This window comes from Streptomyces sp. NPDC028314 (assembly GCF_055565795.1).
Window position 1 is genome coordinate 1 of sequence record NZ_JBVHTP010000009.1, and the last position, 175,371, is coordinate 175,371.

At 72.9% G+C, this 175,371-nt stretch carries 154 protein-coding genes, 1 tRNA gene and 1 pseudogene; 77 read left to right on the top strand and 79 right to left on the bottom strand.

The genetic code is table 11. The features are described 5' to 3' along the window. Together ACZ4TG_RS20920 and ACZ4TG_RS20925 are read left to right on the top strand one after the other, a co-directional pair. A partial coding sequence (locus tag ACZ4TG_RS20920; protein WP_158721408.1) for an integrase core domain-containing protein occupies positions 1 to 100 on the top strand: 100 nt, incomplete at its 5' end. A gap of 61 nt (positions 101 to 161) precedes the next feature. Beyond that, complete coding sequence (locus ACZ4TG_RS20925; RefSeq protein ID WP_468164886.1) at positions 162 to 542, top strand: PPOX class F420-dependent oxidoreductase; 381 nt, start codon at positions 162 to 164, stop codon at positions 540 to 542. Between the two features lie 114 nt (positions 543 to 656). Here the strand turns inward: ACZ4TG_RS20925 and rsgA are convergent, their stop codons facing one another. Further along, positions 657 to 1,763, bottom strand: coding sequence for a ribosome small subunit-dependent GTPase A (gene rsgA, locus ACZ4TG_RS20930; protein ID WP_468164888.1), 1,107 nt, complete (start codon positions 1,761 to 1,763; stop codon positions 657 to 659). A gap of 332 nt (positions 1,764 to 2,095) precedes the next feature. On the opposite strand from rsgA, the gene ACZ4TG_RS20935 reads away from it, so the two are divergent. After that, a complete protein-coding gene (locus tag ACZ4TG_RS20935) occupies positions 2,096 to 3,046 on the top strand; it encodes an ADP-ribosylglycohydrolase family protein (RefSeq protein WP_468164890.1) in 951 nt (316 codons plus the stop codon). 196 nt (positions 3,047 to 3,242) lie between these two features. Next, positions 3,243 to 3,638 (top strand): VOC family protein, encoded by a 396-nt coding sequence (locus ACZ4TG_RS20940; RefSeq protein ID WP_468164892.1) that lies wholly within the window; start codon positions 3,243 to 3,245, stop codon positions 3,636 to 3,638. On the opposite strand, the gene ACZ4TG_RS20945 is transcribed toward ACZ4TG_RS20940, so the two are convergent. Beyond that, on the bottom strand, positions 3,575 to 4,303 hold the full coding sequence (locus ACZ4TG_RS20945) for a helix-turn-helix domain-containing protein (protein ID WP_468164894.1): 729 nt from the start codon (positions 4,301 to 4,303) through the stop codon (positions 3,575 to 3,577). The two genes, ACZ4TG_RS20940 and ACZ4TG_RS20945, sit on opposite strands and share 64 nt — an antisense overlap. A 53-nt stretch (positions 4,304 to 4,356) precedes the next feature. After that, the gene (locus ACZ4TG_RS20950) at positions 4,357 to 5,472 is read right to left on the bottom strand and encodes a YihY/virulence factor BrkB family protein (protein WP_468164896.1); all 1,116 of its coding nucleotides are present in this window, start codon (positions 5,470 to 5,472) and stop codon (positions 4,357 to 4,359) included. A gap of 17 nt (positions 5,473 to 5,489) precedes the next feature. On the opposite strand from ACZ4TG_RS20950, the gene ACZ4TG_RS20955 reads away from it, so the two are divergent. The 14 genes from ACZ4TG_RS20955 (at position 5,490) to ACZ4TG_RS21020 (ending at position 19,119) form a co-directional block, all read left to right on the top strand. Then, the gene (locus ACZ4TG_RS20955; protein ID WP_468164898.1) at positions 5,490 to 7,163 is read left to right on the top strand and encodes an acyl-CoA dehydrogenase family protein; all 1,674 of its coding nucleotides are present in this window, start codon (positions 5,490 to 5,492) and stop codon (positions 7,161 to 7,163) included. A 333-nt stretch (positions 7,164 to 7,496) separates the two neighbouring features. Beyond that, complete coding sequence (locus ACZ4TG_RS20960; RefSeq protein WP_468165470.1) at positions 7,497 to 8,780, top strand: GAF domain-containing protein; 1,284 nt, start codon at positions 7,497 to 7,499, stop codon at positions 8,778 to 8,780. Positions 8,781 to 8,793: 13 nt separating this feature from the next. After that, positions 8,794 to 9,357, top strand: a complete 564-nt coding sequence (locus tag ACZ4TG_RS20965; protein WP_468164900.1) for a GNAT family N-acetyltransferase — start codon at positions 8,794 to 8,796, stop codon at positions 9,355 to 9,357. Between the two features lie 154 nt (positions 9,358 to 9,511). Next, the gene (locus ACZ4TG_RS20970) at positions 9,512 to 9,595 is read left to right on the top strand and encodes a putative leader peptide (RefSeq protein ID WP_312847410.1); all 84 of its coding nucleotides are present in this window, start codon (positions 9,512 to 9,514) and stop codon (positions 9,593 to 9,595) included. Between the two features lie 226 nt (positions 9,596 to 9,821). Beyond that, positions 9,822 to 11,534: a nitrite/sulfite reductase gene (locus tag ACZ4TG_RS20975; protein WP_468164902.1), complete on the top strand. Its 1,713-nt coding sequence runs from the start codon at positions 9,822 to 9,824 to the stop codon at positions 11,532 to 11,534. Next, positions 11,531 to 11,710 carry a hypothetical protein gene (locus ACZ4TG_RS20980; RefSeq protein WP_468164904.1) on the top strand — a complete coding sequence of 60 codons (180 nt, stop codon included), beginning with the start codon at positions 11,531 to 11,533 and terminating at the stop codon, positions 11,708 to 11,710. The genes ACZ4TG_RS20975 and ACZ4TG_RS20980 overlap by 4 nt, the downstream gene beginning before the upstream one ends. Beyond that, the gene (locus tag ACZ4TG_RS20985; RefSeq protein WP_468164907.1) at positions 11,707 to 12,414 is read left to right on the top strand and encodes a phosphoadenylyl-sulfate reductase; all 708 of its coding nucleotides are present in this window, start codon (positions 11,707 to 11,709) and stop codon (positions 12,412 to 12,414) included. The genes ACZ4TG_RS20980 and ACZ4TG_RS20985 overlap by 4 nt, the downstream gene beginning before the upstream one ends. A 47-nt stretch (positions 12,415 to 12,461) precedes the next feature. Continuing rightward, positions 12,462 to 13,007, top strand: coding sequence for an adenylyl-sulfate kinase (cysC, locus tag ACZ4TG_RS20990; RefSeq protein ID WP_468164909.1), 546 nt, complete (start codon positions 12,462 to 12,464; stop codon positions 13,005 to 13,007). Further along, positions 13,004 to 13,942, top strand: a complete 939-nt coding sequence (gene cysD / locus ACZ4TG_RS20995; protein ID WP_468164911.1) for a sulfate adenylyltransferase subunit CysD — start codon at positions 13,004 to 13,006, stop codon at positions 13,940 to 13,942. The genes cysC and cysD overlap by 4 nt, the downstream gene beginning before the upstream one ends. Positions 13,943 to 13,944: 2 nt before the next feature. Beyond that, a complete protein-coding gene (locus ACZ4TG_RS21000) occupies positions 13,945 to 15,294 on the top strand; it encodes a sulfate adenylyltransferase subunit 1 (protein WP_468164913.1) in 1,350 nt (449 codons plus the stop codon). A 223-nt stretch (positions 15,295 to 15,517) separates the two neighbouring features. Then, positions 15,518 to 16,639, top strand: coding sequence for an aliphatic sulfonate ABC transporter substrate-binding protein (locus ACZ4TG_RS21005; RefSeq protein WP_468165472.1), 1,122 nt, complete (start codon positions 15,518 to 15,520; stop codon positions 16,637 to 16,639). Positions 16,640 to 16,680: 41 nt separating this feature from the next. Beyond that, the gene (locus tag ACZ4TG_RS21010) at positions 16,681 to 17,475 is read left to right on the top strand and encodes an ABC transporter ATP-binding protein (protein WP_468164915.1); all 795 of its coding nucleotides are present in this window, start codon (positions 16,681 to 16,683) and stop codon (positions 17,473 to 17,475) included. Beyond that, positions 17,462 to 18,352: an ABC transporter permease gene (locus tag ACZ4TG_RS21015; protein ID WP_468164917.1), complete on the top strand. Its 891-nt coding sequence runs from the start codon at positions 17,462 to 17,464 to the stop codon at positions 18,350 to 18,352. The genes ACZ4TG_RS21010 and ACZ4TG_RS21015 overlap by 14 nt, the downstream gene beginning before the upstream one ends. Positions 18,353 to 18,357: 5 nt before the next feature. Beyond that, entirely contained in the window at positions 18,358 to 19,119 is a 762-nt protein-coding gene (locus tag ACZ4TG_RS21020; protein WP_468164919.1) for a sirohydrochlorin chelatase, read from the top strand. A 99-nt stretch (positions 19,120 to 19,218) separates the two neighbouring features. On the opposite strand, the gene ACZ4TG_RS21025 is transcribed toward ACZ4TG_RS21020, so the two are convergent. Continuing rightward, positions 19,219 to 20,220 (bottom strand): ketopantoate reductase family protein, encoded by a 1,002-nt coding sequence (locus ACZ4TG_RS21025; protein ID WP_468164921.1) that lies wholly within the window; start codon positions 20,218 to 20,220, stop codon positions 19,219 to 19,221. A gap of 44 nt (positions 20,221 to 20,264) precedes the next feature. On the opposite strand from ACZ4TG_RS21025, the gene ACZ4TG_RS21030 reads away from it, so the two are divergent. Beyond that, positions 20,265 to 21,113, top strand: a complete 849-nt coding sequence (locus ACZ4TG_RS21030; RefSeq protein ID WP_468164923.1) for an aldo/keto reductase — start codon at positions 20,265 to 20,267, stop codon at positions 21,111 to 21,113. 16 nt (positions 21,114 to 21,129) lie between these two features. On the opposite strand, the gene ACZ4TG_RS21035 is transcribed toward ACZ4TG_RS21030, so the two are convergent. Further along, positions 21,130 to 21,696 carry a DUF1697 domain-containing protein gene (locus tag ACZ4TG_RS21035; RefSeq protein ID WP_468164925.1) on the bottom strand — a complete coding sequence of 189 codons (567 nt, stop codon included), beginning with the start codon at positions 21,694 to 21,696 and terminating at the stop codon, positions 21,130 to 21,132. Next, positions 21,693 to 22,996, bottom strand: a pseudogene (gene mgt / locus ACZ4TG_RS21040) (macrolide-inactivating glycosyltransferase). Before mgt ends, ACZ4TG_RS21035 begins: the two are co-directional and overlap by 4 nt. Before the next feature lie 50 nt (positions 22,997 to 23,046). On the opposite strand from mgt, the gene ACZ4TG_RS21045 reads away from it, so the two are divergent. Together ACZ4TG_RS21045 and ACZ4TG_RS21050 are read left to right on the top strand one after the other, a co-directional pair. Next, a complete protein-coding gene (locus ACZ4TG_RS21045; protein WP_468164927.1) occupies positions 23,047 to 23,535 on the top strand; it encodes a helix-turn-helix domain-containing protein in 489 nt (162 codons plus the stop codon). Continuing rightward, a complete protein-coding gene (locus ACZ4TG_RS21050; protein ID WP_468164929.1) occupies positions 23,528 to 23,914 on the top strand; it encodes a DUF4180 domain-containing protein in 387 nt (128 codons plus the stop codon). The genes ACZ4TG_RS21045 and ACZ4TG_RS21050 overlap by 8 nt, the downstream gene beginning before the upstream one ends. A 16-nt stretch (positions 23,915 to 23,930) precedes the next feature. Here ACZ4TG_RS21050 and ACZ4TG_RS21055 read toward each other — a convergent pair whose 3' ends face one another. From ACZ4TG_RS21055 to ACZ4TG_RS21065, 3 genes are all read right to left on the bottom strand, one after another. Beyond that, complete coding sequence (locus ACZ4TG_RS21055) at positions 23,931 to 25,256, bottom strand: ABC transporter substrate-binding protein (RefSeq protein ID WP_468164931.1); 1,326 nt, start codon at positions 25,254 to 25,256, stop codon at positions 23,931 to 23,933. Beyond that, entirely contained in the window at positions 25,256 to 26,092 is an 837-nt protein-coding gene (locus tag ACZ4TG_RS21060) for a carbohydrate ABC transporter permease (RefSeq protein WP_468165474.1), read from the bottom strand. The genes ACZ4TG_RS21055 and ACZ4TG_RS21060 overlap by 1 nt, the downstream gene beginning before the upstream one ends. 80 nt (positions 26,093 to 26,172) lie before the next feature. Beyond that, on the bottom strand, positions 26,173 to 27,117 hold the full coding sequence (locus ACZ4TG_RS21065; protein WP_468164933.1) for a carbohydrate ABC transporter permease: 945 nt from the start codon (positions 27,115 to 27,117) through the stop codon (positions 26,173 to 26,175). A gap of 127 nt (positions 27,118 to 27,244) precedes the next feature. Between ACZ4TG_RS21065 and ACZ4TG_RS21070 the strand changes: the two genes are divergently transcribed. Together ACZ4TG_RS21070 and ACZ4TG_RS21075 are read left to right on the top strand one after the other, a co-directional pair. Beyond that, positions 27,245 to 28,096, top strand: a complete 852-nt coding sequence (locus ACZ4TG_RS21070; RefSeq protein ID WP_468164935.1) for a phosphotransferase enzyme family protein — start codon at positions 27,245 to 27,247, stop codon at positions 28,094 to 28,096. A gap of 22 nt (positions 28,097 to 28,118) precedes the next feature. Beyond that, positions 28,119 to 28,829 (top strand): hypothetical protein, encoded by a 711-nt coding sequence (locus ACZ4TG_RS21075; protein WP_468164937.1) that lies wholly within the window; start codon positions 28,119 to 28,121, stop codon positions 28,827 to 28,829. Between the two features lie 103 nt (positions 28,830 to 28,932). On the opposite strand, the gene ACZ4TG_RS21080 is transcribed toward ACZ4TG_RS21075, so the two are convergent. After that, the gene (locus ACZ4TG_RS21080) at positions 28,933 to 29,649 is read right to left on the bottom strand and encodes an exonuclease domain-containing protein (protein ID WP_468165476.1); all 717 of its coding nucleotides are present in this window, start codon (positions 29,647 to 29,649) and stop codon (positions 28,933 to 28,935) included. 124 nt (positions 29,650 to 29,773) lie between these two features. Next, complete coding sequence (locus ACZ4TG_RS21085; protein WP_468164939.1) at positions 29,774 to 31,033, bottom strand: SAV2148 family HEPN domain-containing protein; 1,260 nt, start codon at positions 31,031 to 31,033, stop codon at positions 29,774 to 29,776. A 303-nt stretch (positions 31,034 to 31,336) separates the two neighbouring features. Here ACZ4TG_RS21085 and glgX point away from each other — a divergent pair, with 303 nt between their 5' ends. Beyond that, positions 31,337 to 33,451 carry a glycogen debranching protein GlgX gene (gene glgX / locus ACZ4TG_RS21090; RefSeq protein ID WP_468164941.1) on the top strand — a complete coding sequence of 705 codons (2,115 nt, stop codon included), beginning with the start codon at positions 31,337 to 31,339 and terminating at the stop codon, positions 33,449 to 33,451. Here glgX and ACZ4TG_RS21095 read toward each other — a convergent pair. Beyond that, complete coding sequence (locus ACZ4TG_RS21095) at positions 33,436 to 34,692, bottom strand: MFS transporter (RefSeq protein ID WP_468164943.1); 1,257 nt, start codon at positions 34,690 to 34,692, stop codon at positions 33,436 to 33,438. The genes glgX and ACZ4TG_RS21095 overlap by 16 nt on opposite strands. An 82-nt stretch (positions 34,693 to 34,774) precedes the next feature. On the opposite strand from ACZ4TG_RS21095, the gene treY reads away from it, so the two are divergent. Further along, positions 34,775 to 37,084: a malto-oligosyltrehalose synthase gene (gene treY, locus ACZ4TG_RS21100; RefSeq protein WP_468164945.1), complete on the top strand. Its 2,310-nt coding sequence runs from the start codon at positions 34,775 to 34,777 to the stop codon at positions 37,082 to 37,084. Between the two features lie 16 nt (positions 37,085 to 37,100). Here the strand turns inward: treY and ACZ4TG_RS21105 are convergent, their stop codons facing one another. Beyond that, positions 37,101 to 37,982: a LysR family transcriptional regulator gene (locus ACZ4TG_RS21105; RefSeq protein ID WP_468164947.1), complete on the bottom strand. Its 882-nt coding sequence runs from the start codon at positions 37,980 to 37,982 to the stop codon at positions 37,101 to 37,103. Positions 37,983 to 38,066: 84 nt separating this feature from the next. Here ACZ4TG_RS21105 and lpdA point away from each other — a divergent pair, with 84 nt between their 5' ends. After that, complete coding sequence (gene lpdA, locus ACZ4TG_RS21110) at positions 38,067 to 39,470, top strand: dihydrolipoyl dehydrogenase (protein ID WP_468164949.1); 1,404 nt, start codon at positions 38,067 to 38,069, stop codon at positions 39,468 to 39,470. A gap of 42 nt (positions 39,471 to 39,512) precedes the next feature. Here lpdA and ACZ4TG_RS21115 read toward each other — a convergent pair whose 3' ends face one another. Continuing rightward, a complete protein-coding gene (locus tag ACZ4TG_RS21115; protein ID WP_468164951.1) occupies positions 39,513 to 39,869 on the bottom strand; it encodes a hypothetical protein in 357 nt (118 codons plus the stop codon). Between the two features lie 263 nt (positions 39,870 to 40,132). Here ACZ4TG_RS21115 and ACZ4TG_RS21120 point away from each other — a divergent pair, with 263 nt between their 5' ends. Continuing rightward, positions 40,133 to 41,428: a M14 family zinc carboxypeptidase gene (locus ACZ4TG_RS21120; protein ID WP_468165478.1), complete on the top strand. Its 1,296-nt coding sequence runs from the start codon at positions 40,133 to 40,135 to the stop codon at positions 41,426 to 41,428. On the opposite strand, the gene ACZ4TG_RS21125 is transcribed toward ACZ4TG_RS21120, so the two are convergent. Then, the gene (locus ACZ4TG_RS21125) at positions 41,418 to 41,891 is read right to left on the bottom strand and encodes a GNAT family N-acetyltransferase (protein WP_468164953.1); all 474 of its coding nucleotides are present in this window, start codon (positions 41,889 to 41,891) and stop codon (positions 41,418 to 41,420) included. The genes ACZ4TG_RS21120 and ACZ4TG_RS21125 overlap by 11 nt on opposite strands. A gap of 127 nt (positions 41,892 to 42,018) precedes the next feature. Then, complete coding sequence (locus ACZ4TG_RS21130) at positions 42,019 to 42,582, bottom strand: FHA domain-containing protein (RefSeq protein ID WP_468164955.1); 564 nt, start codon at positions 42,580 to 42,582, stop codon at positions 42,019 to 42,021. Between the two features lie 108 nt (positions 42,583 to 42,690). Between ACZ4TG_RS21130 and treZ the strand changes: the two genes are divergently transcribed. Further along, positions 42,691 to 44,448 (top strand): malto-oligosyltrehalose trehalohydrolase, encoded by a 1,758-nt coding sequence (gene treZ / locus ACZ4TG_RS21135; RefSeq protein ID WP_468165480.1) that lies wholly within the window; start codon positions 42,691 to 42,693, stop codon positions 44,446 to 44,448. 43 nt (positions 44,449 to 44,491) lie between these two features. Here the strand turns inward: treZ and ACZ4TG_RS21140 are convergent, their stop codons facing one another. After that, complete coding sequence (locus ACZ4TG_RS21140; RefSeq protein ID WP_468164957.1) at positions 44,492 to 45,628, bottom strand: aminopeptidase P family protein; 1,137 nt, start codon at positions 45,626 to 45,628, stop codon at positions 44,492 to 44,494. Positions 45,629 to 45,887: 259 nt separating this feature from the next. On the opposite strand from ACZ4TG_RS21140, the gene ACZ4TG_RS21145 reads away from it, so the two are divergent. After that, positions 45,888 to 45,960 (top strand) — tRNA-His (locus ACZ4TG_RS21145). A gap of 72 nt (positions 45,961 to 46,032) precedes the next feature. Here ACZ4TG_RS21145 and ACZ4TG_RS21150 read toward each other — a convergent pair. Beyond that, a complete protein-coding gene (locus tag ACZ4TG_RS21150) occupies positions 46,033 to 46,788 on the bottom strand; it encodes an alpha/beta fold hydrolase (RefSeq protein WP_468164959.1) in 756 nt (251 codons plus the stop codon). A gap of 72 nt (positions 46,789 to 46,860) precedes the next feature. On the opposite strand from ACZ4TG_RS21150, the gene ACZ4TG_RS21155 reads away from it, so the two are divergent. Next, positions 46,861 to 47,589, top strand: coding sequence for a hypothetical protein (locus tag ACZ4TG_RS21155; RefSeq protein ID WP_468164961.1), 729 nt, complete (start codon positions 46,861 to 46,863; stop codon positions 47,587 to 47,589). Between the two features lie 37 nt (positions 47,590 to 47,626). On the opposite strand, the gene ACZ4TG_RS21160 is transcribed toward ACZ4TG_RS21155, so the two are convergent. Next, positions 47,627 to 49,687, bottom strand: coding sequence for a phosphocholine-specific phospholipase C (locus tag ACZ4TG_RS21160; RefSeq protein WP_468164963.1), 2,061 nt, complete (start codon positions 49,685 to 49,687; stop codon positions 47,627 to 47,629). 273 nt (positions 49,688 to 49,960) lie between these two features. On the opposite strand from ACZ4TG_RS21160, the gene ACZ4TG_RS21165 reads away from it, so the two are divergent. Genes ACZ4TG_RS21165 through ACZ4TG_RS21185 form a run of 5 tightly spaced genes read left to right on the top strand, consistent with a single transcriptional unit; the run spans position 49,961 to position 55,287 of the window. Beyond that, on the top strand, positions 49,961 to 50,983 hold the full coding sequence (locus tag ACZ4TG_RS21165; protein ID WP_468164965.1) for a 3-oxoacyl-ACP synthase III family protein: 1,023 nt from the start codon (positions 49,961 to 49,963) through the stop codon (positions 50,981 to 50,983). Further along, positions 50,980 to 51,723: a glycosyltransferase gene (locus ACZ4TG_RS21170; protein WP_468164967.1), complete on the top strand. Its 744-nt coding sequence runs from the start codon at positions 50,980 to 50,982 to the stop codon at positions 51,721 to 51,723. Before ACZ4TG_RS21165 ends, ACZ4TG_RS21170 begins: the two co-directional genes overlap by 4 nt. Next, on the top strand, positions 51,723 to 53,225 hold the full coding sequence (locus ACZ4TG_RS21175; protein WP_468164969.1) for an AMP-binding protein: 1,503 nt from the start codon (positions 51,723 to 51,725) through the stop codon (positions 53,223 to 53,225). Before ACZ4TG_RS21170 ends, ACZ4TG_RS21175 begins: the two co-directional genes overlap by 1 nt. A gap of 56 nt (positions 53,226 to 53,281) precedes the next feature. Then, positions 53,282 to 54,373, top strand: a complete 1,092-nt coding sequence (locus ACZ4TG_RS21180; RefSeq protein WP_468164971.1) for a cytochrome P450 family protein — start codon at positions 53,282 to 53,284, stop codon at positions 54,371 to 54,373. Beyond that, positions 54,370 to 55,287, top strand: coding sequence for an NAD-dependent epimerase/dehydratase family protein (locus ACZ4TG_RS21185; RefSeq protein WP_468164973.1), 918 nt, complete (start codon positions 54,370 to 54,372; stop codon positions 55,285 to 55,287). Before ACZ4TG_RS21180 ends, ACZ4TG_RS21185 begins: the two co-directional genes overlap by 4 nt. Positions 55,288 to 55,312: 25 nt before the next feature. Here ACZ4TG_RS21185 and ACZ4TG_RS21190 read toward each other — a convergent pair whose 3' ends face one another. From ACZ4TG_RS21190 to ACZ4TG_RS21210, 5 genes are all read right to left on the bottom strand, one after another. Further along, positions 55,313 to 55,990 (bottom strand): hypothetical protein, encoded by a 678-nt coding sequence (locus ACZ4TG_RS21190; RefSeq protein WP_468164975.1) that lies wholly within the window; start codon positions 55,988 to 55,990, stop codon positions 55,313 to 55,315. 152 nt (positions 55,991 to 56,142) lie between these two features. Then, positions 56,143 to 56,550: a peptide-methionine (R)-S-oxide reductase MsrB gene (msrB, locus tag ACZ4TG_RS21195; protein ID WP_468164977.1), complete on the bottom strand. Its 408-nt coding sequence runs from the start codon at positions 56,548 to 56,550 to the stop codon at positions 56,143 to 56,145. A 29-nt stretch (positions 56,551 to 56,579) separates the two neighbouring features. Then, positions 56,580 to 57,974 (bottom strand): UDP-N-acetylmuramate--L-alanine ligase, encoded by a 1,395-nt coding sequence (gene murC / locus ACZ4TG_RS21200; RefSeq protein ID WP_468164979.1) that lies wholly within the window; start codon positions 57,972 to 57,974, stop codon positions 56,580 to 56,582. Between the two features lie 46 nt (positions 57,975 to 58,020). Then, the gene (locus ACZ4TG_RS21205; protein WP_468164981.1) at positions 58,021 to 58,488 is read right to left on the bottom strand and encodes an indole-3-glycerol phosphate synthase; all 468 of its coding nucleotides are present in this window, start codon (positions 58,486 to 58,488) and stop codon (positions 58,021 to 58,023) included. A 148-nt stretch (positions 58,489 to 58,636) separates the two neighbouring features. Next, positions 58,637 to 59,410 carry a pyrimidine reductase family protein gene (locus ACZ4TG_RS21210; RefSeq protein ID WP_468164983.1) on the bottom strand — a complete coding sequence of 258 codons (774 nt, stop codon included), beginning with the start codon at positions 59,408 to 59,410 and terminating at the stop codon, positions 58,637 to 58,639. A gap of 36 nt (positions 59,411 to 59,446) precedes the next feature. On the opposite strand from ACZ4TG_RS21210, the gene zapE reads away from it, so the two are divergent. From zapE to ACZ4TG_RS21235, 5 genes are all read left to right on the top strand, one after another. Then, positions 59,447 to 60,553 carry a cell division protein ZapE gene (zapE, locus tag ACZ4TG_RS21215; RefSeq protein WP_468164985.1) on the top strand — a complete coding sequence of 369 codons (1,107 nt, stop codon included), beginning with the start codon at positions 59,447 to 59,449 and terminating at the stop codon, positions 60,551 to 60,553. 90 nt (positions 60,554 to 60,643) lie between these two features. Then, on the top strand, positions 60,644 to 61,069 hold the full coding sequence (locus ACZ4TG_RS21220) for an OsmC family protein (RefSeq protein WP_390351083.1): 426 nt from the start codon (positions 60,644 to 60,646) through the stop codon (positions 61,067 to 61,069). 162 nt (positions 61,070 to 61,231) lie between these two features. Continuing rightward, entirely contained in the window at positions 61,232 to 62,584 is a 1,353-nt protein-coding gene (locus tag ACZ4TG_RS21225) for an alkaline phosphatase PhoX (protein ID WP_468164987.1), read from the top strand. A 67-nt stretch (positions 62,585 to 62,651) separates the two neighbouring features. After that, entirely contained in the window at positions 62,652 to 63,527 is an 876-nt protein-coding gene (locus ACZ4TG_RS21230; RefSeq protein WP_468164989.1) for a PPK2 family polyphosphate kinase, read from the top strand. 23 nt (positions 63,528 to 63,550) lie between these two features. After that, positions 63,551 to 64,435 carry a polysaccharide deacetylase family protein gene (locus ACZ4TG_RS21235; RefSeq protein ID WP_468165482.1) on the top strand — a complete coding sequence of 295 codons (885 nt, stop codon included), beginning with the start codon at positions 63,551 to 63,553 and terminating at the stop codon, positions 64,433 to 64,435. 20 nt (positions 64,436 to 64,455) lie between these two features. Here the strand turns inward: ACZ4TG_RS21235 and ACZ4TG_RS21240 are convergent, their stop codons facing one another. The 4 genes from ACZ4TG_RS21240 to ACZ4TG_RS21255 are packed head-to-tail and all read right to left on the bottom strand — an operon-like array spanning position 64,456 to position 66,792. Then, the gene (locus tag ACZ4TG_RS21240; RefSeq protein WP_468164991.1) at positions 64,456 to 64,653 is read right to left on the bottom strand and encodes a hypothetical protein; all 198 of its coding nucleotides are present in this window, start codon (positions 64,651 to 64,653) and stop codon (positions 64,456 to 64,458) included. A gap of 14 nt (positions 64,654 to 64,667) precedes the next feature. Then, entirely contained in the window at positions 64,668 to 65,306 is a 639-nt protein-coding gene (locus ACZ4TG_RS21245; RefSeq protein WP_468164993.1) for an ABC transporter, read from the bottom strand. Beyond that, on the bottom strand, positions 65,303 to 66,121 hold the full coding sequence (locus tag ACZ4TG_RS21250; RefSeq protein ID WP_468164995.1) for an ABC transporter ATP-binding protein: 819 nt from the start codon (positions 66,119 to 66,121) through the stop codon (positions 65,303 to 65,305). Before ACZ4TG_RS21250 ends, ACZ4TG_RS21245 begins: the two co-directional genes overlap by 4 nt. After that, positions 66,118 to 66,792, bottom strand: a complete 675-nt coding sequence (locus tag ACZ4TG_RS21255; protein ID WP_468164997.1) for an AIM24 family protein — start codon at positions 66,790 to 66,792, stop codon at positions 66,118 to 66,120. The genes ACZ4TG_RS21250 and ACZ4TG_RS21255 overlap by 4 nt, the downstream gene beginning before the upstream one ends. Positions 66,793 to 66,862: 70 nt before the next feature. Here ACZ4TG_RS21255 and ACZ4TG_RS21260 point away from each other — a divergent pair, with 70 nt between their 5' ends. From ACZ4TG_RS21260 to ACZ4TG_RS21275, 4 genes are all read left to right on the top strand, one after another. Further along, on the top strand, positions 66,863 to 67,774 hold the full coding sequence (locus ACZ4TG_RS21260) for an aminoacyl-tRNA hydrolase (protein WP_468165000.1): 912 nt from the start codon (positions 66,863 to 66,865) through the stop codon (positions 67,772 to 67,774). 152 nt (positions 67,775 to 67,926) lie between these two features. After that, complete coding sequence (locus ACZ4TG_RS21265; protein ID WP_468165484.1) at positions 67,927 to 69,228, top strand: MbnB/TglH/ChrH family RiPP precursor modification enzyme; 1,302 nt, start codon at positions 67,927 to 67,929, stop codon at positions 69,226 to 69,228. Beyond that, the gene (locus tag ACZ4TG_RS21270; RefSeq protein ID WP_468165002.1) at positions 69,225 to 70,271 is read left to right on the top strand and encodes a TIGR04222 domain-containing membrane protein; all 1,047 of its coding nucleotides are present in this window, start codon (positions 69,225 to 69,227) and stop codon (positions 70,269 to 70,271) included. The genes ACZ4TG_RS21265 and ACZ4TG_RS21270 overlap by 4 nt, the downstream gene beginning before the upstream one ends. A 158-nt stretch (positions 70,272 to 70,429) precedes the next feature. Beyond that, positions 70,430 to 72,085 (top strand): alpha/beta hydrolase, encoded by a 1,656-nt coding sequence (locus ACZ4TG_RS21275; RefSeq protein WP_468165004.1) that lies wholly within the window; start codon positions 70,430 to 70,432, stop codon positions 72,083 to 72,085. A gap of 116 nt (positions 72,086 to 72,201) precedes the next feature. Here the strand turns inward: ACZ4TG_RS21275 and hemQ are convergent, their stop codons facing one another. Together hemQ and hemG are read right to left on the bottom strand one after the other, a co-directional pair. Continuing rightward, complete coding sequence (hemQ, locus tag ACZ4TG_RS21280) at positions 72,202 to 72,924, bottom strand: hydrogen peroxide-dependent heme synthase (protein ID WP_468165006.1); 723 nt, start codon at positions 72,922 to 72,924, stop codon at positions 72,202 to 72,204. Positions 72,925 to 72,947: 23 nt separating this feature from the next. Next, positions 72,948 to 74,408 carry a protoporphyrinogen oxidase gene (hemG, locus tag ACZ4TG_RS21285; protein ID WP_468165008.1) on the bottom strand — a complete coding sequence of 487 codons (1,461 nt, stop codon included), beginning with the start codon at positions 74,406 to 74,408 and terminating at the stop codon, positions 72,948 to 72,950. Positions 74,409 to 74,545: 137 nt separating this feature from the next. Here hemG and ACZ4TG_RS21290 point away from each other — a divergent pair, with 137 nt between their 5' ends. Beyond that, complete coding sequence (locus tag ACZ4TG_RS21290) at positions 74,546 to 75,697, top strand: DUF4349 domain-containing protein (protein WP_468165010.1); 1,152 nt, start codon at positions 74,546 to 74,548, stop codon at positions 75,695 to 75,697. A gap of 72 nt (positions 75,698 to 75,769) precedes the next feature. Further along, a complete protein-coding gene (locus ACZ4TG_RS21295; protein WP_468165012.1) occupies positions 75,770 to 77,152 on the top strand; it encodes an FAD-dependent oxidoreductase in 1,383 nt (460 codons plus the stop codon). 70 nt (positions 77,153 to 77,222) lie between these two features. Here ACZ4TG_RS21295 and hemE read toward each other — a convergent pair whose 3' ends face one another. Beyond that, complete coding sequence (gene hemE / locus ACZ4TG_RS21300) at positions 77,223 to 78,326, bottom strand: uroporphyrinogen decarboxylase (RefSeq protein WP_468165014.1); 1,104 nt, start codon at positions 78,324 to 78,326, stop codon at positions 77,223 to 77,225. A 91-nt stretch (positions 78,327 to 78,417) separates the two neighbouring features. Between hemE and ACZ4TG_RS21305 the strand changes: the two genes are divergently transcribed. From ACZ4TG_RS21305 to ACZ4TG_RS21355, 11 genes are all read left to right on the top strand, one after another. After that, the gene (locus ACZ4TG_RS21305) at positions 78,418 to 79,074 is read left to right on the top strand and encodes a DUF3000 domain-containing protein (RefSeq protein ID WP_468165016.1); all 657 of its coding nucleotides are present in this window, start codon (positions 78,418 to 78,420) and stop codon (positions 79,072 to 79,074) included. Between the two features lie 320 nt (positions 79,075 to 79,394). Next, a complete protein-coding gene (locus ACZ4TG_RS21310) occupies positions 79,395 to 80,057 on the top strand; it encodes a helix-turn-helix transcriptional regulator (RefSeq protein ID WP_007267191.1) in 663 nt (220 codons plus the stop codon). A gap of 136 nt (positions 80,058 to 80,193) precedes the next feature. Further along, positions 80,194 to 81,474 carry an HRDC domain-containing protein gene (locus ACZ4TG_RS21315; protein ID WP_468165018.1) on the top strand — a complete coding sequence of 427 codons (1,281 nt, stop codon included), beginning with the start codon at positions 80,194 to 80,196 and terminating at the stop codon, positions 81,472 to 81,474. A gap of 271 nt (positions 81,475 to 81,745) precedes the next feature. Next, a complete protein-coding gene (locus ACZ4TG_RS21320; protein ID WP_468165020.1) occupies positions 81,746 to 82,972 on the top strand; it encodes a thiolase family protein in 1,227 nt (408 codons plus the stop codon). Beyond that, a complete protein-coding gene (locus ACZ4TG_RS21325) occupies positions 82,969 to 85,098 on the top strand; it encodes a 3-hydroxyacyl-CoA dehydrogenase NAD-binding domain-containing protein (protein WP_468165022.1) in 2,130 nt (709 codons plus the stop codon). Before ACZ4TG_RS21320 ends, ACZ4TG_RS21325 begins: the two co-directional genes overlap by 4 nt. A 157-nt stretch (positions 85,099 to 85,255) precedes the next feature. Next, positions 85,256 to 86,311, top strand: coding sequence for a phage baseplate protein (locus ACZ4TG_RS21330; RefSeq protein ID WP_468165024.1), 1,056 nt, complete (start codon positions 85,256 to 85,258; stop codon positions 86,309 to 86,311). Between the two features lie 159 nt (positions 86,312 to 86,470). Then, on the top strand, positions 86,471 to 88,465 hold the full coding sequence (locus tag ACZ4TG_RS21335; RefSeq protein ID WP_468165026.1) for a hypothetical protein: 1,995 nt from the start codon (positions 86,471 to 86,473) through the stop codon (positions 88,463 to 88,465). Between the two features lie 77 nt (positions 88,466 to 88,542). After that, entirely contained in the window at positions 88,543 to 90,045 is a 1,503-nt protein-coding gene (locus ACZ4TG_RS21340) for an SDR family NAD(P)-dependent oxidoreductase (protein WP_468165028.1), read from the top strand. A 2-nt stretch (positions 90,046 to 90,047) separates the two neighbouring features. Then, on the top strand, positions 90,048 to 90,899 hold the full coding sequence (locus ACZ4TG_RS21345) for a rhamnogalacturonan acetylesterase (RefSeq protein WP_468165030.1): 852 nt from the start codon (positions 90,048 to 90,050) through the stop codon (positions 90,897 to 90,899). Next, the gene (locus tag ACZ4TG_RS21350; protein ID WP_468165032.1) at positions 90,896 to 91,708 is read left to right on the top strand and encodes an Ig-like domain-containing protein; all 813 of its coding nucleotides are present in this window, start codon (positions 90,896 to 90,898) and stop codon (positions 91,706 to 91,708) included. The genes ACZ4TG_RS21345 and ACZ4TG_RS21350 overlap by 4 nt, the downstream gene beginning before the upstream one ends. A gap of 16 nt (positions 91,709 to 91,724) precedes the next feature. Continuing rightward, positions 91,725 to 93,326 carry a glycosyltransferase family 2 protein gene (locus ACZ4TG_RS21355; RefSeq protein WP_468165034.1) on the top strand — a complete coding sequence of 534 codons (1,602 nt, stop codon included), beginning with the start codon at positions 91,725 to 91,727 and terminating at the stop codon, positions 93,324 to 93,326. 22 nt (positions 93,327 to 93,348) lie between these two features. Here the strand turns inward: ACZ4TG_RS21355 and ACZ4TG_RS21360 are convergent, their stop codons facing one another. Then, positions 93,349 to 94,383, bottom strand: coding sequence for a PLL family lectin (locus ACZ4TG_RS21360; RefSeq protein WP_468165036.1), 1,035 nt, complete (start codon positions 94,381 to 94,383; stop codon positions 93,349 to 93,351). 239 nt (positions 94,384 to 94,622) lie between these two features. Here ACZ4TG_RS21360 and ACZ4TG_RS21365 point away from each other — a divergent pair, with 239 nt between their 5' ends. Beyond that, positions 94,623 to 95,693: an LCP family protein gene (locus ACZ4TG_RS21365; protein WP_468165038.1), complete on the top strand. Its 1,071-nt coding sequence runs from the start codon at positions 94,623 to 94,625 to the stop codon at positions 95,691 to 95,693. Between the two features lie 27 nt (positions 95,694 to 95,720). On the opposite strand, the gene ACZ4TG_RS21370 is transcribed toward ACZ4TG_RS21365, so the two are convergent. From ACZ4TG_RS21370 to ACZ4TG_RS21395, 6 genes are all read right to left on the bottom strand, one after another. Continuing rightward, positions 95,721 to 97,262, bottom strand: a complete 1,542-nt coding sequence (locus ACZ4TG_RS21370; protein ID WP_468165040.1) for an amino acid permease — start codon at positions 97,260 to 97,262, stop codon at positions 95,721 to 95,723. A 124-nt stretch (positions 97,263 to 97,386) separates the two neighbouring features. Further along, the gene (dxs, locus tag ACZ4TG_RS21375; protein WP_468165042.1) at positions 97,387 to 99,303 is read right to left on the bottom strand and encodes a 1-deoxy-D-xylulose-5-phosphate synthase; all 1,917 of its coding nucleotides are present in this window, start codon (positions 99,301 to 99,303) and stop codon (positions 97,387 to 97,389) included. Positions 99,304 to 99,556: 253 nt separating this feature from the next. After that, on the bottom strand, positions 99,557 to 100,846 hold the full coding sequence (locus ACZ4TG_RS21380) for a sugar ABC transporter permease (RefSeq protein ID WP_468165486.1): 1,290 nt from the start codon (positions 100,844 to 100,846) through the stop codon (positions 99,557 to 99,559). A gap of 26 nt (positions 100,847 to 100,872) precedes the next feature. Further along, positions 100,873 to 101,661 carry an ATP-binding cassette domain-containing protein gene (locus ACZ4TG_RS21385; RefSeq protein WP_468165044.1) on the bottom strand — a complete coding sequence of 263 codons (789 nt, stop codon included), beginning with the start codon at positions 101,659 to 101,661 and terminating at the stop codon, positions 100,873 to 100,875. A gap of 198 nt (positions 101,662 to 101,859) precedes the next feature. Beyond that, positions 101,860 to 102,972 carry a sugar ABC transporter substrate-binding protein gene (locus ACZ4TG_RS21390; protein WP_468165046.1) on the bottom strand — a complete coding sequence of 371 codons (1,113 nt, stop codon included), beginning with the start codon at positions 102,970 to 102,972 and terminating at the stop codon, positions 101,860 to 101,862. Positions 102,973 to 103,089: 117 nt separating this feature from the next. Then, the gene (locus tag ACZ4TG_RS21395) at positions 103,090 to 104,304 is read right to left on the bottom strand and encodes an ROK family transcriptional regulator (protein ID WP_468165048.1); all 1,215 of its coding nucleotides are present in this window, start codon (positions 104,302 to 104,304) and stop codon (positions 103,090 to 103,092) included. Between the two features lie 602 nt (positions 104,305 to 104,906). Here ACZ4TG_RS21395 and mgtA point away from each other — a divergent pair. Further along, positions 104,907 to 107,627 (top strand): magnesium-translocating P-type ATPase, encoded by a 2,721-nt coding sequence (gene mgtA / locus ACZ4TG_RS21400; protein WP_468165050.1) that lies wholly within the window; start codon positions 104,907 to 104,909, stop codon positions 107,625 to 107,627. 42 nt (positions 107,628 to 107,669) lie between these two features. Then, positions 107,670 to 107,813 carry a hypothetical protein gene (locus ACZ4TG_RS21405; RefSeq protein ID WP_468165052.1) on the top strand — a complete coding sequence of 48 codons (144 nt, stop codon included), beginning with the start codon at positions 107,670 to 107,672 and terminating at the stop codon, positions 107,811 to 107,813. Between the two features lie 7 nt (positions 107,814 to 107,820). Here the strand turns inward: ACZ4TG_RS21405 and ACZ4TG_RS21410 are convergent, their stop codons facing one another. From ACZ4TG_RS21410 to ACZ4TG_RS21430, 5 genes are all read right to left on the bottom strand, one after another. Beyond that, positions 107,821 to 108,747 (bottom strand): carbohydrate ABC transporter permease, encoded by a 927-nt coding sequence (locus ACZ4TG_RS21410; protein ID WP_468165054.1) that lies wholly within the window; start codon positions 108,745 to 108,747, stop codon positions 107,821 to 107,823. Positions 108,748 to 108,760: 13 nt separating this feature from the next. Beyond that, a complete protein-coding gene (locus ACZ4TG_RS21415; RefSeq protein WP_468165056.1) occupies positions 108,761 to 109,705 on the bottom strand; it encodes a carbohydrate ABC transporter permease in 945 nt (314 codons plus the stop codon). Positions 109,706 to 109,748: 43 nt separating this feature from the next. Next, the gene (gene ngcE / locus ACZ4TG_RS21420) at positions 109,749 to 111,176 is read right to left on the bottom strand and encodes an N-acetylglucosamine/diacetylchitobiose ABC transporter substrate-binding protein (protein WP_468165058.1); all 1,428 of its coding nucleotides are present in this window, start codon (positions 111,174 to 111,176) and stop codon (positions 109,749 to 109,751) included. Positions 111,177 to 111,471: 295 nt separating this feature from the next. Further along, entirely contained in the window at positions 111,472 to 114,201 is a 2,730-nt protein-coding gene (gene acnA / locus ACZ4TG_RS21425; RefSeq protein ID WP_468165060.1) for an aconitate hydratase AcnA, read from the bottom strand. 140 nt (positions 114,202 to 114,341) lie between these two features. Beyond that, a complete protein-coding gene (locus ACZ4TG_RS21430) occupies positions 114,342 to 115,343 on the bottom strand; it encodes a LacI family DNA-binding transcriptional regulator (RefSeq protein WP_468165062.1) in 1,002 nt (333 codons plus the stop codon). Between the two features lie 143 nt (positions 115,344 to 115,486). On the opposite strand from ACZ4TG_RS21430, the gene ACZ4TG_RS21435 reads away from it, so the two are divergent. From ACZ4TG_RS21435 to ACZ4TG_RS21445, 3 genes are all read left to right on the top strand, one after another. Next, positions 115,487 to 117,376: an amidohydrolase gene (locus tag ACZ4TG_RS21435; protein ID WP_468165064.1), complete on the top strand. Its 1,890-nt coding sequence runs from the start codon at positions 115,487 to 115,489 to the stop codon at positions 117,374 to 117,376. A gap of 118 nt (positions 117,377 to 117,494) precedes the next feature. Then, complete coding sequence (locus ACZ4TG_RS21440; RefSeq protein WP_468165066.1) at positions 117,495 to 117,989, top strand: MarR family winged helix-turn-helix transcriptional regulator; 495 nt, start codon at positions 117,495 to 117,497, stop codon at positions 117,987 to 117,989. A gap of 67 nt (positions 117,990 to 118,056) precedes the next feature. Then, positions 118,057 to 119,586 (top strand): helix-turn-helix domain-containing protein, encoded by a 1,530-nt coding sequence (locus ACZ4TG_RS21445; protein WP_468165068.1) that lies wholly within the window; start codon positions 118,057 to 118,059, stop codon positions 119,584 to 119,586. A gap of 141 nt (positions 119,587 to 119,727) precedes the next feature. Here ACZ4TG_RS21445 and ACZ4TG_RS21450 read toward each other — a convergent pair whose 3' ends face one another. Continuing rightward, positions 119,728 to 120,216, bottom strand: a complete 489-nt coding sequence (locus ACZ4TG_RS21450; RefSeq protein WP_468165070.1) for a hypothetical protein — start codon at positions 120,214 to 120,216, stop codon at positions 119,728 to 119,730. Positions 120,217 to 120,236: 20 nt separating this feature from the next. Further along, positions 120,237 to 120,740 (bottom strand): hypothetical protein, encoded by a 504-nt coding sequence (locus tag ACZ4TG_RS21455; protein WP_468165072.1) that lies wholly within the window; start codon positions 120,738 to 120,740, stop codon positions 120,237 to 120,239. Between the two features lie 242 nt (positions 120,741 to 120,982). On the opposite strand from ACZ4TG_RS21455, the gene ACZ4TG_RS21460 reads away from it, so the two are divergent. Next, positions 120,983 to 121,345: a hypothetical protein gene (locus ACZ4TG_RS21460; RefSeq protein WP_468165074.1), complete on the top strand. Its 363-nt coding sequence runs from the start codon at positions 120,983 to 120,985 to the stop codon at positions 121,343 to 121,345. Between the two features lie 147 nt (positions 121,346 to 121,492). Continuing rightward, positions 121,493 to 122,899 carry a cytochrome P450 gene (locus ACZ4TG_RS21465; RefSeq protein ID WP_468165488.1) on the top strand — a complete coding sequence of 469 codons (1,407 nt, stop codon included), beginning with the start codon at positions 121,493 to 121,495 and terminating at the stop codon, positions 122,897 to 122,899. Between the two features lie 9 nt (positions 122,900 to 122,908). On the opposite strand, the gene ACZ4TG_RS21470 is transcribed toward ACZ4TG_RS21465, so the two are convergent. Further along, positions 122,909 to 124,456, bottom strand: a complete 1,548-nt coding sequence (locus ACZ4TG_RS21470; protein ID WP_468165076.1) for an MFS transporter — start codon at positions 124,454 to 124,456, stop codon at positions 122,909 to 122,911. An 83-nt stretch (positions 124,457 to 124,539) separates the two neighbouring features. Here ACZ4TG_RS21470 and ACZ4TG_RS21475 point away from each other — a divergent pair, with 83 nt between their 5' ends. Next, on the top strand, positions 124,540 to 126,612 hold the full coding sequence (locus ACZ4TG_RS21475) for a S9 family peptidase (protein WP_468165078.1): 2,073 nt from the start codon (positions 124,540 to 124,542) through the stop codon (positions 126,610 to 126,612). A 101-nt stretch (positions 126,613 to 126,713) separates the two neighbouring features. Here ACZ4TG_RS21475 and ACZ4TG_RS21480 read toward each other — a convergent pair whose 3' ends face one another. Genes ACZ4TG_RS21480 through ACZ4TG_RS21500 form a run of 5 tightly spaced genes read right to left on the bottom strand, consistent with a single transcriptional unit; the run spans position 126,714 to position 132,499 of the window. Beyond that, positions 126,714 to 127,700 carry an ABC transporter ATP-binding protein gene (locus ACZ4TG_RS21480; protein ID WP_468165080.1) on the bottom strand — a complete coding sequence of 329 codons (987 nt, stop codon included), beginning with the start codon at positions 127,698 to 127,700 and terminating at the stop codon, positions 126,714 to 126,716. Continuing rightward, positions 127,700 to 128,794 carry an ABC transporter ATP-binding protein gene (locus ACZ4TG_RS21485; protein WP_468165082.1) on the bottom strand — a complete coding sequence of 365 codons (1,095 nt, stop codon included), beginning with the start codon at positions 128,792 to 128,794 and terminating at the stop codon, positions 127,700 to 127,702. Before ACZ4TG_RS21485 ends, ACZ4TG_RS21480 begins: the two co-directional genes overlap by 1 nt. Beyond that, positions 128,794 to 129,780 (bottom strand): ABC transporter permease, encoded by a 987-nt coding sequence (locus ACZ4TG_RS21490; protein ID WP_468165084.1) that lies wholly within the window; start codon positions 129,778 to 129,780, stop codon positions 128,794 to 128,796. Before ACZ4TG_RS21490 ends, ACZ4TG_RS21485 begins: the two co-directional genes overlap by 1 nt. Continuing rightward, complete coding sequence (locus tag ACZ4TG_RS21495) at positions 129,777 to 130,715, bottom strand: ABC transporter permease (protein WP_468165086.1); 939 nt, start codon at positions 130,713 to 130,715, stop codon at positions 129,777 to 129,779. Before ACZ4TG_RS21495 ends, ACZ4TG_RS21490 begins: the two co-directional genes overlap by 4 nt. A gap of 38 nt (positions 130,716 to 130,753) precedes the next feature. After that, complete coding sequence (locus tag ACZ4TG_RS21500) at positions 130,754 to 132,499, bottom strand: ABC transporter substrate-binding protein (RefSeq protein ID WP_468165088.1); 1,746 nt, start codon at positions 132,497 to 132,499, stop codon at positions 130,754 to 130,756. 198 nt (positions 132,500 to 132,697) lie between these two features. On the opposite strand from ACZ4TG_RS21500, the gene ACZ4TG_RS21505 reads away from it, so the two are divergent. After that, positions 132,698 to 133,573 carry a hypothetical protein gene (locus ACZ4TG_RS21505; RefSeq protein ID WP_468165090.1) on the top strand — a complete coding sequence of 292 codons (876 nt, stop codon included), beginning with the start codon at positions 132,698 to 132,700 and terminating at the stop codon, positions 133,571 to 133,573. A gap of 128 nt (positions 133,574 to 133,701) precedes the next feature. Here the strand turns inward: ACZ4TG_RS21505 and ACZ4TG_RS21510 are convergent, their stop codons facing one another. The 9 genes from ACZ4TG_RS21510 to ACZ4TG_RS21550 form a co-directional block, all read right to left on the bottom strand. Continuing rightward, entirely contained in the window at positions 133,702 to 134,412 is a 711-nt protein-coding gene (locus ACZ4TG_RS21510; RefSeq protein ID WP_468165092.1) for a GntR family transcriptional regulator, read from the bottom strand. A 56-nt stretch (positions 134,413 to 134,468) separates the two neighbouring features. Next, entirely contained in the window at positions 134,469 to 135,413 is a 945-nt protein-coding gene (locus tag ACZ4TG_RS21515; RefSeq protein ID WP_468165094.1) for an ornithine cyclodeaminase family protein, read from the bottom strand. Then, positions 135,410 to 136,456 carry a proline racemase family protein gene (locus ACZ4TG_RS21520; RefSeq protein WP_468165096.1) on the bottom strand — a complete coding sequence of 349 codons (1,047 nt, stop codon included), beginning with the start codon at positions 136,454 to 136,456 and terminating at the stop codon, positions 135,410 to 135,412. Before ACZ4TG_RS21520 ends, ACZ4TG_RS21515 begins: the two co-directional genes overlap by 4 nt. Next, a complete protein-coding gene (locus tag ACZ4TG_RS21525) occupies positions 136,453 to 137,457 on the bottom strand; it encodes a proline racemase family protein (protein WP_468165098.1) in 1,005 nt (334 codons plus the stop codon). Before ACZ4TG_RS21525 ends, ACZ4TG_RS21520 begins: the two co-directional genes overlap by 4 nt. Before the next feature lie 27 nt (positions 137,458 to 137,484). Then, on the bottom strand, positions 137,485 to 138,402 hold the full coding sequence (locus ACZ4TG_RS21530) for a dihydrodipicolinate synthase family protein (protein ID WP_468165100.1): 918 nt from the start codon (positions 138,400 to 138,402) through the stop codon (positions 137,485 to 137,487). An 86-nt stretch (positions 138,403 to 138,488) separates the two neighbouring features. Beyond that, positions 138,489 to 139,889 (bottom strand): FAD/NAD(P)-dependent oxidoreductase, encoded by a 1,401-nt coding sequence (locus ACZ4TG_RS21535; protein WP_468165102.1) that lies wholly within the window; start codon positions 139,887 to 139,889, stop codon positions 138,489 to 138,491. Beyond that, positions 139,870 to 140,256, bottom strand: coding sequence for a (2Fe-2S)-binding protein (locus tag ACZ4TG_RS21540; RefSeq protein WP_468165104.1), 387 nt, complete (start codon positions 140,254 to 140,256; stop codon positions 139,870 to 139,872). The genes ACZ4TG_RS21535 and ACZ4TG_RS21540 overlap by 20 nt, the downstream gene beginning before the upstream one ends. After that, a complete protein-coding gene (locus tag ACZ4TG_RS21545; protein ID WP_468165106.1) occupies positions 140,253 to 141,467 on the bottom strand; it encodes an NAD(P)/FAD-dependent oxidoreductase in 1,215 nt (404 codons plus the stop codon). Before ACZ4TG_RS21545 ends, ACZ4TG_RS21540 begins: the two co-directional genes overlap by 4 nt. Before the next feature lie 117 nt (positions 141,468 to 141,584). Continuing rightward, complete coding sequence (locus ACZ4TG_RS21550; RefSeq protein ID WP_468165109.1) at positions 141,585 to 144,011, bottom strand: collagenase; 2,427 nt, start codon at positions 144,009 to 144,011, stop codon at positions 141,585 to 141,587. A gap of 186 nt (positions 144,012 to 144,197) precedes the next feature. Between ACZ4TG_RS21550 and ACZ4TG_RS21555 the strand changes: the two genes are divergently transcribed. Further along, a complete protein-coding gene (locus tag ACZ4TG_RS21555; RefSeq protein WP_468165111.1) occupies positions 144,198 to 145,568 on the top strand; it encodes an aminopeptidase P family protein in 1,371 nt (456 codons plus the stop codon). A gap of 39 nt (positions 145,569 to 145,607) precedes the next feature. On the opposite strand, the gene ACZ4TG_RS21560 is transcribed toward ACZ4TG_RS21555, so the two are convergent. From ACZ4TG_RS21560 to ACZ4TG_RS21570, 3 genes are all read right to left on the bottom strand, one after another. Beyond that, on the bottom strand, positions 145,608 to 145,928 hold the full coding sequence (locus ACZ4TG_RS21560; protein WP_468165113.1) for a hypothetical protein: 321 nt from the start codon (positions 145,926 to 145,928) through the stop codon (positions 145,608 to 145,610). Positions 145,929 to 146,069: 141 nt separating this feature from the next. Beyond that, positions 146,070 to 146,468, bottom strand: a complete 399-nt coding sequence (locus ACZ4TG_RS21565) for a RidA family protein (protein WP_468165116.1) — start codon at positions 146,466 to 146,468, stop codon at positions 146,070 to 146,072. Beyond that, positions 146,465 to 147,586 (bottom strand): acyl-CoA dehydrogenase family protein, encoded by a 1,122-nt coding sequence (locus tag ACZ4TG_RS21570; protein ID WP_468165119.1) that lies wholly within the window; start codon positions 147,584 to 147,586, stop codon positions 146,465 to 146,467. The genes ACZ4TG_RS21565 and ACZ4TG_RS21570 overlap by 4 nt, the downstream gene beginning before the upstream one ends. A gap of 159 nt (positions 147,587 to 147,745) precedes the next feature. Between ACZ4TG_RS21570 and ACZ4TG_RS21575 the strand changes: the two genes are divergently transcribed. From ACZ4TG_RS21575 to ACZ4TG_RS21590, 4 genes are all read left to right on the top strand, one after another. Beyond that, positions 147,746 to 149,431: an AMP-binding protein gene (locus ACZ4TG_RS21575; protein ID WP_468165121.1), complete on the top strand. Its 1,686-nt coding sequence runs from the start codon at positions 147,746 to 147,748 to the stop codon at positions 149,429 to 149,431. Further along, entirely contained in the window at positions 149,401 to 150,201 is an 801-nt protein-coding gene (locus ACZ4TG_RS21580; protein WP_468165123.1) for a PaaX family transcriptional regulator, read from the top strand. The genes ACZ4TG_RS21575 and ACZ4TG_RS21580 overlap by 31 nt, the downstream gene beginning before the upstream one ends. 189 nt (positions 150,202 to 150,390) lie before the next feature. Next, positions 150,391 to 150,807 (top strand): hypothetical protein, encoded by a 417-nt coding sequence (locus ACZ4TG_RS21585; RefSeq protein ID WP_468165125.1) that lies wholly within the window; start codon positions 150,391 to 150,393, stop codon positions 150,805 to 150,807. A gap of 87 nt (positions 150,808 to 150,894) precedes the next feature. Then, positions 150,895 to 151,734 (top strand): GNAT family N-acetyltransferase, encoded by an 840-nt coding sequence (locus ACZ4TG_RS21590; protein WP_468165127.1) that lies wholly within the window; start codon positions 150,895 to 150,897, stop codon positions 151,732 to 151,734. 8 nt (positions 151,735 to 151,742) lie between these two features. On the opposite strand, the gene ACZ4TG_RS21595 is transcribed toward ACZ4TG_RS21590, so the two are convergent. Together ACZ4TG_RS21595 and ACZ4TG_RS21600 are read right to left on the bottom strand one after the other, a co-directional pair. Next, positions 151,743 to 154,001 (bottom strand): bifunctional salicylyl-CoA 5-hydroxylase/oxidoreductase, encoded by a 2,259-nt coding sequence (locus ACZ4TG_RS21595; protein ID WP_468165129.1) that lies wholly within the window; start codon positions 153,999 to 154,001, stop codon positions 151,743 to 151,745. A gap of 4 nt (positions 154,002 to 154,005) precedes the next feature. Continuing rightward, the gene (locus ACZ4TG_RS21600) at positions 154,006 to 154,833 is read right to left on the bottom strand and encodes an enoyl-CoA hydratase family protein (protein ID WP_468165131.1); all 828 of its coding nucleotides are present in this window, start codon (positions 154,831 to 154,833) and stop codon (positions 154,006 to 154,008) included. A 178-nt stretch (positions 154,834 to 155,011) separates the two neighbouring features. Here ACZ4TG_RS21600 and ACZ4TG_RS21605 point away from each other — a divergent pair, with 178 nt between their 5' ends. Further along, positions 155,012 to 155,539: an ATP-binding protein gene (locus tag ACZ4TG_RS21605; RefSeq protein WP_468165133.1), complete on the top strand. Its 528-nt coding sequence runs from the start codon at positions 155,012 to 155,014 to the stop codon at positions 155,537 to 155,539. A gap of 39 nt (positions 155,540 to 155,578) precedes the next feature. Here the strand turns inward: ACZ4TG_RS21605 and argF are convergent, their stop codons facing one another. From argF to ACZ4TG_RS21630, 5 genes are all read right to left on the bottom strand, one after another. Then, positions 155,579 to 156,601, bottom strand: coding sequence for an ornithine carbamoyltransferase (gene argF / locus ACZ4TG_RS21610; RefSeq protein ID WP_468165135.1), 1,023 nt, complete (start codon positions 156,599 to 156,601; stop codon positions 155,579 to 155,581). Between the two features lie 87 nt (positions 156,602 to 156,688). Next, a complete protein-coding gene (locus tag ACZ4TG_RS21615) occupies positions 156,689 to 157,915 on the bottom strand; it encodes an arginine deiminase (protein WP_468165137.1) in 1,227 nt (408 codons plus the stop codon). A 55-nt stretch (positions 157,916 to 157,970) separates the two neighbouring features. Next, positions 157,971 to 158,438 carry a hypothetical protein gene (locus tag ACZ4TG_RS21620; protein ID WP_468165139.1) on the bottom strand — a complete coding sequence of 156 codons (468 nt, stop codon included), beginning with the start codon at positions 158,436 to 158,438 and terminating at the stop codon, positions 157,971 to 157,973. 221 nt (positions 158,439 to 158,659) lie between these two features. Further along, complete coding sequence (locus ACZ4TG_RS21625; protein WP_468165141.1) at positions 158,660 to 161,251, bottom strand: polynucleotide kinase-phosphatase; 2,592 nt, start codon at positions 161,249 to 161,251, stop codon at positions 158,660 to 158,662. Next, positions 161,248 to 162,759, bottom strand: coding sequence for a 3' terminal RNA ribose 2'-O-methyltransferase Hen1 (locus ACZ4TG_RS21630; RefSeq protein ID WP_468165143.1), 1,512 nt, complete (start codon positions 162,757 to 162,759; stop codon positions 161,248 to 161,250). Before ACZ4TG_RS21630 ends, ACZ4TG_RS21625 begins: the two co-directional genes overlap by 4 nt. A 213-nt stretch (positions 162,760 to 162,972) precedes the next feature. Between ACZ4TG_RS21630 and ACZ4TG_RS21635 the strand changes: the two genes are divergently transcribed. Next, entirely contained in the window at positions 162,973 to 163,395 is a 423-nt protein-coding gene (locus ACZ4TG_RS21635; protein WP_468165145.1) for a hypothetical protein, read from the top strand. 212 nt (positions 163,396 to 163,607) lie between these two features. Here the strand turns inward: ACZ4TG_RS21635 and mmuM are convergent, their stop codons facing one another. Then, positions 163,608 to 164,516: a homocysteine S-methyltransferase gene (gene mmuM, locus ACZ4TG_RS21640; RefSeq protein WP_468165147.1), complete on the bottom strand. Its 909-nt coding sequence runs from the start codon at positions 164,514 to 164,516 to the stop codon at positions 163,608 to 163,610. A 16-nt stretch (positions 164,517 to 164,532) separates the two neighbouring features. Next, positions 164,533 to 165,456: an LLM class F420-dependent oxidoreductase gene (locus tag ACZ4TG_RS21645; protein ID WP_468165150.1), complete on the bottom strand. Its 924-nt coding sequence runs from the start codon at positions 165,454 to 165,456 to the stop codon at positions 164,533 to 164,535. Between the two features lie 204 nt (positions 165,457 to 165,660). Here ACZ4TG_RS21645 and ACZ4TG_RS21650 point away from each other — a divergent pair, with 204 nt between their 5' ends. Beyond that, entirely contained in the window at positions 165,661 to 165,963 is a 303-nt protein-coding gene (locus ACZ4TG_RS21650) for a hypothetical protein (protein WP_468165152.1), read from the top strand. 105 nt (positions 165,964 to 166,068) lie between these two features. On the opposite strand, the gene ACZ4TG_RS21655 is transcribed toward ACZ4TG_RS21650, so the two are convergent. The 4 genes from ACZ4TG_RS21655 to ACZ4TG_RS21670 all read right to left on the bottom strand — a co-directional run bounded on the left by ACZ4TG_RS21655 (position 166,069) and on the right by ACZ4TG_RS21670 (position 168,903). Next, positions 166,069 to 166,554 carry a DUF6099 family protein gene (locus ACZ4TG_RS21655; RefSeq protein WP_468165154.1) on the bottom strand — a complete coding sequence of 162 codons (486 nt, stop codon included), beginning with the start codon at positions 166,552 to 166,554 and terminating at the stop codon, positions 166,069 to 166,071. A gap of 123 nt (positions 166,555 to 166,677) precedes the next feature. Further along, the gene (locus ACZ4TG_RS21660) at positions 166,678 to 167,049 is read right to left on the bottom strand and encodes a nucleotide pyrophosphohydrolase (protein ID WP_468165156.1); all 372 of its coding nucleotides are present in this window, start codon (positions 167,047 to 167,049) and stop codon (positions 166,678 to 166,680) included. Next, on the bottom strand, positions 167,046 to 168,440 hold the full coding sequence (locus ACZ4TG_RS21665) for an AAA family ATPase (protein ID WP_468165158.1): 1,395 nt from the start codon (positions 168,438 to 168,440) through the stop codon (positions 167,046 to 167,048). Before ACZ4TG_RS21665 ends, ACZ4TG_RS21660 begins: the two co-directional genes overlap by 4 nt. A 67-nt stretch (positions 168,441 to 168,507) precedes the next feature. After that, positions 168,508 to 168,903, bottom strand: coding sequence for a cell division protein SepF (locus tag ACZ4TG_RS21670; RefSeq protein WP_468165160.1), 396 nt, complete (start codon positions 168,901 to 168,903; stop codon positions 168,508 to 168,510). Between the two features lie 206 nt (positions 168,904 to 169,109). Here ACZ4TG_RS21670 and ACZ4TG_RS21675 point away from each other — a divergent pair, with 206 nt between their 5' ends. Both ACZ4TG_RS21675 and ACZ4TG_RS21680 read left to right on the top strand, forming a co-directional pair. Further along, positions 169,110 to 169,850 carry a DUF2470 domain-containing protein gene (locus tag ACZ4TG_RS21675; RefSeq protein WP_468165163.1) on the top strand — a complete coding sequence of 247 codons (741 nt, stop codon included), beginning with the start codon at positions 169,110 to 169,112 and terminating at the stop codon, positions 169,848 to 169,850. A gap of 126 nt (positions 169,851 to 169,976) precedes the next feature. Then, positions 169,977 to 170,894, top strand: a complete 918-nt coding sequence (locus ACZ4TG_RS21680; protein WP_468165165.1) for an NADP-dependent oxidoreductase — start codon at positions 169,977 to 169,979, stop codon at positions 170,892 to 170,894. Between the two features lie 69 nt (positions 170,895 to 170,963). Here ACZ4TG_RS21680 and ACZ4TG_RS21685 read toward each other — a convergent pair whose 3' ends face one another. The 3 genes from ACZ4TG_RS21685 to ACZ4TG_RS21695 are packed head-to-tail and all read right to left on the bottom strand — an operon-like array spanning position 170,964 to position 174,228. Beyond that, on the bottom strand, positions 170,964 to 171,329 hold the full coding sequence (locus ACZ4TG_RS21685) for a 4Fe-4S dicluster domain-containing protein (protein ID WP_468165167.1): 366 nt from the start codon (positions 171,327 to 171,329) through the stop codon (positions 170,964 to 170,966). Then, the gene (locus ACZ4TG_RS21690) at positions 171,326 to 172,900 is read right to left on the bottom strand and encodes an FAD-dependent oxidoreductase (RefSeq protein ID WP_468165169.1); all 1,575 of its coding nucleotides are present in this window, start codon (positions 172,898 to 172,900) and stop codon (positions 171,326 to 171,328) included. Before ACZ4TG_RS21690 ends, ACZ4TG_RS21685 begins: the two co-directional genes overlap by 4 nt. Next, entirely contained in the window at positions 172,897 to 174,228 is a 1,332-nt protein-coding gene (locus ACZ4TG_RS21695; protein ID WP_468165171.1) for an LLM class flavin-dependent oxidoreductase, read from the bottom strand. Before ACZ4TG_RS21695 ends, ACZ4TG_RS21690 begins: the two co-directional genes overlap by 4 nt. Between the last annotated feature and the right edge of the window lie 1,143 nt (positions 174,229 to 175,371).

The following is a 175,371-nucleotide window of genomic DNA, read 5'->3' on the forward strand; positions in this document are numbered from 1 at the left end:
CGACTGGATCGACTGGTACAACTACCACCGACCCCACACCGGCATCCAAGGCCAAACACCCGCCAGCCGCGTCACCAACCTCCCCGGACAACACACCTAGGCCGACGACCTAGGACCCGTGGCCGATGCGCGGGTGCGGCGGGGCTGCGAGGCTGGGCGGCATGACGAGGAAGTTCGAGGGATTCAGCGCCGCGGAACTCTCCTACCTGCGGTCCCAGCACCTGGGGCGGCTGGCGACGGTGGATCCGGCCGGGCAGCCGCAGGCGAACCCGGTGGGGTTCTTCCCGCAGGACGACGGGACGATCCTGGTGGGCGGCATGGCGATGGGCGAGAGCAAGAAGTGGCGCAACCTCGCCGCCGATCCGCGGCTTTCGCTGGTGGTGGACGATCTGGTGAGCACCCGGCCGTGGCGCGTCCGCGGGATCGAGATCCGCGGCCGCGCCACGCTGGAGGTCGGCCCCCACTCCCTGGGCCCGCACTTCAGCCCCGAGGTCATCCGCATCCACCCGGAGCGCGTGCACGCGTGGGGTGTGGACGCCTGACGCGGACGGCCGGCGGCCCCGCCGGGCGACGAGGCGCGGCGGGGCTCCGGTGCTGCGGGCGGGTCGGGCGCGGCGGGGCTGCGGGCGGGTCGGGGCTCCGGTACTGCCCGCGGGTCAGGCGCGTCCGCCGCGCTTCGCGGCGTAGTTGGTGCGGCCCTCCGCCGACTTCATGCGCCAGTCCCGGCGGATCTCCGCGCGGAGCCTGGCGTCCGTCTTGGCGACGATCCGCTGGTTCTCCCGCAGCAGCTTGCGGTAGCTCTCCAGCCGCCGCTCGGGCAGCGCACCCGACTCCACGGCGTCCAGCACCGCGCACCCCGGCTCCGCCTCGTGGGCGCAGTCGTGGAAGCGGCACTGCCCGGCGTACTCCTCGATCTCCGAGAAGACCTGCCCGACGCCCGTCTGCGCGTCCCACAGTCCGACGCCCCTCAGCCCGGGGGTGTCGATCAGGACGCCGCCGCCCGGGAGGGCGAGGAGGTTGCGGGTCGTCGTCGTGTGACGGCCCTTGCCGTCGACCTCGCGGGCCTCCTGCACCTCCATCACCTCCGCGCCCAGCAGGGCGTTGGCCAGCGTGGACTTGCCCGCGCCGGAGATCCCGAGGAGCACGCTCGTACCGTCCCCGACGACCGCGGCCAGTACGTCCGTGCCCTCGCCGGTCAGGGAGGAGACGGTGAGCACCTGTACGCCCGGGGCCGCGGTCACCACGTCCTCGACGAGATAGGACAGCGCGGTCGGGTCCGGGACGAGGTCCGCCTTGGTCAGGACGACCAGCGGCTGGGCTCCCGATTCCCAGGCCAGGGCCAGGAAGCGTTCGATGCGCCCCAGGTCCAGCTCGACGGCGAGCGAGACCGCGATGACGGCGTGGTCGACGTTGGCGGCGAGGATCTGCCCCTCGGAACGCTGCGAGGAGGTGGACCGTACGAAGGCGGTCCGGCGCGGCAGGTACGCCTTCACGTAGCGCGGGTTTCCGGCCGCCTCCACGGCGGCCCAGTCGCCGGTGCAGATGACCCGGAGCGGGTCGTGCGGGGTGACGAAGGCGGTGTCGGCGCGGACGATCCCGTCCGCGGTCATGACATCGCACTGGCCGCGGTCGACCCGTACGACCCGGCCGGGCACCAGGCCCTGCTCGGCGTACGGAGCGAACTCGGCAGCCCACGCTTCGTCCCAGCCGTAGGGGGTGAGGGCGTGCGCGAGCGGAGCCTGCGAGAAAGAAGAGAGAGTCAAGGGGAACCCTTCACAGGGTGGCCCCGGCAGCGCGCGCTCGGCGGCGCGCGGAGAGGTGTGAGGTCAGCCGGAGACCACGGGGGTGAGATTGATGGTCTTCTGAGTGCGGGCAGCGCCCTGCGCGATGACAGTCATCAACGAACTCACCTCCGGGTCCTGTACAAGCTGACGGTTCCGCGCCGATCGGCGGGAACGGATCCACCGTAACAAGCCGCCCCGGACGCACGCCAATTCTTTTCCGGGCCGCTTCCAGCGCCCCCGGCAACCCGGTCGCGGACAAGATCGACGGGCGGCAGGATGGTCCGACCGTCCGCCCTTCGAAGGAGTTCCCGATGACCAGCCCGCAGCCCGCCCGCACCGCCCGCACCGTCCGTGCGGCCCAAGCGGCCCTGGACGGCCTGGTGATGGGCGACGCGTTCGGCGACAGCTGGTTCACGCTCAGCGGTGAGGACGTCGAAGCGCAGTGGGCGGCCCGGCGGTTGCGCCCCGTGCCGTGGCTGTGGACGGACGACTCCGCCATGGCCTTCGTCCTCTTCGCCCACCTGTCGGCCCACGGCGAGGTCCGGCCGGGCGAGCTGGCACGGGAGTTCGCCGCCGAGTACGCGCGGGACGACGGGCGCAAGTACGGCCCCTCCATGCACGGCGTGCTGCGGCGCATCGGCGAGGGCGAGGACTGGCGCACCGTCACCACCGGGCAGTTCGGCGGGCAGGGCTCCTACGGCAACGGCGCCGCGATGCGGGTCGCTCCGCTCGGCGCCTGGTTCCACGACGACCTCAAGGCGGTCGTGGAGCAGGCCCGGCTCTCCGCGCTGGCCACGCACGCCCACCCGGAGGCGGTCGCGGGCGCCGTGGCGGTGGCGGTCGCGGCCGCGCTGGCGGCGGCGGGCGAGGGCCGGGCCGCCCCGTCGCGCGCCGAGTTCCTGCGGGAGGTCGCCGCGCACGTGCCGGAGAGCGACGTCCGCTCCGGGCTGCGGGTGGCGGCGGGTTTCTCCGCGCGTACGTCGGTGCGGCACGCCGCGTCCGTACTGGGCTCGGGGTCGCTGATCTCGGCGCCGGACACGGTGCCGTTCGCGCTGTGGTCCGCCGCGGGCCTGCCGGACGACCTGACCGGGGCGCTGTGGCAGACCGTCGCCGGGTGGGGCGACCGGGACACCACCTGCGCGATCGCGGGCGGCGTCGTCGCGGCCCGCACCGGCACCGGCGGCGTCCCGGCCGCCTGGCGGGCGGCCCGCGAGCCCATCCCCGCGTGGAGCCGCTGGGTCCCCGCGCGGTCGGCCGGCTGACGGGGGCACGGGCACGGGCGCGGGCGGGAGCACGGGCGGGGGCGGGAGCGGGGCGCGGGCGCGGGCGCGGGCGCGGGCGGGGATCGGTACGGCGCCGCCGGCGCGCGAGGCCGCAGGCGCCGCGCGGGCGGCCGGGGCACGGCCGATGTCCGTTTCGTTCAAGACCTCCGGCCGGTGCGGCTCCTAGCCTGACCGCATGACTCCCCGACTCGACATGATCGGCCTCGTCGTCTCCGACATGGCCGCCTCGCTCGCCTTCTACCGCCGCCTGGGCCTGGACGTCCCGGCCGAGGCGGACTCCCAGCCGCACGTGGAGGCCGTCCTGCCGGGCGGCATGCGGATCGGCTGGGACACGGAGGAGGTCATCCGGTCCTTCGACCCGTCCTGGACCCGGCCCGAGGGCGGCGGCCGGGCGGGGCTGGCGTTCCTGTGCGACTCCCCCGCCGAGGTGGACGCCGCGTACGCCGAGCTGACCGCCGCCGGGCACCGCGGGCACCTGAAGCCCTGGGACGCCGTCTGGGGGCAGCGCTACGCCGTGGTGCTGGACCCGGACGGCAGCGAGGTCTCGCTGTTCGCCGCAGCCGGCGCGTAGGCCCCGGGGGTGCTCCCGGTCAGGGCCCGGACCTCGCGGGCGAGGTGGGCCTGGTCGGCGTAGCCGGCCGCGTACGCCACCTCCGCCTGCGGCATCCCGCGCCGGAGCAGGGCCAGCGCCCGCTGGAGCCGCAGCACCCGGCCCAGGGTCCGGGGGCCGTACCCGAACGCGTCGAGGGAGCGCCGGCGCAGCTGCCGTTCCCCGAGCCCGGCCGCCCGGGCGATCGACGCCACCGGCCGCCCTGTGCGCAGCCCGGCCAGTACCTCGGCGGCCACCGGGTCGGGCGGCCCGCTCCCGGCCGCGCGGGCCCGGGCCAGGTCCTCGAGCCCCGCGCACGGGTCCTCGTAGGAGCCCATCCGCCCGGTGAGGCGGCGCACCCGCGCCCCCGGCCACAGGTCGGCCAGCTCCACCCGCCGGTCGCGCAGCTCGTGCGCCGGTACGCCGAGCAGCGCGGGCGCGGTTCCCGGGGCGAGCCGCAGCCCGGCGAAGGCGCAGCCGGGGACCTCTCCGGCGGGGTGCGGGCCGGTGTCGGGCCCGGCGACCAGCAGCCGGCCGCCGACCCACAACAAATCCATGCACCCGTCGGGCAGCACCAGCTCGCCCGCCCCTGCGGCCCGCCACACGACGGCGCCGGGGACCAGCCGGGACGGCCGTTCCTCGTACACACCGCCAGGCTACGGGCTGTCCGGGGTTTCGCCCGGGCGGACCCGGGCGGTGCTCAGTGCTTGCGCAGGCGGGAGTGGTAGTCGTCGGGCGGCAGGAAGTTCGACCAGCGCTCCGGGAACTCGGAGGGCATCCCGGCGTCCTCGTCGTCCTCGGACTCCCCCTCGGCCAGCGCCCGCCAGGCGGCGGCCCGGGCGATCAGCTGGGCGGCCTCGGCCTCGCGCACCCGCTCGTTCGCCTCGCGGGCGGCGGCGGTGGCCACGGAGGGCCAGACCCGGTCGATCGCGGCGTTGACGGCGGCGCCGACGAGGACGGCGAAGGCCGAGACGCCGATCCACAGCAGCACGGCCACCGGCGCGGCCAGGGAGCCGTAGATCGTCGGCCCTTCCACGGTGTTGGTCAGGTAGATCCGCAGCAGGAACGAGCCGAGCACCCACATCGCCAGGGCCACCAGCGCGCCCGGCACGTCCTCGATCCAGGGCGAGCGCGCGGGCACGGAGACGTGGTAGAGCGTGGTCAGGAAGGCGATGGAGAGCAGGGTGACCACCGGCCAGTAGAGCACCGCGATCACCTCCGTGCTCCAGGGCACCAGCTGTACCACCGCGTCGGGGCCGGCCACCATCAGAGGCAGCACGATCGCGCCGATGACGAGCGCGACCACGTACAGCAGGAAGGCCAGCAGCCGGGTCTTGACGATGCCGCGCCGGCCGTCGAGGCCGTACATCACGGTGATGGTGTCGATGAAGACGTTCACCGCACGCGAGCCCGACCACAGGGCGAAGGCGAAACCGAGCGAGATCAGGTCGGGCCGGCCCCGGCTGGTCACGTCGTCGAGCATGGGCTTGGCGATCTCGTTGACGCCGCGGTCGGAGAGGACCGTGCCGACCGCCCGCAGGATGTTCTCCTCGATGCTGGCGACGAAGGTGCCGCCGGTCCAGCCGTCCACGTACCCGAGCAGGCCCAGCAGGCCCAGGAAGAGCGGCGGGAGGGAGAGCAGGGTGAAGAACGCCGCCTCTGCCGCGAGGCCCAGGATCCGGTACTCGATGCACGAGTTGACGGTGTCTTTGAGCAGCAGCCAGGCCATTTTGCGCTTGGAGACGTTGCGGTAGAGGGCGCGGGCCCGATGGAGCCGCCCTGGGATCCGCTCGGGTGTTTCTTTTGCTGGCTGCACGTCCTTACGGTATCCGCATGGCAGCCACCACCCACACAGTCAGCAACCAGGCCCCACCCCTTGTGGGCTACGACGTCTTCGCCGGTGACCGGGCCCTCACCGAGGGCGTGGAGCGACACCTGGCCGATGCCGCCCCCGAACTGCGCGACGAGGTACGGGAGGAGCTCACCGTGCTCGGCCGCGCGGCGGGCTCCGCGCAGGCCCAGGAATGGGGTACTCAGGCGAACGAGAATCCGCCGAAGCTACGGACGCACGACCGTTACGGGAACCGGATCGACGAGGTGGAGTTCCACCCGGCCTGGCACCGGCTGCTGGGGCACGCGGTGACCTCGGGGCTCACCGACGCCTGGGGGCGCCCTGCCGGGCACCTGCGCCGGGCGGCGGGGTTCTTCCTGTGGTCACAGGCCGAGGCGGGGCACGGCTGCCCGGTGTCGATGACGCACGCGGCGGTGCCGGCGCTGCGCACGGATCCGGAGCTGGCCGCGCAGTGGGAGCCGCTGCTGACCTCGCACGTGTACGAGCAGGGCCTGCGGCCGGCGGCGCAGAAGGCCGGTGTGCTGTTCGGGATGGGGATGACGGAGAAGCAGGGGGGCAGCGACGTACGGGTGAACACGACGGCGGCGGTGCCGCTGGACGCCTCCGGGGAGTACCTGCTGACCGGGCACAAGTGGTTCTGCTCGGCGCCGATGTGCGACGGGTTCCTGGTGCTGGCGCAGGCGCCGGGAGGGCTCACCTGCTTCCTGGTGCCGCGGGTGCTGCCGGACGGGACGCGCAACGTGTTCGCGATCCAGCGGCTGAAGGACAAGCTGGGCAACAAGTCGAACGCTTCGAGCGAGGTGGAGTTCGACGGGACCTGGGCGCGCCGGGTGGGTGAGGAGGGCCGGGGGGTGCGGACCATCATCGAGATGGTCGCGGCGACCCGGCTGGACTGTGTGATCGGCTCGGCCTCGCTGATGCGGCAGGCGCTCACGCAGGCCGTGCACCACACGGAGCACCGCTCCGCTTTCGGAGCACGGCTCATCGAGCAGCCGCTGATGCGCAACGTCCTGGCCGACCTGGCCCTGGAGTCGGAGGCGGCGACCGTACTGACCCTGCGCCTCGCGGCCGCGTACGACGCCGGCACCGATCAGGAGCGGGCGTTCCTGCGCCTCGCGGTGCCCGCGGCGAAGTACTGGGTGACCAAGCGGTGCACGCCGATGGTGGCCGAGGCGCTGGAGTGCCTCGGCGGCAACGGGTACGTCGAGGAGTCGGGGCTGCCGCGGCTGCTGCGCGAGTCCCCGCTGAACTCGATCTGGGAGGGCTCGGGCAATGTCCAGGCCCTGGACGTGCTGCGGGCGCTCCAGCGGGAGCCGCAGGCGCTGAACGCGTTCCTCCAGGAGGTCGGGCTGGCCCGGGGCGCCGACCACCGGCTGGATTCGGCCATCAAGGACCTGCTGACCGACCTCGCGGACCTGGAGGGGATCGAGGCCCGGGCCCGCCGGGTGGTGGAGCGCATGGCCCTGGTGCTGCAGGGCTCGCTGCTGGTGCGGTGGGCGCCGCCGGAGGTGGCGGACGCGTTCTGCGCCTCGCGGCTGGGCGGGGACTGGGGCGCGGCCTTCGGCACGCTGCCGCACAGCCTGGACCTGGGTGCGGTCGTGGCACGGGCGCGGATCGCCGGCCAGGAGTGGTCCCCAAACCGCTCCGCGCCGTGATCCGGGCCCGTTGACCGGCAGACCGGGGGTGGCGCCGCGCCGACTCGGCACCACCCCAGATCCGCGAAGCCCCGAGGAAGGAGCTGTCACGCCGCTCGGCGGCGTGCCGATAGTTTCGGTCGGGTGACAGGGGCTTGGCGAGAGTTGCATACCGTTGCAACCCTGCAACCCCAGTCAACTCATGAAGTCGGGGATCGTCCGCCGCGGGTGCCACGGGGAAGTCGGCACTCTCGGACCGCGCGGGCGGCTTCCCTCGCAGGTCCTGTTCCGCACGGGGAGGTTCCGGTGGCCAACACCGCAGGCAGCACGGTCGATGTAGCGCGCCTTTCGGCCATGGACGCGCGGGAGGCCACGCGTCTGCTCAAGGGCGTACGGGCGGCCGCGCTGGCCGGTGACCGGCCCCCGGCCGCGCCGCGCCCGGAGATCGCCGAGTCCTGGCGGCGGATGCTGGCCGGCGGGGTGCACCCGGACCGGGACGCGCGCTCGCGGCTGCTGTCGGCCGCCGAGACGGAGGAGCGCCGGCAGGTCTCGCCGCTGCGGGAGGTCCTGCCGGTGCTGCGGGAGGGGCTGCTGCCCGCGCTGGACGAAGCCCTGCACATCATGGTCGTGGCCGACGCGGACGGGCGGCTGCTGTGGCGGGAGGGGCATTCCTCGATCCTGCGCAAGGCGGACCGGCTGGGTTTCGCGGTGGGCGCCGACTGGGCCGAGGCGGTGGTCGGCACGAACGGGGTCGGCACCGCGCTGGTGGCCCGTCGGCCGGTCCAGGTGTTCTCGGCGGAGCACTTCGTCTCCAGCCACCACGAGTGGACCTGTGCGGGGGCGCCCGTGCGCGACCCCCGGGACGGGCAGCTGCTGGGGGTGGTCGACGTGAGCGGGCCGCTGGCCACCATGCACCCGGCCACGCTGGCCTGGGTCACCTCGGTGGCCCGGCTCGCCGAGCGGGAGCTGCGGATCCGCCACCTGGAGTCCCTGGAGCGGCTGCGGGCGGTCGCGGCCCCGCTGCTGGCCCGGCTGCCCGGGCGGGCCGTCGCCGTGGACCCGCACGGCTGGACCGCCGCGGTGACGGGGCTGGCCCCGGCGGACCGGATCCCGCTGCCGAAGGCGTTCGGTCCCGGGCACGTGTGGGTGCCGCAGCTGGGCGACTGCGTGGCGGAACCGCTGCCCGGCGGCTGGCTGCTGCGGATCACCGAGTCCCGCCCGACCGCGGCGGCGGCGAGCAGGGTGGTCCTGGACCTGAGCCGGGCCGGGTCCTGGTCGGCGACGGTGTACGGGGCCGCGGGCAGCTGGTCGCAGGAGCTGAGCCCGCGCCATGCGGAGCTGCTGTTCCTGCTGGCGGAGACCCCGCGGGGGCGGTCCGCGGCGGAACTGTCCGCCGAGGTGTTCGGGGACCCGACGCGTACGGTGACCGTCCGGGCGGAGATGTCCCGGGTGCGGCGCCACCTCGCGGGGGTCCTGGCGCACCGCCCGTACCGCTTCGCGGAGGACGTGGAGGTGGAGCTGATCCGCCCGGGGAACCCGGCCGAGCTGCTCCCGCACTCCACCGCCCCCGCGGTGGTCAGGGCCCGCGCGGGCCGGCCGGGCTCCTGGGGGACCTCGGAGCCGCGGCCGGGGGTGTGATTCCCTGGCGTGCATGAGCACCATCACCCTCACCACCTGGTCCCTGGAAATGACCTCGCCGCAGGACCTGGTCCCGGCGGCCGTCCCCGGCCCGGAGATCACCGTCTCCCGGGCGGAGGTCCCCTCCCCCGAGTTCAGCCGCTTCCTGTACGCCTCGGTGGGCGGGGACATCCACTGGACGGACCGGCTGTCGCTGACCCGGGCGCAGTGGCTGGAGCAGCTGGACCGGCCGGGGGTGGAGACGTGGGTCGCGTACGACCGCGGCACCCCGGCGGGGTACGTCGAGCTCGACCCGCAGCCGGACGGCGTGGTGGAGATCATGTACTTCGGGCTGCTCCCCGACTTCCGCGGCCGCCGCATCGGCGGGCACCTGCTGACGGAGGGCGTGGCCCGGGCCTGGTCCCTGGCGGACCGCTGGCCGGACCGGGAGCCCACCCGGCGGGTGTGGGTCCACACGTGCAGCCTGGACGGCCCGACCGCGATGGACAACTACCTCCGGCGCGGCTTCAAGGTCTTCAGGACGGAGACGGAGCCCAAGGAGGAGGCCCCCACCCCCGGCCCCTGGCCCGGCGCCTGAAACTCCGCGCCGCGGGCGGGGGGGCCGGCCCGGGAGCACGCACAGGCGGCCGAAACAGGTGACCCGGATCACGCCATCCCACGATCCGAGACGAGTTCGTCCGCATGATGGACAGTAGTGGACTCCTCCAATCGGCACATGACACGCTTCCGCCATGAATGGAGCTGGAATTGCCTTGGTGAGTCGGCGGCACGTCGACCTCGGCCGCATGTCCAGCGCCATCTGTCCGGCGCGCTGACGGAACCAGCCACCGCCGCACATCGCCGTCGTCCCCGCTGGCGCGGACGCGTCGATCACCCGGAGTACCCGCAAGCTCCCGACGCCCGAAGACCGCCCTGACCACCGGCAACCCCGGAAATCGGGTGGCGATCAGCCGCACCTGTTCAGCGGCGGGCGCACCGTCGGGGTGCCCGCCGCCGCTCCCCCGCCCCCCGCATCGAGCCGCCGAAGAAGGACGTACCGCCATGGCCGCCACCCCCGAAACGACCGCAGCAGCCGCGCCTGCAGCCGCTGCCGCGCGCCGCAAGCCCGGCCGTCACCGCGGTGAGGGTCAGTGGGCCGTCGGACACCACACCCCCCTCAACGGCAACGAGCAGTTCAAGAAGGACGACGACGGTCTCAACGTGCGGACACGCATTGAGACGATCTACTCCAAGACGGGCTTCGACTCGATCGACCCCAACGACCTGCGCGGCCGCATGCGCTGGTGGGGCCTCTACACCCAGCGCAAGCCCGGGATCGACGGCGGCAAGACCGCGATCCTGGAGCCGGAGGAGCTGGACGACAAGTACTTCATGCTGCGCGTGCGCATCGACGGCGGCCGGCTGACCACCGAGCAGCTGCGCGTCATAGGCGAGATCTCCGAGGAGTTCGCCCGCGGCACCGCCGACCTCACGGACCGGCAGAACGTGCAGTACCACTGGATCCGGATCGAGGACGTCCCGGAGATCTGGCGCCGGCTGGAGGCCGTCGGCCTCTCCACCACCGAGGCCTGCGGCGACACGCCCCGCGTCATCCTCGGCTCGCCCGTCGCCGGCATCGCCCTGGACGAGATCATCGACGGCACCCCCGCCATCGAGGAGATCTACCGCCGGATCGTGGGCAACCCGGACTTCTCCAACCTGCCCCGCAAGTTCAAGTCCGCGGTCTCCGGCTCGCCGCTGCTCGACGTGGCGCACGAGATCAACGACATCGCCTTCGTCGGCGTGAACCACCCCGAGCACGGCCCCGGCTTCGACGTCTGGGTCGGCGGCGGTCTCTCGACCAACCCCAAGCTGGGCGTGCGCCTGGGCACCTGGGTCTCGCTCGACGAGGTCCCGAACGTCTACGAGGGCGTCATCTCGATCTTCCGCGACTACGGCTACCGCCGGCTGCGCACCCGCGCACGCCTGAAGTTCCTCGTCGCCGACTGGGGCCCGGCCAAGTTCCGCCAGGTCCTGGAGGACGAGTACCTGAAGCGGAAGCTCACCGACGGCCCCGCGCCCGAGCAGCCCAGCGGCCAGTGGCGCGACCACGTCGGCGTCCACCGGCAGCAGGACGGCAAGTTCTACGTCGGCTTCGCGCCCCGCGTCGGCCGCGTGGACGGCGCCACCCTGACCAAGATCGCGGACGTGGCCGAGCAGCACGGCTCCGGCCGGCTGCGCACCACCGCCGAGCAGAAGATGATCGTCCTCGACGTCGAGGCCGACCAGGTCGACTCGGTCGTGGCCGCACTGGAGGCGCTGGACCTGCGGGTCAAGCCGTCCCCGTTCCGGCGCGGCACGATGGCCTGCACCGGCATCGAGTTCTGCAAGCTCGCCATCGTCGAGACGAAGGCGCGCGGCGCCTCGCTGATCGACGAGCTGGAGCGCCGCCTGCCGGACTTCGCGGAGCCCCTCACCATCAACATCAACGGCTGCCCGAACGCCTGCGCCCGTATCCAGGTGGCGGACATCGGTCTCAAGGGCCAGCTGGTCCTGGACGAGGACGGCAACCAGGTGGAGGGCTACCAGGTCCACCTGGGCGGCGCCCTCGGCCTGGAGGCCGGCTTCGGCCGCAAGGTCCGCGGCCTCAAGGTCACCTCGGCCGGTCTGCCCGACTACGTCGAGCGGGTCGTCACGCGCTTCCAGGACCAGCGCGAGGACGGCGAGCGCTTCGCCGCGTGGGTGACCCGCGCCAAGGACGAGGACCTGTCGTGAGCGAGCGCGCCGCACCGTTCTACTGCCCTTACTGCGGCGACGAGGACCTGTTTCCCAACGAGACGGGCCACGGCGCTTGGGAATGCAGGGCCTGCAACCGAGCCTTCCAGCTGAAGTACCTCGGGCTGCTGTCCCGGGGCGTTCAGTCCGACACCGCTGGAGGGGAAGAGATATGACGACGAGTCATGCAGTGCGGACGGGTGATCTCAAGACACTGGCCGAGCAGGCGGGCCGGGATCTCGAGGACGCGTCCCCGCTGGACATCCTGCGCTGGGCGGCCGACACCTTCGGCCGGAAGTTCTGCGTCACCTCCTCCATGGAGGACGCGGTCGTCGCCCACCTGGCGTCGCGCGCCTTCCCGGGCGTGGACGTGGTCTTCCTCGACACGGGCTACCACTTCGAGGAGACCATCGGCACCCGTGACGCGGTCGAGGCCGTGATGGACGTCAACGTCATCACCCTCACCCCGCGCCAGACGGTCGCCGAGCAGGACGCGGAGTACGGCCCGAAGCTGCACGACCGCGACCCCGACCTGTGCTGCGCCCTGCGCAAGGTCAAGCCGCTGGAAGAGGGCCTGACCGCGTACGACGCCTGGGCGACCGGCCTGCGCCGCGACGAGTCCCCGACCCGGGCGAACACCCCGGTCGTCGGCTGGGACGAGAAGCGGCAGAAGGTCAAGGTCTCGCCGATCGCCCGCTGGACCCAGGACGACGTGGACGCCTACGTCGCCGAGCACGGGGTGCTCACCAACCCGCTGCTGATGGACGGTTACGCCTCCGTCGGCTGCGCCCCCTGCACCCGCCGCGTGGCGGAGGGCGAGGACGCGCGGGCCGGCCGCTGGGCCGGACGCGGCAAGACCGAGTGCGGACTGCACGGCTGATGACGACCGAACGCACCGAACGTACGGAACTTACGGAGACAGAGCAGATGAGCGTGAGCGACCAGGGCGCCACCGTGTGGCTGACCGGGCTGCCGAGCGCGGGCAAGACCACCATCGCCTACGCGCTGGCCGAGCGGCTGCGCAGCGAGGGCCACCGCGTGGAGGTCCTCGACGGCGACGAGATCCGCGAGTTCCTCTCCGCCGGCCTCGGCTTCAGCCGCGAGGACCGTCACACCAACGTCCAGCGCATCGGGTTCGTCGCCGAACTCCTCGCGAGCAACGGCGTCAAGGCGCTCGTGCCGGTGATCGCGCCGTTCGCGGACAGCCGGGAGGCCGTCCGCAAGCGGCACGCCGCCGAGGGCACCGCGTACCTGGAGGTCCACGTGGCCACCCCGGTCGAGGTCTGCTCCGAGCGTGATGTGAAGGGCCTGTACGCCAAGCAGGCGGCGGGCGAGATCTCCGGTCTGACCGGGGTCGACGACCCGTACGAGGCACCGGAGTCCCCGGACCTCCGTATCGAGTCGCACACGCAGTCCGTGCAGGAGTCGGCCTCGGCCCTGCACACGCTGCTCACCGAGAGGGGTCTGGCATGACGGCCACCGTCACCCACCTGCACGAAGAGACCGACGCCCCCTACGCGCTGTCGCACCTCGACGCCCTGGAGTCCGAGGCGGTGCACATCTTCCGCGAGGTGGCGGGCGAGTTCGAGAAGCCGGTGGTCCTCTTCTCCGGCGGCAAGGACTCCATCGTCATGCTGCACCTGGCGCTGAAGGCGTTCGCGCCGGCGCCGGTCCCCTTCACGCTGCTGCACGTCGACACGGGCCACAACTTCCCCGAGGTCCTCGCCTACCGCGACCGGGCCGTCGAGAAGCACAACCTGCGCCTGCACGTGGCCTCCGTCCAGGAGTACATCGACGCCGGCAAGCTGCGCGAGCGCCCCGACGGCGTCCGCAACCCGCTGCAGACCGTCCCCCTGACGGAGGCGATCCAGAGCCGCAAGTTCGACGCCGTCTTCGGCGGCGGCCGCCGCGACGAGGAGAAGGCCCGCGCCAAGGAGCGCGTGTTCTCCCTGCGCGACGAGTTCTCCCAGTGGGACCCGCGCCGCCAGCGCCCCGAGCTGTGGCAGCTCTACAACGGCCGCCACGCCCCCGGCGAGCACGTGCGGGTCTTCCCGCTCTCCAACTGGACCGAGCTGGACGTGTGGCAGTACATCGCACGCGAGGGCATCGAGCTCCCGGAGATCTACTTCGCGCACGAGCGCGAGGTGTTCCGGCGCAACGGCATGTGGCTGACGGCCGGCGAGTGGGGCGGTCCCAAGCAGGACGAGACCACCGAGACGCGTCTCATCCGCTACCGCACCGTCGGCGACATGTCCTGCACCGGTGCCGTCGACTCCGACGCCACCACGCTGGACGCCGTGATCGCCGAGATCGCCGCCTCCCGCCTCACCGAGCGGGGCGCGACCCGCGCCGACGACAAGATGTCCGAGGCCGCGATGGAAGACCGCAAGCGCGAAGGGTACTTCTAGACATGAGCTCCACCACCGATCAGGTCGCCAACCTGGCCGACCTCGCAGCGACCACACTGCTGCGCTTCGCGACCGCCGGTTCCGTCGACGACGGCAAGTCCACCCTGGTCGGGCGGCTGCTGCACGACTCCAAGTCGATCCTCAGCGACCAGCTGGAGGCCGTCGAGGCCGTCTCCGCGCAGCGCGGCCAGGACACCCCGGACCTCGCGCTGCTGACCGACGGCCTGCGGGCCGAGCGGGAGCAGGGCATCACCATCGACGTGGCCTACCGCTACTTCGCCACGACCCGGCGCCGGTTCATCCTCGCGGACACCCCCGGGCACGTGCAGTACACCCGGAACATGGTCACCGGCGCCTCCACGGCCGACCTCGCGGTCGTCCTGGTCGACGCCCGCAACGGCGTGATCGAGCAGACCCGGCGGCACGCGGCCGTCGCGGCGCTGCTGCGGGTCCCGCACGTGGTCCTGGCCGTCAACAAGATGGACCTGGTGAACTACGAGGAGGCGGTCTTCGCCTCGATCGCCGAGGAGTTCACCGCGTACGCCTCCGACCTGGGCGTCCCGGAGATCACCGCGATCCCGATCTCGGCCCTGGCCGGCGACAACGTGGTCGAGCCCTCCGCGAACATGGACTGGTACGGCGGCCCGACCGTCCTGGAGCACCTGGAGACGGTCCCGGTCAGCCACGACCTGACCGCCTGCCCGGCCCGCTTCCCCGTCCAGTACGTGATCCGCCCCCAGTCGGCGGAGCACCCCGACTACCGCGGCTACGCGGGCCAGATCGCCTCCGGCGTCCTGCGCGTCGGCGAGGCCGTCACCGTCCTGCCGTCGGGCCGTACCTCGGTGATCGAGGGGATCGACGCGCTCGGCGCGAGCGTGGACATCGCCTGGGCACCGCAGTCGGTGACCCTGCGCCTCAAGGACGACATCGACATCTCGCGCGGCGACCTGATCGCACCGTCCGCCAGTGCCCCGGCGACCACGCAGGACGTCGAGGCGACGGTCTGCCACGTGGCCGACCAGCCGCTGGCCGTCGGCGCCCGGGTGCTGCTCAAGCACACGACGCGCACCGTGAAGGCGATCGTCAAGGAGATCCCCTCGCGGCTGACCCTGGACGACCTGTCCCAGCACCCGGACCCCGGGCAGCTCGTGGCCAACGACATCGGCCGCGTGGTCGTCCGTACCGCCGAGCCGCTGGCGCTCGACGCGTACGCGGCCTCGCGCCGCACCGGGTCCTTCCTGCTCATCGACCCGGCCGACGGAACCACCCTGGCGGCGGGCATGGCGGGCGAGTCCTTCGCCTCCCAGGCCACCACGACCGTCCAGGCAGATGAAGAAGGGTGGGACTTCTGACCATGCTGTCCGACATCTACTCCACCTTCGCCAAGGAGGGCGGCCGCGTGGGCAGCGGCTCCCTCGGCAGCGGCCAGGGAGGGGTGGCGCGATGTGCGCGATGACGTACGCGCACCGCATGCGCGCCCACACCCCCCATGAGCTGTACCCGCCCCTGCTCCACAGACGAAGACCTGCGTCGTGATCCCACGGCGCTTCGAGAGGAAGTCCTCCCGTGCCTGCCATCGGTACCACCCGTAACACCCTGCGCCGCAGCATCGTCGCCGCTGCCGCCCTGCCCCTCCTGATCGGCGCCCTCGCCTCCTGCGGCTACGGCTCCGAGGCCAAGAAGGACGAGCCGAAGGACAAGGCCGCCAACGTGGCCGACGCCGGTGCCAAGCTCTCCGCCTCCGAGGTCCGCATCGGGTACTTCCCGAACCTGACGCACGCCACCGCTCTGGTCGGCCTCCAGGAAGGCCTGATCGAGAAGGAGCTGAACGGCACCAAGATCAAGCCGCAGTCCTTCAACGCCGGCCCGTCCGAGATCGAAGCCCTCAACGGCGGCTCTCTCGACATCGGTTTCATCGGCCCCTCGCCCTCGATCAACGGCTACGTGAAGTCCAAGGGCTCCAACCTGCGGATCATCTCCGGTTCCGCCTCCGGCGGCGTCAAGCTCGTCGTGAACCCGGACAAGATCAAGACCCTGGACGACCTCAAGGGCAAGAAGATCGCCACCCCGCAGAAGGGGAACACGCAGGACGTCGCGTTCCTCAACTGGATCTCCGAGAAGGGCTGGACGGTCGACCCGGAGTCCGGCAAGGGTGACGTCTCCGTCGTCCGTACGGACAACAAGGTCACCCCGGACGCCTTCAAGCAGGGCTCGATCGACGGCGCCTGGGTGCCGGAGCCCACGGCCTCCAAGCTCGTCTCCGACGGCGGCTCCGTCCTCCTCGACGAGACCGCGCTGTGGCCCGACAAGAAGTTCGTGATCACGAACATCATCGTGTCGCAGAAGTTCCTCAAGGAGCACCCGGACGTCGTCGAGGCCGTGCTCAAGGGCACCGTGAAGACCAACGAGTGGATCAACGCCAACCCGGACAAGGCGAAGGCCTCCGCGAACGCGAAGCTCGAGGCGGACGGCGGCAAGGCGCTCGAAGCCAAGGTCATCGACCCGGCGTGGCAGAGCATCCTCGTCACCGACGACCCGCTGGCGGGCACGCTGAAGACCGAGTCCGACTGGGCGGTCAAGGCCAAGCTCATCGAGCAGCCCGACCTGGCGGGGATCTACGACCTGAAGCTCCTGAACAAGGTGCTCAAGGCCGCCGGCAAGCCCGTGGTCTCCGACGCCGGCCTCGGCGCCAAGTAATCCCGCTCAGTCAGTTCAGAAACCCCCAGGAGGTGACGACCATGGCCACCACGCTTGCCAAGGCTGCCGAGGGCACCGAAGCGGAGCAGACGCACGCCGCCCGCATCGAGCACGTCTCGAAGTCCTTCCCCGGCCCGGCCGGATCGCAGCTCGTCCTGGACGACATCAGCCTCGATGTCGCTCCCGGAGAGTTCGTCACCATCCTGGGGGCCTCGGGGTGTGGGAAGTCCACCCTGCTCAACCTGGTCGCGGGCCTCGACAAGCCCACCGCCGGCGCCATCGAGACCCCGGGCGGCCGGCCGGCCCTGATGTTCCAGGAGCACGCCCTCTTCCCGTGGCTGACCGCGGGCAAGAACATCGAACTCGCCCTGCGTCTGCGCGGGGTGGCCAAGGCGGACCGCAAGCCCGAGGCCGAACGGCTGCTGGAGCTGGTCCGGCTCTCGGGCTCGTACGGCAAGCGCGTGCACGAGCTGTCGGGCGGCATGCGCCAGCGCGTCGCCCTGGCCCGGGCGCTCGCCCAGGACAGCCAGCTGCTGCTGATGGACGAGCCGTTCGCGGCGCTGGACGCCATCACCCGTGACGTCCTGCACGGCGAGCTGACCCGGATCTGGTCCGAGACGAACCTGTCGGTCCTCTTCGTCACGCACAACGTGCGCGAGGCCGTGCGCCTCGCCCAGCGCGTGGTCCTGCTCTCTTCGCGGCCCGGGCGGGTCGCGAAGGAATGGACCGTGGGCATCCCGCAGCCGCGCCGCATCGAGGACGCGGACGTCGCGGAGCTGTCCGTCGAGATCACTGAACACCTGCGTGGGGAGATCCGCCGCCATGGCCAGCACTGACACCACCCCGAAGGCCAAGAGCGACGATCTGGCCGGCCTGGAGGCGGGCCTGGACGCGCTCGACGCCGTCCAGACCCACCGCACCCCGGTCCGCGAGGTCCTCGTCAAGAAGGTCCTGCCGCCGTTCCTCGCCGTCGGCCTGGTGCTGGTGGTGTGGCAGGTCCTCGTCTCGGCGAAGGTCACCGACGAGACCAAGCTCCCCGCCCTGTCCGCCGTGTGGGACAGCCTGTCCGACATGTGGGTGAAGGGCACCCTGCTGGAGGTCGTCTGGGTCAGCGTGTCGCGCGGCCTGCTCGGCTTCCTGCTGGCCCTGGCCATCGGTACGCCGCTCGGCCTGCTCGTCGCCCGGGTGAAGTTCGTCCGCGCCGCGATCGGCCCGATCCTGCAGGGTCTGCAGTCCCTGCCCTCGGTGGCCTGGGTGCCCCCGGCCGTGCTCTGGTTCGGCCTCAACGACGCCATGATGTACACGGTGATCCTGCTGGGCGCGGTCCCGTCCATCGCCAACGGCCTCGTCTCCGGCATCGACCAGGTCCCGCCGCTGTTCCTGCGGGCCGGCCGCACCATGGGCGCCACGGGCCTGCGCGGCGCCTGGCACATCGTCATGCCGGCCGCTCTGCCGGGCTACCTGGCCGGTCTGAAGCAGGGCTGGGCCTTCTCCTGGCGCTCGCTGATGGCCGCCGAGATCATCGCCAGCTCGCCCGACCTGGGCCTGGGCCTGGGCCAGCTGCTGGAGAACGGCCGCAACAACATCGACCTGCCGGGCGTGTTCCTCGCGATCATCCTGATCCTGGTCGTCGGTATCGCCATCGACCTGCTGATCTTCAGCCCGGTCGAGCGGTGGGTGCTGCGCAGCCGCGGCCTGCTGGCCAAGAGCTGAGTCCCGTGTCCCCCGCCCCCGCCCTCCTCGTCATCGCCCACGGCAGCCGCGACCCTCGGCACGCCGCGACCGTGCACGCCCTCACCCGGCGTGCGCGGGCGCTGCGGCCCGGGCTGCGGGTGGAGACGGCCTACCTGGACTTCAACGCGCCGCGCGTGGAGCAGGTGCTGTCCTCGCTGTACGCGTCCGGTGTCCGCGACGTGGTGGCCCTCCCGCTCCTGCTGACCCGGGCCTTCCACGCCAAGGCCGACGTCCCGGCCGTGCTGTCGGAGGCCACCACCCGCCTCCCGGGCCTGTCGGTCCGGGTCGCGGACGTCCTCGGGCCGTCGCCGCTGCTGACGGCGGCCCTGGAGCGCCGGCTCTTCGAGGCCGGCCTCACCCCGGCGGACCGCGCCACCACCGGTGTGGTGCTCGCGTCCGCCGGTTCCTCGGACCCGGAGGCGATCGCAGTGATCGCTGAAATCGCGCGGGAGTGGCGGCACACCGGTTGGTGCGCCGTGCGGCCTGCGTTCGCCTCCGCTGCCCTTCCCCGTACGGAGGACGCCGTACGGGCGCTGCGCGCCGAGGGCGTCCGGCGGGTGGCCGTCGCGCCGTACGTCATCGCCCCCGGCCGGCTCCCGGACCGTATCGCGGCGGGCGCCGCCGAGTCCGGGGCGGACGTCCTGGCCGAGGTCCTGGGCGCCGCCCCGGAACTCGCCCGCCTCCTGCTGCGCCGCTACGACGCGGTCGCCTGGGCCCCGGCCCTGCGCACCGCCCTTTCGGCCTGACGGACCGTCGCGGGCGCCGTCCCGACCACGGCGTCGGCTTTCCAAGGGCTCCCGCCGGGGTCCGTCACCCACCGGCCCCGGCCTCACCTACACCGCCGGTCAGGCGCGGGCCGCCGCCTCGTCGGCCAGGGCCGTCAGGTCCTCGACGGACATCGCGCCCGGCGGCAGGCCCTCGCGGGCGAAGATGTTCGCCGCGTGGCGCAGCGTGTCGTTGACCGGGGTCGGGACGCCGTGCAGGCGGCCCAGCAGGGAGATCTCACCGTTGAGGTAATCCGCCTCGATGGAGCCCGTGCCCCGGTGCAGTGACTGCCACGACGATCCGCCGCGCACGCCCGGCGGCTGGTCGACCTTCCCGTCGCGGGCCGCCGACTGCTCGGCCTCGGACGCGTACGCGATCCCGGCGGCTTCGAACGCGGCCTTCCCCTCGCGGATCGCCCGCAGCAGCAGCGCGGCCTTCGCGGGATCCGGCGCGGGACCCGTCGTCGCCTGGACGGCGTTGCCCAGGTTGCCCAGCAGCTTCGCGTGCTTCCACCGCATCACGTCCTCGACGACCGGCGCCTCGAAGCCCGACTTTTCCAGGTCCGCCGCGATCCCCCGGATCCGGGCGTCCGCTCCCCCGGCCGCCCGGCCCACGTGCAGGATCCCGGTCAGCGGGGCGCACAGCGCCGAGACCACGCCCGGCTCCAGGAAGGTCGCGGGCAGCCAGACGCACACCCCGTACACCCGCGCGAAGCGCCGTAGGGCCAGCCGCTCGCTCTCCACGCCGTTCTGCAGGCACAGCACCGGCAGCCGCTGCGCCGCCGTACCGCCGCCGGCGACCTCCGCGTCGCTCCAGGCGTCCAGCGCTGCGATCGCGTCCTGGGTCTTCACCGCCAGCAGCAGCACGTCGTCCGGGCGCAGTTCACCGAGTTCGGCCGGGGCGGTGACGACCGGCAGCCGGTGCACCCGCTCCCCGGTGGCCGTCGTGAGCCGCAGCCCGTCCGCGCGCAGCGCCTCCGCGTGCGCGCCGCGCGCGCACAGGACGACGTCGAGGCCCGCTTCCGCGAGCCGTCCGCCGATGGTCGCGCCGACCGCTCCGGCGCCGATGATGATGTAACGCATGCGAAGAGCCTGGCACATCCCGCCTGCCGGGTTACGGTCGGGCCATGACGGACACGGTGTTCAGACTTGGTGGGGACCTGCCGGTGCACCGCCTCGGCCTCGGTACGGGTGGTCTGGTCGGCCCGGGCTACTGGGGTCCGCGCGGGGGCCGGCCCGAGGCCCGGGCGCTGCTGCACGCGGCGGTGGAACGCGGGGTGACCCTGATCGACACGGCCGACAACTACGGGCCGAACCTGGCGGAGGAGCTGATCGCGGAAGCCCTGTACCCGTACGGGGAGCGGCTCGTGATCGCCACGAAGGGCGGGGTGGTGCGCACCGGCCCGGACCGGTGGCACGTGGCGGGCCGGCCGGAGCAGTTGCGGGAGCAGTGCGAGGCGAGCCTGCGGCGGCTGCGGGTGGACCGGATCGGCCTGTACCAGCTGCACCGCTTCGACCCGGCGCTGCCGATGGTGGAACAGCTGGGCGCGCTGGCCCAGTTGCAGGCCGAGGGCAAGATCCGGCACGTCGGGCTGGACACGGTGAGCGCGGGACAGCTGGCCCTCGCGCTGGAGCTGATGCCGATCGCCTCGGTGCAGAACCCGTACAACCTGCTGGACCGGTCCTCGGCCGAGGTGCTGGCGCTGTGCGAGGCGCACGGGATCGCCTTCCTGCCGTACTACCCGCTGGGCAGCGGCGCCCTGACGCGCGAGAGCGCGGCGGCGGTCACGGCGGTGGCCACCGAGCACGGGGCGGGTCCGGGCCAGGTCGCCCTGGCCTGGCTGCTGCACCACTCCCCGGTGCTGTGTCCGACGCCGGGCACCGGCTCCCCCGTACACCTGGCGGAGAACCTGGACGCGGCGACGATCCGCCTCACCGCGCAGGAGCTGGCCCTGCTGGACGCGCTGGCGGTTTAGGCCGGCCGGGGCCAGGTCAGTCCTGCGTGAGTTCGACGAGCTTGACGACGGTGTTCCAGTTGCGGGTCGTCACGTCGAGCCCCTTCACGACGGCGGGCCTGGCCAGGGCCTCGGCCAGCTTGGAGCGGCCGAGGCCGTCCGGGGCGTAGAGGTAGATGACGCGGTCGCCGATACGGAACTCCTCCGGGAGGTACGAGGGCCCGTCGAGGGCGGCGAACCGCTCCTCGGCGGGCTGCTCGGAGCAGAAAGTGGCGTGCAGCTGCTTGCCCTCCAGCTCGGCGGCCGGGAAGGGGCAGGCTTCGGCGACGGCCCGCAGGTGGTCGCCGTCGACGACGAGGCAGGGCACCTTGAAGCCGAAGTGGGCCTCGATGGCCGCCTCCAGTTCGCGGGCGAGCTCCAGGGGGTCCTGCCGCGCACTGCTGAAGACGGCGTTCCCGCTCTGCAGGTACGTCCGCACGTCGCCGTGGCCCAGGTCTTCGAGGAGCCGGCGCAGCTCCGCCATCGGGACCTTCTTGCTGCCGCCGACATTGATGCCGCGCAGCAGCGCCGCGTACTTCTTTCCGGTGTCCGGCCGAGTCGTCATGGCCGAACAATAGGGCGGGCCACTGACAGTTCGGCCTCGATGAGGTCGGCGGCCTGCCGTGTACCGCCCTCGGCGGCCGCCATGGCGCGGACCTCCTCGACCCGGGCGGCGACCTCGGGGTCCGCGACCAGTGCGAGGACGGCCTCGCGCAGGGTCGTGGCGTCGGCCTCTTCCATCGGGAGGTGCCGGGCGATGCCCAGGGCCTGGAGCATGTCGGCGTTCCCGAACTGGTCGACGGCCTGGGGAACGGCGACCATCGGGGTGCCGGTGGCCATGCCTTCCTGGCTGCCGCCGGCGCCCGCGTGGGTGATGAAGGCGTCGGCCTGACGCAGGATGTCCAGCTGGGGGACCCAGCGGTGCACCTCCACGTTGGCGGGGACCGGGCCCAGCTCGGCCTCGTCGGTGAACTTGCCGATCTGGAGCACCACGTGCCAGTCGGGCAGGTCCCCGAAGGCCTCGACGCAGGCTCGGTAGAAAGCCGGCCGGCGGGTGAAGGCCGAGCCGAGGGAGACCAGCAGCACCTTCTTGCCCTCGGCCCCGGCCGGGCGCTGCCAGCTGCCCTGGACGGTGTCGCGGTCGCCCCGGCAGCCGCCGACGAAGGTGTAGACGGACTCGTCGACGCGGTCGGCGTGGGGCTGCAGGGCCTTGGGGATCAGCACGATGCTGCGGCGGGGACGGCCGACCAGGCGGTCGGAGTCCTCGGCGATGCCGTTCGCGTCGAGCCAGGCGCGGAAGCGGGCGTAGTACGCCTTGCCCCGCTCGGAGGCGCGCAGTCCGGCCGTCATCGGGGCGGCGACCTCCTCCTCGTATCCGGTCCAGGCGACCAGGTTGGGCGAGAGGGAGACATCGGGTACGCCCCAGCGGCGGGCGAGGACGATGGCGGGGTAGGAGGTGATGTCGTGGATGACCAGGTCGGGCTCGTCCCCCTCGAAGGCGGCGGCGAGCTGGGGCAGTGCCTGGACGGCGTCGTTCAGGAAGAGCTCCAGGTGGTCGACGAGTTCGGTGCCCCATGCCTCGGGGGCTTCATCGGTCGGGAGGGTCGAATTCCAGATCACCGGGGTCGCGCCGGTCTCCGCGACCTTCGCGGCGAAGGAGGCGGGGATGGCGTAGCTGACGCGGTGGCCGCGGGCGACGAGCTCCCGGATCACCTCGATGCTCGGGTTCACGTGACCGTGGGCGGCGATGGAGAACATGGCGATGTGGGCGGGCTTGACTGAGCTCATGACCCGACCATAACGAGACGATACGTCTCGTGCAATGTGATTTCCGGCCCCTTGAGTCCTTCCGCATCACTCCGCATACTTCCCTATCCGTCCCCACAGGCAGTCGTTTAGAGTACGATCCATCCCTATGGAGAGTGCCGAGAACGAGCTCTATTCGGTCGGTGAGGTCGCCGAGCGCCTGGGTCTGCATGTGCGGACCGTGCGGAACTACGTCCGCGACGGCCGCCTCAAAGCCGTCCGGATCGGCAAGCAGTACCGGATCAGCCGGGCCGACTTCGAGGCCCTGACCGGCCGCCCTGCCGAAGGGGCGGCCCCGGCGGCGGCCGCCCCGCGCGGGCACGTGGAGGTGTCGAGCATCGTGCAGATCGACCCGCTCGGCCCGGACGCCGCGAGCCGGCTCGGCACCTTCCTCACGGCCAGCGCGCAGTCCGCGCGGGACACGCCGCAACCCCTGCGCATCCAGACGGTGTACGACAAGGAGCGGGCCCGTATGAAGATCGTGATCCTGGGCGACGCCGCGGCGACGGCGGACCTGTTGCAGCTGCTCGACGGGGCACTCGGACCGGAGAACGGCATGTTCCCGGCCGACGCCGGGGAGGCGGGGCACCGTGCCTGACCTCATCGAGGAGCACCACGGCGTCCCGGTGCTCGTCTGCGACCCCCAGGGCCCGCCGGTCGCCTCCGAGCAGGACGCCCTCGACCACCTGATCGGCGGGGCCTTCTCCCGGGAGGCGGCCGTCGTCGCGGTCCCCGCGGAGCGGCTCGACGACCGCTTCTTCGACCTCAGCACCGGACTGGCCGGGGCGATCATGCAGAAGTTCGTGAACTACCGGCTCCGGCTGGTGGTCGTCGGCGACATCTCGCGCCATCTGCGGGCCAGTTCGGCCCTGCCCGACCTCGTCCGCGAGTCCAACCGCGGCCCGCACATCTGGTTCGTGACCGGCCTCGACGAGCTCGGAGCGCGGCTGGGCGGCCAGGGCGGGCCCGCCCGGTAGCCGCGCGTCCGCCCCCTCATCGGCGCTGGTACCGGGCCAGCACCCGGCTCCCGTCCCCGACCAGCCGTTTCTCCAGTTCGGGGAGACCGATCGCGCCGCTGTAGTACTCCTGCAGCGCCGGGGTGGCCACCTTGTCCTTCCACTCCGGGTAGCCGCGCACCGACTGGGCCGGGGCCGGGCGCAGGTGTGCGGCCAGCTCCGCACCCGTGGCCCAGCCGAGCTCCGGGGTGCGCAGGGCCGGGTCCGCGAGGGCCTGCGTACCGGTCGGCAGCATCCAGTCGCCGCGTGCGAGCCGGACCATGTTGGCCGGGCGCAGCAGGAAGTCGACGAAGGCGGCGGCCTCCTTCTTGTGCGGGCTGTCCTGCGCGATGGACAGGGTCTGCGGGCTGACTCCCTGGGCCAGGCCGTCCGCCCCCGCCGGGGGCGGCAGCACCTGCCACTCGAAGCCGGCCGGGGCCTGCCGGACGATCTGCTGGCGGTAGGAGAACCCGAGCGGCACCATCGCGTACCTGCCGCCGAAGAACCCGGGCAGCGTGTCGGAGCCGCCCATCCCCAGAGTGGCCCGGGAGGCGCTGTGGTCGGTGCCGACCTGGGCCCGTACGGTCGCGGGGACGACGGCGTCCCCCGCCGCCCAGCGGAGGCTGACCTTCCCATCAGCCTCGCGGTGGAAGAGCCGGCCGCCCTCGGACAGGCCGAGGTTGAGCGTGGCGGACACGGGGTCCTTGAGGGGCCACGCCACCCCGTACCGGCCCTCGGCCGTGAGCCGCTCGGCCGCCGCGCGGAACTCCGCCCAGCTCCAGGGGGCTTCGACGGTGGGAATGCGGACCCCGGAGGCGCGCAGCAGCGCGGTGTTGGCCATCAGCACCCGGGGTTCCTGGAGGAACGGCACCCCGTACACCCCGCCGCCCCCCTCGCCCCGGCCGTCGCCGCCGAGGGTGGTGGTCTGCCAGCTGTCGGCCGGGATGTCGGCCCGCAGCCGGTCGGAGAGCAGCGGCCGCAGGTCCGCGAGGTGGCCCCCGTACGCGAAGTCCGCGAGGTCGTCGGAGGCGTCGTGGATGACGTCGGGGGCCTCGCCGCCCTCGAAGGAGGTGAGCAGCTGGTCGTGGACGCTGCTCCAGCTGCCCTGGACGTACTCGACCTGGATGCCGGGGTGTTCGGCGTTCCATTCGGCGACCAGGGCCTTGTTCGCGTCGACGGACTCCTTCTGCCAGGCGAGCGACTGGAACCGGATCCTGATCTTCCCATCAGCCGCGGTCCGGTCGTCCGGGCCGCCGGAGCACCCGGCGAGCAGCAGGGCGGCGCAGGTGAGGGCGGCCGTGAGGGACTTGCGGAGCGCGGCCATCAGCTCTTCACCGCCCCCGCCAGCATGCCGCCCGTGATGCGCTTCTGGATGACGGAGAAGACGATCAGGGAGGGCAGGGTCGCCAGGAACGCGGCGGCGGCGAGCGGGCCGAGGTCCGCGGCCCCCTCGGCGCCCAGGAAGTGGGTCAGGACCACCGGCAGGGTCTGCTTCTGCGGGGACTTGAGGAGGACGAGCGCGAAGAAGAACTCGTTCCACGCGGTGACGAAGGCGAACAGCGCGGTGGCGACGAGCCCGGGGGCCAGCAGCGGCGCGACCACCGAGACGAGGGTGCGCAGCCGCCCGGCGCCGTCCATCGCCGCCGCCTCCTCCAGTTCCGGCGGCACGGCGCGCACGTACCCGACGAGCATCCACAGGGCGAACGGCAGCGACCAGACGACGTAGACCAGGATCAGACCCGGCACGGAATTGACCAGGCGCAGGTTCTTGAGCACCAGGAACAGCGGGATGATCACGAGCACGAAGGGGAAGGCCTGGCTGACCACGACCCACCCGGTGGCGACGGTGGAGAGCCTCCCGCGGCGCCGGGCGAGGACGAAGGCCGCCGGCGTGGCGAGCACCACGGCGATCACGGCGGCGCAGAGTGCGGCGACCAGGCTGTTGAGGGCCGCGTGCAACAGCGGCTGCTCGTCGAAGGCCTGGCGGAAGTTGCCGAGGGTCGGGTCCCTCGGGATCCAGGTGGGGTGCAGGCTGCCGAGCTCGCGCGCGGGCTTGAAGGCCATCGACACCAGCCACAGGAACGGGAAGCCGAGGAAGACGAGATAGCCGGCGAGGGCGGCGTACCGGGCGGCCAGGCCCGCCCGGCCGGCCCTGCGCAGTCGGCCGGCCCTGCCCCGCGGGCCGGTCCTGCCCGGCCGGGCGGCCAGGCCCGCTCGGGCGGCTTCGCGCGTACCGGCGCTCACCGCTCCTCCCCTGCCCTCAGCCGCCCGGCGAGGTACCCGGCGAGCAGTACGGAGATCACCGCGACGAGCACGCAGCCCATGGCGGCGGCATACCCGAACTGCCCGTAGCGGAAGGCCTCTTCATACGCGAACAGCATGGGCAGCCGGGTCCGGCCGCCGGGGCCGCCGTTGGTCAGGACGTAGACCAGCGCGAAGGAGTTGACGTTCCAGATGAAGTTGAGCGCGGAGATCGACAGCGCCACGGGCCTCAGCGCGGGCCAGGTCACGGCCCTGAAGCGGCGCCAGGCCCCGGCGCCGTCGAGGGCGGCGGCCTCGTGCAGTTCGTGCGGGGTGTTCTGCAGGCCGGCGAGCAGGGCCACGGTGGTCTGCGGCATGCCCGCCCAGACGCCGACGACGATCACGGCGGGCAGAGCGGTGGCGAGGCCGCTGAGCCAGTCGGTCTCCCCGCCGAGGCCGAGGGTGGACAGGGTTTCGTTGAGCACGCCCGCGTCGGGGTGGTAGACGAGCCGCCACATGATGCCCACGACCACCTCGGGCATGGCCCAGGGGATGATCGCCAGCGACCGTGCCAGCCAGCGCAGGCGCAGGTTCTGGTTGAGGAGCAGGGCGAGGCCGAGGGCCAGCAGGAACTGCGGCACGGTCACCCCGGCCGCCCACACCAGGCCGATCCGGAAGGACTCCCAGAACAGCCGGTCGTGCAGCAGGTCCTGGAAGTTGAGCGCGCCCACCCACCGGGTCGGGGCGGTCCGCCCGGACTGGGAGTCGGTGAAGGCGAGGCCGATGCCGTAGAGCAGCGGGCCGACGCTGAGGAAGAGGATCGGGATCAGGGCGGGGAGGACCAGGAACCAGGCCCCGTGGTCGGGCGGCCGGCGCAGCGTACGGCCGGGCCCGGGGCCGGTGCGGCGGCGCGCCGGGGCGGCCGTGACGGCTGGGGTCACCATTGCCCGCCTTCCGGGTGGATCATCAGGATCCCGCCTCGGCCATCGTGCGCAGGCCACGATGGCGCGTCAAGACGGTGTGCACCGGGATGGCAGACTTGGCGGATTCACGACGATCCGGAGAGACGGCATGGACGAGGCGCAGGCCAGGGACGTACTGACGGCGGCGGGCCTCACCGGGGACGCCGAGCTGCTCACCTTCGGCGAGAACGCCGTCTTCGCGGTCGGCTCCCTGGTGGCCAAGGTGGGCCGGGAGGCCGCGCTGCTGGAGCGGGCCGAGCGGGAACTGGCCGTGGCGGACTGGCTCGCGCAGGCCGGGGTTCCCGCGGTCCGCGCGGCCGAGCCGGAGCCGCGGCTGGTGGCCGGGCACCCGGTGACGCTCTGGCACCGGCTCCCGGGCGCGGTCCGGCCGGCGCGCCCCGAGGACCTCGCCCTGCTGCTGCGCCGGATCCACGCGCTGCCCGACCCGCCCTTCGCCCTGCCCGCGCGCGACCTGCTGGGCGGGGTGGAACGCTGGCTGCGGCTGGCCGGAGAGGCCGTCGATCCGGCCGACGCCGCGTACCTGCGGGCCCGCCGCGACGCCTACGCCGGCGAGGTGGCCGCGCTGACCCCCCGCCTTCCGCTGGGGCCGATCCACGGGGACGCGCTGCCCCGCAACGTCCATGTGGGCCCGGCCGGGCCGGTCCTGGTGGACCTGGAGACCGTATCGGCCGACCTGAGGGAACACGACCTGGTGGTGATGGCGCTGTCCCTCGACCGGTACGGGCTGCCCGCCGAGTCGTACGAGGCCTTCGTGGACGCGTACGGGTGGGACGTGCGCGACTGGGAGGGCTGCGCGGTCCTGCGCGGCGCCCGGGAGACGGCGAGCTGCGCCTGGGTCTCCCAGCACGCGCCGACGAACCCGAAGGCACTGGCCGAATTCCGCCGCCGGGTCGCGTCGTTGCGCGACGGGGACACGGAAATGCGCTGGCACCCGTTCTAGCCGTGCAGTACCAAGGCCCTCAATGAAACCTCTGGAACTGCACCTCACCGTCCACCGGGCCCGGCTCGGCCCGTCGGAGTTCAAGGTCATCCGCCCGGCCCGGCCCCCGGTCCGTGCCGTGCTCACCGACCGCGACCGGTACCTGAACGTCTCCCTCGACCTGGAGGCGGCCCGGCTCACCGCCGGACTGTGGACGCTGGCCGCCTCTTCGCCGCGTTCGCTGATCCACCTGCCGATCCGGGCCAACCGCCCTCCCGCAGCGCCCGATCCGCTGCACCCCGATCCCCTGCGCCCCGATCCCCTGCGCCCTGATCCCCTGCACCCCGGGGCCCACCGGCTCGACCTGGTGCTGCTGCACCACTCGCTCCAGTTCGCGCCCGCCCGCTGGAAGGAACTGCGCGCACGGCTGGGCGCGGGCCGCCCCCGGACCGTGACCCTGCCGGTCGAGGCCCCGCGGCCGGAGGCCGTCGAGGCCGCGTACGTACGGCACTACGCGGAGAACCGGGACCTGTTCCACCAGCACGTCCACGCCGACACGCTCTTCATGACCGGCAGCGCGAAGGTGTTCCGGCAGACCGCCCGGCACTTCCTCGACGTCGCCCTGCACGGCCCCGGCTACGTCCCGGTGCACCAGGGCTACCCGCACTACTGCACCGAGCTCCACTCCAACGACGGCATCCTCGGCGACGCCCGCGAGTTCCACATCGAGTACTGCGACAGCTGGCGCCCCTGAGGCCCGGGCCGGCCCCGGCCCCCGCAGCGGCCCCGCCCGAGGCTCGGGCAGTGGCCGGGGCCACGCGCCGGCCCGTGGCCGCTCGGGCACCCGGCCCCGACGCTCAGGCCGGCACCAGCCCCCGCAGCGGCCAGGCCGTGTCTATCACCGCGTCCGGCGTGCCCTGGCGCCGCAGGTACGACTGGAAGTCCCGGGCCCAGCGGGCGTGCCAGGTGCCCTGCTTGTCATGCAGGACGGCCGGGGTGAGCCCGGCCACCTCCGGGTGGCGTTCGGCTATCGCCCGGGCCACCTGCACCGCCGCCAGCGCGTCGGCGCCCGCGTCGTGCGCGTCCTCCAGGGTGACCCCGTACACCCCGCACACCGCCTCCAGCGTGCGCTTGCCGCGCCGGTAGCGGTCCACCGCCCGGTCGATGGTCAGCGGGTCCACCACCGGCCCCGTCTCCACCCCGCCCAGCCGGTCCGCCAGCGAGGGCAGCCCGTGCCGGGCCAGCTCCGCCGAGAGCAGCGTCAGGTCGAAGGCCGCGTTGTACGCGACCACCACCGCGCCCCGGCGCCAGTGCTCCGCCAGTACGGCAGCCACCTCGTCCGCGACCTCCCGCACCGGGCGGCCCTCCGCGACGGCCCGCTCGGTGCTGATCCCGTGGATCGCCGAGGCCCCCTCCGGGATCGGTATCCCCGGGTCCGCCAGCCAGCCGCGCCGCTCGCGCACCTCACCGCCGTACACCTCGACCACCGCGGCCGTCACGATCCTGGACTCCCCCGGCTCCGTGCCGGTCGTCTCCAGGTCGAACCCGACCAGCGCTCCCCCGTGCCACGCCATCGTGCCGTGCCAGTCCTCCACCCCGTGCCCCTCCCCCGTACATCCATCCGGTCAACGACTTTCAGCCTGCCACGGGGCACTGACACCCGGGCCGCCGGGTCGGTCCGGGGAGGGACCGGCCGCCTCAGGAGACCGGCCGGGAGTCCTCCCACACCGACTCGAATTCCTCCCGGTAGGTGGTGAACAGCCCGTGGTCGGCGTCCTTGGGCACACCCCGCCCGCCGCCCCGCAGCACCAGCACCGGGGCCTCCATGCCCCGGGCCCGCCGCAGGTAGGACTGGACCACGGCGATCCCCGAGGACTCCCCCTCGACCAGGTAGGCGGTGAAGCGGGGGGTCTCGTCGAAGACGTGGATCTCGAAGCGCGACGCGTCCCGCAGCCCGGCCCGCACCCGCCGCACGTGCAGGATGTTCATCTCCACCGACCGGCTCAGCTCGCCCTTGCGCAGGCCCAGCTCCCGCTCGCGCCGCTTGACCGCGCTGCTCGCCGGGTTCAGGAACAGCAGCCGCACGCGGCAGCCCGCCTCGGTGAGCCGGACGAGTCTTCGGCCCGAGAAGTTCTGCACCAGCAGGTTGAGGCCTATGCCGATGGCGTCGAGCCGCCGGGCCCCGCCGAACAGGTCCTCCGCCGGGAGCTGCCGCTGGAGCCGCACCCGGTCCGGGTGGACGGAGATGACGTCGGCGTACCGGTCCCCGACCAGGTCCTCGACCGCGTCGATCGGCAGCCGGTCCGCCGAGGGCGAGCCCGAGCCGCCGCCGAGCACCTCCAGCAGCCGCGCCGAGGCCCGCTCGGCCTGTTCCAGCACCGCCCTCGACAGGGCCCGGTTGCGGGAGACCACGTTCCGGGTGACCTCCAGCTCGTCCAGGGCCAGCTCGATCTCCCGGCGGTCGTCGAAGTACGGCTCGAAGCACGGCCAGTGCTGGACCATCAGCTCCCGCAGCTGGGGCAGCGTCAGGAAGCTCAGGACGTTGTCGTCGGCCGGGTCCAGCAGATAGCCCTTGCGCCGGCTGACCTCGCGCACGGCCACCGCCCGCTGCACCCACTCCTGCCCGGCGGGCCCGGCGGCGGCGACCACCCAGTCGTCCCCGCCGTGCACCGGCTCGTAGATCGGCCGCAGCACCGCACCGACCACCGACCGCAGCCGCTGTTCGATGAGATTCAGCCAGATGTACGCACGTCCTGCCCGCTGGGCGCGGGTCCGGACCTCGCTCCAGGCCTCCGCGCTCCAGTCCAGCTCGGCCCCGGCCCGTACGCTCCCGGCCGTCGGCGGGGCCAGCGACACCGCCCCGGCCGGCACGCCACCGGGCGCACCCCCCGCGGCGTCCGCCGGGCCGCCCTCGTGACCGCTGTCACCAGGGGGCAGCTCCAGACCTCCCGAGCTCACCCGTGCACCGCCTTCTGCGTCTGGACGCCCGTCTCCAGTGATCACGGAAGGGTACTCCGCGCGCGCGGCCCGATGCAGCCCGATGGCCCGTACACCGGCTGTCCGTTGACCCATTATGTGATGCCCACACAGTCCACTGACCCGCATATCAGCTCTCCGGGTCACCCGGTAGGACCATCGCAAGTCCCCGCTTGGGGACCCTCTTTCGGGGAAGATCTGGCAGTGACGTGGTCCACGCCGGATCAGCCGGATCAGCCGGATCAGCCGGATCGTCCTCCGACACCGAGGGAAGAGTCGTTATCTATGCAGGTCTGGCCGGGACAGGCGTATCCGCTGGGCGCGACGTACGACGGCGCCGGCACCAATTTCGCGGTCTACTCCGAGGCCGCCCGAAGGATCGAGCTGTGTCTGCTGCACGACGACGGCTCGGAGACGGCCGTCGAGCTGCGTGAGACGGACGCCTTCGTCCGGCACGCCTATCTGCCCGGCGTGATGCCGGGCCAGCGCTACGGGTTCCGGGTCCACGGACCGTACGAGCCCGAGCGCGGGCTGCGCTGCAACGCGGCGAAGCTGCTCCTGGACCCGTACGCGCGGGCCATCAGCGGGAGCGTCGACTGGGGCGAGCAGGTCTACGGCTACCACTTCGGCCGGCCCGACTCGCGCAACGACCTGGACTCGGCCCCGCACACGATGAGTTCGGTGGTGGTGAACCCGTACTTCGACTGGGCCAACGACCGGCCGCCGCGCCACGAGTACCACCACACGGTCCTGTACGAGGCGCACGTCAAGGGCCTCACCATGCACCACCCCGAGCTCCCCGAGGAGCTGCGCGGCACCTACGGGGCCCTCGCGCACCCGGCGGTCATCGGGCACCTGACCAAGCTCGGGGTGACGGCGCTGGAGCTGATGCCGGTGCACCAGTACGTCAACGACCACCGGCTGGTCGACGACGGGCTCAGCAACTACTGGGGCTACAACACCATCGGCTTCTTCGCCCCGCACAACGGCTACGCCTCCGGTGACCGCGGCCAGCAGGTGCTGGAGTTCAAGTCGGCGGTCCGGGCCCTGCACGAGGCCGGGATCGAGGTGATCCTGGACGTGGTCTACAACCACACCGCCGAGGGCAACCACCTGGGGCCGACGCTGTCCTTCCGGGGGCTGGACAACTCCTCGTACTACCGGCTGGCGGAAGACCCGCGCCACTACATGGACACGACCGGCACGGGCAACTCGCTGCTGATGCGGTCCCCGCACGTGCTCCAACTGATCATGGACTCGCTGCGCTACTGGGTCACCGAGATGCACGTGGACGGCTTCCGCTTCGACCTCGCGGCCACCCTGGCCCGCCAGTTCCACGAGGTGGACCGGCTGTCCTCGTTCTTCGACCTGGTGCAGCAGGACCCGGTGGTGAGCCAGGTGAAGCTGATCGCCGAGCCCTGGGACCTGGGCGAGGGCGGCTACCAGGTGGGCAACTTCCCGCCGCTGTGGACGGAGTGGAACGGCAAGTACCGCGACACCGTACGGGACCTGTGGCGCGGGCAGCCGCGTACGCTCGCGGAGTTCGCCGGACGGCTGACCGGCTCCTCGGACCTCTACCAGGACGACGGCCGCCGCCCGCTGGCCTCCATCAACTTCACCACCTGCCACGACGGTTTCACCCTGCACGACCTGGTCTCGTACAACGAGAAGCACAACGAGGCCAACCGCGAGGGCAACCGGGACGGCGAGACGCACAACCGGTCCTGGAACTGCGGGGTGGAGGGCCCGACGGAGGACCCGGAGATCCTGGAGCTGCGCGAGCGCCAGATGCGCAACTTCATCGCCACGCTGATGCTTTCGCAGGGCGTTCCGATGCTCAGCCACGGGGACGAGTTCGCCCGCACGCAGGGCGGCAACAACAACGCCTACTGCCAGGACAACGAGCTGTCCTGGGTGACCTGGCCCGAGCCGGGCAAACCGGCCCCGTCGCTGCTGGAGTTCACCCGGCAGATGGTGTGGCTGCGGCGCGACCACCCGGTGTTCCGGCGGCGCCGGTTCTTCCACGGCCGCCCGGTGGAGGGCACGCACGACGAGCTCTCGGACATCGCCTGGTTCACCCCGCACGGCGAGGAGATGCGGGCCCGGGACTGGCAGGCACAGCACGCGCGTTCGCTGGCGGTGTTCCTCAACGGCGAGGCCATCTCCGAACCGGGCTCGCGCGGGGAGCGGATCACCGACGACTCGTTCCTGCTGATGTTCAACGCGGGTGCCGATCCGCAGGACTTCACCGTTCCGGCCGGGCACGGGGCCCAGTGGCGCCTGGTCGTGGACACGTCGCGGTCGCAGACGCTGCCACCCGGCACCGGGCCGCAGTACGCGGCCGGGGACCGGGTGGCGCTGACAGGACGGTGTCTGGTCGTGCTTCAGCGGCCGGCGTAGGCGGCCGGGACAGCGGCCGGAGCGTGGGCGGAGGTGTGCGTTCGGGCGGCGGGCACCCGGGTGAACAGCGCCAGCCCCAGGCACAGCGCGGCGGCCCCCACGGCGACCGCGAAGGCCCCGGCGGGTCCGTACCACTCGGCGAACTGCCCGCTGAGCCCGAGCGCGAGGGACTGCCCGGCGACGAGCGAACTCGCGGCGAAGGCCATCGACTCGGCGAGCCGGGCGGGTTCCACGTGCCGCTCGGTGAGCGCGAAGGCGGTGATCAGGTGCGGGGCGCAGGCGGCGCCGAGCACGGTGACGACCGCGTACAGCGGCAGCAGGCTGTCGGTGAACAGCAGCGGCACCGACAGGGCCAGCCCGGCCGCGGTGGCCACCCGCCAGCGCAGCCGCAGCCCGATGCGGGCGGGCAGCGCGCCCATGGCGAGGCCCACGACGGCGCTGACCACGCCCAGCGAGGCGTAGACGAGGCCCGCCTGCCCGGGGACGCCCAACCGGAGGGTGAGCGCGGCGATCCCGGCCTGGCAGGCGCCGAACATGGCGCCCTGGAGGGCGAGCGAACCCCGTACGGAGTACACGACGCCCGGCGGCCGCACCCGGCCGCCCTGGGGCCGCGCCGGGGCGGGCGAGCCGGCGGTGGCGGAGGCCGTCGGGTGGAGCGCGAAGACGCCGCCGAAGACGGCGACGAGGGCGGCGGCGCCGAGGAGGGCCACGGCCGGGTGCGCGAGGAGCGCGGCGCTCCCCACGAGGGCCGGTCCGATGACGAACGAGACCTCGTCCAGGGTGCCTTCGAGCGAGTGGACGGCGCCCACCACGCCGTCGTCGGACCCGGCCCGGTGCGCCAGGGCCACGGAACGGCTGCGGGACAGGGGGCCGATCAGCGGGATGGAGGCGCCGGCGCCGGCCGCGATCGCGGCGAGCGGGGCCGTGTCGAGGTGTCCGAGGGCTCCGGCGACCAGCGCCGTGGTGGCCACCGCGTTGACCGCGGCGGCGCCCAGCACGACGGGGCGCTGTCCGTGGCGGTCGGCGAGCCGGCCCAGGAGGGGCCCGAAGAGCACCTGTCCGGCGGAGAGGGTGAGACCGATGACTCCGGCGGTGGCCAGGGACCCGGTGGTCTCGGCGATCAGCAGGACGCTTCCGAACTGGCACATCGCGACGGGCAGTCGGGCGAGGAAGGAGACGAGCGGAAGAAGGGGCCCGGTCAGGGCGATGACTTTTCGGTAGGTGCCGACGGTTCCAAACACCCGACGGACGTTAACCCGGTGCGGTCACCCGGATGCATGGGGTAATGGCACGGAATCCCGGAGTCTGGGTACGTACGTTCTCATGACCCAGGAGTACTCGAGCAGCCCATCCGGATCGGATGTTCCGGCATCCGTCACCCCGGCGTCCACCTACCGCCTCCAGCTGCGCCCCGAGTTCCCGTTCGCGGCGGCCGGGGCAGCGGTACCGTACCTCGCCGCGCTCGGCGTGTCACACCTGCACCTGTCCCCGGTGCTGGAGGCGGTTCCCGGCTCCGCGCACGGCTACGACGTCACCGACCACTCCCGGGTGCGGGCCGAGCTCGGCGGGGAGGCGGGCCTGCGGGAGCTCGCCGCGACCGCGCGGGCGCACGGGCTCGGCCTGGTGCTCGACATCGTGCCGAACCACATGGCGGTGCCGACTCCGCTGCGGCTCAACCTGCCGCTGTGGGAGGTGCTGCGGGAGGGTCCGCGCTCGCCCTACGCGTCGTGGTTCGACATCGACTGGGAGGCGGGCGGGGGGCAGGTGCTGCTGCCCGTGCTCGCCGGGCCGCTGGACCCGGGCGAGGTGAGGGCCGAGGGGGAGCTGCTCCGCTACGGCGACCGGGAGTTCCCGTTGCGGGAGGGGACGGCCGGGCTGCCGGTGCCGGAGCTGCTGGCCGCGCAGTGGTACCGGCCCGCCTGGTGGCGGGAGGCCCGGACCGGGCTGAACTACCGCCGCTTCTTCACCATTTCGGATCTGATCGGGGTCCGGGTGGAGGACCCGGCCGTCTTCGCGGCCACCCATGCGAAGGTGCTGGAGCTGGTGCGGGACGGGGTGGTGCAGGGGCTGCGGATCGACCACGTGGACGGGCTGGCGGATCCGGAGGGCTACCTGCGGCGGCTGCGGGAGGCGGTGGGCGGGCGCTGCTGGGTGGTGGTGGAGAAGATCCTGGCCCGGCGCGAGCGGCTGCCGGCCGGGTGGCCGGTGGCGGGCACCACCGGCTACGACGCGCTGCACCGGGTGGACGGGCTGTTCGCGGATCCCGCCGGGGTGGCCGAACTGGCCCGCCGGTACCGGGAGTCCACCGGGATGCCCTCCTGGGCGGAGACCGCCGGGGCGGCGGCCCGGGAGGTGCTGACCGGCGATCTGGCCGCCGAGCTGGCGGCGCTGGAGCGGCAGGCCGGTCCGGAGCTGGCCGCGGCGGTACGGGAGCTGCTGATCGCCTACCCGGTCTACCGGCCGTATCCCGGCGGGCCGGGGCTGGCGGCCGAGGCCCTGGAGCCCGCGGCCGGACGGGCCGGCGCCGGTGCGGTGGCCGGCGTACGGGACCTGGTGCTGCGGGATCCGGCCTTCGCGGCGCGCTTCGCCCAGACCTCGGCGGCCCTGCGCGCCAAGTCCCTGGAGGACCGGGCCTTCTACCGCTGGGCACCGCTGCTGTCGGCCACCGAGGTCGGCGGGGAGCCCGGGGAACCGGCGGTCGCGGCCGCGGAGTTCCACGCGTACTGCGCGGAACTGGAGCGGGACTGGCCCGCCTCGGGGACGGTGCTGTCCACCCACGACACGAAGCGGAGCGCGGACGTCCGGGCGCGGATCTCGGTGCTCTCGCAGGCCCCGGAGCGGATGGCGGGGCCGGACGGGCAGCCCGGCGGGCAGCCGGACGGGCAGCCGGACGACCTGCCGGGCGGCCCCGATCCGCAGGCGGCATGGGTGGCCCGGCAGACCGCGCTGGGCCTCGGGGCGGTGCCCGAGCGCGGGCCGCGGCTGGCGGCGGCCCTGCTGAAGGGGGCCAGGGAGGCCGGGCTGCACACCAGCTGGACCGACCCCGACGAGGCGTACGAAGCCGGGATCACGCGGGCCGCGGACCGCCCCGGGGAGCTCCCCGCGGACCTCCCGCCGGACCTGGCGGAGGCCGCCCGGTCCAACCTCCTCGGCATGACCCTGCTGCACCTGGCCATGCCCGGGGTCCCGGAGGTGTACCAGGGCGCGGAGACCGAGTACCGGGCGCTGGTGGACCCGGACAACCGCCGCCCGGCCGTCTTCCCCGCCGAGGCGCTGGCCCGGCTCGACGCGGGCGGGATCCCGCGGGGCGTCGCGCAGGAGAAGCTCGCCCTGACCGCCGCCCTGCTGCGGCTGCGCCGGTCCCGGCCCGCACTGTTCACCGGCTACGCCCCGCTCCGGGCCCGGGGGGCGGCGGCCGACCACTGCGTGGCCTTCACGCGCTCGGCGGACCTGATCGCGGTGGCCACCCGGCTCTCGCACCGGCTCGCCGGCTCGGGCGGCTGGCGGGACACGGCCCTGCCGCTGCCACCGGGACGCTGGATTCCCCTGGCGCACGACACCGCGTACGAGGGCGAGGCCGCGCTGTCGGAGCTCCTCGCCACCTGGCCGGCGGTGGTCCTGCTCCGGGCGTAGGGCTCCTCGCCGCCGATCAGGCCAGGTCCGTCTGCCGTACCAGGTCGGCGAAGGCCGCGGCGGCTCCGGTCAGCGCGACGCGGGAGAAGACCGCGAGGGGGCGGTGCCACGGCGGGTCGAGGGAGAGCAGGACGCAGTCCTCGCCGACGGCGCCGCGGACCATGTGGGCCGGGGCCACCACGACGCCGACGCCGGCCGCGGCCATCCGCACCGCCGTCGAGGTGTGTTCCGTACGCAGGACCGTGCGCGGGGTGAAACCCGCCGTGCCGCACGCCCAGTCGAGGAACGGCTGCCCCTCGATCACCGGTTCCATGGCGCAGCGGATCCAGTCGCGGTCCGCGAGCTCGGCGAGCCGGACGGCGCCCCGTGCGGCGAGCGGGTCGTCGAAGGGGACGACCAGGACCAGTTCCTCCCGCCCGAGGGGGACGACCGGCCCGGTCCACTCCGTGGGCTCGGGGCCGACGGCGACGTCGGCGACGCCCCGTTCCAGCTGTTCCTCCAGGGCGTCGGTGGAGCCGTACTCGCGGAGCACCAGTGCCACGCCCGGGTGCAGGGCCCGCCAGCGGGCGGCGATGCCCGGGAGCACGCCCACGGCCACGGCGTGCACGGTCGCGATGTGCAGCTCGCCCCCGGCGGCGCCGGCGGCGGCGCGGGCGGCGCGCTCGGCCTGGCGGGCGCTGCGGACGGCGAGCTGGGCGTGCGGGAGGAAGGCACGGCCCATGGGGGTGAGCCGGACCCCGCGCGGCAGCCGCTCCAGCAACTCCCCGCCCACGGACCGCTCCAGGGCCTTGACCTGGTGGGAGAGGGCGGGCTGGGTGACGTGCAGGGCGTCGGCGGCGCGGGTGAAGGAGGATTCCTCCACGACGGTGAGGAAGTACTCCATCTGGCGCAGGCTCATGACCTGCGAGCATAAAGAACCTGCATGGGGGCCAGAAGATCATTGCCTTGGATTTCTCCCGGCGGCCCCGCACATCCTTGATCCATGAGCACCGTAGATGTGATCGTGATCGGTGGCGGCACCGGCGGGTACAGCACCGCCCTGCGCGCCGCGGCCCTGGGGCTGACCGTCGTACTCGCGGAACGCGACAAGGTCGGCGGGACCTGCCTGCACCGCGGATGCATCCCCAGCAAGGCCATGCTGCACGCGGCCGAACTCGTCGACGGCATAGCCGAGGCCCGCGAGCGCTGGGGGGTCAGGGCGAGCGTGGACTCGGTGGACTGGTCGGCGCTGACCGCGACCCGGGACGACATCGTCTCCCGCAACCACAAGGGCGTGGAGGGCCACCTGGAGCACGCCGGTGTGCGGGTGGTGCGCGCCGGCGCCCGGCTGACCGGCCCGCGTTCCGTACGGACCGACGACGGGCAGGAGTTCACGGCCGCCCGCGGGATCGTGCTGGCCACCGGGTCCCGGCCGCGCACCCTGCCCGGCCTGGAGCCCGACGGGCACACCGTGGTCACCAGCGACGACGCCCTCTTCGCGCCGGGGCTGCCGGATTCGGTGCTCGTGCTGGGCGGCGGGGCCATCGGAGTGGAGTACGCCTCCTTCCACCGCTCGATGGGCGCCGAGGTGACCCTGGTCGAGGCCGCGGACCGGCTGGTGCCGCTGGAGGACGCGGACGTGTCCCGGCACCTGGCGCGCGGCCTGAAGAAGCGCGGGATCGCCGTCCGGACCGGTTCCCGGCTGGAAGGGGTCGAGCGGCTCGCGGAGGGGGGCGTACGGGCGACCGTGCGGACGGCGCGCGGGGAGGTGCGGGAGCTCACGGCGCAGCGGCTGCTCGTCGCGGTCGGGCGGGTGCCGGTGACCGACGGGCTGGACCTCGCGGCGGCCGGACTGGCCACCGACGAGCGGGGGTTCGTGGCGCCGGCCGACTGGTCCCGGCTGGAGACCGCCGTCCCGGGCATCCACGTGGTCGGCGACCTGCTGCCGCCGCCCTCCCTGGGGCTCGCGCACGCCTCCTTCGCGGAGGGGCTGCTGGTGGCGGAGACCCTGGCCGGGGTGCCGAGCGCCCCGGTGGACTACGCGGCGGTGCCGCGCGTGACGTACTCGGCGCCGCAGACGGCCGCGGTCGGGCTGACGGAGGCGCAGGCCCGCGAGGCCTCGTACGACGTGGTGGTGAACACGATGCCGCTGACGGCCGTGGCCAAGGGGATGGTGCACGGGCAGGGCGGCACGGTGAAGGTGGTCGCGGAGCGGGACGGGCGGGTGCTGGGCGTGCACCTGGTGGGCCCGCACGTGTCGGAGATGATCGCGGAGAGCCAGCTGATCGTGGGCTGGGACGCCGAGCCCTCCGACGTGGCCCGCCACGTCCACGCGCACCCGACCCTGTCGGAGGCGGTGGGCGAGGCCTTCCTCAGCCTGGCGGGCCGGGGTCTGCACCAGCAGTAGCGGCCCGGGGGCGGGTACCGCGGCGCCCGCCCCCGGTGCGGTTCAGGGGAGGGTGCAGACGACGGCGGGGGTGAGGGTCGCGTTCCGCGTGGGGTGGGTGTTCTTCGCGGAGACCGACCAGTACTCCCCGGCGGGGAAGGTGCTCGTGATGACGGTGTCCGGCCCGGCCGGTCCGCCGGTGAAACCACCGCCGCCCGTGGGGATCCAGCCCTCCGGACACCGGACGGTGGTGGTCAAGGTCCGTCCCGGGAGGATGGTCTCCTCCGGCCCGAAGATCTGCGGGTGGCCGGCCCGCGCCGCCCGGTCCTCGTCGCCGTCCCGGGTGGCGGCGGTGGCCGTTCCGGCCGCGGCGAGGACCAGGAGGACGGCCAGGGCGGGGATGGTGATGCGTCTTCTCATCTCGGACTCCCTCGGGTGCTGTGGCAGGGGATGCACCCCCGGTATAGGGCGGGCGCGGGGGCGGGTCCGCGGTGCCACTCGTGGCAGCGCGGGCAGAATCGATCTTCCGACACCCGGAAGGGGGAGCCCCGACGGGGGACCCCGGCACCGGCCCCGGAGGGCGGCCTGCGCAAGGCGTTGGCCAGGGGTTATCGGCGGGATTCGGTGAAGTACGGGGGCGCGCGCAGCAGTAGGGGAGGCGCGCGGCGGGCATGGCATCACATGTGACCCTCCTACGAGACATGTGCTACCCCACCCCGCACGAACTCGCCCTGGCCGCCCGCGCCCTCGCGGACGAGCACCCCGCGCTGGTGCGACTACGCCGGGCCGGCTCCTCCCGGGCCGGCCAGCCGCTCTGGCTGCTCTCCGTCGGCGGGCAGGATCACGCGCCCGGTGCGCCGGGCCGCAACGTACTCGTCGTCGCCGGGGCGCACGCCAACGAGCCCGTCGGCGGCCCCACCGCCCTCTCCCTCGCCCGCCGCGTCATCGGCGACCCGGCACCCCGGGCCGGCTGCGGCTGGCACTTCCTGCTCTGCGCCGACCCCGACGGGGCGGCCCTGCACCGCACGCCCCGCCCGTACTCCCTCCTCGACTACCACCGCAACTTCTTCCGGCCCCCGGGACCCGAACAGCCCGAGTGGGCCCCGTCCTTACTGCCTCCGGACCTGCTGCCGCCCGAGACCCGGGCCCTGACCGCACTCATCGACGAGCTCCGGCCCGTGCTCCAGATCTCCCTGCACGGCACCGATCTCGGTGGCTCCTGGGTCCAGCTCACCCAGGACATACCCGGGCTCGCCGAGCCCTTCGCCAAATCGGCGGCCGAGCTGCGGATCCCGGTGGAGACGGGGGCCTCCGACGCCACCGGGTGGCCCTCCCCCGGCCCCGGGATCTTCGTGATGCCGGAGCCGGGCACCGAGGCGGCCGGGGCCTTCCACCCGGAGGACACCCGGCTGAGCACCTGGTACCACGCCCACCGGTACGCGGGCACCACCGCGATCGTCGAAGTGCCCATGTGGGCCTCCGACCTGGTGGACGACCCGGCCCCGCACCCGGACCCGCGGCGCGCCCTGCTGATGCTGGCCGGGCGGCTCACCCGGGACGCCGCCCGGGTGGCCGCGGTACGCGGGGGCGCCGAGGGCGCCGTACGGGACGCGGGGAACGGCGCCGATCCCGTCACCGCGGCCCTGCTGCGCGCCGTGGACTGGACGCTCGCCCTGATCCCCCGGATCACCGCCGAGTGGTCCGGCCCCGGGGTCCCCGCCGAGGCCACGACGGCCCACATCGGCAGCATCGACGCCTTCGGGCGGCGGCTGTCGCTGCGCGCCGCCGCGATGCTGCTGCGCGTCCTGCGGGAGCAGGGGCATCCGGCGGCGCCCGGGCTGGACCGGCTCGTGACGGGGTGGTGCGAGGAGTTCGCGGCCCGCTTCCAGGCGCGCTGGGTACCGGTGGCCACGCAGGTGGAGCACCAGTCCCGGACGGTACTGGCGGCCTACGAGCGGCTCACGGCGGTCAGCCGGTAGCGGGCCGCACCGGCAGGGCGTACCGGCGCTTGGGCCCGCCGGTCGCGCCGAGGCGGTCGTAGAAGCGGATCGCGCCCTCGTTCCACGCCGGGGTCTGCCACTCCACGTGCTCCAGGCCCAGGTCCCGGGCGAGCGCGGCCACGCCCTCCATCAGCGCGGCGCCGAGGCCGTGCCCGCGCGCGTCCTCGGCCAGGTAGAGGCAGTCCATGTGGAGGTAGTGGCGTGCGTCCCAGAACGCGAACTCCGCCGAGCAGGCGGCGTATCCGGCGATCTCGCCCCCCGGGGCCTCGGCCACCAGCACCCACAGCCGGGAGTCCTCGGCGAACAGCTGCGGGCCGAGCCGGCCGGCCAGCCCCGGCGGGCGGGGCGCGGACCTCTCGTACGCGATGTGCTCGTGGATCAGTTCGACGAGCCGCGGCAGATCCTCGGGGCGCGCGGGGCGCACCACAGACGTGTGTTCCATGGCCTCATCCTGCGCTCCGTCCCGGGCGGGGCGCAGGGCCGGGGGCCGGGCGGCGGCGGGCGGCAGGCGGCAGGCGGCAGGCGGCAGGCGGCAGGCGGCAGGCGGCAGGCGGCAGGCGGCAGGCGGTTCAGTCGACGGAGAGCCGGAACGTCATCCGCCCGAAGCCGATCTCGTCCCCGTCCCGCACCACGGCCGAGCCCGTCACCCGGCGCCCGTTGACGGTGGTGCCGTTGGTGGAGCCGAGGTCCTTGACCACCCACATCCCGTCGCGCAGGCCGAGCTCGGCGTGCGCCCGCGAGACGGTCTCGTGGTTGAGCCGCAGCCCGTTGCCCGGGTCGCGCCCGATCCGCAGCGGAACCGCGCTCGGGTGCGGCAGCAGCAGCTTCGGCAGCCGCTCGGCGTGCCAGGCGCGCCGGATCCCCACGCTCACCGCCGATGCCCGGCCCACCCAGCCGAACAGCCGACGGGTCCACGGGCTTTCGGCGCCCTGCCGGCTCTGGAGGTCGGCCGTCAGGACGGCCAGGTCCTCGGAACGCCGGGCCACCAGCGCGAGTTCCATGCGCCGCAGGAAGGTGTCGTGCGACAGCTTCCCGAGGGCCGCACCCTCCCTGAGCTGGCCCAGCGCCCGGTCGCGCTCGGCGTCGGACAGCCGCGGCGCGGGATAGGCGGAGAACTCGAAACTCGACGTCACAGGGTGATTGTCGGCCCGTCGGGGACGAAGTGTCCAGAACTCCCCCGCCGGGCCCGGAATGATGGGCACGATGCAGGCATGGCAGCGCCGGAGACGAGGGGACCGTCCGTGCAGTTCGAGGTGTGGGCACCGCTGACAGGTCGGGTCGCCATGCGACTGAACGACACCGCCTACGAGATGACGCCCGATCCGGGTCCGGGCCGGGACGGCTGGTGGGTGGTGGACGCCCCGGCCGCCGACGGCGACCGGTACGGGTTCCTGCTCGGCGACGATCCGCTGGTCCGCCCGGACCCTCGCGGGCGCCGGCTCCCGGACGGGCCCGACGGCCTCTCCGCCGTGGTCGACCTCACCGCACTGCACCCGGCGGCGCCGCCGCCCCGCACCCCGCTCCAGGACGCCGTCCTGTACGAGCTGCACATCGGGACGTTCACCCCCGAGGGCACCTTCGACGCCGCCGCCGCCCGCCTCCCGCACCTCACCGCGCTCGGGATCACGCACGTCGAGCTGATGCCGGTCTGCCCCTTCCCGGGCCGGCACGGCTGGGGTTACGACGGGGTGGCGCCGTGGGCGGTGCACGAGCCGTACGGAGGCCCCGCGGGCCTGGCCCGGTTCGTGGACGCGGCGCACACGGCCGGGCTGGGCGTGGTCCTGGACGTGGTCCACAACCACCTCGGGCCCTCCGGCAACCATCTCCCCGCCTTCGGCCCGTACTTCACCGACACCCACCACACCCCCTGGGGGGCGGCGGTGAACCTGGACGCGGCCGGCTCCGACGAGGTCCGCGCGTACTTCGCCGGCAGCGCCCTGGCGTGGCTGCGGGACTACCGGATCGACGGGCTGCGCCTGGACGCGGTGCACGCCCTGGCCGACGGGCGGGCGCTGACCTTCCTGGAGGAGCTGGCGGCGGCCGTGGACGAGCTGGCGGCGGAGACCTCCCGGCCGCTGTTCCTGATCGCCGAGTCCGACCGGTGCGACCCGCACACCACGGCCGCCCGGTCCGCCGCCGGCGGCGGGCTGGGGCTGCACGCCCAGTGGAACGACGACTTCCACCACGCCCTGCACTGCGCGCTGACCGGCGAGTCCCAGGGGTACTACGCCGATTTCGCCGAGGCCCCCCTCGGCGCCCTCGCCAAGACCCTGACCCGGGCCTTCTTCCACGACGGCACCTGGTCCTCCTTCCGGGGCCGCACCCACGGGCGCCCGGTGGACCGGCGCCGCACCCCCGCGCACCGCTTCCTCGGCTACACCCAGACCCACGACCAGGTCGGCAACCGGGCGCTGGGCGACCGGCTGTCGGCCTCCCTCTCCCCCGGGCTGCTGGCCTGCGCCGCGACGGTGGCGCTGACCGGGCCCTTCGTACCGATGCTGTTCATGGGCGAGGAGTGGGGCGCGGGCACCCCCTGGCAGTACTTCACCGACCACCCCGATCCGGAGCTCGCGGAGGCCGTACGGACGGGCCGGCGAAGGGAGTTCGCGGCGCACGGCTGGAAGGCCGAGGAGATCCCGGACCCCCAGGACCCGGCCACCCGGGAGCGCTCCTGCCTGGACTGGGACGAGCCCGAACAGGCCCCGCACGCCCGGCTGCTGGACTGGTACCGCACCCTGGTCGCCCTGCGCCGCGACCACCCGGACCTGCGCGACCCGGACCTGGCGGCGGTCCGGGTCGCCTACGACGAGGAGCGCCGCTGGGTCACCTTCCGGCGCGGCGAGGTGCGGGTGGCGGTGAACCTCTCCCCGGAGCCGGTGACGATCGCGCTGGGCCGCAACGGCGTGCGGGTGCTGGCCGCCTGGGAACCGGTCGAACACCCGGGTCCGGACGGGCGGATCCACGTACCGGGCGAATCGGCGGTGGTCCTCGGGCCGTAGCGCCAGGAGGGCGGCGGGAGCGTGGAGGCCCTGATGGAGGCCCCTATTCGACGATCGCCATCTCGCGCGGGGCGTTGTTGAGGCGGCGGACGCCGTCCTCGGTCACCGTCACGATGTCCTCGATGCGGACGCCGAAGCGGCCGGGCAGGTAGATGCCCGGCTCCACGGAGAAGCACATCCCGGGCACCAGGGGCTGCTCCTCGCCCTCGACCATGTAGGGCGGCTCGTGGGTGGTGACGCCGATGCCGTGGCCGGTGCGGTGGATGAAGCGCTCCCCGTAGCCGAACTCGGTGATCACCGCGCGGGCCGCCCGGTCCACCTCCTGGCAGCCGACGCCGGGCCGGACCGCCGCCACTCCGGCCTGCTGGGCCTCCCGGACGATGTCGTGGACGCGCTGCTCCTCGGGGGTGGGCTCGCCCACGTGGACGGTGCGGGAGATGTCGGAGCCGTAGCCGTGCTTGAGGCCGCCGAAGTCGAGGACCACCATGTCGCCGTGCCGGATGACCCGCTCGGCCGCCTCGTGGTGCGGGTCGGCGCCGTTGGGGCCGGAGCCGACGACGGTGAAGTCCACCTGGGAGTGGCCGTGGACGCGCAGCAGCGCGGCCAGGTCGGCGGCGACCTCGCTCTCCTGGCGGCCCGCGAACGGGACGTGCAGGATCTGGGCGTACGCGGCGTCGGCGGCGGCTCCGGCGGCCGCGAGCCGGGCCAGCTCCCGCTCGTCCTTCACGGCGCGGAGCATGGGCAGGACGTCGGTCAGCGCGGCGTACGCGGTCCCGGGCAACTCCCGCTGGAGGCCGAGCAGGTGGAGCGCCCAGGTGTTGTCGCTCACCCCGAAGCGGCCGCCGGCGTCGAGCAGGGGCGCGGTGACCGCGTACGGATCCTTCCCGTCGGTCCAGTCGCGCAGGGTCAGGGCGGCCCCGCCGGGGGCCTTGGCGGCGTCGGGGGCCTCCAGGGCGGGCACCACCAGCACCGGGTCCTGCCCGGCGGCGAGCACGAGCAGGGTCAGCCGCTCGGTGTCGGCGGGCCGGTAGCCGGTCAGGTGGGTGAGGTCGGGCCCGGGGGCGATCAGCAGGCCCGCCAGCCCCGCGTCGGCGGCGGTCTGCGCGGCGGCGGCCATCCGGGCGGCGTAGTCGGCGGAGGTGAAGGGCTCGGTGTCGGCGTACTGCGGGTCGTGGTCCATACGGGGATCCTGCCGTGCGGCGCGCGGCAGGGGCAGGGGCCGCGCCGGTCCGGTCGTGCGCCCCGGGCGGTCCGGGCGGCGGGGGCGGGGCCCCGGTCCGGGGCCCTCACCAGGCAGGACCCGGTGGTGCGGAGCCGCCCCCCGGTACGGGACGCGCCGGGCCGGGGAGCGCGTCCGCGCAATAACGCGTCGCGGGAGCACCCCGCCGATCGGCTATGCTGTGCTTGCACATCGAACGGGCGGTCTGCCGCCCGTCGTGGTGGGTGTAGCTCAGTTGGTAGAGCACCTGGTTGTGGTCCAGGTGGCCGCGGGTTCAAGTCCCGTCACTCACCCTGTTCGTCCCGTGAGGGGTACGAGGTTTCCTCGTACCCCTCACGGGCGTTTCCCCGCGCGCCGGCGCCGGGCTACCCCCGGAGGAAGGCCTCCACGGCGGTGGCGAAGGCGACCGGGGTCTCGTGCGGCGGGTAGTGGCCCGCGCCGGGGAGGGGGTGGACGCGGCAGTCGGGGTACCAGGCCTGCCAGGTGGCCCGCATCACCTCGGGGGTGAGCGCCAGGTCGTACTCCCCGACGAGGACCAGCACCGGGACGGTGTTCCCCTTGACGGCGGAGGACAGGTCGAGGGGCTGCCAGCTCTCGAGGTACGCGGCGAAGGCCTCGGGCCGGCTGACGGCCAGGGAGTGGGAGACCATCCGGTTCACCCAGTGGCGGCTCGCGCGGTTGCCCGTGACGAGGTCGAGGATGATCCGCCGGCTCTCGGCGTTCTCGGCGGCGCCGTGGAACAGCTCGTGGGTGACGTCGTCCATCTCGTACGGGGCGGCCGGGACCGGGTTGACTCCGATCAGCTTCTCGATCCGCTCGGGGGCGCGGACCAGGACCTGCTGCATGGCCTTGCCGCCCATGGAGTGGCCGAGCAGGGAGAAGGTGTCCCACCCGAGCTGGTCGGCCAGTTCGAGGACGTCGTCGGCGATCTCGGGGAGGCTGTACCGGCCGGGGACGTCCCGGCGGTCGCCGTAGCCCCGGTAGTCGAGGAAGACGTACGAGAACTCCCCCGGATCCAGGTACTCCAGCACGGAGCCCCAGTTCGCGGACGTGCCGAACCAGTCGTGCAGCACGATGACGCGTACGGGTCCGGTGCCGATCCTGCGGTGGGCGATGGCCATGCGTTCTCCCTCGGTGACGGGGCCGGAAGATCTGCCGCCGTACGTTCTGCCCACCGGGCCTACCATCACACCGTGAAGCCGATATCCCGCGCGGTGCGCGTCAGCGTCACGGATTCCCGGCGCCCCGAGGAGTGGCCGTACCATCCCACCGGCTACGAGATCCTCGACCCGGCCGAGATCGCGGAGGTGCTGGCCCGCTGGCCGGAGCTGGACCGCGACCCCCACTTCTCCTGCGCGTGCGCCGACCACGAGGGTGGGCTCAGGCTCTACGAGGCGAGCGGACAGTTCGTCCGGGCCCTGGCGGTCTCCCGCCCCGGGCCGCTGGCCCGGCTGCTCGACCCGGCGGACCCGGCCGGCATCCCGGCCCGCCACCGGGCCCGCTGGGCGGCGGCCGCGCCGGAGCCGCTGCGCGAGCACGCCGGGGCGCTGGCCAGGGGCGAGGCCCCGGCTCCGCCCGCGGCGCCGCTGCACCTGTTCTTCACCTGGCTGGGAACCGCACGGGAGCGGCCCTCGGACGCGGCTTCGCTCCTCGCCGCCGAGGCCCCGCTGCCCGCTCTGTCGGGCGCGCCCACGGAGGAACTGGCCTGGGCGGTCCGGGAGACGGACCGCGCGGGGCTGGAGGGCGCCGTGCGGTTCTTCGCGAGCGAGGCGTTCACCACCCGCCACCCCAAGCGGCGCCGGGTTCCGGACACCGCCCGTGACCTGCTGCTGCGGTACGCCCGCAGCCACCGCCCCGGCGACCTCGCGGTGCTGGAGCGGCGGCTGCTGCGTACGCCGGACGACCGCGTGAGGCGGTCGTGACCGTCGGACGGTCGTGACCATCGGGCGGTCCGGATCGTCAGACGGTCTGGATCGCCGGGTCGGAGACGCCCGGGGCGCCCGTTTCCACGTGGCCCGCGAAGCGGCGCAGGAACGTGGCGTCGGCGTCCGAGACGACCTTGACGTCGTACCAGCGGCCCGTGGTGCGGAGGTCGGCCGTGTGGGTCACCGTGGCGCCGGGGTTGACCTTGAAGGTCTGGGCCGCGCCGCCGTAGGCGTTGGTCACCGTGAGGTTGACCGCGGCCGCGGCGGCGTTGGTCAGCGTCAGGGTCAGGTTGCCGGTGGCCGCGTCATGGCGGGCCGTGACCTCGGGGCCGGCCTTCTTCGCCGGGCCCTTCCAGGTGCGCCGGAAGCCGTTCGGACCCCAGACCGTGAGGTTGATCTGGTTGCCGGTGGAGCTGCTGGTGCTCCAGGTGTCCGAGAGGGTCTTGCCCGCCTCGACCGTGTAGGGCCACGGGCCGTCCGTGCGGTTGCCGGAGGTGCTGTGGAAGTGGGCGCCCAGGGACTGGCCCGAGGCGAAGGTCAGGGTGAACTTGCCGGTGGAGACGGTCGCCTTGCCGTCCACGTACGGCTGGTAGCCCAGCGCGCGCGTCGGCTTGGAACCGGCTTCCTGCTTCGGCAGGGTGCCCGTGGCCGGCGGGACCGGGTGGTAGGACGGGTGCGCGTTGTGGTCCGGCGGGACGTAGCCCGCCGTGGAGGGCAGGGCGGCCGGGGACGCGTCCGCCCGGCTGAAGTCGAAGGCCGAGGTCAGGTCGCCGCAGACCGCTCGGCGCCACGGCGAGATGTTGGGCTCCTGCACCCCGAAGCGCTTCTCCATGAAGCGGATCACCGAGGTGTGGTCGAAGGTCTCGGAGCAGACGTAGCCGCCCTTGCTCCACGGGGACACGACGATCATCGGGACGCGCGGGCCGAGCCCGTAGGGACCGGCCGCGTAGCCGCCGCCACCGGCGTAGAGGTCCTTGGTGACGTCGGCCGTGGACAGGCCCCAGGAGGCGGAGGCGGGCGGGTACGGCGGCACGACGTGGTCGAAGAAGCCGTCGTTCTCGTCGTACGTGATGAAGAAGGCCGTCTTCGCCCACACCGCCGGGTTCGCGGTCAGCGCGTCCAGGACCTGCGAGATGTACCAGGCACCGAAGTTGACCGGCCAGTTCGGGTGCTCGCTGAAGGCCTCGGGCGCGGCGATCCAGGAGACCTGGGGCAGCGTGCCGCTGACCACGTCCGCGCGCAGCTTGTCGAAGTAGCCCTCGCCCGCCTTGGCGTTGGTCCCCGTACGCGCCTTCTCGTAGAGGGCGCTGCCGGGCTGGGCGTTGCGGTAGCTGTTGAAGTACAGCAGCGAGTTGTCGCCGTAGTTGCCGCGGAAGGCGTCGCTGATCCAGCCCCAGGATCCGGCGGCGTTCAGGCCGTCGCCGATGTCCTGGTAGATCTTCCAGGAGACCCCGGCCTCCTCCAGGCGCTCGGGGTAGGTCTTCCAGCCGTAGCCGGCTTCCTGGTTGCCGAGGACGGGGCCGCCGCCGGTGCCGTCGTTGCCGGTGTGGCCCGTCCACATGTAGTAGCGGTTGGGGTCGGTGGCTCCGATGAAGGAGCAGTGGTAGGCGTCGCAGACGGTGAAGGCGTCCGCGAGGGCGTAGTGGAACGGGATGTCGTTCCGGGTCATGTACGACATGGTGGTGGCGGTCTTGGCCGGGACCCACTTGTCGTACTTGCCGTTGTTGTACGCCTGGTGTCCGCCGGCCCAGTCGTGGTTGAGGCCCTCGACGAACTGCATGCCCAGGTCGTTGACCTGAGGGTTGAAGGGCAGTATGTCCTTCGTACCGTTGGACTGGTAGAAGACCGACTTGCCGTTGTCCTGGAGCACGGGACGCGGGTCGCCGAAGCCGCGGACGCCCTTCATCGAGCCGAAGTACTGGTCGAAGGACCGGTTCTCCTGCATGAGGACGACGATGTGCTCGATGTCCTGGATGGTTCCGGTGCTGCCCTGGGCGGGGATCGACGCGGCCCGGGCGATGCTCTCGTTCAGCATCGCGGCGGCGGCCGTACCGCCCGCGATCTGCAGGAACCTGCGACGGTTGAGTTCAGCCATGGGGTGAAGACCTCTGGGGGGGGAGGGGGAGTCGAGGGGCGCCCCAAGAACAGCGGTCCCGGGGGACCGGACGGGGATCCCTGTCTGACCTCGCGCGGTACAGCGAGCGAACGGAAACGGTACGGGGAACCGGGCGCGGTGCGACAGAGCGCGTACCGGATCACTTCGCCGGGCCCGGCCCGCGGAGGCCGGACCTCCTACTCAACACACCGGACGGCCGATCTGAGCATCCGTACTCAGGACCGGCGGATCGCCGCTTGCCATCGTGTGGGCATGCCCATTGAGCCATGTGAACCGGGGCCGCGCGCCGGGATAACCGCCGTCGGCAGCCTGCTGCCCGAGGAAGCCCTGTCCTCCGACGGCCTCCAGCGGGAGGTGGCCCTGCGCAGCGGTCTCGCGCTGCCGCCGAGGATGCTGGCGCAGGCCACCGGCATCGTGTCCCGCCGCGTCGCCGCCGAGGGGGTGTACGCCTCCACGCTCGCCGTGGGCGCGGCGCGCCGGGCCCTGGACTCCGCGGGGCTGACACCCCTCGACATCGACCTGCTGCTCTTCGCCTCCGCCTCGCGGGACGTGGTCGAGCCCGCCACCGCGCACATCGTGCAGGCCGAACTCGGTTCGAGGGCCCACGCCCTGGACGTCACCAACGCCTGCAACAGCTTCGTCAACGGGATCGACCTGGCCCGCTCGATGATCCTCGCCGGGCGGGCGCGCCGGGCCCTGGTGGTCACCGGGGAGACTCCGAGCCGGGCGGTACGGACCGCGCCGTCCGACTTCGCGGAGTTCCGCGCCGGTTTCGCCGGCTACACCTTCGGCGACGCGGGCGCGGCCGTGGTCGTGGAGGCGGTGGAGCGCGGCGGGATCCTGGACGTGGACACGGAGACCCACTCCGAGCACTGGGAGGTCGGGGGCATTCCGGGCGGCGGGTCGCGGCACCCCCGCGGGGACGCGTACACCTACTTCCGGGGCGACGGACACGCGCTGCGCGGGGTCTTCGAGAAGGTGGGCACGGCGGTCATCGACCGGACCCTGCACCGGACCGGCATGGACTGGGACGGCTTCGCGAAGGTGCTGGTGCACCAGGTGACCGTGCCGTACCTGGAACGGTTCGCGGAGCTGACCGGGGTTCCGGCGGGGAAGCTGGTGGTGACCGTACCGGAGCTCGGGAACATGGCGAGCGCGACCATCGGGGTGCAACTCGACCGGGTCTACGCTGAACTGGAGCCGGGGGAAAGGGTGTTGTTCGTCGGGCTGGGCGGCGGCATCAGCATCATGACGATGGTCTGGGAGAAGTCATGAGCCAGGCGCTGTGGGTGGTGGTGCCCGCGCACGAGGAGGAGGCGCGGATCGCGGACACCCTGCGGGCCCTCGCGGCCCAGCGGGACCGCGACTTCACCCTGCTGGTGGTCGACAACGCCTCCCGCGACGGCACGGCCCGCATCGCACGGGAGTTCGCGGCGCGGGCGCCCTTCGCGGTGGAGGTGATCGAGGAGCCGGAGAAGGGGGTCGGCTCCGCCGTGGACACCGGCTTCCGGTACGCGATCGGCCGCGGCGCGACCCTGCTGGCCCGGACGGACGCCGACTGCCTGCCGGGGCCGGGGTGGACGGGAGCGGCGCGGGGGGCGCTGGCCGGCGGCGGGCTGGTGTGCGGGCGGATCACCGCCCGGCGCGATGAGCACGGGCCGCTCGGGCGGGCCTCCTTCGCGGCGCTGGTGGCGCTGGCGGCGCTCTTCGGCCGGCTGCGGCCCGAGCACGCCCGCCGCAACGGCTTCCGGGCCCCGTACCGGATGCACGCCGGCAACAACATGGCCATCACCGCCGAGCTGTACCTGGCCGTGGGCGGGATGCCCCGGCGCCCCTCGCCCACGGACCGCCTCTTCCTCAACGCCGTACGCCGGCACACCGACCGCATCACGCGCTGCCGGGCGATGGTCGTGGAGAACTCGACGCGGCGGCTGCGGGCCTACGGGCTCCGCGGCACCGCCCGCTGGTACCTCGACCAGGGCAGCGGTACGCACGGAACGGACGACCCCCGCTGATGCTGGACCGACTCGACCACGCCCTGCGCGAGCGCCCCGGGCAGCCCGCCGTACTGACCACCACCCGGACCGGCGCGACCAGGGTCCGCGCGACCCGGGGTGAACTCGTGGAACTGGCCGACGCGTTGGCCGCCGCGCTGCACGCGCGCGGGCTGCGGGCCGGGGACACCGTCGGCGTGGCCGTACGGCCGGGGCCGCGGGCGCTGGCCGTGCTGCTCGCACTGTGGCGGCTCGGGCTGCGCGGGGCCGTGCTCGATCCCGGCGCGGGGCCGGAGGTGCTGCGGGCCCGCCTCGCGCTGGCCCGGCCCTCGCTGGTGCTCGCGGACGCGGCGGCGCAGGCGGTGGCGGGGTGGGCCCGGCCGCTCGCGAAGCGGGCCCGCCTCGCGCTGCCGGACCTGGCGGAGCTGGGCGGGCCGGTGGCCACCGTCGGGCCGCGGCTGCCGGGCTGCGCGCCCGCGCTGGACCTGCGGGCGCCGCGGACCGGGGTCCCGGTGCACGGGGACACCGATGGCGACGCGGTGATCGTGTTCACCTCCGGGACCACCTCGAAGCCCCGGGCGGTGGTGCACACCCGGGCCGGCCTGGCCGCCGGGATGGGCGTCGTCTCCTCCCTCTTCGACGCCCGGCCGGACGAACCGGTGCTCGGGGGGACCTTCTTCGTCCTGGTGCCCTCGCTCACGCGCGGCGCGCCCGTGGCCCTGCCGGCCCGCTCCCCCAAGGTGCTGGCCCGGCAGCTGCACCGGCTCCGCCCGCAGGACACCTACCTGACCCCGCCGCAGCTGCGGGACGCGCTGGGGGCCGGGGCCCGGTTCCACGGCCGGGTGTGGACGGGCTCGGCCCCGGCGAGCGCCGGGCTGCTCTCCCGGGTCCGGGACGCGGGCGCCGACCAGGCCTGGGGGGTGTACGCGCTGACCGAGCTGTTCCCCGCCGCGGCGGTGGAGTCCCGGGAGAAGGCCGCCTTCACCGGTCCCGGTGACCTGGTGGGAGCCCCCCTGCCCGGGGTGCGCGCCGAGCCGGACGCCGAGGGGCAGCTGCTGCTTTCGGGCCCGGCGGCCCGGGACCGCTACCTGGGGGAGGAACCCGACGCGTGGGTGCGTACGGGCGACCGGGCACGGCTGGACGGGGCGGGGCGGATCGTCCTGGAGGGGCGCTGCAAGGAGATGGTGCTGCGGCGGGCGGAGAACATCTACCCGGGCCTGTACGAGCCCGCGCTGCACGTGCCGGGGGTGGAGCTGGGCGTGCTCGTCGGGGTTCCGGCGGGCGACGGGGACGAGCGGCTCGTGGCGGTGGTCCAGCCGCAGCGCGGGGCGGCCGAACCCGCCCTGCGCGCCGCGCTGTCGGGACCGCTGCGGCGGATGGGCACGGCCCGGCCGGACGCGCTGCTGTTCGCGGACATCCCGCTGTCGGGGCGCTCGCGCAAACCGGACCGGGCGGCGACCTCGGCGCTGGCGGCGGCCCGGCTGGGGCCGGGCACCGGAGCCGGCGGGTCGCTCCCGCTGTGAGGTTCGCACCGGGACCGGCGCTGCCGGCCCGCCGACACGAAGGAAGCACTCCTGCGATGAACTCCCACGCACGGGCCCGGCGGCGCGACCGCCGGGTCTACCTCCGCAGCCACCCGCTGCTGTTCGGGCTGCTCGCCGCCACCCGGGGGCGTCCCGTACGACGGCTGGGCAGCGCCGTCCTGGTCCACGACGCGGACGCCTACCGCGAGGCGCTGACCCGCCTGCCGCTGGACCGGACCGCGGCGGGCACCACGGGCGGGGCGGCGCGGGCGGCGCTGCCGGAGGGCGGGGGCGTGCTGTTCGACCAGGAGGGGGGCGGCCACCGCGCGGACCGGCGCGGCCTCGCGGGCCGGCTCGGCGCGGACGGGGTGGCCCGGCTGCGCCCGGTGTGGCAGGCCTCGCTCGTACGGGGCCTGGCGCCCCTGTCGCGGGGCGGCGGGGTCGAGGTGGTGGACCTCGCGCGGGAACTGGCCGGGTCGGTGGTGTGCGCGCTGCTGGACTGCGAGGCCGATCCGCGGGTCCTCGCACGGGCGGCCGCCGATGCCGCCGCGGCTTCCGTGCGCAGTCATCTGCCCGGGCCGCCCCGGCCGGGCGCGGCAGCCGCGGCGGCCCGTACCGCCGGGCGGCTCCAGCGGCTGCTCGGCGGCTCCCCGGACGACGCCCTGGCGGCGATGGTGGCGGTGGCCGCGGTCAACACCACCGTGGCCGCGCTGCCCCGGGCGGTGGCCTGGTGTGCGGACGCCGGGCTGTGGGACCAGGCGGCGGACCCGGAGCTGCGGCCCCGGCTGGCCGACGAGCTGCTGCGGGTCACGGCCGCCTCGCCGCTGCTGCCCCGGGTGGCCGCCGCGGCCGGTTCGGTCGGGGGCTGCCCGGTGCGCGGCGGCGACCGGCTGCTGCTGGTCGCCCGGCACGCGGCGCAAGCGCACCGGCGGGATCCCGACGCCCGGTGTCCGGCCGGTCCGGGCACCGCCCGCCTCGTCTTCGGCGCGGGCCCGCACGTGTGCCCGGGGGCCCGGCTGGCCCGCGCCCAGCTGGCCGACGTACTCGCGGCGCTGGCTCCGCACCGGCCGGTGGTGACCCGGTCGCGGGTGGACCGGCGGGCCGCCCTGCCCGGCTGGCGTTCGCTGACCGTCCGGGCCGGCGCGTGAAGGCCCGTACGCGCATCGCGGTCACCGGTGCGAGCGGGTTCTGCGGCGGGCACGTGGCCCGGGAGGCCGCGGCCCGCGGGGCCGAGGTGGTGTCCCTGGGCCGCCGGCCGGGTCCGGCGCACGCGCACCGCTTCTGGGACGCGGGCCGCGACGAGCCGGACCTGTCGGGGGTGGACCTGGTCGTGCACTGTGCGGCCGCGGTCGGCGACCCGGCGCCCGGCTCCGCCGAGGAGGACCGGATGTGGGCGGTCAACGTCGACGGCACGGCCCGGCTGCTGCGGGCCGCGGCCGGGCGGCCCGTGGTCTGGGTCAGCAGCGCCAGCGTGTACGACCCGGGCCTGCCCCGGGACCCGGTCCGGGAGGACCATCCGCGCGCGGGCCACCTGAACGCCTACGGCCGGACCAAGGCGGCGGGCGAGGCCCTGGCCCTGGCGGCGGGCGCGGTGGTGCTGCGCCCGCGGGCCGTCTACGGGCCGGGCGACACCCAGCTGCTGCCCCGGCTGCTCTCCCGGGTCCGGGCCGGGACCCTGTTCCTGCCGGGGCCGGACGTGCGGCTGAGCCTGACGGCGGTGGAGAACCTGGCCGACGCCTGCCTGGCGGCGCCCGGCTGGGTCCCGGGCGCGTACAACGTGGCGGACGCGGAGCCGTACGGCCGCGACGCCGCCGTACGGGCCGTGCTGCGTGCCCACGGCGTCCGGGCCCGCATCCGCCGTCTCCCGCTGGGGGTGGCCCGTACGGCGGCGCGGCTCGCGGAGGCCGTGGCGAGGGGTGAACCGGCCCTGAGCCGCTACGCGGTGGACCAGCTGGCGCACCCGGTGGTGCTGGACCTGGGCCGGGCCAGGGCTCAGGGCTGGACCCCGGGCCGGACCCTGGCGGACCACCTGGGCTCGCTGACCGCGGTGCGCGGGGCGTGAGGCTCCGGCCCGGGTGGGGAGACGCTCAGCGCACGGGGGGACAGGGTGCCCCCACGGCCGCGCAGCGGTCCTCGAAGCCCGGCGGCAGCCAGCCTCCGGAGAGCAGCCTGGGGTGGGCCGGGAACGAGTGGTGCGCGGCGAAGGCGAAGATCAGCGATGCCCACAGGGAGTGGACCTGCACGGTGAGGTGGCCGCCGGTGTTGATGTTGCGGAACGAGCACTGGAAGACCTCGGGGCCGACCAGGTCGATCGTGTCCAGGCCCGTCCAGTTCAGGTCCAGGTAGCTCACCGGGTGGGCGAAGTAGGCCCGCCGGTCGGTGACCGTGAGCTCGCCCTGGCCTTCCAGCACCCAGCGGGGCTGCGCGTCCATGGCGGCCCTGTTCCTGCGGGCGGAGTTGCCGAGGGCTGAGCCGGCCATGGTGCCGATGACGAACGCCGGGCCGCCGAACGCGACCGTGCTGGTGTGCTGGTACGAGCCGTCGCCGAGCGCCCGCCAGGTCCAGCGGGCGGCCGGCCCGACGCCGACGGAGAGTTCGCCGGCCGCGAGCCGCACCGAGGTGGGAACGGGGGGACGTTCGAAGAGGCGTCCTTGCCGCAGGTCGTGCACCGCCCGGGCGGTGTACAGCAGGTGGTCGTCGAACACGCCCCAGGCGGCGGGTCCTTGCCCGGGCACCTGCCCTGCCGGATACGGGTTGTGTTCCACGCTTCACCGCTCCACATCAGCCGGGACACCAGTGGTCGCCATCTTACGGACCGTCCGGCGGTGCCACCGAGGGACGGCCGAACCCCGCCCGGGAAACGGCGGACCCCGCCGAGGACAGGCCTCGACGGGGTCCGGGCGTGCGGCCGGCGGCCTCAGCCCTCGGCGGGGGTGAGCCGCAGGGAGATGCTGTTGATGCAGTACCGCTGGTCGGTCGGGGTGGGGTAGCCCTCGCCCTCGAAGACGTGGCCGAGGTGCGAGCCGCACTTCGCGCAGCGGACCTCGGTACGGACCATGCCGTGCGAGACGTCCGCGATCAGCTCGACCGCGTCGGTGTCCTTCGGGTCGTAGAACGACGGCCATCCGCAGTGCGACTCGAACTTCGTGTCGGAGCGGAACAGCTCGGCGCCGCAGCCGCGGCAGGAGTAGACGCCCTCCACCTTGGTGTCGGTGTACTCACCCCGGAAGGCCGGCTCCGTGCCCGCGAGGCGGAGCACCTGGTACTCGGACGGCGTCAGCTCCGCCTGCCACTGCTCGTCCGTCTTCTCGACCTCGTACGACATGGTTCTCCCGCTCCTGGGTCCCTGGTCCGTCAGCTCGACAGGCGGGCGAGGATGGCCGGACCGAGGTCCGTGACATCGCCCGCCCCCATGGTGAGAACGAGATCGCCGGGCTTGGCCATTCCCGCGATGACGTCGGCCACGGCGGACTTGTCGTGCTCGGCGCCGACGTCGGCGCCCGCGTTGCGGGCGGCGGCGATGATCAGTTCGCTGGTGACCCCCGGGATCGGGTCCTCGCGGGCCGGGTAGATGTCCAGGACCACGGAGGAGTCGGCGAGGGCGAGGGCCTGGCCCATCTCCTTGCCGAGCTCCTGGGTGCGCGAGAAGAGGTGGGGCTGGAAGACGACCAGGATGCGGGCGTCCCCGGCGGCGCCGCGGATGGCCTCCAGGTCCGCGGTCATCTCCGTGGGGTGGTGCGCGTAGGAGTCGATGACCTGGACGCCGGACGCCTCGCCCTTGAGCTGGAGGCGGCGCTTGACGCCGGTGTACTTGCCGAGGGCGGAGGCGAGGTTGTGCGCCGGGATGCCGAGCGCGACACCGGCGGCGAGGGCCGCGACGGCGTTGTGCGCGTAGTGGCGGCCGGGCACGGAGACGGTGAAGGTGAGCATCCGGCCGTCGATGACGACGGTGACCTCGCTGGTCAGGCCGCGCGGGGTGATCTTCACGATCCGGACGTCGGCGGTGTCCTCCTCGCCGTACGTGACGACGTTCAGGCCCTCGTTGCCGCCGACGCGGGCGGCGATCTCGGCGGCGCCGGCCTGCCCGTGGGCGACGACGAGGGTGCCGCCGGGGACGACCTTGCCGACGAAGGTCTCGAAGGACTCGTAGATCTCGTCCATCGACGCGTAGTTCGCGTGGTGGTCGAGCTCGGCGTTGAGGATGATCGCGACCTGCGGGGTGTACTTGTGGAAGCTGCGGTCGCTCTCGTCCGCCTCGGCCACGAAGATGTCGCCCTCGCCGTGGTGGGCGTTGGAGCCGGGGGCGTCGAGGTCGCCGCCGATGGCGTACGAGGGGTCGAGGCCCAGCGCCGAGAGGGAGACCGCCAGCATCGAGGTGGTGGTGGTCTTGCCGTGCGTACCGGCGACGGCGATCGGGCGCAGCCCGTCCATCAGGCCGGCGAGGGCGTCGGAGCGGTGCACGACGGGGATGCCGAGTTCGGCGGCGCGGGCCAGCTCCGGGTTGTCGGCGCGGATGGCGCTGGAGACGACCACGCAGGTGGAGTCGTCGGCGAGGTGGCCGGCGGCGTGCCCGATGTGGACCGTGGCGCCGTGGGCGCGCAGCGCCTGGGCGGTCTCGGAGTCACGGGCGTCGCTGCCGGCCACCTTCGCGCCGCGCTGGGCGAGGATCTTCGCGATGCCGGACATGCCGGCGCCGCCGATGCCGATGAAGTGGGGCCGTTCCATGGCGGTCGGCAGGCCGGGCTTCATTCAGGTCGCTCCAGGAATCGAGTACGAGAGGTGAACCGGACCCAGCCTATTCGTTGTGGGCGAAGAGCTTGAGCACCGGAACGCCGACCTTGTGCCGGGCGCGGGAGGCCCAGTCCCGGTGGAAGAACTCCTCGACGAAGTGCGGCGCGGTCAAAACGATCACCTCGTCGGCGTCGTTCTCCTCCACCACGGCTTTGAGCTTGTCGAGCGGATGGTCCCCGATGATCTGCCCGGTGGCGTTGGCGCCCTTCTGGCGCAAGGCGTTCAGGGAGTGGGCCAGGGCGTGCGCGGCGGGGCCCCGGGCGGCTTCCCCCTCGGGTTCGTCGCCCTCGCGGATGGCCTCGGGAAGCTCGCCGAGGGCCACGTCGTCGATGGCGCGGAGCAGCCGGTCCTGGTCGCCCCGCGGTTGCATCAGGACGACGAAGGAAACCTGGTCGTCTCCGTGCAGGGTGGTGACGAAGTCCACGTCCACCGTGGTCAGCGGCTGCTCGATCATCAATACGCTCGTGAACACGGACGCCCTCTCCTTCATGGGCCGGGGCCGGTCGGCCGGCCCCTGCGGAAACCATCCTGCCCCGCTGTCGCGCGGGGCCTTGCGCGGATATGTCTGCCCAGGTATGTGCCCTGCGGAAGCTAAGCGGAACGACAAATTCCGCCCCTTGTCAGATCCGACGGTAGCTCGTGAAGAGGAACCCGGCCTCTTCCAGTACGGAGGCGGGTGCGAGCCGGTGCGGAACCGTGACGGAGGGACCGCCGGCGATCCGCTGGGCGGCTCCGGCCGTGAGCATCGGGGAGATCGTCAGGCACAGCTCGTCCAGCGCGTCGGCGGCCACGAACTGCCCCAGCAGCCTCGGCCCGCCCTCGGTGAGCTGGCGCCGCAGCCCCCGGTCCGCGAGCTCGCGGACCGCCCGGGCGGGGTCCACGGCGGCCCCGTCGCCCGCCACCACGACCTCGGCCCCGGCCCCGGCGGCCTCAGCCATCCGGTCGGAGGACGCGGTGGCGCCGGTGAGCACCAGGGTGGGCACCAGCGGGGAGGTGAACAGGGGCAGCGAGAAGTCCAGGTCCAGGCTGGCGGTGATCACGGCGATGGCGGCGGCCGGTCCCTGTCCGGCGGCGGTGCGGCGGGCCGCGAAGGCCTCCCGGGCGCGGGCGGGGCGGTAGCCCTCCTGGCGAACCGTTTCCGCGCCCACGACCACCACATCGGCCAGCGCCCGCAGGGTGCCGAAGATCCGCATGTCGGTCTCGCCGGAGATGGGCTGCGAGCGCCCGTCGTGCTGGGCGGCCCCGTCCAGGGTGGAGACCATGTTGGCCCGCAGCCAGTGGGCGCCGTCGTCGAGAGCGGGGTACGCGTACGCCTCCGCGAGCTCGTCCAGCGACCACTCCCGGTCGTCCTGGGCTGCTGGTGTCTGATCGGTCACAGGGAACAGGCGTCGCATCGGTGCAGTGTGACACGCCCCGTAGAGTTAAGGGCTGTGTCAACCTCTCTCCCGACCTCTGGTCCTGCCTCCGGGCGGCCGCCGATAGCCGAAGCCGGCCCGCAGGCCCTGTGCGCCCGCGCTCCGCACGTGCCCGCCGAGCGGCTGGTCGCCGAGATGGTGCCGCCGCCGCGCTTCGACTCGGTGCGCTTCGACACGTACGACCCGGACCCGGCCCAGCCGAGCCAGGCCGAGGCCGTCACCGTCCTCAGCGGCTTCGCCGCCGGTCTGGGCGGGGCCCACGCCAGCGGCGGCGGCAAGCGGCGCTGGTTCTCGAAGAAGCCCGCCGCGCCCGCCACCGCTGCGCGCGGGGTGTACCTCGACGGCGGCTACGGCGTCGGCAAGACCCACCTGCTGGCCTCCGTCTGGCACGCGACCCCGGCCGAGCCCGCGCTGAAGGCCTTCGGCACGTTCGTGGAGCTGACCAACCTGGTCGGCGCCCTCGGCTTCCAGCAGACCGTGCAGACGCTGGGCGGACACCGGCTGCTGTGCATCGACGAGTTCGAACTGGACGACCCGGGCGACACCGTGCTCGTGTCCTCGCTGCTCAGCCGCCTGGTGGAGCAGGGCGTGGCGCTGGCCGCCACCTCCAACACGCTGCCCGGCAAGCTCGGCGAGGGCCGCTTCGCCGCGGCCGACTTCCTGCGCGAGATCCAGGGGCTGTCGGCGCACTTCCGGCCGCTGCGGATCGACGGCCAGGACTACCGGCACCGGGGCCTGCCGGAGGCGCCCGCGCCGTTCTCGGACGAGCAGGTGGCCAAGGCCGCGTACGCGACCCCCGGCGCGAGCCTCGACGACTTCCCGGGCCTGCTGGAGCACCTGGCGAAGGTGCACCCGAGCCGCTACGGGGCACTGACGGACGGGATATCGGCCGTCTGCCTGACCGACGTGGGCCCGGTGCCGGACCAGTCGACGGCGCTGCGGCTGGTGGTCCTGGCCGACCGGCTGTACGACCGCGAGATACCGGTACTCGCCTCGGGCGTGCCCTTCGACCGCCTGTTCAGTGAAGAAATGCTCAACGGCGGCTATCGGAAGAAGTACTTCCGCGCCATATCCAGGCTCACCGCCCTGGCACGCGACGCGAAGGGGCTGGTGGCCCAGTAGGTTTGGCAACGCTGGGCCGTCCGCCCGTACGGATCCTGCGATCCGTGTACGCGCGGCCCGGTCGTTGCCACTTCTGCGAAGGGATCCACCATGGCCACCACGCGTACCGCCCACACCGACTGGGAAGGCAACCTGCTCAAGGGCTCCGGAGTCGTCACCCTCGACTCCTCGGGGCAGGGCTCCTTCGACGTCTCCTGGCCCTCGCGCGCCGAGGCCGCGAACGGCAAGACCAGCCCGGAAGAGCTGATCGCCGCCGCGCACTCCAGCTGCTACTCGATGGCCCTCTCGCACGGCCTCGACGGTGCGGGCACCCCGCCCACCCGGGTGGAGACCAAGGCCGACGTCACCTTCCAGCCGGGCGAGGGCATCACCGGGATCCACCTGACCGTGCGGGCCGAGGTTCCGGGTCTGGACGCGGAGGGCTTCGCCGCCGCCGCCGAGGACGCCAAGAAGAACTGCCCGGTCAGCCAGGCCCTGACGGGCACGACGATCACCCTGAGCGCCGAACTCATCTGATCCGGCCTCCCCTGCGGTGCCACCCGGCGCACGGGCCCGTGGGCCCGGTGGCACCCGGCGGGGTGACGGTACGGCGGGCGGGGCCGCGTCGGGCCCGGGCGGAGCCGGGTGCGTGGTAACACGGCCCGGTCACCTGCCGCCCGCCACCGCCCGGAGTCGCCGATGTCCGTCACCCGCCGCAGCCTGCTCACCGCCGGCGGCCTCGGCATCGCCTTCAGCGGGGCCCTCGGCGCCCTCTTCACCGCGAGCCCGGGCGCAGCCCCGGCCACCCGCGGCTACGGCCCGCTCGTGCCCGATCCGGACCGGCTGCTCGACCTGCCCTCCGGGTTCTCCTACCGGGTCCTCTCGCGCGCCGGAACCCCGCTGCGCTCCGGCGAGGGCACCGTCCCCGCCAACTGCGACGGCATGGCCGCCTTCGCCGCGGGCCGCGGCGGGGCCGTCCGGCTGGTGCGCAACCACGAGAACCGGACCACGGCCACGCTGCGCGTCCCCGCCGTCGGGGGACTGACGTACGACCCCCGGGCGCTGGGCGGCTGCACCGTCCTGGAGCTCGGCCCCGACGGCCGGGTCACCGCCGAGCGCGTCGCCCTCGCCGGCACCGCCGTCAACTGCGCGGGCGGCCGCACGCCCTGGAACACCTGGCTCAGCTGCGAGGAGACCGAGGACCGGGCCGGTACCGCCGGGTACACCGAGGACCACGGCTTCGTCTTCGAGGTCGACCCCGCCGACCCCCGCCGCTCGGGCGCGGTCCCGCTGAGGGCGATGGGCCGCTTCGCCCACGAGGCCGTGGCCGTGGACCCGTACCGCGGGGTCGTCTACGAGACCGAGGACGCCTTCGTCGAGCCCTTCGGCCTGTTCTACCGGTTCCTGCCCGCCAGGCCCCTCGGCGGCCCCGGCTCGCTGCGGGCCGGCGGGGCGCTGGAGGCCCTGCGCGTGCCCGGGATCCCGGACCTGGCCGTGGTGGACGAGCCGGGGGCCGAGTTCCCGGTGGAGTGGGTCCCCGTACCGGACCCCTCGGCGGCCGGCACCCCGATCCGCCTCCAGGACTTCGGCCGGGGCGGGATCACCCACGCCCAGAAGCTGGAGGGCTGCTACTGGGGCGACGGCGGCGTCCACTTCGTCTCCAGCTACGCCCGCAGCGGCGAGGGCGCCGGCGCCGACCACCACGGGCAGGTCTGGTTCTACGACCCCCGGCGCGCCCGGCTCCGGCTCGACGTGGTCTTCGGCCCGGCCGCCGACGTCCAGCTGCCCGGGGACTCCCCCGACAACATCTGCCTGGCGCCGGACGGCGGCCTGATGGTGTGCGAGGACGGCGGCGGGGCCCAGTACGTCTTCGGGGTGACCGCGGGCGGGGAGGTCTACCCGATGGCCCGCAACGCCGATGACATCGGGCGGCCCGGGGCCCCCGAATGGGGGGAGTTCGCCGGGGTCACCTTCTCGCCCGACCGGCGGACGATGTACGTCAACGCCTACGCGCCCGGCACCACCTTCGCCGTGACCGGCCCCTGGCACTGACCTCGCGTCGCGGGTCCGTCCGATGTGCTGCACCATCGGACGGACCGGCGGCGATGCGGAGGCAGCGGTGGCCAAGAAGAACAGCAAGCCCGGCAAGCGCGCCCCCGTCCCGCTGCGCGAGCGGTTCCGCGTCCCCGCGGGCGAGCGCCTCGACCTGCGCCGCTTCGACCCGTCGGGCACCCCGGTCGGGCCCGGCGACAAGGCGGCCGGGGCGGCGGCCATGGCCCGGATGGCCGAGCCGCTCGCCTCCCTCCAGGAACGGCTGTTCGCGGCGAGCACCGCCGGGGACCGCCGCCGGGTGCTGCTCGTGCTCCAGGGCATGGACACCAGCGGCAAGGGGGGCACGGTCAAGTACGTGAGCCGCATGTTCAATCCGGCCGGCTGCCGTATCCGGGCCTTCAAGGCGCCGACCGAGGAGGAGCGCGGCCATCCCTTCCTGTGGCGCGTCACGAAGGCCCTCCCGCAGCCGGGCGAGATCGGGATCTTCGACCGTTCGCACTACGAGGACGTGCTGATCGCCCGGGTCCGCGAGCTGGTGCCGCGCAGTCAGCTGGGGCGTCGCTACGAGCAGATCAACCGGTTCGAGCAGGCCCTGGCCGAGGACGGCGTCACCCTGGTGAAGGTCTTCCTCCACATCAGCTACGAGGAGCAGCGCAAGCGGCTCCTCGCGCGGCTCGACAACCCCTCCAAGCGCTGGAAGTTCAACGCGGGTGACATCGAGGAGCGCCTTCTGTGGCGCGAGTACCGCCATGCGTACGAACTGGCGCTGGAGCGCTGCTCCAGTGACGCCGCGCCCTGGTTCATCGTCCCGGCGGACCGCAAGTGGTACCGCAACTGGGCCGTCGGCACACTGCTGCTGGAGCATCTGGAGGCCATCGGGCCCCAGTACCCGGATGCCGATTTCGATGTGGAGGAGTGCCGCGCACGACTACTTGCCACATAGTCATATAAGTTGCTTAAGTGACCATTTCAGCCTCAGTGCGCAACGTCGCGGCCGCAGCCGCCCTCGGTGCCGCCCTCGCCGGATGCGCGGGCGGCGCCAGCACGCCGAAGGCCGGCGAGGCCCGTATGGGCACCCCCGGCGCCTCCGCCCCGGCTCCCTCCGCCCCGTCCCCCGGCGCCGCCTCCCCGCAGGCCGGCGCGCCCGGCAAGGCCCCGACCATGGCCCCCGGTCCGGCGGGCCTGACCCCCGTCTTCGAGCGGGCGCGGCAGAAGACCGACAAGACGGTGGCGCTCACCTTCGACGCCGACATGACCGCCGACCAGGGGCCCCGGGCCGCGTCGGGGGAACGGTTCGACAACCCCCAGCTGATCTCGACCCTGCGCACGCTCAAGGTGCCGTCGACGGTCTTCATGACGGGCCGCTGGGCCGAGGAGTACCCGGACCAGGCGAAGGCCATCGGCACCGACCCGAACTTCGAGATCGCGAACCACTCGTACAGCCACTACGCCTTCAAGTCCCCCTGCTACGGGCTGCCCGCGCTCGACGCCGACGCCGCCCGGGCCGATGTGGACCGGGCCTTCGCCGCGTTCCGCACGGCGGGCGCGGTCAACACCGTCCCGTACTTCCGCTTCCCCGGCGGCTGCTACGACGACCAGGCGCTGCGGACCCTGTCCGCGGCGAAGGTCACCGCCGTCCAGTGGGACGTGGTCAGCGGGGACGCCTTCGCCAAGGACCCCGACGCCGTGGCCCAGGACGTCCTCGCCGGGGTGAAGCCCGGCTCGGTGGTGGTCATGCACTGCACGCGCAGCGCCGCGCCCGTCACCGAGCAGGCCATCCAGAAGATCGTCCCGGAGCTGCGCAAGCGCGGCTACCGCTTCGTGAAGGTGTCGGAGCTCATCGGGAAGTGAGCCGGGGCCCGGGCCGCCGGTCAGCCGGAGCAGGCGGTGCGCTGCGCGTCCTGCCACTCGCAGACCGGGCACAGCACCACGCCCGGGGTGGCGGCCCCGTACTCGGTGGGCCTGCCGCACTCCAGGCAGTCCGCGAAGGGCGGCCCCGCCACGGCGACGGACGGGGCGGGCGCGGCCGGTGCGGGGCAGTACGAGGTGTCCTGCTGGGGCTGGTCCATACGTACGAGCGTACTCAGCCCCGCCGGGCGGCGACGAGGCACGCCACCGCGGCCGCCGCCCCGGCCAGCGCCGCCGCGCCCGCGAGGGCGCCCGCCGGGACCGCCACCGAGCCGGTGACCAGCCCGGTCACCGCGGCGCGCACCGGGGAGCCCGCCGTGACCAGGGCGAGCAGGCTGCCCAGCCCGGCTGCCGGGACGCCGTAGCCCGGTCCCCGCAGCAGCGGCCGGCTGGACAGCGCCCCCACGGCCGTGCCGGTCAGGGCGCACACCAAGGCGGCGGCGGCTCCGGCCGCCGCGGCCGCCGCCCGCGCCGCCCCGGACGGGTCGCACAGCAGCAGGACCGCCCCCGCGCCGGCGCACCCGACGGCGAGGGCGCCGCCCAGCGCGGTGAGCAGGGCGGCCGCGTGGACCCGTACGGGACCGGCCGCGGCGGCGGCGCAGTCACGGGCCGCGCCGGGCTCGTTCGTCACGCAGACCCTGACCAGCCAGGCCGCGACCGGGACCAGCGCGGCCGAGGTCCAGCCCAGCGAATCGAGCACCGGGTCCCCGGGCCGGACCCCGATCGCCAGTACGGCCGCGTAGAGCAGCACCGGGGCGAGCCAGCGCTGGGAGCGCAGCAGCAGGGCGCCCTGGTAGCGGAGCAGTCCGGTCACGGCAGCTCCCGCAGGCCGCGGACGTGCCAGGGCGGGTGCTCCGCGAGCAGGGCGCGCAGCACGGCGTCGGAGCGGGCGGCGGGCACGGTCAGCAACAGGCCTCCGTCGGGCGCGGGTTCGGCCACGAGCTCCGGGGGCGGTGCGGCGCCCGGCGGGCCGGCCACGTGGATCCGCACGTACGGCCCCTCGTCCGCGGCGGCCGGCGCTGCGGGCACCAGGGCGGTCCCCTCGACCCGGAAGTGCGCGTCGGCCGCCCCCGCCAGCCGGCGGGGGTCGTGGTCGACGAAGACCACGGTGCCACCGGCTGCGGTGCGCTCGGCCACCGCCCGGTCGAGCTCCGTCCGGGCGGCCGCGTCGAGCCCGGTCCAGGCCTCGTCGAGGACCAGCAGACCGGGGCCGGCGAGCAGCGCCTGGGCGACGGCCACCTTCTGGCTGGACCCCTTGGAGAGTTCGGCCATCGGGGTGCGGGCGTGCCCGGCGGCGCCGAAGCGCTCCAGCCAGGCGGCGGCCCGGTCCGCCGCTTCGGCGCGCGGCAGGCCGTGCACCCGGCCCATGTGGGTCAGGTAGGCCGCGGCGGTGAGCGGCAGAGCGGCCGGGAAGCGTTCGGGGACGTAGGCGGTGCGGCGCGGGCGGCCGCTGATCCGCCCCTCGGTCGGGGTGTCGATGCCGGCGAGGAGCCGCAGCAGGGTGGACTTGCCGCCGCCGTTGCGTCCCTCCACGCGCACCAGGGCCCCGGCCGGCAGCTCCAGGCAGACCCCGCGCAGCACCCAGGGCCGCCGCATTCCGTAGCGGCGGCCCACGTCCGTCAGCCTCAATGCGCCGCGGCCGCCTCGGTGACCTCGCTCGGGCGGACGATGACGAAGCCCTCCCCGCTGAGCTTCAGCTGGACGGCTTCGCCGGAGCCGCCGCGGATCATCGAGCCGACCGACTGGGAGCGGTGCAGCCCGGTCTCCAGGGAGGCGCTCCAGCCGACGACGGCGTCCGTGTCGACGAACACCGGGGCCTGGGCGGTGACCGGGATGATGATCGGGTTGCCGTCGCAGATCACGGCGAGCTTGCCGGTGCCGGTGAAGAGGCTGTTGAAGAGCCCGCCGCCGGTCATGCCGGCGCCCTTCACCATCTTGATCTCGTAGGACAGGGTCGGGTCGAAGCACAGGACGTTGCGGCCGTTGATGGTGAGCGCGTCGCCGGGCTCGAAGTCGATGATGAAGCAGTTGCCCGCCTGGTGGGCGAACCAGGCCTCGCCCTGCCCGCGTACGGACATCAGCGCGAGGCCCTCGCCGGTGACGGCGCGCTTGAGCATCCCGCCTATGCCCTGGCCCTTGCGCTCGAACTGGAGGTTGCCCCGGAAGGCGATCATCGAGCCCTGGCGGGCGAGCATCTCGCCGTTGACGGCGTACTTCACGGATTTGGCGTTCTGCAAGGTCATGCCGGGGGCGGTGGCGGACTGGGCCAGGTTCTCGGACGCAAAAAGATCACTCTTCATGCGCCGATCCTCGCCCGCCGGGGGCCCCTGCGGCATCCTCCTCAAGTCGGAGGCTGGCAGACTTGACCGGATGAGCACCGAGGACGACCGGGCCGCGCAGGGCCCCGCGCAGAACACCCTCCAGGACCCCGCCGCCGTACCCGTGGTCGGGGCCGACAGCCCCTTCCGGCAGGAGCACCCCGTCCGCGACGAGGCCCCGCAGTTCGTGCTGCCGCTGGTCGTACGGATCGAGAAGACCGCCCCGCCGGCCCGGACCGCCGCGCTGGAGGCGGCGGCCCGCGCGGTGCTGGTCCTGCTGACGGACGAGCGGGCGCACGGCGAGGGCGAGTGGGCCGAGGCGGTACGGGACTGGCAGGACGCCCGGATCCGGAAGGTGGTCCGGCGGGCGCGGGGGGCGGAGTGGCGCAAGGCGCAGACCCTGCCGGGCGTCACGGTACGGGGTGACGGGCCGTCGGACGGCCCCTCGGACGGGCCGGCTGACGATGCGCCGGGCGAGGCATCGGGTCAGGCGTCGGGCGAGGTGCCGGGCGAGGCATCGGGTCAGGCGCCGGGCGAGGCGCCGGGTACCTCGCCCGAGGTCGAGGTACGGGTCTTCCCGCCGGTCCCGCTCGACGGCTGGCCCAAGGAGCTGGCCAAGCTCCAGGTGTCGGGCACCGACCTCGACGACCCGCGGCCGCCCGCCCCGCCCGCGCCCGGGATCCCGGTGCTGTGGCTCAATCCGGACCTCGGCATGTCCGCCGGCAAGGCGATGGCCCAGGCCGGGCACGCGGCGCAGCTGGCGTGGTGGGAGCTGACCGCCGCCGAGCGGGCCGCGTGGCGCGACTCCGGCTTCCGGCTGGCCGTACGGACGGCCCCGCGCGAGCGCTGGGCGGAGCTGAGCGCGAGCGGGCTTCCGGTGGTCCGGGACGCGGGCTTCACCGAGATCGCCCCGGGCTCCTGCACGGTGGTCTCCGACCATCCGGCCCTGCGCGCCCGGCTGTAGCGGGTGCCTCGCCGGTCGGGGCGGGCCCGCGCCCCGGTCGCGGAACCTCAAATGTTGCTCTGAACGTCCCCTCCTGCGGGTTGGCGCGACCCTGCCGGGGTCATCACACCGGCAGACGCACGACGAGAGGGGGCGAGGGGGACATGAAGCCCATGGCACGCCTGGGGGTGGGCATCGGCTGGCGGCCGGAGATCGCGGACGCGGTGGAACGGCTGCCCGGCCTGGACTGGGTGGAGGTGGTGGCCGAGAACATCTGCCCGGGCCACCTGCCCACGTCGCTTCGGCGACTGCTCGACCGAGGGGTCCGCGTGGTCCCGCACGGTGTCTCGCTGGGCCTCGGCGGGGCCGACCGCCCCGACGCCGGGAAGCTGGCCGCGCTCGGGGAGCGCGCGGTGGCGCTGGGGGCGCCGCTGGTCACCGAGCACATCGCCTTCGTACGGAGCTCCTGGCCGGCGCTGGAGGCCGGGCACCTGCTGCCGGTGCCGCGCACCCGGGACGCGCTGGACGTGCTGTGCGAGAACGTCCGGATCGCCCAGGACGCCCTGCCGGTGCCGCTGGCGCTGGAGAACATCGCCGCGCTCCTCTCCTGGCCCGGGGAGGAGCTGACGGAGGCGCAGTTCCTGACGGAGCTCGTGGAGCGGACCGGGGTGCGGCTGCTCATCGACGTGGCGAACCTGCACACGAACCGGGTGAACCGGGGCGAGGACCCGGCGGCGGTGCTGGACGCGATCCCCCTGGAGGCCCTGGCGTACGTGCACGTCGCCGGCGGCGTGGAACGGGGTGGGGTGTGGCACGACACGCACGCGCACCCCGTGCCGCCCGTGGTGCTGGACGTCCTGGCGGAGCTGCGCTCGCGGGTGGAGCCGGCCGGGGTGCTGCTGGAGAGGGACGACGACTTCCCGCCGGAGGGTGAGCTGGCGGGCGAGCTGACCGCGATCCGGGCCGTGCTGGACGGCGGCCCCGCGGATCCCGCCCCCCGCCGCGCGGCGCCGCGCGCCCCGGGCGCCGCCCCGGACCCGGCCCCGCGCACGCCGTCCGAGCGGGAGCGGGCGCGCACCCGGGTCGGTCTTCAGCAGGCGGCGCTGCTGTCCGCGCTGGTCGCCGGGACCCCGGTGCCCGAGGGGTTCGACCGTCAGCGGGTCCGGGTGCAGGCGCGGGCGCTCGCCGCCAAGCGGGCCTCGGTCGTGGCGAAGCTGGCGCCCGAGCTGCCCGGGATCCTGGGCGGCGAGGACGCGTACCGGACCGCCTTCCTCGGGTACGCCCGCAACCGGCCCATGACGGCCGGGTACCGCCGGGACGCGCTGGACTTCGCCGAACACCTGCTGATCCAGGACCTGCCGGCCGACCCGGGCGCCCGCCGCCGGCTGACCGCCTGGTGGCAGGACCGGGCCGGGGCGCGGCCGCCGCACCGGATCGTGCGCTGGGCGCGAGCCCTCGTGGGGAGAGCCGCATGAACTACCTCGCCGTCGCCGTGTGGATCGGCGTCATCGTCTCGACCGTCCAGCTGTTCCGGGGGCTGCGCCGCTCGCGGCCCCCGGCGGCCGGGCCGGGCGAGCGGCTCCACGACCTGTCCGAGGCCGCGTTCATGGCCGGCGGCCCCGGCGCCGTCGTGGACAGCGCGCTCGTCTCGCTGCTCGGCGACGGCCGCCTGGTCGTCGGCGGTCCCGGCATCGTGCACGCCCGGCCGGGGGCACGGGCCAACGACCCCGCCGAGCGCGCCGTCCTGCTGGCGCTGCGCCAGGCGCCGTCCGGGTGGCTGTACCAGGTGCGGTACGCGGCCATGCTGGACCCGTCCGTACAAGAGACCGGGGACGCGCTGGCCGACCGCGGGCTGCTCAGCCGGCCCGGGGCCGGGCGCACCTGGCAGCGCTGGGGGGTGGTCCAGTCCGCGGTGTGCGGGGCGCTGGTGCTGCTGTCGCTGCCGCTCACCATCGTGGCGTGGTCCCTGGAGCCCGGCCCCCAGGTGCCGTTCATCGTGAAGGTGTTCCCCGCCCTGCTGGCCGGGATCGTGCTGGGGGGCGTCCTCGCCAAGCGGGCGAAGCAGCGGATCACCCCGTCGGGGCAGGCCGCGCTGGGCGAGATCCGGGCGCACTACCTGAACGACCACACCCCGCACGTGCAGACCGCGCTGTTCGGGCTGCGGGGTCTGCGGGACCCGTACCTGCGCGAGCAGCTGGTTCCGGCGGCCCGGAGCACCCGGCTGGCGGCGGCCCAGTCCCGGACCCGGCCGCACCCCATCCACTCCTCGTCCGGCTCGGGGGCGGAGGTGCTGCCCGTCCTCGTCTGGTGCGCGGGCAGCGACAGCGGAGGCTCGGGCTCGGGATCCGGCTGCGGTTCCTCGGGATCCAGCTGCGGCTCCTCCGGGTCCAGCTGCGGGGGCGGGGGTTCGGGCTGCGGGTCCTCCGGTTCGAGCTGCGGCGGGAGCAGTTCGAGCTGCTCGTCGTCCAGCTCCAGTTGCAGCAGTTCGTCCGGTTCGAGCTGCTCCAGCAGTTCCTGACCGCTCCCCACGACCGCACCGCACGGCGGCCCGCCGGGGCGGGGGTGCTGCCGGAGTGCGCGGAACGGGGGTATCGGGCCCGACACCGGGCGGTGATCCTTTACACGGGCTCCGCCACGGCATCTGATCGGATCAGCCGATGAGACGAAGGGGCCGCCATGCGGACGACGCTCGCTCGCCGCGGGGCCGCCGCGGCGGCGCTCTCCCTCGCCCTGTGCGCCCCGGTGCCGGCCCGCGCGGCCGGGACGCCCCCTTCCGCCGCCGCGGGCAAGGCCGCACGGGCCGCGGCCGACGGCGCCGAGCTCGTCGCCCGCCGTGCCGCGCGGGACCCGCTCCGCTTCCACGCCTGCCCCGCCGCCGAGAACCTGCCCGATCCCGTCCGCTGCGCCACCCTCCGCGTCCCGCTGGACTACGCCCGCCCGGACGGCGCGCGGATCTCCCTCACCGTCAGCCGCGTCGCCACCGGCGGCCGCGCCGGGACGGCCCGCCAGGGCTCCCTGGTCTTCAACCCCGGCGGCCCGGGCGCCTCCGGGATGTTCTTCCCGCTCGTCGCCGATCTGCCCGCCTGGAAGCGCATCGCCGCGGCGTACGACCTCGTCGGCTACGCCCCGCGCGGGGTCGGCCGCTCGGCCCCGCTGTCCTGCCGGGACCCCGCCGCGGGGGCGAAGGCCCCCACCCAGGTCCCGGCCGTCCCCTCCCCCGCGTACAAGAGGGACCGGGTCTCCGCCGCCCGGGCCTACGCCCGGGGCTGCGCGGAGCGGGCCGGCGCGGCCCTGCCGTACTACACGACCCTCGACAACGCCCGGGACCTGTACGTGCTCCGCGCCGCGCTCGGCGAGCGGAAGCTGACCTTCATGGGCGCCTCGTACGGCACCTACCTGGGGGCGGTCTACGCCACCTTGTACCCGGGCCACGTGCGCCGGATGGTCTTCGACTCGGCGGTCGACCCGGACCCGCGCCGCGTCTGGTACCTGAACAACCTCGCCCAGGCCCCCGGCTTCGAGCGCCGCTGGTACGACTTCCGCGCCTGGGCGGCCCGCCACCACGACACGTACCGGCTGGGCGCCACCCCGGCGGCCGTGCAGGCGAGTTACGAACGGGTGCGCAGCGCGGTGGCCCGTACGCCCGCGGGCGGGCTGGTCGGCACCGGCGAGCTCCACTCCGCCTACCTCCAGGCCGCGTACTACGACGAGGTCTGGCCGGAGCGGGCGGCAGCCCTCGCCGCCTTCCTGCGCGGCGATCCCGGTCCGCTGACCCGGCAGGCCGGGCCGGACCCGCGGGCCGCGGCGGAGGCCGAGAACGCGACGGCGGTCTACACGGCGGTGCTGTGCAACGACGCCTCCTGGCCGGCCGACTGGGCGACCTGGGACCGCGACAACACCGAGCTGGCCCGCCGGGCGCCCTTCGAGACCTGGGCGAACGCCTTCCTGAACCTGCCGTGCGCGTACTGGCCGGTCCACGAGCGGCAGCAGCCGGTGGCGGTCGGCGAGGGACCCGCCCGGCTCCCGCGGACCCTGATCGTCGCGGCGGAGCGGGACGGGGCGACCCCGTACACCGGGGCGCTGGAGCTCCAGCGGCGGCTCGGCACGGAGTCGGCGCTGGTCACGGAGCGGAAGGCGGGTGCCCACGGGGTGGTGGGCGGTCACAACGCCTGCGTCGACACCCACGTGGAGCGGTACTTGTTGACGGGTGACACCTCAGGGTGGCGTGTCACGTGTGCGCCGCATCCGGAGCCCGCACCGGTGTCGCTGGACGACCGGGCAGCAGGAACCCCGGGGAATGCTCCCAGGGCCGTGCTGCCGCCTGTCGTCTGAACTTCCGGGCGGGGTCTCCGGCTGCGTCGATTCGGGGGCAGGGCCTCCCGATCCACCGGAAGGCGCTCCTCTACCAGGAGAGAGCGCTGCTCCGGTCCTTCCCCCCAGGGGAGGTATCAGGCGAGCCCGGCCACCAGATCGGCGACGGACTTGCGGCGTCCGGTGTAGAAGGGGACTTCTTCACGGACGTGCATACGGGCCTCGGAGGCACGCAGGTGACGCATGAGGTCGACGATGCGGTAGAGCTCGTCGGCCTCGAAGGCCAGCATCCACTCGTAGTCGCCCAGCGAGAAGGACGCGACGGTGTTGGCACGCACGTCCGGGTAGCCGCGGGCCATCTTGCCGTGGTCGGCGAGCATGCGGCGGCGGTCCTCGTCGGGCAGCAGGTACCAGTCGTACGAGCGCACGAAGGGGTACACGCTGACGTAGTCGCGGGCGACCTCGTCGGCCAGGAAGGCCGGGATGTGCGACTTGTTGAACTCGGCCGGGCGGTGCAGGGCCATGTTCGACCAGACCGGCTCCAGGGCGCGGCCCAGCTTGGTGCGGCGGAACAGGTTGTACGCGGTCTGCAGCTCGTCCGCCGTCTCCGCGTGCCACCAGATCATGATGTCCGCGTCGGCGCGCAGGCCGGAGACGTCATAGGTGCCGCGGACCGTGATGTCCTTGGCGGCCAGCTGGTCGAACAGCTCCTGGACCTCGTCGGCGTAGCCGGCGCGGTCAGCCTCGGGACTGGGGAGAACGTCCTTCAGCTTGAAGACGGACCACAGGGTGTAGCGAATGACCTCGTTCAGGTCCTTCGCCTTCTTCCCCGCGTTGGGAATCTTCTCTGGTGCAGTCATGTGCCTATTGTCCCGTGTGCTGATCAGTGGTCTGTGCCAGGGGTCCCGAACGCGCCCCCGAGCCCCGCGAGCATCGCGTCCGCGGCCCGGCCGGCGCTCGCGATGCACGCCGGGATCCCGACCCCGTCGTACAGCGCGCCGCACACCGCGAGCCCGGGCAGGGCCCCGACGGCGGCCCGGATCCGGGCGACGCGGCCGAGGTGGCCGACCGGGTACTGGGGCAGTCCGCCGTCCCAGCGGGTGACGGTGGAGGCCACCGGCCGGGCCGCGAGGCCCACGGCCTCGCCGAGGTCGCCGAGGGAGACCTCGACCAGTTCGGCGTCCTCGCGCGTCAGGTGGCCCTCGTCGCCGTACCGGCCGACCGAGGTGCGCAGCAGGAACAGCTCCGGGTCGGCGCCGGACCAGGCCCACTTGTTGCTGGAGAAGGTGGAGGCCTTGATCGTCCGGCCGTCGACGGGCGGTACGAGGAAGCCGCTGGCGCCGCCGTCGCTGATCGCGGACGGCAGGTCGGCGCGCCGGAAGGCCATCGTGACCAGGGCCATGGAGGCGTACTCGACCTCCCGCAGCTCGGCCGCGGCCGTGGGCGCGAGCGTGTCGAGCAGCTCGGCGGCGGGCCCGGCCGGGGTGGCCAGGACCACGCCGTCGGCCTCGACGGCCTCGGACCCGGTGATCACCTGCCAGCCGCCGGTCGTACGGATCACCTCGCGCACGGGGGTGTCGAGGCGGATCCGCACCCCGGCCGCCCGGCACGCGTCGGCCACGGCGATCGGGAGCCGGCCGATGCCGCCGTCGATGCCGGCGAAGACTGGACCGGCCTGCCGGGGCTCTGCCTCCGCCCTGCGCTGGATGTCCCGTACCCCGTCGCCCAGCAGTGCGTGGGTGCGGGCGGCCTCGAAGAGCTGCGGGACGGCGGCCCGCATCGAGATGCGGTAGGCGTCGCCCGCGTAGACCCCGCCGAGCAGCGGTTCCACCAGCCGGTCGACCACCTCGCGGCCCAGCCGGGCGGCGACGTACTCGCCGACGGCGATGTCCTCGCCGATCTCGGCGGGCGGCAGCGTGTGCTCGGCCCCGATCCGGGCCAGGCCCTCGGCGGAGAGCACCCCGGAGGCCGCCAGCGGGCCCAAGTCCCCCGGGACTCCCATGACATGGCCGCGGGGCATCGGCCGCAGCGCACCCCGGGTCCACAGGTGTGCGGTGGCGGTGGCGGGCGGCTGGAGGGCGTCCGCGAGTCCGACGGCCTTGGCCAGGGCCACGGCTTCGGGGCGGCGGGCGAGCACGGATTCGGCGCCGAGGTCCACGGGGGCGCCGGCGAGTTCGCCGGCGAGCAGCTTCCCGCCGAGGCGCGGGCCGGCCTCGAGGAGGGTGACGCGCAGGCCGTCGGAGATGAGCCGGTGCGCCGCCGCGAGACCCGCGATACCGCCGCCGATGACGACGACGTGACCGGTGGAGCCCCGCCGGTCCGTACTCATGTCCGCTTCGTGCATGGACACATCGTCTCAGACCGATCGCCGAGGCCCGACCGTGACCTCATCGGGATCACCCCGGAACCGAGGAAGCGAAACCCGCGGCCGGACCCCGGACGTCGAACCGGCAACGACAGCCGATCTGGGGGGCACCAGCGATGCACACCACGCGCAGGACCACGTTCGAAAACGGCGCGGCCGAAGGTGGCGCGGCCGAAAACCGAACGGGCAGAAATCGTGCGGCCGGCCATCGCGCGGGCGGACACCGCCCGGCCGCGGCTCTGGCCGCGCTCTCCCTGGCCGGGGCGCTCGTGCTCACCGGCTGCGGGAGCTCCCCCGACAGCGGCGGCCGCACGGCCGCGGCCGACAAGGCCGCCGCCGGGCCCCGGGGGGAGGCCGCCGCGGGCAAGCCGGGCGCGGCCGCCGCCCCCACCGCGGCCCCCAAGGACGCGGGGCAGCCGGTGACGGTCCGCCCGCACGTCATCCGTACGGCGACCCTGGCGGTCGAGACGGCGGACGCCCAGAAGGCGCTCGCCGGCGCGCGGACGGCGGCCGAGAACGCGGGCGGGTACGTCGGCAACGAGTCGACGAAGCGCGGCGCGGACGGCCGTATGACGTCGACGGTGACCCTGCGGGTGCCGGCCGAGCGCTTCGACTCGGTGCTCGGCGCGATGGAGGGCAGCGGGAAGCTGCTGAACCGGAAGGTCGACGCTCAGGACGTGACCGAGAAGGTCGCGGACGTGGACAGCCGGGTCCGCTCGCAGCAGGCCAGCGTGGCCCGCGTGCGGGACATGATGGACAAGGCCTCGGCGCTCGGTGACGTGGTCATGCTGGAGAACGAGCTGAGCAAGCGTCAGTCCGACCTGGAGTCGCTGCTGGCCCAGCAGAACGCGCTGAAGGACCAGACCGCGCTCGGCACGATCACGCTGGAGGTCTCGGAACCCGCTCCGAAGCCGGTGGAGAAGAAGGAGGAGGGGACCTCCTTCATGGACGCCCTGCGAGGCGGCTGGGAGGCCTTCGCGGCGATCCTGTGGTTCCTGACGCTCGCACTGGGCGCGGTACTGCCGTTCGCCCTGGCGGCCGGGCTGCTGTTCGCGGGCTTCCGGGTGTACCGGAGGTTCCGTCCGGCGAAGCCGAGGACGGGCCTGACCCCGAAGCGGGCACCGGCGCAGGCCGGGCACCCGTGGCCGGCGCCCGCGCCCGCCTCCGTCCCCGCGCAGGGCTCCGCCCCCGCCCCCGCCCCCGCACCGGCGCCCGCACCCGCACCCGCACCCGCCTCCACCGAAGCGCGAGCGGACGGAGAGGGCTGACGGCACCTGCTCCGGGCGGACGCCCGTAGCGTGTCCCCCACGTGACGGCGGCGGCGGAGGACGGTGCGGACGATGGCAGCGGAACGACTGGTGGTGATCGGCGGTGACGCGGCGGGGATGTCCGCCGCGTCACAGGCCCGGCGGCTGAAGGGCCCGGCGGAGCTGGAGATCACCGCGTTCGAGCGGGGGCACTTCACCTCGTACTCCGCGTGCGGGATCCCGTACTGGATCGGCGGCCGGGTCGCCGGCCGGGACGAGCTGATCGCCCGCACCCCGCAGGAGCACCGCGCCCGGGGCATCGACCTGCGCACCCGTACGGAGGCGGTGGAACTGGACGTCGCGGGGCAGCGGGTGCGCACCCGGGACCTCGAATCCGGCTCCGAGTCCTGGACGGAGTACGACAAGCTCGTCCTCGCGACGGGCGCCCGCCCGGTCCGCCCCCGGCTGCCGGGCATCGGCGCGCACGGGGTGCACGGCGTCCAGTCGCTGGACGACGGCCAGCGCCTGATGGACTCCCTGGAGCGGGCGCGGGGCCGCCGGGCGGTGGTGGTCGGCGCCGGCTACATCGGCGTGGAGATGGCGGAGGCCCTGGTCGAGCGGGGCTTCGAGGTCACCGTCCTGCACCGCGGCGAGCAGCCGATGGCCACCCTGGACCCGGACATGGGCGGCCTGGTGCACAGCGCGATGAACGGCATGGGGATCCGGACGGTGGCCGGCGCCGAGGTGACGAAGATCCTCACGGACGAGGAGGGCCGCGCCCGCGCGGTGGCGACCGCGGCGGGGGACGAGTACCCGGCGGACGTGGTGGTCCTGGGCATCGGCGTGGAGCCCCGCACGGCCCTGGCACGGGCGGCGGGACTGCCGCTGGGCGATTCGGGCGGGCTGCTGACGGACCTGTCGATGCGGGTCCGCGGCCACGAGAACATCTGGTCGGGCGGCGACTGCGTGGAGGTCCTGGACCTGGTGGCGGGCCGACTGCGGCACATCCCCCTGGGCACGCACGCCAACAAGCACGGCCAGGTGATCGGCTCGGGCGTGGGCGGCGGCTACGCCACGTTCCCGGGGGTGGTGGGCACGGCGGTGAGCAAGGTCTGCGACCTGGAGATCGCCCGTACGGGGCTGCGCGAGCGGGACGCGCGGGAGGCGGGCCTGCGGTTCGTGACGGCCACGATCACCTCCACCAACACCGCGGGCTACTACCCCGGCGCGGTGGAGATGACGGTGAAGATGCTGGCGGAACGCCGCACGGGCCGTCTCCTCGGGGTCCAGATCGTCGGCGGCGCGGGCTCCGCGAAGCGGGTGGACGTCGCGGCGGTCGCCCTCACGGCGGGCATGACGGTGGAGCAGGTCGTCTCCCTGGACCTGGGCTACGCCCCGCCGTTCTCCCCGGTCTGGGACCCGGTCCTGGTGGCGGCCCGCAAGGCCGTCTCGGCGGTCCGCTCGGCCGGGGTCTGACCCGGGGCCGCCGCTGCGCGGGGCTTCCCCCCTTGCGGGAGGGAAGCCCCGCGTAGCGGCGCCGCAGGAGTCAGCGGGCCGTCTGGGTGTGGACGTAGTCCACGAGACGGGTCAGGGCGTCGGGGTCCGTCGTCGGGAGGACGCCGTGGCCCAGGTTGAAGACGTGGCCCTCCAGGCCGGCGGCCGCGTCCAGGACTTCGCGGGTCTTGGCCTCGACGGCCTGCGGGGTGGAGAAGAGCACGGCGGGGTCCAGGTTGCCCTGGAGCGCCTTGCCCGGTCCGACCCGGCGCACGGCCTCGTCCAGCGGGACCCGGTAGTCGACGCCCATGACGTCCGCGCCGGCCTCGCCCATGAGGCCGAGGAGCTCGCCGGTGCCCACGCCGAAGTGGATGCGCGGGACCCCGTACGAGGCGACGGACTCCAGGACCTTCGCCGACGCGGGCATCACCGAGCGGCGGTAGTCCGCCGGGGCGAGCGCGCCGACCCAGGAGTCGAAGAGCTGGACGGCGGAGGCGCCGGCCTCGATCTGGACCTTCAGGAAGGCCGAGGTGATCTCGGCGAGGCGGTCCAGGAGGTCGGCCCAGAGCTCCGGGTCGCCGTACATCAGGGCCTTGGTGTGCTCGTGGTTCTTCGAGGGGCCGCCCTCGACGAGGTAGCTCGCGAGGGTGAAAGGCGCACCCGCGAAGCCGATCAACGGCGTGGAGCCCAGTTCACCCGTGAGCATGCCGATCGCCTCGGTGACGTACGAGACGTCCTCAGGGGTGAGGTCGCGCAGCTGTGCGAGGTCCTCGCGGCGGCGGATCGGCTGGGCGACGACGGGGCCGATGCCCGGCTTGATGTCCAGGTCGACGCCGATGGCCTTCAGCGGGACGACGATGTCGGAGAAGAAGATCGCCGCGTCGACCTTGTGGCGCCGCACCGGCTGGAGCGTGATCTCCGTGACCAGGTCGGGCCGCATGCACGACTCCAGCATCTGCGTGCCCTCGCGCAGCTTGCGGTACTCGGGGAGCGAGCGCCCGGCCTGCCGCATGAACCACACCGGGGTGTGCGGCACCGGCTCGCGCCGGCACGCCTTCAGGAAGGCGGAATCGTACGTCTGACTCGGCTGGCCCTGGAATGGGGTCTCCCCGGCGCCGACGGAGCCGTGCGCGGGGGGAAGGTCGTTGGCACTCACGACCCAAATCTTCGCACGTATGAAGAAGTGCCCGACCCGGCGCGGGTGTCCCTGCGCCGTACGGCCGCTCGTTCCGCCTAGTCTTCCCCGCATGGCTGCGGCTCAGGGACGATTTTCAGATGGCGCTGACGGTATGGACAGCGCGAAGGAGAGCTCGGTCCCGCTCCCGTTCCGGCGGGCGGTCGACGGCTTGAAGAAGGCCCGGCTGCGGCAGGGGATCGAGATCGACCCCACCAAGCCGCCGCAGAGACTGGCCCCGTACGCGTACGCGCTGGAGGCGGCGGTCGTCGAGGGCGAGGACGATCTGGCCGACGGCCGGCTCATCCTGCTCCACGATCCGTCCGGGCACGACGCCTGGCAGGGCACCTTCCGGCTGGTGACGCTCGTACGGGCGGAGCTGGAGCCGGAAATGGCCGCCGACCCGCTCCTGCCGGAGGTGTGCTGGTCCTGGCTGACGGGGGCGCTGGACGCGCGCGGGCTGACGTACGGGGAGGCGAGCGGGACCGTGACCATGGCCGGCTCGCACTACTTCGGCGGTCTCGCGGAGCGGCATCCGGCCACGCAGATCGAGATCAGAGCCTCGTGGACGCCGCGCGAGGGGGTGGGCGGGGTGCCGGACACCTCGGCCCACCTGTCGGCCTGGTGCGAGCTGCTGTGCCAGATCGCGGGGCTGCCGCCGGTGGGGCCGACGGACACGGTCACCGGGGTGGTCTCCCTGCCACAGCGGCGCGGTCCGCACCACCCGTAGCCGCAGGGCCGCACGGACGCAGCCACAGGGCCGCACGGACGTACCGCGGGCCGCCGCCAGGGTGTCGCCGCGGCGGCCGGAGCGGCCCGGCCGGGCGATCGGACCCGTACCGGATGGCCAGAAGCGGGCGGCCCTTGCGGGCTTCTGATCATCCCTTGATCGATCGTGCGTCCGAATTGCCCGAATTGTTACTCACCAAATCGTGATCATCCCCTAAAGCCGGGCGGGTGACGTGCCGAAGGAGTCAGTGACCATCAGCACGGTGCGCACCGGCTTCCTTCCCCGAGCCGGACGTCCCGCCACTCCCCCAGGAGGCCTAGGTGTCCGTTCTTCTCGAGCAGCCCGCAAGCCTGGTCGCCTACCGCCCGAACAAGCCGACGGCCATGGTCGTCGTGGCCGACCCGCGCGTCCGTTCCACCGTGACCCGCCATCTGTGGGCCCTCGGAGTACGTGATGTGATCGAGGCGTCGTCCATCGCGGAGGCCCGCCCCCGCGTCGGCAGCCCGCGCGACATCTGCGTGGCCGACGTACACCTGCCCGACGGTTCCGGTCTCACCCTGCTCTCCGAGACCCGCGCCGCAGGCTGGCCGAACGGCCTGGCCCTGTCCGCCGCCGATGACATCGGTGCCGTGCGCAACGCCCTCGCGGGCGGAGTGAAGGGCTACGTCGTCACCGGCACCCGGACCAACATCGGGCTCCCCACCCGGCCCGGCGCCGCCCCCATCGGCGCCGCCGCCGCCCGTATGCACCGCCGCCCCCCGGGTGCCCCGAGCCACCCGGGCGGCTACCGAGAGCTCTCCGGCCGCGAGGTCGAGGTCCTGCGCCTCGTCGCGGAGGGCCAGTCCAACAAGGCCATCGGCGTCTCGATGGGCCTGTCCGCCCTGACCGTCAAGTCCCACCTCGCCCGGATCGCCCGCAAGCTGGGCACCGGCGACCGGGCCGGGATGGTCGCCGTCGCACTGCGGACCGGGATCATCCACTGATTCCGCCCGGAGGCTCCTGGGTGAACTCCCGGGGAACCCCCGGGACACGTCCGAACTCCGCTCTCCCCTCCCTCTCGCGCCCGTCGACGGAACGTTCCGGCGACGGGCGCGTCACATCCACGGATACCCTTGACCGGTGACCGACGCCCAAGAGACCGCAGCACACCTGCGCACCACCACCGGGGGCGGCCCCCCGGACGACGAGGTTTCGTCCGATGGGCTGCCTGTTCCCTTGCTGGAGCCCCGTGAGGGCATCCCCCCGGTGGTCGCCGACGCGGAGGCCCTCGCCGAGGTGGTCGCGGCCTTCGCCGCGGGTACCGGGCCGGTGGCCGTCGACGCCGAGCGCGCTTCCGGATACCGCTACGGCCAGCGCGCCTATCTGGTGCAGCTGCGCCGCGAAGGCGCGGGATCCGCGCTGATCGACCCGGTCGGCTGTCCCGACCTCTCCACGCTGGGCGACGCGCTCTCCGGCACCGAGTGGATCCTGCACGCCGCCACCCAGGACCTGCCGTGCCTGCGCGAAATAGGCATGGCCCCCACCTCCCTGTTCGACACCGAGCTGGCGGGCCGCCTGGCCGGCTTCCCCCGGGTCGGGCTCGGCGCGATGGTCGAGAGCGTGCTCGGCTACACGCTGGAGAAGGGTCACTCCGCCGTCGACTGGTCGACCCGCCCGCTCCCCGAGCCCTGGCTGCGGTACGCCGCGCTGGACGTGGAGCTGCTGGTGGACCTGCGGGACGCGCTGGAGAAGGAGCTGGACCGGCAGGGCAAGCTGGAATGGGCCCATCAGGAGTTCGACGCCATCGCCTCCGCCCCGCCCGCCCCGCCGCGCAAGGACCCCTGGCGCCGGACGTCCGGCATGCACAAGGTGCGCCGGCGCCGGCAGATGGCCGTCGTACGGGAGCTGTGGGAGTCCCGCGACCGGATCGCGCAGCGCCGTGACGTGTCGCCCGGCAAGGTGCTGGGGGACGCGGCGATCGTCGAGGCCGCGCTGGCGATGCCGCTGAACGCGAACGCCCTGTCCACGCTCCCCGGGTACGGGCAGCGGATGGGACGGCGCCAGCTGGAGCAGTGGATGGCCGCCGTGGACCGGGCCAAGGCCCTGCCCGAGAACGAGCTGCCGCAGCCCGGGGCGACCCCGGCCGGTCCGCCGCCGCCGCGCTCCTGGGCGGACAAGGACCCGGCCGCCGCGGCCCGGCTGTCGGCGGCCCGCGCCGCCGTCACCGCGCTGGCGGAGGGGCTGAACCTGCCGCAGGAGAACCTGATCACCCCGGACACGGTCCGCCGGCTCTGCTGGGAGCCCCCGCAGCGGCTGGAGGCCGACGCGGTGTCCGAGGCGCTGGCCGGCTACGGGGCCCGCCCCTGGCAGATCGAGCAGGTCACCCCGGCCCTGGTCGAGGCGCTCGCCGCCACCGCCTGACCGCGCCACGACAGCGGAGGAAAGCCCCCGGCCCGCGGCCGGGGGCTTTCTGTTGCGCGCCCATGACGCTCCGGGCCTCGGCGATGGCCGACGGGCCGGTCCGGGAGGCGCCGCGGACCGGGTCCGGAGTGTGACCTTCACCGCTCCTCGGGGAGGGGGTGTGCACATTGGTTACCCGCAAGTAGCATGGGCCGGGTGAGCGGGCGCTCAGCCACACCGGCCGACGCGCCCCCGCGCAGCAGTGCACACCCGCACCTGGAGGAGAGCCAACGTGCCTCGTACCGTCAGGGACGTCGTCTTCGTCGACGGCGTCCGCACCCCGTTCGGCAAGGCGGGCCCGAAGGGCATCTACCACGAGACCCGCGCCGACGACCTCGTCGTGAAGGCGATCCGGGAGCTGCTGCGCCGCAACCCGGACCTGGACCCCAAGAAGATCGACGAGGTCGCCATCGCCGCGACCACGCAGATCGGCGACCAGGGCCTCACGCTGGGCCGCACGGCCGGCATCCTCGCGGGCCTCCCGCAGTCCGTACCGGGCTACTCCATCGACCGCATGTGCGCCGGCGCGCTGACCGCCGTGACCGCCGTCGCGGGCGGCGTGGCCTTCGGTGCGTACGACGTCGCCCTCGCCGGCGGTGTCGAGCACATGGGCCGCCACCCCATGGGTGAGGGCGTCGACCCGAACCCGCGCTTCGTCTCCGAGAAGCTGGTCGACGAGTCCGCCCTGTTCATGGGCATGACCGCCGAGAACCTGCACGACCGGTACCCGACGATCACCAAGCTCCGCGCCGACGAGTACGCCGTGCGCTCGCAGGAGAAGGCCGCCAAGGCGTACGCCGACGGCAAGATCCAGCAGGACCTGGTGCCGATCTCGGTCCGCAACACCAACGCGGAGGTCGGTGAGACGGGCTGGGGCCTGGTCACCACCGACGAGCCGATGCGCCCGGGCACCACGCTGGAGAACCTGGCCGGCCTGAAGACCCCGTTCCGTACGCACGGCCGGGTCACCGCGGGCAACGCCGCCGGTCTCAACGACGGTGCCACCGCCGCGATCATCGCGTCCGAGGACTTCGCCCGGGAGAACAACCTCCCGGTCAAGATGCGCCTGGTCTCGTACTCCTTCGCGGGTGTCGAGCCGGAGGTCATGGGCTACGGCCCGATCCCGGCCACCGAGAAGGCCCTGGCCCAGGCCGGCCTGTCCATCGAGGACATCGGCCTGTTCGAGGTCAACGAGGCCTTCGCCGTACAGGTGCTGGCCTTCCTGGAGCACTACGGCATCGCCGACGACGACGCCCGCGTGAACCAGTACGGCGGCGCCATCGCCTTCGGCCACCCCCTCGCCTCCTCGGGCGTGCGCCTGATGACGCAGCTGGCCCGCCAGTTCGAGGAGCAGCCGCACGTCCGCTACGGCCTGACCACCATGTGCGTCGGCTTCGGCATGGGCGCCACGGTCATCTGGGAGAACCCGAACTTCAACGCCGAGGGAGACTCCAAGTGAGCACCACCGCTGAGCTCCTGAAGGGCGCGGCCGAGCTGTTCCCGGACGAGGTCGTCACGTCCGCGCACGTCCGCCACCTGGACCTGCCGTTCGGCGCCGGGCGCTTCGCGCTCATCACGCTGGACAACGGCTTCGACCACACCAAGCCGACCACCTTCGGCCCCCAGTCGCTGGCCAACCTGAACGCGGCGATCGACCAGGTCGAGCAGGAGGCCCTCGCGGGCTCCATCGTCGGCGCGGGCATCACCGGCAAGCCGTTCATCTTCGCGGTCGGCGCCGACCTCAAGGGTGTCGAGCTGCTGAAGAAGCACGACGAGGCGCTCGCCATCGGCAAGGGCGGCCACGACGTCTTCAAGCGCCTGTCGGCCCTGGCCGTCCCGTCGTTCGCGTACTACAACGGCGCGGCGATGGGCGGCGGTGTCGAGGTCGGTCTGCACTGCACCTACCGCACCGTCTCGAAGGCCATCCCGGCCTTCTCGCTGCCCGAGGTCTTCCTCGGCCTGGTTCCCGGCTGGGGCGGCTGCGCCCTGCTGCCGAACCTGATCGGCGCGGACCGCGCGGTCTCGGTCATCATCGAGAACTCGCTCAACCAGAACAAGCAGCTGCGCGGCAAGCAGGTCTTCGAGCTCGGCATCGCGGACGCGCTGTTCGAGGGCGCGGACTTCCTGGAGCAGTCGCTGATCTGGACGGCGAACGTCCTGAACGGCACCACCGAGGTCGTACGGGCCGACGTGGACCGCGGCGAGGCATGGGACGCGGCGGTCGCCCGCGGCCGCTTCATCGCCGACTCCAAGGTGCACGGTGCGGCCCCGGCCGCCTACCGCGCGCTGGAGATCATCGAGGCGGCCAAGGACGGCGACCTCCAGAAGGGCTTCGACGCCGAGGACACCGCGCTCGCGGACCTCATCATGGGCGGCGAGCTGCGCTCTGGCATCTACGCCTTCAACCTGGTCCAGAAGCGCGGCAAGCGCCCGGCCGGTGCCCCGGACAAGTCCCTGGCCCGTCCGGTCTCCAAGGTCGGCGTCGTCGGCGCGGGCCTGATGGCCTCGCAGCTGGCGCTGCTCTTCCTGCGCCGCCTGGAGGTGCCGGTGGTCCTCACCGACATCGACCAGGAGCGCGTGGACAAGGGTGTGGGCTATGTCCACGCCGAGATCCAGAAGCTGCTCGGCAAGGGCCGCATCAACCAGGACAAGGCCAACCGCCTGACCGCCCTGGTGAGCGGTGTCCTGGACAAGGCCGAGGGCTTCGCGGACGCGGACTTCATCATCGAGGCCGTGTTCGAGGAGATGTCCGTCAAGCAGAAGGTGTTCGCGGAGGTCGAGGCGGTCGCCCCGGCGCACGCGATCCTCGCCACCAACACCTCCTCGCTGTCGGTGTCGGAGATGGCCTCGAAGCTCCAGCACCCGGAGCGCGTGGTCGGCTTCCACTTCTTCAACCCGGTCGCGATCCTCCCGCTGCTGGAGATCGTCCGCGGTGAGCAGACCGACGACGCCTCGCTGGCCACGGCCTTCGGTGTCGCCAAGAAGCTGAAAAAGACCGCGGTCCTCACCAAGGACGCCCCGGCGTTCGTCGTGAACCGCATCCTGACCCGCTTCATGGGCGAGATCCAGAACGTCATCGACGAGGGCACCCCGGTGGTCACCGCCGAGAAGGCCATCGAGCCGCTCGGTCTGCCGATGTCCCCGCTGGTCCTCCTGGAGCTCGTCGGCCCGGCCATCGGCCTGCACGTCTCCGAGACCCTGAACCGCGCCTTCCCGGAGCGCTTCACCGTCTCGCCGAACCTGGCGGCCGTGGTCAAGGCCGGCAAGCGCGGCTTCTACGTCTACGACTCCGGCAAGCCGGAGCTGGACCCCGAGGTCGCCGCCCTCCTGGTGCAGGGCGACTCCGTCCTGACCGAGGAGCAGGTCCGCGACCGCGTCCTGGACGCGGTGGCGCAGGAGATCGGCCTGATGCTGGAGGAGGGTGTCGTGGCCGAGGCCCAGGACATCGACCTCTGCCTCATCACCGGTGCCGGCTGGCCCTTCCACCTGGGCGGCATCACGCCGTACCTGGACCGCGAGGGTGTCTCGGAGCGCGTGAACGGCAAGAAGTTCCTCGCCCCGGGCCTGGCCAGCATCCCGGTCTGAGGTCCGCACGCACAACGATGCGGCTGCACTTGTGGCGCCCGTCCCCCTCACCGGGGGCGGGCGTCCGCCGTTTGCGGGGGCGGGCGTCCGGGGGCCGGGGCGGCGGCCCCCCGGGGGTGGCGGCGGGACCGCTCGTACGGGCTGGCACAATACCGGCATGGCGCACGACAAGACTGTTTTCAGCCGTCGGACGCTGATGTTCGGCGGTGGCGCGGCCGCCGCCGCGGTCACCGCGGGCGGGCTCGCGTGGGCGCTCGCGCCCGAGGGCGAAGAGCCGGACGGCGCACAGGGAGAGAGTCCCCAGCCGACGGCCGGGGACTTCGATATGCGTACCGGCGCCGAACTGCTGGCGCCGACGCCGCTATTCAACACGAGCGGCCCCCAGTCCTTCGCGTTCGACGATGCCAACGGGCTGGTCTATACCCTTCAGACGATTCAGGCGGGCATACGGCTCGACGACGAGCCGGATACGGTGAGTTCCGCCGACCGCAAGTCCGCCGGCGATATGTGCCTGACCAGGATGAGCAGTTCCGGGATACCTCTCGGTCATATGTATCTGCGCGGTTTCGGGCACGGTATTTCCTTCGGTGTCGAGCCCGTGGGGAAGTACACGTACATATGGGTGGAGAGCAGGCCCGACACCGAGAGCGGCTACGGCCGCGCCGTGGCCCGCGTGCAGTTCAAGGACGGGGCCCTCGTCGACGGCTCCGACCACGAGGTGGTGCACTACGACCCGGTCCCGGGTTCCTCCGACGTCTCCCCCGCCCTCGACCTGGCCGGCGGCCGGGTCCTGGTGAGCCACGAGCGGGACGGCGAGCAGCGGTTCTCCGTGTTCGGGACGGCGGACTTCCTGGCCGGCCGCTTCGACCCCCTGCACGTCGTCAGGGCGGGCGTGCAGGTCCGGGAGGAGGAGTGGTTCCAGGGCTGCGCGCTGCACGGGAACTTCGCGTACGTGCTGACCGGCCGGCCGTATACGGCCAAGGACGGGAACAATCCTCGGAAATCCGGCGGAAACACCTATGTCTCCGCAATCGACATCCGCACGGGCGAGGCGCAGGGGCGCCACCGGGTGACCGTGGCGCCGGACCTCCCCTACCGGGAACCCGAGGGAATGGCGATCAGTACGGCCGGATCGCGTGCGGCATTGTGCGTCGGCTTTTCCATTAAGGCCGAGGAGCGCCGCGAGTTGACGGTGTATCGCTACGTGGCGTGAAGATCGCGACTACCCGCGACAAGGTCACGATTTCGACGACGAATGCCCGCAATCGTTGGCCTGGACGTCACCGGGCGTTCTTAAGTCGTCCATACGGCTGCTTATACTACTGCGACACTTCAGCCGAATCCCTACACCTCCACGGGGAGGCCTCTCACGATGGGCCCCAAACGTCTGCACGCCGTCATGGGCGTTCTGATCACCACCGGGCTCATCCTCAGCTTCCTCGGCATGATGGTGGCCGTCGCGCTCGTCTCGCTCCCGATGTTCACGTACTGCGCGGCCCTCAGCTACGTGGCCGACCTGATGCTCCACACCACCGAGTCGGTGACGCTGGAGCGGCTGCGCGACTCGCGCTTCGGCCTGACCATGCGCTTCCTGATCCGGCAGTTCCTGCTGCTGGGCCTGTGCGGGGCCATCGCCGACATCGAGTCGTTCGTGGCGCAGATGACCACCATCGGACTGCTCCTGCTGTTCATCCTGCAACTCGCTTACGGCGCGCTGCTCAAGCACGTCCGCAAGCAGCGCAACGAGCTGCCGTTCACCACCCGCGGGCTGGACCTGGAAGCGCTCGGCATCCGCCGCATGCCGCATCCGTTCCTGGTGGACAAACACGTCCGAAAGACACTGCACCTGGACATCCCGCTCGTGGCCGGCGCCCTCGCCACCATCGCGACGGACAACTGGCGCTACGTCACGTACGGCATGATCACCACGGTCTTCCTCGCCTACCTCTCCCTGCTGGTGCTGCTGCCCGACGCGCGCAACGCGCTCAAGCTGCCCACCAACGACGAGGCCATCGACGAGCTCAATCACCAACTGGCTCAATATCGACCCCAGGTCGCGCTCTACTTCACCTTCGCCGCGATCTCCAAAGACTTCATGTACCAGGTGAACATGTGGCTGGAGTCGCTGGAGTCACTGGAGCTCAGGCCCATCATCGTGCTGCGCGAGCGGGCCACCCTGCGCTACCTGGACGCGACCTCGGTTCCGGTCATCTGCGTTCCCAAAGCAGACAATCTCGCACGTATCGAGATGAACGAGCTGCGAGTCTCCCTTTATCCCGGCAATGCGGGCAAGAACGTGCACATGCTCCAGCGCGCCGAGGTCAAGCACGTCTTCATCGGCCACGGCGACAGCGACAAGCTCGCCAGCAGCAACCGCGTCAGCAAGGTCTTCGACGAGATCTGGGTGGCCGGCCGGGCCGGCCGCGACCGCTACGAACGCATCAAGCACGCCGTGACGCACAACCAGATCGTCGAGGTCGGCCGCCCCCAGCTGATGCCCCTGCACAGCTGGACCGGCAAGGTCGCCAATCCCGTGCCCACCGTCATCTACGCCCCCACCTGGGAGGGCTGGACCGACGACGCCTGCTACACCTCGGTCATCCCGGCCGGCGAGAAGCTGATCCGCGCCCTGCTCGACCACGAGCTGGACATCCGGATCATCTACAAGCCGCACCCCCTCACCGGTTCCCGCTCCTCCGAGGCCGCCGCCGCGCACCGCCGCGTCATCGCCCTCCTGGAGGAGGACAACGCCCGGCGCTTCGGCCGCAACGTGACCGACTCCAAGGCCGCGGCCAAGAAGCTGGCCCGGATCGACCAGCGCATCGCGGACCTCTCCGAACGCGGTGTCCGCTCGAAGTACCCCGACCTCACCGAGGAGGAGCGGACCGCCCGCATCAGGCGCAGCCGCAACCAGGCGGGGACCCTGTACTGGAACGCGATGCCCGACGCCGCGCACCACGTGGTGACCGCCCGCATCCCCGCCCTGTACGACTGCTTCAACCAGTCCGACCTGCTCATCGGCGACATGTCGAGCGTGGTGTCCGACTTCGTCGCGACCCTCAAGCCGTACGCGATCTTCAACCTGGACGGCCTGCCCGACCAGGAGTTCCGCAACGAGCAGCGCACCGCGTACGCCTCCTACCTCCTGGACGCCGACTGCAACGGCCTGTCCGAGGCCATCGACGCGATGCTCAGGCCCCGCGAGGACTTCATGGCCCCCTACCGGGAACAGCTCAAGGAGTACCTGCTGGGCGCGGAGTACCCGCCGTCGATCGTCCGCTTCAACGCGGCGGCGAACAACCTCTACCGGCGCGGGATCCTCGACTTCCCCATCGAGTACCCCGAGCAGGCGCACTTCCCCGCATGACAGCGCACCGCTCCCCCACGCGGCGCGCGCTCCCGGTTCAGCCGGGGCCCCGCCCTCAGCTCAGGAAGAAGCAGACCTTGTCGTCCAGCCCCAGCCGCCGCACCATCGCCGTCGTACTCGCCGGGGGCACCGGCCAGCGCATCGGCCTCGAGATACCGAAGCAGCTGCTCAAGATCGCCGGGAAGCCGATCCTCGAACACACGCTGCACATCTTCGAGAACGCGGCCGACGTGGACGACGTCATCCTCCTCATGACGCCCGACTACGTCGACGAGGCCCGGCGCATCGTCGAGCGCGCCGGACTGGGCAAGGTCTCGCGCGTGCTGGCCGGCGGTTCGACGCGCAGCGAGACCACCCGTATCGCCATCGCCGCGGCGGCCGAGGGACTGGGCGCCGGAGAGGACTGCAACCTGCTCTTCCACGACGCCGTGCGCCCGCTGCTCTCGCAGCGCGTGGTCAAGGAGTGCGTCGAGTCCCTGGAGCGCTACCACGCCGTCGACGTGGCCATCCCCTCGTCCGACACCGTGATCGTGACCCGGACCCACGGCGACGACGGCGAGTTCATCACCGAGGTCCCCGACCGCTCCCGGCTGCGCCGCGGCCAGACCCCGCAGGGGTTCCGGCTCTCCACGATCCGCGCCGCCTACGAGCGGGCTGCCTCGGACCCGTTCTTCCAGGCCACCGACGACTGCTCCGTGGTCGTGAAGTACCTGCCCGACGTACCGGTCCACGTGGTCACGGGCGACGAGTACAACATGAAGGTCACACAGCCCGTCGACGTGTTCATCGCGGACAAGCTGTTCCAGCTCGCCTCCCACACCGCGCCCGCGCAGGCCGGCGAGACCGCCTACCGCGAGCAGCTCTCCGGCAAGACGATGGTGGTGTTCGGCGGCTCGTACGGCATCGGCGCCGACATCGCCCGGATCGCCGAGGGCTTCGGGGCGCGCGTCTTCGCCCTGGGCCGCTCCACCACCGGTACGCACGTGGAGAACCCCGACCACGTCGAGGAGGCGCTGGCCGCGGCCTACGCCGAGACCGGCCGGATCGACTACGTGGTGAACACCGCGGGCGTGCTGCGGGTCGGCCGCCTCGACGAGACGGACAACGACACGATCCGGGAGGCGCTGGAGGTCAACTACCTCGCCCCCGTGCACATCGCCCGGACCTCGTACAAGTACCTCAGCGAGACCGAGGGCCAGCTGCTGCTCTTCACCTCCAGCAGCTACACCCGGGGCCGTGCCAAGTACAGCCTCTACTCGTCGACCAAGGCCGCCATGGTCAACCTGACGCAGGCGCTCGCCGACGAGTGGGCCGAGGACCGCATCCGCGTGAACTGCGTGAACCCGGAGCGGACCGCCACCCCGATGCGGACCAAGGCCTTCGGCCAGGAGCCGACGGAGTCCCTGCTGTCCTCCGAGGCCGTGGCGCTGACCTCCCTGGACGTCCTGCTGTCGGCGATGACCGGGCACGTCATCGACGTCCGCAAGCAGGACCCGACCACGAACGCGGCGCAGCGCTCCGCCTTCGAGGCCGCGCTGGCCTCCGTATTGATCCAGACCGCGGGGGACGAGGAGGTCTAGGCGTGTCGTACGCACCCGGACAACAGCAGGACCGGCGCCCCAGGATCTTCGTGGCGGGCGGTTCCAACGCGGTCAGCCGGCCGTACAGCTTCCTGCCGATGGCGGGCTGGACGCAGGCGCTGCCGCTCTTCCTCACCGAGGCGGTGGAGGTGGTCAACTGCTCGCGGGCGCGGGCCAGCTCCAAGAGCTTCCGCGAGCGCGGCCGGCTCCAGTGGATCCTGGACAACATGCAGGCGGGTGACTACCTGCTGTTCGGCTTCGGCCAGACGGACTGGAAGCCGGACCCGGGTCTGCACACCGAGCCCTTCACCACCTTCCTCGAACACATGGCGGCGTACGTGCACGGCGCCCGGGAGCGGCAGGCGCACCCGGTGATCCTGCTGCCGTACGAGCGGCGGCGGATCGACCGGCACGGCAACGTCGCCCGTTTCCTCGGCGACTACCCGGTCGCCGCGCGGCAGCTGGCCGAGGACGAGCACGTACCGGTCGTGGACCTGTACGGGCAGAGCCTGCAGTGGTGGGAGGAGCTCGGGCCGGAGGCCACCAAGGCCGTCTTCACCTACCTGCGGCCCGGCGAACCCCTCCAGGAGCACGTCCTGGACGCGGACAACGTCCACCTGCGGGCCGAAGGGGCGATCGAGTGCGCCCGGTTCATCGCCCGCAGCATGCTGGAGCAGGGCATCGTCCCCGCGCACTGGGGCCGGGACCTGGAGCGCACCCGTTTCTCGTACGAGGAGCTGGGCTGGCTGGACGAGGAAACCTTCCGGCACCGCACCAAGAGCCGCGTGTCCACGGTCCCGGCCGCCGCGGCGGCGGCCGACGCGGCCCAGGCGAACAAGGAGTCCGGCGCGTGAACCACCTCCTCGGCCGGGGCCGGGCCCTCGGCGCCGACCCCTCCCAGGGCGCCGTCTACGCGGGCCTGTACTCCTCGGCGGACCCGCGCCGCGGCGTCGCCCCCGGCGAGACCGTCCAGTTCGGCCTCTCGGTGGCCGTCGACCCGGCCGCCGCGCGCGGCTGCGCGTACCTGCTGGCCGAACCCCTGACCCGGACCGGCGAGATCGTCGGCGTCCAGGGGCTGGAGTACTTCCCCCGGCAGCGCTGGTTCCGGATCCGCGCCGAGGCCGGCGAGACGGGTACCGGGATCCTGCACCTGCGGGCCGGCGACAAGGCCGCCACGCGCCGGATCCGCCCCCAGATCATGGTGGGCATCCCGGACGCGTCCGGCCGCAAGATGGTGCGTACGGGCAGACTCGACGCGCAGGCGCTGCCCTTGCGGCCGCCCGCCGCGCGGGGGCTGCGGATCGCGGCCGAACCGGGCACGCCGGCCTCGGTGAACGTGCTGTCCGGTTCCCCCGCCGGTTCCACGGCCATCTCGGTGACGCAGCCGCTGGGCGGCGACGCGCAGCTGTCGTACGACGGCTGGGTGACCTACACCCCCTCACCCGGTTTCACCGGATACGACCGGTTCGAGTACGTGGTGGGTACTCCCGAGGCGGCGAAGCTGACCTCGCACGTGAACGTGTTCGTCGGATCGCTGGCGGCCACGCCCGGCGCCTTCCCGGAGCACACGACGGACGTCGGCTTCCGCCCGTGGCAGTGGCCCGAGCTCAGTGGCGAGATGCCCTGGCCCGTGCCCGCGCCCCACCGGTCCCCGCAGAACTGAACAGGATCACACGACCATGAACACAGCCGTCCCGAGCGTCACCGACATCAAGGACGTGACGGTCGCGCTCCGGGTCTGCGACCAGGCCGCCGCCCTCGACGCCTGTCTGGCCTCCCTCGTCGGTCAGACGATCGGCACGGACCGGCTGGAGATCATCGCCGTCGACGACGGGTCCACGGACGAGAGCGGGTCCGTCCTGGCCCGCGCGGCCCACCAGTACCCGTCGTTCCTGCGCATGGGGCAGGTGACCCACGGACTGAGCCCGGCGGCGGCCCGCAACTGGGCGCTGAGCCAGGTCCGCGGACGGTACGTGATCTTCCTGGAGGCCGCGGACCGGCTGGCGCCCGACGCCCTGGAGCGGATGGTCACCGCGGCCGACGCGAACGAGGCCGACATCGTGCTCGGCAAGCTGGAGAGCTCCGGCCGGCACACCGTCGCGACCTCGATGTTCCGCAAGAACCAGGCCTACACGGACGTGGACTCCTCGCGCGTCTACTGGTCGCTGACCCCGGACAAGCTGTTCCGCACCAGCCTCATCCAGCGGCGGGCGCTGGCCTTCCCCACCGACATGCTGATCGGTGACGACCAGGCCTTCACCGCCGCCGCGTTCATCGGGGCGGACAACGTCTCGGTCGTCGCCGACGCGCCCTGCGTGATCAAGGGCCCCGCGCCCGCGTCCGCGGCGGGCCCGACGGACCGGGTCGCCCTGGTCGCGCGGATGCTGGCGCTGGTCAGCTCGCAGGTGCCGGAGGGGCCGCGCCGGGACCGGCTGCACTCGCGCCACCTGGAGGTGGAGCTCGGCAAGGCGACCGCGGCCGCGCTGCTGTCCTCCACCGATCCGGCGGAGCGGGAGCAGACCCTGTGGGCGGCGGCCGAGGTGCTGCGGACCCAGGTCTCGGCGGGGGCGCTCGCGCTGCTGCCGCGGATGGTGGCCGTACGTTTCGTCCTGCTGGCGCAGGGCCGGTTCGCCGAGGCGCAGACCATGGCCGCGTTCGAGGCGGACAAGAAGCGGCCCGGCGTCCGCAAGACCGTGGAGAACGGCCGGGTGTACACGACGCTGCCGTTCTTCCGGGACCCGCAGACCGGCCTGCCGGACGAACTGTTCGACATCACCGACGACATGACGGTCACCCACCAGCTGCAACGGCTCCGCTGGGACGGGGCGATGCTGCTGCTGGACGGCTACGGGTTCTTCGAACAGCTGTCGACGAAGGAGCGGGCCACCCGGGTGGTGCTGCGGGAGCGGACCAGCGGTGCGCAGGAGACGTACGCCGTGACCGCCCGGCGGGACGACACCCTGACCAACACCAAGGGCAACCCGCGGGCGATGGGCCGCTTCTCGGCCCGGCTCAACCTGGCGCAGACCGCCGTGGGCTGGCCGCTCCCGCCGGGCATCTGGGACCTGCACCTCGCCGTCAGCTTCGAGGGCGTGAGCCGCGAGGTGCGGCTCGGCCCGCGGCGGGCCCCCGAGGTGGACACGACGGCCCGGATGCCGGTGCGGATCGCCCCGGCGCCGGATGTCCAGGGGATGGAGCTGGTCGCCACGCCCTTCTACACGGAGTCCGGCGGCCTGAGCATCGAGGTCGCCCGGCGCACCCCGCTGCCGAGCGGCGGCTGAGCGGGGTCGGCGGGCCCGTGGCTCAGAGGGTTTCCCAGGGGCCGAAGGCCAGCCCCTGGGCGCCGCTGTCCTGGCGGGCGCAGATCGGCGCGCCGTCCCGGTCGAAGGCGGCCACCACGATCCGGCCGGCCGCGTCCACGGCCACCTGGGGGGCCCGCGCGCCGTGGCCGCCCAGGGAGACCCACCAGGTGCCGTAGCCCTCATTCTCGGTGACGTAGGCGGTGACTTCGATGTCGCCCTCCGCCCCGGTCTGCGCGAGCACCGTGCAGTCGTAGCCGCCGACGAAGGCCCGGGCCACGCCCGGGGCGCCCCGGCCGCCCGCGCCGCCGAGGCCCATCAGGCCGCCCTGGACGCCCTGCTGTACGGGCCGCCAGGCGACGAGCGAGCCGTCGCCCGGGTAGCGCCAGAAGTACGTGGCCCTGCGCGGCCCCGTCTCGCACACCGCCGGGGTCCCGGGGACGACCGGGGTGGGTATGCGGTCGGCGTGCCGGAACTGGCCCGCTCCCGCGCCCGTCCAGCGGTCGGCGCCGGCCCGGCCGAGGGCGAGCAGTTCCAGCCGTCCCCCTTCGGGCATGAGGGGGGTCACGCCGCCCTCGTAGCACTCCGGGGCCAGTTGCTTCCAGCCGCCCCACGCGCCCTCGGCGTTGCGGCTGCGCCGCAGGACGCCGCCGTGCCGCAGGGACGCGAGGATGTGCACGGAGCCGGAACGCTGGTTGACGGCGATGCGGGGCGGGCCGACGAGTGCGTCGTCGGTGGGGCCGCCGCGCAGCGCCGGGACGCCGAGGCTGTACCAGTCGATCATGCCCCGGCCGGGCTGGAACTGGGTGGAAACAGCGATTTCCGGCCTGCCCGAACCATCCTGAGCGGTCGTCCGGGCGACGAAGTGCACGTACCCCTCGCGGCTCTGCGCCATGGCCACGGGGCCGGTCCAGCCGGGCACCTCGAAGGGCTCCGGACCGGTCCAGCCGGAGCGGGGGGCGGCGGCTTCGGTCCAGCGCAGCAGACCGTGCGGTCCGGACGCGTAGGCCGTCAGACGGCCGTCACAGCCCCTGAACAACCAGTTCCCGACCGGGGGCGAGGAGGGGAGGGGGGCTGGCCGGCCGGGGGCGGGGGGAGTCGCCCCGCGGGTGGAAGGAGCCGTCCGGCCACCGCCGTTGCCTCGCGTCACGCTGCCGTTCCGCCCTTCCGCCGAGTGCTGTCCGCCGGTCGTCCGACGGGGGTTTCACCGAAAAGGACCAGCCACTCGAAAGCGTGTCCTATGATTCACCCCATCTATAATAGAAGGGCTCTGCCTCCATGACCGACCGGCCCTCGGCCCCGGCCCCCTCCCCTGCGTCCCGGCGCAAGCCCCGACGCGGCAGGCGCGTCCTGTGGATCGTACTGTCGGCGCTGGCCGTGCTCATCCTCGCGGCCGGCGGAACCGGCTGGTGGGTCTACAGCCACCTGAACGGGAACATCGCCAGCGTCGACCTGAACCAGGCGATCGGCGACAACCGCCCGCAGAAGGTCGTGGAGAACGCCCAGAACGTCCTGGTCCTCGGCTCCGATTCACGGGCCGGAGCCAACGGGGACCTCGACCACGGCGATGTCAGCGGAGCCCGCTCCGACACCGCCATGCTGGTCCACATACCCGAGGGCCGCGCCAGGGCGACCGCGGTGAGCATCCCCCGCGACACCCTGATCAGCCGGCCCGAGTGCAAGAAGAACGACGGCGCCACCGTGCCGCCCGCGAACCGGGTCATGTTCAACTCCGTCTACTCCCTCGCCGGTCCGGCCTGTGTGGTCAAGACCGTGGAGCAGATGTCCGGAATCCGCGTGGACCACTTCGTCGAGGTGGACTTCGCCGGCTTCAAGGGCCTGGTGGACGCGCTCGGCGGGGTCACCGTCACCCTCGACAAGCCGATGAGCGGCGCGAAGGGCGGCCTCAAGCTGGACGCGGGCACGCACCGGCTGAACGGCACCGACTCGCTGAAGTTCGTACGGACCCGCTACGGCTACGGCGACGGCAGCGACCTCGGGCGCATCGGCCTCCAGCAGCAGTTCATGCTCGCCATGCTGTCCGAGATCAAGAAGCAGGACGCCCTCGGCAACCCGGCCCGGCTGTACAAGCTCGCCGACGCCGGGACGAAGTCGCTGACCACCGACTCCGATCTGGCCTCGCTCACCGCGCTGTCCGACTTCGCGCAGAGCATGAAGGGCGTGGACCCGGCGACGATGGAGACCATCATGCTGCCGGTGGCCTACGACAAGGTCGACCCGAACCGCGTGGTCGTCGCCCAGCCGCAGGCCACCCAGCTGTGGGAGGCCCTGCGCGCCGACCAGAAGATCCCGGCCTCCGCGAAGACCTCCCCGGCCAAGGGCGGCTGAAGCCGCCCCGGGTCCCGGCGCCGGGTGTCACTCCCCCGGAGCCGGAGGCTTCGTCAGCGGGTCCGGGGCGACGAAGCCGGGGGTGCCCTCGGGGTCCCGGCTCAGCCGGCTGTGCCAGACGCCGTAGAAGGAGTAGACGACGAAGCCGACGGCCATCCAGATGGCGAACCGGGCCCAGGTCTCGGTCGGCAGGTTCAGCATCAGCCAGAGCGAGGCCGCGATCGACAGGATCGGGATCACCGGCACCCACGGGGTGCGGAACGACCGGTGCAGGTCGGGGCGGGTCCGGCGCAGGATGATCACGCCGAGCGCGACGATCACGAAGGCGAAGAGCGTACCGATGTTCACCAGTTCCGCGAGCTTCTCCAGGCTGGTGAAGCCCGCGAGGACCGCGATCAGGACACCCAGCAGGATGGTCGCCCGGTAGGGGGTGCGGTACTTGGGGTGGGTGACGGAGAAGACGCGCGGCAGGAGCCCGTCACGGCTCATCGCGAAGAACACCCGGGTCTGGCCGAGCAACAGGATCATGCACACGGTGATCAGACCCACGGCTGCCCCGAGGCTGATGGCACCGGAGAAGAACGGCTGGTTCACGGATTTGAAGGCTTCGGCGAGCGGCGCGGTCGGCGACATCTCCGTGTACTTCTGCATGCCGGTGACCACCAGGGTCACAGCGACGTAGAGCACCGTGCAGATCAGCAGCGAGCCGAGAATGCCGCGCGGCATGTCCCGCTGGGGGTTCTTGGTCTCCTCGGCCGCGGTGGCCACGACGTCGAAGCCGATGAAGGCGAAGAACACCAGGGAGGCCGCGGTGAAGATGCCCATGACGCCGAAGTTCGTCGGCTCGTAGCCGAACAGCACCTGGACCAGCGGCGCCTTCCAGCCGCTGCCCGTGGTCTGCGGCACGGCCGGCGGGACGAACGGCTTGTAGTTGTCCGCCTTGACGAAGAACAGGCCCGCGACGATGACCAGCAGCACCACGGTGACCTTGATGGCGACCACGATCGCGGTGATCCGGGCCGAGAGCTTCGTCCCGACGACCAGCACCGCGGTCAGCACCAGGATCAGCACGAACGCCAGCAGGTCGAAGGTTCCGCCCGCATCGGGGCCCGAGAGCCCGACGGGCAGGTCCCAGCCGAGGTTGGTGTGCATGAGGTGGCGCACGTACCCGGACCACCCCACCGCCACGACGGCGGTGCCGAGCGCGAATTCCAGCACCAGGTCCCAGCCGATGATCCAGGCGGGCACCTCGCCGATCGAGGCGAACGCGAACGTGTACGCCGATCCGGCCACCGGCACGGTGGACGCGAACTCGGCGTAGCAGAGCGCCGCGAGGGCGCAGACGACGCCCGCTGCCACGAAGGAGAGGGCGGTGGCAGGACCGGCGTTGTTCCGGGCCGCGATGCCCGTCAGGACGAAGATGCCGGTGCCGATGATGACACCCACACCGAACACCGTCAGGTCCCAGGCGGAGAGCGACTTGCGGAGCGCGTGTTCCGGCTCCTCCGTGTCGCGGATGGACTGCTCCACCGTCTTCGTACGGAATGGGCTGTTCAGATCTCTGCTCACCGACGCCTCCGGCAGGTGACGACGCACGAACGGGCCGGGAGGCCCACCCTTCAAGAGTGATCTCCCGGCCCGTGACGTGCAACCGCGCGTCGATCTACGAACGGCTCGTGCGGCGAGTTCCGGACTAGTCGACGGTGGCGGCCGGCTCGCTGTCGTAGCGCCCGTCCAGCTTGGCGACCAGGCCGGTCACCTGCCGGGCGATGTCCGGAGCCGTCAGACCGATCTCGGCCATGATCTCCTTGCGCAGCGCGTGGTCCAGGAAGCGCTGCGGGATGCCGAAGTCGCGCAGCGGTACGTCCACCCCCGCGTCCCGCAGGGCCTGCGAGACGGCGGCGCCCACACCGCCGGTGCGGCCGTTGTCCTCGACGGTGACGACGACCCGGTGCTGGTCCGCGAGCGGGGCGAGGGCCTCGTCCACGGGCTTGACCCAGCGGGGGTCGACCACGGTCGTGGAGATGCCCTGCTTGTCGAGCAGGTCCGCGATCTCCAGGCACATCGGGGCGAGCGCGCCGACCGAGACGAGCAGTACGTCCGGTCGGGTGACCTCGGGGGCCGGACTGCGCAGCACGTCCATGCCGCCGATCCGGCCGACGGCCGGGACGGCCGGGCCGACGACGCCCTTGGAGTAGCGCACGACGGTCGGGGCGTCCTTGACCTCGACGGCCTCGCGCAGCTGGGCGCGCAGCTGCTCGGCGTCGCGCGGGGCGGCGAGCCGCAGGCCGGGGACGACCTGGAGGATCGACATGTCCCACATGCCGTTGTGGGAGGCGCCGTCGTCACCCGTGACACCGGCCCGGTCCAGGACGAAGGTGACCCCGCACTTGTGCAGGGCGACGTCCATCAGGACCTGGTCGAAGGCGCGGTTGAGGAAGGTCGCGTACACCGCGAAGACCGGGTGGACCCCGCCGGTGGCCAGGCCGGCCGCGGAGGTCGCGCCGTGCTGCTCGGCGATGCCGACGTCGTAGATCCGGTCCGGGAAGGCCTCGGCGAACTTGTTGAGGCCGACCGGGTGGAGCATCGCCGCGGTGATGCCGACGATGTCCTCGCGCTCGTGGCCGAGCTTGACCATCTCGTCGGCGAAGACGGAGGTCCAGCTGGCGGCGGCGGTCTTCACCGGCAGGCCGGTGTCCGGGTGGATGACGCCGACCGCGTGGAAGCGGTCCGCCTCGTGCTCCAGGGCCGGGGTGTAGCCGCGGCCCTTCTGGGTGAGGCAGTGCACGATGACCGGGCCGCTGAAGCGCTTGGCGCGCTGCAGGGCCGATTCCAGGGCCTCGATGTCGTGGCCGTCGATGGGCCCGATGTACTTCAGGCCGAGGTCCTCGAACATGCCCTGCGGGGCGATGAAGTCCTTGAGGCCCTTCTTGGCGCCGTGCAGGGTCTCGAAGAGCGGCTTCCCGACGACCGGGGTGCGCTCCAGGATCTCCTTGCCGCGGGCCAGGAAGCGCTCGTAGCCGTCCGTGGTGCGCAGGGTGGCCAGGTGGTTCGCGAGGCCGCCGATGGTGGGGCCGTACGAGCGCTCGTTGTCGTTGACGACGATGACCAGCGGGCGGTCCTTGGCGGCGGCGATGTTGTTCAGCGCCTCCCAGGCCATGCCGCCGGTCAGGGCGCCGTCGCCGATGACGGCGGCGACGTGGTGGTCCTCGCGGCGGAGCACCTCGTTGGCCTTGGCCAGGCCGTCGGCCCAGCCCAGCACCGTGGAGGCGTGGGAGTTCTCGATCACGTCGTGGTCGGACTCGGCGCGCGAGGGGTATCCGGACAGGCCGCCCTTGGTGCGCAGGCCGGCGAAGTCCTGGCGGCCGGTGAGCAGCTTGTGGACGTAGGCCTGGTGGCCGGTGTCGAAGAGGACCTTGTCCTTGGGCGAGTCGAAGACCCGGTGAAGGGCGATCGTCAGTTCGACCACACCGAGGTTGGGGCCGAGGTGCCCGCCGGTCTTGGAGACGGCGTCGACGAGGAAGGACCTGATCTCGGCGGCGAGCTGGTTGAGCTCCTCCTGGCTGAGCCGGTCCAGATCGCGCGGTCCCTTGATGCGGGTCAGCAGCACCCGTGCCTCCTTGCAGTTGCTTGCTGGTCTGTCGAGTCTAATGTTCCGCTCGCGACGAGCATCATCGGGCGGTACCGGGTGGGTCACGCCTTTGTCATACCTGTACGCGTCATCGCTAAATCACACATCCCAAACGGGCGTATACCCGCACAGTTGTACGTTCATATCTACGCACAAGCGCCCGGCGCCACGTGGAGTGGCACCGGGCACTGTGACGGGTCTTACCGCCGGGGTACTGCCTCCGGGCGCGCGGTCAGGCGCGTCCGGCCGTCTTCTGGGTCTTGCGGGTGACCGAGTCGATCACGACCGTGGCCAGCAGGACCGCGCCGGTGATCATGTACTGGATCGGGGTCGCGATTCCCTCCAGGGCCAGACCGTACTGGATGGAGGTGATGACCATGACGCCCAGGAGGGCGTTCCAGGTCCGGCCCCGGCCGCCGAAGAGGCTGGTGCCGCCGATGACGGCCGCCGCGATCACGTTCATCAGCAGGTCGCCGGCGCCGGCGCTCTGGTTGGCCGCCGCGATCTTGGAGGCCCAGAAGAGCCCGCCGACGGCGGCGAAGGTGCCGGCGATGGCGAAGACCGAGATGCGCACCCGGTTGACGTTGATGCCGGCCCGGCGGGAGGCCTCGACGCTGCCGCCGAGTGCGAACACCTGGCGGCCGAAGGAGGTGCGGCGCAGCACGAAGTCCGTGCCGACCAGCGCCAGCAGGAAGAGCACCACCGCGAGCGGGAGGCCCTTGTACTGGTTGAACACCACGGCGGGACCGAAGGTGAACACCGCGAGGACGCCGGTGCGCAGCACGATCTCGGTGAGCGGCCGCGAGGGGACGCCCGCGGCCTGCCGGCGCTTGTTGTCGAAGAAGGTGGCCAGGAAGTACCCCGCCACGGCGACGGCCGCGAGGCCGTAGCCGACGGCCACGTCCGAGAAGAAGTACGTGGTCAGCTGGCCGACCACGCCCTCGGAGTCGAGGTTGATGGTGCCGTTGCTGCCGAGGATCTGCAGCATGGCGCCGGACCAGAACAGCAGGCCCGACAGGGTGACGGCGAAGGCCGGGGCACCGATCCGGGCGAAGAAGAAGCCGTGGATGGACCCGATCAGGGCGCCGCCCGCGACGGCGGCGAGGATCGCGAGCCATTCGTTCACGCCGTGGGTGACGGCGAGGACGGCGACGATCGCGCCCGAGACACCGCTGACCGAGCCGACCGAGAGGTCGATCTCGCCGAGCAGCAGCACGAAGATGATGCCGACGGCCATCATGCCGGTGGCGACCATCGTGATCGCGATGTTGGTCAGGTTCTCCGGGGAGAGGAAGTTCGAGTTCAGGCTCTGGAAGATGCTCCAGATGATGATCAGGCCGACGACGACCGGGATGGAGCCCAGGTCACCCGCCTTCATCTTGCGGGTGAACTCGCGCAGGTACCCGTACAGGCCCTGCTCGCGCACGAGCAGACGGGGGTCGACGGCCGGGATGGCGTCATGGGCGGCCGCCGGGTTGACCGGGTCGATGTGCTCGGCCTGGCCGGCCGGACCCTTGTCCAGCGGTCCGGCGGCAGGGTTGTGGGTGCTCACTTGCGGGCCTCCCCGGTGCGGGCCGCCCGGCGGGTCACGGCGTTGTCCGTGGCACCGGTGATGGCGGAGATGATCTCTTCCTGCGAGGTGTCGGCGACGCTGAAGACGCCGTTGTTGCGGCCCAGCCGCAGGACCGCCACCTTGTCGGCGACGGCCTTCACATCGGCCATGTTGTGGCTGATGAGGATGACGGCGTGGCCGCGCTCGCGCAGCCGCTCCACCAGGTCGAGGACCTGTGCGGTCTGCTCGACGCCGAGTGCGGCGGTGGGCTCGTCGAGGATGACCAGCTGGGGCTCCCCGAGCATCGAGCGGGCGATCGCCACGGTCTGGCGCTGACCGCCGGAGAGCGAGGCGATCGGGATCCGGACGCTGGGGATCCGGATGGACAGGGTGGTCAGGAGCTCGCGGGCGCGGCGCTCCATCTCCACCTCGTCGAGGATCCCGCGGCGCTTGAGCTCGCGGCCCAGGAAGAGGTTGCCGACGACGTCGATGTTGTCGCACAGCGCGAGGTCCTGGTAGACCGTCGCGATGCCCAGGTTCTGGGCGTCGTGGGGCTTGGTGATCGAGACCGGGCGGCCCTGCCACTCGATGACTCCGTCATCGATGGGGTGCACGCCGGCGATGGTCTTGACCAGCGTGGACTTGCCGGCGCCGTTGTCGCCCACGAGGGCGACCACCTCACCGGAGTGGATCTCGAGTTCTACGTCGGTCAGGGCCTGAACGGCACCGAACCGCTTCGAGACCCCTCGCAACGCCAGCACGGGCGCAGCGGACACATGAACCATCTCCTTCGCCGCCTGACCGGCGGGGATGTCGTGCAAAAGAGCAGGAGCGTGAATGGGGGGTTGAGCATGGGGGTGATACGTGCGGTACAGCATGGGGGAAACGTTTCTGCCCGGCGCCCCGCGGTGGCGGGATAAGGGGTGCGGGGCGCCGGGCAGGCGCGGGGGTCGGCCACCTCGGGGAGAGGGGCGACGGGGGCCTTACTTCAGGCCGAGGGTGGCGCAGTTGGCCGCGTACTTGTCGGTGCAGATCTCGTCGGCCGTGTAGACGCCGTCCTTGATGACGGTGTCCTTGATGTTGGCCTTGGTGAGCGAGGTGACCGGAACCAGCACGGACGGGACGCCCTTGGTGGTCGGGCTGTCGACCTTCTGGTTGATGATTCCGTCGATCTTCTCGCCCTTGGCGAGGGCGACGGCCATCTCGGCGGCGGCGGTGGCCTCGGGAGCGTACGGCTTGTAGACGCTCATGAACTGCTCGCCCGCCACGATGCGCTGCACGCCGGCGAGTTCGGCGTCCTGGCCGGTGACCGGGGGCAGCGGGGACAGGTTGGCGGCCTTGAGGGCGGTGATGATGCCGCCGGCCATGCCGTCATTGGCGGAGTAGACGCCGATGACCTTGTCCTTGCCGATCGCGGAGAGCGCGCCCGCCATGTTGGTGTTGGCGTTCTCCGGCTTCCACTCCTTGGTGTCGTACTCCTTGCCGATGTTCACCTTGCCGTCGAGGACGGAGTGCGCGCCCTTCTTGAACAGGGCGGCGTTCGGGTCGGTGACGGAGCCGTTCATCATGACGATCTGGCCGTCCTTGGCCTTGTCGCCCAGCGCCTCCAGCAGCGCCTTGCCCTGGACCTTGCCGACCTCTTCGTTGTCGAAGGAGGTGTAGGCGTCGATCGGGCCCTCGGCCAGGCGGTCGTAGGCGACGACGGGAATGCCGGCTTCCTTGGCCTTCTTGACCGAGCCCGCGATGGCCTTGGCGTCCACCGCGTCGATGATCAGGACGTCCACCTTGTTGGTGATCATCGTGTCGACCTGGGAGTTCTGCGTGGTCGCGTCCTGCTTGGCGTTGGCGTAGACGACCTCGGCCTTGCCGCCGGTGAGGTCGGCAACCTTCTTCTCGATCAGCGGCTTGTCGAACTTCTCGTAGCGCGCGGTCTGGTTCTCCGGCAGGAGCAGACCGATCTTGATCGCATCACCCTTGGCGGCGCCCGAGTCGTTCGCCTTGTCGCCGGCCTCCTTCGCACTGCCGCAAGCGGCAAGCGATACGGCCATGGCACCGGCGGCGACGGCTACGGCGGCTCTACGCATACGCGTGTTCATTACTTGAACCTCCCTGACGAGGCCGCAACGCTGCGGCCGAGGTGGATGTGAGTCAACCCCGGCCGCAATTTGGCGTCAAGGAGTGAATCCTTAACGAGATGACAACGGTGCCATCCGTTATCTAACTGAAGACATGACGGCGGGAGCTCGCACCCCAACCCCATTTTCCGCCAAAAGCGTCGAATCGCCCATCTCGCTGAGTACGAGGGCGAGTGCGCCGAGCACTTCGGCCCGGCCGCCCAGCGATCCGGTCAGGACGGACAGCTGGCGGGCCGCGCTGGGGATCGCGTACCTCCCCACTGATTCACGGATGGGGGCCAGCACCAGTTCACCGGCCTCCGCCAGCGAGCCGCCCAGGACCACCCGGCTCGGGTTCAAGACGTTGCAGAGGCTGGCCACACCGCTGCCGATGTGGCGGCCCACGTCCGTGATGACCCGACGGCAGCCGGGGTCCCCCTCGCGGGCCAGCTCGACCACCCGCTCCATCGTCAGCTCCGGTCCGTGGGTGCCCTGGAGCAGCGGCAGGACGTACCGGGCGGCGGCGAAGGTCTCCAGGCAGCCGCGGTTGCCGCAGCGGCAGACGGGACCCGATTCGTCGAGGGTGATGTGCCCGATCTCGCCGGCGGTGCCGCCGGGCCCGCGGTAGATCTGCCCGTTGATCACCAGGCCGGCGCCGACACCGCTCGCGACCTTGATGTACGCGAGGTCCTTGACCCCCCTGCCGCTCCCCCAGACCAGCTCGCCGAGGGCTCCGAGGTTGGCGTCGTTGTCCACGTACACGGGCACGCCCAGGCGCTGCGACAGCTCCTGGCGGGGGTTGATCCCGGCCCAGCCCGGCAGGATCGCGGTGGAGCCGAGGGTGCCGGACTCCACGTCGATCGGTCCGGGGACGCCGAGCCCGACGCCGATGACCTTGTCGCGGCCGACCCCCACGCCCTCGATCAGCCGGCCGACCAGCGCCTCCGCCCGGTCGAAGCCCTCCACCCAGGACGCGTCCACGTCCAGCGGCTCCGATTCCTCGGCCAGCACCTGGTGGGCGAGGTTCCCTACGGCCACCCGCAGGTGGGTGTGGCCGAAGTCCACGCCGATGACGATGCCCGCGTCCCCGCTGAGCGAGACGCTGCGCGCCCGCCGGCCTCCCGCCGAGGTGTCCGTGACCTCGACGGTCCCGCCTTCCTTGAGCTCGCGGACGATGTTGGAGACCGTGGCCGCCGACAGTCCGGTGGTACGGGCGATCTCCGCCTGGGTCAGCGAACCCGCGAGGCGCACGGCCCGCACGACCCGTTCAAGATTCGCGCGATGCAGCGAGGACTGCGATCCGGGAGTCTGCACGACTCATCCACTCCTGCCCATAAGCGACGGCCAGCCGTCGCCCCCCGGCCGGCAGTCGCGGCTGTGTGCTCCGAGACACCGGCGTCTCTCCAACTTGTGAACCTTAAGTCGAGCCTTTGGCCCTCCACACGTCAAGAGGCTGACGCAGCACGAATCGGCCACTACCGGTCATAAGTATGAGAGAAACCACCGTTCTCCTCGTGCTACGGTCGCTGAGGCGCCGATCCTCTGCGGCCTTTCCGGCCGGACCGGGCGCCCTGTCGTGACAGCGCTACGCAAGGAGGTGTTCGGGATGAGTCCCGATCGAAGTCCTTGCCGCGCTCTCGCCGGCTGACCAGCCCGGCGACCGACCCGCTTCCCCGAGTACGCACGACCGCGGCCCCGCCGCGTCCCGTGCGATGCACGGGCCCGCTTCGCTCCGGGCCCGCAACCCTTTCCTCCGCACGCCCCGGTTCCGGTCCCCGGACGCCCGACGGCTGTGCGTCATCCATGCCCACCGGCGTACCCGTGGTCATTGTGTGCCATTTTACGCCGACCCATGATCACTCCACGTGACCGTACGGCTTCGCGCTGCCCGGACACCGTGGAGGGAGGTATTCGTCATGACCATGCTCACCCCTCGTACCCCGACGAAGCTCGCACCGCCGGGCAGGGCCCGCCGCGAGCGCAAGGCCGCCGAGCTGGAGGCACGTACCCGGCTCGTCGGCGAACGGCTCGCCGCGCTCAGCGCCCGCCCCGCCGTCCGGGTCCTGCAGGACGTGGACACCTCGCGCAACGGCCTCACCCACGCCGAGGCGGCCCTGCGCCTGGAGCGGCACGGCCGCAACGCCGTCGCCCGGGAGCGCGCCCCGCGCTGGCACCTCCAGCTGGCGAAGGCGTACTGGAACCCCTTCATCCTGGTCCTGGTCCTCCTGGCCGGCGTCATGTACTGGCAGGACCCGGCCGACCCCGGCGTCGTCATCCTCTCCGTGATGGTGGGGATCAGCGGACTGCTCCGGTTCTGGCAGGAGTTCCGCTCGGGCCGCGCCGCCGACGCCCTCAAGGAGCTGGTCACCACCACCTGCGCGGTGCAGCGGCGGGCCGGCAGCGGTTCGGCTCCGACCGCCTTCGAGGTGCCCATGGACCAGGTGGTCCCGGGCGACCTGGTCAAGCTGGCCGCCGGCGACCTCATCCCGGCCGACCTGCGACTGATCAGCTCCAAGGACCTGATGGTGGGACAGGCCGCCCTGTCCGGCGAGTCGTTGCCGGTCGCCAAGGCCGACACCCGGACCGAGGACCTCGGCCAGGCCGACACCACCGACCCCGTCGAGGCCGACAACCTCGTCCTGATGGGCACCTCGGTCACCTCCGGCACCGCCACCGGCGTCGTGGTCGCCACCGGCGCCGACAGCTACTTCGGCTCGATGGCCGGCTCCCTGGTCGGGGAGCGCCCGCAGACCAACTTCGACACCGGTGTGCGCAAGGTCAGCTTCCTGCTGATCCGCTTCATGCTGGTCATGGTCCCCGTGGTCTTCATGATCAACGGCTTCACCAAGGGCGACTGGAACGAAGCCTTCCTCTTCGGCATCGCCGTCGCGGTGGGCCTCACCCCCGAGATGCTGCCGATGGTCGTCTCCGCCAACCTGGCGCGCGGCGCGGTCGCCATGGCCCAGCGCAAGGTGGTCGTCAAGCGGCTCAACGCGATCCAGAACCTGGGCGCGATGGACGTGCTCTGCACGGACAAGACCGGCACCCTCACCGAGGACCGGATCGTCCTCGACCGCTACCTCGACGTGCACGGCGACGAGGACGACGAGGTGCTGGAGTACGGCTACCTCAACTCGCACTTCCAGACCGGCCTGAAGAACCTGATGGACCAGGCGGTCATCGACCGCGTGGGCGAGGCCGAGGAGGTTGTCGTCGACGCACGGTTCTCGATGGTCGACGAGATCCCCTTCGACTTCGCCCGGCGCCGGATGTCCGTGGTCCTGGGCCGCAACAGCCTCGTCGGCGCTCCTGCCCGCGCCGAGCACGTCATGATCACCAAGGGCGCCGTCGAGGAGGTCCTGGACCTCTGCACCCACATGCGGGACCGCGGCGAGAAGGCCGAGCTGACCGACCGGCTGCGCCGGCGCGTCACCCGGACCGCCGAGGAGCACAACCGTCAGGGCCTGCGTGTCCTCGCCGTCGCCACCCGTACGGTCTCCGCCCCGCGCGACACCTACACGGTCGCGGACGAGGACGGTCTGACCCTGGTCGGCTTCCTCGCCTTCCTCGACCCGCCGAAGGCCGACGCCGCCCGGGCCCTCCAGGCCCTCGCCGACAAGGGCATCGAGGTCAAGGTCGTCACCGGCGACAACGAGCTCGTGGCCGCCCGGGTCTGCGCGGACGTGGGCCTCGACGTCGGGCAGGTGGTGCTCGGCTGCGAGACCGACCCGCTCGACGAGCGCGCGCTGCGCGAGCTGGCCGCCCGTACGAAGGTCTTCGCCAAGGTCAACCCGGTCCAGAAGGCCCGGATCGTACGGTCCCTCCAGGCGGACGGCCACACCGTCGGCTTCCTCGGCGACGGCATCAACGACGCCGCCGCACTGCGCGACGCCGACGTAGGCATCTCCGTGGACACGGCCGTCGACATCGCGAAGGAGTCGGCGGACATCATCCTGCTGGAGAAGGACCTGACCGTCCTGGAGCAGGGCGTGGTCCAGGGCCGGACCACCTTCGGCAACACCATCAAGTACATCAAGATGACGGCCTCGTCGAACTTCGGCAACGTCTTCTCGGTCCTGGTGGCCAGCGCCTTCATCCCCTTCCAGCCGATGCTCGCGATCATGCTGCTGGTGCAGAACCTGGTCTACGACATCGCGCAGCTGGCGACCCCGTGGGACCGGATGGACGAGGAGTACCTGCGCGGGCCCCGCAACTGGGACGCCAAGGGCATCGGCCGGTTCATGGTGACCATCGGCCCCGTCAGCTCCGTCTTCGACATCTCGATGTTCCTGATCATGTGGAACGTGTTCGGGGCGAACAGCGAGGCGCACCAGGCGCTCTTCCAGTCCGGCTGGTTCATCGAGGGCCTGCTCTCGCAGACGCTGGTCGTCCACATGATCCGTACCCGGAAGATCCCCTTCGTCCAGTCCCGCGCCTCCTGGCCGGTGATGGTGATGACCGTCCTCGCGGTGCTGACCGGGCTCTACCTGCCCTTCTCGCCGCTGGCCGGATCGCTGGGCTTCGTGGCCCTGCCGGCGAGCTACTTCCCGTGGCTGATCGGCGTCCTGCTCGCGTACTGCACGCTGACGCAGCTCGTGAAGACCTGGTACATCCGCAGGTTCAACACCTGGCTCTGAGAGCCTCGGCAGGAAGGGAGAGAGGCCGATGCTGCTCACCGAATGTCGGGCCGGGTGACCGTGTCCGCGGTGCTGACCGCCGAGGGCGAGGGGGGCCGGGCGCTGGAGGAGGCGGTCAGCAACCTCTCGCTCGACCCCTCGGTCTCGGCGGTCAGCTGGTCGGTCGTGCCGGACCCGGCCGGCTGACCCGGGGCTACTTGAGGGTGGCTGAGGTCAGGCCGGCCTGGATCTGGCGCTGGAAGGAGAGGTAGACCGCGAGCATCGGGATGACCGCGATGGTGGCCCCGGCGAACAGCACGGGCAGGTCCGTCTCGTAGCCCATCTGGTACTGGAGCTGGATCAGCCCCTGGGTCAGCATGTAGCGCTCGGGCTCGCCGCTGGTCTGCGGCTGCATGAGTACGGCGGGCAGGATGTACTGGTTCCACTGGCCCAGCACGTTGAAGATGCCGACGCTGATCAGGCCGGGCTTGGCCATGGGCAGCATCACCTGGAAGAAGATCCGGGTGTCGGAGGCCCCGTCGATCACCGCCGCCTCGTGGATCGCCGTCGGCAGCGTCCGGAAGAAGGAGTGCATGAAGAAGACGGTGAACGGCATCGAGTAGGCGACGTACACCAGGATCAGGCCCTGGTAGCTGTTCAGCATGTCGAAGCGCTTGACCATGAAGAACAGCGGTACGAGCGCCAGGAACACCGGGAACATCGCCCCGCTGACGAAGAAGTAGTAGATGAGCCGGTTGCCGGTGAAGGGGTAGCGGGCCAGCACGTAGGCGGCCATCGAGCCGAACAGCATGGTCAGCGGGACCGAGAAGACCAGCACGATCAGCGTGTTGGCGAAGTAGCCGCCGATGCCCTTGTCCCAGGCCCGCCCGAAGGCGTCGAAGTGCCAGTTCGAGGGCCAGCTCAGGGCCGAGCCGCCGATCTGCGCGTCGGTCTTGAAGGAGCCGAGCGCGAGCCAGAGGAGCGGCAGCACGATCATTATCGCCCACAGGACGAGGAAGCCGTGCGAGAAGACGTTGAGGACCATGCCCTCGGAGCGGCGCTTGTCACGCTCCCCCGTCCGGCCGGATCCGCCGGACCGCTCCGCGGACGCTTCGCCCGGAGCCTTGATCACTGTGGTCATGACGGTCTCCCGCTCAGAACTCGATGCGCTCGCGGCGGGTGGCACGCAGCGTGATGACGGAGAGGATCATGGTCAGGACGAGCATGACCACGCCCATGGCGCAGGCGTAGCCGCTCTTGCCGAAGTACAGGAAGTTGCGCATCAGCACGGTGGCCATGACCTCACTGTGGTGGTCGGGTCCGCCGCCGAACTGGCCCGAGGTCGAGGTCGACACCAGCACGAACATGTCCATCGCGGCGATGCCCAGATAGACCGCGGCGGTCTGCACAGAATCCCACAGCAGGGGCAGCGTGACCTTGAAGAAGGTCTGGGCGCGCCCGGCGCCGTCGAGCAGCGCGGCCTCGTAGATGTCCTTGGGTACGGACTGCATGGCCGCAGAGAAGAGGACGAGGTAGAAGCCGACGCCGGACCAGACGACCACGAACAGCAGGCACCAGAGAACGAGATCGGGCTCGTTGAGCCATTCGACGGGGTGCTGCGCGTCGATCAGGCCCAGCTTGATGAGGAAGCCGTTGAGCAGGCCGCCCTGGTCACTGCGGTAGACCGCGCCGAAGAGGACGGCGAGGATGGCGAGGGAGAGGACCTGCGGGAAGAAGTAGACGACCTTGTAGAAGCGCGATCCGCTGACGCCCTGGACCCCGCCGGCCCCGCTGCGCCCTCCCGCGTTCACCATGAAGGCGAAGAAGAGGGCGAGCAGGATGGTGATCACCGGGACGAACACCAGGAGCAGCAGGTTGTGCCAGAGAGCGCCGCGGAAGACCTCGTCCTTCAGCAACGTCGAGTAATTGTCCAGGCCGACGAAGTCGAAGGTCGGCGACTGGCCCGTCCAGTTGGTGAAGGAATAGCCGAATGTCTGAACATACGGCCAGATGACGAAGGTCAAATACAGCGCGAGTGGCGCGATGAGGAAGCCGGCGATGAAACCGCTCTTCCTTCTCCCCTGGGCTACGTGGCTCATGGTGTCCGTCCCTGGTGTTGCCGGATGACCGGTGGACGCGGTGTCAGGTGCGCTTGTTGTTCTTGGCGTTCGGGTCCTTCGCCGCCTTGTCTACCGCAGCCTGTGCCCGCTTGATCCACTCCTTTGGCTGGATCCGCTGGGCCATCAGCTCATTGGACGCGTTCTGGATCTCGCTGTCCATCTCGCTGTACCAGTCGGGGTAGCGGTAGCTGAAGGTGTTGCCGCCCGCCGCCTTGAGCGCCTCCACCGCCGACTGGGTGCCCGGGCGCAGTTTGACGCTCGGGTCCACGCCGTCCTTGACGACGGTGAGCGAGTTCGCCTGCTGGGCGAAGATCGTCGACCATTCGCGGGACAGCATCGAGCGGAGGAACTCCATGCCCGCGGCCTTGTTGGCGGCCTTCTCCGGGACGATGAAGGGCTCGTCGACGCCGGCCCGGACGGCCTCGAAGGGCAGCTTGCTGTCCGCCAGCAGCGGCATCGGCAGGAACTTCATGTCGAAGTCCTCCGGGGTCTGCTTCAGCTGCTCGTTCTCCAGCCAGGAGCCGGAGGGGATGAAGGCGGCCTTGTACTGGTTCCAGGCGGTCTGGGACTCCGTGTGGGTGAGGCCGTTGGTGCCCGGCATCAGCAGGCCCTTCTCGACGACCTCGTAGACCGCCTCGACCGCGGCCAGGGCGGCCGGATTGCCCTCGAAGGCGTTCGGCTCCAGGTTGTCGATCGCCTTCATGGCGTCCAGACCGCCCTTCTTGGCGATCAGGTCCATGATGACCACGTTGATGTAGTACGGGAACTTGCCCTGGTGGGCGAGGCCGCCGATGCCCGCCTCCTTGGCCTTGGTACAGACGGCCAGGAACTCGTCCCAGGTCTTGGGGGGAGCCCAGCCCTTCTCCTTGAAGAGCTTCCCGGAGTACCAGAAGCCGAACACCGCGTACACGTACTTCAGGACGACGAACTTGCCGCCCTGGAGGCCCTGTTCGTAGGCGCCCTCGACCAGGGTGTCGCGCACCTTCTTGGTCGGGTCGTCGATCGAGGGCGCGTCGAGCACCGCGGTGAGGTCGGCGAGCTGGCCGCCGTTGGCGAGCACGTCCAGCTTGATCTGCTGGGCGCCGGAGTCGTCGACGACGTCCGGCGGGTTGCCGCCGTTGAAGCGCGGCTGGAGCTTGGCGGTGATCTCCTGGGTGCCCAGGTGCGAGCTGGTGGTGCCCCACTTCTTGTCGAAGGCGGCCTCCCAGGCCTTCGCGTAGTCGTCGCCGAACCCGCCCTTGAACACGACGACGTCCAGCTTGCCCCCCTTGGCTACGCCGAAGGGGTTCTCCTTGGTCACCACGCCCTTGTCGGGCCCTTTCGTGGAGTTCTCCTCGCCGCCGGAGGCGCAGGCGGACAGGAAGCTCATCGTCGGCACCGTGATCAGCCCGAGTGCTGCGGAGCGCTTGATCAGATCGCGGCGGCCGAGGCCCTCACCAGTGGATCCCATGCTCATGTCCTCGCCTTCGTCAGAAGTGTGAAGGAGGCCGGAAATCGCGGCGGTTACCGTGCATACGGACATCACCGCAGGTCCCCGCCCATCCCCCGGCCCGGTGCCGCGGATGACGCGGTGATCCGGACGGGCACAGGTATAGTCCACTTCCGCTCTTGTGAGCAAGATCATGCGCACGGATGTCCGTCAGCTTTTCCGAGTTGAGACCTCCCCGAAACCTGGCCCCGCCGGGAAATGCGAAAGGGCCGTACCCCCATAACGGGGATACGGCCCTATGGTGCCGCTATGGTCCTCAGCCGCGGATGAGGTTGCGGAGCACGTACTGCATGATGCCGCCGTTGCGGTAGTAGTCCGCCTCACCCGGGGTGTCGATGCGGACGACCGCGTCGAACTCCACGCCCGTGTCGGTGGTCACCTTGACCGTGCGCGGGGTGGTGCCGTTGTTCAGCTCCTCCACACCGGTGAAGGCGAAGGTCTCCTCGCCGGTCAGACCCAGGGAGGCGGCGGTGGCGCCCTCCGGGAACTGGAGCGGCAGGACGCCCATGCCGATCAGGTTGGAGCGGTGGATGCGCTCGTAGGACTCGGCGATGACGGCCTTGACGCCGAGCAGCGCGGTGCCCTTGGCCGCCCAGTCGCGGGACGAGCCCGAGCCGTACTCCTTGCCCGCCAGGATGACCAGCGGGATGCCGGCGGCCTGGTAGTTCTGCGAGGCGTCGTAGATGAAGGAGACCGGCGCGTCCGGGGCGGTGAAGTCGCGGGTGAAGCCGCCCTCGGTGCCCGGCGCGATCTGGTTGCGCAGGCGGATGTTGGCGAAGGTACCGCGGATCATGACCTCGTGGTTGCCGCGGCGCGAGCCGTAGCTGTTGAAGTCGCGGCGCTCGACGCCGTGCTCCGTGAGGTACTTGCCGGCCGGGGTGTCGGCCTTGATCGCACCGGCCGGGGAGATGTGGTCGGTGGTGACCGAGTCGCCCAGCTTCGCCAGCACGCGGGCGCCGGCGATGTCGGAGACCGGGGTGGTCTCCATCGTCATGCCCTCGAAGTAAGGGGGCTTGCGGACGTAGGTGGACTGCGGGTCCCACTCGAAGGTGTTGCCGGTCGGGATCGACAGCGCCTGCCACTGGGCGTCGCCCGCGAAGACGTCCTGGTAGGACTTGCTGAACATGTCCTCGCCGATGGCGTTCGCCACGACGTCGTTGACCTCGGCCTCGGAGGGCCAGATGTCGGCCAGGAAGACCGGCTTGCCCTCGGTGTCGGTGCCGATGGCGTCCGTCGTGATGTCCACCTTCATGGAGCCCGCGATGGCGTACGCGACGACCAGCGGCGGGGAGGCCAGGTAGTTCATCTTGACGTCGGGGTTGATGCGGCCCTCGAAGTTGCGGTTGCCCGAGAGGACCGAGGTGACCGCGAGGTCGTGCTCGTTGATCGCCTTCGAGATCTCCTCGTCCAGCGGACCGGAGTTGCCGATGCAGGTGGTGCAGCCGTACCCGACGAGGTTGAAGCCCATCTTGTCGAGGTACGGGGTCAGACCGGCCTTGTCGAAGTAGTCGGTGACGACCTTCGAGCCCGGGGCGAGGGTGGTCTTGACCCACGGCTTGCGGGTCAGGCCCTTCTCGACCGCCTTCTTGGCCACGAGCGCCGCGGCGACCATGACGTAGGGGTTCGAGGTGTTGGTGCAGGAGGTGATCGCGGCGACCGTGACGGCGCCGTGGTCGATCTCGAAGGACGAGCCGTCGGCCAGGGTGACCAGGGTCGGCCGGGTCGGCACGCCGTTGGCGGAGGCCGGGGCGTCGGAGGCCGGGAAGGACTCCTTGCCCGCCTCGTCGTCGTCCTCGACGTAGTTGCGCACGTCCTGCGCGAACTGCTGGGAGGCGTTGGCGAGGACGATGCGGTCCTGCGGGCGCTTCGGGCCGGCGATGGAGGGGACGACCGTGGAGAGGTCGAGCTCCAGCTTCTCGGAGAAGTCCGGCTCGGCGGCCGGGTCCAGCCACAGGCCCTGCTCCTTGGCGTACGCCTCGACGAGCGCGACCTGCTGGGCGTCGCGGCCGGTCAGGCGCAGGTACTTCAGGGTCTCGTCGTCGATCGGGAAGATCGCGGCGGTGGAGCCGAACTCCGGCGACATGTTGCCGATGGTGGCGCGGTTCGCCAGGGAGGTGGCGGCGACGCCCTCACCGTAGAACTCGACGAACTTGCCGACGACGCCGTGCTTGCGCAGCATCTCGGTGATGGTCAGCACCAGGTCGGTGGCGGTGGTGCCGGTGGGCAGCTCGCCGGTCAGCTTGAAGCCCACGACGCGCGGGATCAGCATGGAGACCGGCTGGCCGAGCATCGCGGCCTCGGCCTCGATGCCGCCGACGCCCCAGCCCAGCACGCCCAGGCCGTTGACCATGGTGGTGTGCGAGTCGGTGCCGACGAGGGTGTCGGGGTACGCCTGGCCGTTACGGACCATGACCGTGCGGGCCAGGTGCTCGATGTTGACCTGGTGGACGATGCCGGTGCCCGGCGGGACGACCTTGAAGTCGTCGAAGGCGGTCTGGCCCCAGCGCAGGAACTGGTAGCGCTCCTTGTTGCGGCCGTACTCCAGCTCGACGTTCTGCGCGAAGGCGTCCTTCGTGCCGAACTTGTCGGCGATGACCGAGTGGTCGATGACCATCTCGGCGGGCGAGAGCGGGTTGATCTTCGCCGGGTCGCCGCCGAGTGCCTTCACGGCCTCGCGCATGGTGGCGAGGTCCACGACGCAGGGGACGCCGGTGAAGTCCTGCATGATCACGCGGGCCGGCGTGAACTGGATCTCCTCGCTGGGCTGGGCCTGCGAGTCCCAGTTGCCGAGCGACCGGATGTGGTCGGCGGTGATGTTCGCGCCGTCCTCGGTACGGAGCAGGTTCTCCAGCAGGACCTTCAGGCTGTAGGGAAGGCGGGCGGAGCCCTCGACCTTGTCCAGCTTGAAGATCTCGTACGACTCGTCGCCCACCTGCAGCGTGCTGCGGGCGTCGAAGCTGTTCGCCGACACGACAGTCTCCTTCATGCATGAATTCGCGCGTATTACCGCAATCCTGCCGCCACGCCCCTTGGCCAATCCGCTAAGGTAAGGCTAAGTTAGGTAACCCTTACCAGCGGGGGCGGCTGCGGTACGCCTTCGGCAGATATCTCGATGTCGAGATAACTCTAGTACATGTCCGGGGGCAGGGACGAGGCGCGCACCCGCAGGCCTGCCGGAACGGTCAGCTGGCCGGGCGATTCCGCATGCCCAGATTCCACCAACGCGACCAGCGAGGACACCGCAAAGGCCGCAATCCGCTCCGGATTCAGCGTGACGGTGGTCACGGACGGTTCGTACGCCGCGTAGGCGGGATCCTCACTCGCGCAGACCAGCAGCAGGTCCCCGGGCGTACGGAGGCCGTGGCGGGCGGCGGCCGCCAGCGCCTGCCGCCCGCCCGGGTCGTACACGGTGTAGACGGCATCGGGCCGGGCCGGCCCGGCGAAGGCCCGGTCGAAAGCGTGTCCCGGCGCGTCCTCGGGGTCGAAGGGGATCACCAGCGCGGGCGCGCCCCGCTCCCCGCACCAGCGTTCGTAGGCCGAGGTCACAGCCCCGGTGTAGAACTCCCGGCCGTACCCCGCGTGCAGGGCGATCCGCCGGGCCCCGGACGCGGCGAGGTGGTCCAGCACCTCGCGGGTGGTGGCGGCGTGGTCGTTGTCCACCCAGACGTCCCCGGGCCGGGGGTCGGCGGGCCGGCCGTCGAAGACCACCGGCACCCCGCGCGCCCGCAGGGCCCGCAGCACCGGGTCCCCGTCCGGGCTGTCCAGCAGCAGCATCCCGTCGACGGCCAGCGTGTGCCACAGCGGCTCGCCGGCCCGGTCGGCGGGCAGGGCGGTCAGGGCGTAGCCGTGGGAGTGCGCCGCCGAGGTGGCGGCGGTGAGCAGCCGGGAGAAGTACGCCACCCCCGCGAAGTCCCAGGCGGAGCCGGCGTACGTGGTGACGGCGAGTCCGAGGCTGCGGGTGCGCGGGCCGCGCCAGGCGCCGTAGCCGAGGGCCGTGGCCAGCTCGCGGACCCGGCGGCGGGTGTCGTCGCCCAGGCGGCCGGTGCCGCCGAGCGCGTGGGAGACGGTCGCGGTGGAGACCTCCGCGGCGCGCGCGATGTCGGCGATGGTCGGTCCTGGGCCGGGCACGCGGCCATCGTACGGACGCGGGGGCGATACCGGTACGGGTGCGGTGCGCGCGGTACGGGTGCGGATTCCGTCGTCCGGGACGGGTTCCGGTTAACGGGTTAATCACCCAGTGTCCTGGCCAGCTACCGAACAAGGGAGTGGCCGTGACCTCTTCTTCTCTGTCCCGCCGGGGCCTCCTCGCGGCGGCCGGCGCCGCCGGGGCCGCGAGCCTGCTGGGCGCGGGCCCGGCCGCGGCCGCCACCGCCCCCGCGGGGCGCGGCCCGGCCGCCCTGGTCCTGCACAACGCCAGGGTGTTCACCGGCCTGCCGGGCGGGGCGCCGGTGGAGGCGGTGGCCGTGGGCCGGGACGGGAAGATCCTGGCCACCGGCAGCGGCCGGGCCGTACGGCGGCACGTGGGCCGGGACACCGAGGTGGTGGACGCCCGCGGGAACACCGTGATGAGCGGGATCCACGACGGGCACACCCACCCGCTGGGCGCCGGTGAGCGCTCGCTGCGGCCCTCGCTGGAGGGCGCGGAGACCACCGTGGCCGAACTCCGGGAGATCCTGGGCGGCTTCCTCGCCGACACCGGCGGGGCGGGCGCGGAACCCGACACCTGGCTGGTGGTCGAGGACTGGAACCCGGTCGGGCTGCTGCCCGCGGGGACCGCCCCGCACCACACGATGCTGGACGCCCTGGCGACGCGCCGGCCGGTGGCGCTGGTCGGCGGGGACGGGCACAACCTGTGGGCGAACCGGCGGGCCATGGAGATCGCCGGGATCACCGCGGCCACCCCCGACCCGGTGGGCGGCAAGATCGTGAAGGGGGCGGACGGGCAGCCGACGGGCGTGCTCAAGGACGACGCCCAGGCACTGGTGAAGCGGCACGTCCCCGAGCCCTCGCGGACGGAACTCGTCGCGGCCTGCGCGAAAGTGCTGGAACTGGCGGCCGCCTCCGGGGTGACGACGATGATGGACGCCCTGGTCGGGCGGCACGAGCTGGAGCTCTACCAGGCCCTCTCGGGGTCGGGCAGGCTGCCGCAGCGGATCGTCCCGGCGATCCGGCTGGAGGTCGGCCAGACGAGGGAGCCGGCGGCGGCGCTGGACTACGCGCGCGGGCTGCGGCGGGAGTTCGAGGGGGTCCGGGGCCTCCGGTTCGGGATGATCAAGGTGTTCCTGGACGGGGTCATCGAGTACCCGGCGCAGACGGCCGCGCTGCTGAAGCCGTATCTGGACGGCAACGGCAGGCCGACGCAGAACCGGGGCGAGCTGTACACCTCGGCGGCGGAGTACGGCCGGCTGGCCGCGGCCTTCAACGGGGCCGGATGGCAGATGCACGCCCATGGACTCGGAGACCGGGCAGTACGTACGGCCTTGGACGGATATGCGTACGCCCGCCGGGTGACGGGACAGCGGGACCCGCGCAACGCGATCGCGCACCTTCAACTCGTCGACCCGGCCGACCTGCCCCGCTTCGCCCAGCTCGGCGTGGCCGCCTGCATGCAGCTCCAGTGGGCGGCGAAGGACACCTGGACCATGGAGGCGCTGCTGCCGTACATCGGACCGGAGCGGCACCGGTGGATGTACCCGGCGCGCAGCCTGGAGAAGGCGGGCGCGCGGCTGACGGGCGGCTCCGACTGGCCGGTGGACGCCCTCCAGGTGTGGAACCAGCTGCGTACGGCCGTCGACCGGCAGGGCGCGTTCGGCGCGGGTGAGCTGTACCGGGAGCGGGAAGGGCTCGGCCGGGACTCCGTCCTGCGCATGCACACCTCGGGGACGGCGTGGCAGCTGCGCCAGGAGGGGCTGACGGGCACGGTGGAACCGGGCAAGGCGGCGGACCTGGTGCTGCTGGACCGGGACGTGACCCGCTGCCCGGTGGCCGACATCAGCGGAACGGGCGTACGGATGACCCTGGTCGGGGGCCGTGTGGTGCACGACGCCGACTCGGCGGCGGGCCGGGCGGCTTCGGCGCGGGCCGCGCGCGCGGGGACGGGGCCGCGCCCCGCCTCGTACGCGGCGGTGCACGGCGGCCGGCACCAGGCCTGCGGGCACTGACGGCGCTCGACCGTGGTCATGCGACTCCCCTCACATCATCGTTGGCAAGGCGAACGCTCACGGCACGAACGAAGCCATATCGTTAGTGCCACCAACGCAAGGGGATAGAATCGCCCGCATGATCACGGAAGAGGGCGCAGTCGTTCCGGCACGGCTGCGGGAACTGCCCAGCCGACTGCTGGCGCAGGCGTCGGCGCATGCCCAGCGCCTCGTGACCGAGGGACTCAGCGGGGCAGATGCCCGCAATTGGCACTATGCCGCCCTTGTCGCCCTGGACGAGTTCGGTCCCGCGAGCCAGGCCGCACTGAGCGGCCGCACCGGCATCCACCGCAGCGACCTGGTCGCCGTCATCAACGAACTCGCCGAGCGCGAGCTGGTCGAGCGGGCCCACGACCCCGACGACCGCAGGCGGAACGTCATCACCCTCACCACCCTGGGGCGGCGCCGGCTGCGCAAGCTGGAACAACTCCTCCACGCGGCCCAGGAGGAACTCCTGTCACCCCTGTCCGGGCCCGAGAGGGAGCAGCTCACGGGCCTCCTCGGCCGGATCGTCGAACACCACGCGCACCACGCGCATCCCGACCCGAGCGTGCGATCCGCCGATGCGATCTGACGGCAGGTAACACCCGTCTGCCACACCCGGCACGATCTCCATCTCATATCTGAGATACGGTGCACCCATGGCAGACGATTACCTCGTACGCATCGGCAAGCTCATCCGTGACGCCCGTCAGCACCGGGGCTGGACACAGAGTCAGCTTGCCGATGCTCTCGGCACCAGCCAGAGCGCCGTGAACCGGATCGAACGCGGCAACCAGAACATCAGCCTTGAGATGATCGCCCGGATCGGCGAAGCCCTCGACAGCGAAATCGTCTCCCTGGGCTACGCCGGACCGATGCACCTGCGGGTCGTCGGCGGCCGCCGCCTGTCGGGCGCCATCGACGTCAAGACGAGCAAGAACGCGTGTGTCGCGCTGCTGTGCGCCTCGCTCCTCAACAAGGGCCGTACGGTGCTCCGGCGCGTGGCCCGCATCGAAGAGGTCTACCGCCTCCTCGAGGTGCTGAACTCCATCGGCGTACGCACCCGCTGGATCAACGACGGCGTGGACCTGGAGATCATCCCGCCGGCCCGCCTCGACATGGACGCGATGGACGCGGACGCGGCCCGCCGGACCCGGAGCATCATCATGTTCCTGGGCCCCCTGCTGCACCGCATGGACCGCTTCCGGCTGCCCTACGCCGGCGGCTGCGACCTCGGCACCCGCACCATCGAGCCGCACATGATCGCCCTGCGCCGCTTCGGCCTGGACATCACCGCGACCGAGGGCATCTACCACGCCCAGGTCGAGGCCGGCGTCTCCCCCGACCGCCCGATCGTGCTGACCGAGCGCGGCGACACGGTGACCGAGAACGCGCTGCTGGCCGCCGCCCGCCACAACGGCGTCAGCGTCATCCGCAACGCCTCGTCCAACTACATGGTCCAGGACCTGTGCTTCTTCCTGGAGGCGCTCGGCGTCAAGGTCGAGGGCATCGGCACGACCACCCTCACCGTCCACGGCGTCCCGAACATCGACGTCGACGTGGACTACTCCCCCTCCGAGGACCCGGTCGAGGCGATGAGCCTGCTGGCCGCCGCCGTGGTCACGGAGTCCGAGCTGACCATCCGCCGGGTCCCGATCGAGTTCATGGAGATCGAGCTCGCCGTCCTGGAGGAGATGGGCCTCGACCACGACCGCTCGGCGGAGTACACCGCCGACAACGGCCGCACCCGTCTGGTGGACCTGACGGTCCGCCCGTCGAAGCTCGAAGCCCCGATCGACAAGATCCACCCGATGCCCTTCCCCGGGCTGAACATCGACAACGTCCCGTTCTTCGCGGCCATCGCCGCCGTCGCCCAGGGTCAGACCCTGATCCACGACTGGGTGTACGACAACCGGGCCATCTACCTGACCGACCTCAACCGCCTCGGCGGCCGCCTCCAGCTCCTGGACCCGCACCGCGTCCTGGTGGAGGGCCCCACGCGCTGGCGCGCGGCGGAGATGATGTGCCCGCCCGCGCTGCGCCCCGCGGTGGTGGTCCTCCTCGCGATGATGGCGGCCGAGGGCACCTCGGTGCTCCGCAACGTCTACGTCATCAACCGCGGCTACGAGGAACTCGCGGAGCGCCTCAACTCGGTCGGCGCCCAGATCGAGATCTTCCGCGACATCTAGTCCGCCGGATCCGGTGCGCCGGATCCAGTCCGCCGGTCGGACCTGGGGACCCCTTCGCTCTTCGCGCAGCGTGAAGGGGTCCTGTCCCACAACGGGGGGTCTGCCTGGTGCGGCAGCAGGCGTCACGCCGGGAAGCGGGCCTCAGACGAGGGGCGGACCGGCGGGCGGAGCGGAGGCGGCGTTCGCGGTGTTCCGCGCCGTCCGCTCCGCGGCGCGCATGTCGCCGTCATCGCTCCGCTGAAGGACGAAGATCTTCACCAACGCGAGCAGACTCGGCCCGCACAATCCCGCCGCGAGCCAGGAGTTGGACGGGGCGACGTAGAGGCCTCCGCCGAGCATCGCCAGCGACGCCACCATGCCGGCCATGAGCGTCGCCATCCGGTGCACATGATGACGCCTCTCGATGCCTTCCCGCGCGGCGCGCTCGGCCTCCGCCTGGGCGGCGGCCGCCTGCCGCTCCGCGGTGGCCGCCTTCACGTCGGCCAGCCGCATCCGGAACTGGTGCTCACGCCTCAGCTCCGGCTCCAACGCCTTCAGCGCCACCTCGAAGTTCTCCGGGCCGAGGATCTCTCCCCACCGGCCGGCGATGTTCATGGCGGCATTGATGATGGGGTCATCGTCGTGACGCACCGGAAGGTGCTCCGCAGAGGTCACGCCTGCACCCCTCCGTCGCCGCCACCGACTGGAGCGAAATCCCTGCCGGCCGGCGCCGGCGGTGGCCCGAGAAGCAGAAACAGCCTGGCCAGCGCGTGATTCAGGGTGTCCGCTGCCGGTCCGGCGTCGTCCTCGTCGTAATGCGGAGGAGGCTCGTCCTCGGCAGAAGCGGTCGGCCGTGCGGGCGGTCCCGTGCTCGCCGCTTCGTCCGGCACCTGCTGGTCGCCACGACCCGTAGGCTCCTCGCGCTGCTGGAGACCGGCGAACACTCCGGACCAGTACCGCACCAGGTCCATCAGCATGTTTTCAGGCGATGCCGAGGCACGGACGAACTCGTGGGTCTCCTCCAGCCGGCTCTCCCAGTACTGAGGTCCATGCTCGTCGCTCGAAACAGAAGCGAGCTGCGATGCGAGCGCCTGGCGCTGCTCCCACCACTCGTCCGAGAGTGTCGCCAAGGCGACGTTCTCGCCGAACTCGCGTGCGTCCAGCTCCGGTTCCACCGAGCCCCCTCCGCTCACCCTCCCCGACCGTAGCGGCAGGCACGCCGTTCTGAGAAGGCTCCCTCAGGCGTGGGCGGGCTCGGACCCGGGCCGTCTCAGTCCGCGTACGGGCGCGACGCGCGGCTCGGCGGAATGTGTATCTTGATCGCCGCTCAACTGCTGGGTGCGCCGGGGAACCGCCGGCGCCCGCTGGACCGGGCGCGTTCCGTCGGGGTCCGTCCCCGCGCATTTCAGGAGCCATCGTGACCACCCCGCCCCCCGGGTACGGCTGCCCCCGGTACCAGCAGCTCCCGGAGCCCCTGTACGGGCACGCGTACCAGCCGCTCGGGACACCCGGCCAGGTCCTCGGTCAGCTCGACGCCAGGCAGAAGACCGTCCTCGGGTGCGGCGCCATGATCGCCGTCCTCCTCGTCGTCGGCATGGTCATCGCCGCCGCCTCGCCCGAGCCGGAGTCCGTCGCGGAGACCCCGGCCGCTCCCGCCGCGACCGTCACCGCGACCGCGACCGCGACCGCGACCGCGACCGCAACGGTCACCGCCGCGGCGCCGACACCGATGCCCAGACCGACGTCCACACCCACGCCCACGCGAGGCCCTCGGCCCTGACCCGATCCGGTGGCCTGGCAGAGTGGGTGTACCCGGAGGAGCAGGAGCGCCCGTATTCGGCCTGATGGCGCGCTGCCCTCGCCCCGGACGGGGCGGGCCCGGCAGAATCGGGCGTTCGGGAAGGCGTCGAGGGGGCGGCAGATGTCAATGCAGAAGGCCACGGACAGCAGTACGGACGGCCGCGCGCGTACGGAGGCTCCGGAGCTCTCCGGGCTGCCGCTGCTGGGGTCGCTGTTCGACCTCAAGTCGGATTCACTGGGCACCTATCTGCGGGCCCAGCACCAGCACGGCGACATCGTCCGGATCAGCGCCGGCCCTCCCGGACTGCGCGCCGAGCTGCACTGCGTGTTCTCCGCGGAGGGCGCGCAGCAGGTCCTGGCATCGGAATCGGCCAACTTCCGCAAGGACAACCCCTTCTACCAGGAGGTCCGGGACTCCTTCGGCAACGGCCTGCTGACCAGCCAGGACGAGGACTACCTGCGCCAGCGCAGGCTGGTCCAGCCGCTGTTCACCCGGCGCCGGGTGGACGGTTACGCGAGCGCGGTCGCCGCCGAGACCCTGGCGACCCTCACCGGCTGGGAAGAGGCCCTCGACGGGATCGTCGACGTCTCCGACGAGATGATGCACCTCGCGCTGCGCGCCGTGGCCCGGATCCTCTTCGGCACCGACGTGGACGAGACCGTCGACGTCGTCGACCGGAGCTTCCCCGTCATCACGGAGTACGTGCTGCGGCGCGGCTACTCCCCCGCCAACTTCCCGCGCACCTGGCCGACTCCGGGCAACCGGAAGGCGGCCGCCGCGATGGACGAGTTGTACGCGGTCTGCGACCGGATCATCGCCCAGCGGCGCCGGGACGCCGGGAACTCCTCGGAGGGCGGCCCGGGCGAGGACCTGCTGACCCTGCTCGCCGCCGCGCAGAGCGCGGACGACGGCGCCTTCGACGTCTCCGAACTGCGTGACCAGGTGCTGATCTTCCTGCTCGCCGGGCACGAAACCACCGCCACCTCGCTCACCTTCGCCCTGCACCTGCTCGCCCTCCACCCCGAGGAGCAGGCACGGGCCCGCGCGGAGGTGTCCGAGGTGCTGGGCGACCGGGCGCCCGAGGCCGCCGACCTCGACCGGCTGCCGTACCTCACCCAGGTGCTCAAGGAGGCCATGCGCCTCTACCCCGCCGCGCCGGTCATCGGCCGCCGGGCCGTGGCCGCCACCGAGATCGCCGGCCACGCGGTCCCGGCGGGAGCCGATGTGATCCTGGCGCCGTGGGTGACGCACCGGCATCCCGCGTACTGGCCCGACCCGGACCGGTTCGACCCCTCCCGTTTCACCCCGGAGGCGGAGGCGGCCCGGCCGCGCTACGCCTGGTTCCCCTTCGGCGGCGGCCCGCGGGCGTGCATCGGGCAGCACTTCTCGATGCTGGAGTCGGTGCTGGCCCTGGCGATGATCCTGCGCGCGTACGAGTTCGAGGCCGTGGACCGGGAGATCCCGGTCAGCGCCGCGATCACGCTGCGGACCGAGGGCCCGGCGCGCTGCCGGATCCGCCGGCTGGACGGCTGAGGCCGGCGTTCAGACCGCCGTCGGGGCGTGGTTGCCCTGGAGGCGTGCCAGGTCGGAGGGCCGTACCTGGATGACGAAGAGCGCGATCAGCGCCGTGATCAGGGTGAACGCCGCGGCCGCCACGAAGGCCGCGCTCACGCCCGAGGTGAGGACCTGGTCGCTCCACGGTTTCGGGTACTGCTTCGTCCGCAGGAAGAAGGCCTTCTGTTCCGGGGTCGCCGCGCGCAGGAAGGAACCCGCCTGGTCCTTGGCCTCGTCGCGGCTGGCCGTGCCGAAGACCGTGACGAGGATGGACAGGCCCAGCGAACCGCCGACCTGCTGCATCGCGTTCAGCAGCCCGGAGGCGGCGCCCGACTCCCGGACGGGGACGTTCGACAGCGCCATCAGGGTCAGAGACACGAACTGCATGCCCATGCCCGCGCTGAACAGCAGCATCGGGCCCAGGATGCTGCCCAGGTACGTCGAGTGGATGTCGGTCTGCGTCAGCCATCCCAGCCCGGCCGCGGCGCACAGCGAGCCCGCCACCATGAAGGGTTTGGGCCCGAACCTGGGCAGCAGCTGGGAGGTGATCCCCGCCATCACCGCGATCATCGCGCTGACCGGCAGGAAGGCGAGCCCGGCCCGCAGCGGGCTGAAGCCCAGCACGTTCTGGACGAAGAGCGTGAGGAAGAAGAACATGCCGAAGATCGCGCAGGCGAAGAAGAGCATGATCGCGTACGTCCCGGCCCGGTTCCGGTCGGCGAACATGTGGAGCGGGGTGATCGGCTGGGGGGAGCGGCGCTCGTTCGCGATGAACAGGGTCAGCAGGACGACGGCGGCCCCGAAGGAGCCGAGGGTCAGCGGGTCGCGCCAGCCTTCCTGGGAGGCCCGGATGAAGCCGTAGACCAGCGCGACCATGCCGAGCGTGGACAGCAGGGCGCCGGCGAAGTCGAAGTGTCCGGAGTGGCGTTCGGACTCCCGGATGACCTTCGGCGTCACCAGGGCGATGATCAGGGCGATCGGGACGTTGACGAAGAGCACCCAGCGCCAGTTGAGCCACTCGACGAGGATGCCGCCGGCCAGCAGTCCGATGGCGCCGCCGCCCGCCGAGACACCGGCGAACACGCCGAAGGCCCGGTTGCGTTCGGGGCCTTCGCGGAAGGTGGTGGTGATCAGGGCGAGTGCGGTCGGGGAGGCGATGGCGCCGCCGACGCCCTGGAGGGCCCGGGCGGCCATCAGCTGTCCCTCGTTCTGGGCGAATCCGCCCAGCAGTGAGGCCAGGCCGAAGAGCAGTACGCCGGAGATGAAGACACGCCGCCGGCCGAGGATGTCGCCGGTGCGGCCGCCGAGGAGCAGGAGGCCGCCGAAGGTGAGCGTGTAGGCGTTGACCACCCAGGACAGGCTCTCGGTGGAGAAGCCGAGCGCGGTCTGGATGTGCGGCAGCGCGATGTTCACGATGGTGATGTCGAGAACGACCATGAGCTGGCAGGAAGCGATGACGAGCAGGGCGAGTCCGTGTCCGCTTCCTCGGAGCTTGCCGTCGGTCCGGTTGCCGCTGGGCGCTGCGTTCTGGTCCACCTTGTCGACGCTAAGCCCGTGGCCCGGGGGTCACCACTCGAACGGCCTAGTCTATGTGACATTTCACATGTCACACTCGGCTCATGGATGACCCCTTTCTCGAACTCTCCGCGGCCACGGCCAGGTTCACCTACGGCGCCCCCCGCGCGTTCTCCTTCGGGGACGACGCACGGCTCCTGTGGTTCCTCCGCTCGACGGGCCCCACCGACCCGCTCGACAGCCTCTGGGTCCTCGACACCGCGACCGGAGCCGAAACCCGGCTGGCCGACCCCCGCGAGCTGTCCCCCGGCCTGCCCGCCACCCCGGGCGAGCTGCCCGCCGCCGAGCGCCGGCTGCGGGAGCGGATCCGGCTCGTCGCCGCCGGCATCGGCTCGTACGCGCTCTCCGGCGACGGCCGCAGCGCCGTCTTCGCGCTGCACGGGCTGCTGTACGAGGTCTCCCGCGACGGCGGCTCCGGCCCGCGCGGCATCCCGGCCGCCGGCCCCGCGCTGGACCCCCGCCCCAACGCGGACGGCTCCCGGACCGCGTACGTCAGCGGCGACGCCCTGTACGTGGCCCCGGGCGGCCGGGTCAGCCCCGACGACGGGGCCCGCTGGGGCGTGGCCGAATTCGCCGCCGCCGAGGAGCTGAACCGGGCCCGCGGCCACTGGTGGTCCCCCGACGGGGTCACCCTGCTCGCCGCCCGCGTCGACGAGTCCGCCCTGCAGCGGCGCTGGTTCGCCGACCCGGCGCACCCCGAGCTGCCGCCCGAGGACTTCGCGTACCCCGAGGCGGGCGGGCCCAACGCCGACGTCCAGCTCTGGGTGCTCGGGCCGGACGGGGAGCGGGTACGGCTCGACTGGGACGCCGAGGCGTACCCGTACGTCTCGGACGCGGGCTGGGAATCGGCCGGGGAGATCCTGCTGACGGTCCAGGACCGGCTCCAGCAAAGCGTCCTGCTGCTCACCGCCGACCCGGCGACCGGCCGTACCCGGGAGCTGTCCCGCACCACGCACCCGCAGTGGGTGGACCCGCTGCTGCCCGGCACCCCCGCCCGGCTGCCCGACGGGCGGATGCTGACCGGCGCCGACACCCCGGGCGGGGCCGCCCGCGCCCTCGCCGTCGACGGGAAGCTCCTGACCGGCGACGGGATCCAGGTCCGCCGCGTGGCCGGCGTCCACGGGGACCGGCTGCTGATCGAGGCGGGGCAGCGCGACCCCGCCGAGCAGCAGGTGCTGCTGCTCGACCCGGAGACCGGCGGGACGCTCCCGCTCGCGGACGGGCCCGGAGTGCACGGCGTGCAGGCCTCGGCCGGGGCGCTGCTGCTGACCTCCGCCGACGCCGACGGGATCCGGCGCACCCTGCGCACCCCCGACGGGCGGGAGTTCAGCCCGGCCGACCTGTCCGAGCCGCTGCCGTACCGGGTCGTCCCGCTGCTGGAACGGGTCACCGAGCACCGCGTACCCACCGCCCTGGTCCTGCCCCGCGGGCATGTCCCCGGTACCCGGCTGCCCGTGCTCCTCGACAGCTACGGCGGCCCCGGCATGCAGGACGTCAGCGCCGAGCCGCGCCGCTGGCAGCACCGCCAGTGGTGGGCCGACCAGGGCTTCGCGGTGGTCACCATCGACAACCGGGGCACCGCGTACGTCTCGCCGCGGTTCACGCACGCGATGTACCGGGGCTTCTCGCAGGTGACCCTGGAGGACCAGGTCGCGGCCCTGCACGCGCTGGGCGAGCGGCACCCCGACCTCGACCTGACCCGGGTCGGCATCCGCGGCTGGTCCTACGGCGGCTACCTGTCCGCGCTCGCGGTGCTGCGCCGCCCGGACGTCTTCCACGCGGCGGCGGCCGGAGCCGCCCCGACGGACTTCCGGCACTACGACACGGCGTACACCGAGCGCTACCTGGGTCTCCCGCAGGAGAACCCTCAGGTGTACGAGCGGGACTCACTGCTCGCGGACGCCCCGAAGCTGGCCAGGCCGCTGCTGCTGGTCACCGGACTGGCCGACGACAACGTCCACCCGTCCCACACCCTGCGCCTCTCGCGGGCGCTGACGGACGCCGGCCGCCCGCACCGGCTGCTGGCCCTGCCGGGCGTCACCCACATGACCCCGGGCGGTGTGCGGGAGAAGGTGATGGTCCAGGAGCTGGAGTTCTTCCGCCGCGAGCTCGCCTGAGCGGCCGGGGCGGGGTCTGCGGACAGGGCCCCGGCACGCGAAAAGGACCCCGGAGCCGATCGTGTCGGCTCCGGGGTCGCTCTTCTTCCCCGGGATCCCCGTCAGTCACCCGGGAAGTGACAGGCCACCTCCCGCGAGGCGGACAGCCGGAGCAGCGGGCGCTCCGTACGGCAGACCTCCCGCGCCTTGGGGCAGCGCGGGTGGAAGGTGCAGCCGGGTGGCGGGGCGGCCGGGCTCGGCGGATCGCCGAGCAGCACGATCCGCTCGCGCCGCCGCTCCGCCGCCGGGTCGGGCAGCGGTACGGCGGACAGCAGCGCCCGCGTGTACGGGTGCTGGGGATCCTCGTACAGGGCCCGCTTCTCGCCGATCTCGACGATCCGGCCCAGGTACATGACGGCGACCCGGTCGCTGACCCGCTTGACCACCGAGAGGTCGTGCGCGATGAACACGTACGCGAGGCCCAGTTCCGCGCGCAGCCGCTCCATCAGGTTGACGATCTGGGCCTGTACGGAGACGTCGAGGGCGGAGACCGGTTCGTCCGCGACGATCAGCCGGGGGCTGGTTGCCAGCGACCGGGCGATGCCGATGCGCTGGGCCTGGCCGCCGGAGAACTCGTGCGGGTAGCGGTCGATGTGCTCGGGGATCAGCCCGACCAGGTCCATCAGACCGGCCGCCCGCCGGCGCGCGTCGGAGGCCGACCAGCCCTGCACCAGCAGCGGGTCGGAGATGATCCGGGCCACCGTCTGGCGGGGGTTGAGGGAGGAGTGGGGGTCCTGGAACACCATCTGGATGTGCCTGCGCAGCGGTCGCAGGGCGCCCTGCGAGAGCCGGCTGATGTCCCGGCCGTCGAAGGAGACGCTGCCGGAGGTGGGTTCCAGCAGCCGCACCAGCATCCGGCCGGTGGTGGACTTCCCGCAGCCCGACTCCCCGACCAGGCCGAGGGTCTCCCCGGCCGCCAGGTCGAAGGAGACCCCGTCGACGGCGCGCACGGGCGCCCCCCGGCGCCCGGTCACCGACCGCCTGCCGGGGAAGGTCATGGTCAGGTCGCGTACGGACAGCAGGGTGTCCGTGGTGGTCGTCGCGGCCATCAGGCCACCTCCTCTGCGGGCTCCGGATCGACGGGCTCCGGCTCGACGGGCTCCGGCTCGACGGGCTCCGGCTCGGCGCTGCGGGCCCCGGCGAAGTGGCAGGCCACCGTCCGCCCGGCCGCGTAGGCCTCCAGCTCCGGGCGCTCCTCGCCGCAGCGCACCCGTGACCGCGGGCAGCGGGGGGCGAAGGCGCAGCCCGGGGCCGGCGCCAGCAGGGAGGGCGGGGAGCCGGGGATGGTCCGCAGCGGGGCGTCGTCGGCGTCGTCCAGCCGGGGCAGCGAGTCCAGCAGGCCCCGGGTGTAGGGGTGGGCGGGGTCCGCGAACAGCTCGTCGACCGGGGCCTGTTCGGCGGCCCGGCCGCCGTACATGACCAGGACCTCGTGGGCGACGCGGGCCACCACCCCCAGATCGTGGGTGATCATGACGACTCCGAGGCCGCGGTCCTGCTGGAGCCGGGCGATCAGTTCGAGGATCTGGGCCTGGACGGTGACGTCGAGGGCGGTCGTCGGCTCGTCGGCGATCAGCAGATCGGGTTCGCAGGCCAGCGCCATCGCGATCATCGCGCGCTGGCGCATGCCGCCGGAGAACTGGTGCGGGTACTCCCCGGCCCGGCGGGCCGGTTCGGGAATGCCGACCTCCCCCAGCATGTCGACGGCCCGCTTGCGCGCGGCGGCCCGCCCGGACCGGAAGTGCACCCTGAAGTGCTCGGCGATCTGCTCCCCCACCGTGTAGTAGGGGTGCAGGCTGCTCAGCGGGTCCTGGAAGATCATGGCCATCTTGCGGCCGCGCAGCCGGGAGAGCCGCTTCTCGGACAGCCCGGTGAGCTCCTGGCCGTCGAGGGCGATGGAGCCGCCGACCTCGGCCCCCCGGTGCAGGCCCATGACGGCGAGGGAGGTGACGGACTTGCCCGATCCGGATTCGCCCACGATGCCGAGGGTGCGTCCGGCCTCGACGGTGAACCCGAGCGAGTCGACGGCGCGTACGGAGCCGCGCGGGGTGGTGAACGTGACGCGCAGGTCGCGCACTTCGAGCAGGGGCGCGGATACCGGCTCCGATGCGGCGGTGGATGCGGGGGCGGATGCGGGAGCGGCCATCAGTACCTCACCCTCGGGTCGATGACGGCGTACAGGAGGTCGACGGCCAGGTTGGCGACGACGATGAAGAAAGCGGCGAGCAGGGTGACCCCGAGGACCACGGGCTGGTCTGAGCTGACGAGCGCTCCGTAGAACAGCCGGCCGATGCCGGGGAGCCCGAAGATGGACTCGGTGATGACGGCGCCGGCGAGCAGCCCGCCGAGGTCCATGCCGAAGATGGTCAGGATGGGGGTCATCCCGGAGCGCAGGCCGTGCTTGACGACGACGGTGCGCTCGGGCATGCCCTTGGCCCGGGCGGTCCGGATGTACGGCTCGGCCATGGCCTCGATCATCGAACCCCGGCTCTGGCGCGCGTACATGGCGGCGTAGAGCAGCGCGAGCGCGGTCCAGGGCAGCAGCAGGTTGGCGGCCCAGCCGAGGGGGTCGTCGGTGAGGGCCTGGTAGGTGGGGTAGGGCAGCAGGCCGGCGACGCGGATGACTCCGTAGATGAGCATCACGGAGGTGAAGTAGACGGGCAGCGAGGCGGCGGCGACGGCGCCGACCATCAGGGTCTTGTCGGTGACGGTGTCCTTGCGCAGGGCCGCGGTGACCCCGGCGCCCAGGCCCAGCACCAGCCAGAGCGCCGCCGCGCCGACGGCGAGCGAGGCGGAGACCGGCAGCCGGTCCATCAGCAGGTCCCAGACGGGCAGGGAGTTCTCGTACGAGTAGCCCAGGCACGGGAAGTCGCACTGGACGGCGTACTGGCCGGTGCCGAGGGTGCGCCCGGTGAAGATGCCGGTGAGGAAGTCGGCGAACTGCCGCCACAGGGGCTGGTCGAGGCCCAGGTAGGCCCGTACGTCGGCCAGTCGTTCGGCGCTGCAGGTCTTGCCGCAGGCGGCAGCGGCGGGGTCGGAGGGCAGGACGTAGAAGATGAGGAAGGTGACGGCGGCGATGGCGAGCAGCACGCCGGCGAGGGCGAGCAGCCGGCGCGCCAGGTAGACGATCACGTGCGGCCGCCCCTCGGGTCGAGGATGTCGCGCAGGGCGTCGCCGAGCAGGGTGAAGGCGAGCACGGCGAGGAAGAGGAAGGTGCTCGGGATGACGAAGTACATGGGGTCGGTCTCGTAGTAGGCCACGGACTCGGCGATCATCTGGCCCCAGGACGGGGTGGGCGGGCGGACGCCGACGCCGAGGTAGCTCAGGGCGGCCTCGGTGCTGATCATTCCGGGGATCAGCAGGGTGGTGTAGGCGATGACCGGGCCCGAGACGCCCGGGAGGATGTCGCGGGTCAGGATCCGCCAGGGGCCGGAGCCGCCGACGCGGGCGGCGTCCACGTACTCGCGGTGTTTGAGGGAGAGGGTCTGGCCGCGGACCACGCGGGCGACGCCGGGCCAGCCGAAGAGGCCGATGACGGCGGTCATGAGGACGATCCGGTTGACGTCCTTGGCCACCGAGAGCATCGCGATCATGAAGATGAGGGAGGGGAAGGACATGGTGAGGTCCATGAGGCGGGAGAGCACCGCGTCGGTGCGGCCGCCGAAGTAGCCGGCCGCGATCCCGGCGGCCGTGCCGACGATCACCACGATGGCGGTGGCGGCGAAGGCGATGAGGAGGGAGACCTGGGCTCCGCTGACCACGCGGGCGAACAGGTCGCGGCCGGTGACGGGTTCGACGCCCAGCCAGTGCGAGGGGCTGATCCCGCCGAAGGAGCCGAGGGGCTGGCCTCCGAGGTAGGGGTCGATGGCGGTCTTGTCGAACTCCTGGGGGGACCAGCCGCCCAGTGCTCCCAGCCAGGGGGCGGTGGCGGCCGTCAGGACGAAGAGGAGGACGACGCATAGGCTGATGCGGACGGCGGGGCGGCGGCGGAGTTCCCGCCGGGCGAGCTGCCAGGGGCTGCTGCCCGGCGGGACCTCCTTGACCGGTGCCGTGGCGGTGTCGGTCATGGCGCGTTGGGCTTCCGGGTCCCGGGTTCCGTCCGGCCTCAGCCCTGGCCCTTCGACGGGTCCTTGAGGCCGATCGCGGCGTAGTCGATGGTGCCGGTCCACACGGGGTGGCCGAAGGCGCCGGCGATGTTGGTGCCGACGAGCAGGGGCTTGCGCTCCAGCAGGACAGGGACGGACGGCGACTTCTTCATGATTTCCGCGTCGAGGTCGATCCAGGCGCGGTTGGCCTGCGCGGCGTCGGCCATGGCGTTGATCTCGTCGATCCGCTTCATGGTCGCGTCGTCGCGGAACTGGCTGTAATTGCCCTGGTTGCCCTTGTCCTTGACGGTGCGCCCGTCGAAGACGAAGGGGATCCAGGTGGAGCCGGAGGGGTAGTCGGGGCACCAGCCGGTGAGGGTCATGTCGGGGGTGGTGGAGAGGTCGCCGATGACGTCGTAGTACGCGCCGGGGTCGACGGTGTCGATGACGACCTCGACGCCGGCCCGGGACAGGCCTTGCTGGATGGCCTCGGCCTTGCCCTTGTCGCCGGTGGAGACGGTGAGGGAGACCTTGAGGGAGTCCTTGCCGGCGGCCTTGAGGAGTTCCTTGGCCTTGGCCGGGTCGCCGGCGGCCGGGACCTTCAGGGTGTCGGCCTGCTTCCCGCCGGAGAGGGCCGGGGGGAGGTAGGCGGTGGCGACCTCGTTGAGGGCCGGGCCGCCGCCCGCGGTGACCACGGCCTCCTTGTCGACCGCGTACTGCATGGCCTCGCGGACCTTGGGGTCGTTGAAGGGGGCGCGGGAGTTGTTGAGGTGGAGCATCTCCGTGCAGCCCTGGGACTCGGCCAGCAGCCGGGCCTTGACGTCCGGCTTGGGCAGCACCTTGGGGGCGCTCTCGGGGCGCATGTCGGCGTACTGGACGGTGGAGGCGTCGGCGCCTTCGCCCGCGATGATGCGGTCGTCGATCTGGCCGCCCTTGAGGCCCATGACGACCACGAACTTGTCCGGGTAGGCCTTGCGGACGCTGTCGGTCGAGGCGTCCCAGTGCTCGTTGCGGACGAGGACCAGCTTCTTGTCCCGGTCGTACGACTCGATCTTGTACGGGCCGGAGGAGAAGGGGCGGGCGTCGTACTGGGTGCCCTTCTCCTGGGACTGCGGGACGGGCGCGAAGGTGGGGAGGGTGGCGGTGGCGGAGAACTCGGCCACGGGACGCCGCAGTTCGAAGACGATCGTGCGGTCGTCGGGGGTCTTCACGGAGTCGAGGTGCTGCCCTTGGAGCGGGCCCTTGTAGCCCTCGCCGCCGGCCAGGTACTGGGCGGCGTAGTCGGGGCCGCCGGTGAGGTCGGGGGCGAAGGAGCGCTCGACGTTGTACTTGATGTCCTGGGCCTTGATGGCCGAGCCGTCCTCGTACTTCAGCCCCGGTTTGAGGGTGAAGGTCCAGGTGCGGCCGCCGTTGGAGGGGGTGCCGAGGTCGGTGGCGAGGTCGGGCACCAGCTCGCTGCCGGCCTTGCCGGGCTCGGCCTTGAAGGTGACGAGCGTGCGGTAGAGGAGGCGGGTGCCGAAGTCCATGGTCGGCATGGTCCAGTTGCGGGCCGGGTCGAGGTGGGAGAAGTCCTGGTTGGACAGGACGGTGAGGGTGCCGCCCTTGACCGGGGTGCCGCCGAGGATCTTGCCGTCGTTGGCGGCGGCGGGGTTGGAGGCGGGCGCTCCCGCGGAGCCCTTCTTGGTGGTGCCGGAGCAGCCCGAGGCGCCGAGTGCGAGTGCTGCCACCAGGGCGGTGGCGAGGGCGAGTTGGGTGCGCTTGGTCATGGGTCACTCCAGTGAAGGGCCGCGCTCTACGATGTGACCGGTAACATAGTAATGTGAAATTGCACTGACAAGGGTTTGGCGCCGCCGTTACCCAGCCGTGTCCAATCCCAAGATCCTCTTGGACAGATCCTCCGTGAATGCGCCGTCCCCCTCGCCGGTAGGGTCGTCACATCTGCAGGTAACAGGGGGAGTTGAGACGTGACCGAGAGACTCGGAGTGCCCGATCCGGGGAGGATCCCACCGAGGCCCGCCGGGCCGCCGCGCGTCGGACCCGGCCCGGAGTCGGTGGCGTCCGGGCACGCGCCGCGCTGGGCCTGGTGGGTGATCGGGATCGTGGTTCCCGTGCTGGGTACGGCGGCCACGGTGTTCGCCACGTCGGGGAGGAACGACACCGCGCCGCCGACCGCGGGAGCGGGGGCGCCGGTCGTGGCGGTGTCGTCCACGCCGTCGCCCTCACCGCCGCCCGCCTCGTCGCCCTCTTCGTCACCCTCCGCGTCGCCGTCACCGTCGAAGTCCGCGGTCGCCATCGCGCCGCTGCCCAGCCCGCCCTCGGCGCCTCCGGCCGCCTCCGGCGGCCCGGACCTGACGGCGCCGGCCGGTTTCCAGTCCCAGCAGGGGCGGTGGGGCATCTCGCCTCCGCCGTGCGGCGAGACTCAGCTCGTCGACCTCGACGCCGGGATCTCCACATCCGTCAAGGTGCCGTCCGCGGGGAGCGGAGCGACGGCGGACCAGACGACCGCCACCGAGCTGGAGTACCGGCCGGACTGGCTGGGGTGCGGCAACGGGGGCGACGCGCCGACCTACGTGAACCTGCTGGCGGTCACCGGCCGGCAGGTGGGGGTCTTGCGCGTGGGGCAGCCCCAGACCTTCGAGAACTGCCGGGCGGCGGCGGGAAGCGGCTTCGGCCCCGTGCAGCTGGGCCACGGCGCGGCGCAGGGGCGGGGCCTGGTGAAGGGCGCCGCCCTGTGCTCCGTCACCGATCGTGGCTCCGTGGCCATGGCCCTCATCGAAGACGTCAGCACGGAGTACAGCCCGGCGGTGAGCGGACGGCTCGTCGTCTGGTCCAAGGCATGACCCGACCCGGGCCGTAGCGGTCGGGGCGGCCCGCGCTCGCTCGGGCTCGTCGGCCGGGCTCGTCGGCCGGGCTCGTCAGCACGCCGCCGGGGCCCGCCGGACCGGGCCCCGGCCGACGAGGGTGCCTCCTAGATGCCCGAGCCCAGGCGGGCCGCCGGGCGGCCCACCGGTTCGTCGCGGCCCTGGGCCCAGAGGGAGCGGACGTGGCCGAGGTGGCGGACCATGCAGGCCTGCGCGGCCTCGGCGTCGCCGCTGATCATCAGGTCGAGCAGCTCGATGTGCTCCTCGGCGGAGGAGACCAGCTTGCCGGCCTCGTCCAGGCCCGTGAGGCCGTAGAGCCGGGAGCGTTTGCGCAGGTCGCCGACCGTCTCGACGAGGCGGTCGTTGCCCGAGAGGGCGAGCAGCCCGAGGTGGAAGCGGCGGTCCGCCTCCAGGTAGCCGATGAGGTTGTGCTCGCGGGCGCTGGTGACGATCTCCTCCGCGATCGGGCGCAGGGCCTCCAGCTGCTCGGGGGTGGCGATCTCGGTGATCCGGCCGATGGTCGGGACCTCGATCATGGTGCGCAGTTCGGTGTACTGGTCCAGGTCCCGTTCGCTGACCTCGGTGATCCGGAAGCCCTTGTTGCGCACGGGCTCCACCAGGCCTTCGCGGGCCAGGTCGAGCATGGCCTCGCGCACGGGGGTTGCGGAGACGCCCAGTTCGGCTGCGAGACCGGGGGCCGAGTAGACGCTCCCGGGGCGCAGTTCACCCGCTATCAGGGCTGCTCGGAGGGCATGTCCGACCTGGTCGCGGAGCCGTTCCTGGGCCTTGATGAGACTGTGCTGCTTCAGGTCACCCATTGCATTTCCTCCGAGACCCCTTACCCCACAGATGGGCGGAGGAACAGCGTACAATGTCACGTTGCGCTGCTCGCCCCGGCGGCCTGGTACAAAGCGACCGCCACGGCAAGATCCTCCCAGGCCATGCCCACGCTCTTGAAGAGCTGTGGAGAACTTGCCCGCCCCGGCACCGCAATCCTGCCCGCGACCAGGTCGGCCAGGGTGCCGTTGATATGACCGGGCCCGATGGCTCCCTCCGCCTCCGGGACCAGCAGGTCCCCCGCCTCTCGCAGGGCCGCCGCGCGCGACTCCACGTACACGGCCGAGCGCCGCACCAGGGCGGTGTCCGTTTCCCGGGCGTCCGGCTCGTGCGAGCCGACCGCGACGACGGTGGCGCCCGGGGCGACGAGCCGTCCGTCGAAGAGGGGTTCGCGGGCCGTGGTGCAGCAGACGACCAGGTCCGCCCCGGCCACCTCCGGCGCCGTGCCCGCCCGGGCCGCCACCCCCAGGGCGCGGGCGTGCGCGACCAGCCTGCCGGCGCGCTCCGGATCCCGGGCCACCACCACCGCGTCGGCCAACTCCCGTACCGCCAGCACGGCTTCGAGGTGCCCGTAGGCCTGGGGCCCCGACCCGAAGAGCACCAGCCGCAGCGGCCGGTCCGCCGGGGCCAGGTGCCGCAGCGCGAGCGCCGACACCGCCGGGGTGCGCAGCGCGGTCAGCGCGGCGGCGTCGAGCAGGGCCAGCGGTCGCAGGGTGGGCCCGTCCAGGAGCAGGTACGAGCCGGTTATCCGGGGCAGGCCGCGGGCCGGGTTCCCCGGTGCGACCCCGGCGATCTTCACCCCGGCGTACGACCCCGACGCGGCCGGCATGAGCAGCAGTTCGCCGCCCGGCACGGGCACGGCGGTGCGCTGCGGGCACGCCTCGGGATCCAGTCCGGCCCGCAGCGCCCCGGCCAGCGCGTCCGCCGCCCCGGCCGGGGTGAGCAGCGCGGCCGTCCGCGCACCGGACAGCTGCGGGATCACAGGAGGAACCCGCTGCCGAGGGCGTCGTACGGGTCCACCGTGAAGGCGTGCTCGCCGGTGCGGTACGCGGTGCCGGTGACCTCCGTGACCAGCCCGTCCGCGCAAGCCCCGGGCAGGGCCCGGCCGGTGAACACCGTGCCCGCGAGCGACTCGTGCAGCAGGTCCTCCCCCGCGCCGAGCCGGCCGTCCTCCGCCAGCAGCGCCAGCCGCGCCGAGGTCCCGGAGCCGCAGGGCGAGCGGTCGGTCTGCCCGTCGGCGAAGACGGTGACGTTGCGCTGGTGGGGCCCGAACGGGGTGTCCGGCAGTTCCTCGTACAGGATCACCCCGTACACCCCCGACAGCAGCGGCCCGCCGGGGTGCCAGGTGCCGGGGTGCGTGGCCAGCGCGGCCCGGATCTCCTGCCCGGCCCGCACCAGCCGGGGCAGGTCGGCCCGGGACACGTCCAGCCCGAGGTCCCGCGCCCGGACGGCGGCGTAGCAGGCGCCCGCGTGCGCGATGTCCGCCTCGGCCATGCCCAGGGTGGTGGCGACGGGCACCTTGCGGGCGCCCACCCGGGCCGGGACGTTGCGGAAGGTGACCCCGGTGGTGCGGCCGGCGTCACGGTGCACGGTGGCGCTGACCCGCCCGGACGGCACGTCGATGCGCACCTGGGCGTCGCCGGTCTCCGGGGCGGGGACGCGGCCGGTGTCCACGGCCCAGGTTCCGAGCGCCATGGCGCCGTGGCCGCAGGCGGTGGAGTAGCCGTCCTTGTGCCAGAACAGCACCCCGAAGTGGGCCCCGTCGTCGTCCGGGGGCACGACGAACCCGCCGTACATCCCGGCGTGGCCGCGCGGCTCCAGCACCAGCAGCCGCCGTACGTCGTCCAGCGCGCCCCGGCGCGGGGCCGTCCCGGAGCCGCCCGGGCCGATGGCCGTCGCGCAGCGCTCGGCGACGGTGTCCCCGGGCACGGGCGGCATCCCGGGCGCCGCGGTGTCGACGATGCGGAAGGGCTCCCCGGCCGTGTGGTAGTCGACGGTCCGGACCGTTCGCGGTTCGGCGGTCACAGGAGGAAACCTCCGGGGAAGGGGTCGGACGGGTCGAGGAAGTACTGGGCGGTGCCGGTGATCCACGCCCGCCCGGTGACGGTGGGGACGACGGCGGGGAGTCCGCCGACGGTCGTCTCCCCGACCAGCTGGCCGGTGAACTCCGTCCCGATGAAGGACTCGTTGACGAAGTCCGCGCCCGGCTCCAGCAGACCGCGGGCGTGCAGCTGGGCCATCCGCGCGCTGGTCCCCGTACCGCACGGCGAGCGGTCGAACCACCCGGGGTGGATGACCATCGCGTGCCGGGACCGGCGGCCGTCGGAGCCGGGGGCGGCGAGGTAGACGTGTTTGAGCCCGGCGATGGCGGGGTCCTCGGGGTGGACGGGCCGGTCGTCGGAGGCGTTGACGGCGTCCATGACGGCGAGTCCGGCGGCGAGCAGTTCGTCCTTGCGCGAGCGGTCGAAGGGCAGCCCGAGGGCGTCGAGTTCGACGAACGCGTAGAAGTTGCCGCCGTAGGCGAGGTCGTAGGGGACCGAGCCGAAGCCGGGGACCTCCGCCTTCAGGCCGAGGCCGACGCTGAAGGCGGGGACGTTGGTGAAGGTGACGGCGGTGGCCGCGCCGTCCTCGACCCGGACGTCCACGCAGACCAGGCCGGCCGGGGTGTCGAGCCGGACGGTGGTGACCGGTTCCACGGCCGGGACCATGCCGGTCTCGACCAGGACGGTGGCCACTCCGATGGTTCCGTGCCCGCACATGGGCAGCAGTCCCGACACCTCGATGTAGACCACGCCGAAATCGGCGTCCGGCCGGGTGGGCGGCTGGAGGATGGCGCCGCTCATCGCCGAGTGCCCGCGCGGCTCGTACATGAGCAGGGTGCGGACGTGGTCCAGGTGTTCGATGAAGTGGAGGCGTTTCTCGGCCATGGTGGCGCCGGGGATCACCCCGACTCCCCCGGTGATCACCCGGGTCGGCATGCCCTCGGTGTGCGAGTCCACCACGTGGTAGATGTGGCGCGTACGCATGGAGTCCCCTCGGTGTCGCGGACAGGCCTAGCGGAGGCCCTCGGCGAGGGCCTTCTCGGTTGCGGCGCGGACGGCCGCCTCGGTCTCGCCGGTGAGCGGGAAGCGCGGCGGGCGGGTGGCGCCGCCGGGGCGCCCGGCCAGGTCCATGGAGAGCTTGATGGCCTGGACGAACTCGATCTTGGAGTCCCAGCGGAACAGCGAGTGCAGGGCCTTGTACAGCGGCAGCGCGGTGTCGAGGTCCCCGGCGACGGCGGCCCGGTAGAGGGTGGCGCAGGCGTCCGGCAGGGCGTTGGGGTAGCCGGCGATCCAGCCGACGGCCCCGGCGAGGGCGAGTTCGAGGAGTACGTCGTCGGCGCCGATGAGCAGGTCGAGGCCGGGGGCGAGTTCCGCGATCTCGTAGGCGCGCCGGACGTCCCCGGAGAACTCCTTGACGGCGACGATGCTGCCGTCGCCGTGCAGCCGGGCGAGCAGCTGCGGGGTGAGGTCCACCTTGGTGTCGATGGGGTTGTTGTACGCGACGACGGGCAGTCCGGCGCGCGCGACCTCGGCGTAGTGGGCGCGTACGGACTCCGCGTCGGCGCGGAAGGCGTTGGGGGGCAGCAGCAGGACGGAGCCCGCGCCCGCCTCGGCGGCCTGGTCGGCCCAGCGGCGCGCCTCGGCGCTGCCGTAGGCGGCGACTCCGGGCATGACGCGGTCACCGTCGCCCGCCGCCTCGACGGCCGTGCGGACGACGCGGGCCCGCTCCTCGTCGGTGAGGGTCTGGTACTCCCCGAGGGAGCCGTTGGGGACGACGCCGTCGCAGCCGCCCTCGATGAGCCAGGCCACGTGTTCGGCGTAGGCGTCGTAGTCGACGGTCAGGTCCTCGCGCAGGGGCAGCGCGGTCGCGACCATGATTCCGTGCCAGGGACGGGTGCGGGTGGGCGCGGGGGTGTGCGCTTGGGTCATGGCAGAGCTCCCTAGTGTGGTGTGTGACATTTTACTAGTGGGCACACGGAGCCCACAAGGGCTGCGGCGCTCCGGATCAAGGCCGATCAGCCCTCCGCGGCGGGCAGTTCGGCGAGGTTGCGCAGCGGAACCGGGCAGGACAGCGGTCTGCGGTCCGCGGCCGGCTCCTGCCCGGCGAGGGCGGCGACGGCCGGACCGCACATCCTGCCCTGGCACCAGCCCATCCCGGCCCGGGTCAGCAGTTTGACGGTACGCGCGTCCCGCGCGCCGAGCTCCCGGACGGCCTCGCCGATCCGGCCCGCCGGAACCTCCTCGCAGCGGCACACCTCGGTGTCCTCCCGCAGCCAGCCGGTCCAGCCGGCCCCCGGGCGGTGGGCGGCGCCCATCGCGTCGGCGAAGGCGCGCAGCCGCGAGCGGCGGCGGAGCAGGGCGGCCGGGACGGGCCGTCCGGCGACCGCGCGGGCGGCGATCTCCCCTTCGGCCAGCGCCAGTTGGGCGCCGCCGATGCCGCCGGTCTCCCCGGCGGACCAGATGCCGGGTACGGAGGTGCGCAGCTGCGGGTCCAGTTCCAGGGCCACGGTGCCGTCCGCGGCCCGCAGGGTGGCGCAGCCGAGGCCGGTGGCCAGTTCCAGCTGCGGGACCAGGCCGTGCCCCACCGCGAGGGCGTCGCAGGGGATCCGGCGGGCCGTGCCGGGCAGCGGCCGCCAGTCCGGGCCGAGCCGGGTCACGGTGACGGCCTCGATCCGGGCGGCGCCGTGGGCCTCGGTGACGGCGTGCCGGGTGAGCAGCCGGATGCCGTGGCGCAGCAGGGCTCCGCCGTACGAGGCGCCTTCGGCGAGCTTGCCGGGGTTGCGCAGCAGGGCGGGGAGGCGTCCGGCGTACGCGGTGTAGGCGGCGGCCTCGACAACGGCCGGGACGGTGGCTCCGGCCGCCGCGAGCGAGCCGGCCACGGCGAGCAGCAGCGGCCCGCTCCCGGCGACGACGACCCGCCGGCCCGGCAGGACGAGCCCGCTCTTGAGCATGGCCTGCGCCCCGCCGGCCCCGACCACCCCGGGCAGGGTCCAGCCGGGGAAGGGCAGTTGCCGCTCGTGGGCCCCGGTGGCGAGGAGCACGGCGCGGGCCCGCACGGCGGCGGCGCGCTCCTCGGGGCCCGCCACGGCGTGCAGCAGCCAGTCGGCCCCGTCGGGCACCACCGTCCAGACGTGGTGGAGCGGGAGGTACCTGATCCGGCCCGCCGACTCGTGGGCCCGCAGGGCGGCTTCGCGGCCGGCGAAGGCGGCCCAGCCGTGGTGCAGCGCTTCGGGGCGGTCCGCGCCGAGTCCGGGCGCGGGGTGGCGGTAGTACTGCCCGCCGGGCCGTTCCCCCGCGTCCAGCAGGGTCACGCGCAGCCCGAGTCCGGCGGCCGTGACGGCGGCGGCGAGCCCGGCCGGGCCCGCGCCGACGACGGCGAGGTCGCACGGCGCGCCGTCAGACTCCGAGTTCGGCACGGCCGGTCCCCTCCTGGGTGGTGACGCGGTCCCCGGGGCGGGCCGGGACCAGGCAGGCCCGCTGGTTCGGGCGGCCGTTGACGGTGACGAGGCAGTCGTAGCAGCTGCCGATCCCGCAGAACGCCCCGCGCGGGGCGCCGCCCTCGCGGGTGGTGCGCCAGGACACGATCCCCGCGCCCCACAGCACGGCGGCGATGCTCTGGCCCGCCTGCGCGGGCAGTTCGCGGCCGTCGAAGCGGAGGGTGTACGCGGCCTGCGGTACGCCCCCGACGAGCGCGCGGGGCGAGCGGCCGGAGCCGCTGCCCGCGCGGCGGAACCGGCCGCGGGCGGGGCCCGGCGGGCGGTCCGGGTCGGTCGGGCTGGTCATCGTCCGGTCTCCTTCGGGTGGTCGGCATCGGCGACGGCGTCCGCACCGGGAGCCGCGTGCGCACCGGGGGCGGCCGGGCCGAAGCGGTCCGGGCGGAACGGATGCGGGTCCAGCGGGGGTTCGGTCCCGGTCAGGGCCGCCGCGATCAGCACCCCGGTGCCCGGAGCCAGGCCGATCCCCGCGCCCTCGTGCCCGCAGGCGTGCAGCAGCCCGGGTACCCGGGGGTCCGGGCCGATCGCCGGGAGGTGGTCGGGCAGGTACGGCCGGAAGCCGTGGTAGGTCCGCAGCACCCGCACGTCGGCCAGTACCGGGAACAGCGAGGCCGCCTGGGCGGCGAGCCGGCGCAGGGCCTCGGTGGACAGGCCGCGGTCGAAGCCGACCCGCTCCCGGGTCGCGCCGATGAGCACCGGCCCGGCGGGGGTGCCCTCGACCACCGCCGAGGACTGCAGGGCCGCGGAGCCGCTGGCCACGTCCGCGATGTAGTCGGCGGCGTAGACCTTGTGCCGGACCACCCTCGGCAACGGCTCGGTCACCAGGACGAAGCCGCGGCGCGGGAGCACCGGGAGGGTGGTCCCCGCGAGCTGCGCGATCCGGCCGCCCCAGGTGCCGGCCGCGTTGACGACGGCCGGGGCGAGGAGTTCGCGGGCGGGGGTGCGCACTCCGCACACCGTCCCGCGCTCCGTCACCAGGCCGGTCACCTCCTCGCCGAGGTGGACCCGCGCGCCCGAGGCGGCGAGCAGCCTCGCCGCCGCCTGGGCCGGCTGGACCTGGGCGTCCTGCGGATAGTGGAAGCCGCCGGCGAGGCCCGGTGCCAGGTGGGGCTCCAGGTCGCGCAGGGCGTGCGGATCCACCTCGACGGCGTCGACGCCCGCAGTGCGCTGGGCCGCGGCGAACTCGCGCAGCGCCTTCAGCGTCGTCTCGTCGGGGGCGACGAGCAGCCCGCCCTTGGCCTCGTACTCGACGGTCCGCGGGAGGACGGCGGCGAGTTCTCGCCACAGGGCCGCCGACAGCAGGGCCAGGGCGAGTTCGGGGCCGGCCTCCTTGTCGGAGACGAGGAGGTTGCCCTCCCCGGCGCCGGTGGTGCCGCCCGCCACGGGGCCGCGGTCCACGACGGCCACGGAGAGTCCGGCGCGGGTGGCGTAGTACGCGCACGCGGCTCCGACGACGCCGGCGCCGATGATGACGACGTCCAGGGAGTGTCTCTTGGGCACGGCAGTAATATGTCACATTCTCTAAAGGGTGCCTAGGGAGAGCCCGGGTGCCCGAGGGGCAGGGGTGTTGCGGGCCGGCCCCGCCCCCCGTTCAGAACGGGGCCGGCCCTGCGGTGGTCAGCCGCGCAGCGGGCCCTCGCAGCTGTAGGAGGAGCTGCCGGCCGTCTTGTTGGTCCAGATCTCCACCGGGCCGAAGGAGCAGTTCATGTCGGCCAGGTTGTTCGAGGCCGCGCCGGCCCGGTCGAGGATGAAGTAGTCCACCGTCTCGGACATGTCCTTGAAGTTCTGGTCGTCGCTGCGCCAGTTCTTCAGGTTCGCGCTGATCCGGCCCGTACAGCTGAACCGGCGCTTGCCGGGATCGCCGTTCTCCACGCAGTCCGGGGTGTTGTACGTGGCCGTCGCGAAGGCCGACTTCACGTCGGCGAGCGCGGAGTGGCGCAGCCGGTCGTTGGGCGTGAAGGTGGTGTTCGGCACGTACAGCTGGTCGACCTTGGCGATCTGCGCGTCCAGGAAGCGGTTGTAGTCGCGCTGGAGGTAGGTGTCCGCGCCCGTCCGGTGGCGCCAGGCGTCGTACGCCGCCACGTCGTTGTTGCGCAGGTGCGTGTACATCTCGCGCAGCAGGCTGGGCTTCTCGGTCCACAGGAACTCGAAGAACGTGCCGGCGTAGTTGTAGAAGCGGAAGCCGTCGCCGTCGTAGGTGGCGTTCAGCAGCTGCTCGACGCTCATGCGCGGGCCGCCGCCGGAGGTGTCGCTGATGATGCCCTTGACCAGGGACTTGCGCACCGCGATGCCGTTGTCGCGGGTGGAGCCGTCGAAGAACTCGGCCGTGCCCTCGTCCATGGCGGTGGTGCGGTCGCCCTCGTACCAGGGGCCTTCGCCGAAGAAGCCGGGGACGGCGTAGCGGCCGTTGAGGTAGTGCGTGTACTCGTGGCGGAAGAGCTCTTCCAGGGTGAGGGAGGAGTCCTGCGGGACGCGGCGCTGGTAGGTGTAGAAGGTGGCGCCGTTCTCGATGTAGATGCCGCCGTTGTTGGTGCCGTAGCCGGTCAGGATCGGGTGGTAGTTCTCGTAGTCGGCGCGGGAGGCGTAGAGCACGATGTTCAGCGTGGTGTTGGGGTCGCCGGCGAGCGGCTGTTCGGTGCCGAGCACGCGGTGGTACTGGGCCTTGACCTGCTTGCTCGCGTAGTAGAGCTGGTCGACGGTGGCCCGGTCGAGGGCGGTGCGGACCTTGATGGCGCCGTTGTCGTAGGAGTAGGTGTAGGGGAAGAGCTGCTTCTCGATGTCCTCCTTGCACACCCCGTACGGCTTGCACGCCTCGTAGAAGTTGAGCCAGGAGACGAGCTTGGCCCACTGCTCGCTGCCGTTGCCGAAGGTGGCCTTGACCGGCTCCAGCAGGGCGCCGAGGTCGGCGACGGTCTGGGCCTTGAGGGCGTCGATCTGGCCGAAGCGGCCGTACTCGCCGAGCGCGTCGCGGCTCACCCACGCGTTGGCGGTGCCCTTGAGGTGGCCGTATCCGGCGAAGGCCTTGAAGACGGCGCGGTACGCCGGGTCGGCCGCCACGGCGGCCTGGAAGGCGGCGTCCTGGTTGCCCGGGTACACGCCCAGGTAGTTGACGGACAGGGCGGCGAGGGCCGCCCCGCCCCAGGAGGCGTCCTGGTTCGTCGCGGGGTGCGAGGCGTCCATGGTGGCGAGGACGTTCTTGATCAGGCCGAGCTGGTGCTGGCGCAGGCCGGGCGCGCTGGCCGCGTAGAGGGCCTCGCGCAGGGTGCGGGCGTTGGAGGGGGTGGCGTCGAAGGTGCGGGCGGCGGCGCCGAAGTCCGCGACGGCCCGGCGCATGGCGTCGACGGTGGGGGCGTCGGTGACGTCGATCTCGTCACGGGAGTAGTCGTGGTAGGCGACCGCGTGCAGGTACGTGAACATCTCCTCCAGGTGGGAGGAGTTACGGCCGTCGTGGGCGGCGGCCAGGCCGGATATCCGGCGGGAGACGGCCTGTACGTGGGCGTCCGACATGACGGGCGCCAGGCGGGCGTCCCAGGTCCAGATCAGGCCCCGCAGGCAGCCGTCGGCGAGGACGGCCTGGTCGCCGAGGAAGTCGGCGAACCGCTCGGGGGAGAGAGCGGTGATCCCGTCGAGGGTGCAGGGGACGGCGACGGCGAGGTCCCGCGTGGTGGGCGCGGCCTGGGCGGCGGCCGCCTTGCGGCTCTTCTCCGCGCGCTCCCCCGCGGAGGCGGAGGCGGAACCGGGGGCCGGGGCGGCGGGCTCGGCGGCGCCGGGCACCTCGCCCTTGCCGACGGCCAGGCCGCCCGGGGCGGGGGCGGGGGCCGGGACGAGCTCCTGGGCGTTGGCGAGGCGGTCGACCTCGTCGAACGGGTTCGGCGCGGCGGCCGGGGCCGCGGCTCCCGGCGCGGAGGCTCCGGCCGAGAAGGTGGCGGGAACCGGGGCGCCCGTCTCGGCGGCCTGGGTCACGGCCTGCCCGGCGGAGGCCAGCAGCGTGACCGCGACGGCGGCCGAGAGGAGGGACGTACGCACAGCTCTGTGCTGGGACACCAAGAACTCCTGGTTGGGAGGGGAGGTGGGGGAAGTGGTGCGCGAACTGCCTGCGATGAACTGCCCTGCGTCACACGGCGTTTGACGGGGATTAACGTGCCGCGGTGTGAGCTGTAACATAGTAATGTGAAATTGCACTGACAAGCCCTGTGCGCCCACCAGTTCGCATCTTCTTGAGGGAGCCCCATGACCGACACCCCCTCCGCCCTGCACACCGGGAGCCATGACCTGCCGGTATCCCCGGAGTTGTCCCGCTTCATGGCCGCCGACTGGGCCGCCTCCCCGCTGCCCGGCTCCAGCCGGACTCCGGCGCACTCGGTCACCCCCGCCCGCCGCGCCCGCCTCTCGGCGCTGTTCCCGGGCGAGCGGCTGATCGTCCCGGCCGGCGAGCTGAGGGTCCGGTCCAACGACTGCGACCACCGCTTCCGCCCGCACAGCGCCTACGCCTGGCTGACAGGCCTGACCGGCGAGGACCAGGTGGGCCACGTACTGGTGCTGGAGCCCTCGGGCCCGCACGGACACGAGGCGGTGCTGTACCTGCGGCCGCGCTCCCCGCGGGCCGGCGGGAACGAGGAGTTCTACCGCGACCGGCGGTACGGGGAGTTCTGGGTGGGCCGCCGCCCGGACCTGGCGGAGGCCGAGCGGCTGACCGGCATCCGCTGCGCACACCTGGACACCCTGGGCTCACCGCCCGCCCGCGACGCCGCCTCGGACTCCGAACTGGCCGCGGTCCTCTCGGAGTTGCGCCTGGTCAAGGACGCCTGGGAGGTGGAGCAGCTCCAGCTGGCGGTGGACCACACCACCGCCGGTTTCGAGGACGTCGTACGGGAACTGCCGCGCGCGCTGGCCCATCCGCGCGGGGAGCGCTGGATCGAGGGGGTCTTCGGCCTGCGCGCCCGGGCGGAGGGCAACGGCACGGGGTACGAGACGATCGCGGCGTCGGGCGCCCACGCCTGCGTCCTGCACTGGATCCGCAACGACGGCCGGCTGAACGGGGACGAACTGCTGCTGCTGGACGCCGGCGTGGAGACGGACACCCTCTACACGGCGGACATCACCCGCACCCTCCCGCTGTCGGGGCGGTTCTCACCGGTGCAGCGCCAGGTGTACGAACTGGTCCTGGCGGCCCAGGACGCGGGCATGGCGGCGCTGCGGCCGGGTGCCAGCTTCCGGGACTTCCACCGGGCCGGGATGCGGGTGATCGCCGAGGGCCTGGCGGAGTGGGGGGTGCTGAAGAACGCCGAGGGCGACCTGCACCGGCGCTACACGCTGTGCAGCAGCGGCCACATGCTGGGGCTGGACGTCCACGACTGCGCGAAGGCGCGGACCGAGACGTACCTGGACGGGATCCTGGAGGAGGGGCAGGTCCTGACGGTCGAGCCGGGCCTGTACCTGCAGCCGGACGACGAGACCCTCCCGGCCGAGCTGCGCGGCATCGGGGTGCGCATCGAGGACGACCTGGTCATCACGGAACAGGGCGCCCGACTGCTGTCGGGCGCCCTGCCGAGGTCGGTGGCGGGCATCGAGGAGTGGATGGGCCGGCTGCTGGCGGGCTGAGGGCCGCGCGCCGTCGGCGCTCGTGGTCGGCGCCGGCGGCTAGTCGTTCCAGTTGTTCCAGTTGCCGTAGTCGCGCCAGCCGTCGTCTCGCCAGTTGCCGTTGTCGTTCCAGCGGCCGTCGTGCCAGTTGCCGTTGTCGCGCCAGTTGTTGTCACGCCAGCCGTCGTTCCAGCTGTCGTCGTAGTTGCTGTTGTGCCAGCCGTCGTGCCAGCCGTCGTTGTAGTTGCTGTTGTCCCAGCACCAGCCGGGACGGTAGTTCCCGCGTGCGGGGTCGCAGCAGGCGCGCCACTCCCCGTACCGGGAGCTGGAACACCAGTCGTTCTGCGGAAGGCTTGCCGCGAAAGCGCCACTGACAGGCATCAGGCCGAGTGTGATCCCGGCCGCCCCTGTCACTGCTGCGGCAACGAACCCACGGCGCATATCCATGCACCTCCGGTATTGGTGACGGAGACCACAAAAGGGGCATTTCCACCCTGCCCTCCCTCCCGGCCCCTGTCAAAATCACGGCAGGACCGCGAACCCGTCCAGTTCGACCAGCGCTTCCTCGTCCCACAGCCGGACCACGCCCACGACGGCCATCGCCGGGTACTCGCGCCCCGCCAACCGCCGCCAGATCCGGCCCAGTTCAGCGGCGTGCGTCCGGTACGAGGCCACGTCGACCGCGTACACCGTGACCCGGGCCAGCCCCCCGGGGGTACCGCCGGCCGCCGCCAGGGCGGCCAGCAGATTGGCGAGCGCCCGCTCGAACTGCTCCGGCAGGGTCTCCCCCACGACCTTGCCGGATCCGTCCAGCGCGGTCTGGCCCGCCAGGAAGACCACCCTGCCGCCCGTCATGGCCACCGCGTGGGAGAACCCGGTCGCCGGGGACAGCTCCGGCGGGTTGATGCGTTCCAGGCTCATCCCGCCACCCCCCGGTAGAGCTCCTTCGCGATGATCGTGCGCTGCACCTCGCTGGCCCCCTCGTAGATCCGCGGTGCCCGTACCTCCCGGTACAGGTGTTCCAGCAGGTGGCCCCGCTGGAGGGCGACGGCCCCGTGCAGCTGGACCGCGTGGTCCACCACGTACTGGGCCGTCTCCGTCGCCAGCAGTTTGGCCATGGCCGCCCGCCGCGGCACCTCCGGCGAGCCGCTGTCGTACGCTCCGGCCGCCGAGTAGACCAGCAGCCGGGCGGCCTCGATGCGGGTGGCCATCTCCGCCACCCGGTGCGCCACCGCCTGGAGGTCGGCCAGGACCCCGCCGAAGGCGGCCCGGCCCGCCGTGTGCGCCAGCGTCGCGTCGAGCGCCGCGCGCGCCATGCCGACCGCGAAGGCGCCCACGCTCGGCCGGAAGCGGTTGAGGGTGTCCATCGCGACGCGGAACCCCTGCCCCGGCTCTCCCAGCACGTCCCGCGGCCCCACCGGCACCCCGTCGAAGGACAGCGCGCCGATCGGGTGCGGGGAGAGCATGTCCAGGGCCTCCCCGGTCAGCCCCGGACGGTCGGCCGGCACGAGGAAGGCCGTGACCCCCTTGGCCCCCGGCCCCTCACCCGTACGGGCGAACACGGTGTAGAAATCGGCCTCCGGGGCGTTGGAGATCCAGCGCTTCTCCCCGGTCAGCCGCCATCCCCCGGCGTCCGGCTCGGCGGCCAGCGCCAGCGCCGCCGCGTCCGATCCGGCCCCGGGCTCGCTCAGCGCGAACGCCGCCACCAGCCGGCCCGCCCGCACCCCCGGCAGCCACCGCTCGCGCTGCGCCTCGCTGCCGGCCCGGAGCACGGGGTGGGCGCCCAGCCCCTGCAGGGCCAGCGCCGTCTCCGCCTCCGTACAGCCGTAGGCGAGGGATTCCCGCAGCAGGCACAGCTCCAGGGCGCCCGAGCGGAAGACCCGCTCCAGCAGGCCCTCTTCGCCCAGTGCCGCGAGCAGCGGCCGGTTCACCCGGCCCGGCTCCCCCTTCTCGGCCAGCGGCCTCAGCCGCCCGGCCGACAGTGCGCGCAACTGCCCGCACCACTCCTCTTCTTCCGCTCCGAGCGCGAATCCGGTCATCCGAATATCCCCGCATCTATCGCGTCCTGTTGACTGCCGTCACCGTCACGATACGCTCGTGGGACCAACGCACGGACAGCTCCACCCCATTCGGTTCCATCCAGAAGGGGCCGGACCCCCAACCCGGGGCCCGGACCGTCGCAAGGGGGCGAACCCGCCTTGGAGCTCAAGCCTTCCGCCCACGCCGACACCTTTACCCGAGACCACCTGCCGCCGGCCCACGCCTGGCCGCACCTGCTGTTCGAGCTGCCCGAGCTGGCCTACCCGGACCGGCTGAACTGCGGCGCCGAGCTGCTCGACGCCACCATCGAACGGTTCGGACCGGACCGCCCCGCCTTCCGCAGCGGCGCGGGCGAGGTGTGGTCGTACGGGGAACTGCGCGACCGGGTCGACCGGGTCGCCCACGTCCTCACCGCCGATCTCGGCGTGGTCCCCGGCAACCGGGTGCTGCTGCGCGGACCCACCGGCCCGTGGCTCGCCGCCTGCTGGCTGGCGGTGATGAAGGCCGGCGCGGTGGCCGTCACCGTCCTGGCCCAGCAGCGCGCCCAGGAGCTGGCCACGGTGTGCGCGATGGCCCGGGTGCACCACGCCCTGTGCCACGCGGACGCGGTGGACGACCTGGTGAAGGCGGAGGTCCCCGGGCTGCGGATCACCCCGTACGGCGGCGAGGGCCCCGACGACCTGCTGCGGCTGGCCGCGAGACATCCGGCGCCCTTCCCGGCCGTCGAGACCTCCGCCGACGACGTGGCGCTGATCGCCTTCACCTCCGGCACCACCGGGCGCCCCAAGGGCTGCATGCACTTCCACCGCGACCTGCTCGCCGTGGCCGACACCTTCTCCCGCAACGTGCTGCGCCCCCGCCCCGACGACGTGTTCGCTGGCAGCCCGCCGCTCGGGTTCACCTTCGGCCTCGGCGGGCTGGTGGTCTTCCCGCTGCGGGCGGGGGCGTGCGCGCTGCTGCTGGAGCAGGCGGCGCCGCGCGTGCTGCTGCCCGCCCTGGCCGCGCACCGGGTCACGGTCCTGTTCACCGCGCCCACCGCGTACCGGTCGATGCTGGACACCCTGGGCCCGTACGACGCGGGCGCGTACGACCTCTCGGCGCTGCGCCGCTGCGTCTCGGCGGGCGAGAACCTGCCCGCCGCCACCTGGCGGGCCTGGTACGAGCGCACCGGGCTGCGGATCATCAACGGCATCGGTGCGACCGAGCTGCTGCACATCTTCATCTCCGCCGCCGACGAGGACATCCGGCCCGGTACGACCGGGCGGGTGGTGCCGGGCTGGCAGGCGCGCGTGGTGGATCCGGCCGGGCGGCCGGTCGCGGACAACGAACCGGGGCTGCTGGCCGTGCGCGGGCCGGTGGGCTGCCGCTACCTGGCCGATCCGCGGCAGGCGGAGTACGTCCGGGACGGCTGGAACCTCACCGGCGACACGTACGTACGGGATCCGGAGGGCTACTTCCGGTACGTCGCCCGCGCCGACGACATGATCATCTCTTCGGGGTACAACATCGCCGGCCCGGAGGTCGAGGAGGCCCTGCTGCGCCATCCGGACGTGGTGGAGGCGGCGGTGGTCGGGCGGCCCGACGAGAGGCGCGGGCAGATCGTCGTGGCGTACGCCGTGCCCCGGGACGGGGTGGTGCTGACCGAGGAGGCGCTGCGGGAGTTCATGCGGGCCGAGCTCGCCCCGCACAAGTGCCCGCGCTCCTTCGTCTTCCTCCCCGAGCTGCCCCGGACCGCGACCGGAAAACTCCAGCGGTTCCGGCTGCGCGACGGCGAGCCCGACCCGACCGGGCGGACAGGTCCTAGAGTGAACCCGTGGCCGAGCAGCACACCCCGCGATCTCTGATCGTCACGTTCTACGGCGCCTACGGGCGGGCCTTCGAGGGTCCCGTACCGGTGTCCGCGCTGATCCGCCTGCTGGGCGCGGCCGGCGTGGACGCGCCGTCCGTCCGCTCGTCGGTGTCCCGGCTGAAGCGGCGCGGCTTCCTGCTGCCCGCGCGGGCCCCGGACGGGGCGGCGGGGTACGAGCTCTCCGAGGAGGCCCGCGAGCTCCTGGAGGACGGCGACCGGCGGATCTACGGCGCCCCCCAGCTCTCCGAGGAGTGGCTCGTCGCGGTGTTCTCCGTACCGGAGCAGGAGCGGCACAAACGGCACCTGCTGCGCTCCCGGCTGACCCGGCTGGGCTTCGGCTCCGTCGCGCCGGGCGTGTGGATCGCCCCGGCCCACCTGTACGGGGAGACCGGGCGGACCCTGGAGCGGCTGCACCTGACGGCGTACGTGGAGTTCTTCCGCGGCGCCCACCTGGGGTTCGCCCCGACCCCCGAGGCGGTGGCCCGCTGGTGGGACCTGGCGGCGCTGGCCAAGCAGCACGAGGAGTTCCTGGACCTGCACGAGCCGGTGCTGCGGGCTCTGCAGTCGGGTCCGGAGCCGACGCCGGAGGAGGCCTACCGCGGCTACCTGCTCGCCCTGGACACCTGGCGCCGGCTGCCGTACGCCGACCCCGGGCTGCCGCGCGAGCTGCTCCCGGCGGACTGGCCGGGCGACCGCGCGGCGGCGGTCTTCGCCGAGCTCCACACCCGGCTGCGGGACGCGGGCGCGGAGTTCGCGGAGCCGTAGCCGGGGGCGGTAGCGGGCCCGGGGTCGGCAGCGGGGCCCGGGGCCAGTAGCGGCTCCCGGGGCGGGGCAACCGGGAGCCGGGCAACCGCGGGCCGGGTCGGGCAACCGCGGGCCGTCCGGGAAACCGCGTCCCCGGGAAACCGCGTCCCCGGGGAACCGCGGCCCCCGGGCGCCGCGTCACCAGCCGGTGTGACCCCGCCCCGGCCGACCCGGCCTGCCCCGAGCCCCGCCGTACCGCGCCGCCGACGGTGGCTGCCGCCGGCGCTGTCGGGGCTGGGCGGGGCCGCGGCCGGGTACGGCTGCGTCGTGCTCGCGGCGGCCGCCCGCGCGTACTGCGACGCCGGTGACGAGGCGGGCGGCCGGCTCCAGCTGTTCTTCTTCCTGCTGCTGATGGTGCCCGGCTGCGCGGCCCTGGCCGTCGGGGTCTGCCTGCTCGCCCGGCACCGCCACCCGCTGCTGCGTGCGGTGGCGGTGGCGGCCGTGCTGGGGGCGGTCGCGCTCTGGTTCTTCGCCGCCGAGGGCACCCTGGACGGCTACCCCGGGGACCCCGGGCGGTGCGGACCGGACAACGTGCCGCCGTGGTGGCCCGGGTGGCTGCCGGCCTAGCCGTCTCTTTCGGATCTTGCCGGTGAAGCCCGCGTCGTCCGGCGAAAAGCGGCTGCGGGGCCGGGGCCGGGCGCGGCACGATGGGTCATGACCTGGACGTTCAGCTCCGACCTCGCGGCCTACCTGGCCGCCGCGCGCCCCGCCGTCGCCGCGCAGCCCGTGCCCAACACCCTGCTGCTGTCCGTGGCGGACGCCCTGGAGCGGCGCGGGTCCCGCGCCTTCGGCGAGGAGGAGCCGTTCTACGGCTGGTGGGCCGGTCCCGACGGGGCCGTGGCCGGGGCCCTGGTCTGCACCCCGCCGCGCCCGCTGCTGACCGGCGCACTGCCGGGGCGGGCCGTACGGGACCTCGCCGCGGCACTGGCCACCGAACCCCTGCTGGGCGGCATCCGCGGCTTCAACGGTCGCCTCGCGGACGCGGAACTGCTGGCGGCGGCGTGGGGGCGGCCCGTCGGGAGCGGCGAGCGGCAGCGCCTGTACCGGCTCGGCACCCTCGCGCCGCCGTCCCCGGCTCCGGCGGGGCGGGTCCGCAGGGCCGTGGACGCGGACGTCCCGCTGCTGCTGGCCTGGCTGGAGGCGTTCACCGCGGAGGCCGATCCGGGGAGCTCCGTGTCCGAGGGCTGGGTGCGCGACCGGCTCTCGTACGGCGGTCTCCTGCTGTGGGAGGACGCCGGGACGCCGCTCTCGCTGGCGGGCCTCACCCGCCCGGCGGGCGGCGTCGTCCGGATCGGACCGGTGTACACCCCGCCCGAGGCGCGCGGGCGCGGGCGCGCGGCCGCGGTGACGCATGCCGCGAGCCGGGCGGCGTACGCGCGGGGCGCCTCGGAGGTGGTGCTGTTCACGGACCTCGCCAACCCCACGAGCAACGGGGTCTACCTGCGCCTCGGGTACGTTCCCGTCGAGGACCGCGCCGTATTCGTCGCCGCCTGAGCGCCGGTTCAGCCGCGGCCCGCCGGCGGCTTGCGGCTGCCCGCCCGGTACGGGGCCGGCCAGGGCGCGGCCGGTCCCTCGTACGACTGTTCGGCGGCCGCGTGCAGGGTCCAGTGCGGGTCGTACAGGTGGGGGCGGCCGAGGGCGCAAAGGTCGGCGCGGCCGGCCAGGAGCAGGGAGTTGACGTCGTCCCAGGAGGAGATCGCGCCGACGGCGACGACCGGGATGCCGAGGGCGTTGCGGATCCGGTCGGCGTACGGGGTCTGGTACGAGCGCCCGTACTCGGGGGTCTCGTCCGCGACGACCTGGCCCGTCGAGACGTCGATGGCGTCCGCGCCGTGGGCGGCGAAGGCGGCGGCGATCCGCTGCGCGTCCTCGGGCGTGGTGCCGCCCGGGGCCCAGTCGGTCGCCGAGAGCCGGACGGTCATCGGGCGGTCCTCGGGCCAGACCTCGCGGACCGCGTCGAAGACCTCCAGCGGGAAGCGAAGCCGGTTCTCCAGCGGGCCGCCGTACGCGTCGGTGCGGTGGTTGGTGAGCGGGGACAGGAAGCCGGACAGCAGGTAGCCGTGCGCGCAGTGCAGTTCCAGCAGGTCGAAGCCGCAGTCGGCGGCGCGGACGGCGGCCGCGGCGAAGTCGGAGCGGATCGCGGCGAGGTCCGCGGGCTCCAGGGCGCGCGGGACCGCGGAGACCCCCGGCCGGTAGGGCAGCGCGGAGGCGGCCACCAGGGGCCAGTTGCCCTGCGGGAGGGGCTCGTCCATGCCCTCCCACATCAGCCGGGTCGACCCCTTGCGTCCGGAGTGGCCGAGCTGGACGCCGAGGGCCACACCGGGTGCGGAGCTGTGGACGAAGTCCGCGATCCGCTTCCAGCCGGCCGCCTGCTCGGCGTCGTACAGGCCCGTGCAGCCGGGGGTGATGCGGCCCTCGGCGCTCACGCAGACCATCTCGGTCATCACCAGTCCGGCCCCGCCCAGGGCTCGCGCGCCGAGGTGCACCAGATGGAAGTCGCCCGGGACGCCGTCCCCTTCGGGCGCCGAGTACATGTCCATCGGTGAGACCACGACCCGGTTGCGCAGGGTCAGTCCCCGCAGGGTGAACGGGGTGAACATCGGCGGGGTTCCCTCGTCGGGGCAGCCGAAGTCCCGTTCCACCGCACGGGTGAACCTCGCGTCGCGCAGCCGCAGGTTGTCGTGGGTCACGCGCCGGCTGCGGGTCAGCAGGTTGAAGGCGAACTGCCGGGCGGGCTGGCCGACGTACCCGTCGATCTCCTCGAACCACCGCATGCTGGCGGCCGCCGCCCGCTGGGTGCTCGCCACCGCCGGCCGCCGCGCCGCCTCGTAGGCGGCCAGCGCGGCCGGTACGTCCGCCTCGGCCCGGACGGCCTCCGCGAGCGCCAGGGCGTCCTCGACCGCGAGCTTGGTGCCGGACCCGACGGAGAAGTGCGCGGTGTGCGCCGCGTCCCCGAGCAGGGCCACGTTGCCCCGGGACCAGCGCTCGTTGACGACGGTGCGAAAGAGGGTCCACGCCGAGCGGTTCCCGTGCAGGGGCCGTCCGCGCAGCGCCTCGCTGAAGATCTTGGCGCAGCGGGCCGCGGATTCCTCCTCGTCGCAGAGGTCGAGGCCCGCCGCCCGCCAGACCTCCTCCCGCATCTCGATGATCACCGTGGAGGCGTCGGCCGCGTACGGGTAGCCGTGCAGCTGCACGGTCCCGTGCTCGGTCTCCGCGATCTCGAAGCGGAAGGAGTCGAAGGCGAAGTCGGCCGCCAGCCAGATGTACCGGCAGCGCCCGGCCGTCACCGTCGGCCGGAAGTGGCCGGCCCCCTGCTCCCGGGTCGCGCTGTGCACCCCGTCGGCCGCGACCACCAGGTCGTACGAGGCCGCGAGGGCCCGGGCGTCCGGCGCCTCGGCGCGGAACCGGAGCCGGACGCCGAGGCCGGCGCAGCGTTCGTGCAGGATCTCCAGCAACCGGCGCCGTCCGAGTGCGGCGAAGCCGTGGCCGCCGGAGGTCAGCAGCCGTCCGCGGTGCACCACGTCCACGTCGTCCCAGCGGATGAACTCCGCGCTCAGGGCGGCGTAGACGACCGAGTCGGCCCGTTCGATGCCGCCCAGGGTCTCGTCGGAGAGCACCACTCCGAATCCGAAGGTGTCGTCCGGGGCGTTGCGTTCCCAGACCTCTACGGTGTGGCCCTGCCGGGCCAGCAGCGCGGCCGCGTACAGCCCGCCCGGCCCCCCGCCCACGACGGCGACCCTCAGGGTCTTCTCGACGGGCATGGCGCTACCTGCCCTTCCACTCCGGGGGCCGCTTCTGGGTGAAGGCCGCGTGGAACTCCGCGTAGTCCCGGCCGTTCATCAGGAGTGCCTGGGTGTTGGCGTCCAGCTCGACCGACGCGGCCAGTGGCATGTCGAGCTCGGCGGTCAGCAGTGCCTTGGTCTGCGCGTAGGCCAGGGCCGGTCCGGCGGCGAGGTGCGCGGCGAGTTCGGCGGCCCGCGCGTGGGCCTTGCCCTCCGCGGTGACCTCGCTGAGCAGGCCGATCCGCTCCGCCTCCGGGGCGCGTACGGGCTCTCCGAGCATCAGCAGCCGGGTGGCGTGGCCGAGGCCGACGACCCGGGGCAGCAGGTAGGCCGCTCCCATGTCCCCGCCGGAGAGGCCGACGCGGGTGAAGAGGAAGGCGAAGCGTGCGGTGGGGTCGGCGATCCGGAAGTCGGCGGCGAGGGCGAGGACGGCCCCGGCCCCGGCGGCCACCCCGTGCACGGCGGCGATCACGGGGAAGGGGCATTCGCGGATGGCCCGGACCACCTGGCCGGTCATCCGGTTGAAGTCGAGGAGCTGGGCGGTGTCCATGGCGAGGGTCGCGCCGATGATCTCGTCCACGTCTCCGCCGGAGCAGAATCCGCGCCCCTCGCCGCCGAGGACGAGGGCGCGTACGGAACGCTCACGGGACAGTTCGGCGAGCAGATCGCGCAGGTCGGCGTAGGCGCCGAAGGTGAGCGCGTTCAGCTTCTCGGGTCGGTCGAGGGTGACGGTGGCCACGCCGTCCTGCCGGGCCACCCGCAGGTGGCGCCACCGTTCGGTCGCTGGTGTGGAACCGGTGAAGGGGCTCACACGACCGACGGTATCACTGCACCGTGACCACCGTCACAGAAACGCGACACCCCGGGGGCGTCGGGCACGCACCGAAGGTCCCGCTCCGCCTGCGGCCCGTGGTCCCGGACGCTGCGGCCGGGGTGCCCTACGGGCTCGTTCTTCGACTTCGTATGGTTGAAAGCACGATTTCCCCGTCATGCCGCTCCATGACGCCCGTGCCCCGGCCCCGTACGCCCTCGCCCGCCCCGCGATCTGCCGCCATCCACCGCCACTCCCCACGGAAACGGACGGACCCGCCGTGCCCGACCCCTCCGCCTGGCGGATAGCCCTCCCCCACACGGCCGCCGCCGTACCCATCGCCCGCGCCCTGGTCCGTACCGCGCTCGCCGACATCGAGCCGTCCGCCGACAGCGACACCGCCGAGCTGCTGACCGCCGAGCTGGTCGCCAACGCCGTCGAGCACACCGACGGCCGGGCCCCGATCGAACTGGTCGTGGAGCTGCTCACGAACGGCTGCCAGGTCGAGGTCCACGACGGCGATCCGCGGCCGCCCGGCGATCTGAGCGCCCGCCGGGACGAGCGGGACGACGCGCACCCCGACCCCTGGCAGGAGCACGGCCGCGGCCTGCTGCTGATCCGGACGCTGAGCTCGGCCTGCGGCCACCGGCGCACCGAGCACGGCAAGGCGGTGTGGTTCACCCTTCCGGCCCGGCACCCCGCGTGAACACCCCCGGGCCCTGCCCGGTGGTCGCACCCCGCATGACTATGCGGAGAGGTCCGCTCCGGGCTTGGCCAGCGTCGCGACGAGCACGGCCTTGATGGTGTGCAGCCGGTTCTCGGCCTCGTCGAAGACCACCGAGTGCGCGGACTCGAACACCTCGTCCGTCACCTCCAGGGACTCCAGGCCGTGCCGCTCGTGGATCTCCCGGGCGACCTTGGTCCCCAGGTCGTGGAAGGCCGGCAGGCAGTGCAGGAACCTCACGTCCGGGTTCCCCGTCGCGCGCAGCACGTCCATGGTGACGGCGTACGGGGACAGGGCCGCGATCCGCTCGTCCCAGACCTCCTTGGGCTCGCCCATGGACACCCAGATGTCGGTCACGACGAAGTCGGCCTGCGCGACCCCCTCGGCGATCTCCTCGGTCAGCGTGATCCGCGCGCCGCTGGCCGCCGCGAGCTCGCGCGCCGCGGCCACCACCGGCTCGGCGGGCCAGTAGGCCCTGGGCGCGACGATCCGTACGTCCATGCCCAGCAGCGCACCGGTCACCAGGTACGAGTTGCCCATGTTGAAGCGGGCGTCGCCGAGGTAGGCGAAGGCGATCCGCTCCAGCGGCTTGGCGCAGTGCTCGGTCATGGTGAGCACGTCGGCCAGCATCTGCGTGGGGTGCCAGTCGTCGGTGAGGCCGTTGAAGACCGGCACGCCGGAGTACGCGGCGAGTTCCTCGACGGTGTCCTGGCTGTCACCGCGGTACTCGATGCCGTCGAACATCCGGCCCAGCACCCGGGCGGTGTCCTTGACCGACTCCTTGTGGCCCATCTGGGAGCCGGTGGGGTCCAGGTAGGTGGTGCGGGCGCCCTGGTCGGCGGCGGCGACCTCGAAGGCGCAGCGGGTGCGCGTCGAGGTCTTCTCGAAGATCAGCGCGATGTTGCGGCCCTGGAGGTACTGCCGCTCGGTGCCGGCCTTCTTGGCCGCCTTGAGGGTGGCGGCGAGCTCGATCAGGCCGCGGAACTCGGCGGCGGTGAAGTCGAGCTCCTTGAGAAAACTGCGGCCGACGAGGTCGGTGGCCATGGGGACGCTCCATTGTGACGCTGACAGGGGATACTGGAAGTCTATACGATCCTCTGTATTGATATACAGACCCTCCGGCGACCCCCGTCAGACGGCGTCGCGCTCCACCGGGCAGCTCATGCACCGCGGCCCGCCCCGGCCGCGCCCCAGTTCGCTTCCCGGGATCTCGATCACCTCGATGCCCTCCTTGCGCAGGTGCGTGTTGGTGGTGACGTTCCGCTCGTACGCGACCACCACCCCCGGCTCCACCGCCAGCACGTTGCAGCCGTCGTCCCACTGCTCGCGCTCCGCCGAGTGCACGTCCTGGGTGGCGGTGAGGACCCTGATCGAGTCCAGCCCCAGCGCGGCCGCGATGGCCCGGTGCATGTGCTCCGGCGGATGGTCGGTGACCTTCAGCTCGCTCGCCCCGGCGCCCGGCTCGATCGTGTAGGAGCGCAGCATGCCGAGCCCCGCGTACTGGGTGAACGTATCTCCGTCGACCATCGTCATCACCGTGTCCAGGTGCATGAAGGCCCGCCGCTTGGGCATGTCGAGCGCCACGATGGTGGTCGCCGACCCGGCGGCGAACAGCCCGCGCGCCAGCATCTCCACCGCCTGGGGGGTGGTCCGCTCGCTCATCCCTATCAGCACGGCGCCGTTGCCGATGACCAGGACGTCGCCGCCCTCGATCGTCGACGGGTAGTCGGCCTGCCCCTGCGACCAGTAGTGGAAGGCACCGGAGGAGGTGAAGAGGGGGTGGTGGCGGTAGATGGCCTCGAAGTGCACGGTCTCGCGCTGCCGGGCCGGCCAGCGCATGGCGTTGATGGACACGCCGTCGTAGATCCAGGCCGAGGTGTCACGGGTGAAGAGGTGGTTGGGCAGCGGCCCCAGCAGGAAGTCGTCCAGCTCCATCGCGTGGAAGCGCACCGAGACCGGCTCCGCGTGCGCCGCGAGGAACTCCCGCTTGGTCATCCCGCCGACGAGCGCCTCCGCGAGCCCCTCCGAGGACAGCCCGTCGAACACCGACCGCAGGTGGTCGGTCGCGAGCGGTCCGTACTCCTTCTCGTCGAAGACCCGGTCCAGTACGAGATGTCTCGCCTCCGGGATGTCGAGGGCCTCGCGCAGCAGGTCCCCGAAGAGGTGCACCTCGACGCCGCGGTCCCGCAGCACGTCCGCGAAACCGTCGTGCTCCTGGCGGGCCCGGCGCACCCACAGCACGTCGTCGAAGAGCAGGGCATCCTTGTTGCTTGGTGTGAGCCGCTTCAGCTCCAGGTCGGGCCGGTGGAGGATGACGCGGCGAAGCCGCCCGGTCTCGGAGTCGACATGGAATCCCATGGCGTACACATTCCCAGACCGGGCCGCCTTTTGACCTGGCGTCGGCTCAGCCGCCTCAGCGCAGGCCGAGAAGCGCCGTCGGGGCGCCGATGAGCTCCGGGGCGGTCAGGCCGAGCTTCGGGGTGGTCAGGTTCGGGATCCCGAAGTTGCTCCCGTCCGGCATGCTCAGCGGGGCGCCGACGACCGCACCGGGGCTCCTGGCCAGCAGCCTGGTCGACGGGGCGTCCAGGGAGCCCTCGCCGTCCGTCTCGGGGCTGCCCGCCAGGTTCGGCACCGGAGAGGTGACCTGGGTGTGGCCGAGGTCGGCGCCGACCGGGAGCACCGGGAGCAGTGGGGCCGGCAGCAGGTCGCCGGTGTGGTGGCGCGGCGCCTCGGGGGCGCCGACGACCGGCACCGGGATCCCGGTGGCCACGCGCGGGGTGGCCACGCCCAGCGTGGTCTCGACGGCTTCCAGCGGCACACCCACCGGAACCGCGTCGGCCACGGCCGGGGAGGCCGCACCGGCCGCGGCCATACAGGTCATGAGTGCCGCAATGCTTCCGCGCGCGGTCATCTTCATAGGTGACGTTCCGTCCTTCCAGGTTCGCGGACATTCCGCTGCCCTGGATGAACGATCCCGCCGGTGGTTTTCCCGGAGTTCTCCGCGAAAGTTCCCCCATACGACCTAATTCCAGGCCGTACGGGGGCCCTTGCTTTACGCGGCGCCCCACCCGTCGTGCGGACGGTCCGGGCCGCCCGGCCGGCTCACAGCCGCGGGTCGACCGGCTCCGACTCCAGCGCGAGCACGGCGAACACCGCCTCGTGCACCCGCCACAGCGGCTCCTCGGCCGCCAGCCGGTCCAGCGCCTCCAGCCCCAGCGCGTACTCGCGCAGGGCCAGCGAGCGCTTGTGCCCCAGGAACCGCTGGCGCAGCCGCTCCAGGTGGTCCGGACGCGTGTACTCCGGACCGTAGATGATCCGCAGGTACTCGCGCCCGCGGACCTTCACCCCGGGCTGGACCAGCCGCCCCTTGCCGTCCCTGGCGTACGCCTGGAGCGGCTTGACGACCATCCCCTCGCCGCCCGCCCCGGTGAGCTCCAGCCACCAGTCGGTGCCCGCCCGTACGGAGGCCCCGTCGCCGGTGTCCACCAGGATCCGGGCGGTGCGGCGCAGCAGCCCGGTCCCCGCCGCCTCGTCGGCGTCGACGAGCCGGTCCAGCCAGGCCAGCTGCTCGTCGTGCGGGACCGCGGCCAGCGAGCGCCCGGCCGCCGCGAGCAGCTGAAACGGTGCGAACCGTACGCCGTCCAGCCCGTCGGTGCTCCAGCAGTAGCGCCGGTACGCGTCGGTGAACCGGGCCGCGTCGGCGGCCCGGCCCCGCTGGCGCTCCAGCAGCTCGCCGGTGTCCACGCCCCGGGCTCCGGCCGCCTCCAGGGCGGCGAGGGCGTCCGGGAACACGGCGCGGGACGCGGCGCCCACGGCGGCGTACTGGTTGCGCAGCAGGCCCGTCGACTTGAGCGACCAGGGCAGCAGTTCGCCGTCGAGCAGCAGCCAGTCGGTGCCCAGTTCCTCCCACAGCCCGGCGCCGGTGACCGCCGAGCGGAGCCGGGTGAGGACCTCTTCGGTGATCTCGGGGTCGCCGAAGAACGGCCGTCCGGTGCGGGTGTAGACGGAGCCGGTGGGCCCTTCGGCGCCGAACCGCTCGCGGGCGGTCGCGGCGTCCCGGCACACCAGGACGGTGGCCCGGGATCCCATGTGCTTCTCCTGGCACACCACCCGGTCGATGCCGTCCTTGCGGTACTGCGCGAAGGCCTCGGCGGGGTGTTCCAGGTAGCCCTCCTCCTGCGAGGTGGCCGTGGGCGCCATCGTCGGCGGCAGGTACGGAACCAGCCGCGGGTCCACCGCGAAACGGCTCATGACCTCCAGGGCGGCGGCCGCGTTCTCCTCGCGCACGGTGACGTTGGCCAGGTGGCGGGTCTCGACGACGCGGCGTCCGTGGACGTCGGCCAGGTCGAGCGGCCGTCCGTCGTGGCCCCCCGGCACCTCGGTGGTGAGCGGGCGTACGGGCTCGTACCAGACCTTCTCGGCCGGGACGTCGACCAGCTCGCGCTCGGGCCAGCGCAGGGCCGTCATCCTTCCGCCGAAGACGGCGCCGGTGTCGAGGCAGATGGTGTTGTTGATCCAGGTCGTGTCGGGTACCGGGGTGTGGCCGTAGACCACGACGGCCCGGCCCCGGTAGTCCTCGGCCCACGGGTAGCGCACGGGCAGGCCGAACTCGTCGGTCTCGCCGGTGGTTTCGCCGTACAGGGCGTGCGAGCGGACCCGGCCGGAGGTGCGGCCGTGGTACTTCTCGGGCAGCCCGGCGTGACAGACCACCAGCTTGCCGCCGTCGAGCACGTAGTGGCTGACCAGGCCGGCGATGAACGTCCGTACCTCCCGGACGAACTCCTCCGGCTCGCGGCCGAGCTGCTCGACGGTTTCGGCGAGGCCGTGCGTCTGCTGGACCTTGGACCCCTTGAGGTAACGCCCCAGCTTGTTCTCGTGGTTCCCGGGCACGCACAGGGCGTTGCCGGACTTGACCATGCCCATCACGCGGCGCAGCACGCCGGGGCTGTCCGGGCCCCGGTCGACGAGGTCGCCGACGAAGACCGCGGTGCGGCCCGCGGGGTGGACGCCGTCCTCGTACCCGAGCTTGGCGAGCAGGGTCTCCAGCTCGGAGGCGCAGCCGTGGATGTCGCCGATGATGTCGAAGGGGCCGGTGAGGTGGGTGAGGTCGTTGAACCGCTTCTCCAGCACCACTTCGGCGTGCTCGGCCTCCTCGACGGTGCGCAGGACGTGCACCTTGCGGAAGCCCTCGCGCTCCAGTCCACGCAGCGAGCGGCGCAGTTCGCTGCGGTGCCGCTGGATGACCCGGCGCGGCAGTCCGGCCCGGTCGGGGCGGGCGGAGTTGCGCTCCGCGCAGACCTCTTCGGGCATGTCGAGGACGATGGCGATGGGCAGTACGTCGTGTTCGCGGGCCAGCGCCACCAGCTGGCGCCGGGACTCCTGCTGGACGCTGGTCGCGTCGACCACGGTGAGGCGGCCGGCGGCGAGGCGCTTGCCCGCGATGTAGTGGAGGACGTCGAAGGCGTCCTTGCTGACGCTCTGGTCGTTCTCGTCGTCGGCGACCAGGCCCCGGCAGTAGTCGGAGGAGATGACCTCGGTCGGCTTGAAGTGCTTGCGGGCGAAGGTGGACTTGCCCGATCCGGTGGCCCCGATCAGGACGACGAGGGACAGGTCGGTGACGGGAAGTACGCGCTTGCTCCGGGCCGTGGAGTTCTCGGTGCTCTCGGTGCTCTCGGTGCTCTCGGTGGTGGTCATGCCGCCTCGCCCTCCTTCGGGGTCTCGGTGCTGCCGGCGGTGCCGGTGTCGGTATCGGTGTCGGTGCCGGTGGTCCGGGTGAAGACGGCCATCTGGGTCGGCGGCCCCACCTCGGGGTCGTCGTCGCCGACGGGCACGTACGCGACGCGGTAGCCGTGCCGGGCGGCCACCCGGTCCGCCCAGGAGCGGAACTCCTCGCGGGTCCACTCGAAGCGGTGGTCGCGGTGGCGGACCTGCCCGGCCGGCAGGGATTCCCAGCGGACGTTGTACTCGACGTTCGGGGTGGTCACGAGGACCGTGCGCGGCCGGGCAGCGCCGAACACCGCGTACTCCAGCGCGGGCAGCCGCGGCAGGTCCAGGTGCTCGATGACCTCGCTGAGCACGGCCGCGTCATAGCCGGCCAGCCGCTTGTCGGTGTACGCGAGCGAACCCTGCAGGAGGGTGACGCGGGAGCTCTGCCGCTCCCCCATCCGCTCCAGCCGCAGCCGCTTGGCGGCGGTGCCGAGCGCCCGCATGGACACGTCGACGCCGACGATCTCGGTGAACGACACGTCCTTGAGCAGCGCCTGCACCAGCTGGCCCTGTCCGCAGCCCAGGTCCAGGACCCTGGCCGCGCCGGCGGCGCGCAGTGCGGCGAGGATCGCGTCGCGGCGCCGCACCGCGAGCGGCACGGGCCGCTCCTCCGTGTCCAGCGTCTCGTCCACGGCGTTGTCGAGCTCCTCGACCTCGCTGCCGTCGGCCTCGGCGAGGCGGACCAGCTCCAGGCGCTCCAGGGCGTCCTGGGTGAGCCGCTTGTGGCGGGCCAGGTAGCGGGCGGTGATGAGCCCGTTCTCCGGGTGCGCGGCCAGCCAGCCGTCTCCGGCGCGCAGCAGCTTGTCCACCTCGTCCGGGGCCACCCAGTAGTGCTTGGCGTCGTCCAGCACGGGCAGCAGTACGTACAGCTGGCGCAGGGCGTCGGCGAGGCGCAGCTCGCCCTCCAGCACGAGCCGTACGTACCGGGAGTCCCCCCACTCGGGGAACTGCTCGTCGAGCGGTACGGGCGTCACCTCCACGGACTCCCACCCGAGCGGGCCGAACAGCCGGTGCACCAGCTCGGCGCCGCCCCGGGCGGGCAGCACCGGGATCTCGATCCGCAGCTGGCGCGGCCGCTCCGGGAGCTCCGGGCGGGCGGCGCACTGTCCCTTGAGGGCGCTGCGGAAGACCCCGCTGAGGGCGACGGCGAGCAGCGAAGATGCCGCGTACGGGCGGTCGTTGACGTACTGCGCGAGCGCGGCGTCGGGTGCTCCGCCCCGGCCCTTGCCCTGCCCCCGCCGCACGAGCGCGACGGGATCCACTTCCAGCAGCAGCGCGGCGGTGCATTCCTCGGCCGACGCCACGGGGTAGAACACGTGCGCGGTGCCGTGGGAGGTGGAGAACGCCTGCGCCTTCCCGGGGTGCTTGTGCAGGAGAAAGCCCAGGTCGGTGGCAGGGTGCTCGGCTGTGCCGGTTGTGGAGATCGTCAGGAACATGCCCCTGAGTATGTGCTGGCCCCACCTGCCGGACCAACGTGTTTTGTGCACCCGGGGCTCCCACGGGCGCCGCGGCGGCCAACGGGCCGTCCGGAAAAGGGCGCAGGGGTGAAGACGTATCCATCATGACAGGTCAGACGGTGTTTTCGTAGGACCAAGCGCACAGTCGATTGCCCTTGTTTGGGCCCCTGTGCGGCTTTCAGAATCTCTCTCATGAATCCCACGGAGAACATCAATCACGACGCCGTGCTGCGAGCCCGGGTGGCCCTCCTCGGATCGGGGACGCTGCCGGTCCGCCAGCGGGTCGCCGCCTATCGCGTCCTCGTCCAGGTGAGTCCGTTGGCCTATCTGCCGCCGCTGGCGGTCGCGTTGTTCGAGTACAGCCGCCAGGAGTTCACCCACCGGCCCGAGATAGCACTCGCCCTGCGCGCCGAGTCCGTCGCCGCGGCGCGCCGGATGTGCGCGCTGGAGCCCGAGCGGAGCCAGTTGCTGCTCACCTCGCTGGTCCACTACGGCGAACAGCTGGCCCTGATGGACCGCCCTGCGGAACTCGCCGCCGTGGAGGCGGAGATGACCGCGATCGTCGCCTCGGGCGGCGGGCTGACGCGCGTGCGCTGGGACATCAACGGCATATAGCGGCACCGGGCGCGGCCCGTGCAGGGGGCGGCCCGGTGCACGGGCGCCACGGTGCACGGGCGCCACGGGGCAGGGGCCGGCACGGGGCGCGGGCCGGCATGCAGGGGCGGCCCGGGGCACGGGCCGGTACGGGGCACGTGCCGGCACCGGGCCGGCACCGGGCCGGAATCGGCACCGCGCCGGCCCGGGCACGGCCTGCATGCCCGGCGCGGCTAGACGGCCTGGTCTCCCGCGGCCAGGGCGGCGATCTCGGCCGGGCCGATGCGGCAGCAGCCGCCGATGAGGCGGGCTCCCGCGGCGCGCCAGGACGCCGTGGGCCAGCGGGCGGGGGCGGCGGGGGGCCGCCAGGTGCCCGTGGCGGCCTCCCAGACGGAGCCGTCGTTCGGGTAGGCCACCAGCGGTTTGGCGGTGACCTCGGCGGCGGCCCGCAGGGACGGCAGGACCTCCTGCGGGTCGCAGCAGTTGACGCCGACCGCGATGACCTCGGGAGCCGCGGCCGCCAGGGCGAAGGCCTCCCTCAGCGGCTGCCCGGCCCGGGTGCGGCCGCCCGCGACGGTGTAGCTCAGCCACGCGGGGGCGCCCGTCTCCGCGAGCACCACGAGCAGGGCCTCGGCCTCGACGGCGTCCGGGACGGTCTCCAGGGCCAGCACGTCGGGCCCCGCCTCCAGCAGGGCCTCGATCCGGGGCCGGTGGAAGGCGGCCAGCTCGCGCACGCCCAGCCCGTACCGGCCGCGGTACTCGGAACCGTCCGCGAGCACCGCGCCGTACGGGCCCACGCTCGCGGCCACCCAGACCTCCCGGTCGGCGGCTTCCGCGGCCGCCGCGGCCAGCCTCACGCTGCGCGCCAGCAGGGCGGTGGTCTCCGCCCGGCCGTGGCCCCGGGCGGCGAAGGCCTCGTAGCCGACCTGGTAGCTCGCGCTGATCAGCACCTCGGCGCCGGCCCGCACGTACGCCGTGTGGGCGGCCGCGATCTGGTCCGGCCGCTCGGCGAGCACCCGGCCCGTCCAGAGTCCGCCGGACAGGTCGCAGCCCTGGGCGGCGAGCTGGTTGCTGAGCCCGCCGTCCAGGAACACGGCCTTGCGGGCCAGCGCTTCGGCGAGCGGGCCGGACGCACGGGGCATCGGAGTTCCGCCTCCCTCAGCCGAGTTGGGACAGCACCTGGGCGGAGATCAGCTCCAGGTGGTCCAGGTCGTCGAGGTCCAGCAGCTGGAGGTAGACCCGGGAGGAGCCGATGGCCTCGTACGTGCCGATCTTCTCGACGACCTCGGCCGGGGAGCCGGCCAGGCCGTTGGCCTTGAGCTCGTCCACCTCGCGGCCGATCGCGGCGGCCCGGCGGGCCACCTCGGCGTCGTCCTTGCCCACGCAGACCACGAGGGCGTTGGAGTAGACCAGGTCGCCGGGCCTCCGGCCGGCCTCCTCGGCGGCGTCCCGGACCCGGCCGAACTGCCGCTCGCTGTCCGCGACCGAGGCGAACGGCATGTTGAACTCGTCCGCGTACCGGGCGGCGAGCCGCGGGGTGCGCTTCGCGCCGTGGCCACCGATGAGGACGGGCACCTTGGCCTGGGCCGGCTTGGGCAGCGCCGGGGAGTTCTCCACCTGGTAGTGGCTTCCCCGGTAGTCGAAGGTGGCGCCGGGCTCGGTGGCCCACAGGCCGGTGACGATGGCCAGCTGCTCCTCCAGCCGGGCCATCCGCTCCGCCGGGAAGGGGATCCCGTACGCCCTGTGCTCCTCCTCGAACCAGCCCGCGCCCAGGCCCAGTTCGATGCGGCCGCCGGACATCTGGTCCACCTGCGCGACCTGGATGGCCAGTACGCCGGGCAGCCGGAAGGTGCCGGCCGTCATCAGCGTGCCCAGCCGGATCCGCGAGGTCTCGCGGGCCAGGCCGGCGAGGGTGATCCAGGCGTCGGTGGGGCCGGGCAGTCCGTCGGCCGACCCCATCCGGAGGTAGTGGTCGGAGCGGAAGAACGCGTCGAAGCCGAGGTCCTCGGTGGCCTTGGCGACGGCGAGGAGGGTGTCGTAGCTCGCGCCCTGCTGGGGCTCGGTGAAAATACGGAGATCCATGTCCCTATCCTGCCCCGCCCACCCCTGCCGGGTGAATCTGCGTCAACCGGACGGTCCACCCCGCCCCCCGCCAGTGACCAGCACGGATGGGGATCGTTGGCTCGGACGGAGCCGGACCGCCCGGCCCGCGCGCCGGCGGCCTTACGCCGGGCGCGTCCACCGCCCCCTTCCGTTTCGGGAAGGGCCAGGGCCGAGGAGGCCGCCATGTCCCACGAGGCCGTGCCGGAGACCCCCCAACCGTCAGGACAGACCGGACAGGCAGCGCACGAGCACGCACGCCGGGAGCCGGCGGTACCCGCCGAGGGCGGTGCGCCCAAGGGCCTGCTGCAGCAGATGGAGGAGCTGATGGCGGCGCTGAACGCCGACCTGTCCCAGCTCGACGCCGACCTCCAGTCCACTCCGGACCGCACTCAGCCCGGCAGCGCCGCGGGCTTCGACAGCTCCGGCACCTCACTCACCCCGGGCACCGTGGCCCCCGGAAGCGAGCGCCCTTCGTACCGGTCGTAGCGACCGCGCGGGTCCCGTCGCGCGCGACGGGACCCCACCACCGCCACCGGGCCCGGCCCGTATCCCGCGGTGCAGGCCCGCCGGACCTCAGGCCACGCCGGAGCCTCAGGCCACGCCCGAGGCGGAGCCCCGCTCGCGGACGGAGATCCGGCGCAGGATCCCCCGGACCCGGTCGCTCGACTCGTCGGCCGCGTCGATCGACTCTATGCACTGCCAGTACAGACTCTCGTCGTCCGTCCCGCAGGCCACCCCGACGAGCGCTATGCCGACCTCACCGAGCAGCGCCTGGAGTCCGAGCAGCGCCTGGCGGACCTCCGGCACCTCGCTCAGCTGCGCCGCCCGCGGCGGACGGTCGGGCGCTCTGCCCTCGCCGCGCAGGGCCGCCCGGTCGAGCACCCCGCAGCCTCTGCCTCCCGCTTCACCCAGTCCCCGTGCCTCCGCTCTCAGCTCCGGCGGCCCGGTGACCGCCAGCCAGCTCCCTATCCCCTGGGCGAGCGCCTGGGCCTGCCAGGCCTCGCCCACGATGTCCCACGCAGCCCCGCTCTGTGCCAGCGCGTGCCGGCCGGCCGCGATGAGCCGTACCGCATCCATATGCCGTCCCCCGTCCGCACGACATCCCGCCATTCCTCCACTACCCAGAGTGAAGGCAACGAGCCAGTAAAGCCAGGGGTATTCGGAAATCTATGGACACAAACATGGTTGTGGACGACGCCATCACTCCGAAGAGTGACGATTCGGTGTCGAACCGCCCGGCGCGGGGAAGCGGAGCTCGTTCCTCTCGATCTTCGCGGCGAGCGCGTCCAGCACATCCACCCCGAGAACCTCACAGAACTGCAGCAGGTACGCGAGCACATCGGCCGCCTCATCGGCCACGCGGTGGGCGCTTTCCGGCTTCTCCATGACCTTCGCCGACTGTTCCGGGGTCAGCCACTGGAAGATCTCGACCAGTTCGGACGCCTCCACGCTCAGCGCGACGGCCAGGTTCTTCGGTGTGTGGTAGGGAGCCCAGTCGCGGGCGGCCGCGAAATCCGCGAGCCGCCGCTGGAGTTGGTACAGACGCTCTTCCTGGGGGTGCGTGTCGCTCATGGGGTCAGGTCTACCACCGAGACGCCGGGAAGAGCGCGAGCGGTTCCCGCGCACTCCTCCCCGACCGCCGCCACCAGGCGGACATGGCCGCGCGCGCAGCAGAGCTGGGCCAGCCTCAGCAGTTCGGCGCACTGGCGCCGGTCCAGGCCGCGGTCGAACCCGTCGGCGAGCACGGTCAGGGCCTGGCGGGCGGAGAGCAGCTCGGCGGCCGGGTCCATGGCGAGCACCCCCGGCCCGGTCAGCAGGACGAGCGAGAGGGCGAGGAAGCGGAGCTCCCCCGCCCCCAGCCCGGCGAATCCGGTACCGGGCCGGCCGGGGCCGCGGTCCAGCAGCGCCGTGACGGAGCCGTCCGCGAGCTCGCGTACGTCCAGCCCGGCCACCGGCCCCGCGCAGCCGGTACGGGCGGCCTCGGTCAGCAGCGCGTGGCGGGTGCCGCATTCCCGGCGGGTCCGGCGCAGTACGTCGGCCAGGTTCGCGCAGTCGCCGCCGAGCCGGCCGGCCCCGGGCGGGACGGGGCCGCGCATCCGGTCCGGGCGGGGGTCGCAGGCGAACACCGAGCGCAGCGCGACCACCACCTGCTCGGCGGCGGCCAGGACGCGCCGCTGCCCGGCCGTGGCCCCGGCGACGCGCAGCGGCAGCAGGGCGGTTCCGAGCCGGTCGTCCGGCAGCGGGGCGCGGGTCACGCCGACGGCGCCTCCGGTGAGCCAGCCGGCCTGCACGGTGCGCCGGCCGGGGTCGCGCAGCGCGGTGCTGAGCAGGATCTGCCCGTCCTCCGCGAGCCGTTCGCCGACGATGCGCAGCGCGGGCTCGGCCTGCACGGAGAGGTCCAGCCGGACCGGCCCGGCGGGGCCGTCGACCGTGCAGCCGATCCGGAACCCGCGCCGGCGCTGCGCGTCGGGCAGGGCCCGTTCGGGCACCCGGGCCGACGGGTCCGGGAACACCTCCTCCAGCGTGGCCCCGGAGGCGAGCCCGGCCAGGGCCTCGTAGGCGGCCAGGGCCTGGGACTTGCCGCTGCCGCTGGGCCCGGCGAACAGGGTGACGGGCCCGAGGGGGAAGGCGGCCGCACGGTGCGGGCCGAAGGCGGACAGCCGCAACTCGGTGACGGCGGGCCTGTGGTGCACTGCGGGCCGCCCGGGGGCCCCGGCCGCGACGGCGGGAACCGAAGGACCCTCGGGGGCGGGGGCCGGGGCGGGGACGCCGGCCGCGACGGAGGCGGGGGCGGCGACGTCGGGCACGTCGGAGGCAAGCACGCCGAGAGCCGGCGCGCCGGAGGCGAGGTCAGGGGCTTCGAGCGCGAGGGCCCGGGCGCCGGAGGCGGGGGCAGGGGCGCCGAGGTCAGGGGCGTCGGGGGCGGGGGCGTCGGCTAATGCGGCGCCCGAAGTGGCTTCCATGCGCCGGACGGTACGGCCCGCCGGGGACCCGGTGGTCCCGGCGAACCGTTCCGGCGCGGGGAGCTTCCTACGATCGGGGGACGGCCGCCGCCGCGATCCCCTCGACCTCGGTGCCGACCGGCGCCAGCAGGAAGACGTTCCGGTCGACCCGGTGCATCCCGCTGCCGAGCCCGAAGACCACGCCGCTGCTGAAGTCCAGGATCCGCTTCGCCACTTCGGTGTCCGCGCTCGTGAGGTCCAGCAGCACCGGGATCTGCGCGATCAGGTACTCCGCCACCTCCCGGGCGTCCGCGAAGATCTGGACCCGGAGCACCACGAAGCGCCGCTGTTCCGCCGCGGAAGCCCCCGGCGCCGCGGGAATCGTGCGGTGGTCCACCCGGGAGGGCCACTCGTTGCGACTGCGCAGGGGGACCACCTGCGCAAGCCCCTCCCACTGTTCGTCCGTGACGTCGTACCTGCTCACCGGGCCGCCTCGGCCGTGCGCTTCATGTGCATCCCGCCATCCTCTCGCGTTTCACCCGTTCAGCCCAACACCGACACGAGGGACGTCGGCCCGCCCGAACGCATCGCCGAGACCCTCCGCCGGCCGGGAGGCGGGGTACTGCCGGAAGGGCGGATGGGTTAGGTTAGGCATACCTAACCAACTCTTCGGACGATGGAGAGATCCACATGCGCATGTCCGGTGCCCCCGCCACGCCCGCCGCCGCGCCCGCCGGCTCCGAGCCCACCGACGCCGAGCGGGTCCGGTCGATCCTGGCCGCCGCCCACTCCATGACCGTGGTCGCGGACGGGCTGCGCAGCGAGGTCCACCAGCTGGAGGACGAGGACCTGCTCGGCCGGCTGCACCTGCACCCCGCCGCGCCCGCCGCGGGCCACCCGGCCTCCGCCCTCGACGACGCCCGGCCCGCGATCCGGCTGGAGTTCACCGACATCGCCCCGACCCCCGTACGGGAGCGGGTGCGTGCCCGGGTCACCATCCTGGGACGCCTCCTCACCCCGTACACGGAGAACAGCTCCGAGAGCACCTGCGTGGAATACGGCCAGGCCGTCCTGGAGACCGCGCGGGGGACCTCGTACATCGGCCTCGACGAACTGGACCGGGCCTGGCCCGACCCGCTCGCCCCCTACGAGGCCGGGATGCTCACCCACCTGCTCGACGACCACCCCGAACTGGTCACCCTGCTGCTGCGCCTGGTCAGCCCGGCGCCCGCGGCCACCGTGGTGCGCGCCCTGCCGCTGGCCCTGGACCGGTACGGGATCACCCTGCGCCTGGAGGAGGCGCGCGGCCACCGCGACGTGCGGCTGCCCTTCCCCTCCCCGCTGGACGACGTCGAGCAGTCGGGAGCGCAGATCCAGGCGCTGCTCAGCGCCGCCCGCCGCCGCTCGCACCGCAACACGCTGCCCGCGTAAGGATCCTGAGGCTCCCCCACCGAGGACGCCGGGAATACACGAGCGGGCCGGAGCGGCCCTGGAGAATCTCCGGAGGATCCCGCCCGCCCTGGAATAGCCCTTCCCCGGGCCGGGTTGTCCGTGATCATGAAGGCCATCACTTACAGCGCGTACGGACCCGCCGAGAGCCTCGAACTCACCGATGTGCCGGAGCCCAAGGTCGGGCCCGGCGAGGTTCTGGTACGGGTCAAGGCCGCCGGGGTCAACCCGGTGGACTGGAAGCTCGCCCTCGGATACCTCGACCCCATCCTCGAAGTGCGCTACCCCGTCATACCCGGCTGGGACGTCGCCGGTGTCGTCGAGGCGGTAGGCCCCGACACCTTCGACTACGCCGTCGGCGACGAGGTGTACGGCTACGTCCGCAAGGAGTGGGTGCAGCTCGGCACCTACGCGGAACTCGTCTCCGCGCCCGTGCGCACCCTCGCCCGCAAGCCCCGGTCGCTGAGCTTCGAACAGGCCGCGGGCATCCCGCTGGCGGGTCTGAGCGCCTACCAGTCGCTCACCCGGGTGGGGGCCAAGAGCGGCGAGAGCGTCGTCATCCACTCCGCGGCGGGCGGCACCGGGTCCATGGGCGTGCAGATCGCGGTCGCGCTCGGCCTGCGCGTCATCGGCACGGCCGGCACGCACAACCACGACTACCTGCGCTCGCTCGGCGCCGAGCCGGTGCTGTACGGGGAGGGGATAGAGGACCGGATCCGCGAGCTGGCGCCCGAAGGCGTCGACGCGGGCCTCGACTTCCACGGCGACGGCGTCGAGCTGCTCCAGTCCCTGGTCAAGGACCGCGACCGGGTGGCCTCCCTCGCCGACCAGCAGGCCGCCGCCAAGGGCGCGCACCAGCCGTGGGTGCGACCCGACACCGCCGACCTGACCTTCCTGGCGGAACTGGCCGACGCCGGGCGGCTGACGGTCAGCGTGGCGCACGCCCTGCCGCTGGCCGAGGCCGCGCGGGCGTGGGAGCTGAGTGCCTCCGGCTCGATCCGGGGCAAGATCGTCCTGACCGTCTGAGGGCGGACGACCACGCCGTCGGGGCGTTCGGCCCCGGCGGTGTGGGCGCCCGTACCCGAAGCACCGTACTCACGAAGTGATCGGCGGCCCCGGCCTCCCGCCCCCGCCGGACAGGGAAGGCCCCACCGCGCGGAGCGCGCCCGGCGTACGGCCCTGGCCCCAGCCGATCTCCCGGCGGTAGCTGCCGAGCAGCCCGCTCCCGGCCAGCCCGGCCTCGTCCCGGACCGCCGGATCCTCGGGCAGCGGCCGGGTCAGCGGGGACACGAACAGCGCGTCCGCCGGGCAGTTGGCCTCGCAGAGGAAACAGGTCTGGCAGTCCTCGTGGCGGGCCAGGAGCGGGATGCCGTCCGGGCCGCGGTCGAAGACGTCGGTCGGACAGACCTCGATGCACTTGTCGCAGGCGATGCACCGCTGCGCCGAGACCAGTTCGATCACGCGATCGCCTCCGCGGGCCGGGTCCAGACCCGGTCGAGCCCGCCGGTCAGGATCCGGTGGTGCTGCTCCGGGTCCTGCCCCGGGTGGTCGAGGCGCTTGGCCATCCCCCGGCTTTCGGTCCGGGCCAGCGCGGCCGCGTACATCCAGCGGGCGTGCGCCGTCATGGCCGCGGCCTGGCGGGCCCTGACCAGTTCGGCTCCCTCCCCGCGCAGACCCTCGCGCAGGTCCCGCCAGCCGGAGTCGAGCCTGCGCAGGGAAGCGGCCAGGACATCCCCGGTCCGCAGATAGTTCTTGTCGTAGGGAAGCACCTCCTGCTGTACGAAGGCCACGGCCGCGCGGTGGTCGACGGCTCCGGCGGCGCCCCCCGTCGGGCGGAGGCCCGCTCCGCCCGCCCCGGACACCTGACGGGCCGCCGCGCGCCCCGAGCCGAGGGACCGCGCGTGCCGGGCGGCGCCCCGTCCCGCCCAACTGCCGGAGGAGATGGCCCAGGCCGCGTTGTGGCTGCCGCCTCCGGTGAAGCCCCCGCAGATCTCCTCGCGGGTCGCCGCGTCGCCGGCGGCGTACAGGCCGGGGACGCCGGTGGCGCAGTCGTCCCCGGTGATCCGGATGCCGCCGGTGCCGCGGACGGTGCCCTCGGCCAGCAGCGTGACGGCGAACCGGTCGGTGAAGGGGTCGATGCCGAGCCGGTCGAAGGTGAGGAAGAAGTTGGGCTGCGCGAGCCGCATCGCCGCCCGGGCCTTCTCGTCGGCGCGGTCGAGCCGCGCGTACACCTTGGCACCGGTGAGCAGTTCACGGGCGATGACCGAGCGGCCGCCCTGGCTGGCGGCGCCCTCCAGCACGCCGCCGTCCTCCTGGTAGAAGGTGGCGAAACTGTAGAACGCCGTCTTGGTGACCGAGGTGCCCTCCGGGGCGATGCCGTAGGCGTTGGAGAACTCCATCCCGGAGAGCTCCGCCCCGGCCTCGGCGGCGAAGAGCGCCCCGTCGCCGGTGTTGGTGTTTGTGCCGAGAGCCCCGCTGAGGAAGGCGCAGCCGCCGGTGGCGAGGACGACGGCGCCGGCCCGGACCCGGTAGTCCTCGCGGGCCTGGCGGCGGTGGCCGGCGGCGCCCGCGACGGCGCCGTCCGCGTCGGTGAGCAGCTCGGTGACCGGGCTGTGGTCGAGGATGCGGACCCCGGCGCGGCGGATCCGGATGCGCATCCGCCGCATGTACTCCGGGCCTTGGAGGCCGTTGCGGAGCGGCTGTCCGTCGGGGCCGATGGGGAAGGGGTAGCGGCCTTCGGTGGCCAGCTCGTTCATCCGCTCGTACGTCTCGTCGAGGACCCGGGCCATCCAGCGGCGGTCGGCCAGGTAGCCGCCGAGGCCCTCGCGGCTCGCCATGGCGGCTTCGCGGGCGGCGGGCTCGGGCGGTACGTACCAGACGCCGGTGCCGCCGGCGGCCGTCGCCCCGCTGGTACCGCAGTACCCCTTGTCGGCGAGGACGACGGAGGCACCGGCCTCGGCCGCCTTGAGGGCGGCCCAGGTGGCGGCCGGTCCCCCGCCGACGACGAGGACGTCGGTGAGGTGTTCGCTCACGCCGTCCCCCCTGCGTAGCGGTTCGCCGGCCGGGCCAGGCCGTAGTTCTCGCGCAGGGTGCGGCCCGTGTACTCGGTGCGGAACAGGCCGCGCTGCTGGAGGATCGGCACGACGTGGTCGACGAAGGCGGTCAGGCCGGTCGGCAGGACGGGCGCCATGATGTTGAAGCCGTCGGCGGCTCCCTGGGTGAACCACTCCTCCAGCTGGTCCGCGATCTGCTCGGGGGTGCCGGCGAAGACCCGGTGGCCGCGGCCGGCGCCGAGGCGGGCGATCAGCTCGCGCAGGGTCAGGCCGTCGCGGCGGGCGAGCTCGGCGACGAGGGTGAAGCGGCTCTTGTTGCCGTTGATGTCCCGCTCCTCGGGGAGCTCGGGCAGCGGGCCGTCGAGGGGGTGGCCGGAGAGGTCGACGCCGAGCATGCCGGACAGCTGGGCCAGTCCGTACTCCGGCACCTGGAGGTCGGTGAGCTGCTGCTCAAGGGCCTTGGCCTCGGCCTCGGTGGAGCCGATGACGGGGGCGATGCCGGGCAGGACGAGCAGGTCGCTCTCGGTGCGGCCGTACCGGGCGAGCCGGGACTTGAGGTCCTTGTAGAAGGTCTGGCCGTCGGCGAGGGTCTGCTGCGCGGTGAAGACGGCCTCGGCGTGCTGCGCGGCGAACTCCTTGCCGTCCTCGGAGGAACCGGCCTGCACGAGCAGCGGGTGGCCCTGGGGCGAGCGGGGCACGTTGAGCGGCCCGGCGACGCCGAAGTACTCCCCGCGGTGGGCGGCGGGGTGCAGCTTGTCGGTGTCGGCGTAGATGCCGCGCTCCTTGTCGAGGACGATGGCGTCGTCCTCCCAGCTGTCCCAGAGCTTGGTGGCGACGTCGAGGAACTCGCGGGCGCGGTCGTAGCGGAGGCTGTGCTCCAGGTGCTCGTCCTGGTTGAAGTTGCGGGCCTCGTCGACGGTGCCGGAGGTGACGATGTTCCAGCCGGCACGGCCGTTGCTGATGTGGTCGAGGGAGGCGAACTTGCGGGCGGTGTGGAAGGGCTCGTTGAAGGTGGTCGAGACGGTGGCAATGAGCCCGATGTGCTCGGTGACGGCGGCGATGGCGGAGAGCAGGGTCAGCGGCTCGAAGCCGCCGAGGGCGTTGTAGCGGGCCTTGCCCCAGAGGGCGAGCCCGTCGGCGAAGAAGATCGAGTCGAGCCGCCCGCGCTCGGCGGTGCGGGCCAGCTCCTGGAAGTACCGCAGATCGGTGACCCGCTCGGGGCTGCTGTCGGGGTGGCGCCAGGCGGCGTCGTGGTGCCCGGCGTTCATGAGGAAGGCGTTGAGGTGGAGGGTCCGGGGTGCGGTCATGTCTGTTCCTCGGGTCGGTTCCGGGCGTGCGGGGCACTCCCGTGGGGTGACGCGGGCCCACTGGGGGAACCCGCGGGGCGGTGTGATGCGGAACCCTCCGGGGGTGGGGGCGGAGGGCGGGGCGGTGTCCGGCTGCCGGGGTCCGGGCCGGGGCCGGCCGGCACGCCCCCGCAGGCCCCGGGGGCCCAGCGGGACCGTGGGCCCCGCGGGACCGGCAGGCCCGGCAGGCCCGGCAGGCCCCACGGGACCGGCAGGCCCAGCAGAACCCGCAGGCCCGGCAGGCCCCACGGGCCCGGCTGGCCCGGCAGACCGGGCAGGCCCGACGGGACCGGCAGGCCCGGCAGACCGGGCAGGCCCGACGGGACCGGCTGGCCCCACGGGCCCGGCTGGCCCGACGGGACCGGCAGTCCCGGCAGGGGCCGACGTGGCCGGCAGACCCTTCGGGCCCTTCAAGCCCAGCAAATCCCGCAGGTCCGGCGACCGCCTGAACCCGCAAGGCCAGCAGCAGGAACGGCAGGACCAGCAGGACCCTCGAGCCAGCGGGACCCGCAGAACCAGCGGGACCCGCAGGACCGGCAAGACCCGAAGGACCGGCTCGACCCGCAGGTCCAAGACGGCCAGCGGGACCGGCAGGATCAGCGCCACCCGCAGGAGCGGCAGGCCCCGAAGGACCAGCGCGACCCGCAGAACCAGGACGGCCAGCGGGACCGGCAGGATCAGCGCCACCCATAGGGCCGGCAAGACCCGAAGGACCGGCTCGACCCGGAGGTCCGGGACGGCCAGCCGGACCGGCAGGCCCTCCCCGCCCCTTTGGGCCGGGAGGGCCAGTGGACCCGCAGGACCAGCGCGACCCGCCGGACGAGGACGGCCGGCGGGACCCGCAGGGGCGGGACGGCCAGCGGGCGGCGCCGTTCCGGCCCGTAGGGCCCGGGCATCCGGGCCGGAGGGCACAGGCACCCGGCCAGAGGGCCCAGCCCCCAACCCGGGCGGCACGAGCACCCGGCCGGAGGGCCCAGGCAGCCGGGCCGGAGGGCACGGCACCGGCCGGGGGCACGGGCACCCGGCCGGGGGGCCCGGGCATCCGGCTGGGGGGGGCACAGGCACCCGGCCGGAGGGCACGGGCACCCGGCCCGGGCGGGGTTG

Bases quoted from the DNA above. Each gene is read 5' to 3' on its own strand.
- ACZ4TG_RS20925 (WP_468164886.1), top strand. From the start codon at position 162: ATGACGAGGAAGTTCGAGGGATTCAGCGCCGCGGAACTCTCCTACCTG.
- ACZ4TG_RS20935 (WP_468164890.1), top strand. From the start codon at position 2,096: ATGACCAGCCCGCAGCCCGCCCGCACCGCCCGCACCGTCCGTGCGGCC.
- ACZ4TG_RS20940 (WP_468164892.1), top strand. From the start codon at position 3,243: ATGACTCCCCGACTCGACATGATCGGCCTCGTCGTCTCCGACATGGCC.
- ACZ4TG_RS20955 (WP_468164898.1), top strand. From the start codon at position 5,490: ATGGCAGCCACCACCCACACAGTCAGCAACCAGGCCCCACCCCTTGTG.
- ACZ4TG_RS20960 (WP_468165470.1), top strand. From the start codon at position 7,497: ATGGACGCGCGGGAGGCCACGCGTCTGCTCAAGGGCGTACGGGCGGCC.
- ACZ4TG_RS20965 (WP_468164900.1), top strand. From the start codon at position 8,794: ATGAGCACCATCACCCTCACCACCTGGTCCCTGGAAATGACCTCGCCG.
- ACZ4TG_RS20970 (WP_312847410.1), top strand. From the start codon at position 9,512: ATGAATGGAGCTGGAATTGCCTTGGTGAGTCGGCGGCACGTCGACCTC.
- ACZ4TG_RS20975 (WP_468164902.1), top strand. From the start codon at position 9,822: ATGGCCGCCACCCCCGAAACGACCGCAGCAGCCGCGCCTGCAGCCGCT.
- ACZ4TG_RS20985 (WP_468164907.1), top strand. From the start codon at position 11,707: ATGACGACGAGTCATGCAGTGCGGACGGGTGATCTCAAGACACTGGCC.
- cysC (WP_468164909.1), top strand. From the start codon at position 12,462: ATGAGCGTGAGCGACCAGGGCGCCACCGTGTGGCTGACCGGGCTGCCG.
- cysD (WP_468164911.1), top strand. From the start codon at position 13,004: ATGACGGCCACCGTCACCCACCTGCACGAAGAGACCGACGCCCCCTAC.
- ACZ4TG_RS21000 (WP_468164913.1), top strand. From the start codon at position 13,945: ATGAGCTCCACCACCGATCAGGTCGCCAACCTGGCCGACCTCGCAGCG.
- ACZ4TG_RS21010 (WP_468164915.1), top strand. From the start codon at position 16,681: ATGGCCACCACGCTTGCCAAGGCTGCCGAGGGCACCGAAGCGGAGCAG.
- ACZ4TG_RS21015 (WP_468164917.1), top strand. From the start codon at position 17,462: ATGGCCAGCACTGACACCACCCCGAAGGCCAAGAGCGACGATCTGGCC.
- ACZ4TG_RS21025 (WP_468164921.1), bottom strand. From the start codon at position 20,220: ATGCGTTACATCATCATCGGCGCCGGAGCGGTCGGCGCGACCATCGGC.
- ACZ4TG_RS21030 (WP_468164923.1), top strand. From the start codon at position 20,265: ATGACGGACACGGTGTTCAGACTTGGTGGGGACCTGCCGGTGCACCGC.
- ACZ4TG_RS21035 (WP_468164925.1), bottom strand. From the start codon at position 21,696: ATGACGACTCGGCCGGACACCGGAAAGAAGTACGCGGCGCTGCTGCGC.
- ACZ4TG_RS21045 (WP_468164927.1), top strand. From the start codon at position 23,047: ATGGAGAGTGCCGAGAACGAGCTCTATTCGGTCGGTGAGGTCGCCGAG.
- ACZ4TG_RS21055 (WP_468164931.1), bottom strand. From the start codon at position 25,256: ATGGCCGCGCTCCGCAAGTCCCTCACGGCCGCCCTCACCTGCGCCGCC.
- ACZ4TG_RS21065 (WP_468164933.1), bottom strand. From the start codon at position 27,117: ATGGTGACCCCAGCCGTCACGGCCGCCCCGGCGCGCCGCCGCACCGGC.
- ACZ4TG_RS21070 (WP_468164935.1), top strand. From the start codon at position 27,245: ATGGACGAGGCGCAGGCCAGGGACGTACTGACGGCGGCGGGCCTCACC.
- ACZ4TG_RS21075 (WP_468164937.1), top strand. From the start codon at position 28,119: ATGAAACCTCTGGAACTGCACCTCACCGTCCACCGGGCCCGGCTCGGC.
- ACZ4TG_RS21080 (WP_468165476.1), bottom strand. From the start codon at position 29,649: ATGGCGTGGCACGGGGGAGCGCTGGTCGGGTTCGACCTGGAGACGACC.
- glgX (WP_468164941.1), top strand. From the start codon at position 31,337: ATGCAGGTCTGGCCGGGACAGGCGTATCCGCTGGGCGCGACGTACGAC.
- treY (WP_468164945.1), top strand. From the start codon at position 34,775: ATGACCCAGGAGTACTCGAGCAGCCCATCCGGATCGGATGTTCCGGCA.
- ACZ4TG_RS21105 (WP_468164947.1), bottom strand. From the start codon at position 37,982: ATGAGCCTGCGCCAGATGGAGTACTTCCTCACCGTCGTGGAGGAATCC.
- lpdA (WP_468164949.1), top strand. From the start codon at position 38,067: ATGAGCACCGTAGATGTGATCGTGATCGGTGGCGGCACCGGCGGGTAC.
- ACZ4TG_RS21115 (WP_468164951.1), bottom strand. From the start codon at position 39,869: ATGAGAAGACGCATCACCATCCCCGCCCTGGCCGTCCTCCTGGTCCTC.
- ACZ4TG_RS21125 (WP_468164953.1), bottom strand. From the start codon at position 41,891: ATGGAACACACGTCTGTGGTGCGCCCCGCGCGCCCCGAGGATCTGCCG.
- ACZ4TG_RS21140 (WP_468164957.1), bottom strand. From the start codon at position 45,628: ATGGACCACGACCCGCAGTACGCCGACACCGAGCCCTTCACCTCCGCC.
- ACZ4TG_RS21150 (WP_468164959.1), bottom strand. From the start codon at position 46,788: ATGGCCATCGCCCACCGCAGGATCGGCACCGGACCCGTACGCGTCATC.
- ACZ4TG_RS21160 (WP_468164963.1), bottom strand. From the start codon at position 49,687: ATGGCTGAACTCAACCGTCGCAGGTTCCTGCAGATCGCGGGCGGTACG.
- ACZ4TG_RS21165 (WP_468164965.1), top strand. From the start codon at position 49,961: ATGCCCATTGAGCCATGTGAACCGGGGCCGCGCGCCGGGATAACCGCC.
- ACZ4TG_RS21170 (WP_468164967.1), top strand. From the start codon at position 50,980: ATGAGCCAGGCGCTGTGGGTGGTGGTGCCCGCGCACGAGGAGGAGGCG.
- ACZ4TG_RS21175 (WP_468164969.1), top strand. From the start codon at position 51,723: ATGCTGGACCGACTCGACCACGCCCTGCGCGAGCGCCCCGGGCAGCCC.
- ACZ4TG_RS21180 (WP_468164971.1), top strand. From the start codon at position 53,282: ATGAACTCCCACGCACGGGCCCGGCGGCGCGACCGCCGGGTCTACCTC.
- msrB (WP_468164977.1), bottom strand. From the start codon at position 56,550: ATGTCGTACGAGGTCGAGAAGACGGACGAGCAGTGGCAGGCGGAGCTG.
- murC (WP_468164979.1), bottom strand. From the start codon at position 57,974: ATGAAGCCCGGCCTGCCGACCGCCATGGAACGGCCCCACTTCATCGGC.
- ACZ4TG_RS21210 (WP_468164983.1), bottom strand. From the start codon at position 59,410: ATGCGACGCCTGTTCCCTGTGACCGATCAGACACCAGCAGCCCAGGAC.
- ACZ4TG_RS21220 (WP_390351083.1), top strand. From the start codon at position 60,644: ATGGCCACCACGCGTACCGCCCACACCGACTGGGAAGGCAACCTGCTC.
- ACZ4TG_RS21225 (WP_468164987.1), top strand. From the start codon at position 61,232: ATGTCCGTCACCCGCCGCAGCCTGCTCACCGCCGGCGGCCTCGGCATC.
- ACZ4TG_RS21240 (WP_468164991.1), bottom strand. From the start codon at position 64,653: ATGGACCAGCCCCAGCAGGACACCTCGTACTGCCCCGCACCGGCCGCG.
- ACZ4TG_RS21255 (WP_468164997.1), bottom strand. From the start codon at position 66,792: ATGAAGAGTGATCTTTTTGCGTCCGAGAACCTGGCCCAGTCCGCCACC.
- ACZ4TG_RS21260 (WP_468165000.1), top strand. From the start codon at position 66,863: ATGAGCACCGAGGACGACCGGGCCGCGCAGGGCCCCGCGCAGAACACC.
- ACZ4TG_RS21265 (WP_468165484.1), top strand. From the start codon at position 67,927: ATGGCACGCCTGGGGGTGGGCATCGGCTGGCGGCCGGAGATCGCGGAC.
- ACZ4TG_RS21270 (WP_468165002.1), top strand. From the start codon at position 69,225: ATGAACTACCTCGCCGTCGCCGTGTGGATCGGCGTCATCGTCTCGACC.
- ACZ4TG_RS21275 (WP_468165004.1), top strand. From the start codon at position 70,430: ATGCGGACGACGCTCGCTCGCCGCGGGGCCGCCGCGGCGGCGCTCTCC.
- hemQ (WP_468165006.1), bottom strand. From the start codon at position 72,924: ATGACTGCACCAGAGAAGATTCCCAACGCGGGGAAGAAGGCGAAGGAC.
- hemG (WP_468165008.1), bottom strand. From the start codon at position 74,408: ATGCACGAAGCGGACATGAGTACGGACCGGCGGGGCTCCACCGGTCAC.
- ACZ4TG_RS21290 (WP_468165010.1), top strand. From the start codon at position 74,546: ATGCACACCACGCGCAGGACCACGTTCGAAAACGGCGCGGCCGAAGGT.
- ACZ4TG_RS21295 (WP_468165012.1), top strand. From the start codon at position 75,770: ATGGCAGCGGAACGACTGGTGGTGATCGGCGGTGACGCGGCGGGGATG.
- ACZ4TG_RS21305 (WP_468165016.1), top strand. From the start codon at position 78,418: ATGGCTGCGGCTCAGGGACGATTTTCAGATGGCGCTGACGGTATGGAC.
- ACZ4TG_RS21330 (WP_468165024.1), top strand. From the start codon at position 85,256: ATGGCGCACGACAAGACTGTTTTCAGCCGTCGGACGCTGATGTTCGGC.
- ACZ4TG_RS21335 (WP_468165026.1), top strand. From the start codon at position 86,471: ATGGGCCCCAAACGTCTGCACGCCGTCATGGGCGTTCTGATCACCACC.
- ACZ4TG_RS21355 (WP_468165034.1), top strand. From the start codon at position 91,725: ATGAACACAGCCGTCCCGAGCGTCACCGACATCAAGGACGTGACGGTC.
- ACZ4TG_RS21365 (WP_468165038.1), top strand. From the start codon at position 94,623: ATGACCGACCGGCCCTCGGCCCCGGCCCCCTCCCCTGCGTCCCGGCGC.
- ACZ4TG_RS21385 (WP_468165044.1), bottom strand. From the start codon at position 101,661: ATGGTTCATGTGTCCGCTGCGCCCGTGCTGGCGTTGCGAGGGGTCTCG.
- ACZ4TG_RS21390 (WP_468165046.1), bottom strand. From the start codon at position 102,972: ATGAACACGCGTATGCGTAGAGCCGCCGTAGCCGTCGCCGCCGGTGCC.
- mgtA (WP_468165050.1), top strand. From the start codon at position 104,907: ATGACCATGCTCACCCCTCGTACCCCGACGAAGCTCGCACCGCCGGGC.
- ACZ4TG_RS21405 (WP_468165052.1), top strand. From the start codon at position 107,670: ATGTCGGGCCGGGTGACCGTGTCCGCGGTGCTGACCGCCGAGGGCGAG.
- ACZ4TG_RS21410 (WP_468165054.1), bottom strand. From the start codon at position 108,747: ATGACCACAGTGATCAAGGCTCCGGGCGAAGCGTCCGCGGAGCGGTCC.
- ACZ4TG_RS21415 (WP_468165056.1), bottom strand. From the start codon at position 109,705: ATGAGCCACGTAGCCCAGGGGAGAAGGAAGAGCGGTTTCATCGCCGGC.
- ngcE (WP_468165058.1), bottom strand. From the start codon at position 111,176: ATGGGATCCACTGGTGAGGGCCTCGGCCGCCGCGATCTGATCAAGCGC.
- acnA (WP_468165060.1), bottom strand. From the start codon at position 114,201: ATGAAGGAGACTGTCGTGTCGGCGAACAGCTTCGACGCCCGCAGCACG.
- ACZ4TG_RS21440 (WP_468165066.1), top strand. From the start codon at position 117,495: ATGATCACGGAAGAGGGCGCAGTCGTTCCGGCACGGCTGCGGGAACTG.
- ACZ4TG_RS21445 (WP_468165068.1), top strand. From the start codon at position 118,057: ATGGCAGACGATTACCTCGTACGCATCGGCAAGCTCATCCGTGACGCC.
- ACZ4TG_RS21465 (WP_468165488.1), top strand. From the start codon at position 121,493: ATGCAGAAGGCCACGGACAGCAGTACGGACGGCCGCGCGCGTACGGAG.
- ACZ4TG_RS21475 (WP_468165078.1), top strand. From the start codon at position 124,540: ATGGATGACCCCTTTCTCGAACTCTCCGCGGCCACGGCCAGGTTCACC.
- ACZ4TG_RS21480 (WP_468165080.1), bottom strand. From the start codon at position 127,700: ATGGCCGCGACGACCACCACGGACACCCTGCTGTCCGTACGCGACCTG.
- ACZ4TG_RS21485 (WP_468165082.1), bottom strand. From the start codon at position 128,794: ATGGCCGCTCCCGCATCCGCCCCCGCATCCACCGCCGCATCGGAGCCG.
- ACZ4TG_RS21495 (WP_468165086.1), bottom strand. From the start codon at position 130,715: ATGACCGACACCGCCACGGCACCGGTCAAGGAGGTCCCGCCGGGCAGC.
- ACZ4TG_RS21500 (WP_468165088.1), bottom strand. From the start codon at position 132,499: ATGACCAAGCGCACCCAACTCGCCCTCGCCACCGCCCTGGTGGCAGCA.
- ACZ4TG_RS21510 (WP_468165092.1), bottom strand. From the start codon at position 134,412: ATGGGTGACCTGAAGCAGCACAGTCTCATCAAGGCCCAGGAACGGCTC.
- ACZ4TG_RS21525 (WP_468165098.1), bottom strand. From the start codon at position 137,457: ATGCGTACGCGCCACATCTACCACGTGGTGGACTCGCACACCGAGGGC.
- ACZ4TG_RS21530 (WP_468165100.1), bottom strand. From the start codon at position 138,402: ATGACCCAAGCGCACACCCCCGCGCCCACCCGCACCCGTCCCTGGCAC.
- ACZ4TG_RS21540 (WP_468165104.1), bottom strand. From the start codon at position 140,256: ATGACCAGCCCGACCGACCCGGACCGCCCGCCGGGCCCCGCCCGCGGC.
- ACZ4TG_RS21555 (WP_468165111.1), top strand. From the start codon at position 144,198: ATGACCGACACCCCCTCCGCCCTGCACACCGGGAGCCATGACCTGCCG.
- ACZ4TG_RS21560 (WP_468165113.1), bottom strand. From the start codon at position 145,928: ATGCCTGTCAGTGGCGCTTTCGCGGCAAGCCTTCCGCAGAACGACTGG.
- ACZ4TG_RS21565 (WP_468165116.1), bottom strand. From the start codon at position 146,468: ATGAGCCTGGAACGCATCAACCCGCCGGAGCTGTCCCCGGCGACCGGG.
- ACZ4TG_RS21570 (WP_468165119.1), bottom strand. From the start codon at position 147,586: ATGACCGGATTCGCGCTCGGAGCGGAAGAAGAGGAGTGGTGCGGGCAG.
- ACZ4TG_RS21590 (WP_468165127.1), top strand. From the start codon at position 150,895: ATGACCTGGACGTTCAGCTCCGACCTCGCGGCCTACCTGGCCGCCGCG.
- ACZ4TG_RS21595 (WP_468165129.1), bottom strand. From the start codon at position 154,001: ATGCCCGTCGAGAAGACCCTGAGGGTCGCCGTCGTGGGCGGGGGGCCG.
- ACZ4TG_RS21605 (WP_468165133.1), top strand. From the start codon at position 155,012: ATGCCGCTCCATGACGCCCGTGCCCCGGCCCCGTACGCCCTCGCCCGC.
- argF (WP_468165135.1), bottom strand. From the start codon at position 156,601: ATGGCCACCGACCTCGTCGGCCGCAGTTTTCTCAAGGAGCTCGACTTC.
- ACZ4TG_RS21615 (WP_468165137.1), bottom strand. From the start codon at position 157,915: ATGGGATTCCATGTCGACTCCGAGACCGGGCGGCTTCGCCGCGTCATC.
- ACZ4TG_RS21620 (WP_468165139.1), bottom strand. From the start codon at position 158,438: ATGACCTGTATGGCCGCGGCCGGTGCGGCCTCCCCGGCCGTGGCCGAC.
- ACZ4TG_RS21625 (WP_468165141.1), bottom strand. From the start codon at position 161,251: ATGACCACCACCGAGAGCACCGAGAGCACCGAGAGCACCGAGAACTCC.
- ACZ4TG_RS21630 (WP_468165143.1), bottom strand. From the start codon at position 162,759: ATGTTCCTGACGATCTCCACAACCGGCACAGCCGAGCACCCTGCCACC.
- ACZ4TG_RS21635 (WP_468165145.1), top strand. From the start codon at position 162,973: ATGAATCCCACGGAGAACATCAATCACGACGCCGTGCTGCGAGCCCGG.
- mmuM (WP_468165147.1), bottom strand. From the start codon at position 164,516: ATGCCCCGTGCGTCCGGCCCGCTCGCCGAAGCGCTGGCCCGCAAGGCC.
- ACZ4TG_RS21645 (WP_468165150.1), bottom strand. From the start codon at position 165,456: ATGGATCTCCGTATTTTCACCGAGCCCCAGCAGGGCGCGAGCTACGAC.
- ACZ4TG_RS21650 (WP_468165152.1), top strand. From the start codon at position 165,661: ATGTCCCACGAGGCCGTGCCGGAGACCCCCCAACCGTCAGGACAGACC.
- ACZ4TG_RS21655 (WP_468165154.1), bottom strand. From the start codon at position 166,554: ATGGATGCGGTACGGCTCATCGCGGCCGGCCGGCACGCGCTGGCACAG.
- ACZ4TG_RS21660 (WP_468165156.1), bottom strand. From the start codon at position 167,049: ATGAGCGACACGCACCCCCAGGAAGAGCGTCTGTACCAACTCCAGCGG.
- ACZ4TG_RS21665 (WP_468165158.1), bottom strand. From the start codon at position 168,440: ATGGAAGCCACTTCGGGCGCCGCATTAGCCGACGCCCCCGCCCCCGAC.
- ACZ4TG_RS21675 (WP_468165163.1), top strand. From the start codon at position 169,110: ATGCGCATGTCCGGTGCCCCCGCCACGCCCGCCGCCGCGCCCGCCGGC.
- ACZ4TG_RS21680 (WP_468165165.1), top strand. From the start codon at position 169,977: ATGAAGGCCATCACTTACAGCGCGTACGGACCCGCCGAGAGCCTCGAA.
- ACZ4TG_RS21695 (WP_468165171.1), bottom strand. From the start codon at position 174,228: ATGACCGCACCCCGGACCCTCCACCTCAACGCCTTCCTCATGAACGCC.